Annotated in this window: 198 protein-coding genes and 3 pseudogenes; 82 read left to right on the top strand and 119 right to left on the bottom strand. The window is 59.4% G+C overall.

What is annotated here, in order from left to right:
- Nucleotides 1–140: 140 nt before the first annotated feature.
- Nucleotides 141–1,061, bottom strand: coding sequence for a LysR substrate-binding domain-containing protein (locus FX982_RS08185; RefSeq protein ID WP_133773820.1), 921 nt, complete (start codon nucleotides 1,059–1,061; stop codon nucleotides 141–143).
- A gap of 164 nt (nucleotides 1,062–1,225) precedes the next feature.
- Between FX982_RS08185 and FX982_RS08180 the strand changes: the two genes are divergently transcribed.
- A complete protein-coding gene (locus FX982_RS08180) occupies nucleotides 1,226–2,608 on the top strand; it encodes a NorM family multidrug efflux MATE transporter (RefSeq protein WP_172610281.1) in 1,383 nt (460 codons plus the stop codon).
- Nucleotides 2,609–2,788: 180 nt separating this feature from the next.
- On the opposite strand, the gene FX982_RS08175 is transcribed toward FX982_RS08180, so the two are convergent.
- Complete coding sequence (locus FX982_RS08175; protein ID WP_172610280.1) at nucleotides 2,789–4,459, bottom strand: putative bifunctional diguanylate cyclase/phosphodiesterase; 1,671 nt, start codon at nucleotides 4,457–4,459, stop codon at nucleotides 2,789–2,791.
- Between the two features lie 201 nt (nucleotides 4,460–4,660).
- Between FX982_RS08175 and rep the strand changes: the two genes are divergently transcribed.
- The 4 genes from rep to FX982_RS08155 all read left to right on the top strand — a co-directional run bounded on the left by rep (nucleotide 4,661) and on the right by FX982_RS08155 (nucleotide 9,253).
- Entirely contained in the window at nucleotides 4,661–6,670 is a 2,010-nt protein-coding gene (gene rep, locus FX982_RS08170) for a DNA helicase Rep (protein WP_122534146.1), read from the top strand.
- A 39-nt stretch (nucleotides 6,671–6,709) separates the two neighbouring features.
- A complete protein-coding gene (locus FX982_RS08165) occupies nucleotides 6,710–7,279 on the top strand; it encodes a xanthine phosphoribosyltransferase (protein WP_074892657.1) in 570 nt (189 codons plus the stop codon).
- Between the two features lie 190 nt (nucleotides 7,280–7,469).
- Nucleotides 7,470–8,354: an MBL fold metallo-hydrolase gene (locus FX982_RS08160; RefSeq protein ID WP_172610279.1), complete on the top strand. Its 885-nt coding sequence runs from the start codon at nucleotides 7,470–7,472 to the stop codon at nucleotides 8,352–8,354.
- Between the two features lie 83 nt (nucleotides 8,355–8,437).
- A complete protein-coding gene (locus FX982_RS08155) occupies nucleotides 8,438–9,253 on the top strand; it encodes a sulfite exporter TauE/SafE family protein (RefSeq protein ID WP_172610278.1) in 816 nt (271 codons plus the stop codon).
- A 250-nt stretch (nucleotides 9,254–9,503) separates the two neighbouring features.
- On the opposite strand, the gene FX982_RS08150 is transcribed toward FX982_RS08155, so the two are convergent.
- The 6 genes from FX982_RS08150 to dadA all read right to left on the bottom strand — a co-directional run bounded on the left by FX982_RS08150 (nucleotide 9,504) and on the right by dadA (nucleotide 15,294).
- Complete coding sequence (locus FX982_RS08150; RefSeq protein WP_172610277.1) at nucleotides 9,504–11,426, bottom strand: acetyl-CoA hydrolase/transferase family protein; 1,923 nt, start codon at nucleotides 11,424–11,426, stop codon at nucleotides 9,504–9,506.
- Nucleotides 11,427–11,531: 105 nt separating this feature from the next.
- Nucleotides 11,532–11,834, bottom strand: coding sequence for a DUF2845 domain-containing protein (locus FX982_RS08145; protein ID WP_172610276.1), 303 nt, complete (start codon nucleotides 11,832–11,834; stop codon nucleotides 11,532–11,534).
- Between the two features lie 8 nt (nucleotides 11,835–11,842).
- Nucleotides 11,843–12,391, bottom strand: a complete 549-nt coding sequence (locus FX982_RS08140; protein WP_122534152.1) for a cupin domain-containing protein — start codon at nucleotides 12,389–12,391, stop codon at nucleotides 11,843–11,845.
- 158 nt (nucleotides 12,392–12,549) lie between these two features.
- Entirely contained in the window at nucleotides 12,550–13,623 is a 1,074-nt protein-coding gene (alr, locus tag FX982_RS08135; protein WP_172610275.1) for an alanine racemase, read from the bottom strand.
- A gap of 44 nt (nucleotides 13,624–13,667) precedes the next feature.
- Complete coding sequence (locus tag FX982_RS08130) at nucleotides 13,668–14,021, bottom strand: RidA family protein (protein ID WP_122534154.1); 354 nt, start codon at nucleotides 14,019–14,021, stop codon at nucleotides 13,668–13,670.
- Complete coding sequence (gene dadA, locus FX982_RS08125; protein WP_172610274.1) at nucleotides 13,993–15,294, bottom strand: D-amino acid dehydrogenase; 1,302 nt, start codon at nucleotides 15,292–15,294, stop codon at nucleotides 13,993–13,995. The genes FX982_RS08130 and dadA overlap by 29 nt, the downstream gene beginning before the upstream one ends.
- Nucleotides 15,295–15,448: 154 nt before the next feature.
- On the opposite strand from dadA, the gene dadR reads away from it, so the two are divergent.
- Entirely contained in the window at nucleotides 15,449–15,937 is a 489-nt protein-coding gene (dadR, locus tag FX982_RS08120) for a transcriptional regulator DadR (protein WP_065988245.1), read from the top strand.
- A gap of 34 nt (nucleotides 15,938–15,971) precedes the next feature.
- Here dadR and FX982_RS08115 read toward each other — a convergent pair whose 3' ends face one another.
- Complete coding sequence (locus tag FX982_RS08115; RefSeq protein WP_172610273.1) at nucleotides 15,972–16,325, bottom strand: YkgJ family cysteine cluster protein; 354 nt, start codon at nucleotides 16,323–16,325, stop codon at nucleotides 15,972–15,974.
- Nucleotides 16,326–16,479: 154 nt separating this feature from the next.
- Here FX982_RS08115 and FX982_RS08110 point away from each other — a divergent pair, with 154 nt between their 5' ends.
- Nucleotides 16,480–17,790 carry an NAD(P)/FAD-dependent oxidoreductase gene (locus tag FX982_RS08110; protein WP_172610272.1) on the top strand — a complete coding sequence of 437 codons (1,311 nt, stop codon included), beginning with the start codon at nucleotides 16,480–16,482 and terminating at the stop codon, nucleotides 17,788–17,790.
- 38 nt (nucleotides 17,791–17,828) lie between these two features.
- Here FX982_RS08110 and FX982_RS08105 read toward each other — a convergent pair whose 3' ends face one another.
- Entirely contained in the window at nucleotides 17,829–18,062 is a 234-nt protein-coding gene (locus FX982_RS08105) for a DUF1127 domain-containing protein (RefSeq protein ID WP_172610271.1), read from the bottom strand.
- Nucleotides 18,063–18,239: 177 nt separating this feature from the next.
- Between FX982_RS08105 and FX982_RS08100 the strand changes: the two genes are divergently transcribed.
- Entirely contained in the window at nucleotides 18,240–19,667 is a 1,428-nt protein-coding gene (locus FX982_RS08100; protein ID WP_172610270.1) for a PLP-dependent aminotransferase family protein, read from the top strand.
- 92 nt (nucleotides 19,668–19,759) lie between these two features.
- The gene (locus FX982_RS08095) at nucleotides 19,760–21,349 is read left to right on the top strand and encodes a phospholipase D family protein (RefSeq protein ID WP_172610269.1); all 1,590 of its coding nucleotides are present in this window, start codon (nucleotides 19,760–19,762) and stop codon (nucleotides 21,347–21,349) included.
- On the opposite strand, the gene FX982_RS08090 is transcribed toward FX982_RS08095, so the two are convergent.
- Nucleotides 21,346–22,491, bottom strand: a complete 1,146-nt coding sequence (locus FX982_RS08090) for an MFS transporter (RefSeq protein WP_172610268.1) — start codon at nucleotides 22,489–22,491, stop codon at nucleotides 21,346–21,348. The two genes, FX982_RS08095 and FX982_RS08090, sit on opposite strands and share 4 nt — an antisense overlap.
- A gap of 108 nt (nucleotides 22,492–22,599) precedes the next feature.
- On the bottom strand, nucleotides 22,600–24,093 hold the full coding sequence (locus FX982_RS08085) for an aldehyde dehydrogenase (protein WP_172610267.1): 1,494 nt from the start codon (nucleotides 24,091–24,093) through the stop codon (nucleotides 22,600–22,602).
- 259 nt (nucleotides 24,094–24,352) lie between these two features.
- Between FX982_RS08085 and FX982_RS08080 the strand changes: the two genes are divergently transcribed.
- The gene (locus tag FX982_RS08080) at nucleotides 24,353–24,715 is read left to right on the top strand and encodes a cupin domain-containing protein (protein WP_172610266.1); all 363 of its coding nucleotides are present in this window, start codon (nucleotides 24,353–24,355) and stop codon (nucleotides 24,713–24,715) included.
- A gap of 60 nt (nucleotides 24,716–24,775) precedes the next feature.
- Here FX982_RS08080 and rpmG read toward each other — a convergent pair whose 3' ends face one another.
- On the bottom strand, nucleotides 24,776–24,931 hold the full coding sequence (gene rpmG / locus FX982_RS08075) for a 50S ribosomal protein L33 (protein ID WP_010225867.1): 156 nt from the start codon (nucleotides 24,929–24,931) through the stop codon (nucleotides 24,776–24,778).
- An 11-nt stretch (nucleotides 24,932–24,942) separates the two neighbouring features.
- A complete protein-coding gene (gene rpmB, locus FX982_RS08070) occupies nucleotides 24,943–25,179 on the bottom strand; it encodes a 50S ribosomal protein L28 (protein ID WP_037016669.1) in 237 nt (78 codons plus the stop codon).
- Nucleotides 25,180–25,542: 363 nt separating this feature from the next.
- On the opposite strand from rpmB, the gene FX982_RS08065 reads away from it, so the two are divergent.
- Nucleotides 25,543–27,132: an ABC transporter substrate-binding protein gene (locus FX982_RS08065; RefSeq protein ID WP_172610265.1), complete on the top strand. Its 1,590-nt coding sequence runs from the start codon at nucleotides 25,543–25,545 to the stop codon at nucleotides 27,130–27,132.
- A 254-nt stretch (nucleotides 27,133–27,386) separates the two neighbouring features.
- Here the strand turns inward: FX982_RS08065 and radC are convergent, their stop codons facing one another.
- Nucleotides 27,387–28,061 (bottom strand): RadC family protein, encoded by a 675-nt coding sequence (radC, locus tag FX982_RS08060; RefSeq protein ID WP_122534164.1) that lies wholly within the window; start codon nucleotides 28,059–28,061, stop codon nucleotides 27,387–27,389.
- Nucleotides 28,062–28,193: 132 nt separating this feature from the next.
- On the opposite strand from radC, the gene coaBC reads away from it, so the two are divergent.
- The 5 genes from coaBC (at nucleotide 28,194) to FX982_RS08035 (ending at nucleotide 37,117) form a co-directional block, all read left to right on the top strand.
- Nucleotides 28,194–29,402 carry a bifunctional phosphopantothenoylcysteine decarboxylase/phosphopantothenate--cysteine ligase CoaBC gene (gene coaBC / locus FX982_RS08055; protein WP_172610264.1) on the top strand — a complete coding sequence of 403 codons (1,209 nt, stop codon included), beginning with the start codon at nucleotides 28,194–28,196 and terminating at the stop codon, nucleotides 29,400–29,402.
- Nucleotides 29,403–29,408: 6 nt separating this feature from the next.
- The gene (dut, locus tag FX982_RS08050; RefSeq protein ID WP_122534166.1) at nucleotides 29,409–29,864 is read left to right on the top strand and encodes a dUTP diphosphatase; all 456 of its coding nucleotides are present in this window, start codon (nucleotides 29,409–29,411) and stop codon (nucleotides 29,862–29,864) included.
- A gap of 1,303 nt (nucleotides 29,865–31,167) precedes the next feature.
- The gene (locus FX982_RS24515; RefSeq protein WP_254074916.1) at nucleotides 31,168–32,565 is read left to right on the top strand and encodes a phosphomannomutase/phosphoglucomutase; all 1,398 of its coding nucleotides are present in this window, start codon (nucleotides 31,168–31,170) and stop codon (nucleotides 32,563–32,565) included.
- A gap of 22 nt (nucleotides 32,566–32,587) precedes the next feature.
- Nucleotides 32,588–33,493: an acetylglutamate kinase gene (argB, locus tag FX982_RS08040; protein ID WP_122534167.1), complete on the top strand. Its 906-nt coding sequence runs from the start codon at nucleotides 32,588–32,590 to the stop codon at nucleotides 33,491–33,493.
- A gap of 177 nt (nucleotides 33,494–33,670) precedes the next feature.
- Nucleotides 33,671–37,117, top strand: a complete 3,447-nt coding sequence (locus FX982_RS08035; protein ID WP_172610263.1) for a ParB N-terminal domain-containing protein — start codon at nucleotides 33,671–33,673, stop codon at nucleotides 37,115–37,117.
- A gap of 16 nt (nucleotides 37,118–37,133) precedes the next feature.
- Here the strand turns inward: FX982_RS08035 and FX982_RS08030 are convergent, their stop codons facing one another.
- Nucleotides 37,134–37,745, bottom strand: a complete 612-nt coding sequence (locus tag FX982_RS08030) for a DUF4124 domain-containing protein (RefSeq protein WP_438826306.1) — start codon at nucleotides 37,743–37,745, stop codon at nucleotides 37,134–37,136.
- A gap of 12 nt (nucleotides 37,746–37,757) precedes the next feature.
- Nucleotides 37,758–38,399 carry an orotate phosphoribosyltransferase gene (pyrE, locus tag FX982_RS08025; RefSeq protein ID WP_172610261.1) on the bottom strand — a complete coding sequence of 214 codons (642 nt, stop codon included), beginning with the start codon at nucleotides 38,397–38,399 and terminating at the stop codon, nucleotides 37,758–37,760.
- A gap of 82 nt (nucleotides 38,400–38,481) precedes the next feature.
- Between pyrE and FX982_RS08020 the strand changes: the two genes are divergently transcribed.
- The gene (locus FX982_RS08020) at nucleotides 38,482–39,261 is read left to right on the top strand and encodes an exodeoxyribonuclease III (protein WP_065988229.1); all 780 of its coding nucleotides are present in this window, start codon (nucleotides 38,482–38,484) and stop codon (nucleotides 39,259–39,261) included.
- Between the two features lie 82 nt (nucleotides 39,262–39,343).
- Here FX982_RS08020 and FX982_RS08015 read toward each other — a convergent pair whose 3' ends face one another.
- Nucleotides 39,344–39,712 (bottom strand): DUF4870 domain-containing protein, encoded by a 369-nt coding sequence (locus FX982_RS08015; RefSeq protein WP_065988228.1) that lies wholly within the window; start codon nucleotides 39,710–39,712, stop codon nucleotides 39,344–39,346.
- Nucleotides 39,713–39,772: 60 nt separating this feature from the next.
- Nucleotides 39,773–40,495 carry a ribonuclease PH gene (gene rph, locus FX982_RS08010; RefSeq protein WP_172610260.1) on the bottom strand — a complete coding sequence of 241 codons (723 nt, stop codon included), beginning with the start codon at nucleotides 40,493–40,495 and terminating at the stop codon, nucleotides 39,773–39,775.
- 290 nt (nucleotides 40,496–40,785) lie between these two features.
- Here rph and FX982_RS08005 point away from each other — a divergent pair, with 290 nt between their 5' ends.
- From FX982_RS08005 to FX982_RS07980, 6 genes are all read left to right on the top strand, one after another.
- Complete coding sequence (locus FX982_RS08005) at nucleotides 40,786–41,649, top strand: YicC/YloC family endoribonuclease (protein WP_172610259.1); 864 nt, start codon at nucleotides 40,786–40,788, stop codon at nucleotides 41,647–41,649.
- Nucleotides 41,650–41,662: 13 nt separating this feature from the next.
- Entirely contained in the window at nucleotides 41,663–42,283 is a 621-nt protein-coding gene (gene gmk, locus FX982_RS08000; RefSeq protein WP_122534174.1) for a guanylate kinase, read from the top strand.
- Between the two features lie 128 nt (nucleotides 42,284–42,411).
- Complete coding sequence (gene rpoZ, locus FX982_RS07995; protein ID WP_025257879.1) at nucleotides 42,412–42,675, top strand: DNA-directed RNA polymerase subunit omega; 264 nt, start codon at nucleotides 42,412–42,414, stop codon at nucleotides 42,673–42,675.
- 60 nt (nucleotides 42,676–42,735) lie between these two features.
- Nucleotides 42,736–44,844: a bifunctional GTP diphosphokinase/guanosine-3',5'-bis pyrophosphate 3'-pyrophosphohydrolase gene (gene spoT, locus FX982_RS07990; protein ID WP_122534175.1), complete on the top strand. Its 2,109-nt coding sequence runs from the start codon at nucleotides 42,736–42,738 to the stop codon at nucleotides 44,842–44,844.
- A gap of 24 nt (nucleotides 44,845–44,868) precedes the next feature.
- Nucleotides 44,869–45,249 (top strand): RidA family protein, encoded by a 381-nt coding sequence (locus tag FX982_RS07985; protein ID WP_172610258.1) that lies wholly within the window; start codon nucleotides 44,869–44,871, stop codon nucleotides 45,247–45,249.
- A 57-nt stretch (nucleotides 45,250–45,306) separates the two neighbouring features.
- The gene (locus tag FX982_RS07980; protein ID WP_172610257.1) at nucleotides 45,307–46,044 is read left to right on the top strand and encodes a hypothetical protein; all 738 of its coding nucleotides are present in this window, start codon (nucleotides 45,307–45,309) and stop codon (nucleotides 46,042–46,044) included.
- Nucleotides 46,045–46,171: 127 nt separating this feature from the next.
- Here the strand turns inward: FX982_RS07980 and FX982_RS07975 are convergent, their stop codons facing one another.
- Nucleotides 46,172–47,032, bottom strand: coding sequence for an SDR family oxidoreductase (locus tag FX982_RS07975; protein ID WP_172610256.1), 861 nt, complete (start codon nucleotides 47,030–47,032; stop codon nucleotides 46,172–46,174).
- 211 nt (nucleotides 47,033–47,243) lie between these two features.
- Between FX982_RS07975 and exbB the strand changes: the two genes are divergently transcribed.
- The 6 genes from exbB to FX982_RS07945 all read left to right on the top strand — a co-directional run bounded on the left by exbB (nucleotide 47,244) and on the right by FX982_RS07945 (nucleotide 53,971).
- Nucleotides 47,244–48,221: a tonB-system energizer ExbB gene (exbB, locus tag FX982_RS07970; RefSeq protein ID WP_172610255.1), complete on the top strand. Its 978-nt coding sequence runs from the start codon at nucleotides 47,244–47,246 to the stop codon at nucleotides 48,219–48,221.
- Between the two features lie 3 nt (nucleotides 48,222–48,224).
- Nucleotides 48,225–48,650 carry a TonB system transport protein ExbD gene (exbD, locus tag FX982_RS07965; RefSeq protein WP_122534179.1) on the top strand — a complete coding sequence of 142 codons (426 nt, stop codon included), beginning with the start codon at nucleotides 48,225–48,227 and terminating at the stop codon, nucleotides 48,648–48,650.
- Entirely contained in the window at nucleotides 48,647–49,390 is a 744-nt protein-coding gene (locus tag FX982_RS07960) for an energy transducer TonB (RefSeq protein ID WP_172610254.1), read from the top strand. The genes exbD and FX982_RS07960 overlap by 4 nt, the downstream gene beginning before the upstream one ends.
- A gap of 91 nt (nucleotides 49,391–49,481) precedes the next feature.
- Nucleotides 49,482–50,411 (top strand): hydrogen peroxide-inducible genes activator, encoded by a 930-nt coding sequence (locus tag FX982_RS07955; protein WP_065988216.1) that lies wholly within the window; start codon nucleotides 49,482–49,484, stop codon nucleotides 50,409–50,411.
- 8 nt (nucleotides 50,412–50,419) lie between these two features.
- Nucleotides 50,420–52,495, top strand: coding sequence for an ATP-dependent DNA helicase RecG (gene recG, locus FX982_RS07950; RefSeq protein ID WP_172610253.1), 2,076 nt, complete (start codon nucleotides 50,420–50,422; stop codon nucleotides 52,493–52,495).
- An 87-nt stretch (nucleotides 52,496–52,582) separates the two neighbouring features.
- The gene (locus FX982_RS07945; RefSeq protein WP_172610252.1) at nucleotides 52,583–53,971 is read left to right on the top strand and encodes an aminoacyl-tRNA deacylase and HDOD domain-containing protein; all 1,389 of its coding nucleotides are present in this window, start codon (nucleotides 52,583–52,585) and stop codon (nucleotides 53,969–53,971) included.
- Between the two features lie 21 nt (nucleotides 53,972–53,992).
- On the opposite strand, the gene FX982_RS07940 is transcribed toward FX982_RS07945, so the two are convergent.
- From FX982_RS07940 to FX982_RS07925, 4 genes and pseudogenes are all read right to left on the bottom strand, one after another.
- Complete coding sequence (locus FX982_RS07940) at nucleotides 53,993–54,367, bottom strand: helicase (RefSeq protein WP_122534183.1); 375 nt, start codon at nucleotides 54,365–54,367, stop codon at nucleotides 53,993–53,995.
- A 329-nt stretch (nucleotides 54,368–54,696) separates the two neighbouring features.
- Nucleotides 54,697–54,966, bottom strand: a pseudogene (locus FX982_RS07935) (HU family DNA-binding protein); the annotation flags it as partial.
- A 188-nt stretch (nucleotides 54,967–55,154) separates the two neighbouring features.
- Entirely contained in the window at nucleotides 55,155–56,303 is a 1,149-nt protein-coding gene (locus tag FX982_RS07930; protein ID WP_172610251.1) for an NAD(P)/FAD-dependent oxidoreductase, read from the bottom strand.
- A gap of 34 nt (nucleotides 56,304–56,337) precedes the next feature.
- Nucleotides 56,338–56,505 carry a rubredoxin gene (locus FX982_RS07925; protein ID WP_002555879.1) on the bottom strand — a complete coding sequence of 56 codons (168 nt, stop codon included), beginning with the start codon at nucleotides 56,503–56,505 and terminating at the stop codon, nucleotides 56,338–56,340.
- 370 nt (nucleotides 56,506–56,875) lie between these two features.
- On the opposite strand from FX982_RS07925, the gene FX982_RS07920 reads away from it, so the two are divergent.
- Both FX982_RS07920 and ubiA read left to right on the top strand, forming a co-directional pair.
- Nucleotides 56,876–57,454, top strand: coding sequence for a chorismate--pyruvate lyase family protein (locus tag FX982_RS07920; protein ID WP_172610250.1), 579 nt, complete (start codon nucleotides 56,876–56,878; stop codon nucleotides 57,452–57,454).
- A complete protein-coding gene (gene ubiA / locus FX982_RS07915) occupies nucleotides 57,454–58,344 on the top strand; it encodes a 4-hydroxybenzoate octaprenyltransferase (RefSeq protein ID WP_172610249.1) in 891 nt (296 codons plus the stop codon). The genes FX982_RS07920 and ubiA overlap by 1 nt, the downstream gene beginning before the upstream one ends.
- Before the next feature lie 33 nt (nucleotides 58,345–58,377).
- Here the strand turns inward: ubiA and FX982_RS07910 are convergent, their stop codons facing one another.
- Nucleotides 58,378–58,758: a COG4315 family predicted lipoprotein gene (locus tag FX982_RS07910; protein ID WP_133774211.1), complete on the bottom strand. Its 381-nt coding sequence runs from the start codon at nucleotides 58,756–58,758 to the stop codon at nucleotides 58,378–58,380.
- Nucleotides 58,759–58,928: 170 nt separating this feature from the next.
- On the opposite strand from FX982_RS07910, the gene phoB reads away from it, so the two are divergent.
- The 3 genes from phoB to FX982_RS07895 all read left to right on the top strand — a co-directional run bounded on the left by phoB (nucleotide 58,929) and on the right by FX982_RS07895 (nucleotide 62,409).
- Entirely contained in the window at nucleotides 58,929–59,618 is a 690-nt protein-coding gene (gene phoB / locus FX982_RS07905) for a phosphate regulon transcriptional regulator PhoB (RefSeq protein ID WP_037016751.1), read from the top strand.
- Between the two features lie 90 nt (nucleotides 59,619–59,708).
- Nucleotides 59,709–60,968: a phosphate regulon sensor histidine kinase PhoR gene (gene phoR / locus FX982_RS07900; protein ID WP_241043500.1), complete on the top strand. Its 1,260-nt coding sequence runs from the start codon at nucleotides 59,709–59,711 to the stop codon at nucleotides 60,966–60,968.
- 100 nt (nucleotides 60,969–61,068) lie between these two features.
- Nucleotides 61,069–62,409 (top strand): hemolysin family protein, encoded by a 1,341-nt coding sequence (locus tag FX982_RS07895; RefSeq protein ID WP_122623573.1) that lies wholly within the window; start codon nucleotides 61,069–61,071, stop codon nucleotides 62,407–62,409.
- Nucleotides 62,410–62,430: 21 nt separating this feature from the next.
- Here FX982_RS07895 and FX982_RS07890 read toward each other — a convergent pair whose 3' ends face one another.
- The 8 genes from FX982_RS07890 to FX982_RS07855 form a co-directional block, all read right to left on the bottom strand.
- A complete protein-coding gene (locus FX982_RS07890) occupies nucleotides 62,431–63,339 on the bottom strand; it encodes a peptidoglycan DD-metalloendopeptidase family protein (protein ID WP_172610248.1) in 909 nt (302 codons plus the stop codon).
- 276 nt (nucleotides 63,340–63,615) lie between these two features.
- A complete protein-coding gene (locus FX982_RS07885) occupies nucleotides 63,616–64,521 on the bottom strand; it encodes a response regulator (protein ID WP_172610247.1) in 906 nt (301 codons plus the stop codon).
- Nucleotides 64,522–64,694: 173 nt separating this feature from the next.
- Nucleotides 64,695–65,453, bottom strand: a complete 759-nt coding sequence (gene phoU / locus FX982_RS07880; protein WP_037016764.1) for a phosphate signaling complex protein PhoU — start codon at nucleotides 65,451–65,453, stop codon at nucleotides 64,695–64,697.
- Between the two features lie 51 nt (nucleotides 65,454–65,504).
- Complete coding sequence (pstB, locus tag FX982_RS07875) at nucleotides 65,505–66,338, bottom strand: phosphate ABC transporter ATP-binding protein PstB (RefSeq protein ID WP_065988194.1); 834 nt, start codon at nucleotides 66,336–66,338, stop codon at nucleotides 65,505–65,507.
- A gap of 103 nt (nucleotides 66,339–66,441) precedes the next feature.
- A complete protein-coding gene (pstA, locus tag FX982_RS07870; RefSeq protein WP_172610246.1) occupies nucleotides 66,442–68,112 on the bottom strand; it encodes a phosphate ABC transporter permease PstA in 1,671 nt (556 codons plus the stop codon).
- 15 nt (nucleotides 68,113–68,127) lie between these two features.
- Nucleotides 68,128–70,413, bottom strand: a complete 2,286-nt coding sequence (locus tag FX982_RS07865; protein ID WP_172610245.1) for an ABC transporter permease subunit — start codon at nucleotides 70,411–70,413, stop codon at nucleotides 68,128–68,130.
- Nucleotides 70,414–70,599: 186 nt separating this feature from the next.
- Nucleotides 70,600–71,580, bottom strand: a complete 981-nt coding sequence (locus FX982_RS07860; RefSeq protein WP_172610244.1) for a phosphate ABC transporter substrate-binding protein PstS family protein — start codon at nucleotides 71,578–71,580, stop codon at nucleotides 70,600–70,602.
- 147 nt (nucleotides 71,581–71,727) lie between these two features.
- Nucleotides 71,728–73,026 carry an MFS transporter gene (locus FX982_RS07855; RefSeq protein WP_172610243.1) on the bottom strand — a complete coding sequence of 433 codons (1,299 nt, stop codon included), beginning with the start codon at nucleotides 73,024–73,026 and terminating at the stop codon, nucleotides 71,728–71,730.
- Between the two features lie 380 nt (nucleotides 73,027–73,406).
- On the opposite strand from FX982_RS07855, the gene FX982_RS07850 reads away from it, so the two are divergent.
- The gene (locus tag FX982_RS07850; RefSeq protein WP_037016781.1) at nucleotides 73,407–73,808 is read left to right on the top strand and encodes an acyl-CoA thioesterase; all 402 of its coding nucleotides are present in this window, start codon (nucleotides 73,407–73,409) and stop codon (nucleotides 73,806–73,808) included.
- A gap of 106 nt (nucleotides 73,809–73,914) precedes the next feature.
- Nucleotides 73,915–74,826 (top strand): D-hexose-6-phosphate mutarotase, encoded by a 912-nt coding sequence (locus tag FX982_RS07845; protein WP_172610242.1) that lies wholly within the window; start codon nucleotides 73,915–73,917, stop codon nucleotides 74,824–74,826.
- A gap of 174 nt (nucleotides 74,827–75,000) precedes the next feature.
- Here FX982_RS07845 and FX982_RS07840 read toward each other — a convergent pair whose 3' ends face one another.
- From FX982_RS07840 to FX982_RS07820, 5 genes are all read right to left on the bottom strand, one after another.
- Nucleotides 75,001–75,537, bottom strand: coding sequence for a DUF3299 domain-containing protein (locus tag FX982_RS07840; RefSeq protein WP_172610241.1), 537 nt, complete (start codon nucleotides 75,535–75,537; stop codon nucleotides 75,001–75,003).
- A 79-nt stretch (nucleotides 75,538–75,616) separates the two neighbouring features.
- A complete protein-coding gene (locus FX982_RS07835; protein ID WP_037016790.1) occupies nucleotides 75,617–75,862 on the bottom strand; it encodes a GlsB/YeaQ/YmgE family stress response membrane protein in 246 nt (81 codons plus the stop codon).
- A 116-nt stretch (nucleotides 75,863–75,978) separates the two neighbouring features.
- Complete coding sequence (locus FX982_RS07830; protein ID WP_172610240.1) at nucleotides 75,979–77,061, bottom strand: 5-(carboxyamino)imidazole ribonucleotide synthase; 1,083 nt, start codon at nucleotides 77,059–77,061, stop codon at nucleotides 75,979–75,981.
- A gap of 7 nt (nucleotides 77,062–77,068) precedes the next feature.
- A complete protein-coding gene (gene purE / locus FX982_RS07825) occupies nucleotides 77,069–77,560 on the bottom strand; it encodes a 5-(carboxyamino)imidazole ribonucleotide mutase (RefSeq protein ID WP_074885928.1) in 492 nt (163 codons plus the stop codon).
- Between the two features lie 211 nt (nucleotides 77,561–77,771).
- On the bottom strand, nucleotides 77,772–78,683 hold the full coding sequence (locus FX982_RS07820) for a LysR substrate-binding domain-containing protein (protein WP_172610239.1): 912 nt from the start codon (nucleotides 78,681–78,683) through the stop codon (nucleotides 77,772–77,774).
- A 210-nt stretch (nucleotides 78,684–78,893) separates the two neighbouring features.
- Between FX982_RS07820 and FX982_RS07815 the strand changes: the two genes are divergently transcribed.
- The 3 genes from FX982_RS07815 (at nucleotide 78,894) to FX982_RS07805 (ending at nucleotide 83,006) form a co-directional block, all read left to right on the top strand.
- Complete coding sequence (locus FX982_RS07815) at nucleotides 78,894–80,318, top strand: aspartate ammonia-lyase (RefSeq protein ID WP_172610238.1); 1,425 nt, start codon at nucleotides 78,894–78,896, stop codon at nucleotides 80,316–80,318.
- Between the two features lie 198 nt (nucleotides 80,319–80,516).
- On the top strand, nucleotides 80,517–81,971 hold the full coding sequence (locus tag FX982_RS07810) for an alanine/glycine:cation symporter family protein (protein ID WP_172610237.1): 1,455 nt from the start codon (nucleotides 80,517–80,519) through the stop codon (nucleotides 81,969–81,971).
- 30 nt (nucleotides 81,972–82,001) lie between these two features.
- Nucleotides 82,002–83,006 carry an asparaginase gene (locus tag FX982_RS07805; protein ID WP_172610236.1) on the top strand — a complete coding sequence of 335 codons (1,005 nt, stop codon included), beginning with the start codon at nucleotides 82,002–82,004 and terminating at the stop codon, nucleotides 83,004–83,006.
- Between the two features lie 384 nt (nucleotides 83,007–83,390).
- On the opposite strand, the gene FX982_RS07800 is transcribed toward FX982_RS07805, so the two are convergent.
- Nucleotides 83,391–84,281 carry a bestrophin family protein gene (locus FX982_RS07800; RefSeq protein WP_438826317.1) on the bottom strand — a complete coding sequence of 297 codons (891 nt, stop codon included), beginning with the start codon at nucleotides 84,279–84,281 and terminating at the stop codon, nucleotides 83,391–83,393.
- Nucleotides 84,282–84,637: 356 nt separating this feature from the next.
- Between FX982_RS07800 and tkt the strand changes: the two genes are divergently transcribed.
- Nucleotides 84,638–86,638: a transketolase gene (gene tkt / locus FX982_RS07795; protein ID WP_254074915.1), complete on the top strand. Its 2,001-nt coding sequence runs from the start codon at nucleotides 84,638–84,640 to the stop codon at nucleotides 86,636–86,638.
- A gap of 64 nt (nucleotides 86,639–86,702) precedes the next feature.
- Here the strand turns inward: tkt and FX982_RS07790 are convergent, their stop codons facing one another.
- Together FX982_RS07790 and FX982_RS07785 are read right to left on the bottom strand one after the other, a co-directional pair.
- Nucleotides 86,703–87,914, bottom strand: a complete 1,212-nt coding sequence (locus tag FX982_RS07790; RefSeq protein WP_172610233.1) for a YeeE/YedE family protein — start codon at nucleotides 87,912–87,914, stop codon at nucleotides 86,703–86,705.
- A 91-nt stretch (nucleotides 87,915–88,005) separates the two neighbouring features.
- Nucleotides 88,006–89,553, bottom strand: a complete 1,548-nt coding sequence (locus tag FX982_RS07785) for a PLP-dependent aminotransferase family protein (protein ID WP_172610232.1) — start codon at nucleotides 89,551–89,553, stop codon at nucleotides 88,006–88,008.
- A gap of 89 nt (nucleotides 89,554–89,642) precedes the next feature.
- Here FX982_RS07785 and FX982_RS07780 point away from each other — a divergent pair, with 89 nt between their 5' ends.
- From FX982_RS07780 to FX982_RS07770, 3 genes are read left to right on the top strand one after another with little or no spacing between them, the layout of a single operon-like run.
- Nucleotides 89,643–90,266 carry an FMN-binding negative transcriptional regulator gene (locus FX982_RS07780; protein ID WP_172610231.1) on the top strand — a complete coding sequence of 208 codons (624 nt, stop codon included), beginning with the start codon at nucleotides 89,643–89,645 and terminating at the stop codon, nucleotides 90,264–90,266.
- Between the two features lie 10 nt (nucleotides 90,267–90,276).
- Entirely contained in the window at nucleotides 90,277–90,723 is a 447-nt protein-coding gene (locus tag FX982_RS07775; RefSeq protein WP_172610230.1) for a GNAT family N-acetyltransferase, read from the top strand.
- Nucleotides 90,724–90,740: 17 nt separating this feature from the next.
- Complete coding sequence (locus FX982_RS07770) at nucleotides 90,741–91,412, top strand: GNAT family N-acetyltransferase (RefSeq protein ID WP_172610229.1); 672 nt, start codon at nucleotides 90,741–90,743, stop codon at nucleotides 91,410–91,412.
- Nucleotides 91,413–91,534: 122 nt separating this feature from the next.
- Here FX982_RS07770 and oadA read toward each other — a convergent pair whose 3' ends face one another.
- Both oadA and FX982_RS07760 read right to left on the bottom strand, forming a co-directional pair.
- On the bottom strand, nucleotides 91,535–93,343 hold the full coding sequence (gene oadA / locus FX982_RS07765) for a sodium-extruding oxaloacetate decarboxylase subunit alpha (protein WP_172610228.1): 1,809 nt from the start codon (nucleotides 93,341–93,343) through the stop codon (nucleotides 91,535–91,537).
- A gap of 103 nt (nucleotides 93,344–93,446) precedes the next feature.
- Entirely contained in the window at nucleotides 93,447–94,862 is a 1,416-nt protein-coding gene (locus FX982_RS07760) for an acetyl-CoA carboxylase biotin carboxylase subunit (protein WP_122534213.1), read from the bottom strand.
- 195 nt (nucleotides 94,863–95,057) lie between these two features.
- Here FX982_RS07760 and FX982_RS07755 point away from each other — a divergent pair, with 195 nt between their 5' ends.
- Nucleotides 95,058–96,008 carry a LysR family transcriptional regulator gene (locus FX982_RS07755; protein ID WP_122623595.1) on the top strand — a complete coding sequence of 317 codons (951 nt, stop codon included), beginning with the start codon at nucleotides 95,058–95,060 and terminating at the stop codon, nucleotides 96,006–96,008.
- Here FX982_RS07755 and FX982_RS07750 read toward each other — a convergent pair.
- The 3 genes from FX982_RS07750 to FX982_RS07740 form a co-directional block, all read right to left on the bottom strand.
- Nucleotides 95,962–96,192, bottom strand: a complete 231-nt coding sequence (locus FX982_RS07750) for a PA3496 family putative envelope integrity protein (protein ID WP_172610227.1) — start codon at nucleotides 96,190–96,192, stop codon at nucleotides 95,962–95,964. The genes FX982_RS07755 and FX982_RS07750 overlap by 47 nt on opposite strands.
- 108 nt (nucleotides 96,193–96,300) lie before the next feature.
- Entirely contained in the window at nucleotides 96,301–97,167 is an 867-nt protein-coding gene (gene hexR / locus FX982_RS07745; protein WP_065988147.1) for a transcriptional regulator HexR, read from the bottom strand.
- 117 nt (nucleotides 97,168–97,284) lie between these two features.
- Entirely contained in the window at nucleotides 97,285–99,351 is a 2,067-nt protein-coding gene (locus FX982_RS07740) for a putative bifunctional diguanylate cyclase/phosphodiesterase (protein ID WP_172610226.1), read from the bottom strand.
- A gap of 170 nt (nucleotides 99,352–99,521) precedes the next feature.
- Here FX982_RS07740 and uvrD point away from each other — a divergent pair, with 170 nt between their 5' ends.
- The 3 genes from uvrD to FX982_RS07725 all read left to right on the top strand — a co-directional run bounded on the left by uvrD (nucleotide 99,522) and on the right by FX982_RS07725 (nucleotide 103,301).
- Nucleotides 99,522–101,705 (top strand): DNA helicase II, encoded by a 2,184-nt coding sequence (gene uvrD, locus FX982_RS07735; protein WP_122623598.1) that lies wholly within the window; start codon nucleotides 99,522–99,524, stop codon nucleotides 101,703–101,705.
- 205 nt (nucleotides 101,706–101,910) lie between these two features.
- Nucleotides 101,911–102,765 carry a Tim44 domain-containing protein gene (locus FX982_RS07730; RefSeq protein WP_122534217.1) on the top strand — a complete coding sequence of 285 codons (855 nt, stop codon included), beginning with the start codon at nucleotides 101,911–101,913 and terminating at the stop codon, nucleotides 102,763–102,765.
- Between the two features lie 128 nt (nucleotides 102,766–102,893).
- The gene (locus FX982_RS07725; RefSeq protein WP_172610225.1) at nucleotides 102,894–103,301 is read left to right on the top strand and encodes an SMI1/KNR4 family protein; all 408 of its coding nucleotides are present in this window, start codon (nucleotides 102,894–102,896) and stop codon (nucleotides 103,299–103,301) included.
- A 52-nt stretch (nucleotides 103,302–103,353) separates the two neighbouring features.
- Here the strand turns inward: FX982_RS07725 and FX982_RS07720 are convergent, their stop codons facing one another.
- Nucleotides 103,354–105,108 (bottom strand): cation:proton antiporter, encoded by a 1,755-nt coding sequence (locus FX982_RS07720; RefSeq protein ID WP_172610224.1) that lies wholly within the window; start codon nucleotides 105,106–105,108, stop codon nucleotides 103,354–103,356.
- Nucleotides 105,109–105,419: 311 nt separating this feature from the next.
- On the opposite strand from FX982_RS07720, the gene FX982_RS07715 reads away from it, so the two are divergent.
- Nucleotides 105,420–105,905 carry an acyl-CoA thioesterase gene (locus FX982_RS07715; RefSeq protein ID WP_122534219.1) on the top strand — a complete coding sequence of 162 codons (486 nt, stop codon included), beginning with the start codon at nucleotides 105,420–105,422 and terminating at the stop codon, nucleotides 105,903–105,905.
- Nucleotides 105,906–105,923: 18 nt separating this feature from the next.
- Here the strand turns inward: FX982_RS07715 and pdxY are convergent, their stop codons facing one another.
- Nucleotides 105,924–106,790, bottom strand: a complete 867-nt coding sequence (pdxY, locus tag FX982_RS07710) for a pyridoxal kinase PdxY (RefSeq protein WP_172610223.1) — start codon at nucleotides 106,788–106,790, stop codon at nucleotides 105,924–105,926.
- Between the two features lie 134 nt (nucleotides 106,791–106,924).
- On the opposite strand from pdxY, the gene FX982_RS07705 reads away from it, so the two are divergent.
- On the top strand, nucleotides 106,925–107,317 hold the full coding sequence (locus tag FX982_RS07705; RefSeq protein ID WP_122534221.1) for a DUF3301 domain-containing protein: 393 nt from the start codon (nucleotides 106,925–106,927) through the stop codon (nucleotides 107,315–107,317).
- A 20-nt stretch (nucleotides 107,318–107,337) separates the two neighbouring features.
- Here the strand turns inward: FX982_RS07705 and FX982_RS07700 are convergent, their stop codons facing one another.
- Entirely contained in the window at nucleotides 107,338–108,300 is a 963-nt protein-coding gene (locus tag FX982_RS07700; RefSeq protein WP_172613002.1) for a CobW family GTP-binding protein, read from the bottom strand.
- Between the two features lie 51 nt (nucleotides 108,301–108,351).
- Here FX982_RS07700 and FX982_RS07695 point away from each other — a divergent pair, with 51 nt between their 5' ends.
- Nucleotides 108,352–108,723, top strand: coding sequence for an NADH:ubiquinone oxidoreductase (locus FX982_RS07695; RefSeq protein ID WP_172610222.1), 372 nt, complete (start codon nucleotides 108,352–108,354; stop codon nucleotides 108,721–108,723).
- Between the two features lie 12 nt (nucleotides 108,724–108,735).
- Here the strand turns inward: FX982_RS07695 and zigA are convergent, their stop codons facing one another.
- The gene (zigA, locus tag FX982_RS07690; RefSeq protein WP_172610221.1) at nucleotides 108,736–109,938 is read right to left on the bottom strand and encodes a zinc metallochaperone GTPase ZigA; all 1,203 of its coding nucleotides are present in this window, start codon (nucleotides 109,936–109,938) and stop codon (nucleotides 108,736–108,738) included.
- An 86-nt stretch (nucleotides 109,939–110,024) separates the two neighbouring features.
- Between zigA and FX982_RS07685 the strand changes: the two genes are divergently transcribed.
- Both FX982_RS07685 and FX982_RS07680 read left to right on the top strand, forming a co-directional pair.
- A complete protein-coding gene (locus FX982_RS07685) occupies nucleotides 110,025–110,414 on the top strand; it encodes a glutamine synthetase (RefSeq protein ID WP_172610220.1) in 390 nt (129 codons plus the stop codon).
- Nucleotides 110,415–110,808: 394 nt separating this feature from the next.
- Complete coding sequence (locus FX982_RS07680) at nucleotides 110,809–112,140, top strand: IS110 family transposase (RefSeq protein ID WP_172610219.1); 1,332 nt, start codon at nucleotides 110,809–110,811, stop codon at nucleotides 112,138–112,140.
- Between the two features lie 210 nt (nucleotides 112,141–112,350).
- Here the strand turns inward: FX982_RS07680 and FX982_RS07675 are convergent, their stop codons facing one another.
- Both FX982_RS07675 and FX982_RS07670 read right to left on the bottom strand, forming a co-directional pair.
- Nucleotides 112,351–113,589 carry an N-acetylmuramoyl-L-alanine amidase gene (locus FX982_RS07675; protein ID WP_172610218.1) on the bottom strand — a complete coding sequence of 413 codons (1,239 nt, stop codon included), beginning with the start codon at nucleotides 113,587–113,589 and terminating at the stop codon, nucleotides 112,351–112,353.
- A 246-nt stretch (nucleotides 113,590–113,835) separates the two neighbouring features.
- Nucleotides 113,836–114,357 (bottom strand): DUF3617 domain-containing protein, encoded by a 522-nt coding sequence (locus FX982_RS07670; protein WP_172610217.1) that lies wholly within the window; start codon nucleotides 114,355–114,357, stop codon nucleotides 113,836–113,838.
- A gap of 175 nt (nucleotides 114,358–114,532) precedes the next feature.
- Between FX982_RS07670 and cls the strand changes: the two genes are divergently transcribed.
- Nucleotides 114,533–115,972 (top strand): cardiolipin synthase, encoded by a 1,440-nt coding sequence (gene cls / locus FX982_RS07665; protein ID WP_172610216.1) that lies wholly within the window; start codon nucleotides 114,533–114,535, stop codon nucleotides 115,970–115,972.
- A 250-nt stretch (nucleotides 115,973–116,222) separates the two neighbouring features.
- Here cls and cfaB read toward each other — a convergent pair whose 3' ends face one another.
- The 5 genes from cfaB to hflK all read right to left on the bottom strand — a co-directional run bounded on the left by cfaB (nucleotide 116,223) and on the right by hflK (nucleotide 123,719).
- The gene (gene cfaB, locus FX982_RS07660; RefSeq protein WP_172610215.1) at nucleotides 116,223–117,407 is read right to left on the bottom strand and encodes a C17 cyclopropane fatty acid synthase CfaB; all 1,185 of its coding nucleotides are present in this window, start codon (nucleotides 117,405–117,407) and stop codon (nucleotides 116,223–116,225) included.
- A gap of 276 nt (nucleotides 117,408–117,683) precedes the next feature.
- Nucleotides 117,684–119,564 (bottom strand): cation-translocating P-type ATPase, encoded by a 1,881-nt coding sequence (locus FX982_RS07655; protein WP_254074914.1) that lies wholly within the window; start codon nucleotides 119,562–119,564, stop codon nucleotides 117,684–117,686.
- A gap of 71 nt (nucleotides 119,565–119,635) precedes the next feature.
- Nucleotides 119,636–120,703, bottom strand: a complete 1,068-nt coding sequence (locus FX982_RS07650) for an SPFH domain-containing protein (protein ID WP_172610213.1) — start codon at nucleotides 120,701–120,703, stop codon at nucleotides 119,636–119,638.
- Nucleotides 120,700–121,740, bottom strand: coding sequence for a protease modulator HflC (hflC, locus tag FX982_RS07645; protein WP_172610212.1), 1,041 nt, complete (start codon nucleotides 121,738–121,740; stop codon nucleotides 120,700–120,702). Before hflC ends, FX982_RS07650 begins: the two co-directional genes overlap by 4 nt.
- 11 nt (nucleotides 121,741–121,751) lie before the next feature.
- The gene (gene hflK / locus FX982_RS07640; protein WP_172610211.1) at nucleotides 121,752–123,719 is read right to left on the bottom strand and encodes a protease modulator HflK; all 1,968 of its coding nucleotides are present in this window, start codon (nucleotides 123,717–123,719) and stop codon (nucleotides 121,752–121,754) included.
- Nucleotides 123,720–124,138: 419 nt separating this feature from the next.
- Here hflK and lpdA point away from each other — a divergent pair, with 419 nt between their 5' ends.
- The 5 genes from lpdA (at nucleotide 124,139) to FX982_RS07615 (ending at nucleotide 131,382) form a co-directional block, all read left to right on the top strand.
- Entirely contained in the window at nucleotides 124,139–125,539 is a 1,401-nt protein-coding gene (lpdA, locus tag FX982_RS07635; protein WP_172610210.1) for a dihydrolipoyl dehydrogenase, read from the top strand.
- A 193-nt stretch (nucleotides 125,540–125,732) separates the two neighbouring features.
- A complete protein-coding gene (locus tag FX982_RS07630) occupies nucleotides 125,733–127,352 on the top strand; it encodes a glucan biosynthesis protein D (RefSeq protein ID WP_122534234.1) in 1,620 nt (539 codons plus the stop codon).
- Nucleotides 127,353–127,808: 456 nt separating this feature from the next.
- A complete protein-coding gene (locus FX982_RS07625) occupies nucleotides 127,809–129,113 on the top strand; it encodes an O-antigen ligase family protein (protein ID WP_172610209.1) in 1,305 nt (434 codons plus the stop codon).
- Between the two features lie 13 nt (nucleotides 129,114–129,126).
- On the top strand, nucleotides 129,127–130,410 hold the full coding sequence (locus FX982_RS07620; RefSeq protein ID WP_172610208.1) for a hypothetical protein: 1,284 nt from the start codon (nucleotides 129,127–129,129) through the stop codon (nucleotides 130,408–130,410).
- 159 nt (nucleotides 130,411–130,569) lie between these two features.
- A complete protein-coding gene (locus tag FX982_RS07615; RefSeq protein ID WP_172610207.1) occupies nucleotides 130,570–131,382 on the top strand; it encodes a substrate-binding periplasmic protein in 813 nt (270 codons plus the stop codon).
- On the opposite strand, the gene FX982_RS07610 is transcribed toward FX982_RS07615, so the two are convergent.
- The 9 genes from FX982_RS07610 to gcvA form a co-directional block, all read right to left on the bottom strand.
- Complete coding sequence (locus tag FX982_RS07610; protein WP_172610206.1) at nucleotides 131,366–133,168, bottom strand: FAD/NAD(P)-binding protein; 1,803 nt, start codon at nucleotides 133,166–133,168, stop codon at nucleotides 131,366–131,368. The two genes, FX982_RS07615 and FX982_RS07610, sit on opposite strands and share 17 nt — an antisense overlap.
- On the bottom strand, nucleotides 133,159–134,166 hold the full coding sequence (gene sbnB / locus FX982_RS24745) for a 2,3-diaminopropionate biosynthesis protein SbnB (protein ID WP_438826305.1): 1,008 nt from the start codon (nucleotides 134,164–134,166) through the stop codon (nucleotides 133,159–133,161). The genes FX982_RS07610 and sbnB overlap by 10 nt, the downstream gene beginning before the upstream one ends.
- The gene (gene sbnA, locus FX982_RS24740) at nucleotides 134,159–135,178 is read right to left on the bottom strand and encodes a 2,3-diaminopropionate biosynthesis protein SbnA (protein ID WP_438826304.1); all 1,020 of its coding nucleotides are present in this window, start codon (nucleotides 135,176–135,178) and stop codon (nucleotides 134,159–134,161) included. Before sbnA ends, sbnB begins: the two co-directional genes overlap by 8 nt.
- Nucleotides 135,175–136,533, bottom strand: coding sequence for a SidA/IucD/PvdA family monooxygenase (locus tag FX982_RS07600; RefSeq protein WP_172610205.1), 1,359 nt, complete (start codon nucleotides 136,531–136,533; stop codon nucleotides 135,175–135,177). The genes sbnA and FX982_RS07600 overlap by 4 nt, the downstream gene beginning before the upstream one ends.
- Before the next feature lie 54 nt (nucleotides 136,534–136,587).
- Nucleotides 136,588–137,535, bottom strand: coding sequence for an ABC transporter substrate-binding protein (locus tag FX982_RS07595; RefSeq protein WP_172610204.1), 948 nt, complete (start codon nucleotides 137,533–137,535; stop codon nucleotides 136,588–136,590).
- On the bottom strand, nucleotides 137,532–138,656 hold the full coding sequence (locus FX982_RS07590; RefSeq protein ID WP_172610203.1) for an NAD(P)/FAD-dependent oxidoreductase: 1,125 nt from the start codon (nucleotides 138,654–138,656) through the stop codon (nucleotides 137,532–137,534). The genes FX982_RS07595 and FX982_RS07590 overlap by 4 nt, the downstream gene beginning before the upstream one ends.
- Before the next feature lie 20 nt (nucleotides 138,657–138,676).
- A complete protein-coding gene (locus tag FX982_RS07585) occupies nucleotides 138,677–140,185 on the bottom strand; it encodes a methionine--tRNA ligase (RefSeq protein WP_172610202.1) in 1,509 nt (502 codons plus the stop codon).
- Nucleotides 140,185–140,628, bottom strand: a complete 444-nt coding sequence (locus FX982_RS07580; RefSeq protein ID WP_172610201.1) for a cupin domain-containing protein — start codon at nucleotides 140,626–140,628, stop codon at nucleotides 140,185–140,187. Before FX982_RS07580 ends, FX982_RS07585 begins: the two co-directional genes overlap by 1 nt.
- A 404-nt stretch (nucleotides 140,629–141,032) precedes the next feature.
- Entirely contained in the window at nucleotides 141,033–141,941 is a 909-nt protein-coding gene (gene gcvA / locus FX982_RS07575) for a transcriptional regulator GcvA (RefSeq protein ID WP_172610200.1), read from the bottom strand.
- A 156-nt stretch (nucleotides 141,942–142,097) separates the two neighbouring features.
- Here gcvA and FX982_RS07570 point away from each other — a divergent pair, with 156 nt between their 5' ends.
- Entirely contained in the window at nucleotides 142,098–143,021 is a 924-nt protein-coding gene (locus FX982_RS07570) for a DMT family transporter (protein ID WP_172610199.1), read from the top strand.
- A gap of 168 nt (nucleotides 143,022–143,189) precedes the next feature.
- Nucleotides 143,190–144,122: a LysR substrate-binding domain-containing protein gene (locus FX982_RS07565; RefSeq protein ID WP_172610198.1), complete on the top strand. Its 933-nt coding sequence runs from the start codon at nucleotides 143,190–143,192 to the stop codon at nucleotides 144,120–144,122.
- Between the two features lie 368 nt (nucleotides 144,123–144,490).
- Here FX982_RS07565 and FX982_RS24735 read toward each other — a convergent pair.
- The 30 genes and pseudogenes from FX982_RS24735 to rpmH form a co-directional block, all read right to left on the bottom strand.
- Nucleotides 144,491–144,922: pseudogene (locus FX982_RS24735) on the bottom strand (methyl-accepting chemotaxis protein); the annotation flags it as partial.
- A gap of 174 nt (nucleotides 144,923–145,096) precedes the next feature.
- Nucleotides 145,097–145,807 (bottom strand): annotated as a pseudogene (locus FX982_RS24730) (PAS domain S-box protein); the annotation flags it as partial.
- 57 nt (nucleotides 145,808–145,864) lie between these two features.
- On the bottom strand, nucleotides 145,865–146,221 hold the full coding sequence (locus FX982_RS07555) for an Imm70 family immunity protein (RefSeq protein ID WP_172610196.1): 357 nt from the start codon (nucleotides 146,219–146,221) through the stop codon (nucleotides 145,865–145,867).
- A gap of 528 nt (nucleotides 146,222–146,749) precedes the next feature.
- Nucleotides 146,750–147,196: a hypothetical protein gene (locus FX982_RS07550; RefSeq protein WP_172610195.1), complete on the bottom strand. Its 447-nt coding sequence runs from the start codon at nucleotides 147,194–147,196 to the stop codon at nucleotides 146,750–146,752.
- 10 nt (nucleotides 147,197–147,206) lie between these two features.
- Nucleotides 147,207–148,472, bottom strand: a complete 1,266-nt coding sequence (locus FX982_RS24510) for a VENN motif pre-toxin domain-containing protein (RefSeq protein ID WP_254074881.1) — start codon at nucleotides 148,470–148,472, stop codon at nucleotides 147,207–147,209.
- Nucleotides 148,447–149,058: a hypothetical protein gene (locus FX982_RS07545; protein ID WP_254074880.1), complete on the bottom strand. Its 612-nt coding sequence runs from the start codon at nucleotides 149,056–149,058 to the stop codon at nucleotides 148,447–148,449. Before FX982_RS07545 ends, FX982_RS24510 begins: the two co-directional genes overlap by 26 nt.
- 315 nt (nucleotides 149,059–149,373) lie before the next feature.
- Complete coding sequence (locus tag FX982_RS07535) at nucleotides 149,374–150,042, bottom strand: hypothetical protein (protein WP_172610193.1); 669 nt, start codon at nucleotides 150,040–150,042, stop codon at nucleotides 149,374–149,376.
- A complete protein-coding gene (locus tag FX982_RS07530) occupies nucleotides 150,042–160,496 on the bottom strand; it encodes a hemagglutinin repeat-containing protein (RefSeq protein ID WP_172610192.1) in 10,455 nt (3,484 codons plus the stop codon). The genes FX982_RS07535 and FX982_RS07530 overlap by 1 nt, the downstream gene beginning before the upstream one ends.
- Before the next feature lie 31 nt (nucleotides 160,497–160,527).
- On the bottom strand, nucleotides 160,528–162,249 hold the full coding sequence (locus tag FX982_RS07525) for a ShlB/FhaC/HecB family hemolysin secretion/activation protein (RefSeq protein WP_172610191.1): 1,722 nt from the start codon (nucleotides 162,247–162,249) through the stop codon (nucleotides 160,528–160,530).
- Between the two features lie 503 nt (nucleotides 162,250–162,752).
- Nucleotides 162,753–164,588, bottom strand: coding sequence for a glutamine--fructose-6-phosphate transaminase (isomerizing) (gene glmS, locus FX982_RS07520; RefSeq protein WP_172610190.1), 1,836 nt, complete (start codon nucleotides 164,586–164,588; stop codon nucleotides 162,753–162,755).
- Nucleotides 164,589–164,597: 9 nt separating this feature from the next.
- Nucleotides 164,598–165,365, bottom strand: a complete 768-nt coding sequence (locus tag FX982_RS07515; RefSeq protein WP_172610189.1) for a DeoR/GlpR family DNA-binding transcription regulator — start codon at nucleotides 165,363–165,365, stop codon at nucleotides 164,598–164,600.
- Nucleotides 165,366–165,544: 179 nt separating this feature from the next.
- Nucleotides 165,545–166,912 carry a bifunctional UDP-N-acetylglucosamine diphosphorylase/glucosamine-1-phosphate N-acetyltransferase GlmU gene (glmU, locus tag FX982_RS07510; RefSeq protein WP_172610188.1) on the bottom strand — a complete coding sequence of 456 codons (1,368 nt, stop codon included), beginning with the start codon at nucleotides 166,910–166,912 and terminating at the stop codon, nucleotides 165,545–165,547.
- Nucleotides 166,913–167,032: 120 nt separating this feature from the next.
- On the bottom strand, nucleotides 167,033–167,458 hold the full coding sequence (locus FX982_RS07505; protein ID WP_037016911.1) for a F0F1 ATP synthase subunit epsilon: 426 nt from the start codon (nucleotides 167,456–167,458) through the stop codon (nucleotides 167,033–167,035).
- A gap of 44 nt (nucleotides 167,459–167,502) precedes the next feature.
- The gene (gene atpD, locus FX982_RS07500; RefSeq protein ID WP_037016914.1) at nucleotides 167,503–168,879 is read right to left on the bottom strand and encodes a F0F1 ATP synthase subunit beta; all 1,377 of its coding nucleotides are present in this window, start codon (nucleotides 168,877–168,879) and stop codon (nucleotides 167,503–167,505) included.
- Nucleotides 168,880–168,907: 28 nt separating this feature from the next.
- On the bottom strand, nucleotides 168,908–169,768 hold the full coding sequence (atpG, locus tag FX982_RS07495) for a F0F1 ATP synthase subunit gamma (RefSeq protein ID WP_037016916.1): 861 nt from the start codon (nucleotides 169,766–169,768) through the stop codon (nucleotides 168,908–168,910).
- A gap of 50 nt (nucleotides 169,769–169,818) precedes the next feature.
- Nucleotides 169,819–171,363, bottom strand: coding sequence for a F0F1 ATP synthase subunit alpha (atpA, locus tag FX982_RS07490; protein WP_065988057.1), 1,545 nt, complete (start codon nucleotides 171,361–171,363; stop codon nucleotides 169,819–169,821).
- 21 nt (nucleotides 171,364–171,384) lie between these two features.
- The gene (locus tag FX982_RS07485) at nucleotides 171,385–171,921 is read right to left on the bottom strand and encodes a F0F1 ATP synthase subunit delta (protein WP_037016920.1); all 537 of its coding nucleotides are present in this window, start codon (nucleotides 171,919–171,921) and stop codon (nucleotides 171,385–171,387) included.
- A 12-nt stretch (nucleotides 171,922–171,933) separates the two neighbouring features.
- On the bottom strand, nucleotides 171,934–172,404 hold the full coding sequence (locus FX982_RS07480; RefSeq protein ID WP_065988056.1) for a F0F1 ATP synthase subunit B: 471 nt from the start codon (nucleotides 172,402–172,404) through the stop codon (nucleotides 171,934–171,936).
- A 57-nt stretch (nucleotides 172,405–172,461) separates the two neighbouring features.
- On the bottom strand, nucleotides 172,462–172,719 hold the full coding sequence (gene atpE / locus FX982_RS07475; RefSeq protein ID WP_002555987.1) for a F0F1 ATP synthase subunit C: 258 nt from the start codon (nucleotides 172,717–172,719) through the stop codon (nucleotides 172,462–172,464).
- Nucleotides 172,720–172,856: 137 nt separating this feature from the next.
- Complete coding sequence (gene atpB / locus FX982_RS07470; RefSeq protein WP_074886103.1) at nucleotides 172,857–173,726, bottom strand: F0F1 ATP synthase subunit A; 870 nt, start codon at nucleotides 173,724–173,726, stop codon at nucleotides 172,857–172,859.
- A 16-nt stretch (nucleotides 173,727–173,742) separates the two neighbouring features.
- Nucleotides 173,743–174,150, bottom strand: a complete 408-nt coding sequence (locus FX982_RS07465) for a F0F1 ATP synthase subunit I (protein WP_172610187.1) — start codon at nucleotides 174,148–174,150, stop codon at nucleotides 173,743–173,745.
- A 146-nt stretch (nucleotides 174,151–174,296) separates the two neighbouring features.
- Complete coding sequence (locus FX982_RS07460; RefSeq protein ID WP_122534258.1) at nucleotides 174,297–175,169, bottom strand: ParB/RepB/Spo0J family partition protein; 873 nt, start codon at nucleotides 175,167–175,169, stop codon at nucleotides 174,297–174,299.
- A 9-nt stretch (nucleotides 175,170–175,178) separates the two neighbouring features.
- Nucleotides 175,179–175,973 carry a ParA family protein gene (locus FX982_RS07455; protein WP_122534259.1) on the bottom strand — a complete coding sequence of 265 codons (795 nt, stop codon included), beginning with the start codon at nucleotides 175,971–175,973 and terminating at the stop codon, nucleotides 175,179–175,181.
- 18 nt (nucleotides 175,974–175,991) lie between these two features.
- The gene (gene rsmG / locus FX982_RS07450) at nucleotides 175,992–176,627 is read right to left on the bottom strand and encodes a 16S rRNA (guanine(527)-N(7))-methyltransferase RsmG (protein ID WP_172613001.1); all 636 of its coding nucleotides are present in this window, start codon (nucleotides 176,625–176,627) and stop codon (nucleotides 175,992–175,994) included.
- Between the two features lie 5 nt (nucleotides 176,628–176,632).
- The gene (gene mnmG, locus FX982_RS07445; RefSeq protein WP_172610186.1) at nucleotides 176,633–178,531 is read right to left on the bottom strand and encodes a tRNA uridine-5-carboxymethylaminomethyl(34) synthesis enzyme MnmG; all 1,899 of its coding nucleotides are present in this window, start codon (nucleotides 178,529–178,531) and stop codon (nucleotides 176,633–176,635) included.
- Between the two features lie 524 nt (nucleotides 178,532–179,055).
- Nucleotides 179,056–180,426, bottom strand: a complete 1,371-nt coding sequence (gene mnmE, locus FX982_RS07440) for a tRNA uridine-5-carboxymethylaminomethyl(34) synthesis GTPase MnmE (RefSeq protein WP_172610185.1) — start codon at nucleotides 180,424–180,426, stop codon at nucleotides 179,056–179,058.
- 78 nt (nucleotides 180,427–180,504) lie between these two features.
- Nucleotides 180,505–182,184 (bottom strand): membrane protein insertase YidC, encoded by a 1,680-nt coding sequence (gene yidC, locus FX982_RS07435; RefSeq protein ID WP_172610184.1) that lies wholly within the window; start codon nucleotides 182,182–182,184, stop codon nucleotides 180,505–180,507.
- Between the two features lie 2 nt (nucleotides 182,185–182,186).
- A complete protein-coding gene (gene yidD, locus FX982_RS07430; protein ID WP_074886126.1) occupies nucleotides 182,187–182,432 on the bottom strand; it encodes a membrane protein insertion efficiency factor YidD in 246 nt (81 codons plus the stop codon).
- The gene (gene rnpA / locus FX982_RS07425) at nucleotides 182,425–182,826 is read right to left on the bottom strand and encodes a ribonuclease P protein component (RefSeq protein ID WP_074886129.1); all 402 of its coding nucleotides are present in this window, start codon (nucleotides 182,824–182,826) and stop codon (nucleotides 182,425–182,427) included. The genes yidD and rnpA overlap by 8 nt, the downstream gene beginning before the upstream one ends.
- Before the next feature lie 16 nt (nucleotides 182,827–182,842).
- Nucleotides 182,843–182,977, bottom strand: coding sequence for a 50S ribosomal protein L34 (gene rpmH / locus FX982_RS07420; protein ID WP_002551315.1), 135 nt, complete (start codon nucleotides 182,975–182,977; stop codon nucleotides 182,843–182,845).
- Nucleotides 182,978–183,561: 584 nt separating this feature from the next.
- Here rpmH and dnaA point away from each other — a divergent pair.
- The 4 genes from dnaA to gyrB are packed head-to-tail and all read left to right on the top strand — an operon-like array spanning nucleotide 183,562 to nucleotide 189,775.
- Nucleotides 183,562–185,097: a chromosomal replication initiator protein DnaA gene (dnaA, locus tag FX982_RS07415; RefSeq protein ID WP_172610183.1), complete on the top strand. Its 1,536-nt coding sequence runs from the start codon at nucleotides 183,562–183,564 to the stop codon at nucleotides 185,095–185,097.
- Between the two features lie 35 nt (nucleotides 185,098–185,132).
- A complete protein-coding gene (gene dnaN, locus FX982_RS07410; protein WP_122534264.1) occupies nucleotides 185,133–186,236 on the top strand; it encodes a DNA polymerase III subunit beta in 1,104 nt (367 codons plus the stop codon).
- 13 nt (nucleotides 186,237–186,249) lie between these two features.
- Entirely contained in the window at nucleotides 186,250–187,353 is a 1,104-nt protein-coding gene (gene recF / locus FX982_RS07405; RefSeq protein ID WP_172610182.1) for a DNA replication/repair protein RecF, read from the top strand.
- Nucleotides 187,354–187,357: 4 nt separating this feature from the next.
- Complete coding sequence (gene gyrB / locus FX982_RS07400; protein WP_065988041.1) at nucleotides 187,358–189,775, top strand: DNA topoisomerase (ATP-hydrolyzing) subunit B; 2,418 nt, start codon at nucleotides 187,358–187,360, stop codon at nucleotides 189,773–189,775.
- A 64-nt stretch (nucleotides 189,776–189,839) separates the two neighbouring features.
- Here gyrB and FX982_RS07395 read toward each other — a convergent pair whose 3' ends face one another.
- Both FX982_RS07395 and FX982_RS07390 read right to left on the bottom strand, forming a co-directional pair.
- A complete protein-coding gene (locus FX982_RS07395) occupies nucleotides 189,840–190,988 on the bottom strand; it encodes an acyltransferase family protein (protein ID WP_172610181.1) in 1,149 nt (382 codons plus the stop codon).
- Between the two features lie 61 nt (nucleotides 190,989–191,049).
- Nucleotides 191,050–192,192 (bottom strand): acyltransferase family protein, encoded by a 1,143-nt coding sequence (locus FX982_RS07390; RefSeq protein WP_172610180.1) that lies wholly within the window; start codon nucleotides 192,190–192,192, stop codon nucleotides 191,050–191,052.
- Between the two features lie 313 nt (nucleotides 192,193–192,505).
- Here FX982_RS07390 and FX982_RS07385 point away from each other — a divergent pair, with 313 nt between their 5' ends.
- Complete coding sequence (locus FX982_RS07385; RefSeq protein WP_216843210.1) at nucleotides 192,506–193,693, top strand: MFS transporter; 1,188 nt, start codon at nucleotides 192,506–192,508, stop codon at nucleotides 193,691–193,693.
- A 183-nt stretch (nucleotides 193,694–193,876) separates the two neighbouring features.
- Here FX982_RS07385 and FX982_RS07380 read toward each other — a convergent pair whose 3' ends face one another.
- From FX982_RS07380 to glyQ, 4 genes are read right to left on the bottom strand one after another with little or no spacing between them, the layout of a single operon-like run.
- Nucleotides 193,877–194,647: a lysophospholipid acyltransferase family protein gene (locus tag FX982_RS07380; protein ID WP_172610179.1), complete on the bottom strand. Its 771-nt coding sequence runs from the start codon at nucleotides 194,645–194,647 to the stop codon at nucleotides 193,877–193,879.
- Nucleotides 194,648–194,703: 56 nt separating this feature from the next.
- Nucleotides 194,704–195,261 carry a D-glycero-beta-D-manno-heptose 1,7-bisphosphate 7-phosphatase gene (gene gmhB / locus FX982_RS07375; protein ID WP_172612999.1) on the bottom strand — a complete coding sequence of 186 codons (558 nt, stop codon included), beginning with the start codon at nucleotides 195,259–195,261 and terminating at the stop codon, nucleotides 194,704–194,706.
- An 11-nt stretch (nucleotides 195,262–195,272) separates the two neighbouring features.
- A complete protein-coding gene (gene glyS, locus FX982_RS07370; protein ID WP_172610178.1) occupies nucleotides 195,273–197,327 on the bottom strand; it encodes a glycine--tRNA ligase subunit beta in 2,055 nt (684 codons plus the stop codon).
- Nucleotides 197,324–198,271, bottom strand: a complete 948-nt coding sequence (gene glyQ, locus FX982_RS07365; RefSeq protein ID WP_065988033.1) for a glycine--tRNA ligase subunit alpha — start codon at nucleotides 198,269–198,271, stop codon at nucleotides 197,324–197,326. The genes glyS and glyQ overlap by 4 nt, the downstream gene beginning before the upstream one ends.
- A gap of 82 nt (nucleotides 198,272–198,353) precedes the next feature.
- Between glyQ and FX982_RS07360 the strand changes: the two genes are divergently transcribed.
- Together FX982_RS07360 and FX982_RS07355 are read left to right on the top strand one after the other, a co-directional pair.
- Nucleotides 198,354–198,926: a DNA-3-methyladenine glycosylase I gene (locus FX982_RS07360; protein ID WP_172610177.1), complete on the top strand. Its 573-nt coding sequence runs from the start codon at nucleotides 198,354–198,356 to the stop codon at nucleotides 198,924–198,926.
- Between the two features lie 39 nt (nucleotides 198,927–198,965).
- Nucleotides 198,966–199,853 (top strand): lysophospholipid acyltransferase, encoded by an 888-nt coding sequence (locus FX982_RS07355; protein WP_122534273.1) that lies wholly within the window; start codon nucleotides 198,966–198,968, stop codon nucleotides 199,851–199,853.
- A gap of 158 nt (nucleotides 199,854–200,011) precedes the next feature.
- Here FX982_RS07355 and trkA read toward each other — a convergent pair whose 3' ends face one another.
- The 4 genes from trkA to def form a co-directional block, all read right to left on the bottom strand.
- A complete protein-coding gene (gene trkA, locus FX982_RS07350; protein ID WP_172610176.1) occupies nucleotides 200,012–201,385 on the bottom strand; it encodes a Trk system potassium transporter TrkA in 1,374 nt (457 codons plus the stop codon).
- Nucleotides 201,386–201,431: 46 nt separating this feature from the next.
- Complete coding sequence (gene rsmB / locus FX982_RS07345) at nucleotides 201,432–202,751, bottom strand: 16S rRNA (cytosine(967)-C(5))-methyltransferase RsmB (RefSeq protein ID WP_172610175.1); 1,320 nt, start codon at nucleotides 202,749–202,751, stop codon at nucleotides 201,432–201,434.
- A complete protein-coding gene (gene fmt / locus FX982_RS07340; RefSeq protein WP_172610174.1) occupies nucleotides 202,748–203,707 on the bottom strand; it encodes a methionyl-tRNA formyltransferase in 960 nt (319 codons plus the stop codon). Before fmt ends, rsmB begins: the two co-directional genes overlap by 4 nt.
- 131 nt (nucleotides 203,708–203,838) lie before the next feature.
- Entirely contained in the window at nucleotides 203,839–204,345 is a 507-nt protein-coding gene (gene def, locus FX982_RS07335) for a peptide deformylase (RefSeq protein WP_172610173.1), read from the bottom strand.
- Nucleotides 204,346–204,486: 141 nt separating this feature from the next.
- Here def and FX982_RS07330 point away from each other — a divergent pair, with 141 nt between their 5' ends.
- The 3 genes from FX982_RS07330 to FX982_RS07320 all read left to right on the top strand — a co-directional run bounded on the left by FX982_RS07330 (nucleotide 204,487) and on the right by FX982_RS07320 (nucleotide 207,346).
- Entirely contained in the window at nucleotides 204,487–205,512 is a 1,026-nt protein-coding gene (locus FX982_RS07330) for a LysM peptidoglycan-binding domain-containing protein (protein WP_172610172.1), read from the top strand.
- A 124-nt stretch (nucleotides 205,513–205,636) separates the two neighbouring features.
- Complete coding sequence (gene dprA / locus FX982_RS07325) at nucleotides 205,637–206,749, top strand: DNA-processing protein DprA (protein ID WP_172610171.1); 1,113 nt, start codon at nucleotides 205,637–205,639, stop codon at nucleotides 206,747–206,749.
- A 39-nt stretch (nucleotides 206,750–206,788) separates the two neighbouring features.
- Entirely contained in the window at nucleotides 206,789–207,346 is a 558-nt protein-coding gene (locus FX982_RS07320) for an L-threonylcarbamoyladenylate synthase (RefSeq protein ID WP_172610170.1), read from the top strand.
- A 28-nt stretch (nucleotides 207,347–207,374) separates the two neighbouring features.
- Here the strand turns inward: FX982_RS07320 and FX982_RS07315 are convergent, their stop codons facing one another.
- Nucleotides 207,375–208,352 carry an NADPH:quinone reductase gene (locus FX982_RS07315; RefSeq protein ID WP_172610169.1) on the bottom strand — a complete coding sequence of 326 codons (978 nt, stop codon included), beginning with the start codon at nucleotides 208,350–208,352 and terminating at the stop codon, nucleotides 207,375–207,377.
- A 226-nt stretch (nucleotides 208,353–208,578) separates the two neighbouring features.
- Between FX982_RS07315 and hemF the strand changes: the two genes are divergently transcribed.
- Nucleotides 208,579–209,499, top strand: a complete 921-nt coding sequence (hemF, locus tag FX982_RS07310) for an oxygen-dependent coproporphyrinogen oxidase (RefSeq protein ID WP_172610168.1) — start codon at nucleotides 208,579–208,581, stop codon at nucleotides 209,497–209,499.
- On the top strand, nucleotides 209,499–210,329 hold the full coding sequence (gene aroE, locus FX982_RS07305) for a shikimate dehydrogenase (protein WP_172610167.1): 831 nt from the start codon (nucleotides 209,499–209,501) through the stop codon (nucleotides 210,327–210,329). The genes hemF and aroE overlap by 1 nt, the downstream gene beginning before the upstream one ends.
- 201 nt (nucleotides 210,330–210,530) lie before the next feature.
- On the opposite strand, the gene choX is transcribed toward aroE, so the two are convergent.
- Entirely contained in the window at nucleotides 210,531–211,457 is a 927-nt protein-coding gene (gene choX, locus FX982_RS07300) for a choline ABC transporter substrate-binding protein (RefSeq protein ID WP_172610166.1), read from the bottom strand.
- Between the two features lie 40 nt (nucleotides 211,458–211,497).
- Entirely contained in the window at nucleotides 211,498–213,003 is a 1,506-nt protein-coding gene (gene betC / locus FX982_RS07295; protein WP_172610165.1) for a choline-sulfatase, read from the bottom strand.
- 113 nt (nucleotides 213,004–213,116) lie between these two features.
- Between betC and FX982_RS07290 the strand changes: the two genes are divergently transcribed.
- Nucleotides 213,117–214,067, top strand: coding sequence for a choline sulfate utilization transcriptional regulator (locus tag FX982_RS07290; protein WP_172610164.1), 951 nt, complete (start codon nucleotides 213,117–213,119; stop codon nucleotides 214,065–214,067).
- 212 nt (nucleotides 214,068–214,279) lie between these two features.
- Here the strand turns inward: FX982_RS07290 and FX982_RS07285 are convergent, their stop codons facing one another.
- The 3 genes from FX982_RS07285 to trpB form a co-directional block, all read right to left on the bottom strand.
- Nucleotides 214,280–214,783, bottom strand: coding sequence for an anti-virulence regulator CigR family protein (locus FX982_RS07285; protein ID WP_172610163.1), 504 nt, complete (start codon nucleotides 214,781–214,783; stop codon nucleotides 214,280–214,282).
- Nucleotides 214,784–214,858: 75 nt separating this feature from the next.
- The gene (gene trpA / locus FX982_RS07280) at nucleotides 214,859–215,719 is read right to left on the bottom strand and encodes a tryptophan synthase subunit alpha (protein ID WP_172610162.1); all 861 of its coding nucleotides are present in this window, start codon (nucleotides 215,717–215,719) and stop codon (nucleotides 214,859–214,861) included.
- Nucleotides 215,719–216,945 (bottom strand): tryptophan synthase subunit beta, encoded by a 1,227-nt coding sequence (gene trpB, locus FX982_RS07275; protein ID WP_172610161.1) that lies wholly within the window; start codon nucleotides 216,943–216,945, stop codon nucleotides 215,719–215,721. The genes trpA and trpB overlap by 1 nt, the downstream gene beginning before the upstream one ends.
- Nucleotides 216,946–217,065: 120 nt before the next feature.
- On the opposite strand from trpB, the gene FX982_RS07270 reads away from it, so the two are divergent.
- Nucleotides 217,066–217,965: a LysR family transcriptional regulator gene (locus FX982_RS07270; protein WP_172610160.1), complete on the top strand. Its 900-nt coding sequence runs from the start codon at nucleotides 217,066–217,068 to the stop codon at nucleotides 217,963–217,965.
- Here FX982_RS07270 and FX982_RS07265 read toward each other — a convergent pair whose 3' ends face one another.
- Complete coding sequence (locus FX982_RS07265; RefSeq protein ID WP_122534291.1) at nucleotides 217,966–218,289, bottom strand: DUF883 family protein; 324 nt, start codon at nucleotides 218,287–218,289, stop codon at nucleotides 217,966–217,968.
- A 182-nt stretch (nucleotides 218,290–218,471) separates the two neighbouring features.
- Between FX982_RS07265 and FX982_RS07260 the strand changes: the two genes are divergently transcribed.
- Nucleotides 218,472–218,687, top strand: coding sequence for a dodecin (locus FX982_RS07260; RefSeq protein WP_065987998.1), 216 nt, complete (start codon nucleotides 218,472–218,474; stop codon nucleotides 218,685–218,687).
- A 161-nt stretch (nucleotides 218,688–218,848) separates the two neighbouring features.
- Nucleotides 218,849–219,073, top strand: a complete 225-nt coding sequence (locus FX982_RS07255; protein ID WP_172610159.1) for a DUF1161 domain-containing protein — start codon at nucleotides 218,849–218,851, stop codon at nucleotides 219,071–219,073.
- Nucleotides 219,074–219,159: 86 nt separating this feature from the next.
- Here FX982_RS07255 and FX982_RS07250 read toward each other — a convergent pair whose 3' ends face one another.
- Nucleotides 219,160–220,161, bottom strand: a complete 1,002-nt coding sequence (locus FX982_RS07250) for an LLM class flavin-dependent oxidoreductase (RefSeq protein ID WP_172610158.1) — start codon at nucleotides 220,159–220,161, stop codon at nucleotides 219,160–219,162.
- Nucleotides 220,162–220,444: 283 nt separating this feature from the next.
- Between FX982_RS07250 and FX982_RS07245 the strand changes: the two genes are divergently transcribed.
- Nucleotides 220,445–220,876 carry an OsmC family protein gene (locus FX982_RS07245; protein ID WP_037017022.1) on the top strand — a complete coding sequence of 144 codons (432 nt, stop codon included), beginning with the start codon at nucleotides 220,445–220,447 and terminating at the stop codon, nucleotides 220,874–220,876.
- Between the two features lie 131 nt (nucleotides 220,877–221,007).
- Complete coding sequence (locus tag FX982_RS07240) at nucleotides 221,008–221,241, top strand: DUF1161 domain-containing protein (RefSeq protein ID WP_172610157.1); 234 nt, start codon at nucleotides 221,008–221,010, stop codon at nucleotides 221,239–221,241.
- A 74-nt stretch (nucleotides 221,242–221,315) separates the two neighbouring features.
- Here FX982_RS07240 and FX982_RS07235 read toward each other — a convergent pair whose 3' ends face one another.
- Complete coding sequence (locus tag FX982_RS07235) at nucleotides 221,316–221,732, bottom strand: hypothetical protein (protein WP_172612998.1); 417 nt, start codon at nucleotides 221,730–221,732, stop codon at nucleotides 221,316–221,318.
- Between the two features lie 108 nt (nucleotides 221,733–221,840).
- On the opposite strand from FX982_RS07235, the gene FX982_RS07230 reads away from it, so the two are divergent.
- Nucleotides 221,841–222,908 carry an aminopeptidase gene (locus tag FX982_RS07230; protein WP_172610156.1) on the top strand — a complete coding sequence of 356 codons (1,068 nt, stop codon included), beginning with the start codon at nucleotides 221,841–221,843 and terminating at the stop codon, nucleotides 222,906–222,908.
- A gap of 40 nt (nucleotides 222,909–222,948) precedes the next feature.
- Here the strand turns inward: FX982_RS07230 and FX982_RS07225 are convergent, their stop codons facing one another.
- A complete protein-coding gene (locus FX982_RS07225) occupies nucleotides 222,949–223,599 on the bottom strand; it encodes an HAD family hydrolase (RefSeq protein WP_172610155.1) in 651 nt (216 codons plus the stop codon).
- Between the two features lie 8 nt (nucleotides 223,600–223,607).
- Nucleotides 223,608–224,156, bottom strand: coding sequence for a gamma carbonic anhydrase family protein (locus FX982_RS07220; RefSeq protein ID WP_172610154.1), 549 nt, complete (start codon nucleotides 224,154–224,156; stop codon nucleotides 223,608–223,610).
- A 90-nt stretch (nucleotides 224,157–224,246) separates the two neighbouring features.
- Between FX982_RS07220 and prlC the strand changes: the two genes are divergently transcribed.
- A complete protein-coding gene (gene prlC / locus FX982_RS07215) occupies nucleotides 224,247–226,298 on the top strand; it encodes an oligopeptidase A (RefSeq protein ID WP_172610153.1) in 2,052 nt (683 codons plus the stop codon).
- On the top strand, nucleotides 226,295–226,582 hold the full coding sequence (locus FX982_RS07210; RefSeq protein ID WP_122534299.1) for a YheV family putative zinc ribbon protein: 288 nt from the start codon (nucleotides 226,295–226,297) through the stop codon (nucleotides 226,580–226,582). Before prlC ends, FX982_RS07210 begins: the two co-directional genes overlap by 4 nt.
- A gap of 125 nt (nucleotides 226,583–226,707) precedes the next feature.
- On the opposite strand, the gene FX982_RS07205 is transcribed toward FX982_RS07210, so the two are convergent.
- Nucleotides 226,708–228,285 (bottom strand): hypothetical protein, encoded by a 1,578-nt coding sequence (locus FX982_RS07205; RefSeq protein ID WP_172610152.1) that lies wholly within the window; start codon nucleotides 228,283–228,285, stop codon nucleotides 226,708–226,710.
- A 194-nt stretch (nucleotides 228,286–228,479) separates the two neighbouring features.
- Nucleotides 228,480–229,133: a dual specificity protein phosphatase family protein gene (locus tag FX982_RS07200; protein ID WP_172610151.1), complete on the bottom strand. Its 654-nt coding sequence runs from the start codon at nucleotides 229,131–229,133 to the stop codon at nucleotides 228,480–228,482.
- A 194-nt stretch (nucleotides 229,134–229,327) separates the two neighbouring features.
- Here FX982_RS07200 and FX982_RS07195 point away from each other — a divergent pair, with 194 nt between their 5' ends.
- Entirely contained in the window at nucleotides 229,328–230,386 is a 1,059-nt protein-coding gene (locus FX982_RS07195; protein WP_172610150.1) for a PA0069 family radical SAM protein, read from the top strand.
- Nucleotides 230,387–230,686 lie beyond the last annotated feature (300 nt).

The following is a 230,686-nucleotide window of genomic DNA, read 5'->3' as shown; positions in this document are numbered from 1 at the left end:
AACCGATTGAGGTGAACCGGCTCTGCATTACACCTTCGGCCGACAAAAGAAATACTTGAGTCCAACCCCCTTTATGGACGGAATTATTTCCTTTTCTGACAGTCTCGGCGCCCTTTTTCAATAAGCCTGCGCTCTGCGGCTTACTCCAGAATCGTCACGTCCGGCAGCTCCATCGCCTGCACTTCACCCTGCAAAAAGTCACTGAGCCGGCGCATACGCTCACCGCCCGGTCGAGTCTTGGGCCATACCAGGTAATAGTTCTCGCCGCTGACCACCGCCGTACGCCAGGGCAGGCTGAGTCTTCCCTGAGCAACGTCCTCCGCCACCATCAGCAGATCGCCCATGGAAACGCCGTAACCCCGGGCCGCCGCGATCATGCCCAACTCAAGCGTGTCGAATACCTGCCCGCCCTTGAGCGAGACCCGGTCAGACAAGTCCATGCGCTCCAGCCATCGGCGCCAGTCGCGACGGTCAGGCGTGGGGTGCAGCAGTTCGGCGCCGGCCAGTCGCTCGGCATCCCACGGCGCGTCATCCAGCAGGGTCGGCGCGCCCACGGGAATCAGCCATTCCGGGAATAGATACGTCGCCTCCCATTCCGGCGGGAAATGCCCATGGCTGAGCAACACCGCGCAATCGAACGGCTCCTGGGTGAAGTCGACGCTGTCGATGTCCATCCAGGCGCTGGTCAGTTGCACTTCGTTACCCACTTGCAAGTGGCGAAAACGACTCAGCCGCGCCAGCAGCCAGCGCATAGTCAGGGTCGAAGGAGCCTTCATGCGCAAAATGCCCTCCTCCGCCATCAGCGCGCTGCACGCTCGCTCCAGGGCAGAAAATCCTTCACGTACGCCCGGGAGCAATTCCCGTGCGGCCTCGGTGAGCTGCAGGTTGCGACCATTGCGGCGAAACAGACGGCAGGCAAAATGCTCTTCCAGCGTGCGGATATGCCGACTGACCGCACTCTGGGTGATCGACAGCTCTTCAGCGGCGCGCGTGAACGAGCTGTGTCGCGCAGCGGCTTCAAATGCGCGCAGGGCATACAGAGGCGGAAGAGTGCGAGACATCAGCGGGGATTCCTGAGGCGGCCGGACGACTCCGGTCACTCTACTGCAAAAATGGCAGGATGAGTTTTACTCATGCGAGTGATCTTATTTATCCCTTTGTGCATCCCTGGCTGAATCCCCACAATGACCGGCCTGCCAACACCCGCAACCCGAGCGCAAAGACCATGCACCAGCACGCCTTCAAAGAACTGTGGATCATCCTGCGTCTGGCCGGGCCGCTGATTGCTTCGCAGATGGCGCACATGCTGATGGTATTCACCGACACCGTGATGATGGGCAAGTTGGGCCCGGAATCCCTCGCCGGTGGCGGGCTGGGCGCGGCGAGCTACAACTTCGTGTCGTTCTTCTGCGTCGGTGTCATGGCAGCGGTCGGTACACTGGTCGCGATCCGCAAGGGCGCGAATGATCACGCCGGCGTCACCCGCCTGACCCAGGCCGGTTTGTGGCTGGCGTGGGGCATGGCGTTGATTGCTGCGCTGATCCTGTGGAACCTTGAGCCGATCCTGCTGCACTTCGGTCAGGACGAGGCTAACGTACACATGGCCAGTGAGTTCCTGATCACGCTGCCATTGGCGCTGCCTGGCCTGCTGAGCTTCATGGCCCTGCGCGGTTTCACCAGCGCACTGGGGCGTGCCACCCCGGTAATGGTGATCAGTCTGGTGGGCGTGGCCCTGAACTTCGGGCTCAATTATGCGTTCATCCACGGGCTGTTCGGCCTGCCGCACTGGGGCCTGATGGGCATTGGCCTGGTCACCGCTATTGTCACCAACGCCATGGCCTTGGCGCTTGCGCTGCACATTCGTTATCACAGCGCCTACGCGGCGTATCCCCTTCACAAAGAACTGATGAAACTTTCACGCAGCTGCCTGAAAGAGCTGTGGCGTCTGGGCCTGCCCATCGGCGGTACGTATGCGGTGGAAGTCGGCCTGTTTACCTTTGCGGCGTTCTGCATGGGCGCCATGGGCAGTACCCAGATGGCCGCGCACCAGATCGCCCTGCAATCGGTATCGATGGCGTTCATGGTCCCGGTCGGGATTTCCTACGCGGTGACCATGCGCATCGGTTTGCACTACGGCGCAGGGAATCTGTTGCTGGCGCGCACCGCCGGACGCATGGGGATTGGTTTCGGCGGGCTGCTGATGCTGTCGTTCGGCATTCTGTTCTGGGTTGCACCCCACGCCGTCATCGGTTTGTTCGTGGACGTCAACGATCCGAAATACCAGGGTGTGGTCGAGCTGGCGGTGAAGCTGCTGGCGATCGCAGCATGGTTCGAGATTCTCGACGGCACGCAGACCATTGCCATGGGTGCGATCCGGGGGTTCAAGGACGCCAAGACCACATTCCTGATCGGACTGGCGAGCTACTGGGTGGTCGGCGCGCCGTTGGCGTGGGGCCTCGGGTTTCTGGCGAACCAGGGCGCGGTGGGCGTGTGGTGGGGATTGGCGATCGGCCTGCTCTGCTCAGCGGTCGCACTGACCTGGGCATTCGAGCGCAAGACCGCGCGGCTGCTGCGCAAAGAGGCGACCGGCGTTGTGGTGATGGGATAGGCCTCTGCGGGTATTCACAATCCGGGGCGGTCACAAACCCAACTGTAGGAGCAATCGGAGGTTACGACGGTCGCGAAGGCGGTGGGTCTGTGACATCCATGTCGGCTGACCCCATGCATTCGCGAGCAAGCTCACTCCTACAGAATCACTCCGAGGTGTGTTCAAAGAACGAGCCGCCGCTCACTGGCTCTGCAGCGCAATCCCTTTGCTCTGATCCATCGCCAGATACTCCATCAGCTCCGGCAATGCCAGCGGGTGGCTGATCAAAAAGCCCTGAGCCTGATCGCAATTGAAGCTGCGCAGCAATGCCAGTTGCTCAGGAGTTTCGACACCTTCGGCCACCACTTCGAGGCTGAGGTTGTGGGCCAGGTTGATCATCGCGTGGACCAGCTTGCGGTTTTCCTCACGCTGCTCCATTTCGCCAACGAAGCTCTTGTCGATCTTCAGCAGCGTGATCGGCAGGCTGTTGAGGTGAACGAAGGATGAAAACCCGGTGCCGAAATCGTCCAGCGAGAAGCGCACACCCAGGCGTCCCAGCGCGTCCATGGTCTGTTTGACCAAGTCACTGCGGCGCATGACGGCTGTTTCGGTCAGTTCAAATTCCAGCCATTGCGCGTCAATGCCGCGGTCGGCGATCAAGCGGCTGAGCGTCGCAAGCAGCTGGTTGTCCTGAAACTGGCGGAACGACAGGTTGATCGCCATGTGCAGCGGCGGCACGCCTTTTTCGCGCAGGGCCTGCATGTCGCGCAGGGCACGGGCGATGACCCAATAGCCCAGCGGCACGATTAGCCCGCTTTGCTCGGCCAGCGGCACGAACTCGCTCGGCGGTAGCAAACCGCGTTCGGCGTGGCGCCATCGCACCAGTGCCTCCAGTCCCAGGATGTGCCCGGTATTCAGGCACAGGCGTGGCTGGTAATGCAGCTCTAGCTCATCGCGACGCAAGGCCCGTCGCAGCTCACTTTCCAGATCGGCGAGACTGCGGGCATTGCGGTTGATGCGTTCGTTGAAGACATGAAAGGTGCAGCCCTGAGTGCCCTTGGCCTGCTGCATGGCGATGTGCGCGTGCCACATCAACGGATCGGCGCCGCCGTTAAGGCGCGCATAAGCGATGCCAAGGCTGCAGCCGATCAACAGGCTTTCGCCGTCGACCCAATACGGTTCGGACAAGGCTTCGGTAATGCGCTCGGCGATGGACTCCGCCCGTTCTGGAGCGCGTCGTGTGTCGATCAGCAGAGCGAATTCATCGCTGCCCAGTCGCGCCAGTTGATCGCATGCCTCCAGCTGGCTCTTCAGCCGGGCGACCACTTGCAGGATCAGCCGATCCCCCGCCTGATGGCCCAGCGCGTCATTGGCTCGGCGAAAGTTGTCCAGGTCCAGATGCCCCAGCGCCAGACCTCGGCCGTCGAACTCGGCGAGCCGGGCAGCCAACAGCGTCTGGAAGCCCTGTCGGTTGGCGATGCCGGTGAGGGGATCTTGCTCGGCGAGGCGATTGAGTGTGGTTTCCAGCACGCCCCGTTCGCGCACATGACGCAGACAGCGGCGCAAGGCCTGCGGAGTGAGCGCGTCGCGCACCAGCCAGTCGCTGACACCGACGGGCTCTTCCTCCGGCTCTGTGTCAAAAAGCAATACGGTGGGCCAGTTGCATTGGCCGGCCGCGGGCTGAAGGGCTTCAGTAGTGAAAAGGATTCCGGGGATTGCGAGGTCTGCTTGATGGCCAACAGCGCCCCAGCTCGACGCGCAGTCAAGGACAGCGGCGTCTCCGAGCGGCGCCAGGCACTCGCGCAACGATGCCGGCCATTCGGGCGAGTCCGCCAAAAGCAGCAAACGCAAGGGTTCGACAGGCGTAGACAAGCTAACTCCCCACACAAACGTAAAGACCTTGGCGCACCCTCGAATGAGGGTCGTCAAACGCGAGAATCATCCGCAATACGCAAATGTAACAAAACGGCGAAATATAGATAGCGCGGCGCATCATAGGGTCGGACGGTGGCTGCACAATCCGCTGACCCTGTTAAAATGCCCGCCCTTTTCCAGGCAGCCCCATTTTTCCCCATGTCCCGACTCAATCCCCGGCAACAGGAAGCCGTGAACTACGTCGGCGGCCCTCTTTTGGTGCTCGCCGGCGCTGGCTCCGGCAAGACCAGCGTGATCACACGCAAGATTGCCCACCTCATCCAGAACTGCGGCATCCGAGCCCAGTACATCGTCGCCATGACCTTTACCAACAAGGCAGCGCGGGAGATGAAAGAGCGTGTCGGAACCCTCTTGCGCGCTGGCGAAGGACGCGGCCTGACCGTTTCGACGTTTCACAACCTGGGCCTGAACATCATCCGCAAGGAACACGCCCGTCTGGGCTACAAGCCCGGGTTCTCGATCTTCGACGAGACCGACGTCAAGGCGCTGATGACCGACATCATGCAGAAGGAGTACTCGGGCGACGACGGCGTCGACGAGATCAAGAACATGATCGGCGCCTGGAAAAACGAACTGATCCTGCCGCCCGAGGCCCTTGCCAATTCGCGCAACCCCAAGGAGCAGACCGCCGCCATCGTCTACAGCCACTACCAGCGCACGCTCAAGGCGTACAACGCGGTGGATTTCGACGACCTGATTCTGCTGCCGGTGAAGCTGTTCGAAGAGCACGCCGACATTCTGGAAAAGTGGCAGCACAAAGTGCGCTACCTGCTCGTCGACGAATACCAGGACACCAACGCCAGCCAGTACCTGCTGGTCAAAATGCTCATCGGCACGCGCTGCCAGTTCACCGTTGTGGGTGACGACGACCAGTCGATCTACGCCTGGCGTGGCGCGCGGCCGGAAAACCTGATGCTGCTCAAGGACGATTACCCGTCGTTGAAAGTGGTGATGCTGGAGCAGAACTACCGCTCCACCAGCCGTATTCTGCGCTGCGCCAACGTGCTCATCGCCAACAACCCCCACGCGTTCGAGAAACAACTCTGGAGCGAGATGGGCCACGGCGACGAAATCCGCGTGATTCGCTGCAAGAACGAAGACGCCGAAGCCGAGCGCGTGGCCATCGAAATTCTTAGCCTGCACCTGCGCACCGACCGGCCTTACAGCGATTTCGCGATTCTCTATCGCGGTAACTATCAGGCCAAGTTGATCGAGCTGAAGCTACAGCACCATCAGATTCCGTACCGGCTGTCCGGGGGCAACAGCTTCTTCGGCCGCCAGGAAGTGAAAGACCTGATGGCCTATTTCCGCCTGTTGGTGAACCCGGACGACGACAACGCTTTCCTGCGCGTGATCAACGTGCCGCGTCGCGAAATCGGCTCGACCACCCTTGAAAAGCTGGGCAACTACTCGACCGAGCGCAAGGTGTCGATGTACGCCGCCACCGACGAGATCGGCCTGGGCGAACATCTGGACGCACGCTTCACCGACCGCCTCAGACGCTTCAAGCACTGGATGGACGGCGTGCGCCAGCAATGCGCGACGCAGGACCCGATTGCCGCTTTGCGCAGCATGGTCATGGACATCGATTACGAAAACTGGATTCGTCAGAACAGCTCCAGCGACAAGGCCGCCGACTACCGCATGGGCAACGTGTGGTTCCTGATCGAGGCGCTGAAGAACACGCTGGAGAAAGACGAAGAAGGCGGCATGACCATCGAGGAGGCCATCGGCAAACTGGTCCTGCGCGACATGCTCGAACGTCAGCAGGAAGAGGAAGACGGCGCTGAAGGCGTGCAGATGATGACCCTGCACGCCTCCAAAGGGCTGGAGTTTCCGTACGTGTTCATCATGGGCATGGAAGAGGAAATCCTCCCGCACCGTTCCAGCATCGAGGCCGACACCATCGAAGAAGAACGCCGCCTGGCCTACGTGGGCATCACCCGCGCGCGGCAGACGTTGGCGTTCACCTTTGCGGCCAAGCGCAAGCAGTACGGCGAAATCATCGACTGCCTGCCGAGCCGGTTCCTCGACGAACTGCCGCCGGACGATCTCGCCTGGGAAGGCAACGATGACACGCCCGTCGAAGTCAAAGCCGTACGCGGCAACACAGCCCTGGCGGACATACGCGCCATGCTGAAAAGATAACGTTCATTTCGCGCACATCGCGCTCTGAGGACCACACACGTGGAAGCACTGCACAAGAAAATTCGCGACGAAGGCATCGTGCTTTCCGATCAGGTATTGAAGGTCGACGCGTTTCTCAACCATCAGATCGACCCGGTGTTGATGCAGCAGATCGGCGACGAATTCGCCACGCTGTTTGCCGACTCGGGCATCACAAAAATCGTCACCATTGAGGCGTCGGGTATCGCCCCTGCGGTCATGACCGGTTTGAAGATGGGCGTTCCGGTGATCTTCGCGCGCAAGCATCAGTCGCTGACCCTCACTGAAAACATGTTTTCCGCGTCGGTTTACTCGTTCACCAAGCAGACCGAAAGCACCATCGCCATTTCTACCCGTCACTTGAACAGCAGCGATCGGGTGCTGATCATTGACGACTTCCTGGCCAACGGTAAGGCGTCCCAGGCGCTGATCTCGATCATCAAGCAAGCGGGCGCAACGGTCGCCGGCCTGGGTATCGTGATCGAGAAGTCGTTCCAGGGCGGCCGCGCCGAACTGGACGGTCAGGGCTATCGTGTAGAGTCACTGGCGCGCGTGCAGTCGCTGAAAGATGGCGTTGTGACGTTCGTTTGATCCAGATTCACCTTGGGGGTAGCGCAGCTGATACCGCGCTTTAGGCCTGCAAATACGCAACCCCGTGGAAGTGAGCTTGCTCATGAATACGGGCTATCAGGCGCAGAGGTTACGGTGAATGTACCGACCCCTTCGCGAGCAGGCTCGACTCCCACAGATTTCGTGCGGTCAGTAGAACAGGAGACACGTTATGGAAATTGGCGAAAAACTGAGCGTAGAGGCGTTTTTCGATCCGCAGACCTCGACCATCAGTTACCTGGTCATTGACCGCTCCACGCTTCAAGCCGCGTTGATCGACAGCGTGCTGGATTACAACCCGAAATCCGGGCGCACCAGCACGCAGTCCGCAGACAGGCTGATCGACAGGGTTCGCGAGCTGGGCGTGTCGGTGCAGTGGATTCTGGAAACCCACGTCCACGCCGATCACGTCTCGGCGGCGGCCTACCTGAAAGAACAGCTCGGCGGCACCGTTGCGATTGGCAGCCACATCACCCGCGTGCAAAAAGTCTTCGGCACGCTGTTCAACGCCAAAGGTGACTTTGCCCGGGACGGCAGCCAGTTCGACCGGCTGCTGGAAGATGACGCGCATTTTCAGATCGGGACGCTGCAGGCCCGAGCCATGCATACCCCCGGCCATACGCCGGCATGCATGACGTACGTGATCGAGGCTGGCAATGAAGCCGTGGCGTTTGTCGGCGATACGCTGTTCATGCCCGACTACGGCACCGCCCGTTGCGACTTCCCCGGTGCCGATGCGCGCACGCTGTTTCGCTCGGTTGGCCGGATTCTCAGCCTGCCGCCACAAACGCGCCTGTTCATGTGCCACGACTATCTGCCCAACGGCCGTGAATTGATGTTCATGACCACCGTCGCCGAGCAACGCGCCAGCAACATCCACGTGCGCGAAGGCATTGCCGAGGACGCTTTTGTCGAGATGCGCGAGAAGCGCGATGCCACCCTCGACATGCCCGTGCTGATCCTGCCTTCGGTGCAGATCAACATGCGCGGCGGCAACCTGCCAGAGGCGGAAGATAATGGCGTGCGCTACCTGAAAGTTCCGATCAATGCGCTGTAATGTCTGCACAGCGCGCCGCTCAGGCGCGCTCACACACTGAACAGCCACCTCCTGACAGCCCCCACGGAACTTGCTCCCTTACGATGAATGAACACGAACTGATCGGAGCCGGCCTCGGTACGATCATTGGCGCTGTATTGGGATTGACGGGCGCGGGTGGCGGCATTCTCGCAGTGCCGCTGCTGGTTTTCGGGCTTGGCCTGACAATGATCGAAGCCGCGCCGGTAGGCCTTCTGGCCGTCGGGCTGGCTTCGGCCGTCGGTGCAGCGCTTGGGCTGCGCCAAGGCATCGTCCGCTACCGCGCGGCCATCTTCATTGCGATCATTGGTATTGCGCTGTCGCCGGTAGGCCTTTGGCTGGCGCATCAACTGCCCAATGCGCCGCTGGCGTTGGGGTTTGCCCTGCTTCTGTTTTATGTCTGCGCGCGGATCTACCGCAAAGCCGCTCACGAACTGCGCCATGGAGAGCCGCCAGAGCGAGGCGCGTTCAGGCCCTGCGTGGTCAATCCGCTGGTGGGTCGGCTGCGCTGGACCCTGCCTTGCGCACGTTCCCTGGCGGCGACCGGCGCATTGGCCGGGCTGTTGTCCGGATTGCTCGGTGTGGGTGGCGGCTTTGTCATCGTGCCCGCCTTGACCCGATACACCGACCTTGAGATGAAGAGCATCGTCGCCACGTCGCTGGCGGTGATCGCACTGGTCTCCACCGGCAGCGTGATCACGGCCAGCATCAGCGGCGCGATGCATTGGTCAGTAGGGCTTCCGTTCGCCGCCGGGGCCGTCGCCGGACTGATGGCCGGCAGGCAGATCAGCCGCTACCTCGCCGGCCCGAGGTTGCAGCAGTTGTTTGCGGTCAGCGGCTTTTTCGCCGCTGTATTGCTGGTGATCAAAACCCTCGGCTGAGCGGGTGTAGCTCGTAAAGGTGATGGGGCAGTCTCATGAATGTTGCCTGACACACCCCATTCGCGCGCCAGGTGGAGCGCCACCCCGGTTACTCCTGCAGGTTTGTGCGGGTACTCACAATCCGGGCCGGGCGCAAATCCACTGTAGGAGCGATCGGAGGTTACGACGGTCGCGAAGGCGGTGGGTCTGTGACATGGATGTTGGCTGACACCCCCCCAGCGCGTTCCTACGCCTCCAAAAGACAACGGACTTAGGCCGTAGCTTGCAACCCCGCCAGCACCAGCCGCTGATAAAGCTCTTCTCGCAGCCCCTGTGGATGATCAAGGCCCATGCGCTGCAGATGCTCCGGATAAGCGCTCGCGTCAGGGGCCTCCAGCGTGGCCTTGCCCAACTCGATGATTTCCGTGAGCTTGAACTTGCTCTTCAACCAGTTCAGCGCGCGCAGCAGATCGCGCTCTTCAGCCGTAAAATCGCTGCCCAACGGGTATTCGATGAACAGCGACGGGAACTGGTCGCGGATGTCCTTCAGCCGCTCGGGCGTGTTCTGGCTGAACAGCGGATCAAGGCGGAAATCCTTCGGCAGCTTGCCGGCCTTTTGCGCCTGGTCGATAAGGCCCGGCTGGAAGCGTGAGTCGCTGATATTGAGCAGCGCTTCGATCACCGCGGCATCCGTCCTGCCGCGCAGATCGGCAATTCCGTATTCGGTGACGACGATGTCACGCAGATGCCTGGGGATCGTCGTGTGGGCATAGTCCCAGACGATATTGGAACTGACCTCCCCGCCCGATTCACGCCAGCTGCGCAGGATCAGCACGGAGCGCGCGCCTTCCAGCGCATGGCCCTGAGCGACGAAGTTGTACTGCCCGCCGACACCGCTCACCACCCGGCCATCGGCCAACTGATCTGAAACCGCTGCGCCCAGCAACGTGACCGTGAAACAACTGTTGATGAAACGCGCATCCCGCCGTTGCAGGCGCTTGAGCGTCTCATTGCCGTATAGCTCGTTGATGTAGCTGATCGCAGTCATGTTGATCTGCGCGATCTGCGCCGGCGTGAATTCCCGCAGCCGCTCATAGAAGCTGCGCGGCCCGACAAAGAAGCCGCCGTGAATCAACACGCCGTCGCTGTAAACCGATTCGTCCAGAACCCCGTCGTTGGCCATTTGCTGCAGCTCGACGTCGGCGTACACCTTCCGCCGGATGATTCCCGCATCCAGCAGCACCAGCAGACCGTTGACCAGCATTTCGCTGCAGCCATAAAGCCCGGTGGCGAAGGGCATCACCCCGCCTTGCGCCTCGATCAACGGCTTCCAGGTGGAGATGCCGTCCAGCTCGGCCAGGCATGCGCGGTAGGTTTCGTTATCGGCCTGGCGCGCAAGCAAGGCAGCGGTCAGGGCGTCGCCCATCGAGCCGATGCCGATCTGCAGCGTGCCGCCGTCGCGCACCAGCATGCTCGCGTACAAGCCAATGAAATGATCCTGAATACCGACCGGCATGTTTGGCGTTGAAAAAAGCGTGCTGCGTTCTTCGTACTCGATCAGGAGGTCGAAGGTGTCGAGGCCGACCTCGGCATCGCCCTGCATATACGGCAGATCCGAGTGGACGTGGCCCAGCACCAGAATGCGTTCGCCCGCCGCACGGCGTTTTTCCACCAGGGGCAGCAGGTCAAGAGTGATGTCGGGATTGCAGCTCAGGCTGAGGTGATCGGGCCGTTGCGGGTCGCGGGCGATCAATTGTGCGATCAGATTCAAACCATTGGCATTGATATCCCGCGCAGCGTGGCTGTAGTTGCTGCTGACGTAATCCTGCTGCGCTTCGACGCTGCCCAGCAGGCTGCCGGGCTGCATGAAGAACTGCTGCACGTGAATATTGGGCGGGAGGTTGTCCCGGCGCAGGTCGGCGAGGAAATCCAGTTCAGGGTAATCGTCGAAGACGCGCTCCAGAAAGGGCTCGAGAAACCGTCCCTGCAAACCGTCGCCGCCATCGGGACGCCCGAGGCACAGCGCGGTATAGATAGTGAGATGCCGATCGGGCAGCGATTTGATTCGGGTGTACAACGCGTTGGCGAAGCGATTGGGCTTGCCCAACCCCAGCGGCATACCCATATGGATGTGCGCCGGCAATTCAGCCAACACGTGATCGACAGCTTGCTCGATCGAGCAGGAATGCGGCATCCGGCCTCTCCTGATTTTGTTATTTGATAGCGGTTGGACCGGGCCTTCAGGGGATTTGCTGCATTGCGCCGCTTGCGCCCTTAAACACGACTGCCAGTCGGCGACTCAATCCCGCTTTGTCTCGATCTCTACCAGCTTGTCCTCGATAAACCGCAGGTGTTGTTTTGCGCCGTTACGAGGGCCATACACCCACAAACTGACCTTTGCAAAGCCGAGCCTGGGTACGCCGTTGCTTCGCAGCGCAGGCATTTGATCAACACTGCTGTCAGGCGCCCCGCACTTCTGGCGGACCACATCGGCGGTGTCGCCCAAACTGATAAGCGCCGTGCCGCAGCGCATCGTCGCGTCGGCAGTAGCAGCGAAGAGCAAGACGGCCAGGCCGAGGACGATCAGTTTTCGGTTAATCATATTGATGATCAGAAATTCGCCGGCGTGGCCGCGCTGATGAGTCGCGCAGGGACGTCGTACGGGTTGCGAAAGCGATGGGGTCGGGAGCTCTCGAAGTAGTAACTGTCGCCCTCTTCGAGCACGTAGGTGTCCAGACCGACCACTAGCTCAAGACGGCCCTCGACCAGAATACCGGTCTCCTCACCCTCGTGAACGAGCATCTCGACGCCGGTGTCCGCGCCCGGCGGATAGACCTCGGAAAGAAACGCAATGGCCCGGCCCGGATGGGATTTGCCGACCAGTTTCATGGTCACGGCACCGTCCGAGATATCGATCAGTTCACTGGCTTTGTAGACCACCTGGGTCGGGTTTTCGGGTTCGAGCTCTTCGGAAAAGAACTCCACCATGGACATCGGTATGCCGCCCAGCACCTTGCGCAGGGAGCTGATCGAGGGGCTGACGCTGTTCTTCTCGATCATGGAGATGGTGCTGTTGGTCACGCCCGCTCGTTTGGCGAGTTCACGTTGGGACAGACCTTTGAGTTTACGAATGGATTGCAGTCGTTCACCGACGTCCAATGCGGCATTCCTCCTGATAATCAAGTTGAGTCAAGTGGCCGCCATCATGGCAACAGCGTTCAGTATTTACAACACTTGAGCCCATGGCCGGATCAGCAAAGGGACTGGCGGCCGAGACTGGCCGCCTAAGGGTGATTTACACAGTTGGCGAATGGCGATCAGGCCCCGGTATAGAACCTGGGCACGCGCTTGAGATTGCATAGGATTTGATAGGGGATCATGTCTGCGCTGGATGCAAGGTCACTGATAAGAATGTTCTTCCCCCACAGTTCGACGCGGCTGCCCAGCCCTGCGCCCGGCACGTCGGTGAGGTCCACGCAGAGCATGTCCATCGACACACGCCCGAGCAACTGGCTGCGATGGCCGTCGACCATCACGGAAGTGCCGGTGGGCGCCTGGCGCGGATAGCCGTCGGCATAGCCCATCGCGACCACACCGATGCGCATATTTCGTTCGGCGACGAATGTACCGCCGTAGCCCACCGGCTCACCGACGGGCAGATCGCGCACGCAGATGACGCGAGACTCGAGGGTCATTACCGGCTGCAAACGATCGGCGATCGTCTGCGGCTGATCGAAAGGCGTCGCGCCGTAGATCATGATCCCCGGACGCACCCAGTCACTCGGCACGCTGGGCCAGCCCATAACACTGGGGGAATTGCGCAGGCTGACTTCGGCGGTCAGGCCGGCGCGCGCCGATTGAAAAATCGCCACTTGCTCGTCGGTGCGCGCGCTATCGAGCTCGTCGGCGCGGGCGAAGTGGGTCATCAGGACAATTTTCGCGGCCTTGCCGCTGTTCAGCAGCCGCCGATGGGCCGCCTGAAAATCCGCCGGGTGAATGCCGACGCGATGCATGCCTGAATCCATCTTCAGCCACACATTCAGCGGCTTGCCGAGGGCGGTTTGCTCGATGACGTCGAGTTGCCAGAGGGAATGCACCACGCACCAGAAATCATGCTCGACCATCAGCGCCAGTTCGTCGGCTTCAAAGAAGCCTTCCAACAGCAAAATGGGCGCTTTGATGCCGGCCTGACGCAGCTCCAGCGCTTCTTCGATGCAGGCTACAGCAAAGCCGTCGGCTTCGGATTCCAGTGCCTGTGCAACTCGCACCGCACCATGGCCGTAGGCATCCGCTTTGATAACGGCAAGCGCCCTCGCGCCAGCGGTGTCACGCGCCAACTGGTAGTTGTGGCGCAAGGCTTGAAGGTCGATAAGGGCGCGGGCTGGACGCATGGTGGGGCTTCTTGTTGGTCAATAAATGGATATAGGTGAGTCAGCTATGGCAGCGCCGCAACCACCGACAGTTCAACCAGAATCTCCGGCTCGCACAGCTTCGCTTCAACCGTCGCACGTGCAGGCGCAAGGCCTCTTGGCAGCCATGTGTCCCAAACACTGTTCATGCCGGCAAAGTGCGCGTCGATGTCTTTCAGGTAAATCGTCACCGACAGTATGCGGGTCTTGTCGGTACCGGCCAGGTCCAGCAATCGCTCGATGTTGTGGAGCGTCTCGCGGGTCTGTTGCTCGATACCCCCTGCCATGTCGTCGGCCACTTGCCCGGCAAGGTAAACGGTGCCGTTATGGACGACCAACTGGCTCATGCGCTCATTGGTGAGCTGGCGCTGAATGGACATGTTTTGCGATCTCCCTGGAACTGCCATAACGAGAAATATCGAGGCCTTCAGCACTGATCTGCGGTGTTTTGCGCGCGATCAGGTCAGCCAGCAATCTGCCTGATCCGCAGGCCATCGTCCAACCCAATGTGCCATGGCCGGTGTTGAGGAACAGATTGCGATAGGGCGTGGCGCCCACGATAGGCGTTCCGTCCGGCGTCGTCGGGCGCAGGCCGGTCCAGAAGCTGGCCTGCTGCAGGTCGCCGCCGTGAGGATAGAGATCGTTGACGATCATCTCCAGGGTTTCGCGGCGACGAGGATTGAGCGACAGGTCGAAGCCCGCGATCTCGGCCATTCCGCCCACACGAATGCGGTTGTCGAAGCGGGTAATCGCGACCTTGTAGGTCTCGTCCAGGATGGTCGACGTCGGCGCCATCGCCGGGTCGGTGATTGGCACCGTCAGCGAATAGCCCTTGAGCGGATAAACCGGCGCCTTGATGCCAAGCGGCTTGAGCAGTTGCGGCGAATAGCTGCCGAGGGCCAGCACGTAGCGGTCGGCGGTTTCGAGCTTGCCGTTGATGCGCACGCCATTGATGGTGTCGCCGGCGAAATCAATGGACTCGATGGACTGGCCGAAGCGGAACTCAACGCCCAGCTTCACGCACATCTCGGCCAGACGCGTGGTGAACAGCTGGCAGTCGCCGGTCTGATCGTTCGGAAGGCGCAGCGCGCCACTGAGGATGTTGCTGACGCTGGCCAACGCCGGTTCAACCCGGGCAATGCCTTCGCGGTCGAGCACTTCATAGGGCACGCCGGCCTGTTCGAGAACAGCGATGTCCTTGGCGGCGTTATCCAGCTGTTCCTGAGTGCGGAACAACTGAGTCGTGCCCAGGCTGCGGCCCTCGTAGGCAATGCCGGTCTCGGCACGCAGCTCATCGAGGCAGTCGCGGCTGTATTCGGAGAGGCGAACCATGCGCTCTTTGTTCACCGCATAGCGATTCTGGGTGCAGTTGCGCAGCATCTGCGCCATCCACAGGTACTGATCGATATCCGCCGTGGCTTTGATGGCCAGCGGCGCATGGCGCTGCAGCAACCATTTCAGCGCCTTGAGCGGCACACCCGGCGCCGCCCATGGCGAAGCGTAGCCCGGCGACACCTGTCCGGCGTTGGCGAAACTGGTTTCCATGGCAGCGGCCGGTTGACGGTCAACGACAGTCACCTCGAAGCCCGCACGCGCCAGGTAATACGCACTGGTGGTACCGATTACGCCACTTCCAAGGACCAGAACGCGCATGTTGATTCCCTCATCGCGGATATCCGCTGACGTTTTCAAGTTTTAAGCAAGGATGTGCGCAGTATAAAAAGGCGTGAGCAGTGCTTTTGACTATATAAACGCCTATATTCGGCATTTCTTCTCGGCAACCGACGCTTTGGCAGAGGGCTCTTCGATGCGTACCCAGCACCAGTCCAAACGCGAGCTGGACAAGATCGACCGCAACATCCTGCGCATCCTGCAAAACGACGGCCGGATCTCCTTCACCGAACTGGGCGAACGGGTTGGACTGTCTACCACGCCGTGTACGGAGCGGGTCCGGCGTCTGGAGCGTGAAGGCATCATCATGGGCTACAACGCCCGCCTCAATCCGCAGAACCTTAAAGCCAGTTTGTTGGTGTTCGTCGAGATCAGCCTGGACTACAAGTCTGGCGACACCTTTGAAGAATTCCGCCGCGCGGTGCTCAAACTGCCCCATGTGCTGGAATGCCATCTGGTGTCAGGGGATTTCGACTATCTGGTAAAAGCGCGGATTTCCGAGATGGCGTCGTACCGCAAGTTGCTGGGCGACATCCTGCTCAAGCTGCCCCATGTGCGGGAGTCCAAGAGCTACATCGTGATGGAAGAGGTGAAGGAGAGTTTGTGCCTGCCGATTCCGGAGTAATCATCCGCAACGAGCTCACCGTAAATGGCATCGGCTAAACCAATACTTGCCGCGTCGAGGCGATGAACTCATGCACGTGTTTCTCGGCGCGGGGATGAATCAGGACCTCAGGGCGGCGACCGTTGGGGCATGGAAGGGTCTTGGTGGTACCGAACAGACGACAAATCAGCGGCCGCTCGTCGTAGACGGTGCAGCCGTTGGGCCCCAGGTGTACGCAGTTCAGCTCGTTGAGCGCCGCTTCCTGCTCGGCCGGCGTCTTGCGGGGCAAACGCGACATTTCTTCGGACGACGTGGTCACCGGCCCACAGCAATCGTGGCAACCCGGCACGCATTCGAACGACGGAATCTGCCGCCGCAGATCGCGGATTGTCTCGCTGTTGCAGCTCATAGCGGCAGTTTTTCCCTGTTAAAGGTGGTGATTGTGCCCCAGCGCCGCTGCGACTGACACCCGGATGATCATCCGCCGGCATTTTCTTGCCCGGGCACCCCGACCCCGCTACCCTCCGTAAAATTTTCCAAACAGTGCTCTCGGGATATTCAACATGAATGCTCGGTCTCCCCAGCCCGGATTGTCTGATCACGCGGCCTCTTACTACGCCACCACCCGCCATCCTCAGGCTGACTACCCTGCCCTGCACGGCGAGATCAAAACCGACGTCTGCATCATCGGCGGCGGGTTTTCCGGGCTGAACACGGCGATCGAGCTGGCTGAACGCGGCTTGAAAGTGGTGCTGCTGGAAGCACACAAGATCGGCTGGGGCGCGAGCGGGCGCAACGGCGGGCAACTGATCCGGGGCGTCGGCCACGATGTAGACCAGTTCAGCAATATCATCGGCGAGGACGGCGTTCGTCAGCTCAAGCTGATGGGCCTCGAAGCGGTGGAAATCGTCCGCGAGCGCGTCAACAAATACCAGATCGACTGCGACCTGACCTGGGGCTACTGCGATCTGGCGAACAAGCCCAGGGAATTCGAGGGTTTTGCCAAAGACGCCGAAGAGCTGCGCAGCCTGGGATACCGACACCCGCTTGAATTGATTGAAGCGGGCAACCTCAGTAGCGTCATCGGCTCACCCAACTATGCTGGCGCCATGCTGGACATGGGCTCGGGCCACCTGCATCCGCTGAACCTGGCGCTGGGAGAAGCCGCCATCGCCCAGTCACTGGGCGTGCAGGTGTTCGAACACTCGGCAGCGACGCGCTTGGAATACGGGGCAGAGGTCAATATTCACACAGCCCGGGGTTTGGTGCGAGCCAGTACGCTGGTGCTGGGCTGTAATGCTTATCTCAACGCGCTCGATGAAGAGTTGAGCGGAAAGGTCTTGCCCGCAGGCAGTTACGTCATTGCCACCGAGCCGCTGAGCGAAGAGCTCGCTAGCCAACTGATTCCGCGCAATACCGCGATGTGCGATCAGCGTGTAGCGGTCGATTATTTTCGGCTGTCGGCTGATCGGCGCTTGCTGTTCGGCGGCGCTTGTCACTACTCAGGCCGGGACCCGAGCGACATTGCCGCATACATGCAGCCGAAGATGCTCAAGGTGTTCCCTCAGCTCAGAGACGTGAAAATCGATTTTCAGTGGGGCGGAATGATCGGCATCGGCGCCAATCGCTTGCCGCAGATCGGGCGACTGCACACACATCCGAACGTGTTCTATGCCCAGGCGTATGCGGGGCACGGGCTGAACGCAACGCATCTGGCCGGGAAGTTACTCGCCGAAGCCATCAGCGGCCAACACAGCGGCGGGTTCGAGCTCTTTGCCAAAGTCCCTCACATCACCTTCCCCGGTGGCAAACATTTGCGCTCGCCGCTGCTGGCGCTGGGTATGTTGTGGCACCGTTTCAAAGAGCTGGTGTAACGAAACTCGCCGCTGCGAGGCCGACTGCGTTAAGGGCCTCATTCCCGCCAGAACGGCTTGAGCCCTTCATGGCGCGCCTGCTCGCTGCTCAAACCAATATCCTTCAACTGCTCGTCAGTCAGCTTCAGTAACGCGCGCCGACTGGCTCGGCGATGCTGAAACAACCCCCACAACCCCAGCCCTTCCGGCGCGTTGATGCGCAAGCCTGCGTCATGCTCACGGACCAGCTCGCCTGCATACAGCGTTAACCGAACATCACTTATTCCGCTCATTTCCAGACACCTCATGGTGGGTTTCGAGTGAATTCATGATGCGTCTGTATGCAAAACCATTACAGATCCAAAGAATTATTATTCTTTGCATACAGATTGGTTTCTAACCGGGCTGAATGCTGTACTTTCCCCACATCTGTATCGGTTACCGATCGTTCCGCCTTGTGGGATTACGCCATGACCCTCTACGTCAACCTTGCCGAATTACTTGGCACGCGCATCGAAAACGGCTTTTATCGCCCCGGGGACCGACTGCCCTCGGTGCGTGCGTTGAGTCTTGAGCACGGCGTCAGCCTGAGCACGGTGCAACAGGCGTATCGATTGCTGGAAGACAACGGCCTTGCACTGCCACGTCCCAAGTCCGGGTATTTCGTACCGGCTGACCGCAAGACGCCCGCCCTGCCTGCGATCGGCCGGCCCGCGCAGCGCCCGGTGGAAATCTCCCAGTGGGATCAAGTGCTGGAACTGGCTAGGGCTGCTCCCAGCCCGGACGTGGTTCAACTGGGTCGCGGCATGCCCGACGTCACCAGCCCGACCTTGCGCCCACTGACCCAGGCGCTGGGCAGGATCAGCCGCCGCTCGGACATGCCCGGGCTGTATTACGACAACATCCACGGTCGGCGCTGCCTGAGGGAACAAGTCGCGCGGCTGCTGCTGGATTCCGGCACCAACATCGATTCGGACGATCTGGTGATCACCACTGGCGCCCAAGAGGCGCTGGCCATCTGCATCCGTTCGGTGTGCCAGCCGGGCGACATCGTCGCAGTTGACTCGCCCAGCTTTCACGGCGCCATGCAGGCGCTCAAGGGGCTGGGCATGAAAGCCCTGGAAATCCCCACCGACCCGCTCACCGGCATCAGCCTCGACGCATTGGAGTTGGCGCTGGAACAGTGGCCGATCAAGGCCATACAGCTGACGCCGAGCTGCAACAACCCGCTGGGCTACATCATGCCGGAGGACCGTAAACGCGCACTGCTGACCCTGGCGCAACGCTTCGATGTGGCGATCATCGAAGACGATGTGTATGGCGATCTGGCCTACACCTACCCTCGCCCGCGCACGATCAAATCCTTCGACGAAGACGGCCGCGTCCTGCTCTGCAGCTCGTTTTCCAAGACGTTGGCGCCGGGGTTGCGCGTCGGATGGGTCGCCCCCGGCCGATACCTTGATCGCGCCCTGCACATGAAATACATCAGCACCGGCTCCACCGCGACCCAGCCGCAACTGGCGATCTCCGATTTTCTCAAGGCCGGGCACTACGAACCGCATATGCGCCGGATGCGTGGACAGTACCAGCGCAGTCGCGACCTGATGACCGGCTGGGTCACGCGTTATTTTCCAGAGGGCACCCGTGTGAGCCGTCCCCAAGGCGGCTTCATGCTGTGGATCGAGCTGCCGGAAGACTTCGATTCGTTGCGCCTGAACCGCGCGCTGCAGGGGCAAGGCGTACAGATTGCCGTCGGCAGCATCTTTTCAGCGTCCGGCAAATACAGAAACTGCCTGCGGATGAACTTCGCCGCCAAGCCGACCGCGCAAATCGAGGACGCGGTGCGCAAGGTCGGCGCTGCCACGGCGCTGCTCATGCAGCGGACCGACCCTGCATGACCTTTGCAGCTAAACCTTTTGAAGCTTTTAACCATTTGCGGCTTTTAACCTTTAGGAGAAAGCGCGGTCATATCGCCATGACTGATTTTCGGATGACCGCGTTGACGAACTTACGGGCGGTGCCCCTCCTTCTGGCTCTCGCCCTCGGCCTCAGCGGTTGTGCGCACACGCCCGCCCCTGACGGACCGAGTCAGACGCTGCCGGCGGCGCAGTCCTCGTTCGGCCGCTCGATCATGGCCCAGGCCGCACCTCACGAAGGGCGCTCAGGCTTCCGCCTGCTGCCCAACAGCACCGAAGCCTTCATGGCCCGCGCCGAGCTGATTCGCAACGCCAAAACCAGCCTGGATCTGCAGTACTACATCGTTCACGACGGCCTGAGCACGCGGGCACTGGTTGACGAATTGCTCAAAGCTGCCGACCGCGGCGTCCGCGTGCGCATCCTGCTGGACGACACCACCAGCGACGGGCTGGATGAAGTCATCGCCACACTCGCTGCGCACCCGAACATTCAGATTCGCCTGTTCAATCCGCTCAATCTGGGCCGCAGCATGGGCGCCACCCGTAATCTGGGCCGGCTGTTCAATCTGTCCCAGCAGCATCGACGCATGCACAATAAGCTGTGGCTGGCCGACGGCGCCGTGGCCATCGTCGGCGGGCGCAATCTGGGTGACGAGTATTTCGACGCCGAACCCAATCTGAATTTCACCGACATCGACATGCTCAGCGTGGGCCCGGTGGCGGAACAGCTGGGTCACAGTTTCGATCAGTACTGGAACAGCGCGCTCAGCAAGCCGATCAACGACTTCCTCTACTGGCCACCCGATCGTAAGGATCTGACCAAAGCGCGCGCTCTGCTGGCCGAGTCGCTGGATCAGGCCCACGTTGAGAAGAAGGCCCTGTATGAACGGCTGATGGACTATCGGACTCACCCGCGCATGAAGACTTGGCTCAATGAGCTGATCTGGGCGCACAACCAGGCGTTGTGGGACGCGCCGACCAAGGTGCTGTCACGGGGCGAGCCCGACCCGCATCTGCTGCTGGCGACTCAATTGAGTCCTGATCTGGGCCGCGTGCACAAGGAACTGATGCTGATCTCAGCCTATTTCGTGCCCGGGCAGGAAGGCTTGGTGTACCTGACCGGACTCTCGGACAAAGGCGTGTCGGTGAACCTGCTGACGAATTCGCTGGAGGCCACCGACGTGCCGGCGGTACACGGCGGTTACGCGCCCTACCGCCGAGCACTGCTGGAGCACGGCGTGCAGCTATTCGAACTGCGCCGTCAGCCAGGTGATCCGAGCAACGCCAAGGGCAGCGGACCTGCATTTCTGCACACAAACCTGATCAAGGGCGGCTCGGAATCGAGCCTGCACAGCAAGGCGATGATTTTTGATCGACAGAAGATGTTCGTGGGTTCGTTCAATTTCGATCCACGGTCAGTGCTGTGGAACACCGAAGTCGGCGTGCTGGTCGATAGCCCCGAGCTGACCGAATACCTGCGCGAGCTGGCGCTTCAGGGTATGGCGCCGGCCATCAGCTATCAGGTCAAGCTGGAAAACAACCGGCTGGTGTGGGTGACCGAGGACAACGGCAAAATCCACACGCTGTCCAAAGAGCCTGGCGACTGGTGGCGCCGGATGAACGCCTGGTTCAGCACGGCAGTCGGCCTGGAAAAGATGCTTTAAGCCGCCACCGCCTGCGCTCCAAAGGCCTTGGGACGCTGGGACAGGATCACCAACCCCAGCGCCCCCGCCGCCATCAGCAACGGCAGCGCCTGACCGCTGACCCACTGGCTGCCAGCGCCTGCCGCCAAGGGGCCGAGCAGGCAACCGATCCCCCACAGCTGAGCGACATGGGCATTGGCGCGCACCAAAGCGTCATCGCGGTAGCGCTCGCCAATCAAAATCAGCGACAGCGTGAACAACCCGCCCGCACTGGCGCCGAACAGTACCCACAGCGGCCAGATGGCGATTGTGTCGACCAGCAGCGGGATCGCCAGGCTCGACACCATCAGCACCAGCGCACACCCGGAAAACAGCCGCCGACGCGACACCCTGTCGGCCAGCGCACCAATCGGCAGTTGCAGAAGCGCATCACCCACCACCACGGTGCTGACCATCGCCAAAGCCACTTCAGGCGTGAAGCCCTGTTGCAGGCAATACACCGGCAGCAAGGTCAGAATCATCGCTTCAAACCCGGCGAATAAAGCGATGGCCCACGCAATGGCCGGCAAACTCCGACAGAAGCCGCCGAGATCGCGCAGCGTCACATGGCTGGATTCCGCGCTCGGCGCGCCTGTTCTGCCCAGCAATAGAAACGGCGATACCGCCAGCAACAGGGTCCCGACCCAGAACCCATAATCTGCTTCCGTGCCAATGAAACCCAGCAGCACCGGCCCGCCCAACTGACTCAGCGCGTAGGAACTGCCGTACAGCGCCACCAGCTTGCCGCGCAGCCGTTCGATCACCAACTGGTTGATCCAGCTCTCGCCGAGCACGAAGACGATGGTCAGGATCGTCCCGAGCATCAGCCTCAATACCAGCCAGATCCAGTAATTGGGCAATAACGCCAGCAAACCCACTGAAAATGACCCGGCCCACAGGCACAGCCGCATCAGGTTGGCGGTACCGAGTCTTGAAGCGAGCCGGCTGGCAAGACTTGCGCCCAGCAGCACGCCAATGGCCGGCATCGCAGCCATGACGCCAATGGCAAACGCACCGTAACCCCAGGCCTCCAGCCGCAGGGACACCAGCGGCATGCTCACGCCCAGCGCCAGACCGACGCTCAATACCGACGCCAGCACAGCGAAATAAGTACCCCAACGCATCACCACGCTCCTGTGGCTCAAAAGGACGAAACAAAACAGCCGGGCTTTGATGAAAGCCCGGCTGCGTTGGTTTTTACAGCGCCTGAGTGTTGAAGCGCGCGCGGCCGCTTACAGCTTGATCCAGGTCGCTTTCAGCTCGGTGTATTTATCGAACGCGTGCAGCGACTTGTCGCGCCCGTTGCCGGACTGCTTGAAGCCACCAAACGGCGCAGTCATGTCGCCGCCATCGTACTGATTGACCCACACGCTGCCAGCGCGCAACGCCTTCGCGGTCAGATGCGCCTTGGACAAGTCAGCCGTCCACACCGCCGCGGCCAGGCCGTAAGGCGTGTCGTTGGCAATCTGAATGGCTTCTTCAGCGGTATCGAAGGTCAGCACAGAGAGCACTGGCCCGAAGATCTCTTCCTGAGCGATCTTCATGGCATTGGTCACGCCGTCGAAAATCGTCGGCTCGACGTAGGTGCCGCCGGTTTCCTGAAGAATGCGCTTGCCGCCGACGACGAGCTTGGCGCCGTCGGTGTGGCCGGCTTCGATGTACGACAGTACGGTGTTCATCTGCTGGGTATCGACCAGCGCGCCGACGGTGGTTGACGGATCAAGCGGGTTACCCGGCTTCCAGGCTTTAAGCGCTTCGATCACCATCGGCAGGAATTTGTCCTTGATCGAGCGCTCGACCAACAGGCGGGAGCCGGCCGTACAGACCTCGCCCTGGTTGAAAGCAATTGCGCTGGCCGCGGATTCCGCCGCCGCCTGCAGATCCGGCGCATCGGCGAAGACGATATTCGGGCTTTTGCCGCCGGCTTCCAGCCAGACGCGCTTCATGTTCGATTCGCCCGAGTAGATCAGTAACTGCTTGGCGATCTTCGTCGAACCGGTGAACACCGCCGTGTCGACATCCATGTGTAGCGCCAGTGCCTTACCCACGGTGTGGCCGTAACCCGGTAGCACATTCAGCACGCCGGCCGGAATACCGGCCTCAATGGCGAGCTGAGCAACCCGGATGGCGGTCAGCGGGGATTTTTCCGACGGCTTGAGGATTACCGAGTTGCCGCTCGACAGCGCAGGACCCAGCTTCCAGGAAGCCATCAACAGCGGGAAATTCCACGGCACGATGGCCGCTACAACACCGATCGGCTCGCGAGTCACCAGGCCCAATTGATCGTGCGGCGTGGGCGCCACTTCGTCATATAGCTTGTCGATGGCCTCACCGCTCCAGCTCAACGCCTGAGCGGAGCCAGGAATGTCGATGCCGTAGGAGTCGCTGATGGGCTTGCCCATGTCGAGGGTTTCGAGCAGCGCGAGCTCTTCGACGTTCTCGTTGATCAGCTCGGCCAAACGAAGCATGGCTGCCTTGCGCTTGGCCGGCGCCAATCGCGACCAGACGCCGGAGTTGAACGTGGCCCGGGCGTTTTCAACGGCGCGCTGGGCATCGGCGGCGTCACAACTGGCAACGTGAGCGAGGAAGCGGCCATCGACCGGACTGATGCAGTCGAACGTCGAGCCGGATGCGGCGTCTGTGTATTCACCGTTGATGAAAGCACGGCCTTCGATTTTCAGATCCTGGGCGCGTTGTTCCCAGTCAGCATGAGTCAGGGTGGTCATGAAACGTCCTCCTCTTATGAAATAGGCGCGTCTTCGTACTCCAATCGGGCTTCAGGACAGGGCCTGACGCGTCATCGGATCGGCCGAAGGCATTCGCCACCCTAAACCAGCATTGGGCGAATTTCCAATATATTGGACATAAGTGGGCGAAACCTGACCGGATCGTGCATTTTATTCAACAGCCGCCTGGGCTCGCCTGCGCTTTCCATCCGGCCCTCGGCGAGCAACAATCACGCAGCGCCCACTTCAGGAATCAGATATGAGCATCGAAAGCATCGTCGACTTCAGCGAAGCCACTACCGCAGCGGAGCGTTTCACCCCTGCCGCCGAAAAGATTCTCAAAGGCGAGCCTAATCAGACGGTTTACAACCACTACAACAGCCCATGCGGGCAGCTGAATGCAGGCGTCTGGGAAGGGGAAGTCGGTCAGTGGAAAGTGAACTACACCGAGCATGAATACTGTGAAATCGTGCAGGGCGTCTCGATCATCCGTGACAACGCAGGCAAGTCGAAAACCCTGCGCGCGGGCGATCGATTTGTGATTCCAGCAGGATTCAAAGGCACGTGGGAAGTGCTGGAGGCATGCCGCAAGATCTATGTGGTGTTCGAACAGAAGGCCTGAATGATCGCCCACAAAAAAGCCCGCATCGCTGCGGGCTTTTTTGTAAGACGCAAAAATCAATTACTTGATTTTGGCTTCTTTGTAGATCACGTGCTTACGAACAACCGGATCGAATTTTTTAATTTCGATTTTGTCCGGAGTCGTGCGCTTGTTCTTGTCGGTGGTGTAGAAGTGGCCGGTGTTAGCGGTCGACACCAAACGGATCAATTCACGCATGATTTTCTCCCTTAGACCTTCGCGCCAGCACGGCGGATTTCGGCCAGAACAACCGTGATACCACGCTTGTCGATGATACGCATGCCTTTAGCAGATACGCGCAGACGTACGAAGCGTTTCTCTTCTTCAACCCAGAAGCGGTGATGCTGCAGGTTTGGCAGGAAACGACGACGGGTTTTGTTGTTTGCGTGGGAAATGTTATTCCCGGTTACCGGACCCTTACCGGTAACTTGACATACTCTCGACATGCCTCAGCCCTCTAAAACCACATGCCCAACCCGGCATGGGTTGGCCGCTTAATCTCTCAGTCATTTGGCGCCAGGCGCCGCGTTTCTTCAGGGGTCTTACCGGCCACACCTGCGGTGAAGGCAGCGGGCCCCTAGAAAAGAGCGCTGCTTTATACCAGAAAGCCCCCGGTGCAACAACACAAACCACGAATTGCCTGCCAGATAGCCGCGCCATTCAACCCGGTAACGCCAGCGGCGTTAGGCGCGGCGGGAAATATACCACTCGTCGCGCAGCGGCGATTGTTCTGCGCCAATCGATGGTCTAGGGTTACTGACTCTCCAGACTGCGCCGGCAGATGGGCTCTCTCTGAAAGGAAAATCGCCATGCGCCTAGCCGTTCTACCCCTGTTGCTCGCGTCCCTGTCCACGCCATTACTGGCCCAGGCGGCAACGACGCTGAGCGTCTGCACGGAAGCCAGCCCCGAAGGCTTCGACGTGGTGCAGTACAACTCGCTGACCACCACGAACGCGTCGGCCGACGTGCTGATGAATCGCCTGGTGGACTATGACGCCAAGGACGCCAAGCTTGTCCCGAGCCTGGCGCAGAGCTGGAATGTGTCGCCTGACGGGCTGACCTACGACTTCAAACTTCGCGCTGGCGTGAAATTCCATCACACCGACTATTTCACCCCCACGCGTGAGCTCAACGCTGATGACGTGGTGTTCAGCTTCCAGCGCATGCTCGATCCGGCCAATCCGTGGAATAAGGTCGCTGTGCAGGGCTTCCCCCACGCGCAATCCATGCAATGGCCATCGCTCATCAAGAAAGTCGAAGCGACCGACGCCAACACAGTGCGCATCACTCTGGATCACCCGGACGCGACTTTTCTGGCGACGCTCAGCATGGGTTTCGCTTCTATTTATTCCGCCGAGTACACCGCGCAGCTGTTGAAGGCTGGCACTCCGGAGAAGCTTAATAGCCAGCCAATCGGCACCGGCCCATTCGTCTTCAAACGCTTCCAGAAAGACTCGGTGGTGCGTTACGAGTCCAATCCGGATTACTTCGCCGGCAAGCCCGCCGTCGATACGCTGGTCTACGCGATCACCCCGGACGCCAACGTTCGCCTGCAACGCATTCGCCGCAATGAATGCCAGGTTGCCCTGTCTCCCAAGCCGCTGGATGTCGCTGAGGCCGCGAAGGATTCAAACTTGAGGGTCGAAAAGACCGACGCCTTCATGACCGCTTTCCTGGCGATCAACAGTCAGCACCCTCCGCTGGACAAGCCGGAAGTGCGTCAGGCAATTAACCTGGCGTTCGACAAAGATACTTACCTGAAAGCGGTGTTCGAAGGATCGGCGCGCCCGGCCAACGGTCCGTATCCGCCTAACACCTGGGGCTACGCCAGTGACCTGCCGGGCTACAAGCATGACGTGGCGAAAGCCAGGGAGCTGCTGGCCAAGGCCGGGCTGAAAGACGGCTTCAAGACGACGATCTGGACTCGGCCGTCGGGCAGCTTGCTTAATCCCAACCCGAACGCCGGCGCGCAGTTACTGCAGAGCGATCTGGCAGCGGTAGGGATCAAGGCAGAGATCAAGGTCATTGAATGGGGTGAGCTGATTCGCCGCGCCAAAACCGGTGAGCATGACCTGCTGTTCATGGGGTGGTCGGGTGATAACGGCGATCCGGATAACTTCCTGACACCGCAGTTCTCCTGCGCTGCAGTCAAATCCGGCACCAACTTCGCGCGCTATTGCGACGAGGGGCTGGACAAGCTGATCAGCAAGGGCAAGGCCGTGACCGATCAGGCGCAGCGCAGCACGCTGTATCACCAGGCTCAAGAGCAAATCCAGAAGCAGGCACTGTGGCTGCCGCTCGCACATCCAACAGCCTATGCCCTGATCCGCAAGAATGTCGAGGGCTACAGCGTCAGCCCGTTTGGTCGTCAGGATTTCTCAAAAGTGAACGTGAAGTAATTCGCAAAAACCATAGATGTGCGGTGTGACTGCTGACGCCTACTCGGCTAAAGCCGGTCCCACTGTCGAGGTCACAGCCGATGCCACTGGATGCGCACGACGCTTTTAGTGGGACCGGCTTTAGCCGGGAAGAGGCCGGTTTGCACACCGATAGTTTTGCGGTGTGACTGCAAGCGCCTTCCCGGCTGAAGCCGGTCCTACATTCGTTCGGCGGCCAGCCCTAGAATCTCCGTGATTAGCCAGTCCTAATGCCGCTACATCAACCCATACTCAACCATCGACAACGGATCGCCGTCGCCGATGATCAAGTGATCCAGCACCACCACGTCCACCAGCGCCAGCGCCTGTTTCAGATGCCGCGTCAGGTCAATGTCGGCTTCGCTGGCATCTTTGACGCCGGAAGGATGGTTGTGACAAAGGATCAATCCTGCTGAATTGTGGGCCAGTGCCCGCTTGACCACCTGCCGCGCATGAACATGCGCCGTGTTGATCGAGCCGTGAAACAGCACTTCGAAGGTCTGAACCCGATTCTTGCTGTCGAGAAACAAACAGCCGAAGACTTCATGCTGCTCGTGCCGTAACAGCGCCTTGAGGTAGCGCCGCACCTGAGTCGGGTTTTCCAGGACGGAATCGCGCTTCAAATCCTCGCCCATGTTGCGCCGGGCCATTTCCATGACCGCCTGCAACTGCGCGAACTTGGCGGGTCCAAGGCCCAGCTCGCTGCTGAATGCCGTCAGGTTGGCTTCGAGCAATGCACGCAGACTGCCGAACTGATGCAAAAGGTGCCGGGCCAGGTCCACGGCACTTCTGCCCGAGACGCCCGTGCGCAAGAAAATCGCCAGCAATTCAGCGTCCGACAGACTCGACGCCCCCCGTTCCAGCAGCTTCTCCCGCGGACGCTCTGCCGCCGGCCAATCGCGAATACTCATAGCAGCTCCCTGTCTGTGGCGCCGCTGTTCCCGTGCGGTCGCTGTGCTATCTTAGCCGCTCTTTTTTGCGCGACAGTCAGGCCTGGGGAGGCGTAATGATTGCCGCGTGTTAACCGACCTAAAGGCAGGCCTATGCAGCGGCTGTATCGAAAACGCATCGTTCTCGGCGTCGGCGGTGGCATCGCGGCCTACAAGAGCGCCGAACTGGTCCGCCGTTTGCGCGACCACGGTGCAGAAGTCCGCGTCGTCATGACCAAAGGCGGCGCTGAATTCATCACCCCGCTGACCATGCAGGCCTTGTCCGGCCACCCGGTTCACCTTGATTTGCTCGACCCCGCAGCCGAAGCTGCCATGGGCCATATCGAGCTGGCCAAGTGGGCCGACATGATCCTCATCGCACCGGGCACCGCCGACCTTATGGCCCGTCTGGCCCAAGGTATTGCCAACGATCTGCTGACTACCGTGGTGCTGGCGACCGACGCTATCGTCGCCGTCGCGCCCGCGATGAACCAGGCCATGTGGCGCGACCCCTCCGTGCAGGCGAATCTGCATCTGCTCGAACAGCGCGGCTTTCGCATGTTTGGCCCGGCCAGCGGCAGTCAGGCCTGTGGCGACGTGGGCTACGGGCGCATGCTCGAACCCAATGATCTGGCGCAATCTGCCGCCGATTGCTTCCAGCGCCTGACGCTGACCGGCAAGCACGTGTTGATCACCGCCGGCCCGACCCAGGAAAACATCGATCCGGTTCGCTACATCACCAACCACAGCTCCGGCAAAATGGGCTTCGCTCTGGCCGAAGCCGCTGCCGAAGCGGGCGCGCGAGTCACCCTGATCACCGGCCCGGTGAACCTGCAGACGCCTGACCGCGTGTCGCGCATCGACGTTGTCAGTGCCCGCGACATGCTCGCCGCCTGCGAAGACGCCATGCCTTGCGATCTCTTCATCGCCTCCGCCGCTGTCGCGGACTACCGGCCCGAAGTCGTCGCCACACAGAAATTAAAGAAAGATCCCACGACAGGTGATGGTCTTCTGCTGCAGATGGTCCGCAATCCGGACATCCTCGCCACCATCGCCCAGCGGCCGGATCGCCCCTTCAGCGTCGGCTTCGCGGCCGAAACCGAACACCTGCTTGATTACGCCGCTCGCAAGCTCAAGGACAAGAACCTTGACCTGATCGTCGCCAATGACGTTGCCAATCCCAGTATTGGCTTCAACAGCGAAGAAAACGCCTGCAGCGTGATCGACCGAGCGTTGCAAGCGACGCTCTTCGCCCAGACCAGCAAAGCCAAGATCGCGCGGCAGCTGGTGACTTTTATTGCCGATCGCATGAACCAGGTTTAATCACGAATGCACGCTCTACAAGCCAAGATCCTCGACCCTCGCATTGGCAGCGAATTCCCGCTTCCCGCTTACGCCACTTCAGGCTCGGCCGGCCTGGACCTGCGCGCCATGCTGAAGGAAGACACCCTGCTCGAACCCGGTCAGACCCTCTTGATCCCCACCGGGCTGTCGATATACATCGCAGACCCTGGCTTGGCTGCGCTGATCTTGCCGCGCTCGGGCCTGGGCCATAAACACGGCATCGTGCTGGGTAACCTGGTGGGCCTGATCGACTCCGATTATCAAGGCGAGCTGATGGTCTCGTGCTGGAACCGCGGCCAGACTGCTTTCAAGATTTCCATCGGCGAGCGTCTGGCCCAGCTTGTACTGGTGCCGGTGGTGCAGGCGCACTTTGAAATCGTTGAAGATTTCGATGAAAGTCAGCGCGGCGCTGGCGGCTTCGGTCACTCCGGCAGCCATTGATCCGGCCACAAACACTCACTTTGGCTAGCGCACTGCTTTGGGCCTGACGGGCTTTGAGCGGTGCGTAACAACAAGAACGCGTCAGGACGACCCAGCAGGGAGAGTTAGTTTGAAAGGCATCAAACGCACGGCCAAAGCGACCCCCACGCCGGAAACTACTGACGCGGCCAGTAAAGACGCCAATTTGAGCTTATCGACCCCCGGCGTCACTCCTTCGCTCATTGGCCTCCTGGCTGCAATGGTGCTGGTGTGGCTCGCCATTCAAAGCCAGCCTCAGCAACAGGAGCAACTGGTTCAGGCCTGGGGAAGCGCACAGGCCGGGGCCGTCAACAAGGCGCTGCGCCAGATCAACGCCGACACCCAAACCGCTGCAATGGACCCCGCGCTGGGCCAGGCCCTGTTGAGCAACAATTCGTCGGTCATTGAAAGCGCGCAGACGCAGCTGCGTTATCGCGACGGCGTGGTGGGCGCACGGCTTAACCCCTTAGGGTTCAACGGCGTCGACACCCAAAGCGCGCTGCCGATCAGCTTCGCCACGCTGGACATGCTGGCCAAGGCTGGCAAGGGCGAAACCCCTGCCCCTGAAGCACGCAAGGTCGGCGACAAATGGCTGATCTACAGCGCAGCGCCCCTGCGCACGGCGCCAGACGCGCCGATCACCGGGACCCTGTTGCTGGCGTTCAACCCGCAGCGCCTGATCAATGCACTTCCCGAAACGCCCGCCGATGTGGGTCAGGTGGTGCTCGTCCAGCAGTTCGGCAACGCCACCGCACAGAGTTTTCTCACCCGTGGCGAGGACGATGGCAGCCGTCCCCAGGAATTCTCCACCGGATACCCCAACTGGAAGCTGACCTTTGCCGCCGGCACCGCGCTACAGGGCTCGACGCCCTGGCTGATGCTGCTGCTCGCCTTGCTGGTTGCCGCCGGGGCGATGCTGTTGGGGTTGTACCTGAACGAGAGTGCACTCAAGCGCCGGGTGGCGGCTGATGCGCGACAGCTCGAGCAACTGCTGCAAGAGCTCTCCGGAGGCAAGGCCGTCAAAGCCTTCGGCTTGAGCCTGCCCGCGTTGAACGGGCTCGCCCAGAGCATGGCGCGGTTCTCACTGCGCAATAATCCAACGGCAGCCGGAGCGACAGAACAGGGTCAGCCAACCGGGACACCGCCCCACAGCGCCGCGCCGCTCCTTCCGGTTGCGTCGGAGGACCACCACCTGACCGACCCGCTGTTCCAGGACACCGATATTCTGGACCTTGACTTGATCGATGAACCCCAGGACTTCTCGAAGTCGGAGCCATCCCACGCCATGAGCAGCACCGCCTCCATCGCCCCGCCCTTTCCGGAGACGATTTTTCGCGCCTACGACATTCGCGGCATCGTCGGCGATACGCTGAGCACCGAAACCGCCTACTGGATCGGCCGAGCCGTCGGGGCAGAAAGTCTGGCGCAGGGCGAGCCGCATGTTTCTGTGGGCCGCGACGGCCGACTTTCGGGCCCTGCACTGGTCGCGGACTTGATCAAGGGCCTGCATGACAGTGGCTGCCACGTCAGCGACATCGGTCTGGTGCCCACCCCCGCGCTGTATTACGCCACCCATGTGCTAGCGGGCAGAACGGGTGTCATGCTGACGGGCAGCCACAACCCGAAAGATTACAACGGTTTCAAGATCGTCATCGCCGGCGACACGCTGGCAGACGAACAGATCCAAGCGCTGCATGAACGCATCAAGGCCAATGACCTGCCTTCTGCCAAGGGCAGCATCATCAAGGTCAATATCCTCGACCGTTATGCCAGCCAGATCATTGGCGATGTCGTGCTCGCGCGGCGCATGAAAGTGGTGGTGGATTGCGGCAACGGCGTAGGCGGCGTGATCGCCCCGCAATTGATCGAAGCGCTCAACTGCGAAGTCATCCCGCTGTACTGCGAGGTCGACGGCAATTTTCCCAACCATCACCCTGATCCAGGCAAGCCGGAGAACCTCCAGGACCTGATCGCCAAGGTCCGGGAAACCGGTGCCGATCTCGGCCTGGCCTTCGACGGTGATGCTGATCGTGTCGGTGTCGTCACAAACGCCGGCACTATCATCTACCCCGACCGCCTGCTGATGCTGTTTGCCCGCGATGTGGTCAAGCGCAATCCCGGGGCTGACGTGATTTTCGACGTCAAATGCACGCGCCGCCTGATACCGTTGATCCACGAATACGGCGGCCGCCCGGTGATGTGGAAGACGGGTCATTCGTTGATCAAAAAGAAGATGAAAGAAAGCGGCGCCTTGCTGGCCGGCGAGATGAGCGGACACATCTTCTTCAAGGAGCGCTGGTTCGGTTTCGACGACGGCATCTACAGCGCAGCGCGCCTGCTGGAAATCCTCAGTCAGGAGAAACTCAGCGCCGAGGAGCTTTTCCAGACCTTTCCGAACGATTTTTCGACCCCGGAAATCAACGTCAAAGTCACCGAAACCCGCAAGTTCAGCATCATGGAAGCGTTGGAGCGCGACGCCCAGTGGGGCAACGCCAACCTCACCGGCATTGATGGTGTGCGGGTCGATTATCCGAGAGGCTGGGGCCTGATTCGCGCGTCCAATACCACGCCAGTGCTGGTGTTACGCTTCGAGGCCGAAACCGAGCTAGAGCTGCAGCGGATCAAGGACGTCTTCCACACCCAGTTGAAACACGTAGCACCGGATCTAGAACTTCCTTTTTGACCCTATTTTGAGTGGAGCCCAAATGACCCTCGAACATGATGCCGCAGCCAATGCCGCCAAGGTCCTCTCCGAAGCGTTGCCCTACATCCGACGCTTTGTCGGCAAGACGCTTGTTATCAAGTACGGCGGCAACGCCATGGAGAGCGATGAGCTGAAAAACGGCTTCGCCCGCGACATCGTGCTGATGAAAGCGGTGGGCATCAACCCGGTCGTGGTTCACGGCGGTGGCCCTCAGATTGGTGACCTGCTCAAGCGCCTGTCCATCGACAGCCACTTCATCGACGGTATGCGCGTCACCGATGCGCAAACCATGGACGTAGTGGAGATGGTGCTGGGTGGCAAGGTCAACAAGGACATTGTCAACCTGATCAACCGCCACGGCGGCAGCGCCATCGGCCTGACCGGTAAGGACGCGCAGCTGATTCGTGCAAAAAAGATGAACGTCACGCGCCAGACTCCGGACATGCTCAAGCCGGAAATCATCGACATCGGCCATGTGGGTGAAGTCGTCGGCATTAACACCGACCTGCTCAACATGCTGGTGAAGGGCGATTTCATTCCGGTTATTGCGCCCATTGGAGTAGGCGCTGATGGCGAGTCCTACAACATCAACGCCGATCTGGTCGCAGGCAAAGTCGCTGAAGCTCTGAAGGCTGAAAAGCTGATGCTGCTGACCAACATTGCCGGCTTGATGGACAAGGAAGGCGAAGTACTGACCGGCCTGACCACCGAGCAGGTCAATGGCTTGATCGCCGACGGCACCATCTACGGCGGGATGCTGCCGAAGATCCGCTGCGCACTGGAAGCGGTGCAGGGCGGCGTGAACACGTCCCACATCATCGACGGCCGTGTGCCGAATGCCGTGCTGCTGGAAATTTTCACCGATACCGGCGTCGGCACGCTGATCAGCAATCGCAAGCGTCACTGATTGCCGCTGCAAACAGCCCTGCCCGGCTCACTGCCCGGCGGGGCTTTTTTACGGCCAGGTTTCAGTGGCGCCCACACAGGTTTCAGATTTATCTGACCTGCTAAATCGCCATTTGATGACGGCCACGCCCGTAGGCTCTGAACACCGTAGGTCTCGCTCATTATTTCGAGACCTTTTATGTCCACGCTGCATCGCAATACCTCGCAACCCGTTCAACCAGAACCCTCATTGAAACTCCTTTTGCCAGGCGAGCAGCTGGATGCAGCGCTGGCACCTCCGGCAGGTCTATTGGAGCCCTACGTCAGCGCGCAGTCGCTGACCGGGCACGTCGCACTTGAGGACGTCGGGCCCTTCAATGGCGTGTACAACATCGACGGCCTGCTGTTTATCGAACTTGATGGCCACACGTACGAAGTGGAGTTCGATTCGGACAACTTCCGCTTCAACGTTGTGTCGCCCAATGCCCCCGCTCAAGCAAGTGACGAAGGCGCCAGCGAGCCGACAAACCGGGAGCAGATACTGCGCGAATGGCACCCGCTGTATCTTGAAGACTGTCAGAAGTGGATGTTGCTGAGCGCGGGTGCGCGCTTGAATGACGCAGAGCAACCCGCCCGCTTGATGACGCTGCCTCAGCGGGTCGACGCACTCCTCAAGTTCGACGACTTACTGACCATCAGCGAGACAGTGAAGGGTTTCGTGCAGTCACAAGTGTCGCAGAACGCTCACTCGGCACGGACGCACACACTGCTTTTATTGCTTGCGGCGCCACATTTACCCCCATCGACGTTAAGCCACGATAACGCGAAAAGGGCGCAGCAACTGAGCATCGTCCTCGAACAAATGATTAGCTCGGCTCAAGCCGACACGCTCGCCGGGCAACTGCTCTCAGCGCTGAAGTGGTATGGAGGTGACGAGGGCGAAATCACGGTTCCAGTCATCCGACAGCACTTGGTTTGGGCAGCGCTGATGCTGGAGCTCAACCCTCCACGACAACAGCGGCGGGACTACATAGCGGGCTATGACTTGGAGGGGCCGCAAAACTGGGGTTTGACCTACCCGCAGCGTCGAGAGCAACTGCTCGTTGCACTCTCGGCCAAAACCTCATTACCAGAGTTGGCGCTGCACATCCTGACGCCTGCCCTCCCCGATTTTATGGTTCAGGGCATCGACGAAGACCTGCGCCATGGCACGGCGCCATGGGCGAATTTCATTCACGGTGTGTCCCTCGCCAACGCGCTGGATCCGGCCTCGGCGCCGACGCTTACGTTCGAGGCGTTGATTCGTCTGCCCATGACACTGAGCAAAGCAGCCGCCCCTGAAGAGCTGATGCTGATCGCCGCCACACGGGTGGGTCCGAGTCTGACGTGGGCGATCGCCAACGGGGTGTTACCCGGAAAGGCGCGCACTGACTATTCGTCATCGGAGCTGGCCACGGCGGCGTCCGCTCTGGATGCTCATATCGCGAACGGCGTAAGCGCGGCGGAGGGGCTGACGCGTGAGGCGCCTGATCGCGTGCAGATGGCACTGCAGAAGCTGCACCAGCTTTTCGGGGACAGGGCTGAGCAGATAAAAAAACGGATCATGCACCCCGTCAATATTGCGGACAGGTTTGACTACTCCCTGCGCAGCGATGACATGTACTCAGGCGCACAGTTTTACCTGCTGGACGTCTTCGCAGCAGGGCACATGAAAAATGGGATGGATAAATTCCAGCCCGTCTCGTCCCATGATCAAGTGCTGGTCAATCGGGCGTTTGGAAGCATCGCTCATCAGCTCGAAGGCATCGACATTCCGCACATGTTCGAAGGGAGTTACCGATTCTATGAGGCTCAGTCCAGGCTGGCCTACACGTTCATTGTCGACAGCATGTGGGCGCAAATACCGGGAGAGGATCGACGAGCGCTGCACTACGGAAGGGTGAAGATTCATACGCTGCGAACGTTTACGGGAAAAGTAGCGGGCATGGAAAGCGTTCAGGATAGGGAGCGCGCGCGAGGCCGATATGGCTTTATCCTTGAATGTAACTACCAGAACACCTCGTTCTTCTACGAACTCTTCCCGTTGAAAGGCATAGCGATCCGCCACGCCAGGATGGCAATACCGACCAAGCCCAAGCACGCTCATCCGTCTGCCCTGCCTTCATTCCTGGAAATCGTCTCTGGCAGCGAGATCAGCGTCGATTGGAACGCCTACGCCTCGCTTTCTGCGCCGGTGAGCGGCGCAGTGTCTTTGGTCATCAGCGAAGTCATCACTGAGCTCGCCCCTATCGAGGAGCCTGATAACGACATACCCACGCCGCTCACTTCCCCTCGTTTAAACGCCATTTCGATCGCCGTCGCCAGCCACCACCTGTTTTTCTACCCTCATGACGCCTATCAGCGACTCCGGCATGAAACGGGTTCTGAGGAAGTCGCCAACAACTACCCGACGCTTTTGCGCGAACTCGCGCTGATCGTGCCGGGGCTCGGTTGTGTCAATTCGATCATCACAGACGAAGCTCCAGCCATCGTATGCGCACTTGAGGGGCTGACATTTGGCATACCTGCTCTCAAGCTTCTGCGGGGTACGATCCAGCTGGCATTCAGGGCAGGAAAGCTACTCATCACAAAGGTCTTGCCACGGTTCGCCTCGCTGTCGACCGAGGTCATCATGCAGTCCACTCAGTTTCAACGTGCAATGAAGACTGCAGGCACGTTGATGCCCGGCGCGCTGAACAGGCTTGCAGGGGCAAAAGCATTTGATCTAAGCGCCTTTCACGCGCTGGCCAGCAGATTGCGCAGCTACGCAGTGCCGGCCTCCGACCTGACAGGGGGCTTGCGTCATGTGTCGGGTATTCCCACCATCACCGTGCCCGCGCAATGGCGTGGCACCGGTGCCTTTGACACGCTGGTGGAAGTCAGCGGGATCCAGAATGTGCCAGTCCGCCAGCTATCCAACGCCGTGTCTGGCACCTTGGGCCGGCATTATCTAATCGAATTCGGCATGGCGTATGGCCCGCCCTTGATCGTCCGGCAATCGGCCACGGCCGCATTGCAAAGGGTCAATGGCAGGGTGGGGTATCCGATGTCAGGGCGGGGCGCGATAAGAAGCCCCCTCGCAAAGCCGGTCCACACAAGGCTGGGTGCTCAGGTCAAATCCTCCACAGCTCTGGAAGAGGTCATCGAGGCCAATAACATCAGCGCCACCCCGGAGCAGCTCAGCTTGATAAAGACAGCGATGGATGACGGTGCACCACTGTTCGTCTACACAACCCGCGATGGCGCCGCAAGTCTGGCGTTGCGTGATGTGTATGACGATATTTATCTGGACGCCTTTACCAACAATCGGGTGAGCATCTCCGGATTCTACGATCACGCCGTCGAGAAAACGTGGCGGGTGGACCCTGCGCTCCAGGCCAACGTCCGGCAGATTAACCCGCAATTGCTGACGACCAATGGAAGGGAGCTGATCAAGGAACGTTTCGATGCGATCAAGTCGGGAATTATGGACGGGCAATATTTGCCGCCTATCCATGTCAGCCCCATGGCGGGCGGGTTTTACCCAGTAATTAACGGAAATCACCGGTTGGCGGTTGCGCGGGAGATGAAGCTTGAAACCGTCCCGGTGTTGATCTTTCAGGAGTAACGCCTGAACGGCTGCCTTACCGACCGAGAAGCTTCTGCAAACGCGCGCGATCCTGCGCAAACTCGGCCTCAGCCTGAGTCCGAGCGGTCTGGTAACGCAGGATGTCGACTTTCAGGTTCTGCTGCTGATCACGCAGATCGTCCATCTGATCAAGCAACGTCTTCGGCACTGGGCGCCCTGCCCGCTCCTGATCAGCCGCTTGCGTCTGAAGCGCGCCTTGCTGCGCGACGAGGTTCTGAATATTGCCTTGCGCGACGACGATCAGGCCGTCGAGCTCGGCGAGTCGACGATTCTTCGCACGGTCGACGTCTTCGACGCTGCTGTACAGCCGCAGCAAATGCGCATCGGCGTCGGACTGAAGCTTGGCGGCCTGGGCGTCGCGCAGTTCATCGGCGGACGGTGCAGGCGGTATCGTCTGCACCACGCGACCACGCTGATTGAGCACTTCGTAACCCTTGCCGACGTACTCTGGCGGCACGCCCTGGCGATCGAGTACCGTCACGCCGCGACTGTCGACGTAGCGATACAGCACGATGCCCGGAGCGTCGTCCGCTTGAACGCTTGCGATGCAACCCAAACCCAGCGACAGACAAAAACCCAACGTGCCCAGCTTGAGCATAAACCGCATCCTTTTGGAGGCTCAGATTCCGTATTGAGCCCGGTACGCTTCGACGGCAGGCAAGTGCTGCTTGAGCTGCGGATCGTCGGCCAGGAATTCCAGCACCTGATTCAACGAAACGATGCTCACCACCGGAATGCCGAAATCGCGCTCGACTTCCTGGATGGCAGACAGCTCGCCGTTGCCACGTTCCTGGCGATTCAACGCGATCAGCACGCCGGCAGCGTTCGCGCTTTGGGCCTGAATAATCTGCATGACCTCGCGGATAGCTGTACCTGCGGTGATCACGTCGTCGATGATCAGCACGTTGCCGCTCAACGGTGCGCCCACCAGGCTGCCGCCTTCGCCATGGGCCTTGGCCTCTTTGCGGTTGAAGCACCAAGGGAGGTCGAGACCGTGATGCTCGGCAAGCGCCACGGCGGTCGCCGCCGCCAGGGGAATACCCTTGTAGGCCGGGCCGAACAGAACGTCGAAGGAGATACCGCTTTCAACAACGGCAGCGGCGTAAAACTTACCCAGTTGGGCGAGGGCCGAACCACTGTTGAAAAGACCGGCATTGAAGAAGTAAGGACTGGTGCGCCCAGACTTCAAAGTGAACTCACCGAAGCGCAAAACTCCGCGATCGATGGCAAAACGAATGAAATCGCGTTGATACGCCTGCATGAAAAAAGCCCCGAATACCACGGATTTAGCTAATTAGGTAGAGCTCGGGTATCATACACGCACGTGATTTTTGGGGCCATTTATGCGGATCATCAGTGTGAACGTTAATGGTATTCAGGCTGCAGTCGAGCGTGGTTTGCTCAGTTGGCTGCAAGCCCAGAATGCCGACGTCATCTGCCTTCAGGACACCCGCGCCTCCGCCTTTGAACTGGACGACCCAGCCTTCCAACTGGACGGCTACTTCCTATACGCCTGCGAAGCCGAAGTCCCTGCCCAGGGTGGCGTGGCGCTTTACTCGCGGCTGCAACCGAAGGCGGTTATCAACGGTCTTGGTTTCGAGACGGCTGACCGTTACGGGCGTTACCTGCAGGCAGATTTCGACAAAGTCAGTATCGCGACCTTGCTGCTCCCTTCCGGGATGAACGGCGATGAAGACTTGAATCAGAAATTCAAGCTCATGGACGATTTCGGCAAGTACCTCGACAAGCAGCGACGCAAACGTCGCGAGTACATTTACTGTGGCTCGCTATACGTGGCGCAACAGAAGCTGGACATCAAAAACTGGCGCGACAGCCAGCAATCTCCGGGCTTTCTGGCACCAGAGCGTGCGTGGATGGACGAGATCGTTGGCAACATGGGTTATGTCGATGCCCTGCGTGAAGTCAGCCGTGAAGGTGATCAGTACAGCTGGTGGCCGGATAACGAACAGGCCGAGATGCTCAACTTGGGCTGGCGCTTCGATTATCAGTTGCTGACCCCGGGCCTGCGCCGTTTCGTACGCAGTGCGCGTCTTCCACGCCAGCCGCGCTTCTCGCAACACGCGCCGCTGATTGTGGACTACGACTGGACGCTCACCATCTGACGTTCAGTTGCTCAAAAAAAGCCGACGTGAAGTCGGCTTTTGTTTGTCAGCAGATCAGGCATTTGCCGATCTCCGTGAAGTCTTACTTGATCAACCGCCAGGTAAACGGATAGCGGTAGGCGACGCCGTCATTGACCTTGACGCCCGCGATGATCGTCAGCACCAGCGCGCCGACGCCCACCAGCATCAACAGCGGAAAGCCGATAATCACCACCATCAGCAAAAAACAGATCATCGCGGCGATGGCGACGGTGATCTGAAAATTGAGGGCTTCCTTGCCCTGGGCATCGATGTACGGGTCGACTTCTTTCTTGAGCTGCCAGACGATGAGCGGCCCAAGCAAATTGCCGAACGGAAAGATCAGGCCGAAAAACGCAGCGAAGTGGCACAGCATCGCCCACTGACGAACTTCTTTACTCGGCGTAGGCAACGGCGACTGACTCTCGATCATCATGCTTTCCCTGTTTTGATGTAGCGCTCTGACGTAGTGTTCTAACTTATTGAAAATCGATCAGTCGGCCAGTGCCGCCTGCTGCAGCTCGAAGATTTCATTCATGCCTTTTTGAGCCAGTGCCAACATTGCGTTCAGGTCTTCAGGCTGGAATGGCGCGCCTTCGGCAGTGCCCTGCACCTCGATGAAACCGCCCGCGTTGGTCATGACCACGTTGAGGTCGGTCTCGGCCGTAGAGTCTTCCAGATAATCCAGGTCCAGGACCGGCTCGCCCTGATACATGCCCACCGATACGGCCGCGATCATCTGCTTCAACGGATCGCCACCCTTGAGGCCGCCACGCTTTTTGATCGATTTGAGTGCATCGATCAGCGCGACCATGGAGCCGGTGATCGACGCAGTGCGCGTCCCGCCGTCCGCCTGGATCACATCGCAGTCGACGTACAGGGTGATTTCACCGAGTTTGGACATGTCCAGTGCCGCGCGCAGCGAGCGCCCGATCAGGCGCTGGATCTCGAGGGTACGGCCGCCCTGCTTGCCACGGCTGGCTTCGCGCTGGTTACGCTCGCCGGTTGCACGAGGCAGCATGCCGTATTCAGCCGTCAACCAGCCTTGGCCTTGGCCCTTGAGAAAACGCGGAACGCCGTTTTCAACGCTGACGGTGCAGATCACCTTGGTATCACCGAACTCGACCAGCACAGAACCCTCGGCGTGCTTGGTGTAGTTGCGGGTGATGCGGATCGGGCGAAGCTGATCGGCAGCGCGACCACTTGGACGTTTCATCTGGGATACCTGTACTGGGAGACGGAAAACTGGCCTGCATTATAGAGGTGCATACACGGCTTGGGACATCTAATGACGCATTGCTCACGACCGGCGCCGCAGATTTGCACTGCAGGCCAGCATGGTCACGACGCCGCGCATCGCTTGCGACAATGCCACATTTGGGCGCACACCCTGCACTGAGCTACAATCCTGCGCCTTTATAGCCAGTCGTTTCCCTACGACACGTTGCCGGGTATTCATCCCGGTCCGGCTATCCGCAAACGCCTGAATTTATAGAGGTACTTCCCATGGTGCACAGCATGACGGCTTTTGCCCGCGCTGAACGAGCCGGCCCACAAGGCACGCTGAGTTGGGAAATGCGCTCGGTCAATCACCGTTACCTCGAACCCCATCTGCGGCTGCCGGAGTCATTCCGTGACCTGGAAGGCGCCGTGCGTGAGGCCCTGCGCCAGGGCCTATCCCGGGGCAAAATCGAATGCACCCTGGGTTTTACTGAAGAAACCGCAGGCAAGCCGCTGCAGGTTGATCGCGAACGCGCCGGGCAACTGGTCGCGGCAGCGGAGATGATTGCCAGCCTGATCAAGCAACCTGCTGCGCTGAACCCCCTTGAAGTGCTGGCCTGGCCCGGTGTTCTGGTGGCCGACGCTGCCGACCCGCAAGCGCTGAACAACGACGCACTGGCCTTGTTCAACGAAGCCCTCGAAGAGCTCAAGGCCGGTCGCGCCCGTGAAGGCGCCGATCTGGCCAGGCTTCTCGACGAACGGCTTACCGCGATCAAAACTGAAGTCGCGACCTTGCGTACGCTCGTGCCGCAGATGCTCGCTGCCCAACGCCAAAAGGTGCTCGATCGCTTTGCCGACATGAAGGCCGAGCTCGATCCGCAGCGTCTGGAACAGGAAATGGTCCTGCTGGCGCAAAAAAGCGACGTCGCCGAAGAACTCGACCGCCTGAGCACTCACGTCACCGAAGTACGCCGCGTACTCAAGGCCGGCGGGCAGGCCGGGCGCCGGCTGGACTTCCTGATGCAAGAGCTCAACCGCGAAGCCAACACCCTGGGCTCCAAAGCCTTTGATCCTCGAAGCACGCAAGCTGCCGTCAACCTCAAAGTGTTGATCGAGCAGATGCGCGAACAAGTGCAGAACATTGAGTAAGGCCACCTCTGACATGACCCACAGCACCGGCACCCTTTACATCATTTCCGCCCCATCGGGCGCGGGCAAGACCAGCCTGGTCAACGCCCTGATCAACGCTCAGCCGCAGATCCGCGTGTCGGTGTCACACACCACCCGGGCCATGCGTCCGGGCGAAGCAGACGGCGTGAACTACCACTTCGTCGACCGCGCCGAGTTCGTGCGCATGATCGAGCACGGCGACTTTCTCGAACAGGCTGAAGTCTTCGGCAACATGTACGGAACGTCACAGAGCCGTTTGCAGCAGACACTGGACGAAGGTCATGACCTGATTCTGGAGATTGACTGGCAAGGTGCGGAGCAGGTTCGCAAACTGATGCCCCGCGCACGCTCGATCTTCATTCTGCCACCGACTCAGCAGGCGCTGCGCCAGCGTCTGACCAATCGGGGTCAGGACAGCGACGAGATCATCGAAGGCCGCATGCGCGAAGCCGTCAGCGAGATGAGTCACTACGCCGAATACGATTACATCGTGATCAACGACGATTTCGCCACGGCGCTTGAAGACCTGAAAGCAATCTTCCGCGCCAACTTGCTGAGCCAGGAACATCAGCAGCAGCGCCACACCGAGTTGTTGGCTCAACTGCTGGCCTGACCGTTTCATCGGGCAAAACCGACCCATTCAAAATCAGCGCTTCCCTAAACGCTGGTGATTTTTTAGACTGTCGAGTCCGCTCGCCCATTCGGGCACCGCGCATATCGCATTTGCTACGAGGAATACCCATGGCCCGCGTGACCGTTGAAGACTGCCTGGAACATGTAGATAACCGTTTTGAGCTGGTCATGCTCGCCACCAAGCGCTCTCGTCAACTGGCGACCGGTGGCAAAGAGCCAAAGCTGGCATGGGAAAACGACAAGCCTACCGTAGTGGCCCTGCGCGAAATAGCAGCAGGCCTGATGGATTACGCTGTTATCGCAGAAGCCGAAATCGTTGAAGATGAACCACTGTTCGCCGCATTCGAGGACGAGTCCAGCGAGGCCGTCTAAGCCTATGCCTGGTCGACGTAGCAAGGCGCAGGGTCACAGCCTTCGGCAAGGAGAATTATCTTGCCGAGCATAGACGCCCTCGCCGATCGCCTCTCGACCTACCTCGGCGCAGACCAGGTCAACCTGGTCCGCCGGGCGTACTTCTACGCCGAACAAGCCCACGACGGCCAACGCCGTCGTAGCGGCGAAGCCTACGTCACGCATCCGCTGGCGGTGGCCAATATCCTTGCCGACATGCACATGGACCATCAGAGCCTGATGGCCGCCATGCTGCATGACGTGATTGAAGACACCGGCATCGCCAAAGAAGCGCTCTGCGCACAGTTTGGTGAAACGGTGGCCGAACTCGTCGATGGGGTCAGCAAACTGACCCAGATGAACTTCGAAACCAAAGCCGAAGCCCAGGCCGAGAACTTCCAGAAGATGGCGATGGCCATGGCGCGGGACATCCGCGTGATTCTGGTCAAGCTCGCCGACCGCCTGCATAACATGCGCACGCTTGAAGTCCTTTCCGGAGAGAAGCGCCGCCGCATCGCCAAAGAAACTCTCGAAATCTACGCCCCTATCGCCAATCGCCTTGGCATGCATAGCGTGCGTATCGAATTCGAGGACCTCGGTTTCAAGGCGATGTACCCGATGCGCTCTTCGCGCATCGGCCAGGCGGTCAAGCGCGCGCGCGGTAACCGCAAGGAACTGGTCAACAAGATCGAAGAATCGCTGAGCCACTGCCTTGCCGTCGATGGCATCGAAGGCGAAGTCAGCGGCCGCCAAAAGCATTTGTATGGCATCTACAAAAAGATGCGCGGCAAGCGCCGGGCCTTCAACGAGATCATGGACGTCTACGCGTTCAGGATCATCGTCGACAAGGTCGACACCTGCTATCGCGTGCTCGGCGCTGTACATAATTTGTACAAGCCACTACCCGGCCGCTTCAAGGATTACATCGCGATCCCGAAAGCCAACGGCTATCAATCGCTGCACACTACTCTGTTCGGCATGCATGGCGTGCCCATCGAGATCCAGATTCGTACCCGCGAAATGGAAGAGATGGCCAACAACGGCATCGCCGCGCACTGGCTGTACAAGTCGTCTGGCGATGAACAGCCCAAGAGCACCCACGCGCGGGCCCGTCAGTGGGTCAAGGGCGTGCTGGAAATGCAGCAACGCGCGGGTAACTCGCTGGAATTCATTGAAAGCGTGAAGATTGACCTGTTCCCGGACGAGGTCTACGTGTTCACGCCCAAGGGCCGGATCATGGAGCTGCCGAAAGGCTCTACGGCGGTGGACTTCGCATATGCCGTCCACACTGACGTCGGCAACAGCTGCATCGCCTGCCGGATCAATCGCCGGCTGGCGCCGCTTTCTGAACCGCTGCAAAGCGGCTCGACCGTCGAGATTGTCAGTGCGCCGGGAGCACGCCCTAATCCGGCCTGGCTCAACTTTGTCGTGACCGGCAAGGCCCGCACGCACATCCGTCATGCGCTCAAACTGCAACGCCGGTCGGAGTCGATCAATCTCGGCGAACGCTTGTTGAACAAGGTCCTCAACGGCTTCGACAGCACGCTGGAAAAGATTCCGGCCGAACGCGTGCGTTTGATCCTCACCGAATACCGGGTCGAGGTCATCGAAGACCTGCTCGAAGACATCGGCCTGGGCAATCGCATGGCGTATGTGGTTGCTCGCCGATTGCTGGCCAGTGAAGGCGATCAACTGCCGAACGCCGAAGGTCCTCTGGCCATTCGTGGCACCGAGGGCTTGGTCCTCAGTTACGCCAAGTGCTGCACACCCATTCCGGGGGACCCGATCGTTGGGCATCTGTCGGCGGGCAAAGGCATGGTCGTGCACCTGGACAATTGTCGGAACATCGCGGAAATCCGCCACAACCCCGAGAAGTGCATTCAGCTGTCATGGGCCAAAGACGTTACTGGCGAATTCAATGTCGAATTGCGCGTCGAACTGGAGCACCAGCGCGGCCTGATCGCTCTGCTCGCCAGCAGCGTCAATGCCGCGGACGGCAACATCGAAAAAATCAGTATGGATGAACGCGATGGTCGCATCAGCGTGGTCCAACTGGTAGTCAGCGTGCACGACCGCGTGCATCTGGCCCGTGTGATCAAGAAACTGCGCGCCCTGGCCGGCGTGATCCGCATCACCCGTATGCGCGCGTAGTCAAACCGCAGACAGGAGTTTTTCATGAGCAAGACCGTCATCTCCAGCGAAAAAGCCCCCGCCGCCATCGGCACCTATTCCCAGGCAATCAAGGCGGGCAACACCGTGTACATGTCGGGCCAGATTCCGCTGGACCCGAAGACCATGGAGCTGGTCGAAGGCTTTGAGGCTCAGACCGTTCAGGTCTTCGAAAACCTGAAAGCTGTGGCCGAAGCCGCAGGCGGTTCGTTCAAGGACATCGTCAAGCTGAATATCTTCCTCACCGACCTGAGCCACTTCGCCAAGGTCAACGAGATCATGGGCCAGTATTTCGAACAGCCGTACCCGGCACGCGCCGCCATTGGCGTTGCTGCGCTGCCGCGTGGCGCGCAGGTCGAAATGGACGCCATTCTGGTCGTCGAGTAAATCCCGGTGCGGAGCTCAAGCACGCTCCGCCTCCCCAGAAAAGGAAGGACTCCACCCATGCGCGTTGCGTTTGCCCTCTCGCTGCTGGTTGCACTGCTCAGCGGCTGCGCCAGCCACTCCGACAAAAGCCCGGACGGCACCTGGATCAACCAGGCCGCCATTGACGCTGCAGGCCAAGGCGGCAATCTGCGTCAGGCGCTGCTGGCCTACGGCCCGAATCTGGAATGGAACATCAACACCAAGGCCGGACAAGCCACTGCTTCAAACGGCTTCGAGCTGAGTGAAGGCAAGATCGCCAGTAATGCCGACGGCAAGCTGCGCGTCGACTTCTACGGCAATGCGTCTGATGAACTGACCATCAAGGGCGACGAGCTTGTGCAGCGAGCCAGCGATACCGGACCCGAGCAGCATTTCCGGTCCCCGAAAGAAGCGCCTCCGGCTGGCGCCCAACCCGGCACCAGCTTTGAGCGCGCGCTTTACACGGCCTACCTCGGTGGCAAATGGACCATCGTCAATGGCGAGGGCCAGGGCAGCGCGGTTGAATTCCTGCCAGACGGCAGCGTGAGCGGCTTGCCAGGCAATGATCGCTACGCACTGTGCCTCGCTGGCGACTGCGCGGCCATGAGCGGTGAATACGACAGCATGTGGCTGGAGAAGAACGAGCGCGGCAACCCGTGGATCTTCGTCCGTAACGGCAAACAGCTGGAGTTGTTCCAGGCGGTCAACAACGCCCAGGCAACTGAAATGCCTGACCTGCGCCCGGGCGAGCAGCGCTGGGTGCTCGAGAAGAACTGATACAGCGAACGTCGTTGTTGTGGGAGTGAGCTTGCTCACGAAAGGCCCTTTCAGCCGCTGGATGCTTAGCGGCTGTGCCACCCTCTTCGCGAGCAAGCTCGCTCCCACAGGATTTCAGTGATCCGACCTACTTCGGCTGGTCCGCCAGCATCGCCTCATACCCTTCTTTATAGGTCGCATAACGCGGCGTCCAGCCCAGCGCCTTGGCGCGGGCATTGCTGCAGCGCTTGCTGCCGGCGCGGCGCACGTTGTTTTCATCTGACCACTCTGTAACACCCAGACGCTGACGCATCCAGTCGACCACTTCGGCCAGCGGCGCGGGCGCATCGTCGACGCCGATATAGCAGTCTTCCAGCACCACTTCGTCCGCAGCCGTCCGTAGTAAAAACGCCAGCAGGCCGGCCGCATCGTCGGCATGAATGCGGTTGCCATACAGCGGTGGATCGATCGCAACGCTGTAGCCCTGCCGCACCCGAGTCATCAGGTCACTGCGTCCCGGACCGTAGATTCCGGTCAACCTGACGATGGTCGCTGGCACCCCGCTGTTCAGCGCCACTTGCTCCGCCTCGCGCATGACTTGGCCCGAATACCCGGTAGCTTCGACGGGCGACGTTTCATCAACCCATTCGCCGTGCTGCTGACCATAAACGCTGCTGCTGGATACGAAAAATATCCGCTTCGGTCTCTGTCCGCTGCGCTCGCTCCAGCCCAGCACGTGCCGAAGGCCTTCTACATAAGCCGCTCGGTAACCCGCCTCATCACGGTCAGTGGGTGTGGCGCAGTAGACCAGGTAATCAAGCCGGCCTTCCGGCCAGTGCGCGGGAATCCGGGGGTCGAAAAGATCGCCGCTGACGCCGAGCACGCCATTGGGCAGTTTCTCTACCGAGCGGCGCAGGCCGTACACGGTCCAGTCATCAGGCATAAGTTGGGAGGCCAGTCGGCTCCCGATATCGCCACATCCAGCAATCAAAACGGATGGCGCTGACATGTCCAATCTCCACATCACTTGTTGAATTTGAGCCTCTAAAACGGGCTGTAAAACCGACCGTTGGGAAGCATTCTCAGGAAAAAGAGACGCTCTTACTTTTGTTAACAAGAATTACTTGCAATAATGACGGCCCTTTGTTCTCCTCCGCTCGCCTCGCGCCAGCGTGACGCTCTCAGAACGAACACCTATTTTCATATCAGGTCGGGCCAGCATGACATCTATTCAAACCCCCGCTTCGTCCATTGCCAATCGAGGTCTGCCACGCGCAGGACGCGCCGTTGCCGCGCTGCTGTTCAGCCTGATGTTGACGCCCGTAGCGCTCGCCGACTCCAACGCTCCCGCACAAAACCCCGCCATACAGGCCGAGGCCCCAACCGCCACACCGGTTGACCCTGCGACTACGCCAGGCGTTCAAGAACTCACCCCGGCATCTGCTCCGACTGAGTCGCTCGACGCCGTCGCGGAAGATAACAGCCTGGGCATGTCCCACGACCTCTCGCCATGGGGCATGTACAAGAACGCGGACATCATCGTCAAAGCCGTGATGATCGGTCTGGCCCTTGCATCGGTCATTACCTGGACCATCTGGATCGCCAAGGGCTTCGAACTGCTGGGCGCCAAGCGTAGTCTGCGGAGCGAAATCGCTGCGCTGAAGCGCGCGCGCAACCTGGACGAAGCCAGCGCAGGGGCGAAGAAAGAAGGGACCCTTTCCCATTTGCTGGTGCACGACGCACTGGAAGAGATGCGCCTGTCGGTTAACACACGCGAACAGGAAGGCATCAAGGAGCGCGTCGCTTTCCGCCTTGAACGCCTGGTCGCCGCTTGCGGCCGCAACATGAGCATGGGCACCGGCGTACTGGCCACCATCGGTTCAACCGCGCCCTTCGTGGGCCTGTTCGGCACCGTCTGGGGGATCATGAACAGCTTCATCGGCATCGCGAAAACCCAGACGACCAACCTGGCCGTTGTGGCGCCGGGCATCGCCGAGGCCCTGCTGGCCACCGCGCTGGGTCTGGTTGCAGCGATTCCGGCCGTGGTCATTTACAACGTCTTCGCCCGCTCCATCGCCGGTTACAAGGCGCAAGTGTCCGACGCTTCGGCGCAGGTTCTGTTGCTGGTCAGCCGCGATCTGGATCACCAGCCTGCGGTCGAGCGCAGTCAATCGCCGCACATGGTAAAGATGGGGTAAACCATGGGCCTGCATTTGAAGGAAGGCGACGACGATCTCGCCGAGAACCACGAAATCAATGTGACGCCGTTCATCGACGTCATGCTGGTCCTGCTGATCATCTTCATGGTTGCCGCACCGCTGGCAACCGTGGACATCAAGGTTGATCTACCGGCCTCCACAGCCAAGCCAGTGCCTCGGCCCGAGAAGCCGATTTTCCTGAGCGTGAAAGCCGACCAGAGCTTGTACCTGGGCGATGAAAAGGTCGCGCGCGAGCAGATCGGTCAGGTGCTGGATGCCAAGACCAAAGGCAAGAAAGACACCACGATCTTCTTCCAGGCCGACAAGGGCGTCGACTACGGCGACCTGATGGACGTGATGAACGCCCTGCGCGGCGCCGGCTACCTGAAGGTAGGCCTGGTGGGTCTTGAGACGGTCGGCAAGAAATGATCAATACGCGCCAAAAGCTGACGCGCTATAGCGGTAGTCTCTTGTTGGTGCTGGCGGTCCATGCCGTGGCGATTGTCGTCGCGTTGCGCTGGCCCTCCTCGCAGGCCATCGAGCTGCCGCCGGCCGCGATGATGGTTGAGCTCGCGCCCGCTCCCGAGCCCGCTCCGCCGCCACCGCCGAAGGTCGTGCAACCACCGCAGCCGCCTGCGCCTGAAGAACAACTGCCGATTCCGCCAGTCGCCGAGGCGCCCAAGGCCGAAATCGCTGTACCCAAGCCGGTCAAGCCCAAACCCAAACCACAGCCGCCAAAACCTGTGAAGAAGGTCGAGCCGCCGAAGGAAGAAAAACCAGCCGACGACAAGCCGCTGGACGCACCGCCGTCCAATGCCAAGCCGGAGAAGTCAGCGTCGCCGCAACCTGCTGCGCCCACACCGCCAAGCAATGCATTACCCACTTGGCAAGGCGAACTGCTGAGTCACCTGAGCAAGTTCAAGCGTTATCCGGAAGACGCCCGACGTCGCGGCATGCAGGGCACCAGTAAGTTGCGCTTTGTGGTCGATGGCGAAGGTCGCGTATTGTCCTACGAACTGGCTGGAGGTTCAGGAAGCGCCTCGCTGGACAGAGCGACGCTGGAAATGATCCGCCGCGCGCAGCCGCTGCCTAAACCGCCGCCGGAACTGCTGAAGAACGGCTCGCTGGAAGTGGTCGCGCCCTTCGTTTATTCGCTGGATAAACGCTGAAACCAGAATTTTGTCAGCCGCGACGGGTTGATAACGTGCGTCTATCGATTGCACCCGCTATGCTGGGGCCGCAACTTCATGGACGCACGTTATGACCCTTACAGAATTGCGCTACATCGTTACCCTCGCTCAAGAGCAGCACTTCGGCCATGCCGCCGAACGCTGCCACGTCAGCCAGCCGACCTTGTCGGTGGGCGTCAAGAAGCTGGAAGATGAACTCGGCGTGCTGATTTTCGAGCGCAGCAAGAGTGCCGTACGTCTGACCCCGGTTGGCGAGGGCATCGTGGCTCAGGCGCAAAAGGTCCTCGAACAGGCTCAGGGCATTCGTGAACTGGCCCAGACCGGCAAGAATCAACTGACCGCGCCGCTTAAAGTCGGCGCGATCTACACCGTCGGCCCCTACCTGTTTCCTCACCTGATTCCCCAACTGCACCGGGTTGCCCCGCAGATGCCGTTGTACATTGAGGAAAACTTCACTCACGTGCTGCGCGACAAGCTGCGCAATGGTGAGCTCGACGCGATCATCATCGCTTTGCCGTTCAACGAGGCCGATGTCCTGACGCTGTCGTTGTACGACGAGCCGTTTTACGTGCTGATGCCGGCCGATCATCCATGGACTCAGAAAAAGACCATCGATGCTTCGGCGCTGAACGACAAGAGCCTGCTGCTGCTGGGCGAAGGTCACTGCTTCCGTGATCAGGTCCTTGAAGCCTGTCCGACATTGGTCAAGGGCGGCGATGCGGCCAAGCACACCACGGTGGAATCCAGTTCGCTGGAAACCATTCGGCACATGGTCGCCTCGGGCCTGGGTATTTCCATCCTGCCGATGTCCGCCGTCGACAGCCATCACTACGCGCCCGGCGTGATCGAAGTTCGTCCGCTGTCGCCGCCGGTGCCCTTCCGCACCGTGGCAATCGCCTGGCGTGCCAGCTTTCCGCGTCCGAAAGCCATCGAAATCCTCGCAGACTCGATTCGTCTGTGTTCCGTCGCTCGCCCTAAAGCTCAGGCTGAAGCGAGTTAAGGGACGGTATGACGGAGCTGTCTCATGTCTCGGTCACGGCGCTAAAAGGCGTCGGTGAGGCCATGGCTGAAAAGCTGGCGAAAGTCGGTCTTGAAAACATTCAGGACGTGCTGTTTCACTTGCCCTTGCGTTATCAGGACCGGACTCGCGTCGTGCCCATCGGTGAGTTGCGCCCGGGTCAGGACGCCGTGATCGAAGGTGTGGTGAGCGGCGCCGACGTCGTCATGGGCAAACGTCGCAGTCTGCTGGTCAGGATCGGCGACGGCACCGGGGTGTTGAGCCTGCGCTTTTACCACTTCAGCAACGCGCAGAAGGATGGCCTCAAGCGCGGCACACACGTACGCTGCTACGGTGAAGCCCGTCCCGGCGCCTCGGGCCTTGAGATCTACCACCCGGAATACCGTGCCATCACCGGCGATGAGCCGGTTGCTGTGGAGCAGACGCTGACACCGATCTATCCCACGACCGAAGGCCTCACCCAGCAGCGCCTGCGGCAGCTGTGTCAGCAGAGCCTGTCGATGCTTGGGCCGAAGAGCCTGCCTGACTGGCTGCCGGACGAGCTGGCGCGCGACTATCAACTGGCGCCCCTGGCCGACGCCATTCATTACCTGCACAACCCGCCCGCCGATGCCGACGTTGAAGAACTCGCGCTAGGCCATCACTGGGCGCAGCACCGACTGGCATTCGAAGAGCTGCTGACGCACCAGCTTTCCCAGCAACGCCTGCGTGAAAGCCTGCGCTCGCAACGCGCGCCTGCACTGCCCCCGGCGAAACGCCTGCCGAAGAAATTCCTCGCCAACCTCGGTTTCCCGCCCACGGGTGCGCAGCAGCGCGTCGGCAACGAGATCGCCTACGACCTCAGTCAGCAGGAACCAATGCTGCGGCTGATTCAGGGCGATGTGGGCGCTGGCAAGACGGTCGTCGCAGCACTCGCGGCGCTTCAGGCACTGGAGGCGGGCTATCAGGTCGCACTGATGGCGCCCACCGAGATTCTTGCCGAACAGCACTTCATCAACTTCACCCGCTGGCTGGAGCCTCTCGGCATAGAGACGGCCTGGCTCGCGGGCAAACTCAAGGGCAAGGCACGGGCAGCATCACTGGCGCAGATCGCCGGTGGCACGCCCATGGTCGTCGGCACCCACGCGTTGTTCCAGGACGAGGTGCAGTTCAAGAACCTCGCGCTGGTCATCATCGACGAACAGCACCGTTTCGGTGTTCAGCAACGGCTGGCCCTGCGCAAGAAAGGCGTCGGCGGCTCGATGTGTCCACATCAGCTGATCATGACCGCAACGCCTATTCCGCGCACGCTGGCGATGAGCGCCTACGCCGACCTCGACACGTCGATCCTCGACGAACTGCCGCCCGGGCGTACGCCGGTGAACACCGTTCTGGTTGTCGACAGTCGACGGATCGAAGTCGTCGAGCGCGTGCGCAACGCGTGCGCCGAAGGCCGACAGGCGTATTGGGTGTGCACGCTGATCGAGGAGTCCGAGGAGCTGACGTGTCAGGCCGCTGAAACCACGTTCGAGGAACTGACCAGCGCGCTGGGTGAGCTCAAGGTCGGTTTGATTCACGGACGCATGAAGCCCGCCGAAAAAGCCGCCGTCATGGGCGAATTCAAGCAGGGCAACCTGAATCTGCTGATCGCAACAACGGTGATCGAAGTCGGCGTGGACGTCCCCAACGCCAGCCTGATGATTATCGAAAACCCGGAACGCCTGGGCCTGGCCCAGCTTCATCAATTACGCGGTCGGGTCGGCAGGGGCAGCGCCGCCAGCCATTGCGTGCTGCTGTATCACCCGCCGCTTTCTCAGATCGGTCGTCAGCGGCTGGGCATCATGCGTGAGACCAACGATGGCTTCGTGATTGCCGAAAAAGATCTGGAGCTGCGCGGGCCGGGCGAGATGCTCGGCACCCGCCAGACAGGGCTGCTGCAATTCAAGATTGCAGACCTGATGCGCGACGCAGATTTGCTGCCTGCGGTCAGGGACGCCGCCCAGGCGCTGCTCGAACGCTGGCCGCAACACGTCAGTCCGCTGCTGGAACGCTGGCTGCGCCATGGCCAGCAATACGGCCAAGTGTGAAGCAGTCAACGCAATATCAGGGTGTCTCACCTCTATAACAACTAAGCTGGTTATACTTCAGCGATTGTAGGAATCTGGATACAGGCCATGACAGAAGTTGCCCACATCGACGCAACCCCACACTGCCCTTCCGTCATTCGGCAGCTGCTAGGCAAAATCGACTTTCGTGAAGTGACCGACGACGAGTCGCTCCCGCTCCAACAGAAAGTTCAGGCCATTCTGGTCGATGACTCCGTCGGCGCGCTGTTCATCCTGCTTCCGCAAAACCATTTGCTCGACCTCAATCGCATTACTGAATTGACCGGCCGCAAATTGAAGGCGGTGCCGAAAGAGTCGCTCGAACTCATGCTGCAGAAGCATAAACTCGGCACGTTGCCCGGCCTGCCTGCACTGACCAGCTCGCCTTGCCTGTACGAAGAACGCATTCTCTCCGGCCCTGCTGTTCTGATCGACTCTGGCGAACCGGGCCTCTTGCTGGAAATCAGCAGCGAGGATTTCAAGACGCTGCTGAGCAAGGCCAGCGCCGCCCGCTTCGGCGAACCGGTGGCGTCGGTCACCCCCAACCTCACGCGTCCCGATGACGACCGCGAGGAGATCACCAAAGCCGTACAGAATTTCACCGCCCGGCGTATTCAGCAGCGTCTGGAGTCCACGGTGGAGATCCCGCCGTTGGCCGACACGGCGCAGAAGATCATCAAGCTGCGTGTCGACCCGGACGCGACCATCGATGACATCACCGGTGTAGTCGAAACCGATCCAGCATTGGCGGCACAGGTCGTGAGCTGGGCGGCCTCCCCGTATTACGGTTCGGCCGGCAAAATTCGCTCGGTGGAAGATGCCATCGTTCGCGTGCTGGGTTTTGATCTGGTGATCAATCTTGCACTCGGTCTGGCGTTGGGCAAAACCCTGGCGCTGCCCAAGGATCATCCGCAGCAGGCAACGCCGTACTGGCAGCAGTCGATTTATACGGCTGCGATCATCGAAGGGCTGACCCGCGCCATGCCCCGTGCCGAGCGCCCGGAAAGCGGCCTGACGTACCTCGCCGGCTTGCTGCACAACTTCGGCTACCTGCTACTGGCGCATGTGTTTCCACCGCACTTTTCGCTGATCTGCCGCCAGATCGAAGTCAATCCGCATTTGCACCACAGCTACGTCGAGCAGCACTTGCTGGGCATCACCCGTGAGCAGATCGGCTCCTGGCTGATGCGCAACTGGGACATGCCGGAGGAACTGGTTATCGCACTGCGCTTTCAGCACGATCCGCACTACGCAGGTGAGCATTACAAATATGCGAACCTGGTGTGCCTGGCCGTGAGACTGCTGCGCAAGGAAGGCATCGGCTCAGGCCCTCTGGAGAGCATTCCGGACGAGCTGCTCGAGCGTCTGAAGCTCTCTCGCGAGAAAGCCCAGGACGTGGTGAAGAAAGTGCTGGAGGCCGAAGTACTGTTGCGCGAACTGGCCTCTCAGTTCAGCTGATCTCGGACTGGCCGGGGAAGACTATTTCTTTTTCCTCGGCTTCAAATACTTCGTCAGCCCTTGAAACCACATCACCAGGCCGGCATTGCCGGTGACCACAATGTTCTTGTCCTGAATGCCCTGCATGAACGCGAGCTGCTTGTTCCGGGCCTGCAGCGTGGCAAAGCCGTAATCGGCATCCTTGAAAGCGATCACGAAAGCAGGTGCGGCAAAGGTGCCCGCGCGGCTCTTGACGCGTTGCTCGTGCACGATGAAATGCCGGGCAATCTTGCCGTCAGCCGTCTGCAACTGGAAAGCCAGGTCCTTCCCCGCGAGTTGCTGTTGAAAAGCGGGATTGTTGCGACTGGCGCGGGCCATCAACAGGCCCAACATCCAGAGTAGAAAGCGAAACTTCATGCGTGGGCCTCATGGAATAGACGGCGGTCAGGGTGACCAGCCGCAGTGTAGCGAGCTTGATCGCCCGATGAGCAAGCAGAACCGCTCAGTCGCAAAGTGGCGGAGTAGACGTAACGCGCAGGTCCGCAAAGCTGAATTCGTCGGGCATAAAAAAATGGACATGCCGACTGATCGGCATGCCCATCTCCATGCTGCTCGCCCTCCGCAGAGCGCTCAGCGAATTACTTTTTCTTTGCTGCAGGTGCCTTGGCGACTGCTGCCTTGGCTGGCTTGGCATCTTGGGCGGCGGCAGCAGGCTTGGCTGATTTCGCTGGCTTTACCGAGTCCGGATTAACGCTGTCTTTGAGAAACTTGCCCGGCTTGAATGCCACCGTGTTGCTGGCCTTGATCTTGACGGGCTCACCGGTCTGAGGGTTCTTACCGGTACGGGCGCCACGATGGCGTTGCAGGAAAGTGCCGAAGCCGACCAGCGTGACGCTGTCCTTTTTGTGCAGCGCGTTGGTGATTTCGTCGAGCACGGCGTTGAGGACGCGATTGGCTTGTTCTTTGGTGAGATCTGCTTTCTCGGCAATAGCCGCTGCGAGTTCTGGTTTACGCATATGAAGCCTCTTTTACGGTTTTTTGTTTTTATGTCCCGTGCAGCCCTTGCGGACAGCGAGCAGGTGCCGCAACAGCTCTACGTTGCGGCAGACCGGAATGAGAATGGCACGCCACCGTGACCCACGCCAGTACGTGGGACACGTTTGTTTCAAGTAAAAGATGGCTTATCCGACAGAACGACTGTTAATCAGGCCAGCAAGGGGGGCAAGGCCTTGTTCAGCGCGAGCTTCTCCATCACTGCAGCGCCTGTCAGCGCGTAACCCAGCAGGTTACCGTCGCTGTCGCGGCACAGCGCCTTGATGTCGGCGCCCTCACCTTCAACGGTCCAGACACCTTCCAGGCCCTTCGGCGGCGGGGAGACCACCAGCGGGCATACCGGCGTTTTCACGGTGACCGGCATCGGGCCATATTTAACGGGTGTGGGCGTGCCAGCCAGAGTTTGCGCCAATGCTCGGGCGCAGTTCATCAGCGGCATGACGTAGAGCAGATTCAGCCCATCGACTTCAGCGCAGTCGCCCAGTGCGTAGATGTTGGCGTGGGAAGTCTGCAAATGCCGGTCGACCACAACGCCCCGCCCGATTTCCAGGCCTGCCGCTGCGGCGAGATCAGTGCGAGGACGCAGGCCGATGGCCGACACCACCAAATCGCAGTGCAGCATCTCGCCATCCGACAGATGCGCTTCGAGCCCGTCGTCGGTGCGCTCAAGCCGTGTCAGCAATGGGCCGAGGTGAAAACGCGCGCCCAGGCTCTCCAGCCCGGCCTGTACCGCTGCGGCGGCAGCAGGGTGCAGCAGCGTCGGCATGACCTGCTCGCACGGCGCAATCAGGTCGATTTCGTAGCCTCCGAGGACCAAGTCATTGGCAAACTCGCAGCCGATCAGGCCTGCCCCAAGGATCAACACCCGTTTCTTGCCGGCGGCAGCGGCACGGAAACGCGCGTAGTCCTCCAGATCGTTGATCGGGAATATGGCGTCGGCAGCGTCGCCCGCCACCGGCACGCGCACGGTTTCCGCGCCCCACGCCAGAATCAGGTCGCGGTAAGGCACCGCTTCTTCGCCGATCCACAGCCGCTTGTGCCCCGGATCGATGCCGCTGACGCGGGTGTGCGTGCGCACTTCAGCCTTGAGCTGATCGGCCATGGCGCCCGGCTCGGCCATGCTCAGTCCGTCGGCTTCCTTGTTTTTGCCAAAGCCGGTGGAGAGCATGGGTTTGGAGTACGAACGGCCGTCATCGGCGGTGATCAGCAAGAGCGGGGTTTCGCCATCCAGCTTGCGAAATTCGCGAGCAAGGTTGTAGCCGGCCAGCCCGGTGCCGATGATCACGACAGGTGCGTTCATTCATTTCTCCAGAGGGGTCGAGGAAGTCGGCGGATCAGCCGATTTCGATCATCTCAAAATCCATTTTGCCGACGCCGCAGTCAGGGCACAGCCAGTCTTCCGGCACGTCCTGCCAGAGCGTGCCCGGCGCGATGCCGTCATCCGGCCAACCGTCGGCTTCGTTGTAGATCAGGCCACAGACTATGCATTGCCACTTTTTCATTGGTCGGTTCTCTTGGTTTCAGGCTAGACGTCCCAGACGTTTCACTGTGGTCGCGAAATTTATCGAATGGGTCAGGCCTTTTACTGATCACAGCGCCATGACGCAAGTTTCATTGGTGTACAGCGCGCGCTTTTCAGAGGTTTGGCTCAAGCGCGATGGCGTCGGTCGTCATGTCGCAAAATTGATAGCGCCCAAACCGGCCTCTTCCGGCTGAAGCCGGTCCTACGAACGCCGTGCATCTGTAGGACTGGCTTTAGCCGGGAAGGCGTCAGTAGCTTCACTGCGACCATGGAATGGCGCTCCGGTCGTCGGTGAAAAATCGCAATCATGCTAAGCTCGCCGCCTCGATTGCCGCCTGTGTTTGTCCCCCGTGATCCAGCAAACCCCAGCATTTCCAACGCCTGAATGGCTTTCGCGCGATCAGTTGATCGAAGCGCCTTCGCCGATCGTACTAGAGTGGCTGTTCCACGAAGATTCCCTGACCCGACGCCTGACCCGCCTCTCTGATAACCGCTTCTGTGTCAGTCCGCAGTTCGAAGGCTGGCAGCGTCTACGTGATGATGAATGCGCTGCACTGCACTTACCTGAAGGCAGCGAGGGCTGGGTACGGGAAGTCTATCTGCTGGGCCATGATGAAAATTGGGTGTTTGCCCGCAGTGTTGCCGGGAGAACTGCGCTGGAGCATGCCGGCCTGCACATGGACGAACTCGGTACCCGATCGCTGGGGGAGTTACTGTTCAGCGATAAAGCCTTCGTCCGCGGCCCCCTGCAGGTCTGCCGCTATCCTGCAAAATGGCTGCCTGCGACTGATGCACAGCAGGGCTTGTGGGGCCGCCGCTCCTGTTTCAGCCGTGGGGCTTTGAGCATTCTGGTGGCGGAAGTGTTTTTGCCCACCGCATGGCGCGCGATCGAAGCCAACCTTCAACTGCACGCCCAAGAGGGCCGCTGATGTACCTGTCGCTGCTCAAATCCCTGAACCGTCTGCACCCGCGCGCCTGGGACTTCGTCCAGCTCACACGCGTCGACAAACCCATCGGCATTTATCTGTTGCTGTGGCCCACCTTGTGGGCCGTGTGGATTGCCGGCAAAGGTTCGCCCTCCCTTAGCACGCTGCTGATTTTCGTCGTCGGAGTGTTCCTGATGCGCGCGGCGGGCTGCGTGATCAACGACTTCGCCGACCGCAAGGTGGACGGCCACGTCAAACGCACCGAGCAGCGGCCGCTGGTTAGTGGCAGGGTGACGTCAAACGAAGCGCTGATCCTATTCGCCGTGCTGGTGACGCTGAGCTTTGTGCTGGTGCTGTTCACCAACGCGACGACGATCTGGCTGTCATTCGGCGGGCTGGCCCTCGCAGCGACTTACCCCTTCATGAAGCGCTACACCTACTACCCGCAAGTGGTGCTGGGTGCGGCGTTCTCGTGGGGCATGCCGATGGCGTTCACCGCCGAGACCGGCGAGCTGCCGGCTGCCGCGTGGCTGCTGTACATCGCCAATCTGCTGTGGACGGTGGGGTACGACACGTACTACGCGATGACGGATCGCGAGGACGACTTGAAAATCGGTGTGAAATCCACCGCCGTGCTATTCGGCGACGCGGATCGGGTGATCATCCTGACGCTGCAATGCCTGGCGTTGTTCTGCCTGATGCTGGCGGGCATACGCTTCGAGCTGGGCCTGTACTTCTTCATCGGCCTGCTGGTCGCGGCGGGATGCTTCGCCTGGGAGTTCTGGTCGACACGGGACAAAGACCCGCAAGCCTGCTTCAAGGCCTTTCTGCACAACCACTGGGCGGGACTGGCGATTTTTGTCGGTATCGTAGTGGACTACGCGCTGCGCTGACCGATTCGGGCCGACGCAGCGCGAAGGTTCAGATCAAGGCTTGGCGATGTGCCAAACGTCGCCTTTGCCGTCGCCGGTTTTGTCGCCAGCGGCCTTATCGCTTTTGAAAAAGTACAGCGGCTTGCCCTTGTAAACCCACTGCGAGGCGCCATCATCGCGCTTGATGATGGTCCAGTCGCCCTCAGGCTTGTCGCTGGCAGTAGCGATCAGCGGCGGCCAGTTGGTTGCGCATTGATCGTTGCAGACGGACTTGCCCGCAGAGGTGTCTTTGTCAAAGGTATAGAGCGTCATGCCCTTGTGATCGGTGAGCATGCCGTCGCTGGTCATTGCAGGCGCGGCAGCGAATGCCATGCCGGAGGACGCCAGTGCGGCTGCCGCCAAAAGGCGCATCAGAGCGGAAGAAATTTTAGCCATGGATGAATCCTCTTCTTGTTTGTCGCTGGATGGACATTTCTTGTAGGACAAGTCGCCAGCTTAGCGCTAGACCGGCGAATACGCCTAGCTAGAACTAACCTGTCACACGACTGCAATAATTCCGTTATCTAATGCGCCCCAAGACAGTTAAATGACATGAGGTTCGAGGCATGGTTGGCAGGAGCATTCTGATCGTCGACGACGAAGCGCCCATACGCGAAATGATTGCCGTCGCACTGGAAATGGCTGGCTATGACTGCATTGAGGCTGAGAATTCGCAACAGGCCCACGCCGTTATCGTCGACCGCAAGCCGGACCTCATCCTGCTGGACTGGATGCTGCCCGGCACATCCGGCATCGAGCTGGCCCGCCGCCTCAAGCGTGACGAGCTGACCGGCGACATCCCGATCATCATGCTTACGGCCAAAGGCGAAGAGGACAATAAGATCCAGGGCCTCGAAGTCGGCGCTGACGACTACATCACCAAACCATTCTCTCCTCGCGAGCTGGTCGCCCGGCTCAAGGCCGTGCTGCGTCGGGCAGCCCCGAACGATGGCGAGTCACCGATCGAAGTAGGCGGTCTGCTGCTCGACCCGATCAGCCACCGCGTGACCATCGACGGCACACCTGCCGAGATGGGCCCGACCGAATACCGCCTGCTGCAATTCTTCATGACCCATCAGGAACGCGCCTATACCCGCGGGCAGTTGCTCGATCAGGTCTGGGGCGGAAACGTCTACGTGGAAGAGCGCACCGTGGATGTCCACATCCGACGTCTGCGCAAAGCCCTCGGCGAGGCTTACGAAAATCTGGTACAAACCGTCCGCGGTACTGGCTACCGTTTCTCCACCAAAAGCTGAAAAAGCCTTTGGCAGCGATTCAGACCGCTGAAGACAAGGACGCGTTAATTGAATCACAACTGGCATGGCACCCTGATCCGCCACTTGCTGATGTTGGTCACAGCCTCGCTGCTGGCCGGTTTGATCAGCGGGCATTACGGCGGGTGTCTGGCAATCGGTCTGGGGCTTTATCTGGCCTGGACGCTCAAACAGCTGTTACGCCTGCACGACTGGCTTCGCCATCACAAACCCGACGAGCCGCCGCCCGATGGCTATGGCTTATGGGGTGAAGTCTTCGACAGCATTTACCATCTGCAACGACGCGACCAGCGCGTGCGTGGCCGCCTGCAAGCGGTTATCGACCGTGTGCAGGAATCCACTGCCGCACTGAAAGATGCCGTGATCATGCTCGACAGCGACGGCAACCTGGAATGGTGGAACCGCGCTGCCGAAACGTTGCTGGGCTTGAAGACGCCCCAGGACAGCGGTCAGCCGGTGACCAATCTGGTGCGCCATCCGCGCTTCAAAGAGTACTTCGAGCACGCCAATTACGCCGAGCCGCTGGAGATCCCTTCGCCGGTCAATGACCGCCTGCGCATTCAGATGCTGATCACCCGCTACGGCAACAACGAGCATTTGATGCTGGTGCGCGACGTGACGCGCATGCATCAGCTGGAGCAAATGCGCAAAGACTTCGTCGCCAACGTTTCCCATGAACTGCGCACGCCGTTGACGGTTATCTGCGGCTATCTCGAGACGCTGCTGGATAACGTCGAGGAAGTGAATCCGCGCTGGGTCCGGGCGTTGCAGCAGATGCATCAGCAAGGCGGGCGCATGCAGACGCTGCTCAACGACCTGCTGCTGCTGGCAAAGCTGGAAGCCACCGATTATCCGTCGGACAATCAGCCCGTGGCCGTGTCGTCGCTGCTACAAAGCATTACTAATGATGCTCAGGCGCTATCGGGGAGCAAGAATCAACAGATCACTCTGGATCTGGAAAGCGACGACAGACTCAAGGGCAGCGAGGCCGAACTGCGCAGCGCGTTCTCCAATCTGATCTTCAACGCGGTCAAATACACGCCGGCCGAGGGCAAGATCCGCATCCGCTGGTGGAGTGACGGCCGTGGCGCACACTTAAGCGTCCAAGACTCCGGCATCGGCATCGACAGCAAGCACATTCCACGCCTGACCGAGCGCTTCTACCGCGTCGATTCCAGCCGCGCGTCAAACACCGGCGGCACAGGCCTGGGCCTGGCAATCGTCAAGCACGTGCTGTTGCGCCACCGCGCAGCATTGGAAATCAACAGCGTCCCGGGCAAGGGCAGTGTGTTTATCTGCAACTTTGCCCCGGCGCAGATGACCAAAGCCTAGGCAAGCCTGTAGATAGCCGCTAAATTGCGTCCCTTGTGCCCTCCAATTGTGAGGGCTTGTTTCATTCCACACTTCAAAACGGAACCTGCAAAACCCCATCATGGACCCTTCCCCTGGTATCAGCCTGGCTTCACTCTTCGCCGATTTCGGCATGATTCTTTTCGCAATGGTGTTGGTTCTGCTCAACGGATTCTTCGTTGCGGCCGAGTTCGCCATGGTCAAACTGCGCTCGACCCGCGTCGAGTCCATCGCCGAGAAAAATGGCTGGCGCGGACGCATCCTGCGCACCGTTCACAGTCAGCTCGATGCTTATCTGTCGGCTTGCCAGCTGGGTATTACGCTGGCGTCGCTGGGTCTCGGCTGGGTGGGCGAGCCGGCGTTCGCGCACCTGCTGGCGCCGTTGCTCGAGACCGTAGGCGTGGAATCGCCGGAAGTCGTCAAAGGCGTGTCGTTCTTCAGCGCCTTTTTCATGATTTCGTACCTGCACATCGTGGTGGGTGAACTGGCGCCGAAATCCTGGGCCATTCGCAAACCCGAGCTGTTGTCGCTGTGGACGGCTGTGCCGCTGTACCTCTTCTACTGGGCGATGTACCCGGCCATTTATCTGCTCAACGCCAGTGCCAACGGCATTTTGCGCATCGCAGGCCAGGGTGAGCCCGGCCCCCATCACGAGCATCATTACAGTCGTGAAGAGCTCAAGCTGATCCTGCACTCAAGCCGTGGTCAGGACCCGAGTGACCAAGGCATGCGCGTGCTGGCCTCCGCCGTGGAAATGGGCGAGCTGGAAGTGGTGGACTGGGCGAACTCCCGCGAAGACATGGTCTCGCTGGAATTCAACGCCCCGCTCAAAGAAATCCTCGCGATGTTCCGTCGGCACAAGTTCAGCCGGTACCCTGTGTACGACTCGGACCGCAACGAGTTTGTGGGTCTGTTGCACATCAAGGACCTGCTGCTGGAGCTGGCGGCGCTGGACCATCTTCCCGAGTCCTTCAACCTCGCCGAGCTCACGCGGCCGCTGGAGCGGGTGTCCAAGCACATGCCACTGTCGCGTCTGCTGGAGCAGTTCCGTCAAGGCGGCGCGCACTTTGCGCTGGTTGAAGAAGCCGACGGCAAGATCATCGGCTACCTGACGATGGAGGACGTGCTGGAAGTGCTGGTGGGCGACATTCAGGACGAACACCGCAAGGCCGAGCGCGGGATTCTGGCCTATCAGCCGGGCAAGCTGCTGGTTCGCGGGGACACCCCGCTGTTCAAGGTCGAGCGCCTGCTGGGCATTGATCTGGACCACGTTGAAGCCGAAACCCTGGCAGGCCTGATCTACGACAGCCTCAAGCGCGTGCCTGAGGAAGAGGAAGTCATGGAAGTCGAAGGCCTGCGCATCATCATCAAGAAGATGAAAGGCCCGAAGATCGTGCTGGCGAAGGTGCTGAAGCTGGATTGACCTGCCCGTCAGAGCAGATGATCAATTCCCGCCAATCGCGAAGTTGGGCAGGCTCTGGACCGGTTGCGAGAATTCGTACGGAATCGACTCCAGCGCCAGCCCGACATTGCGCTGCACCACGAAGTGCAAATGCGGGCCGGTGCTGTTGCCGGTGTTGCCGGACCGCCCGAGCGGCGCGCCCACTGCCACATGCTGGCCTTCCTTGACGCTCACCGATCCCTGCTGCAGATGCAGATAAACGCCCATCGTGCCGTCGTCGTGCAGGATGCGCACGAAGTTGCCTGACGGATTGGCGCCACGGCCCGACTGGGCATTTTCGGTCTTGATCACGGTACCGCCCCGCGCAGCAATAATCTGCGTGCCTTCGGGCATGGCGATGTCGATCGCATAGCGGCTCTTGGCGCCTACGTGGCTGTAGGACCCATTGGCACCCTGACTGATGCGAAACGGCCCGCCCACCCACGGCAATGGATAGCGATAGGCAAATCCATTCGCTGAGACACCGCGCTGCGGGTCACCCACGATTGATCGCAGGCTGGGCTTATAGGCCATGGCCTTGCTGGCGACTTGCGGGCTGAGGGCGATGAGGCGTTCGTTGCTGCGCGCTGGAATCGTACGACGAATGACCTGATTCGACACGCCGACCACATTCTTCACCCCGGCCAGACGCAGTTCGACTTCCACGGGCGCGTACAGATCATTGCGAACATACAGGCTGTCGCTGCCATTGGCTTTCTTGACGCTCAGGCGCACCTGGCTGTCGATGCGCTCGACCATGCGCTCGCGAAGCTTCATCACCTGCGCGCCGCGCACGGGCTGGTCGGTAAACGACACCACGCCATTGGCATCGGTGAACCGATAGATTGTGACTGCCCCGGCGGTCTGCGTGGCCAGCAGTAAGGCACAGACAACCAGCATGCGCTCTAACATCGGGAAGACCTGGTGAGTGGACGATTGGCGCCCAGCCTAACAGCGATGCCGACGCAATTGGACTCATCCGAATCAATCGGTAATAGACGAAGCGTCAAGGAAATCGGGTCAGCACAGGGCGCGATCGGAATTGCAATTTCTATGCTAGGTAACGCGGGAGCGAGGTTGCTCGCGAAGATGGACTCCCGGCCGCTGCACATTTAGCGGAGATACCGGTCTCATCGCGAGCAAGGTGGAGCGCCACCCCGTCGCTCCCACACATGAGTGGGCAGCGAATCAGGCACCCGGCACGAAGTGCTTCTGCGCCGTACCACGGGCAATCAGACGCGAAAGGTAATCAAGCTTCTGGGTGTCCTTGTCGACGAAGCGGAAAGTGACCTGCAGCCACTCACTGTCCGGCTTCTGCTCGAACGCGGCAATCGCGTGCAGATAGCCATTGAGACGCGCTACCTCGGCGTTTTCACCTTGCTCCAGATCGAGCACGGCGCTTTCAAGGATCTGCGGCAGGACTTCGCCACGGCGGACCAGCAGCGACGCTTCCTTGAGCGTCAACGCCTTGATCACGCAGGGCTGGTTTCCACCTGGGAGACGCAACTGACCCTGACCACGACCGGTAGGTGCGGCGGAAAGAGCCGCTTTTGCCACAGGCGGGACCACAGACTGAGCAGTTTGCGATGCAGTTGAAGCCGCAGGTGCCGTGTTGACGACCTCGGGACGGTTACCCGTCAAGGCGCTGAGCGAATCATTGGCAAACGCGGCGTTGACGCGGGCGGGACCACTGGACATCAACGCGTCGAGCTTGCCGACCTTGTGCAGCGCTTTTTTGACCTTGGTCAGCAGTTGCTCGTTGGTAAACGGCTTGCCGATGAAGTCCGATACGCCAGCCTGGATCGCCTGAATCACGTTTTCCTTATCACCACGGCTTGTGACCATGATGAAAGGCATGGTCTTCAGGTTGTCCTGCTGACGGCACCAGGTCAGCAATTCAAGCCCGGACATTTCGGGCATTTCCCAATCGCACAGCACCAGATCGAACACTTCACGGCTGAGCAGCACTTGCGCCTTGCGACCGTTGACCGCGTCTTCCAGAGCGATACCCGGGAAGGCGTTGCGCAGGCCTTTCTTGACCAGATCGCGGATGAACGGTGCGTCATCCACCACCAATACACTGACTTTACTCATCGACGCTCCTGATGGCGTGTTCACCGTAAATGGCGAGCATTTGCTGGCGGGTGGCCAGCTGCCAAACTGTTTGACGACACCGGGACTTTTATTCGCGGGTGACTTGAAAAATATGGGCAGACCGGAGAAACAAAAACGCCCGGCGGTCGCCAGGCGTTTTTTCTCAGGCAATCTTATTTATCGTCAGGCGCGTCCAGAACATTAATCCTTTCGGCGGTCAGGCCTTTGACTTCTTCCTGCATGCGCTTGAGGCCCAGGTGGCGAACATCGGTACCGCGCACGAGGTAGATCACCAGTTCGGAGATGTTGCGCGCATGATCACCGATGCGCTCCAGCGAACGCAGGACCCAGATCACATTTAACACGCGGGAGATCGAGCGCGGATCTTCCATCATGTAGGTGACCAGCTCACGCAATGCGGTCTTGTACTCACGGTCGATGTTTTTGTCGTACTGCGCCACCGACAACGCCAGATCGGCATCGAAGCGGGCGAACGAGTCCAGTGCATCGCGCACCATCTTGCTGACCTGATCGCTGATGTGGCGCACTTCGACGTAACCGCGCGGGGACTCACCCTCTTCACACAACTGAATCGCACGGCGGGCGATCTTGGTGGACTCATCGCCAATACGCTCAAGGTCGATGACCGACTTGGAGATGCTGATGATCAGACGCAGGTCGGAGGCGGCAGGCTGACGACGGGCCAGAATGCGCAGGCACTCTTCGTCGATATTGCGCTCCATCTGGTTGATCCGGTCGTCCACCTCGCGCACTCGCTGGGCCAGGCCCGAGTCGGCTTCGATCAACGCGGTGACCGCGTCGTTGACCTGCTTCTCGACCAGACCACCCATTTCCAGCAGGTGGCTGCGAACTTCTTCCAGTTCAGCGTTGAACTGCTGGGAGATGTGATGTGTATGGCTGTCTTTGATCATGAGTGTCCGTCCGATTGATTGCGCGGTGGTTCAAGGCTGACGAAACACGTGCTAGCCGTAACGACCGGTTATGTAGTCTTCAGTCTGCTTTTTGGTCGGATTGGTGAACAACGTATCGGTGTCCCCGTATTCGACCACCTTGCCCATGTGCAGAAACGCGGTGTAATCCGACACGCGCGCCGCCTGCTGCATGTTGTGGGTAACGATCACAATGGTGTATTTGGATTTCAGTTCGTAGATCAGCTCTTCGACTTTCAGCGTCGAAATCGGGTCGAGCGCGGAGCACGGCTCATCGAGCAGCAGCACCTCGGGTTCGACGGCGATAGTGCGGGCGATCACCAGACGCTGCTGCTGACCACCGGAAAGTCCGAGTGCCGACTCATGCAGGCGGTCCTTGACCTCGTCCCACAGTGCGGCGCCACGCAGTGCCCACTCGACGGCTTCATCAAGCACGCGCTTCTTGTTCACGCCTTGAATACGCAGCCCGTAGACCACGTTCTCGTAAACGGTCTTGGGGAACGGGTTGGGCTTCTGAAACACCATGCCAACCCGGCGACGCAATTCGGCGACGTCCTCGCCTTTGGTGTAGATGTCGTGTCCATAGAGCTTGATCTCGCCCTGTACGCGACAGCCGTCCACCAGATCGTTCATGCGGTTGAAGGTGCGCAGCAAGGTGGACTTGCCGCACCCGGACGGCCCGATGAACGAGGTGACGCGCTGTTTCGGGATGTTCATGCGGATGTCGAACAGCGCCTGCTTCTCGCCATAGAAGAGATCCAGCCCCGGGACTTCCAGCGCAACGGCTTCGTTCGCCAGATCCAGCACCTGGCGCTTGCGACCCAGGGCCGACATGTTGATGCCGTGGGCGTGGGGTTCGTGTTGCATGGTCTCACTCCGATCGTAGCTGCAAACCTTAAGCCGCAAGCTGCAAGTGTGGTGCTGATACGGTATGCGGCTCTCAGCTTGCCGCTTGAAGCGTGTCGCTGACTCAGTCTTCGAAAGCCTTGTACTTGTCGCGCAGGCGGTTGCGAATCGTCACCGCCGACAGGTTCAGCAGCGCAATCACCAGCACCAGCAGCAGCGCCGTGGCGTACACCAGCGGGCGCGCCGCCTCGACGTTGGGGCTTTGAAAACCGACGTCGTAGATATGAAAACCCAGGTGCATGATCTTCTGGTCGAGGTGCAGGTACGGGTAATTGCCGTCCACCGGCAGCGACGGCGCCATCTTGACCACACCCACCAGCATCAGCGGCGCCACTTCACCGGCCGCCCGGGCCACGGCCAGAATCAGCCCGGTCATCATGGCCGGGCTGGCCATCGGCAAAACGATCTTCCACAGCGTTTCGGCCTTGGTCGCGCCCAGGGCCAGCGAACCCTCGCGCAACGTCAGCGGGATGCGCGCCAGGCCTTCTTCGGTGGCAACGATCACCACCGGCACGGCGAGCAGCGCGAGGGTCAGTGACGCCCACAGCAAGCCCGCTGTGCCGAACGTCGGCGCCGGCAGGGCTTCGGGGAAGAACAGCTGATCCAGCGAACCGCCCAGCACGTAGACAAAAAAGCCCAGCCCGAACACGCCGTAGACAATGGCAGGGACGCCCGCGAGGTTGTTCACCGCGATGCGGATCAAGCGCGTCATAACGCCCTGTCGCGCATACTCACGCAGATACACAGCGGCAAGCACGCCAAAGGGCGTCACGATCACGGCCATGATCAGCGTCATCATCACGGTGCCGAAGATCGCCGGGAAAATCCCGCCCTCGGTGTTGGCCTCGCGCGGGTCGTCGCTGAGGAACTCCCAGAGCTTCTGGAAGTAAAACCCCAACTTGGTCATCGTGCCCATTGCGTTGGGTTGATATGCGTGAACCACCTTGCCGATGCTGATCTCGATTTCTTTGCCGTTGGCGTCACGGGCCGTCAGGCTGTCGCGATTGTATTCGGCGTGCAACGCGCCCAAACGCGATTCGACTTCCTTGTAGCGGGCGTCGTATTCGGCGCGCTCAGTGGCCATGTCGGCCTGTGCCGCTGCATCAAGTTCGCCATTGAGCTCAAGCTTGCGTGCCTGCAGACGCAGCCGTTCGATGCCGTGGTTGATCGCGCCGATCTCGCCCTTCTCAAGGTCGTCCAGCTGATCGGAAATGCCCTGCACCCGCTCGATACGCGCCTGCAGTTGCGGCCATGCGGCTTCACCCTCGGCGACGATTTTGCCGTCTTCCTTGACGTTGGCCAGATAGCCGTAGAAGTTGCCCCACTCGCGGCGCTCCAGCGTCATCAACTCCGCTGGCTTGCGCATATCCTTGAGCCACTCGCCGATGACCCAGTTGAAATCGCTGGGGCTGATGTCCCGGTTGCCGACCTTGAACAGATCGCGGGTCATGAATTCGGGCCCCTGATCAGGGACCGGCAACCCGGCGGCCTTGAGCCTGGCGCGCGGCACTTGCTCAGACTGAACCAGCTCGCCCACCAGCACGTGGCTTTCCTGCCCGGGAACGTCGTACTGGGCGGAAATCACATCGGCCGGCCAGAAATGCCCTAGCCCGCGCACGGCGATCACCGCGAGCAAACCGATGGTCATGATCACGGCGATAGAGACCGCACCCGCGCTTAACCAGACGCCGGGGCCGCCACTGTTGAACCATCGCTTGAGGGAGGTCTGCTTCATCGGTTTCAACCTGCCCTAAAGAGACGAATACTGCTTGCGCAGGCGCTGACGAATCAGCTCTGCCAAGGTATTCATGACAAATGTGAACATCAGCAGCACCAGGGCAGCAAGGAACAGCACACGATAATGACTGCCGCCTACTTCCGACTCCGGCATCTCCACCGCCACGTTGGCCGCGAGCGTGCGCATGCCTTCGAACAGGTTCATGTCCATGATCGGCGTGTTGCCGGTGGCCATGAGCACGATCATGGTTTCGCCGACGGCGCGGCCCATGCCGATCATCAGCGCCGAGAAAATTCCTGGGCTGGCCGTCAGAATCACCACACGAACCAGCGTCTGCCACGGCGTGGCGCCGAGGGCCAGTGAGCCGAGCGTCAGCCCCCGCGGCACGCTGAACACCGCGTCCTCGGCGATGGAATAAATGTTGGGGATGACCGCAAAACCCATGGCGATCCCGACCACCAATGCGTTGCGCTGGTCATAGGTGATGCCCAGGTCGTTGGTGATCCACGAGCGCATGTCGCCGCCGAACCACCAGTTCTCGAGGTGCGGGCTCATGCTCAGTGAGACCCAGCCAATCAGCAGAATGACCGGAATCAGAATCGCGCTTTCCCAACCGTCGGGTACCCGCAGGCGAATCGAGTCGGGCAAGCGCGTCCAGCCAAACCCTGCCAGCAAGATGCCAATAGGGGTGAAGATCAGCAGGCTGAAGATGCCCGGCAGGTGCCCTTCCAGATACGGCGCCAGGAACAGCCCGGCGAAGAATCCGAGAATCACCGTCGGCATCGCTTCCATCAGTTCGATGATCGGCTTGACCTTGCGGCGCATGCGCGGCGCCATGAAGTAAGCGGTGTAGATCGCCGCAGCGACGGCAATTGGAGCGGCCAGGAGCATGGCGTAGAACGCGGCCTTCAGGGTGCCGTAAGTGAGTGGCGCGAGGCTGAGCTTGGGCTCGAAATCACTGCTGGACGCGGTGGATTGCCAAACGTATTTGGGTTCGTCGTAGTTTTCGTACCAGACCTTGTCCCACAACGCGCTCCATGAGATCTCCGGGTGCGGATTGCTCAGGCTCAAGGGCAGCAGCTTGCCGCTGTCTTCAACGATGATCCGATCCGCCCGCGGCGACAGTCCCATGACGGCCGGGCCGCTGGCTATCGGGTCGATCAGCAGCGTGCGGTGGGCGGTGCTGTGGAACACGCCGAGCTTGCCGGAGGTGTCCATGGCAATGAAGCCTTTGCGGCGCTGCTCGGCGGTGATCTGGGCGATCGGCGCGCCACTCATTTTGAAATCACGAATGTGCTGCAGGCGCATCTCGCCATCGACGTCTCGGGCCATGAACCACTGCGCGATGTTGCCTCTTGAGCTGCCGATCACCAGAGAGACGCCACCGACCAATTGCGTGCTGGCAGTCGTTTCGGCATTGGCATCTTCAAGGAGTTTGTAGCGGCCGTTCAGTGTGCGATCGCGCAGGTCGAACACGTCGGCCAGCGCGCGACCATTAATCACGTACAGCCACTGCTGACGCGGGTCGACATAAATGGCTTTGACCGCTGCTGACAGCTGCGGCAGATCGATGCGGTTCTGCTCGCGATCGGTGTCGCCCGTCATCAGGTTTTCGGACTGGGTCAGCGACAGCACGTGCAGTTGGGTACCGGTTGCACCGGCCAGAATCAGGGTCGTGTCACTGGCGCTCAGGTTGACGTGCTCGAGGGCCCGCCCTCCTTCGTCCAGCACCAGCGGCGTCTCGCCGTAGGGATAGGTAATCGTGGGGGTGATGGTCTTTTTGTTGGCGGGATAGCTGATCGGATACGCGTGCTTGAACACTATTACGCTGCCGTTGGACAGGCCAACCGCGATCAGGGGCTTGCCGGGCTGGTCCTGCGCCACCGACGTGATCTTCGCGCCTGCGGGGATCGGCAAGGCCACGCGGGAAATTTCGCCGCCGTCTTTGAGATGGAAAAACAGCGCTTCGCCTTTGTCGGACACGCGCATGGCGACCTGATTCTGCTCTTCGATGACCAGCACCATCGGCTCGCCGGCATCTTGCAGCCAGGCAGGCGCTTGAGCATCGCTGCGCGTCAGCTTCGCACCCTGGAACAACGGCGCGACGACGTAAGCCAGGTAGAAGAAGATCAAGGTAATGGCGGCCAACACGGCAAGACCGCCCACTAACACGTACCAACGCGTCAGGCGGTCTTTGAACGCACGGATCCTGCGCTTGCGCTGCAGCTCGGGCGCATTGAAATCGATGCGCTCGGGACGGGGTTTGTCGGTCATTGATGAATTGGCCAAATCATTCATGCGCACACCGTAGCCACTCTGTATGACAAATACATGACAGCGAGGTGACGCAAAAAAGCCCGTCGCTCCTGAATCGGGGCAACGGACTGTTCAGTGTTCTGCGAGCCTCGTTCCATAAGGCCTTTGTCGTTTTGTGGCGGGACGAACCTGTCACCCCGCTTCAGGGTTGTCTGGGCAGCGTGCTCGCTACCGTTCTTGTAGCCCCAGATCAGCCAAGGCTTTGCTGACGACCTTGGCTGGTAACGGAATGTATCCGTCTTTCATGACAACTTCCTGACCTTGTTTTGACAGGATCAATCTGACGAACTCGGCTTCGAGCGGATTCAACGGCTGGTTCGGCGCCTTGTTGACGTACACATAAAGGAAGCGTGCCAGCGGGTAGGTGCCATTCAATGCGTTGGCTTCGTTGTCTTCGACATACTCGCCGCCCTCCTTTTTTGCGAGGGGAACAGTGCGAACGCTGGACGTTTTATAACCAATGCCCGAGTACCCAATGCCGTTCAGCGAGTTGCTGATGGAGCTGACCACCGACGCAGAGCCGGGCTGTTCGTTGACGTTGGGCTTGAAGTCGCCCTTGCACAGCGCCTCTTCCTTGAAGAAACCGTAAGTGCCGGAAACCGAATTACGCCCGAACAGCTGGATGGCCTTGCCGGCCAGATCTCCCGTAACACCTGCATCGCCCCAGGTTTTCGCGTCGGCTCTGGCACCGCACAGCCGGGTCGCGGAGAAGATCGCGTCGACCTGCTGCAACGTCAGCCCCTTGATCGGGTTGTCCTTGTGAACGAACACTGCCAGGGCATCGACGGCCACGGGAATCGCCGTCGGTTTGTAGCCATGCTTCTGCTCGAACGCCGACAACTCGCCGTCTTTCATCTTGCGGCTCATGGGCCCGAGCGTCGCAGTGCCCTCGGTCAGTGCAGGTGGCGCTGTCGAGGAGCCAGCGGCCTGAATCTGGATGTTCACGCTTGGGTATTCTTTTTTGTAGGCCTCGGCCCACATCGTCATCAGGTTGGCGAGCGTGTCGGACCCCACGCTGGATAGATTTCCGGAGACACCACTGGTTTTGACGTAGGGCTTGATCGCCGGGTCGACAGCGGCACTCGCGTTGTCGACAGCCACGCCAGCCGCCACGAAAGTCAGCGCCGTCATCAAACGTTTGAAGGTCATGCCTTGCTCCTGGCGAGGTGAAGAGTACCGCCATCGATGATGGCCATGTGACTACTCTATGACCGGAATATGACAATCAAATGAAAGCCGCCAGTCATCACGACTGGCAGCCTTGATTTTCAGCGGGACGATTCGTCATAGGCTGGATCAGGACTCGACCCGCTTTCTTCTCATCAGGAAAATACCGATCCCCATGCCCATGGCGCAAAGAATCGCCACGTACCAGGACGGGCCCATCGGGTTGGCGGCGAACATCAGGCTGACGACCATTGGCGTTAAACCACCAAAGATGGCGTACGCCAGGTTGTAGGAAAACGACAGCCCGGAGAAGCGAACAACCGGCGGGAAGGCCTTGACCATCACGAAGGGCACCGCGCCGATGGTGCCGACGAACAAGCCGGTAATCGCGTACAGCGGATACAGCAGATCCGGGTGCGTGCCGATCATGTGGTAGAAGGTCCACGAACTCACCAGCAGGCCCAGCGAGCCGAACAGGAAGACCAGCCCCGCGCCGACCCGATCCGCCAGCGCGCCCGCCCCGATACAGCCCAGACTCAGCAAAACAATGGCGAGGCTGTTGGCTTTCAGGGTGTCGGCGGGTGCGAAACCGTAGGCCTTTTGCAGCAGGGTCGGCGTCATCAGAATGACCACCACCACACCGGCGGAGAGCAGCCAGGTCAGAAGCATCGACAGCACAACGGCGCCACGGTGATCACGCAATACCGCTTTGAGCGGCACTTCTTCAGCCAGTTGCTTGCGCAATTGGAGCTCGGCGAACACCGGGGTTTCATGCAGCCAGCGGCGCAGGTAAACCGACATCAGACCGAAGACGCCACCGAGCAGGAAAGGAATCCGCCAGGCATAGTCCGATACCTCAACGGGCGAGTACACGCTGTTGATCCAGGTGGCGACCAGCGAGCCAAGCAGAATCCCGGCAGTCAGACCGGACGTGAGGGTACCGCAGGCGTAACCGACGTTACGGGCGGGAACGTGTTCGGAAACGAATACCCACGCGCCAGGCACTTCGCCACCGATCGCGGCGCCCTGAATGACGCGCATCAACAGCAGCAACATCGGAGCCCAGATGCCGATCTGCGCGTAGGTAGGCAGCAAGCCCATGATCAGCGTCGGCACGGCCATCAGAAAAATGCTAAGGGTGAACATTTTCTTGCGGCCCAGCAGATCGCCGAAGTGCGCCATGACGATGCCGCCAAGGGGCCGAGCCAGATAACCGGCGGCAAAAATGCCAAACGTTTGCATCAAACGCAGCCATTCGGGCATGTCTACGGGGAAAAACAGCTTGCCTACCACTGCTGCGAAGAACACGAAGATGATGAAGTCGTAGAACTCCAACGCTCCGCCCAGGGCAGACAGTGAAAGGGTTTTGTAATCGTTGCGGTTCAGCGGGCGCGAAGGCTGCGTAGCACTTAAAGGCACAGAGGACATGACAATGGCTTCTCTTTTGAGGCTCTCTTTGGGCGAAAAATCAACGGTGACTCAACCGTGGGTAACGGCTTCACACGCGATTTCTCGACTCGAAAAGTTAATCGGGCATCAAAATTGCGTGCCAAAAATGGCGTAGTGCGCCAGGTCGGTCCGGCACGATAGCAAATTGCGTACAAATGCACATGGATTGCAATGACGCGAAGGCATCATGAAAAAGCGGCGGTCGTGTCGTGACGACGCGCCAGATATACTCGCCGGCCGCGACTCAACCGGGCTCTTCAGGGAAGTTGTGCGAAACCATTTGCCCAAGTCGTTTTCGCAGAGTTTCCCTTTAAACAAAATGAAGACTTAGTAGAGTCATGGGTCAGAGGGACCCAATAATGATTGAGCTCGAACAAGAAGATCCGATACCGCAGGGCGATCTTGCCCTGCAGATTACCGCCCTACCCCGCGAAACCAACGGCTTCGGGGATATTTTCGGCGGCTGGCTGGTTTCCCAGATGGACCTTGCCGGTACTGCCATGGCGAGCAAGGTGGCCGGTGGCCGTGTGGCGACGGTTGCCATCGACCGCATGGCGTTCCTGGTGCCCGTCGCGGTGGGGGCGCAGTTGTCGTTCTACACCCAGACCCTGGAAATCGGCCGCAGCTCGATTCAGATGATGGTCGAGGTGTGGAGCGATGATCCCCTGTCCAGCGAATGGCGCAAGGTGACCGAAGCCGTGTTCGTTTTCGTCGCCATCGACGGCAGCGGCCGTACTCGCTCGGTGCCGGCTCGTCGCTGATCAGTAAGCCAAGGGGGGCCGATGTGCCCGCCCTTGGCTTTGCGCAACAAACTCATCAAGCTTGGCGCAGTCTGAGTCAGTCACTGTCCTTCGAGTGAGAACCCCTATGCCTACGTCAAACGTCGAATCCTTCCAGCTCGGTGAGCTTAATTGCTGGCGCATCCGCCACGGTCAGGCCGAACTGGTGATCGCCCAGCAAGGCGCGCACATCATCAGTTACCAGGTGGACGGCGATGAGCCGCTGATTTGGTCCAACCCGGGCGCGCTGTTCAAATCGGGCAAGCCTATTCGCGGCGGGATGCCGATCTGCTGGCCGTGGTTTGGCAATTTCCAGAAAAACCCGTCCAGCGTGCAGGCCATGCGCGAGAGCGACGAGCCGGCAAAGGCCCACGGCGAAGTTCGAGCGATCGACTGGGAGTTGATGGGCGTGGGTGAGGATGGCGACGCCTTGATTGTCGAATTCATTCAGCCCCGGGCCGAAGGACATTTGCCGGGGTGGCCGCACACCGTTGGCTTGAAGCTGCACATCCGCCTGGATACAGCGCTGAATGTCAGCCTCGTGAGCTTCAACGCTGGCGCTGAAGACGTCACGCTGAGCCAGGCGTTGCACAGCTATTTCGCGGTCAGTGACGTCGGCCAGATCAGCGTCGAAGGGCTGGACGGCGTGGAGTACCTGAACACACTGGAAAGCTGGGACACTCAGAATGTGCAGGTGGGCAATATCACCTTCACCGGCGAGACCGACCGTATTTATCAGGACACGCCCGACCTGATCTCAGTGGTCGATCCAAAATGGGAACGCCGGATTAAGATTCAGACGACGGGTTCGCAATCGGCCATCGTCTGGAACCCGTGGATCGACAAGACCAAAACCTTCGACGACATGCAGGCTGATGGCTGGAAAAGCATGGTGTGCGTTGAGACAGCCAACGTCATGACCGATGTCGTGACGCTTAAGCCGGGCGATATGCACGCGCTGAGCGTCAGCATCTGGGCCGAGCCGTTGGCAGAAGCCTGACGACACTGCGCTATTTTGTAGGACCGGCTTCAGCCGGGAAGAGGCCTGCATGAACACCATAAATTTGCGGTGTGGCACCTGGCGCTTTCCCGGCTGAAGCCGGTCCTACAGTGGGCTCCAAGATCAATCTCCGGAATGTACGCGGTCTCACCAGGACCTTGCTGTGTCGGCGAACTACAAATCCGCCTCAACCACCACCCGCACTTTCGACGCATCCAGCGCATAAGCCGCGTCGGCGAGATCATTGTTGACCTTCTCGACCTTCAACGTGCCGATGACCCACAACGGCGTGTAGATGTCAGAGATCTTCAGGCCCTTCGGATAACGCACCAGCACCAGCTGATTCGGCGGCGGTGGCGGCACGTGGATGCAGGCCCCCGGGTACGGGACGAGGAAGAACAGCGTGCTGTGGCCCTTCGCATCAGTCTCCAGCGGAACCGGATAGCCACCCAGGCGAATGATTTTGTCGTTCATCGACGCGACGGTTTTGGTGGAGTACATGACGGCAGGCAAGCCCTTGCTCTGCTTCAAACCGCCCTTGCTGTCGAACGTTCCCTGACCTTCAGGCGAGTTGTGATCGATTTCGGGCATGGCTTCGAGGGCTTTCTGATCCGACTTCGGCATCAGCTCGAGCCAGTCGGTTTCAGGTAATTCAGCGGCGCGTACCAATCCGCAGACCAGCAGCAGTGAAACGAAGAGGAGATGACGCATTGGAGGTGCTCGGCGGGAGGAGTTGAGTGCCGGGCATTCTAGCCCTCTGCGCAGCAATAGCGCAGAGGGCCAGCCGTGCTTAACGCTTTTTAATCATGCCGTAGATCACCAGCAGGATGATCGCGCCGACAAGTGCACCGAGGAAACCTGCACCCTCGCCTGCGCGGTAGATCCCCAGCGCCTGACCACCATAAGTGGCAGCCAGCGAGCCGCAGATGCCGAGCAGGATGGTCATGATCCAGCCCATGCTGTCGTCGCCTGGCTTCAGGAAGCGCGCCAGCAGACCTACGATCAAGCCGATGAAGATGGTTCCGATGATTCCCATGCCATGTCCCTCTGTTTGAATGAATATGCCAACAGCCTAGCTAGCTATTGGCAACAGGCTATGAGAGGGGCGGCGGTGGCGAATGGTTCAACAGGATGTGCAGGACACTGCTGTGATCAGTTTTTGATCAATGCCTCGACCTGCTTCACCTGACGATCCAGCGTCGTGCGGTCTTTGCTGCGCACCGTGGCGTGGCCGACCTTGCGCCCGGCTTTGAAGGCCTTGCCGTAGTGATGCAGATGACAGTCTTCGATGGCGATCACGTAGCTCACAGCCGGTACTTCACCGATGAAGTTGAGCATCGCGCTCTCACCAACCTTGGCCGTCGAACCCAGCGGCAGCCCGGCAACGGCGCGCAGATGGTTCTCGAACTGGCTGCACTCGGCGCCTTCGGTGGTCCAGTGGCCCGAGTTGTGGACACGCGGGGCGATCTCGTTGGCTTTAAGGCCGCCATCGACTTCGAAGAATTCAAAGGCCAGCACGCCTACGTAATCCAGCTGCTTGAGCACACGCCCGGCGTAATCTTCAGCCAGCGCCTGCAGCGGGTGATCGGTGCTGGCGATGGACAGGCGCAGAATGCCGCTGTCGTGGGTGTTGTGGACCAACGGATAGAAGCGGGTCTCGCCATCACGGGCACGCACGGCGATCAACGAAACCTCGCCGGTGAACGGCACAAAGCCCTCCAGCAGGCACGGCACGCTGCCCAGTTCGGCGAAGGTGCCGCTCACGTCTTCAGGGGTGCGCAGGACTTTCTGGCCCTTTCCGTCGTAACCCAGCGTGCGGGTTTTCAACACGGCCGGCAGACCGATGCGGGCCACCGCAGCGTCCAGATCCGCCTGGGACTGGATGTCGGCGAACGCCGGCGTCGGGATGCCGAGGTCCTTGAACATGCTTTTTTCAAACCAGCGATCGCGGGCGATGCGCAGCGCTTCGGCGCTCGGGTAAACCGGCACGAACTGCGACAGAAAGGCAACGGTTTCAGCCGGTACGCTCTCAAACTCGAAGGTGACCAGATCAACATCGTTCGCCAGCTGGCGCAGGTGTTCCTGATCACCGTAATCGGCGAGCAGGTGCTCGCCAAGCGCAGCGGCGCAGGCGTCTGGTGCGGGATCAAGGAAGGCGAAGTTCATCCCCAGCGGGGTGCCCGCCAGTGCCAACATGCGACCCAACTGGCCGCCACCGATTACGCCGATCTTCATGAAAACCTCAGGCCTCGCGTGGGTCTGGATTGTCCAGAACGCTGTCTGTCTGCTCAGCACGGAATTTCTTCAGCACTGCGTGGAAGTGTGGGTGCTTGGCGCCCAGGATACTGGCCGACAACAGCGCGGCGTTGATCGCGCCTGCTTTGCCGATGGCCAGCGTTGCAACTGGAATACCGGCAGGCATCTGCACGATGGAGAGCAATGAGTCGACGCCCGACAGCATGGACGACTGAACCGGGACACCCAGAACGGGCAGATGAGTCTTGGCAGCGCACATGCCAGGCAGATGAGCAGCGCCACCAGCGCCGGCGATGATCACCTCGATGCCACGGCCTTCGGCTTCTTCGGCGTACTTGAACAGCAGATCGGGCGTGCGGTGCGCCGAAACCACTTTGACTTCGTACGGGATGCCGAGCTTTTCAAGCATGTCGGCGGTGTGGCTAAGGGTGGACCAATCGGACTTGGAGCCCATGATCACGCCAACCAGTGCGCTCATCGTCGTGCCTCTCATCGGGCGCCCGCAGGCGCGGCTAAAAACAACAAGCCACGCGGGAGAACCGGCGTGGCTTGTCGTACAAATTATGACCAGTCGAACCGGCCGAAGGCCGCGGAGTATACCGCAAAGAGGCGCGTTTGACAGACTGCCGGCGACCTCCTGTCAGCCAACAAAATCGGACCATACACGCCCGGTTTTGCTGACTCCGAGGTCAGGCGTCCGGCGAGTTGCCGCCCGCTTCCAGCTTGCGCCACAACAGCCGGACATTGGCCTTGCGAACCAGCGCGCAGCGGTACAGCCGAATCTCCAGCGGGACGTGCCACTGAGTGCCGCCGCAGATAACCAATTCGCCTCGTTCGAGCTCCGCCGTCACGCTCAGCCGCGGCACCCACGCGATACCCAGCCCTTGTAGCGCCATGCCCTTGAGGCTGTCGGCCATCGCCGTTTCGTAAATCGTCGTGAAGCGCACGCTGCGTTGGCGAAGTAGCAGATTCACCGAGCGCCCCAGAAATGCACCGGCGCTGTACGCCAGCAGTGGCACGCTTTGCTCCCCTTCCAGGTCGAACAGCGGCCGCCCCTCTTCGTCTGTCGAGCAGACTGGCAGCATTTCGGTCATGCCCAGATGCAGGGACGGGAAGATCTCGGCGTCCATCTGCAGCGCGGCATCGGGGTCGTAGAACGCCAGCATCAGATCACAACCGCCTTCACGCAGTGCGTGTACCGCGTCGCCGACGTTGGTGGCGACCAGGCGCGTGGCAATGTTCAGCCCTTCATTGCGTAACTGCGCGATCCAGCGCGGAAAGAAGCTCAGCGCCAGCGAGTGAGCGGCAGCGATCTGCATGACCTCACCCTGCCCGCTCTCCAGGTGGTGCAAATGACGCAGCACTTCGCCGAGCTGGTCGACCACCGTCCTTGCGGTGACGAGGAATAATTGCCCTGCCGCCGTCAGCTCGATCGGCGTGCGCGAGCGATTGACCAGCGTCAGCCCAAGCGCCGCTTCAAGGCTGCGAATGCGCCGGCTGAAGGCCGGTTGCGTGACAAATCGACGCTCCGCTGCCTGGGAAAAACTGCGGGTCGCGGCCAGCGCACTGAAATCTTCCAACCATTTGCTTTCCAGGTTCATCGTTTCTCCAGCGTTAGAAATGGCGCATTCGCAGGTGCGGACGGAGCGTCATACACTGATTCACACGTTCGCAACAATCCCTGCGTCACAGCGCCATTATGCCGATTGTGCATAGGGCAGCGTTTTACAGCATTGGTCCAGAATCGCCTGCAAGCCTAGTATCAGCGGCGTTCCGGCTTAGTCCGTGCCCATCTTGAGACTTTCTCTATCATGTCCTCCGCTGCATCATTTCGCATCGAAAAAGACTTGCTTGGCGTTCTCGAAGTACCCGCTGAAGCGTATTACGGCATTCAGACCCTGCGCGCTGTGCACAACTTCCGCCTCTCGGGTGTTCCGCTTTCTCACTACCCGAAGCTGGTTGTAGCGCTGGCGATGGTCAAACAAGCTGCAGCGGATGCGAACCACCAGCTGGGTCACCTGAGCAACGATAAGCATGCGGGCATCAGCGAAGCCTGCGCACGGCTGATCCGCGGTGATTTCCACGATCAGTTCGTCGTCGACATGATCCAGGGCGGCGCCGGCACCTCCACCAACATGAACGCCAACGAAGTCATCGCCAACATCGCGCTTGAAGCGATGGGCCATGCCAAGGGCGAATACACGTTTCTGCACCCCAACAACGACGTGAACATGGCGCAGTCCACCAACGACGCGTACCCGACGGCCATACGTCTGGGTTTGCTGTTGGGCCACGACTCACTGCTCGCCAGTCTCGACAGCCTGATTCAGGCATTCGCGGCCAAAGGTCACGAGTTCAACCACGTGTTGAAAATGGGCCGCACCCAACTGCAAGACGCGGTGCCGATGACCCTGGGTCAGGAATTCCGCGCCTTCGCCACCACCTTGACTGAAGACCTCAACCGCCTGCGCAGCCTGGCGCCTGAGCTGCTGACCGAAGTCAATCTCGGCGGCACCGCCATCGGCACCGGCATCAACGCCGACCCTGGTTATCAGCACCTGGCCGTTCAGCGTCTGGCGACCATCAGCGGCCAGCCGCTGGTGCCGGCGGCGGACCTGATTGAAGCGACCTCCGACATGGGTGCTTTCGTCCTGTTTTCCGGCATGCTCAAGCGCACCGCAGTCAAGCTGTCGAAGATCTGCAACGACCTGCGCCTGCTCTCCAGCGGCCCGCGCACCGGCATCAACGAAATCAATCTTCCGGCACGTCAGCCAGGCAGCTCGATCATGCCGGGCAAGGTGAATCCTGTGATTCCAGAGGCGGTGAACATGTGCGCCTTCGAAATCATGGGCAACGACCTGGCACTGACCATCGCTGCCGAAGGCGGCCAATTGCAGTTGAACGTGATGGAGCCGTTGATCGCCTACAAGATCTTCGACTCGATTCGCCTGCTGCAGCGCGCCATGGACATGCTGCGCGAGCACTGCATCGTCGGCATCACCGCTAACGAAGTGCGCTGCCGTGAGCTGGTCGAGCACTCGATCGGCCTGGTCACTGCGCTGAACCCTTACATCGGTTACGAAAACGCCACCCGCATTGCCCGCGTTGCACTGGAAACGGGCCGTGGCGTACTGGAGCTGGTGCGTGAAGAGGGCTTGCTCGATGACGTCATGCTGGCAGACATCCTGCGCCCAGAGAACATGATTGCGCCGCGGCTAGTGCCTTTGAAGGCTTGATCGTCCGGCTCTCCAGCACTTGCAACACGATCACCAGGCTGAGGGTCTAGACACCCCTCACCCTTTTGAGGGCCGGAAGCACACGCTTCCAGGCCCTTTTTTTTGCCTGCTCTATGCCGGCTTGCAGCAAACCGAATAAAGACTCCAATAACGCGCACCGGTATAGTGCGCACCCTCTAAGAAAGCGAGGAAACACCAATGCTTGAAGTCATCAACGACTTCCTCTCGGGAAAAGTACTGATCGTGCTCATTGTTGGGCTCGGTGGATATTTCACGATTCGCTCGCGTTTCGTTCAGTTCCGTCACTTCTTTCACATGTTCGCGGTGTTTCGCGACAGTTTGCGCAGCAGCGCCGGCCAGTTGAGTTCATTCCAGGCCCTGATGCTGAGCCTTGCCGGCCGCGTCGGCGCCGGTAACATCGCCGGCGTCGGCATCGCCGTCACCCTGGGCGGACCGGGCGCGGTGTTCTGGATGTGGGTCACTGCGCTGGTCGGCATGGCGAGCAGCTTTTTCGAATGCTCCCTTGGTCAGCTGTACAAACGCTGCGACGCCGAAGGTCAATACCGCGGCGGTCCGTCGTATTACATTCAGCATGGCCTGGGCAAACGCTGGCTGGGCATGATCATGGCGGTGTTGCTGCTGGTGACCTTCGGCTTTGCCTTCAATGGCCTGCAATCCCACGCCGTGACCCACTCGCTCAACGACGCGTTCAAGATCTCGCCAAGCTACGCCGGCGTCGGTCTGGCGATACTGCTGGGTCTGGTGTTCGTCGGCGGGATCAAGCGCATCGCCAAGGTCGCCGACCTGCTGGTGCCGATCAAGACACTGGTCTACATCGCCGTCACGCTGTATGTCATCGGCGTGCAGTTCGAACACGTTCCGCACATGCTGATGACCATCGTCAAAAGCGCGTTCGGCATGGATGAAGTGTTTGGTGGCCTGATCGGCAGCGCCATTGTCATGGGCGTCAAACGTGGCGTCTTCGCCAACGAAGCCGGCCTGGGCAGCGCGCCGAACGTAGCGGCGGTGGCTCAGGTCGAGCACCCGGTTGCACAAGGTGTGGTTCAGGCGTTCAGCGTGTTCCTTGATACGTTCGTCATCTGCACCTGCACCGCGTTGCTGATCCTGCTGTCCGGTTTCTACACCCCGGGCTTCGAAGGCGATGGCATTGCCCTGACGCAGAACTCCCTCGCCGCCGTCGTCGGTGACTGGGGCAAGCTGTTCATCAGTGTGGCGCTGGCGCTGTTCGTGTTCACTTCGATTCTCTACAACTACTACTTGGGCGAAAACAGCCTGCGCTTCCTGCTGGGTGAGAACCGCAAGGCGATCTTCGGCTACCGCGTGTTGGTCCTCGCGTTGATTCTGTGGGGCGCGGTCGAGGATCTGGGCACGGTGTTCGCCTTCGCCGACATCACTATGACGATGCTGGCTTTCGTCAACCTGATCGCGCTGGCGATGCTGTTCAAAATCGCGCTGCGGGTGCTGAAAGACTACGATGCCCAGCGTAAAGCCGGGATCAAGACGCCAGTCTTCGACTCCAGCCAGTTCCCCGATCTGGACCTGGACCTGAAAGCCTGGCCAAAGCCTGATGCCGCTCAGCCTGCGGCGCACACGGCAGCGGTCAGCGGCAAACCGGTCGCGGACGCGCGTTGATCATTTGAACCTCAATCCAGGGAGACAGGCATGAGTCGCAAAAACCACGCACCCGCCCGCCAGGTGATGGTGCTGTATACCGGTGGAACCATCGGCATGCAGGCCAGCGAAAACGGGCTGGCACCTGCTTCCGGCTTTGAAGCGCGCATGGCTGAGCAACTGGCTGCGCTGCCCGAAATGGTCGTGCCGCAGTGGTCGTTCCGCGAAATGTCTCCCCTGATCGACAGCGCCAACATGACGCCTGCCTACTGGCAGCGCTTGCGCGAGGCGGTGGTCGATGCAATTGAAGCGCAAGGGTGCGACGCCGTGCTGATCCTGCACGGTACCGATACCCTGGCTTACAGCGCAGCAGCCATGAGCTTTCAACTGTTGGGCCTGAATGCCCCTGTGGTGTTCACCGGTTCAATGTTGCCAGCGGGCGTTTCCGACAGTGATGCCTGGGAAAACGTCAACGGCGCCTTGCAGGCTTTGGGTCAAGGGCTCGCCGCGGGAGTGCATCTGTACTTCCACGGGGAGCTGCTGGAACCTACTCGTTGCGCGAAGATTCGCAGCTTCGGCCGCAACCCTTTTGCGGCGCTCAATCGCGCTCGCGGTGGTGAGGCGGCATCGGCGTTGCCGGCGGCGCTGGACTATCGCCAGCCCAAGCAACTGGCGAACGTTGCGGTGCTGCCGCTGTTTCCCGGCATCGGCGCTGCTCAGCTAGACGGTTTGATCGACAGCGGTATCCAGGGTCTTGTGCTGGAATGCTTCGGCAACGGCACCGGTCCCAGCGATAACGCTGACTTCCTTGCCAGCCTTCAGCGTGCTCACCAGAAAGGCATCGTGGTCGTGGCGATTACTCAATGCCACGAAGGCGGCGTCGAACTGGATGTGTATGAGGCCGGCAGCCGGCTGCGGGGCGTCGGCGTGCTGTCCGGCGGCGGCATGACCCGCGAAGCGGCGTTCGGCAAGCTGCATGCGCTGCTGGGGGCCGGACTGGATGGCAATGAGGTGCGGCGATTGGTCGAGCTCGATGTGTGTGGCGAGTTGCGCTGAGCGAGTAGCGTCGCTTAGATAGTTGTCTGCACGCGTTTACCGGCGAGGAGCCCAGACATTTCGCAAGGTCGATAACCCACAACAGGCCGCAAATTGCCCGGTGTCCAGACGCTATACTCGCGCAGCAAACACAACCCTGTGGGAGTGAGCTTGCTCACGAAGACGGCATTTCAGCCGCTGAAGATTCAGCGCACGTCCTACCCCTTCGCGAGCAAGCTCGCTCCCACAATTGGTGTATCGGCGGCGTGGTTTCGTGTTTGATGAGAGCAAGCTTGCTCGCGAAAGCGGCCTCTTCATCGACGGATATCTCGCGGATGGACCATCCTCTTCGTCCGGATGCGTCTGGCGTCAATTATGCCCTCATCAAGCAAGGGCATGACCTCATCACGAATAAGCAACCTCAACCGGCCGCTTGTCCATCGCGTCCTGCAGCATCGAGTTCAGATTGCCGGAGATGTTTTCGCACAGCGCTTTCATCTGAATCTCGTGCTCGGAGGCCTTGAACGGGCTTTGCAGGTCGGTGCCGATTTTCTCGATTGCCAGCAGCATGAAGCCCACGACAGTCGACGCCAGCGGCGTGAACCAGCCCAGCGTTTCGACCAGACCGATCGGCACGATGATGCAGAACAGGGTGATGAACAGACGCGGGAACGTCACGTACGGGTAAGGCAACGGGGTATTGGCGATGCGCTCCATGCCGCCTTGGTTGTTGGAGATTTCCACCAGCGTCGCTTCGAGCCGTTCCAGACGAATGCTGTCCAGGCGGCCGGCCTTGTATTCCTGAGCGATGATCGCCGCGGACTCATTGAGAATCGCGTTGGGGAAGTTGTTGGTGCGCGTGCGGCGCTCGAATTCTTCCCGGGAAATCATCGCCGTTACCTGCTCGCCGCAATCGCTGCCCTTCAAATGGGCAGACAGGCATTCAACATAGGCCACATGACGGCGCAAGAGCGTGGCCTTGACCGGGTTCAGCCCGTCCTCGTCATCAATGAACGTCAGCACCTGCCGGGCAAAGCTGCGGGAGTTATTGACCAGCGCACCCCACAGCGTGCGCGCCTCCCACCAGCGGTTATACGCGCTGGTGTTGCGGAAGCTGGTCAGCACGACCAGCGCAGAACCCAACAGGGTCAGGGGCATCGATGGCAGGGTGATCTTGCGATCCAGAAACAGCATGAAGTCGACGGTAACGACGACGTCCCATATCAGCAGCCAGAACAAGGACCAGCCGATGTAGGTAAATGTCCTGATCATGGCGCGGTACTTCTTGACGATCATTTCCTGCAAAGGCCACCTCCGGCGCAATACGTTGAATCAGTCGGCAAGGGCTCGACCCAAGGCTTCGAATACGTCTGGGCAACTTCGTTCGTTACGCTCACAGGCTATATGTAACCAAATACTCAATGGAAGCTGAATCGCTTCTCCAAAAGACTGGCTGACAGATTGTTCATGGAACGATAACGCCCTCGCCGCGCTCAACACCTATCTGGATGCTTCCGCTACCCGTCACGAGGAGAACGTTAATGAGCTCGTCTGCCAACTCTCACTCCACCGAACGATCAGGCGCAGTGCGCCCGTTTACGCCGCACACTGACCGCGACCAACTGACCATCAATACCATTCGCACCCTGGCCATGGATGCCGTGCAGAAAGCCAATTCCGGGCACCCCGGTACGCCGATGGCGCTGGCACCTGTCGGCTACACGCTGTGGAAAGATTTCCTGCGCTATCACCCGGAACACCCTGACTGGCCTAACCGCGACCGTTTCGTGTTATCGGTCGGCCATGCTTCGATGCTGCTGTATTCGCTGCTGCACCTGGCCGGTGTGATCGAGATCGATGAGCACGGCAAGCCATCGGGCAAACCCGCGGTGAGCCTTGAGGACATCAAGCAGTTTCGCCAGATGGACTCCAAAACCCCAGGCCACCCTGAGTACCGCATGACCACCGGCGTGGAGACCACTACCGGTCCGCTGGGTCAGGGTTGCGCCAATAGCGTCGGCATGGCGATGGGTGAGCGCTGGCTGGGTGAGCACTTCAACAAGCCGAGCGCGACGCTGTTCGATTACAACGTGTACGTGCTGTGCGGCGACGGCGACATGATGGAGGGCGTGACCGCCGAAGCGGCTTCAATCGCCGGGCACCTCAAGCTGTCGAACCTGTGCTGGATCTACGACAACAACACCATCAGCATCGAGGGCCACACCGAACTGGCTTACAGCGATGATGTGCAGAAGCGTTTCGAGGGCTACGGCTGGAAAACCCTGCACGTCAAAGACGCCAACGACGCCAGTGCGCTGGCCAAGGCGCTGCAGACCTTTCAGCAAACCAGCGATGCGCCGACCCTGATCGTGGTCGACAGCGTCATCGGCTTCGGTTCGCCCAACAAACACAATACGTCTGCCGCCCACGGCGAACCGCTGGGCGATGACGAAATCAAGCTGACGAAAAAGGCCTACGGCTGGGATGAAAACAGTTCCTTCCTGGTGCCGGAAGATGCCCGTCACTGCCTGCGTGATGCACTGCTGGAACGTAGCGGCAGCGATTACGACGCCTGGCTCGAGACCCTTAAGCAGTTCGAAAAGGACCAGCCCGAGCTCGCCGATCAGCTCAAGCGCATGCGTGCCGGTGAGATGCCCGAAGGCTGGCAAGACAAGCAGATGAATTTTGAAGCGGACGCCAAAGGCATTGCCTCGCGCGCTTCCGGTGGCAAGGTGCTGAATGCGTTTGCCGAGCAGATCCCGTGGCTCATCGGCGGCTCGGCAGACCTTTCGCCGTCGACCAAAACCAACCTGACGTTTGATGGGGCGGGCAGCTTCGAAGCAGGCAATTACGGCGGTCGAAACCTGCACTTTGGTATCCGTGAACATGCCATGGGTTCCATCGCGAACGGCTTGGCCCTGTCCTACATCCGTCCGTACACCTCGACCTTCCTCGTGTTCAGCGATTACATGAAGCCGCCGATTCGTCTGGCGTCGATCATGGAATTGCCGGTTATCTTCGTCTTTACCCATGACTCCATCGGCGTCGGCGAGGACGGCCCGACCCACCAGCCCATCGAGCAACTGACTCAGCTGCGGGCGACGCCGGGTGTGCTGACCATTCGTCCGGGCGATGCCAACGAAACGGCGCAGGCCTGGAAAATCGCGTTGGCGCAAACCAGCAGGCCATCGTGCCTGGTGCTGTCCCGTCAGCCGCTGCCAACCCTTGATCGCTCGAAATACGCCAGCGCCGACGGCCTGACCAAAGGTGCCTACGTGCTGGCTGATGCGGTGGAAGGTAAAGTGGACGTCATCCTGATCGCCACCGGCAGCGAGGTCGGCATGACCGTCGAGGCGTTCGAGAAGCTCAAAGCCGAAGGCGTTGCAGCGCGCGTGGTGTCAATGCCGAGCTGGGAGTTGTTCGAGGACCAGGACAAGGCCTATCGCGACGGCGTGCTGCCGCCGGATGTTAAAGCGCGGGTAGTGGTGGAACAGGCGGGGCCTGTGGGTTGGGATCGGTATGTCGGGCAGACCGGCGCAAAGATCGTGATGAACACCTTCGGTGCATCGGCTCCCATCGACAAGCTGCAGGCCAAGTACGGATTCACGGCGGAAAACATCGCCAAGCTGGCGAAGGAACAAATCGCTGGTTAATCCTGTGTAAGAGCGCTTGCCCGCAACTCGCGGGCAAGCGCCCTCCTTCCTTCAGATCACCCGTTCAGCATCCGGTCAACACAGCGGGCCGACGTTCGCCCTCGAAGAAAACCGGCCGGATACGCACACCTACCGCATTGCCTGCAAATGCAGCAACCAGCCAGAGCCAGCCATGCAGGCTGCCTGAGGCGATGCCGCTGAAATAAGCGCCGATGTTGCAGCCGTACGCCAGGCGCGAGCCATAGCCTAGCAACAGTCCGCCAATCACTGCGGCGATCAACGAGCGTGTCGGGATTTTCAGGCTTGGGGCGAATCGCCCTGCAAGGCCCGCCGCCACGGCCGCACCCAACATGATGCCGATGTCCATGACGGTGGTGATGTCTTCCCACACCGGCGCGGCCAGCGCCTTGGCGTTCGCTGGCAATTGCCAGAACGGCCAGCTGCCCACGTCCACACCCAGACCACCGGCGACTTTCGCGCCCCACAGCGCGAAGGCCGAGGTGATTCCCCAAGGGCGACCGGCCAATGCCAGCGTGGCGTAGTTGAGCAGCGCCAGGCCTACCGCACCCCACACCAAAGGCCAGGGGCCGCGGAGGAAACGGCGCAGGCCAACGTGTTCGCTGGTGACGACCGCTTCCAGATCCCCGTGTCGGCGCTTTTCCAGCTTCACGGTGACAAGGGCAATGACTGCGAACAGGGCCAGGCTCATCAATAGCGCCGGAATCACACCAAAGCTTTTGACAATCGAGGTCGCTGGGAAGGACGGCAGCGAGAACCACCAATCGACGTGATGGGTGGCGATCAGCGAGCCAACGATGAAGAACAGCAAAGTGACGAGCATCCGCGCGTTGCCGCCGCCAACGGTGAATAATGTGCCGGACGCACAGCCGCCGCCCATTTGCATGCCGATGCCGAAGATGAAGGCGCCGAACACGACGGAGACACCTGCCGGGGCCACGAGGCCGGTGACCGGCGTGCCAAACAGCGTACCGGCACCCAGCGCGGGGAAGAACAGGACCACCGCCACGGCAAGCATCACCATTTGCGCGCGCAAACCGGCACCGCGTCGCTCGTTGATGAATACCCGCCAGGCCGAGGTGAAGCCGAATGCGGCGTGATACAGCGTTAGGCCCAGCGCGGCGCCAACGATTAGCAACAGCACTTGCCTGCCGCCAACGGCGGATTGCAGAAACAGACCGCCGACTACCAACAAAAGGAAGGCGATCAGCGGCGCGCCGAGCTTGCGCTGCGGCGCCGCAGAGAGGGGAATACTCATGGGCGTATCTCGGAGATGGATTGCGATGGCCGCGAGTATACGCCGACGCCTGCTGGATGACGCGCCGACGCCACAACCGGCTTCAGCACCCTCAAACCTGCCAGGCGCTCCGTAACCGCGCCAGCGCCGAGGCAATATCCGTTTCAGGCACCGCTGCAAACCCCAGCACCAGCCCTGCCCGATCATCGGCCGGCGTCTCGGACTCCGGCAGCCAGTACTCACTCAACGGCGCTATCTCGACGCCGACACTTTCCGCCTTGGCGACCAGTTCCGTTTCACGCTCTAACGTGTCCACTGCAACGGTCACATGGAGCCCTGCAACGGGCTTGATCATCGGGCTGCAACCCGCAAGGGCCTGGGGCCAGCCGGCCAGTAATGCGTCGCGTCGACTCAACGCCGCCCGGCGCATGCGACGGATGTGCCGCTGAAAGTGGCCCGCCGCGATGAACTCGGCCATGACCATTTGCGTGCCGACCTCGGAATGACGCATGTCCACGGCCCGGCGTCGACTGAACGGCTCAACCAGGTTGCGCGGCAACACCAGATAACCCAGACGCAAGGCCGGAAACGCGACCTTGCCGAATGTCCCGACGTACAGCACGCGACCGCTACGATCCAGCGCCGCCAGGGGAGCCAGCGGTGCGCCGCTGTAGCGATACTCGCCGTCATAGTCGTCTTCGACGATCCAGCCCTGATTGCGCTCGGCCCACGCAAGCAGCTCCAGCCGCCGCGCCAGACTCATCGTCACGCCCAGCGGGTATTGATGAGACGGCGTCACGTACGCCAGCTTGCAACCTGAGTCATCGAGAGCCGGGCTGCGCATGCCTTCGGCGTCAACCGCCATGCCCTGCAACCTGGCGCCCGCCACCCCAAAGGCATGACCGGCCGCGCGGTACCCCGGATTTTCGATCGCTACCACGTCGCCCTGCTCAAGCAGCAGCTGTGCACAAAGGGTTATCGCCTGCTGCGCGCCATTGGTGATCACAATTTGCTCAGGAGCGCAGCGCAGGTCGCGAGACGTCCTCAAATAAGCAGCGATCAGCTCCCGCAATCGCCATTCGCCAGCCGGGTCGCCATAACCCAGATGTTGCAGGCCCGGCTTACGCCAGAAAGCCGCGTGCAGCTTGCCCCACGTGTCGAAAGGGAACAAATCGAATGCTGGAACCCCTGTTCGAAACGCCTTCGGCAGGCCGCTTTTCGGAGGCCGCAAATGATGCTGGTCCAGCGTATGCATCGCTGTGCTGTGGATAAGATTGTTGGACAGCCCGGCGTTCAAAATAGAGGGTTTTGTGGATAACCCTGTTGATAAGCCTGGTGATAACCCTGTGGACAGATGTGTGGATAGTTTTCCCGCGGCCACTGGTTTCTCTCTCAACAGTGCCACGTAAGTACCATCTCCCACGCGGCTCTCGGTAAAGCCTTCGGCGTAGAGTTGGTCATACGCACGCATCACGCTGTTGCGTGAGATGGCGAGGGACAGCGCCAGATCCCGGCTTGCCGGCAAGCGCGTGCCACCGGACAAACGACCGTCAAGGATGCGTTCGCGCAAAGTCTGATAGAGCTGGCGGCTAAGACCATGGCGGCGGTTCAACTCAATGCCGGCGAAATCGAAAGTCCACGCTGGTGTGGTTGCGTGCATGGGATTGGCCCTATGAGATTAACCATTAATGGCTCTTACAACGAACCAATAGGCTGCCTAGGATTGGCTCAGCCGCCAAGGAAAACCTCATGTACACGCCCAGCTATTTCAAAGATGAAAACCTCGTCAGCCTGCACGGGCAGATCGAATCCACGCGCCTGACGACACTGGTCACGTTTGACGAGACCGGCTTGCAGGCGAGCCATATTCCCTTGTTGCTCGAACCGACGCAGGGTCCGCAAGGCACGCTGTACGGGCATCTGGCCAAGGCCAATCCGCAGTGGAAAGCCCTTGAGACAGGCGCTCAAGCGCTGCTGATTTTCCAGGGTGCGGACGCCTACATCAGCCCCTCTTTTTACGCCGCCAAAGCCGAACACGGCAAAGTGGTGCCTACGTGGAATTACCTGGCGGTGCATGCCTACGGCCGTGCCGATGTGTTCACTGATCCAGAGCGACTGTTGCGGATCGTCACCGGCCTGACCGACAAGCACGAGGCCAGCCGCGCCGAACCCTGGGCCGTGACCGACGCTCCGGCCGATTACATCGAGAAAATGCTCAACGGCATTGTCGGCTTCTCGATTCCCATCGAGCGGCTGGAAGGCAAACGCAAGCTCAACCAGAACCGCAGCGCCGAAGATATCGCCGGCGTCAGCAAAGGCCTGGCACTGAGCCAGGACCCATCCGATCTGAAAATCGCTCAGTTGATGAGCTAGGGAGCACCGCGTGCCTGACCTCCACATCCGCCCCGTCACCGCCAAAGATCACGACGCTTGGTTGCCGTTGTGGCAGGCCTATCTGACCTTCTACAAAACCACGCTGGCCGATGCGGTTTCACAGAGCACCTGGCAGCGGTTTCTGGACAACAACGAGCCCACCAACGCCGCCCTCGCCTGGCAGGATGGCAAAGCGGTAGGCATGGTGCATTTTATTTATCACCGCTCGAACTGGAGTATCAGCAATGCCTGCTACTTGCAGGACTTGTTGGTGGTGCCGGAACAGCGCGGCACGGGCGTTGGCCGCCAACTGATCGAATACGTCTACGCGACCGCCAAAAGGGACGGCGCCGACAAAGTCCATTGGCTCACCCACGAAACCAACGCAACCGCGATTCAGCTCTACGAGCGCATCGCAGAGCGCCCGGGCTATATTCAATTTCGCAAACCGTTGTAAGACCAGGAACTCTCGATATGTCGGATCTCACTCAGTGGCAACCGGCCAGTCTGCCGGACACGCGCACGCTGCAAGGACGCTTTATTCGTCTGGAAAAACTCGACGTCGCCTGCCATGGCGATGGCCTGTGGAAGGCACTGGAAGGTCCGGCCGCTGACCGCAGGTTGTGGGATTACCTGTTCGTGGGCCCTTTTCCTGAGCGCAGCGGATTCGATGATTACCTCGCAGGCCTGGAAGGCTCGACCGATCCGTGGTTCTACACCGTCGTCGACCAACAGACCGGGGCCATCGACGGCTTTCTGAGCTTGATGTCCATCGTCCCGAACGCAGGGCGCATCGAAATTGGCCACGTGACCTTTGGCGCCTCGATGCAACGCACGCCAAAAGCCACAGAGGCGGTTTATCTCCTGGCGAAGGAATCTTTCTCGCTGGGCAATCGCCGCCTGGAATGGAAATGCAACGCCAACAACGCCCGCTCCAAACGTGCGGCCGAACGATTCGGGTTCAGCTTCGAGGGCACATTCCGCCAGCATTCGGTATTCAGAGGCCAGAATCGCGACACGGCCTGGTACTCGATCATCGACAGCGAATGGCCGGCGGTGCAGCAGGCGTTCGAAACATGGTTGTCTGTGGATAACTTTAGGGACGGTCAGCAGATCAGAACGCTGGAGCAGCTGCGCGGCAACTGAGCGCGTTGAAACGAACACCCGGAGGCAGGCAAAAAAAGAGGAGCCACGAGAGCTCCCCCAGAGGTAACCGTTTAGCCTGCCGCCTCTGTGCGCGGCAGGCTTCCAACTGTGCAGCGGCTCTTTCAGCCCTCGATTTCGACCAATATCTCGCCCGGGTTTACGCGATCGCCTTTCGCGACGTGGATGGCCACAACCTTGCCAGCGATTGCAGCCTGGACTTCGGTCTCCATCTTCATCGCTTCGGTGATCAGCACTGCCTGACCGGCGCGGACGGCATCGCCCTCTTTCACCAGCACGTCGACGATGTTTCCCGGCATCGAAGTGCTGACGTGGCCCGGTTTGCTGGCCTGCGCACGCTTGCCGATGCCACTGCCGACGAACTCATTGAGTGGCTCGAACACCACTTCTTCTGGCATGCCATCAATGGACAGATAGAAGTGACGCTTGCCCTCGGCCTTGACGCCTACGCCGGTGATATCGACGCGGTAGCTTTCACCGTGAACATCGATCACGAATTCGGTCGGGACGCCTTCGCCGCCTGCTTTCGCCACTGCACCCGGCTCTGGAATCGGCAGCAGAGGCTCTGGCGCCAGAGTGCCCACCGCACGCTCTTCGAGAAACTTGCGGCCGATGTCCGGGAACATCGCGTACGTGAGCACGTCCTCTTCGGTGCTGGCCAACGCGCCGATTTCGCCGCGCAGCTTGGTCATTTCCGGCTTCAGCAGGTCGGCCGGGCGCACGTCGATCAGCTCTTCATTGCCGATGGCCTGACGGCGCAGCGTCTCGTCCACCTGCCCCGGTGCCTTGCCGTAGCCGCCCGTCAGGTAAAGCTTCACTTCATTGGTGATGGTTTTGTACCGCTCGCCGGCCAGCACGTTGAAAAACGCCTGGGTGCCGACGATCTGGGAAGTCGGGGTCACCAACGGCGGATAGCCCAAGTCTTTGCGCACCCGCGGAATCTCGGCCAGCACTTCGCCCATGCGGTTCAACGCGCCCTGCTCTTTGAGCTGGTTGGCGAGGTTGGAGATCATGCCGCCCGGCACTTGGTTAACCTGCACGCGGGTATCGACCGCCGTGAATTCGCTTTCGAACTGGTGATACTTCTTACGCACGGCATAAAAATACAGGCCGATTTCCTGCAGCAGCTCCAAGTCCAGACCGGTGTCGAATTCGCTGCCTTTCAGGGCCGCGACCATCGATTCGGTGCCGGGGTGACTGGTGCCCCAAGCGAAGCTCGAGATCGCGGTGTCGATATGGTCGGCACCGTTTTCGATGGCCTTGAGCTGGCACATCGCGGCCAGACCCGCCGTGTCGTGGGAGTGGATGAACACCGGCAGCGATTGCTCGGCCTTCAGCGCCTTGACCAACTCGCCCGTGGCATAAGGGGTCAGCAGACCGGCCATGTCCTTGATCGCGACTGAATCACAGCCCATCGCTTCCATCTCTTTAGCCTGCGCCACAAACGCGTCGATGGTGTGCACCGGGCTGGTGGTGTACGCGATCGTGCCTTGGGCATGCTTCCCGGAAGCTTTCACGGCTTCAACCGCCACCCGCAGGTTGCGCACGTCGTTCATGGCATCGAAGATGCGGAACACGTCGATACCGTTGTCTGCCGCCTTGGCGACGAATGCCCTGACCACGTCATCGCTGTAGTGGCGATACCCCAGCAGGTTCTGGCCGCGAAGCAGCATTTGCAGACGTGTGTTGGGGAGCGCCGCGCGCAATTGGCGCAGGCGCTCCCACGGGTCTTCCTTCAGGAAGCGCACGCAGGCGTCGAAGGTCGCACCGCCCCACACTTCCAGCGACCAGTAGCCGACTTTGTCGAGCTTGTCGCAGATCGGCAGCATGTCCTCGGTGCGCATGCGGGTCGCCAGAAGAGACTGGTGGGCGTCGCGCAGAATAGTGTCGGTGACGAAGATTTTCTTGGACATGTTCGGATCTCCTTTTAGCTTCAAGCGGCAAGCTACAAGCGGCAAGTCACAGCGGATCGGCTTCAACTTGCAGCTTGCGGCTTAGCGCTTGCAGCTGGCTTTTTTATAAGCCCGCATGGGCAGCGATGGCGGCGGCGATGGCCAGGGCCAGCTCTTCGGGTTTGCGCTTGATCGAGTAATGGGTGAGCTCGGGATGGCTCTCAACGAAGCTGGTATTGAACTGGCCGCTGCGGAATTCCGGGTTGCGCAGGATTTCCTGGTAATACGCGGCCGTGGTTTTCACCCCTTGGAGACGCATGTCATCCAGCGCACGCAGGCCGCGATCCATGGCCTCTTCCCAAGTCAGCGCCCAGACGATCAGCTTCAGGCACATGGAGTCGTAATACGGCGGAATGGTGTAGCCGGTGTAAATCGCCGTATCGGTGCGCACGCCGGGGCCGCCGGGTGCGTAATAACGGGTGATCTTGCCGAAGCTCGGCAGGAAGTTGTTTTTCGGGTCTTCCGCGTTGATGCGGAACTGCAACGCGAAACCGCGATGGATGATGTCTTCCTGCTTGACCGACAGTGGCAGCCCGGACGCAATGCGGATCTGCTCGCGAACGATGTCGATCCCGGTAATTTCCTCGGTGATCGTGTGCTCGACCTGTACGCGGGTGTTCATCTCCATGAAGTACACCTCGCCCTCAGCGAGCAAGAACTCCACGGTGCCGGCGTTCTCGTAACCCACGGCCTTGGCGGCGCGCACGGACAAGTCACCGATGTAGGCGCGCTGCTCTGGCGTCAGTTGAGGGCTTGGGGCGATTTCGATGAGTTTCTGGTTGCGGCGCTGGATGGAGCAATCGCGCTCGAACAGGTGCACGACGTTGCCGAAACTGTCGCCGAGGATCTGCGCTTCGATGTGCTTGGGATTGACGATGCACTTTTCAAGAAAGACTTCAGCCTTACCGAAGGCTTTGGTGGCCTCGGAGATGACCCGAGGAAACGCCTGTTCCAGCTCCTCCCGGCTGTTGCAGCGACGAATGCCGCGCCCGCCGCCGCCGGAGGTGGCCTTGAGCATGACGGGGTAACCAATGCGATCGCCTTCCACCAATGCTTCGGCGATGTCGGCCACGTTGCCTTCCGTACCGGGCGTCACCGGTACGCCAGCCTTTATCATGCTGCGCCGAGCTTCGGTTTTGTCGCCCATGCGGCGGATCACTTCAGCAGACGGGCCGATGAACTTGATACCCCGTTCAGCGCAGATATCCGCCAGCTCCGCGTTTTCCGACAGAAACCCGTAGCCGGGGTGCAATGCGTCGCAGCCGGTTTCAACGGCGAGGTTCACCAGCTTGCGCGGGTTCAAATAGCCTTCAAGGGGGTCCGATCCGATGCCGTAGGCTTCGTCGGCACGCTTCACGTGGAGCGCGTGACGGTCCGCCTCGGAATAGATCGCCACCGAGCGGATGCCCATCTCGGCGCATGCGCGCACGATCCGAACAGCAATTTCCCCACGATTGGCGATCAGGATTTTTTTTATCACGGGTATTTCCTCGACCGATTAGCAGATGGACCAGAAGGCTGGCCAATGCCGCGCGACTTTCCGTTACTGCATGTTGCTCGCAGGTGAGGCCACCCTATGACGAACCAGGAATTAACAAAAATGAGTAAAAATTGGGTGAACCATAAGTAAAACCTTATAGTTGCCGGTATTAAGTAAGCGGCCAGGGCTTAAACAATGCGTAAGTCATTGATGCGTATGACATTGCGTCAGTTACGGATCTTCAATGAGGTCTGTGATTTGCGCTCTTACAGCCGGGCAGCTGAGGAAATGTCGCTGACCCAGCCGGCGGTGAGTCTGCAGATTCGTCAGCTGGAAGAGCTGGTTGGCCAGCCGCTGTTCGAGTACGTGGGTAAAAAGCTCTATCTCACGGAGGCAGCCGAAGCGCTGCAGCTTGCCAGTCGCGACATCTTCGGTCGACTGGAGAACCTCGACATGCAGCTCTCCGACATGCAGGGCTCGCTGCAGGGCCAGCTCAAACTGGCGATCGAATCCAGCGCCAAGTATTTCGTCCCCCACCTGTTCGCAGCCTTCAAGCGTAAATACCCGGAAGTCATGCTCAACCTCACGGTCGTCAATCGGGCGCAGGTGATTCGGCGGCTGTCGGATAACCGTGATGATCTGGTCGTCATGTCGATGGTCCCCCAGGACATGGGCCTGGAGTTTCTACCCTTCCTGAATAACCCGATCGTTGCCGTGGCGCAGCCGGATCACCCGTTGACGCTGTTGCCCAATCCCACGCTAAAGGATCTGGAGGCCGCGACGCTGGTGGTCCGAGAACAGGGTTCGGGGACGCGCAAGGCGTGTGAGGAGTATTTCAAGGAGAAGCGCATTCATTTCGAGCACACGCTGGAGGTGTCCTCGGCGGAAGCGCAGCGTGAATGCGTGGTGGCGGGGCTCGGCGTCGCACTGCTGACGCGCCATGCGCTGAGCCTGGAACTCGCCACCGGCACGCTGATCGAGCTGCCAGTGGCCGAGTTACCGCTGTACCGAAGCTGGTGCGTCGTACAGGCGCGGGACAAACGTCTGTCGCCGGTGGCTCACGCGTTCCTGTCATTCATTCGGACAGAGCGTACGCAAATCAGCGAGCTGGTCGCGCGCTTTGATGGCCACCTTCCGAAGCGCTAGCGCTTTGCCAGAAGTGGGCAGTGGCGCTATCCAGGTAGCTGGAGAGCTCCTGGTTAAGGCGGCGTTCTTCGGAGTGGCTTTCGATCGCTCGCCGGAACGCCATGCGGCGCTGGTCTTCCTGCTGACGGCGGGTCTTGGTGCTGGAGGTGCTGTGCTGCTGCGAGTCATCGTAGTGCCGAGGCATATCCTGTCTCCCATTCGTGTGCGGGAGTACAGAGTGGCGGGATGCGGTGACGATCAGACGTCGGAAGCGTTACAGGTTGGTGAAGGTTTCAGCACTGCATGGCTCAGCTCAATCCTCGGACGATTTGATCGACTTCGGCGACAACCGCAGGCTGCGCAAGCTGCGCTTCACGCTTTTCAAGTGATTGACCAGGCTCGGACCGCGCGCCATGGCGACGCCCATCGCCAGGACGTCAATGACCACCAGATGCGCGATGCGTGAGGTCAACGGCGTGTAGATTTCGGTGTCTTCGTGCACGTCGATCGCGAGGTTGACCGTGGACAGCTCGGCCAATGGCGTCTGACTTGGGCACAGCGTGATCAGATTGGCGCCGCTTTCGCGCACCAGATTGGCCGTAATCAGCAGGTCCTTGGAGCGACCTGACTGCGAGATGCACACCGCGACGTCAGTGGGTTTGAGCGTCACAGCCGACATCGCCTGCATGTGCGGATCGGAATAGGACGCTGCCGTCAGCAACAGACGAAAGAACTTATGCTGGGCGTCAGCCGCAACCGCACCCGATGCGCCGAAACCGTAGAACTCGACCCGATGCGCCGCCGCCATGACCGTCACCGCTGCCTGCAAGGCATGGGGGTCTAGCTTTTCGCGCACTTCTATCAATGTGTGCAGCGTGGTGTCGAAAATCTTCAGGCTGTAATCGGCGACGGAATCGTCTTCGTGGATGGCGAACTGGCCGAAGCTCGCGCCGGCAGCGAGGCTTTGCGCCAGCTTGAGTTTCAGGTCCTGAAAACCGGTGCAGCCAATGGCGCGGCAGAAACGCACGATCGTCGGCTCACTGATACCGACCGCATGCGCGAGATCGGCCATGGAGCTGTGCATCACGGCCGCCGGATCGAGCAGCACGTGATCGGCTACTTTCAGCTCCGATTTGCGCAAGAGATGGCGTGACTGGGCGATGTGCTGCAACAGATTCAAAGGACAGGACTCAAGTGAAGGATGGGCCGGGCTGTAGCTTTCTTGTAGTTATACTACATGACCTGCAAACCGCACAGTTAAACGATCTACCCGCAGTCAACCGATTGCTGTTGAGGGTCATGTCGCTGTGTAGTGTAGGGCTTTTCGCACAGGGCTCCAGGCTTCGGTAAGCTGACTGCGCAGGATACTGCCCATTATGCAGGCCTCCACCGGCCGACTGATCAAATAGCCTTGCACCTCGTCGCAACCGTGAGACCTGAGAAACTCCAATTGTTCGCAATCTTCCACGCCTTCGGCCACAACCCTGAGGTCAAGACTGTGGGCCATCGCGATGATCGCCCGAGTAATCGCCGCATCTTCTGCCCCTTCGTTCAAACCACGAATAAAGGCCTGATCGATCTTCACATAGTGCACTGGAAAACGTTTCAGGTAGCTCAACGATGAATAGCCAGTGCCGAAGTCGTCTATGGCCAGTTTCACCCCAAGTGCGCGCAACTGCTGAAACGTTGTGATGATGTGCTCGACGCTTTCGAGCAACTGACTCTCGGTGAGCTCCAGCTCCAGGTATTCCGACGCGAGCCCTGTTTCTTCGAGCACTTGGCGCACGAGGCTGACCAACTTGCCCTGCCGCATCTGATGCACCGACAAATTGACCGATACCCTGATTGGAGCCAGGCCCTCGCGCTGCCATTCGCAGGCTTGATGGCAGGCTTTGCGCAGCACGAACTCCCCGATGTTGGCGATCAGGCCGGTCTCCTCCGCCAGTCCGATGAACTCGCCGGGCGAAATCAGACCGCGCTCGGGATGACGCCAGCGCACCAGAGCCTCCGCGGAATTCAGGCGCCCGCTTTCCAGCTCCAGCTTCGGTTGGTAAAAAACCTCCAGCTGCCCTTCTGCAATCGCGCGCCGCAGCTGGATTTCCAGCTGCAGGCGACCGGGCGTTCCCGCCTCAAGGCTCTCGCTATAGAACTGGAAATTGTCGCCGCCAAGATGTTTGGCGTGCTGCATCGCCATATTCGCCTGACTGACCAGCGCGGCGATGTCTCGGGCAGAACCCGGCAGCAACGCGATGCCGATGGAGGCGCTGACCACCAGCTCATGGCCGCAAACCGATATCGGCGAGCGCAGCTTCGCCAGCAGGCGCGTCGTGATCCGTGCCAGCGTGGTCAGATTGCCATGGCTGTCGAACAGCACGGCAAACTCGTCCGCCGACAAACGCGCGACGGTATCGGCATCTGCCACGTTGGCATTCAGCCGGCGCGCGACAAGGCGCAGCAATTGGTCAGCAATGTCGTGACCCAGGCTGTCGTTGAGCAATTTGAAGCGATCAAGGTTGATGTGCAGCAGGGCCAGCGTCCGCCCCCCATGCCGCGCACGCTGATTGGCCTCACGCAGTCGCTCATTGAACAGGGCGCGATTGGCGAGGCCGGTCAGCTCATCGTAATGGGTCAGGTAACGCGTGCGCTCTTCATACTGGCGCGTCAATTCGCGGTTGAGCTCGTCGCTTTTAGCCTGTGCCTGTTGAAGGTGTTCGATGAGCGCCACGTTCTGAAATCGCCGGATCAGGCCCCGCTCGATCAAGCGGTTGACCTGGGCGGCTACCACGATCAGCGCCAGCAGCAAAATCAATCCGAGCCAACCCCAACCGTGGCGCTGCGAATCGCCGGCCCCGAACAGATAGACAATGGGCGGAAGCAGACACGGCAGCGTGAACGTGAGGAACGCCGGAATGCTGACGGCATAGGCCACGCTGGCAGAAAGCGTCGCAGCGCCGATCAGACCGAACACCCAAGCCTGTTGGGCGAGGCTTTGCGCCGGCATCAGCACCAGCGCAGCGCTGGAAAGGGTGAAACCGCTGACGCATGCGCCGGCCAGAAACATGCGATTCCAGATCGGCTGCGATCGACGATCGAGTGATGCTGACCTGAACGCTGCGACTTGCAGCACGCGCAGGCACACCAGCGCTGACAGCCAGCCCAGCCAGACGCCCACCAGCACGTAACGCTCGGGGCTCCAGAGCAGCCAGGCGCAGAGCAAACCATTGATGAACATGAACAGAGTCGGCAGCAGCGATCCCTGATAAAGAAGGCGGGTGCGCTCGGCGGCGAGCTGGGTCGCGAACTGCTTGCAGATGACACGACGTGTCGCCACCGCGTCTGCCGGGGCTTCGGAGCTGAAGGTCATGGCGGTTCTTATAATTGGGGGCCTTGAACGTTCGCGGAGGATACACAAGGGATCGGCGAGACCAAACAGTCATCAATTAAAATCTACAGACGGCGAAATGGGACCGGCGATAGCACGACCGGCCAGCGTTAGGGTTTGCCCATGCCCTCACGGCACCCTAGAATGCCCCGATGCGCGATGACCTCTCCCTTCTGCTTAATTCCCTCAACGATGCCCAACGCCAGGCCGTAGCTGCCTCCGTGGGTCGTCAGTTGGTCCTGGCCGGCGCTGGTTCCGGCAAAACCCGTGTGTTGGTGCACCGTATCGCCTGGTTGATCCAGGTCGAGAACGCCTCGCCGCACTCGATCCTGTCGGTGACGTTCACCAACAAGGCCGCTGCCGAGATGCGCCATCGCATCGAGCAATTGATGGGTATCAACCCGGCCGGCATGTGGGTGGGCACCTTCCACGGCCTGGCGCATCGCCTGCTCCGGGCGCACTGGCAGGAAGCGGGGCTGAATCAAAGCTTCCAGATTCTTGACAGCGATGACCAACAGCGACTGGTCAAGCGCGTCATGCGCGAGCTGAATCTTGATGAGCAGCGCTGGCCGGCACGGCAGGCGCAGTGGTTCATCAATGGGCAGAAGGACGAAGGGCTGCGCCCCAAGCACATTCAGGCTTCGGGCGACCTGTTTCTAACGACCATGAAGTCGGTCTACGAGGCGTACGAAGCGGCCTGTCAGCGCGCTGGCGTTATTGACTTCTCCGAGTTGCTGCTTCGGGCGCTGGACCTTTGGCGCGACAACCCGAGCCTGCTTGCGCATTACCAGCGTCGTTTCCGCCACGTGCTGGTGGACGAATTCCAGGACACCAACGCCGTTCAATACGCCTGGTTGCGCCTGCTCGCCCAGGGTGGCGACAGCCTGATGGTGGTCGGCGACGACGATCAGTCCATTTACGGCTGGCGCGGCGCGAAGATCGAGAATATTCATCAGTATTCCGAAGACTTCCCCGACACCGAGACCATTCGCCTGGAGCAAAACTATCGCTCCACCGCGAGCATCCTCAAGGCCGCCAACGGTTTGATCGTCAACAACACCGGGCGTCTGGGCAAAGAGCTGTGGACGGACGTCGGCGATGGCGAACTGATCAGCCTTTACGCAGCATTCAACGAACACGACGAAGCGCGCTACGTGGTCGAGACCATTGAAAGCGCGATCAAGACCGGCCTCGCGCGCAGCGACATCGCCATTCTGTACCGCTCCAACGCCCAATCACGGGTACTTGAAGAAGCCTTGCTGCGCGAGCGCATCCCGTACCGTATCTACGGTGGCCAGCGATTCTTCGAGCGCGCCGAAATCAAGAACGCCATGGCGTATATGCGCCTGCTTGACGGTCGCGGCAACGATTCAGCGCTGGAGCGGGTGATCAACGTTCCACCTCGCGGTATCGGCGAGAAAACCGTCGAAGCCATCCGCGAGCACGCGCGCCATGCCGACGTGTCGATGTGGGAGGCCATGCGCCTGCTGGTCGCCAACAAAGGCTTGGCCGGTCGTGCGGCGAGCGCGCTGGGCGCGTTCATCGAACTGATCGAAAACCTCGCCGCGAAGGCCGCAGACATGCCCCTGCACCTGATGACCCAAACGGTCATCGAGCAGTCCGGCCTGATCACGTACCACAAGGAAGAAAAAGGCGAGAAAGGCCAGGCCCGGGTGGAAAACCTTGAGGAACTGGTCAGCGCCGCGCGCGCTTTCGAGAACAGTGACGAAGAGGAAGACCTGACGCCGCTGGCTGCATTCCTCGGGCACGCCTCGTTGGAGGCAGGCGATACGCAGGCGGATGAGCACGAAGACAGCATTCAGTTGATGACGCTGCACAGCGCCAAAGGTCTGGAGTTCCCGTACGTCTTCCTGGTGGGCATGGAAGAAGGCCTGTTTCCGCACAAGATGAGCCTGGAAGAGCCGGGGCGTCTGGAAGAAGAGCGTCGTCTGGCTTACGTGGGCATCACCCGCGCGATGCAGCATCTAGTGATGACATACGCAGAAACCCGACGCCTGTACGGCAGCGAAACCTACAACAAGGTCTCGCGCTTCGTACGGGAGGTCCCGCCCAACCTGATTCAGGAAGTGCGGCTGTCCAACAGCGTGACCCGTCCGTTCGGCGGCTCCAAAACCATGGCCCCAAGTCGTCTGTTCGATGGCGAAGCCATTCCGCAGAGCCAGTTCTCCCTGGGTCAGCACGTGCAGCATGCGGTGTTTGGTGAAGGCGTGATCCTCAACTTCGAGGGTTCAGGCGCTCAGGCACGGGTCCAGGTGAATTTCTCGGAAGGCAGCAAGTGGCTGATGCTGGGGTACGCGAAGCTTGAGCCTGTGTGATCGACGACTGGCGATGCGTTAATGCCCCCTTGCATTCCCACATCCACCCCCCATCTTTCCTACAGAACTTTCTTCATCTGCCTACAACCCAAGTAGGACAGGCAGGTGAAGATTCACGCAAAAGCCGGAAACATATGGCCGCTGGTCATCCCCATTTGTCCTGTGCAACATGGCGCGCGTGCAATCCACAAACGGGAATTCCCTTATGCAACGTTTTCTTAGCATCGCTTTGGCAATGATCATCGGGCTCACCATGAGCCTTGATGTCAATGCTGCGCGTTTCGGTGGTGGCAAGAGCATGGGCTCGGCGCCAAGTCACCAGGCGCGTCAAACAGCTCCTTCTACTCCTGCCGCAGCACCTAATGCCGCTGGCCGTCCTGCGCCTGCTGCGGGCGGTGCTTCCAAATGGCTGGGCCCACTGGCCGGTCTCGCCGCCGGTGGTCTTCTGGCCTCCATGTTCATGGGCGGTGGCTTCGAGGGCATGCAGTTCTTCGACATCCTGATCATGGCGATCATCGCCTTCGTGATCTTCCGCTTCATCGCGGCCCGTCGACGCAAACAGCAGCCACAGATGGCTCCCGCCGGTGCTCCTTACCAGCGTGAAACCTTCGAACAACCACAACCGGCCCAGAACTCGATCTTCGGCGGTTCCGCTCCAGCAGCGGCAGCCCGTCCAGTGATCAACGCGCCAGCCTGGTTCAACGAAGAACGCTTTATTGAAGCGGCCCGCAGCCACTTCCAGTCGCTGCAACAGCACTGGGATGCGAACGAGATGGATAAGATCTCCGAGTTCGTGACCCCGCAGATGCTGCAGTTCCTGAAGAAAGAACGCGCCGATCTCGGTGAAGGCTTTCAGTCCACGTTCATCGACAACCTTTCCGTGCAGCTCGACGGTCTGGATGACCGCGCCGACAAGACCATCGCCACGCTGACCTTCAGCGGTGTGTCGAAAACGTCGCGCTTCGATCAGGGCGAAGTCTTCAGCGAAAGCTGGAACATGGAACGCGCTCAGGGCGACAACCAGCCTTGGCTGGTGGCAGGTATCCGCCAGAACGGCTAATACCGCTGAGCTGCTGCAAATGAACCCCGGACTTGTTCCGGGGTTCTGCTTTTTATAGAAGCCAAGTTAATTTGGCGATGCCTTTGAGCTACTGTATAACCCGCGCAAATCGTTAGAGGATCCACGTCGTGGAAGAAGTCATCGAACAACTCCGTGAAGCCAATGAACCGGTCCCTGTCCCGCTCGAGCTGCCTGATGAAGATCAGTTGGTCGAGGTTGAGGAGCAACTGTTCATCAATATCCCCTTCGTCTTCAAGGAGTTCTTGCTGACCGTCAGCGACGTGGTCTACGGCAGCCTTGAGCCCGTCACTGTCACCGATCCGGGCTCCCGTACGTATTTGCCGGAAGTGGCGGCGACCGCTTGGGACATCGGGGTGGCGCGCGACCTGATCCCGATCTGTCAGGATGGGGAGGATTACTACTGCGTTGAAGAAGACGGCACTGTGGTGCTGTGGTCTGGCGAAGAAGAACTCGTCACCGAAGAAAGCTGGGAATCCGTCTGGCACTGGGCGCGGGACGTCTGGCTGGAAAGCTGAGACTCATTGCCCTCTCCTGAATCAGCCTCGAGGCACGCACTTCGAGGCTGATTCAGGGCTCTGGATGATTGCCCAGGGTTTCGAGCAACGCGATTTGCATCCGCGTATGCACCCGGATGAACCAGCGCCACAGCACCGCAGCCACTACGGCCGCCACAACGACGATCAGCATTAACCACTCACGCGTCGGCAGCATGCTGGATGACAGCAATGCGATGAGCAGGAAAATCACCATCAATGACAGCAGCGGGATCACTTCGGCGATCACCCGACGGACGCGCGCTGTGTGCCTGCCCGCCATCTCCGGCTTCACGCTCATCTCTGCCAGCAGCATCGACAGCGCCTTGAGCTTGCGATAAGCAGCGATCAGAAACGGCAGTGACAGCAGCAACGACGCACCCCAGATCCAGGCTTTTTGCTGCCCGACATCGCTGACCCAATCGCTGAAATACACGCCAATCCGCTCCGCAAAAAATGCCCCGGTGAAGAAGATGGCGATGACCAGCGCCAGATTGATACCGACTTGCAGCAGAATCTTGCGGATCATTGCCGCCAACACCGCGCCCTGCCCTTGAGGCTGAATGCTGCGCAGCCACTCCCCGTACATTCCGAACACACGTGCCATGCGTGCAGGAACAATGGCGCCCAGCGTGTGCGACAGCGGATCGGCTGCGCGGATGAGGTAAGGGGTCAAGAGCGTGGTGATCGCGGAAACCGCCACGGCGACCGGGTAGAGAAAATCGCTGGTGACCTGCAGCGTCATCCCCAGCGCTGCGATGATGAAGGAGAATTCGCCGATCTGTGACAGCCCCATTCCCACCCGCAAGGAGGTCTTGCCGTCGTTGCCGGCGATAAAAGCGCCAAGCCCGCAGGAAATCATCTTGCCCAGCACCACGGCGACGGTGATCACGGCAATGGGCCAGGCGTAATCGAGCAGAATCTTCGGATCGATCATCAAGCCGATTGCGACGAAGAAGATCGCGCTAAACATGTCACGGATGGGCTCGACCAAGTGCTCGATTTTGGCCAGTTGCCTGGATTCGGCCATGATCGCACCGATGAGAAATGCGCCCAGCACCATGCTGTACTCGAGTTTGACCACCAGCAGGCAAAACCCGAAGCACAGGCCTAGCACCGTGATCAGCAGCATCTCGTTGCTTTCGAACTTCGCCACATAAGCCAGCAACCGCGGCACGACCAGAATGCCGATGACCAGCGCGACAATCATGAATAGCGACAGCTTGCCGACCGTGGAAAACACCTCACCGGAGCTGACCGTGCCGCTCACGGCGATGCCTGACAAGAGCGCGATGATGCCAATGCCGAGGATGTCCTCAACAATGAGCACACCGAAAATCAGCTGGGCGAAGCGCTGGTTTTTCATCTTCAGGTCGTTGAGCGCTTTGACGATGATGGTGGTGGACGAGATCGCCAGAATGGCACCCAGGAACAGCGAATCCATGGTGTTCCAGGCGAAGAACTGGCCGATTTCGTAACCGATCCAGATCATCAGCATGATTTCGAGAAACGCGGCAATGAACGCCGTCGCGCCGACCTTGAACAGCTTGCGCAGACTGAATTCCAGGCCGAGGCAGAACATCAGAAAGATCACGCCGAGTTCGGCGAGGGTCTTGATGGTGTCCTCGTCGTGAATGAGGCCAAACGGCGGGGTGTGCGGGCCGATGATGAAGCCGGCGACGATGTAGCCCAGCACCACCGGTTGCTTGAGCCGATGAAACACCACCGTTACGACGCCAGCGACGAGCATGATCACAGCCAGGTCTTGAATGAAACTGATGGCATGCATGGGCGCTGCTCCTGCTGGCAATCGGTGAAATACGCGTATCCGCCTGAAAGAGAGACGACTGCTGTACGAAAACTCGCCAACGAGGCCTGAATATTCTGACTGAGACGCAGGATTTACCCCATCCAAGGGCTTCCGCAGGTTAACACCGCACAAAAGCGCGAGAAGCCAGTGCAATATATGGAAACAGATGGGTACAGGGCGTGACGGCGGAGCGGCCGTTGGCGTCCCGGTATCGATGGTTTTGTCGCCAATCTGCATTCGAGCACCCGAGTAAGGTGCCTTCTGACCCTTTTTAGACCGTGAGCAACGCTATGGAACCCGGAAACGCCCAGCTGTCGATGACTGTATTGATGACCCCGGACATGGCCAACTTCTCCGGCAATGTGCACGGCGGGACGCTTCTGAAGTACCTCGACGAAGTGGCCTACGCGTGCGCGAGCCGTTACGCAGGGCGTTATGTGGTAACCCTGTCGGTGGATCAGGTGATTTTCCGTGAGCCAATTCACGTCGGCGAGCTGGTCACGTTCCTGGCATCGGTCAACTACACCGGCAATACGTCCATGGAGGTGGGCATCAAGGTGGTGACCGAAAACATCCGCGAGCGCTCGGTTCGTCATACCAACAGCTGCTTCTTCACCATGGTGGCGGTGGATGACCAGCGCAAACCTGCCAGCGTACCGCCGCTGACACCGGCCAACAGCGAGGACAAGCGCCGTTACGTGCAGGCACAACAACGCCGCCAGATCCGTCAGGAACTGGAGAAGCGTTATCGTGAAATCAAGGATGAGCCGGTTTAAGCCAGCACCGGGTTCGGTTTACAGCCGGACCGCTTCGAACCTGACGCGCGGGTGAGCGATTCGGTCCTGCGCGCGCACCAGCTCCAGCTCGTAGCTGCCGCAGGCCTGGGTTTCCAGCAGCACTTCATGCACCGCTGACGCCGCGAATTCGAAGGCGCTACGCAGGTCGTCACCGAGCAGAATGCGGGACAGGAACAGCCCGGAAGTCAGATCGCCCACGCCGACCGGCTGTCGAGGGAATGCCAGGAGCGGCCGACGCAGGTGCCAGGTTTCGTGCTCGGTCACCAGCAGCATTTCAAAGCCGTCTGCGGGTTTTCCCGGGTAGGCCAGGTGCTTGACGACTACCGCCTTGGGGCCTCGGGCCAGCAATGCTCGCGCCATGGCCACGCAGTCGAGCAACGATTCAGGTTTGCGGCCGGAGAAGCTGTCCAGCTCCAACTGATTCGGACACAGAAAGTCAGCAACCGCTGCGGCCTCATCGAGCAGGAAATCGCTGACCTCCTGCGGCACGATGCAGCCCTTTTCCGGGTGCCCCATCACCGGATCACACACATACAGCGCGCGTGGATTGGCGCGTTTGATGTGCGCAACGGCGCTCAGAATCGCCCGTCCCTGCGCTGCGCTCCCCAGATAACCCGACAGCACCGCATCGCAATTGCCCAGCTCGCCTATCGCGGCAATGCCCTCGACCAACGCCGGAATCTGCTGCGGCGCCAGGACTTCCCCCGCCCAGTGTCCATACTGAGTGTGGTTGGAGAACTGAACGGTATTCAGCGGCCAGACATTGATGCCGATACGCTGCATAGGGAACACGGCTGCGCTGTTGCCGGCGTGACCAAACACGACATGCGACTGGATGGCGAGTAGATGGGGCGTACGTTTCATGACAGGTTCCTGAGACCGGGAAGGCACAGTAGTGGCGATGCCGGACGAAGTGAAGCGAAATTAAACTTTCGGGCTATGGCTGTCTGTCACCCGACGCAGTTAAGCTGCAAGCCTTCTGTTGGAGTTCCTTTTCCATGCTGACCCTGGGCAACATTTTCGTCCTCATGCTGCTGGCGACTGCCGGCGCCTGGCTGTGGCACGCCCATGGCCTGCGCGAACGGGCGCTCGAACGCGTCAAACAGCATTGCGCCAAACTCGAACTCGAGTTGCTTGACGGCAACGTGGCGCTGAAACGAGTCGCCTTCAAACGCGACAATGAAGGCCGTAAGCGCCTGGCGCGGATTTATAACTTTGAGTTCACCGTCACCGGCGAGCATCGGCATCCCGGCACGATCACCATGTTCGGTGCCCACGCGGCCCAGATCGAGCTGGCGCCCTACCCGTTCGAAATCAAAGACCCGAAGCCCACCGCCGAAATCATCCAGCTCAGCCAGTGGCGTCAGGAACACAACAAGTGGAAGCAGTGACCCTCTGTGGGTAACTCGCTCTAGCGCAGACAGGCCGCTAGGGTTCTCTGCAAAGCATCTTCGTCTTGGGGCACGTCGAAGATCAGCTCAAGGCGAGAATCCTTGCGCCACTCACTCGATGCCCATTCCAGCGTGCTCCCGTTCAGCCCATTGCCCGAGATCCATCCCTTTTCGCTGTGGATAACCAGCTTGGCGCGCCGCCAGCCCATGCTTTGCAGCCAAATCTGCACGCTCGCCGCATTGAATACTCGCTCAGGGTGCCAGCGCCAGCCAATGCTCCAGCCCTCTGCCTGTTGCTGGCTCAGGCAGACCGGCGTCATCGGGTCTGCCCACACTGCGGGGAGTTGGGCCAATGACCGGGGTACGGCCGGATTGTCTGAGCCAGCCTGAGCGCTGACGTCGATGCCGGGCAACGAAGCCAGGGACAATACACCGTGGTCAGTCCAGCGCAGCGGGCGAACAGGCAGCGCATCGGTGATCGCCTTTCGCGTGGACGCGTTTAGCCCTTCGGACTTGTTCATTAGCAGCAGGCCAGCTTGTGCGAGGGCGTCTCGCTGGGTGTCCGGCAGCGCTTTGCCTTGGGCAAGTGCCTGGGCGTCGAGCACAATGACACTGGGCTGGATCGCCAGGACCCCAACCCAGGGCGCCTCCTGTAATTGCTTGATCAACTGAACCGGATGCCCCAGCCCGGAGGGCTCGATGAACAAGCGGTCCGGTCTGGCCTTGCGTAACAGCCGGCCGAGGCCAATCTGAAAAGGCGCGCCATTGACGCAGCACAGGCAACCGCCAGCCACTTCGCCAAGTGCGATACCATCGTCGTCGGTCGTCAGCAGCGCAGCATCCAGGCCTATCTGGCCGAACTCATTGATCAACACAGCCCAGCGCTCGGCCGCCGGTTTCTGCTTGAGAAGATGCCTGATCAGGCTCGTCTTGCCGGCACCTAGAGGGCCAGTAATGACATGAGTGGGGATGTTCTGCAGCATGTCGGCCATTCTTGAGATCGCTCCTGAAGTGAGCGCTGACGGAGGTAATTGATGCGAGCAATCTGGCTGCCCATACGGCTGACGTGGGCACTGTTGGCGATGACGTCGACGCAGGTCTGGGCGGAGTCGTGCGTCGTGCACAGCCAAGGCGAGCGAGTGGACGTCAAGGTCTGTCAGGAGAATCTGAACATCCCGCCAGACCTGTTCCATGACGGGTTCTGCAAACCTCAGCTCAAGGATCAGAAAACCGACGTCACGTACTCGGAACAGTGCCCCTCCGGGTCATTTGGCCAGTGCAGCAACGCGCGGGTGGCCAATATGCCCTATCGGCAGAACATTCACTATTACGGCGTTGCCAGCGACGCAGCGTTTCTCAAACCGTTCTGCGAGCAGCAGAGCAAGGGCATCTGGAAAACGCAGTGAGTCAGACGGGTGCTACGCCGCGTCGCCGTACCAGTCGCCAAACGGATCAGGCATCGAGCGCCAGTCTGCAACGCCGCCCGCCATCTCGGCATCGGTCAGCAGGCATTGATCAAGCTCTGCCGCCAGCCGGGCAAAGTCGATGTTCTGACCGATGAACACCAGTTCCTGACGGCAGTCGCCGGTCTCGGCTTCCCAGCTGCGCATGATCACCTGGGTGCTTTCGTCGTCCTGCGGCCACTGCGCCTTGGGCACGAAGCGCCACCAACGACCGGCGAAACCGTGACGCATCAAGCCGCCGGCCTGGGACCAACTGCCGGCGTCCTCGTGCTTGCTGGCGAGCCAGAAAAAGCCCTTCGAGCGCAGCAGTCGGCCGTTTTCCCACGGCGCATTCAGGAAGTCGAAAAATCGCTGTGGATGAAACGGCCGACGCGCCCGATAAGCCGTGGACGCGATGCCATATTCTTCGGTCTCTGGCGTGTGCTCGCCGCGCAACTCCTTGAGCCAGCCCGGTGCCTGAGCCGCACGTTCGAAATCGAAACGGCTCGTGTCCAGAATCTTGCCGAGGGGCACGGCGCCCATGACCATCGGCAGAATCTCTGCCTGGCTGTTGAGCCGCCGCAAAATTGCCATCAGCTCTCGCCGGTCGGTTGAGCTGATCAGGTCGATCTTGCTGATCAGGATCACGTCGGCGAATTCGACCTGCTCAATCAGCAGATCAGTGATCGCGCGCTCGTCCTCCTCGCCCAGGGTCTCTCCGCGCGAGGCCAGACTCTCTGCAGCGTTGAAGTCCTGCAGAAAATTAAGGCCATCGACCACCGTCACCATGGTGTCGAGGCGGGCGACATCGGCCAGGCTCCGGCCCAGCTCATCGCGAAAGGTGAAGGTCTCCGCCACGGGAAGCGGCTCGGAAATGCCCGTGGATTCGATCAGCAGATAGTCGAACCGGCCTTCATGGGCCAGCCGGCTGACCTCTTCCAGCAAGTCTTCGCGCAGGGTGCAGCAAATGCAGCCGTTGCTCATCTCCACCAGTTTTTCTTCCGCGCGATTGAGGCTGACGTCCCGCTGAACCTCGCTGCCGTCGATGTTGATCTCGCTCATGTCGTTGACGATCACAGCGACGCGCAAGTTGTCGCGATTGCGCAGGATGTGATTCAGCAGCGTGCTTTTGCCCGCGCCAAGAAAGCCGGACAGAACGGTAACGGGAAGACGGTTCATGAAGGTTTCACCAGAGTGCGGATGTGATCGCTTTTTACGTTATAGTATAACGATACGCAGGCGCTAATCTTTTTTAAGGCAGTTTCATGACTCGGTTGTTTTCGTTGTTGGCAGGGTGTTCGCTGGTGCTGAGCACGCAGGCGTTTGCGCTCCCTCCCTCGCCAAGGCTGGACAAGGCGTTGTGCACGCGCACCGCGACGCTGTTGGCCTGCATCGATGCCGACAACAACACGTACAGCGTGGCGGTGGCAGGGAAAACGATGTTCGTGCGCGGCTTTGAAAGTGCGGGCAAGCGCCGCTGGGCCCAGACCAACAGCCGCTATGGCTCGCTGACGTTCTTCACCGGCCTGGCATCGGACGGTGAAATCTGGGTGGGGTACATTCAGAAAGTGGGCTGGACGACGATCAGTCGGGTATCGAGTTCGAGTGGAAGCCGGACCAAGATCACCTGCGACCGAGTGATGGGTTGTCGGTGACCTGACCCCTGCAGGAATGAGGGAAGATTCCGTCGTCATACGCCGTGCTGGCTCCCTGGCAAACACTGTCCATGTGGGAGCCGTCCCGCCGCTACGCGCCGCGCTGTCGCGCAGCAAACAGGGTGCACGACTCATCTCCTGTGGTGATGCGAATACCTTGAAAAGCGAAGAGCGGCTGCCCCGTCAGGGGCAGCCGCTCTTGCTTTGCTAGGATTGAGGAGCGCGGGACAGAGGCCGGTACTCACATTGGTGTGACAGCACCCGCGTGGGAGAGTGGCCCGCACGGTATCGGCGTAGAGTCCTTGTCGGCACGGCTAGCCGTGACCACGTATGAGAGAGTGAACCCTTTCGCCACCGTGTGCCCCGCGCGCCCATCATCCTGCGAGGAATTAGCATGGCGCGCAAGCAATCCAGACAGCGTTTTGAACGGGTCCATCCGCATTGTGCCGGTATCGACATCGGCAGCCGTGAGCATTGGGTCGCCGTTGATCGTGACCACAAGCAATCGGTACGCAGCTTTTCCTCCTTCACCGACGACCTCATCAAGCTGGCCGACTGGCTTGAAAGTCTGAAGATAGAGGTCGTGGCCATGGAAGCCACCGGCGTCTACTGGATTCCACTGTTTGAGCTTCTTGATGCGCGAGGCTTCAAGGTCTATCTGGTCAACTCACGCGCAACTCGGCAGATTTCCGGTCGTAAATCCGATGTCCTCGATTGCCAGTGGATATGTCAACTGATGAGCCATGGCCTGCTACGCGGAGCCTTTCGCCCTGACGATGCCATCTGTTCCATGCGGGCGCTCATTCGCCAACGAGCCGGCAAGGTTCGCAATCAGGCCCAGACATTGAACCGTATGCAAAAAGCGCTGAGCCAGATGAACATTCAGCTCGCCAACGTCATTAGCGATATTTCGGGCGTGACCGGCATGAAAATCCTTCGTGCAATTATTGCCGGCGAGCGCGATCCGGCTGCTCTGGCCGAGTTGACTGATCGGCGTATCAAGGCCAGCAAAGAGACCATCGCCCGCAGCCTGCACGGTAATTGGCGCCTGGAACATCTACATGCGCTTGAGCAAGAAGTGCAGTGCTACGACTTTTTTGAACAGCAGATTGGCGCGTGCGACAAGGCAATTACGGACGCGCTGAGTCAGTTGCCCGAGCGCGAAGAAGCCCCGCAACCCTCACGAAAAATCCTGCGTAGCCCTCACCGCTGCGCAGCAGATCAGGCGGCCCTACATCAGTCACTTTGGCGCGTCATGGGCGTTGATCTCACCGCCATACCGACCATCGGCGTCGATACAGCCTTGGTCATTGCCGGTGAGATTGGACCTGATCTGTCCCGATTTCCCACGATGGAGCATTTCTGCTCATGGCTGGGCGTGGCACCACCGACACGGATTTCGGGTGGTCGCCCACTGTCGGGTAAAAGTCAGAAAACCCTCAACAACGCAGCCCAGGCACTCAAGCAAGCGGCGTCCAACGCGCGAAACGATAAAAGCTTTATCGGCGCCAGCCATAGAGCCCGACTGGCGCGGATGGACACCAGTTGCGCGATCAAGGCCACGGCTCATCAGCTTGCACGGCTGATCTACGCCATGTTGACCAAGGGCCAGCCCTATGTTGAGCAGGGGATCGAAGCGTTTGAAGAACGGAGCAAAGAAAAGCAGTTTCGTGCCTTGCTGCGCAAGGCACGAAAACTGGGATTAGACTTGGTGAAGGCCTCTTGAATTGTGCAACAAAATCAAAGGCTTATTTTTTGTTTGATGAGAGTGAGCTTGCTCACGAAGACGGTGTTCCAGGCGCTATACATGCAGCGGATGTTCCGACCTCTTCGCGAGCAAGCTCGCTCCCACAATGGGTGTTTAAGGCAGGTGCATCTGCAGTGGTGTCAGTTTGATGAGAGCGAACTTGCACATTCTGCCTCATGACTTAGTCCGTCAGACCAACGCCTCATTCGCCTTTTGCTCTTGCCGCCAGGCCACGTACGAGCCTGCAGGCGGGTTCCGCTCGAAGTAGCGCTTCATGCCATCAAACAACCCATCGGCAACGGCCTGCTGATGGCGCGCGGTGACGAGGCGCTGACTGTCGCGGCTGTTGGAGATGAAGCCGGTCTCGACCAGAATCGATGGGACATCCGGTGACTTCAGCACCGCAAAACCGGCCTGTTCCACGCGTTTCTGGTGCAGCGTCGTGATTCCTTCCAGGCTGCCCAGTACGGTGTGACCCAAGTCCAGACTCGCAGCGATTGTGGCGTTCATCGACATGTCGAGTATCACGCCGGCCAGCATCGGGTCCTTGTCTTTCAGGTTTAGCAAACTGGTCGCGCCGATCAGGTCGGCGCCGTTTTCACGCTGGGCCATGAAGCGTGCCGTCGCGGATGTCGCGCCGTTCTCCGACAAGGCAAACACCGACGCGCCGGAGGCCGTCAGCCGAGGGGCTGCGTCGGCGTGGACCGAGATGAACATGTCAGCGTTGTATTTGCGTGCGACGTCCACGCGCTTGCGCAGCGGCACGAAAAAGTCGTCGTTGCGAACCAGGCGCACATCAAAACCCTTTTCTCGCTTCAAACGCTTGGCGAGCAACTGCGCGATGGACAGCACGACGTCCTTCTCCCTCTCTCCCTTCGAGCCGACGGCGCCGGGGTCTTTGCCACCGTGACCTGCGTCGACGACCACCATGATGTCGCGCTTGGAACGGTCCCTTCCAGGGTTCTGCGCGGGTGGCTCTTTCGCCAAAGGCGCTGCTGCGGCGAGCTGCACTGGAGGACGGGAAAGCTCGTCATGCCCCAGATCCATAACAAGGCGGTTGCCCTGCGCGCCTTCTGGCCCCAACAGAAAACTGCTGAGCTGCACGGGTGATGTCAGATCGAGCACGATGCGCGTGTCGTTTTGACCGAAGTGGCCGGAACGAATGGATTTGATCGGCGTGTTTTCCAGCGCGAGCTGGCTGAAGTTGCCCTCAAGCCGCGCGCCGCTGACATCAATGATGATCCGTTCAGGCGCGCTGAGCGTGAAGGTTTTGTACTGCACGGGGCCACTGAGGTCAAAAACCAGCCGCAACTTGCTATCGGACCGCCACAAGCGGGCGTTCCGGATCTGCGTTGCGTTGACTGAGAAAGGAAGCGCAAAGGCGGCGCTGCCCAAAAGCATATTGAGCAGCAGTTGACGTCGGTGCATGGCACGTTCCGATGGCGAAGAGCATCCCGGCTCAGAGATGGATGATAATGGTTACAATATAACAGCCGGAATATCGGACGAAGATGAAGCTTTTTATAAGAAAGGCGAGGGTTTTAATCAGTATGTTCAACGCCTAAGGCCGAAAATCTCATGTGAAACAACAAGATGTTCCACGTGGAACACTACCCTTTTTGTGCACCAACAAAAACGCCCTGACAGGTCAGGGCGCTTTTGGAAAGTTACAAATCAGGTTCTAGGTTTTACCGTCCCGCATTGCTGGCCCAGCCAGACAGCGCGGGTGTCCATGCTACCGTTCTGCTGCTGGCCCGTTGCATTGAATGAGCCGATGACATGGATATTGAACTCACGGTCACTGAGGAACTGTGCAGTGCCGGTGCCTTGGGCGCGAGGGCAACTGAACTTGAACTTCCAGGTAGCGCCGGTACGTTCTGTGATCTGCTGGGTGCAGCCCGACTTCGGATCAGTCAGCGGAATTTGCTCATTCTTGACCTGCTCCTGCGTGAGGCAAATACGAACGCCCTTACCACCCAAAGTAACGCCTTGTTTTTCCAACATTTGTTCCATGGCCGCGCGCTGCTGCGGCGCCATCATCTGCAATTGGGACAGCATTACCTGCAAGTCCGGCATTTGCTGGCCGTCCACCTGCATGTTGCTTGAGCTCAACTCCCACAGCCCGGGCTGCAACACCTGAGCCTGTGCAAGGGGCGCAGCCAGACAAACCATCAACGCCAGTACGCGCTTTTTCATGAATCGGATTTCCTTTAGGACTCTTGGGCATCTTGATGCGACCTGCCGGCAGGTCACTGAACGATGACGGTTAGACGACAGATCGGGCAGCCAGTTGCAGCTTCAATAAAATAGCGACAATCCCGGCGCCATGTGGTCTGTTAGACACCGATAAGCTTATGGCACAAGGTTGCGCATGGATTACCACAGCCCGTATTTCTTTGGCTATTTGCTGGGTTTCACTCATCTGCTGGGCATTGTCGCAGCAATCCACGCCTTACTCACTGTGCGTACGGCTCAAGGCTCAATCGCTTGGGCAATGCCACTCATCTTCATCCCCTATGTCGCGCTGATTCCGTATCTGGTTTTCGGCAGGAGTACGTTCGACGCGTACATCAAGGCGCGGCGTCAGGCGAACACCGAAATGCGCGTGGCGATTGCCGACTTCAACTGGAAACCATGGATTGAAGAGGCCGTGGCGGCGCGGCGCTCGGACGCTTATCGCTCCCTGCGCGCGATGCCGAAGCTGGGACGCATGCCGTGCCTGGCGAACAACGAAGTGAAGCTGTTGATCAACGGCGATGAAACGTTTGGCGCAATCTTCGAGGCCATCAAAGGCGCCCGGCAAGTGGTGTTCGTGCAGTTTTTTATCATCCACGACGATGATCTCGGTCGCCGCCTGCAAGGGCTGTTGCTGGAAAAAGCCGCAGAAGGCGTCGCCGTCCATGTGCTCTACGACCGCATCGGCAGCCACGCGCTGCCGGCGCGTTACATCGATAAGCTCCGCGACGGCGGCGTGCAGATAAAGGCGTTCGCAACCCGGGGCGGCTGGCTGACGCGCTTCCAGATCAACTTCCGTAATCACCGCAAGATCGTCGTGGTGGATGGCATCAAAGGCTTCGTTGGCGGGCACAATGTGGGTGATGAATACCTCGGCCTCAAACCGCCGCTGGCGCCATGGCGCGACACCCACATCAGCGTTGTCGGACCTGTCGTAGCGTGTTTGCAGGAATCGTTTGCCGAAGATTGGTTCTGGGCAACCCGCGAGATACCACCGCTGATCCTGCCGGACAGTTACCCGGAAGACGGCGTGCTGTGCCAGTTACTCGCCAGCGGCCCGGCCGATGCGCAGGAAACCTGCTCGCTGTTCTTCGTCGAAGCCATTCACGCGGCGACTGAAAGGGTGTGGATCACGACACCGTATTTCATTCCCGATGAGGCCGTATCGGCGGCGCTGAGGTTGGCGGTCCTGCGCGGAGTAGATGTGCGCCTGCTGCTGCCGTCGCGCCCCGACCATTACACGGTATATGCCGCTTCCAGCCTGTACGCCTTCGAAGCCGTTCGCGCAGGCGTTCGTATCTTTCGCTACAAGCCCGGCTTCCTGCACCAGAAGGTGGTGCTGGTGGATAACGCGATCTCGGCGATCGGCAGCGCGAACCTGGACAACCGATCGTTCCGGCTCAACTTCGAACTCATGCTGCTGACCGTGGACGAAGACTTCGCACGCGAGGTCGAAACCATGCTGATCGATGACTTTGCCCTCTCCCACGAGATCTCCAGCGAAGAAAGCAAAGAGACCCATCATTTGCAGCAGTTGGGAATGCGGGTTGCCAGGCTGATTTCGCCGATTCTGTAGATGCGGTGGAGCAATACTCCCTCCGTGTTGCCCAGACGCTACGATGGCATGCAGGACCGCAGCCCTTGTGGGAGTGAGCTTGCTCACGAAGACAGTGCTTCAACCGCTGACAACGTCAGCGGACCTACCGACCTCTTCGCGAGCAAGCTCGCTCCCACAGTTTCCTTGCTCGCAGATCCATCGGCGGCGCTGTCATGTTTGATGAACCACAGTCTGTGGAAGTCAGCTGACTCCCACAGGCTTGGGGCACTCACCGGTACAAATCATCCCGCGTCAGCGGCAGATGATGGCTGCCGTCCGCATGGGGTTTCACCGCCAGGATCTGGTGCAGATTGATCCAGCCCTTGGAAAACGCATACGCGCAGCCAGCCAGGTATAACCGAAAGATTCTCAGCGCCTGTTCCGGCACCATCGCAGCGGCGACGTCGAGCTTCTCTTCCAGGCGGGCGCTCCAGTGTTCGAGCGTCTTGGCGTAATGCAGGCGCAGACTTTCCACATCGACCACTTCCAGACCGGCCTCACTGATGAATCCAGTGATCATCGACAGGTGCGGCAGCTCACCATTGGGAAATACATAGCGATCAATGAAATCACCGGCGCCGCGCCCTACAGGTCGCCCGTCGGTGTGCTTGGCGGTGATGCCGTGGTTCATCACCAGAGCGCCCTCCTTCACCGCATCAAACAGACATTTCGCGTACAGCTCGAGATTGGCGTGGCCGACATGCTCGAACATGCCGACGCTGACGACCTTGTCGAAGCGGCCGTCCTTGGGCAGATCCCGGTAGTCGAGCAGCTGCAGCTCGACACGGTCCTGCAGACCGTCCGCGCGCACCCGCTCCTGGGCCAGCGCCAGCTGCTCGCGGCTCAGCGTGATGCCGAATACCTTGACGCCGTATTCACTCGCGGCAAAGCGAGAGAGGCCTCCCCAGCCACAGCCGACATCGAGCAGGTATTCCCCGGGCTTAAGGCGCAGCTTGCGGCACAGATGGTGAAACTTGTCCTGTTGGGCCTGATCGAGCGTCTCGTTACCGGTCTTGAAATACGCGCAGGAGTAGACCATTTCTCGGTCCAGCCACAGGCGATAGAAGTCATTGGAGAGGTCGTAGTGGTAGGAGATCGACGCAGCGTCGGTGGCCTTGTCGTGCTCGGTGCGCACAGGGAGGTTGTCGTCGTCCTCGTCGACCAGCGCCTTGGTCAGCTCGTCGCACACCCGGACCACTTCGCTGATCGAGCCTTCCAGCTCAAGCCGGCCCTCAACGAAAGCACTGCCAAGAAGGCCCAGACTTGGGTGGGTGAAATCGGAAACGAGAGACGGGTCCTTTACCACGATCGTGACGCGGGGATCATTTCCCAAGTCGAGTTCGTTGCCGTCCCAGAGCTTGAGACGCAGCGGCAGATGAAGGTTCTGTAACGCCGGTGGAAGTTGCGCGAGCATATAAAATCCCCCTGATCCAGCTACATGGAAAAGGGTAGTCCATAACCGGCTCCAGATCAGGAGCCGTCAGGCGATCGGCTGGTTTGAACGACGACGAATCTACAACGGGTACGACCCTGTGCCCCAGAATTCGAGCCAATGTGACGCCTGCAAATGGATCACCCCGAACAAGACTGAACTTAATTTGTAACAGAGTTCTTCAAAGCTCAAGCAAATTTTAATACTTAGTGGAGCCCTCTAACTCGGCACTATCAGCGCAGGGCCGGGGAATGGGGCTCAGGAGGGATTATGAAACTTCGCGATGGGCTCGTGGAAACGCAGCAGTCGCCCAGCATTACCCAGTACCAGCAGCGTGCTGAGGTTATGCAAGACCGCCGCGATCATGGCGCCTGCCGCACCCAGCACACCGAAGGCCGCCATGGCGACGATGGCCAGCGTCCAGCCAAGCCCGATGATTACGTTCACCTGCAAGGTATGGCGACACTGACGGCTCAGTCGCACACAGGTGCCCAGGCGGCGCAGGTCATTGCCGATCAACACGATGTCGGCGGAGGCCAACGCGATGTCCGCCCCACCCGCCCCCATCGCGACGCCGACTACGCCGGCCTTCAACGCCAGCGAGTCGTTGATGCCGTCGCCGACGACCATTGGGCGAAAGCCCTTTTTGATTTCGCTCATGACCCGATTGAGCTTGTCCTCAGGCAACGCCTGGGCGTGGATGTCGCCGATGCCGACCTCGTGACCCAGGCTGTCGGCGACACTCTGCCGATCCCCCGTCAGCAACAACTGTCGACCCAGGCCTAGCTCGCGCAGCTCACTCAGCGCCTGACGTGCTTCAGGCTTGAGGCTGTCGGCCAGCAGCATCCAGGCCAAGAAGTGGCCATTTAGCGCGAGCCCGGCAATCGGGCCATCGTGATCGGGGATCGGCGAGGTCGCGATTCCCAACTGTGCGAAGAGCTCAGGCCGCCCTAACGCCGCTTCACCCCGGGCGGTCTGTGCAACGACGCCCAGCCCCTGGCGCTCACGAATGTCGTCCAGAGGAAGCAGATGATCCTTGCCGACCAACGTCGCCAGCGCGCGACTGACCGGGTGGCTGCTCGCCGAACCCAGGCTTGCCGCCAGCGCAATAACGTCGTCACCTGCGCCCTCCTCGGCCTGAACTGACTGCAGGCGCAAACTCCCATAAGTCAGTGTGCCGGTCTTGTCGACGACCAGCGAAGTGAGGTCAGCCAGCTCTTCAAGAAAGGCCGAACTGCGGATCAGAATGCCGTGGCGCGCGGCGACCGCAATACCGGCAATGGCTGTCGCGGGCGCCGACAGCACCAACGCGCAGGGACACGCGGCGACCAGCACCGCCAGCATAGCCTGGGCGTTATTGGTGATGAACCAGGTCACGGCCGCGATCAACAGCACCAGCACCATGTAGCTGCCCGCGTACTTTTCCAACAGGCGAGTGATGGGCGGTTTGGAGCGTTCGGCGCTTTGCATCAGCGCGATGACCTTGCCCAGGGTCGACTCGTTGCCGATGCGCGTCACTTCAATGCGCAGCAGCCCGTCGAGGTTGATCGCGCCACCAAAGACCTCCATGCCGGCGCGCGCCTCGAGCGGAACCGACTCTCCGGTAATGGGCGCCGTATCGAGGCTGGCCTGCCCCGAGATCACCAAGCCGTCAGCCGGTACGCGGTCACCGGCGCGCACTTCAACGCGGTCACCAGCAATCAACGTACCGTTGTCGACTTCGCGGATCGCGCCATCCTTATCGATCAGCCGGGCATGGCTGCGGGTCAGGCGGCCCAGTGCCTGAATGGCTTCCTGAGAGCCGATCACGCTGCGCTCTTCCAACACGTGGCCGAAGATCATGATGATCGGCAGCAGCGCGGCGGTCATCAGATCGCCCGTTGCCCAGGCGCCGAGCATGGCCAGGGCAATCAGTTGATCGGTAATGCCGTGCAGGCTGGGATAACGCAGGCTGTGCCAACCGGCACTGACCACCGGGATGGCCACCAGCAGAGAGGCGGCGCCCAACAGCAGCTGACTGACCCCAACTTGCTCGGGCGAGAAAAATCGCCAGACCAGCCCCAGCGCGAGCAGGCCGAGGGCAAGCATCGCCAGCGTCAACTGCCGGGCGGCGCTGCGCTGTTCGCGGCTGGTCAGCATGCTGCCAGGCGCGGCGGGCTCGGCATGCTTATGGGAAGGTTCGTGGGAATGGTTATGCACGGCTTCGCCACTCATTTGTCAGCTCCCTGAATGATCAGACGGGAATCGTCGCGGGGGTCGACCGTGGTCACTGAACCCGCCTGTTTCAGGATGGCGGGCACCCGCTCGCGGTAGATCCGCAGCAGCAATCCGGGATCACTCTTGTTCTGCATCGACTGCGCCAGCCCGGTCACCGCAGCGGTGTCGGTCTGCGCCTTGGCCAGCCGCTCGGATGCTTGCGCATGGGCGACCTGCAGGGTGCGGTCAGCCTGCTGATTGGCGGTCTGGTTGAGTTTCTCTGCGTCAGTGCGCGCGTTCGCCACGGCCTGATCGGCTTGTTGACTGGCAGTCAGCACCGCGTTGAACGCGTTTACCGCAGCCGCCGGCAGACTGGACTGCACGTCGACCCGCACGACTTCAACGCCCAGACCCACGCCAGTGGCCGTCAGCTCGCCAAGCCGCATGTTGATGCCCTGCACCAGGTCGCCGCGCAGGCGTTCGCGACGCTCGGCAGACTGGCTGTCAGAGCCGACCAGCTCGGGACGCGCCACCAGAATGGTGTCCAGGTCACGCGCTGCAGCAAGGCTTACGGCGCTGCGATTGACCAGACGATCCAGCGCCGGCAGCACATGCTCGCCTTGCAGCACGAACTCCCGTGGGTCTGTCACTTTGTAGTACGCCGTCACGTCGAGCTGTACGACGCCAGCGTCACCCGTCAGCAGATAGCCCGAGCCTGCCAGCGCGTCGCTCATCGGCGTCGCAAAACTGGTGATCTTGTCGGCCGCCAACGCAATGGGTGAGCGCAACAGCGTTTCGACGTGCCGCTCGATCACGCGGTCAGCGGAAGGCAGCAGCACCACTTGCTCGAACGGTTGTGGCCAGGCCACCAGCAAACCGGCGTTCTGCACGCGGTCCAGCTCGCCGAAGCGAAACACGACGGCGCGGTTCTGTGGATCGATTTCTCGCACGTTGGAGACCGCCCAGCCAACCGCCGCCAGCAGGGTCACGACATACAATCCCAGAAACGCCAGCCGATTGGCCTGCAGCCAAGGGCTGTTCACCACCGGCCGCTCGATGTGCGCAGCGTCGTGCTCGGTCATGGCTGCGTTCCAGCCTTGCCATCCAGAGTCGGCGGGCCGTCCACGAGCACCCGGAACGGTGCGGCATCGGTGCGCAGAATCAGTTTTGTGCCTGGTCCCACCACGGTGCCGAGGGTGTCCAGCGAGCGCAGCAAGTTGTACAGCTGGGGCGAACCGGCGTAGGCGCGGCCGTAAATCTGCGCCGCTTCCACGCGGGATTGCGCCTCGATGTCGGCGGCTTTCACGGTGGCGTCGGCCTCGACAATCCGCGCGTCGCGTTCGGCGGCAGAACGGATCTGCGCAGCCTCGCGCTTGCCGATGGCGGTGCGCTCGGTGGCGATGGTTTCGCGCTCGGCGCGCATGCGGTCGACCGTCGCATTGAGGGTCACCGATGGCAGCGTCAGACGTTCGACCCCCACTTGCAGGACGCGAACCCCGTAGGTGGTCAGCAGTTGCTTGTCGATCTGCTGACGCAGCTGGTTTTCGAAATCGGCGATGCGCACCTGATTGGCGTCGGTGTTGATCAGGCTCGACAGATCGAAGCTCGCGGCGGTGGTCTCGAGTGCAGAGCCGACGAAGGTGCGGATCTGCCGCGCGGCTTCGTCCGGCTGGTTTTGCACGGCGCGCATGAAGCGCTTCACGTTGTCCGGATCGCCCTGCACCTGCCACGCCACGTACGCCTGAACGATGATGCGCAGGCCGTCACGGGTACCGACGTCCTGCAAGCCACTCGAGGTGGTGCGCAAACGCAGGTCGACGGGGATCGCTGCTTCGAATGGCGCCGGCCAGCGCCAGCTCAGGCCGGGATCGAGCAGCACTCGCGCCGGATTGCCGAAGCGCGTGATGACCGTCGCCTCGCCGGAGCGCACCTGCACCAGACTTGCCGCCGCGACCGCGAAGGCAATCAGCACCGCCGCCAGCGCAGCACGACGCCACGGAAAGACAGCCGGGCCGGAGGCTTCGCCATGGTGATGACCGTGATGGTGGCCGCCATGGCCGTGACCGCTGTGGTCGTGACCGGAATGGTCGTGATGATCGTGGGAGTGAAACAGACTCAAGGGAAGACTCCTTATTCAGCCGAGGGCTGGTCAGCTGATTGAGTCGACGCTGCGGGGTCGACCGGTAGGGTAAAAGATCGCAAATCGATGGTCGGCGCGCTGGTGCCGCCAAGCCGATGATCCAGCACCAGCAACTTGGCGTGGGTCAGCCCTTGGGTCAGCTGACTGAAGTACTGCTCCAGCAGAAATGCCTGGCCCGCTTTGGCGTAGCCCTGTTGTTCGGCGCTGAAACGCAAATCCGCACCTTGCGCTGTCGCCATCACTTCTCGCGAACTCGCGGCCGCCTGGTCATGGGCCATGCTGGCGTGTAATTGCGCCACGTTGGCCTGATCAGCCGCCGCGCCGCGTTCTCGGGCAATCAACGCCTGAGCGCTGATCTGTGCGGCCTGGACCGCATGATAGGCGTTGGCCGCACCTGCTGGCGGATGAATCGACTCGACCACGGTGGCGAGAATTTCTACACCGCTGTCGAGTTTTTTCAGGTCGCGCTGTACGGCGTCGCCGATGTCGGCCGCCAGATCATTGCGCTGCTCGCCAAGTAACTCGTCGAGAGTGCGGGATGCAAAGTCGTGCACCAGCACGCGGCTGGCGGTGCTGCGAATCAGACTGGGGATGTCGGCGCTGTTGTAAGTCGCGGCCAGCGCGGCTTCGTCCGACAATCCGATGCGATACACAAAGCGCACGTCCATGTTGACGATCTGGAAGCTTTGCTTGTCTCCTGAGCCGCTGGCGATCACTTGCGATTTGTCATTGATGTGCGTGGCGTCCCACAGCCGGTTGGCAATGGCAGGCGGCGGGCCTTCGGCAGGGTCAAGGGTCTGCTCGGCGCCCGCCCCCTCCGAGACGCTGGTCGCCAATTCGTGAACCACACCGTTTTCCACCGCCAGCACTGTTCCGAACGGCCAAGGCAAACCGGCATGCAGACCCGGCTCGAGGACTTCAACCGGTTTGCCAAACCGCTCGTAAATGCCACGGCCTTGTATGGGGATTTCGTGAACACCGCTCAGCAACCAGCCGAGGCCGATGATGACCGCCAGCACCGGCAGAAAGGCGCGGCGCATGTAGGTAAACGCCCAGATCTGCCGCAGGTCGATGCCGAAGCGGTTGTGCAGTTCGTTTTGCAGCGCCAGCAGCGGACGCGGCGGCCAGCGCAACAGGCCGGCAACGAAGCTGCTGGCGATCAGGCGCGGTTCAAGGCGTTCGTTGCGCGGGCTAAAGACGGACAAGAAGGCACGGATGAGTAACTCGACGGCGACCAGCCCAGGCAACAGGCCGATCAACACCGCAAGCCGGGCGGGCCATACGCGATCAACGGAAGAGAAAAACAGGCAGAACGCGGTAACCAGTAGCGTCCCGATGGCGACCTTGGTGATCTGCGCCACTTGCTCGGCTTCAGGCCAACTGGCCTCGGACTCATTGCTGAATTGCCGCTCCAGCACCAGCAGCGCAAACGCGATCAACAGGAGCAAACCGCCGATTACGTTACCGACGAGGCCGACATTGCTGCCTGCCAAGGCAAGGTTCCAGATCAGGCCAATGCTGACCAGCGACAGCAACGCCCAGCCTGCCAGCCAGAACACTGGCAATCCGACCTGGCCGACCATCGAAGTGCCAGCACCGCTGATGCGTCCAAGCACGCGGTCGTACCAGCCCTGCTCGTCGCCATTAAGCAGCGCTTCATCGTCAGAGGCAGCCGCAGAGGGCGGTGCCATGACGCCGGCGCGCCACTGGCTGACGACGTGGGCCGACTGCAACGCCCCGGCCAGTACGAGCAGGCTCGCGGCGCTGTTGGTCAGCACCGCCGTCCACAGCGAATTGGGAGAAAAGAGGTCAACGAAAAGCGACACCACCAGACCGATGATACCCATCGCTCCTGTCAGATACGTCAGCCGTGAAAGACGTGTCGATTGAACAGCCGCCTGCTGAAATCGCGGTAGGCTCGCCGGTGCAACGCACTCATCATCCAGATCAACCCGCATTGCAACTCCAAAGCCCGTTTAACGCTGTAATCATTACCCTTCCGCCCACTCTCCGGCGTTGCAATTACGCGGCGCCAAGCCACGCTGACACAGGGCGTTACGATATAACAGAAATCGTGAAATTTTCGTCTCATTATTCGTTTGCGCGGCGCTGGATGGGGGGTCAGACAGGCAGCAGACAGGTAAACGTCGCCTGCCGTCGTATCGGTTTGAATCCTTGGAAAGTCAGGAGTGCGCCTTCCCGGCTAAAGCCGGTCCTACGAGATGCGAGGGGAATAGCGATTGGTCCACCCACTTGACTTTGAAGTGCACGGGGAGAAATATTACGCCCATCATTTAAGCGACCTTGCTGACGCGCGACATTTGCCCAGACACGGCTACGCTTCCCTCCATTGTCGATTCCCTGAAGGAGTACGTTCATGAGCCATTACGACGTTGTCATCATTGGTGGCGGCCCCGGCGGCTACAACGCGGCGATCCATGCGGGTCAGAAAGGCCTGAAAGTGGCGTGCATCGAAGGCCGTGAAACATTGGGCGGTACGTGCCTGAACGTGGGTTGCATTCCTTCGAAATCGTTGCTTCACGCCTCGGAGCTGTATGAGGCGGCAACGGGCGAGGCATTCAAGAAGCTCGGCATCGAAGTCACGCCGACGCTAAACCTGACACAGATGATGGCGCAAAAGGTCGAAAGCGTGACGGGCCTGACCAAGGGCATCGAGTTTCTGTTTCGCAAGTACAAAGCCGACTGGATCAAAGGCTGGGGCCGCCTCGCCGGGCCCGGCAAGGTCATCGTCACCGACGCTGCGGGTGCCGAAACCGAATTGACCGCCAAGGACATCATCATCGCCACCGGCTCCGAGCCGACGCCCCTGCCAGGCGTGACCATCGACAACAAACGCATTCTCGATTCCACCGGCGCGTTATCGTTGAGCGAGGTGCCCAGGCATCTGGTGGTAATTGGCGCGGGGGTCATCGGTCTTGAGCTGGGCTCGGTCTGGCGCCGGTTGGGGGCGAAGGTGACGGTGGTCGAATTTCTCGACCATGTCGCCCACGGCACGGACCTTGAGGCGGGCAAGACGCTGCATCGCTCGCTGTCGCGTCAGGGCATGGCATTCAAGCTCGGCTCGAAGGTCACCTCTGCTGTTGCTGCAGATACCGGCGTCACGCTGACCATCGAACCCGCCGCCGGTGGCGAAGCCGAGCAAATCGAAGCGGACTACGTGCTGGTGTCCATCGGCCGTCGCCCGGTGACGAAAGGGCTGGGCCTGGAAACCGTCGGCCTGGAGGTGGACAAGCGCGGCGTTTTGCCCAACAAGGGGCATCGAACGGCGGTAGATGGCATCTGGGTCATTGGCGACGTGACGTCCGGCCCAATGCTCGCTCACAAGGCGGAGGATGAAGCCGGCGTGTGTGTCGAGCGAATCGTCGGCAAGAAGGGTGAGCTGAATTACAACCTGATCCCCAACGTCATCTACACCCAGCCCGAGCTGGCCAGCGTCGGCAAGACGGAAGAGCAACTGAAGGAGGAAGATCGCGCTTACAAGGTGGGCAAATTCCCGTTCAGTGCCAACAGCCGCGCCAAGGTCAATCACGGAACAGACGGCTTCGCGAAAGTGCTGGCGGACGAGCGCACCGATGAGATTCTCGGTGTACACCTCGTTGGCCCCAGCGTCAGCGAGATGATCGCGGAGTACTGCGTGGCGATGGAGTTCGCCGCCTCCGCCGAGGACATTGCCCTGACCTGCCACCCCCATCCGACACGGTCTGAGGCGCTGCGGCAGGCAGCGATGGCTGTCGGGGGGCATACCACCCAGGCTTGAAATGCGCGGCCAAATCGGCCGCGCGAGCAACACGTTGAAGCGAAATCGGTTGTGCCCTGAAACGATTTTTTTCCCTTTGCGCGAACAAGATGCCGAGATTGTTATCTGTTTGTTGGTAATTTGCGTTCGGCAAGGATTGGGAAAGCGCACTTTTTTGTGCAGGAAGGCACAGCATCTTCAGAGGCTTCACCATATGAATCGCAGGAATCTCTTGAAAGCGTCCATGGCGCTGGCAGCCTACAGCGCGCTGCCCGCCTCAGGTCTTTATGCGGCACGCGCACTGGCTGCGGCGGCCGATGGCGACATCGAACACTTTGACTTCAAGACCTTGCAGGACAACGCCAAACAGATGGCCGGCAAGCCTTACGTCAGCACCAAGCAGACACTGCCGCCTACCCTGGCGAACATGACGCCTCAGCAGTTCAACGCGATCAAGTACGACGCCGGCCATTCACTGTGGAATGACGTGAAAGGCCAATTGGACGTGCATTTCTTCCACGTCGGCGCGGGCTTCAAGACTCCGGTGCGCATGTACAGCGTCGACCCGGCAACCCAGCAGGCGCGTGAAGTGCATTTCCGCCCCGAGCTGTTCAACTACGAAGCCAGTCGCATCGACCAGAGTCAGCTCAAGGGCGACCTGGGCTTTGCGGGTTTCAAACTGTTCAAAGCCCCCGAGATCGCGATCAACGACATCCTGTCGTTTCTGGGCGCCAGCTACTTCCGGGCGATCGACAGCAATAAGCAATACGGTCTTTCCGCCCGGGGTCTGGCGATCGACACTTACGCCCACAGCCCTGAAGAATTTCCTGACTTCACACAGTTCTGGTTCGAGAAGCCAACCAAAGACGCCACACGGTTTGTGGTCTACGCGCTGCTGGACTCTCCCAGCGCAACGGGCGCGTACCGCTTCGACATCGATTGCCAGGCAGACCGCGTGGTGATGGACATTGATGCGCACATCAATGCGCGGGCTGACATCGAGCAGTTGGGCATTGCGACCATGACCAGCATGTTCAGCTGCGGCACTCACGAACGCCGCATGTGCGACACCCTTCACCCGGAAATCCACGACTCCGACCGGCTGGCCATGTGGCGCGGCAATGGCGAATGGATCTGCCGTCCGCTTAATAACCCGGCCAAGATCCAGTTCAACGCCTTTGCCGACAAAGACCCGAAGGGCTTTGGCCTGGTGCAGACCGACCACGATTTCAAGACCTATCAGGACACCGTGGACTGGTACCACCGCAGGCCAAGCCTGTGGGTCGAGCCGACGACGGCATGGGGCGAAGGCTCCATCGATCTGCTGGAACTGCCAACCACCGGCGAAACCCTGGATAACATCGTCGCGTTCTGGAACCCAAAAGTGCCGGTCAAGGCCGGCATGTCGATGAACTACGGCTACAAGCTCTACTGGAGCCCCCTGCCCCCGGTCAGCACGCCGTTGGCTCAAGTGCACGCCACGCGCTCGGGTATGGGCGGTTTCATCGAAGGCTGGGCACCGGGCGAGCACTACCCGGACGTCTGGGCGCGCCGTTTCGCCGTGGACTTCAACGGTGGCGGGCTGGACCGGTTGCCGGAAGGTTCGGGCATCGAGCCAGTGGTCACCGTGTCCCACGGCAAAGTCCAGGATTTCAATGTGCTGGTGCTCCCGGACATCAAGGGTTTCCGCGTGACGTTCGATTGGTACCCGACCAGCGATTCCGTGGAGCCGGTGGAAATGCGCATGTTCATCAAAACCGGTGATCGCACGCTGAGCGAGACCTGGCTGTACCAGTATTTCCCGCCCGCAGCGGACAAGCGCCGCTACACGTGAGCGTGATCGGCTAATGGCGTAGCGCGATTCAATCTTGGGAAATGGCGTATTCGCCGCTGAATACTCAGCGGTGGATACGCCGCACTTGTAACGAAAATGAGTCATAGAAACTCGTTAATCGACGACGATTTCCTCTCTTTTAAACAGCGCCAATTTTCTATCCCCTAATTAAATCAACAAGTTACAAGCCCCGATATTTAGCGCTGATTAAATACGTCCGAAAATTTGACTAATTGATTGACAGCCTTCCGATCTGCGGCTGATATACCCCTGTCGCGCCGCTCGCAAGGGAACCGAAACGCTCTTCATTTCTCCCGCTGCGACCACCCAAATCATCGCGATTGCACGCCGTCGATGGCAATACCCGCGCTGCCCGGGGAGTAGCCTTTCCCGCACGGCGTTTTGCTTCGCACGCTGACGCTTATCACACGTACAAATGCTCCCGAGGGGCTGCACATGATGTCGACTTCCCCCGTTTACGTTGAAAAACCTTCATTGCTTTCATTCAATAAATCCACGGCAATCGCGCTGGTTGCGATCAGCCTGATGCTGGTGGAGACCTTCAACGGGGCCCTGCGTTTCTATCTGGATCAGGCAGGGATTTCCGTATTGCTCTACGCACCTAAGATCGCGTGTCTGCTGTTCTTCGCACTTGAACTGCGCAGTTTCAAGGCCGGGCCGGGCGTCTGGCTGAGCCTGCTGGTGCTGTTGCTGTCGGCAGGATGGGCAGCGCTGAATGGCGCCCAGGCCGGGAATTTCGCATTCGCGTTGTACGGGATAAGCCCGCTGCTTTTCGGGATCGCCTGCGGCGACCAGATCATTCGCCACAAGCGCCTCTTCATGTGGGCGATTGCCTTTTGCCTGCTGGCCTCGCTGGGCGGTATTGCCCTCGACCGGTATGTCAGTCTGCCGTGGAAGGGCTACAGCTACACCGTCGGCGGTACCGAGCTGAGCGCCAACACGGCATGGACCTCCGAAGACATGGACCGCCCGGCGGGTTTTGCGCGGATTTCCAGCTCACTGGCCATTATCATCTCGGTTCTCAGCCTTTACCTGATGGCGACCCTGCGCTCGAAATTGCTGGGTTTGACGGTCTGCGTGATCGGCTTCGCCGGGGTGATATTGACCACAAGTAAAGCGCCAGCACTGGCGTTCATCGGCGGAACCGGTCTGCTGATGATGATGCGGTTTCGCTGGACGGCCCGGGCGACCATCCTTGTCGCGGTCGTACTCGGTATGTCGCTGCCCTTCGTGGCGATGATGACCGACTTCGATCCCAACAAGATCTCGGCCACCAGTTCGCTGGCGTCCATCTACGACCGACTCATCAACACCTGGCCCAACGTCATTCGGACGCTGATGGACGATGATCGAACGTTCACCGGTGTGGGCTTCGGCCTGGTTGGCAGCGCCGTGGCCGCCTTCCCGGTTCCCGGCGCTGACATCTTCATGGTGTCCGACAGCACCGTAGTTTACCTGTGGGCGACGTTTGGTCTGGCCGGGCTGTTTCTCTACGCCCTGCACATCCCGTTGTTTTTCATCCTTGCCGACAGTGCCAGCCGCTACGGCCAGGCGTTGCTGGTGACAGGTTTCTGCATCTGCATTGTCAGCTGGACGACCGATACGCTGGAAGTGACCCTCGCCAACATGTTCCTGGGCATGGCGATCGGGCATGCGCTGGCCATGAAATCGCGGGGCAGGCTGCCGGCCCCAAAGCCCCATGAGGTACCCACATGGAACGGCCTGCCGGGTCTGAGTTGATCGAGGCAACCCTATGAGCATCCGCAGCATCGGCCTGAGTGCTCTGGCAATCATTGCGGCCCTGTTCGCCGCTAACGTCGCGCTGGCCGAGCCGTTTATCGTCGGCGTTGCCACCCATTCGATGAATAACACCGGGCAACCGCTGCGCAGCCTCCAGATGGCGAGCGAGGCGGGCGTCAAGTCGATACGCGATGACGCCTTTTGGTCTACGGCCGAACCGGTGCGGGGCCAGATGCAGATCATTGCGCCGTGGCGCGCATGGCTGAGCTCTGCCAAGGGACTGAATCTCACGCCGATGGTGATTCTGGGATACGGCAGCTCATATCAGGGCGGCGCAAAGCCGCGCAAGCCTGAGGTCAAGATCCCTTACCTGAACTATGTGGATTACCTCACTCGCCAGTTGGGCAATCCGGTCAAGTTTTATGAGGTCTGGAACGAGTGGGACCTGGACGGCCCGGCTGATGCGCGCCTGAGCAATGACTACGTCGCGCTGGTCCGTGACGCGGCACCCATCATCCGCAAAAACAATCCCCAGGCGCTCATACTCGCCGGCGCCGTAACGAACCTGGGTATCAAGAGTGGCTTCGTCGATCGCATCCTGGCCGCAGGGGTGATGAAGTACGCCGATGGCCTCTCGCTGCATCCCTATGTGCACTGCGAAGGCAGCTACCGCAACACGCCGGAAAGCTGGGTCGGCTGGATGCGGGATCTGGACCGTCGAATCACCGCCAAGGTCGGCAGGCCGGTCCCGCTGTATCTGACCGAGATGAGCTGGCCGAGCCACAATGGCAATTGCGGCGTCAGCCCCGAGCGCCAGTCTGCATACCTGGCCCGCGCTTACTTCCTCATCCGCACGCTGCCGAACGTCAAAGGCATGTGGTGGTATGACCTGATCAACGATGGCACCAACCGTACCGAGCAGGAGCACAACTTCGGCCTGCTCGATATCAACCTCCGTGCGAAACCGGCTTATGCGGTGCTCAAGGCCATCAGCCCTTACCTGCCTGATTTCACCTACGAGCCGGCTAACAGCCTGCAGTCCGACGGCGTCTTCCAACTGGTATTCAGCAATGGCCGCGAGCGGATTCTGGTGGCCTGGGTCAGCGGTCGCGAGCACGAAGTCACCATCAGCGCTCCAGCCATGAAAAACAGACCGATGCGCATCCTCGATACGCAAACGCCAGACAAAGGCATGACCGACTCCCCGCAGCAGTGGGTGTGCGATGCCCAGCGCTGCTCGGCCCGGCTGACGCTGACGGAGTTTCCGAAAATCATTCGCCTGAGCCCTGACGTCTGAGCCGCGACGCCTGACGACCGCACCTGTGCCAACCCGCCTGACCCTGTCAGCGCGGGTTTTTTTATGTGCTGCAGCGACGAATAGTGGCAATACGACATTTACTGGACATGTCTTGCTGCTACCTTACGATCAGGGGCAGACACGCTGCCGGGGGAACGTATGGGGCTTCGAGGAAGATTCATCGTTGGTTATGTGCTCGGGCTGCTCATGCTGCCAGCCGTGGCTGAGCCGTATGTCGCGGGCGGAGCCCAGTGGAAGCCCTATGCCTACGAAGACAAGGACGGTCATCTCGCAGGGATCTCCATCGACATCGCGCGACGTGTAATGAAGCTGGCCAGCCTGGACGTTACCTTCGTCACCTACCCGGTCAACCGCCTGCAGTCGATGCTGCGCAAGGGCGAGATTGATATCAACTACGCCGACTCACTGATCTGGAACAGCCCCGAGGAGCAACGCCGATACGTGTTCTCCAAACCCTACTCCACGGTCAAAGAGCACCTCTATTTTCTGGCCGATCACCCTGCGCGCTGCCAGACCATCGCCCAACTTGAGCACCTCATGATCGGCATGGTTCGGGGCTACAACTACCGGGCCTTGGACCCGGCCATCGAGAAGCGACGCCTGACCCGTCTGGAAACCTCCAAAGACGAGGCGCTGATCAAGCTGCTCCAGAGCAAGCGCGTCGACGCCATCGCCATGGTCGACGACATCTTTGATGAGCTGATTTCAAGCAATGATCTCGATCCCGGCCAGTTCGTCCAGGGCGCACGACTCAGCGAAGCGCCGCTGGTGTTCAAGCTTCAGCCGCAATACGCCTCGTGGTTGCCGCGGATCAACAGCGCGATCGACAGCCTGAACAAGACGGGTGAGCTGGAGCGCATTCGACGCAAGTACTTGCCGGGGACACAGGGGCGCAGTGACTACCCAGCTGGAGCCAGCTCTACTGGCAGGGCACTCAAACTATTGCCCTGACGTCCACATTCAACCCCAACATCTCACGAGCAATTCGGTCGGCATCGACGAAGGCACGGGAATAACTGCCCGAGGATGGGACATAGTGGTTGTAGTAGGTCGACCCTTCCACCAGTGGGCCGGTTATCCACAGATTCGGTTGTGCTTTGCCTTCACCGTCTACAAGCACGCCCTCACCGTTCTCGGCCAGACTGTGGATAATTCCGTTGCTCTGTAGCGAGCGAATGATCTTTGGCAGCGACGATATGTCACAGGCAGTGCTGACGTGAGCCTTAATAATTCTATTTAAGGGCATCGCCAGATTGCCCGCGAGTACCACTTCCGGCCCCGCTCCCTCGGCACTGTGGATAACTTGAGCATGGCGCACCCAATGGACAATTCCTGCGTCGGCCAAAGCCAGCAGCTCCTGGTGACGTTCCTTTTGCGGCCCGGCCACCATTTGATTGACGTGCGGCGCATATTCTCCGAAAAAGATACGGCTCGAATCAGCTGTTAGCCCTCGGTTATCCACAACGCGGCGGAGCTGCTCACGACAACTTCTCCACACCTCAACCGCGGCTTTAATCGGGCTTGCATCAAGTCCCAAAAGGCTCTGCCCGATGTCGCGTTCGATGAATGCGCGCATGGCCTGGGCGTAGTCAGCAGATTCCATGATAGACATGCGCGGGTTATACACAGTCTCGTCCAGTGGCGGCGAGTTGAAACGTGCTGTCATTTCTGACGACATGGTTTCAAGCCGGCCTGAGTAATACGCGCGCGCAACTTCCGCTTTGATCCTCACTGCCGATTCGCCTTTTTGGGAGGCGATCATCCCGAAGTATTCCGCGAGCATTTCAGCCTTAATCAACGGCAGGACCTGCTGCTCGAAATCCAATCCGGCAGGGTTTTCCGTTCGCAGATTAGCGATAGCCGACAACGTAAAAATCAGTGCCGCATTCGAGGTCCGATGAGGCACGATGTCCGGCCGTGTGCGATACGGCAGACCACTGCGCGAGAACATATAGATACGCGGCTCTCGCCCACTGGGCTTATAGCGTAAGCCTTCCGCCCATTTGGTGAATTGGCCTCCGCGACCAACCGTCAGATCGGCAACGACGTCCATGGCGGTCAGGCCTAATCCTTCGATGCCAACCGCTTCTGTGGATAACTTGAAATCGCGCGAATCAAGGTGTGCTTCCTTTGTGAACGCTCCGGGCAGTTCCTTATCATCATCCTGCAACCGCCGCGCATGACCCACTGTGATTGCCAGCCAATCCACCGAACACTCGACCTCGGCTGTGGAAAGAACAAACTGGCCCATGTCGGTGTGCTCAATGTTATCCACAGCGTGCGGATGATGAACGACGCGCACGTTCCCCGGCAGACTGCGAACGACTTCCTCGTAAGTCCACGCCAGATACTCCCCCAGCCAGCGGCGCGGCAGGAATTCGTTGGGTCGTACGCTGCGTTCAGTCGATTTAAAACGCAGGCACCATTCGTAAAAGTTGGGTCCTTGGCGTCCTGTGTGCCCGTCGAGGGCGGCCGTGTCTGGAAACATCGAAATCTGCGAGGCAACGGTGTTGAGCATCAGGTATTCAGGCTGGTCGACGGCGTGCAAGCCTGGCCCCGGGGTCTGGGGGTCGAATACGTTTACCTCGATCTGCCGGGGCGTATTGACCGCCAGCGCACAGATGCGCTCAAGCACCGTCAGCCCGCGTGAGCCGCAACCGACGATACCGAGTCTGATGGCGGGTTTATCAGAGCCTGGGGATAACTTTTCGCCGGCCAGCGCTGCGCTCAGTTCCATCTCAGGGTTTCTCCGAAGAACGACTCAATGGCGATGCCACGGGATTCTGCCAGTGCGGTGTCGACGATGAATTTGCTCAAGGCCAGGTCCAACACGCCCAGGCCGAAAGGCGAGAAGATCGAGGGCTTCGCAGGATCAAGCTCGACCTCGCCACGGATGAGGCCGGCCAGCGTGCCGTTCACGAAAGCGCGGCTGCCGGTCAATTGCTCGGCCAGATGCGGCGATGTGTTGGCCTTCATGCAGTGCTCGATGTCGTCGCAGAGGTTGTTCGCCTCCAGTAGCAACTGGGGCGCGATGTCCCGCAACGAAATGTTCAACACAACCTGCCCGGCGCGAAATGCCAAAGGCGGTTTGACGTAAGGCTCGCCGGCCGTGGTGGCGAAGATCACCAGATCGGCTGCCAACGCCTGTTCCAGCGAGCCAGTCCGGGCTGTGCATAAGTCGACATCTTCGATAAAGCCTGTCAAAGCGTCTGCAGACGCCATGTCAAAGTCGTGCACAACGGCGTGGCCGATATCCCATCCTTCAACGCTGAGCATTCGCGCGATGGTGCGGGCAATCACCCCAGCCCCGATAAATCCTACGCATGCAGCCTTACGTGACTGACCGTTGAGCCAGTAGGCGCCCGACGCCGCCGAAGCAGCCGTTCGCACCGCGCTGATCTGCGCACCTTCTAGGCAGGCGAAGGGATAGCCAGTCTCGCGGTCGTTGAGGATCACCACGGCTGACGCCCTGGGCTTCTGCTGAGCGACATTGCCGGGAAAGCTCGAGATCCACTTGATCCCGGCCACGGCATCCTCTCCCTCCAGCGCCGCCGGCAGCGCGATGATCCGGTTGGCAGGCTGTTTAGGGAAACGCAGAAAGTAGCTGTCCGGGTTGAGCGTCTGGCCGTCGTGGTGCTGCAGATACACCTGCTCGATGCGCCGCACCATGTCGTGGGCGTGGCTGTCGAGGATGTCTTTGATGACTGCGCCGGGGATCACGTGAAAGTCAGACATTCAGCGCTTCTCCCTCGAACGTGTGGACGTACTGCTTCAGATACCGGGTGATCGGTTGCGAGCTGAGCGCAGTCAGCTCGGCGCGGCCGAACTTCTGCATGACCCACTCATCGTTGTAGATGGTTTCCAGGTAACGCTCGCCGGCGTCCGGGGAAATCGCCACGACAACGGCGTCTTTGGGAATCCCCAGCGAGGGCGAGGCCAACCCGGCCACCACGGTCCCGGTGGAGCCGCCGGCCAGGACGCCATTGGATTTCGCCAGCCAGCGACACATGGCCACGGTGGCGCGCTCATCCACCACTTGCTGCTTGTGCAACTGATGGGCGCGGAATATCGGCGGCATCTGGCTGGAGCCAAGTCCCGGAATGAAGCGCGGGCCGGGTGCCTGACCGAAAGTCACCGAACCCGCACTGTCCACCGCGATGATCTCGGTGCGCGGCGAATGCTTGCGGAAATACTGCACACAGCCCATCAAGGTACCGGTGGTGCCGGCGCCGACGACCAGGTAGTCCAGCGCCGGAAACGCGATATGAATCGAGCGCGCCGTGGTGTGTTCGTGGGTCTTGGCGTTGGCCGGGTTGCTGTACTGGTTGAGCCACAGATGACGGGGATCGCGGGCCACGGCATCGCGGATGTAACGAATGCGGGTGCCCAGATAGCCATCGTTGTCATCGCGCTCGGTGACGATGACGATCTGCGCGCCAAAGGCTTCCATCATCTTGATGTTGTGCAGGTTGGTGTTGGGGTCGACGACGCAGCAGAACTTGTAACCGCGCTCGGCGCAGATCATCGCCAACGCCACGCCGAGGTTCCCGGACGAGGACTCGATCAGCACGGTGTCCTTGTGGATAAGTCGGCGCTCCGCGTAGGAATCGATCAAGCCAATGGCCGTCTTCATCTTGATCGAGCCCGCAGGGTTGCAGGACTCAAGCTTCAGGTGCAGGTTTTCAAAACCCAAGCCTTTTACCCTGACGAAGTTCGAATCGCCGACGATGTGGGAAATGAAGTTCATGGCCGTGCCTCGACGCGTGCAGGCCGGGTGTAGCTCGGCATGGTCACCACCGGCGCGCGCTGCCGGGGCTGGGTCGCCAGCAACGCATCGGTCAGGTGCTGCGCACGGAGGGCGACCATGGAAAACGACTGAGCGTCGCTGATTCCGTGGGTCTTTTCCGACGTGCCGTTGGCCAAAATCTGCACGCCCTCGCTGTGCTGCAGGGCAACGCGGTAATGCCGGTCGACCGCAAGCGTGCCGTCCTCGTCGCGCACCAGCCAGGGTTGCAGCAGGGTCAGCAGCGGCGGCACTGCGAGCTGTTCGTAGCCGGTGCCCAGGACAATCCCGTCGACGTACAGCACGGTTTCAACGCCGGTATTGCTGTCACGCAGCACCACCGAATAGGCATCGCCCACCTTTTCCACCGACGTCACTTCGGACCACGCATGCAAGTTCAGACGTCGGTGGCCGGTGACCTCGCCTTCGTACATGAAGGAGTAAAGCGACTGACTCTCGTCGACGTCGATGCCTGCGTAATTGGTCGACCGGATTTCTTCAAACACCCGGTTGCGGCGGCCCGGCTCCAGGTCGTGGAAATAGTCGACGTGCTCCGGCAGGAACGCCATGTTGGGGAACTGTCCCAGCTGTCCCACCTTGAAACCCACACCGCGGTGCACCGAATGCACCTGCGTGGTGGGCGCGGCACCGAGCAAGTGCGTCACCGCTTCGCCCGCGCTCTGACCCGAGCCCAGCACCAGCCAGCGTTGGGCGATCGGACCGCCGCCGAGGTGGATGTTTTTCAGGTACTGGGACGTGTGGAAGACACGACCGCCGAGATGCGGGCTGAATGCGTTCGGTATCCGGGGCAGGCTGCCGTGGGAAAGCACCAGCCGCTTGGTGCGATAAGTGCCCTTGGCCGTTACGACATCCACGCCCTTCAGGATGCCCTTTTCCGCCACCGGTAATACATCGAGCACGCCTTCGTCGTAGGCAACGTAGTCCTGGAGTTGCGCAGCGACCCATGCGATGTAGTCGGACCATTCGACCCGGCTGGCCGGACGTCCGAGCAATCCGAATTTGTACAGCCGCCCCATCTCCTTCAGGTACATGGCGAAGGAAAATCGACTGCGCGGATTGCGCGGCGTCACCAGGTCTCGAAACACATGGTGGTTGATGTCTGTACCGGCCAGCAGAAACGCGCCATGCCAGGTTGAATCACGCCCTTTTTCGAAGAACCGCACGCGCTGGAAAGGCTTTCTGCCGTTGTCTTCCGCGTCATCTTCCAGCGCACAAGCCAGTGCGATACCGGCCGGGCCGAAGCCGACCGAAATGACGTCCAGCGATTCACGCACACCTTCGGTTTCATACTGAGTCATGGTCATTCTTCCTGAAAGTTTCAAAAGACGTGGCAAGCGTTTGGGCAGGCCGCTTCAACACAGCAGACGTCGTTCATGGGCGTGCTCGTCGGTGTAAACCCACAGCGAAACCCGCGCGTGATTGTTCTCCCCGTCGCGGAAGCTGACAGGGCCGGCAGGGGTGGCAAAGTGATCAAAACGTAGCGCGTCCAGCAGTTCGCGCTGATCAGCGGCGGCTCGGTCCACCAAGGCAAACGCTGCAAGCGTCTCGACGGCGTAAACCGGCGCCTGTTCGGCGTAGATCTGTTGATAAGTCGCATCGAATGACTGCGCCTCTGCCAGATCTCCCGCCATGGGGAAGCTGATGACGAACACCGTGCCGGTTCGTTTCAATCCTTCCACCAGCGCAGGCGAAGCGGCATCGTCGGTAAAGAAAAGGGGCAATTCGCAGCCATTAGCGCGCTTATCCACAAGGAACTGCCGACTGGCTTTCAAGCGACCGCAAAACACCACGGCATCGGCGTTATTCACATCGTCGACCACTTCGACTGTGGATAACTGCGCTGCCTCACGCAGTTCATGCATTTGCTGACGCCCATGCAGGCTCGGGTCAGTGAACAAAGCGAGCCTGTGCAGGCCTTCAGCTTTGGCAAATTCGATAAGGCGTGTGGCCAACATTCGGTCAGACGCACAAATGCGGAACGTGGTTTTCCCGGCGTCGGTCAAGGCTGCGCAGGTGGACGCGGGCAGGATCAACGGAATTCCGGCCTGTGCATAACTTTCAACAACTGCTGCGGCAGAGTCCGAAGCAAAATGACCAATCACAGCATCCACCTTCGCGTCGATGAAATGCCTTGCAGCCGCACGGCCGCCTTCAGCGCTGGCGCCGTCATCAAAATAGAAATGGCGCGCGCGGCGTACATGGGGGAACAGGTGACTGGACAGGTACACGCTGCGCAAGAAACCGCGCGCGTGCAGTGTGGTGCCGACGTCGAGTGCCGCGCAGATACCCAGGCGCATCATGACAACACCACCTCTGCGAATCGCGAAGGGCGGAACGCTTCCATGACCGATCTATAAGCCGCATCCATCGACACGCCGGACATCAATCCGCCCAGCTCGAATGCCAGCAGCTCTGCAACATTGGGTGCCATTTTGAAGCCGATCCCGCAAAATCCGGTGGCTATAAAGACGTGGCTCTTGGCGCTGGAACGGCCGATCAGCGGGCGACCGTCTTCGGTGTACGCGTCCCAGCCGACCTGTGTGACCACCGGCAAACTGTGGTGCCGGTCGTAGCCGAGACGAGAGACGCGGTCCATAACGTCTTGCTCGTTATCCAGCGGCGCCAGGTTCAGCTGATCCGCATGTTCTGCGCGCTGGCGTCGCTGGCCGCCCACTTGCACGAGATTGCGTCCAAGCGGCAGCAGGTAGGTATTCAGATGGTGAGCAACGATCGGCATGCTCGGGGCCTGGTCGCAGCCGAAGCGCGTGAAGGGGATCGTCCGCGCGTGCACGGCGTTGCTCGGCCGGGGCAAAGGGCCGCTGGCGCCACAGGCATCGACCACCCACGTCGCTTCCAGGCACAGCTTGCCGGCATGAACCTGAACATGGCCGTCCAGTTCGACGCAGCGATCCACGGCAAGGTGATCGAGGTACGTCGCTTTTTCACTGACGTAGCGGCACAGGTTCGAAACCGTGACACGGGCATCCACCGTGCCGCCCTTACGTTCGATAAGGAGGCATTCCCCGGCACAGAATGGCGAGAAACGGCCGTTATCCAATGCATCGACGGATGCGTGCAGTTCAATGCCCTCACAGCCTTCGCTGTCCACCGCCTCCAGGTATTGCCCGCACACTTCGGCGCTGGCGATGTAAGCGACGCCACTGCGGTTAAGTGCGCTTTCGTAGAGGGCGTGGACGATGCCTGGATTGCCGTAAAGTGATCCGCGCCGGGTCAACGGACGCAGCGCGGCGTCCAGCTCCAGACCGCGAACGATGCCGCCCGTGTCCCGCGTTGCGCCCTGGGCGCCAGCGATGCCTTTCTCCATCAGCGCCACATCGAGGCCGCTTTCAACCAGCGCCGCTGCGATCGAAGCGCCCATGATGCCGGCCCCGATCACGATCACATCAAATGAAGTTTTCATCGTCGTCGCGCGCCTCTCGGTCAGATTTCGTACTCGACCGCGCTGACATACACCAGCTGCTGCAGGACTTCTTTTTCAGTAAAGCGGCAATAGCGCAGGATCTGTTTCGCCAGATCCGGGAACACCGGCGCGCCGATGGCACCGATCAGCGCCATGTACGGCAGAATCCGCTTGCCGAGGGTCTGACGATCACGGGCGGCGTTGATGATGTCCGACAGCAGCACGGCGAGCCCCTTCATGCTGAAGTGATCCACCGACGTGGCTTCGAACCAGCGCGCGACCAGAATCTTGAGGGCCGCAGCGTCTGCCGCACTGACTTTCAGGCTGTCGCCGTCCACCCGTTCGCGCTCAGCCTGGGTGGCCAGTTTGGCCAGGACCTCATTGAAGGTGTGTTCACGCCAGGCGGAGAACTTCTCGACATCGAAGTCATCGGTATCCTGCTCCGGCGCGATCAACGCCAGATAGAAGCGCGCGCTGTCAGTGCAGGCGTCGGCCACCAGGTCCCGCGCCCAGATCGCATAGTTGCGGCTGGTGGAAAGGTTCTTGCAGTTCAAGGTCAGGAACTGGTTGGTGTAGAAGGTCTGGCGCATGCGATAGCCGTGCATGGTCTGCAGCAGCGAGGGGTAAACCATCATGTGGCTGAAGGCACAGTCATAGCCCAGAAAGTGCACCAGGCGGCCTTTGCCGGAGCGGCAGTATTCGTCGTACTCCCACGGCGCAAGCTTGTGTTCGTTGAGGTATTCGCGAAAGGCCGCCAGGTAACCGGACAGGCCCATGACCCAGGTGTGTATGCGCCGGCTGCCATCGGGCTTGAGATCCAGCCCGCCATCGTAAGGCCGGGTAATGCCCCAGTCCGCCGGACCGATTTCGAATTCCTCCTCCAGGAAACGGCGAATGAATGGCCGTAGTGGCGCATGTTCGAACGTGCTTTTGAGGTGGTTGCGGAAATTCGACAGCGCCAGAAATTCACGCTCAATGGGACGCCAGATCATGGGCGTCGCACATAACTTGCAGCGGAAGTTACTCATCTTCGAGGCATTGGGCGTGTGCGCGCACTCTTCGCACTGGCTGGCATCCGAGTCCGAGCCACAGTGGTCGCAGTTGCCCCGCCCAAAGGCTTCGTAGCCCCACTTATCACAGTCTTCGCAATACGGTTCCTGGCTGACTTTTTTGTAAATGGCCCCCGCCTTTACCGCGTACTCGTACATCTCCTCGACGGCGTTCTTGAAGTAGCTGTTGCCGTACGGGCGCATCCAGAAGTCGACTTCAATACCCATCTTCTTCAGCGTGTCGTTGATCTTGTCGGTGTTCTCCAGCGCAAGTGTTTGAGGCGCCCGGTCCAGCTCGATTCCTCGCCGCAACATGTAGGACTGATAGTCATCGGAGTATGAGACGAGGGTGCAATCGTGACCGCGTTGACGTTGGGCGCGGGTGAAGATATCTGCCGCGAGAAACGGCCCCGCCATATGACCGATATGCAAATCACCATTTGGCGTGGGCGGCGTGATCGTCACGAGTAACTTGCCCATCACGACGCCCTCTGATCGGACACGTCATGAACCGTCGCCTTGTGCAGGGCGAACTCATTGGAGGCCAGTGCCTGCCGGGCATCTTCATCGAGAAAGCGGTTGGCGGAATCTCGGTCCCACCACACGACGTAGAAGTGGAAGTCTCCGTCAGTGTCGTTGAATACATAGTGATCGGTGTGTTTGGGAATGGCGGCGATGTCACCCATGGTGAACGGGTAGGTCTGATCTCCCACGATCAACTGAGCGGTACCCTTGATGCCGATAAAGAATTCCTGGTCTATCTGGGTGTGCGACAAGGATTTGGTGTGGGGTCGCACGACGCACCAGCCACCGCCGATGGGCGTCGGATAGCCGTTCCACGGCAGTAACCTTGCGCCATCCAGATCATATTCATGAACCAGTTTGTCCCACGCCATAGGGCGAAAAATATCGAAATCAGTCATGAGGTTTTCCTTCAGCCAGAGCATCCTGCTCGCTGTTCTATCGGCGCCAGACTGAGCTGACGGGCGCGTGCCAGTTAAGGGATAAACTGAAGAAAAGTGCCCCAGTGGGCAAACTAGAAATCCGTAAGCAGCGGTTAAGTTTGACTTAACAGGCGTTGGCTTAATTGTTTGAATAATCAGTAAGTTGACTGGATTTAACAGCGTGGGTGTATCACCCGTGGACACTGAAGCAGGACTTAACTGCGTTGATAACTAACCAACACTTTATGACACCGCAGAAATTGAGGGTGTACGCACTGCCCGCTTCCCGGCTAAAGCCAGTCCTACACATAATTACTGTAGGACCGGCTTTAGCCGGGAAAACGTCAGTGGCCACAACGCAGACTGGGGTGCGTAAGTCCGAACTATCGCGTGGTGAATTCACGCTGACTGGCGACGGCCTGAGACACTAGCCAGTCGCGAAACAGTTTGCTGGATTTGGGGAGAATGGCCGTCTCGTCATAAACCAGGTAGTAGGCAATCGGCGTGTCGATCGTCGCGCGAAACGGTACGACCAATCGGCCGGACGCCAGCTCTTCCCGAATCAGCGAACGACGCACCAGCGCAATGCCCATCCCCGCCAGGGCGGCCTCGATGACCCCGTTGGAATCTACGAACACCGAACCTTTGTGAACAGCGGCCTCGCCATCTTCGATACCCACTGCACGGAGCCATAATGCCCAGTCTTCACGGTGTTCGTCATGCAGGAGGTTGTAGCTTTTCAGGTCAATGGGCGAGGACAGATACCGGGAATCCGGCAGCAGCGAGGGGCTGCAGACAGGCTGCAGTCGGTCGTTGATCAGCATCTCCACTTCCAGACCGGGGTAACGCCCAAGGCCGTGGCGCACGGCGAAGTCGACACCGTCGCCGAGCAAATCAACCAGCCTGTTAGTGGTGCTGATCAGCACCTCGATGCCGGGGCAGATGGCCTGGAAATCAGGCAGGCGGGGCAGCAGCCATTGCATCGCAAAGCCGCTGGTGCAGCTGACAGTGATTGTATTGGGGCCGTTGTCGCTCATCAGACGCTGAGTCGCGTCGGATATCTGCCCGAGCGCGGGACGAATGGCCCGCAGGTAGATCTTGCCCTCGGCAGTCAGCTCCAGGCGCTTGGTGTTGCGGATGAACAGCGTGACGCCAACGGCTTTTTCGAGCTTGGCGATCTGTTGGCTAATGGCCGCAGGGGTCACGAACAGCTCACCGGCCGCGCCTTTCATGCTGGCGTGGCGCCCCGTCGCTTCAAAACACAACAGCGCGTGCAGGGGCGGGAATTTCATGCCTGACCTCGGTTAAGAAAATCTAATGTGCTTAAGAAAAGCTCGCTTGAGCACCGCCCTAGACACTGCTCAAATCATCACACCCCGACTCGAGGAGCGTCAATCAACAACTTTTCGGTCAGCGGATCAGCGATACGGATCAAGAAAGGAAGCGCAATGAAAGTCTCCGACTACGTTCGACTGATTGTTCTGGCCGCCATCTGGGGAGCCAGTTTTCTGTTCATGCGCGTTGCTGCCCCGGTATTGGGCGCGTTGCCGACCGCTTTCTTTCGCGTGTTGCTCGGCGCTATTGGCTTGATGGTGATTCTGGCCATTTTAAGAACCCGGCATGAGTTCAACGGCAAGTTCAAATCCACCTTAATCCTGGGCATCATCAACTCCGGCATTCCGTTTTTGATGTACAGCATGGCGGCCCTGTTATTACCCGCAGGTTATTCCGCAATCTTGAATGCGACCACTCCATTGATGGGCGTATTGATAGGTTCTGTGTTTTTCAGTGACTCACTGACGCCCAAGAAAGCCATAGGCGTATTTCTTGGTTTGCTGGGCATAACCTTACTCACCACCACAGGCCCGGTGACGTTCACCACGTCGGTGGTGATGGGCGCACTCGCTTGCCTGGTCGCGACCAGTTGCTACGGCGCCGCAGGCTTCCTGACCCGTCAGTGGATCGGCGATCGGGGAGGACTGGATGCCAAGCTCGTGGCATTCGGTAGCCAGATTGGCGCGACGCTGTTTCTGCTGCCCTTCTTCGCCGTCTCCGCGACCGTCAACCCGCCAGCCACCTGGGGCGACTCAACCGTGTGGCTATCACTGGCAGCCGTTGGTTTCTTGTGCACGGCGTGCGCTTACATTCTGTACTTCCGCCTGATCGCCGACATCGGGCCGGTCCGCTCGCTAACCGTCACCTTCCTGATTCCGCCCTTCGGCGTCCTGTGGGGGGTGATGTTCCTGGGTGAAAAGTTCTCTGCCGGACACCTTTACGGCGGCGGCCTCATCTGCCTGGCCGTATGGTTCGTGTTGAGCCAAAGCAAGCCGAAGCCGGCACCTGTTCCTCAAGACCGCGCCGCCACAACCTGACAGCAACGTTATCCAGGGCGCCGGGTAAACACCCGGCCGGGCCCGGCTGTGCCTGAAATATCCAGCGTCGGGTGATAAGAACGCTTTGGGGATTCATCCGATGGCAACTCAAAGACGCTTTTCCGTCACTTGGCTCACTTGCAGCACACTCACGGCGAGGTATGCAGGATGAGCAGAGCGATCCCGTTGATAGCCCTCCGCACGTTCGTTGAGGTGTGCAAGGCCGGCAGCATGAAACGTGCAGCGGATCAGCTGTGTGTGTCGCCGGCCGCCATCAGCCAGCAGATCAAAGGGTTGGAGGACCAGATCGGCAGGCGCCTGTTCGAGAGAGACGCCAAGGGCATCCAGCTCACCCCATCCGGACGCAGCCTGTTCGACGAACTCGCCGGCACCTTTGACGTCATCGAAAAAGCCTGGTCGCGTGCCGCACTCAAGGCGCCACGTCAGACGCGCCTGGTGATCAGCACGACCTCTACCATTGCCAGCTCCTGGCTGATCCCGGCACTGAGCAGCTTCAAAGAGCGCTGCCCCAACGTCGAGATATCGATTCAGATCTGTAACGGTCTTTCGGAGCTCAAGCACGGCCATGTGGATATCTGCATACAGCGTGAGACGGCGGCCTGTTGCGACAACCACGCGACGCACCTGTGGTCGTCCTACCTGATCCCCGTGTGCAGCCCGCACCTGCTCAGCACCCAGCGCAATATCGAGAGCCCGCAGGATTGCCTGACGTTCCCGCTCCTGCAGGACACCGAGCGCAATTACTGGAAGGTCTGGATGAACGCATTCGGCATGAGCAATCGCAAGATGATTCAGGGTTCCAGCTATGGCGACGAATCCCTGTTGATAAGTGCGGCTTGTGCGGGTCAAGGCATCGCACTGGTCAACAGCGTCTTCGCTTCCGAGGCTCTGCAAAGCAAACGGCTGGTGCAGGTCACCAATGCCACGGCAGAGCTCAAGTTCGACTATTTCGTCTATTGCGCCAAAGAGCGGCGTGAAGAATGGGCGATAGCGGAGTTCATGAAATGGGCCGTGCGGCAGGCGGGCAAGACCGCGAAGGGGCATGCGCGGGAGATTGAAAGCGCGGGCCAGGTGGCTTGATTCAGTTCGGACAAGACTTTGAAAACATCTTTCAATTAATCATGGGGCTCATGCCTATCGAGTCCCGCGATGAGAGGCCAGCTCCGGGATTGTCCATGCGCCGCTGGCTTCCACTGCGGAAGCACCGTGAACGTTCGTTCCGGACATCATAGAACAGCTGTGTAGCCTGTTCGCCAGTCACAGTCCCTTCTGTTCGTGCCTGCTCGATCCGAATAAGTAGCGCGTCGCACTCATCTTCCAGTCTGGGCCGGTCGACCTTATGCAGATCGTTGATGGATTGCTTGAGAACATCGAGCATAAAGATCACCTGGATCGCGCTTTACCTTGGGGTCACTGAGAGGTGCAGACGTGAAGCATTGCAGCAACCATTACTGCCCGGCTTGACCCGAGAACTGCTCAACGGCAACCACAACACTGTTGGCACCTTGCTGAATGTCCTTGATCACCTCGTCCGCCTCACTGGCCAAATCCAGCGCCGCGCCGGCCTGCTGCCTGCTTTTACCGATCATGGTCACGGCGCTGGACGCCAGAACCTGGTTGTTTTTCACGACCTCGAAGATTTCCGCGGTCGCTTTAGTGGTTCGAAGGGCCAGGTTTCTGACCTCGTCGGCGACCACAGCAAAACCCCGGCCCTGTTCCCCGGCACGTGCGGCTTCGATCGCTGCGTTCAAGGCCAACAGATTGGTCTGGTCAGCGATGCTGCCAATGGTTTTGACGATGGTGCCGATTTCCTGGCTCTGGGCATCCAGTGCTTCAATGCCATGGGCAGCATCTTCCATCAATGCCGAAAGCGTATTGAGGGTCGTGACGGTGTTCTGAATGACTTCGCGGCCTTGCTGTGCGCTGGCATTGGTTCGGACCGACGTGCCGTGGGCCATGCCGGCTGCCTCGGATACAGCGCGCTCACGGATGACCTGGTCGGTGATAACGGAGGCTAATTTGGCAATCTTGTACAGCTTGCCATTGGCATCCACGATTGGGTTGTAGGACGCCTCCAGCCATACCTCGTTGCCAGATTTATCCACCCGACAAAACCTTCCCGCGACATAGGATGCCTGTCTAAGGGTCTGCCAAAACCGATCGTATTCTTCTGACTGAGCGTCGGATGGCACGCAAAAGATTCGGTGGTGCTTGCCCAGGATTTGGGGAAGCGTATAGCCCATAGCGTCCAGAAAATTCTGATTGGCTGTCAGCACTAGCCCATCCAGAGAAAACTCGATAACGGCAGTGGAGCGCATCAGAGCCCCCACCAGTGCTTCGTTCTCCCTAGAGGCTTCAATAGTCCTCGTCAGCACGCTTGAATACAAAACGATGCGTTCGACCCGCCCGCTGTCACCTGCGAAGGGTATGACCATTGCTCGTAGCCAGACGTGTCGACCTTCACGGCTGCACAGGCGCAACGTGCCGCTGTAATGCTTGCCCTGGGCAACTGCATCCAGAGCCCGACGCTGATGTACGTCACCGCTCAGTTCAGAAGGACTGAATTCACGCAGGGCACGACCGGACAATTCAGCCTGGGTATATCCCAGCTCTGTTTCAAACAGAGCATTCACCTCCAGGATGACGCCTCCCGCATCCAACGTGACGGATACGGTTTCGAGATCCAGCGTTGCCTTGACCTGCTCAAGGGCCCCCAGCCGTTTTTCCAATTGCTGGATTTTGTCTTTTAACCGGGTATTAAACATGGGGGCCGCTCGCAGTGACTTGAGAAGCTATCGACGCGGCGAGGGAAACCTTGAGCCTCATTGACCGTAGGTCGTCAGGGTGGGTGCAGAAGGGATGCAGTTGACTTCAGCCAGAGTATTACCATTCAGAAGCAAACGGGTATTTTTCTCGTCCACCCCGAAAGCGCTTATGTTAAAGCTGTCCGCAATAATGCCATTAAACTCCGCTCTTACATTCTCTAAATCTACCTTCAATTCAGCCAATTCGTTTTTACCTAAAGAGCGGCAATAAAGCTTCTCTGTAACCGAGGGATACTTACTACCTCTTTGGCCGTCCTCAAGAAAAAACACTACTGACTTGAAAAAACAGTCAACGTCAGAGGCTGGACCTAAGACATCTATTGTCATCTCTGCAAGAACACCTACGTTTTTCATTCTGTTTTAAACCTAATGGATGAGAGACCTCATGGCTCCATTTGACTTCTTAACTATTCCACGAAAAAATTGCGCCCGTTGCACAGGCGTAACAGCTTGCTCTCGAATATCAATAACGACTTGCTGCTGCATTCCCTTCGGTAAATTTCAGCTCGCTGGATGGCTTTTTTGGAAGCATTGCTAATCAGCCCGTTTTTATTTTTTGCAATGTTGTAGTCCTTCACTTCCACGCCGCATATGCTTTGCAAACACCAACTTGGACTAACTCTACCTGAAGTACCGTAAAGGAATTCTTTCCTATTTGTATAACTGAGCTTTAAGCGCGCTCCAGCACCAAGATCAGCGCCGACATCATTTCTGATTTTTGGGGTGTTGTACTAACCGGTATACCAGTAGCGGCAAGATCATCTACCTTTTCACAGTACCGCCAGTGCTTTTTTTTGCACCATCGACTTACCTAGGGAATGTCACGATGGGAACTAGAACATCATCTAACTTTTTAGCAGCGTCACCTGCTTTTTTGCACCATCAACTTTTCCAGGAAATGTGATCTCCATCTAGATAATATAGCCCCTCAAGCTTTCCTGAAATTTCAGGCAGCTCGAGCAGAGAATCTGAAACATATGAAAAAGGAAGTCCGCTCCTTAACTCTTGAGCTCTTGCAGAGTAGTCTACCCAAGAAGGTTCAACCATCCCATTCCAGAATGTAACAAATGAGCCATCTTCAAGAAGAATGACAGGCTTCAAGTACTCAACTTCCCCACTGCTATCCCAGTACAGATAGCCAAAGTAACTAGAATCATCTCCCCCAACAAAACTAGCGCGAACGATTATTTGAGCGTCAGTACAAGTTTCCTTATCAAGGAGAGGGCGGACTGTTAACTCATCTTCCGCAGATTCATCCATAGGAAAGTACCAAACACCAAAACAAGCAAGATCATCAATGGCTAATTCATATATCTGCTTATCAGTCATGCTTGCATACCTATTTAATCAGATGCTTTATTGAGTCAAACAATTCGGGCCGCCCTATATCGCCATAAGCTTTTTGCAACCCCGAGCTTATTTGACCGGAAGTATACGTAGCCGGCTTACCGCCTACCATGGGAGGCAAATATTTACTGATAGCTTTATGCATAGCATCAGGATTCACCTTTCCCGTATGAGAGTACTGGGTAATTAGAGTCGCTGGGTAATCCAGCATGTCATTTTTCGTATATCCCAGCATCTTCCCCAAATATTGAGGCAAGATGTGATGCGCTTGGAATCCGTTATTCAATCCCTGAAGCTCTCGATAAGTAGGACTAATTACCTCAGGTGCAATCTGGCCTTTTGCTTTTGCACTATCTTTCGCGAGCTTGCCAAACCCCGCCACTAACACAGATCTTAGAACATCTTCCTTGGATGCGCCATTATCCACGATATTCAAAATACCAGGAACATCCACCGGTACCAACATCGAGTCGACCAAACCACTTTTGTGGGCTAGCTCATTGATTTTTTCTTCGCTTAGCCCCTCTCGTCTCCACTGCGCAATTTGTCCACTCTTTTTGATCGCATCCAGATAGGGATTACCGATCACACCCATCGGAGTCCAATCAATCCCGGACAGGGAATAAATGTCGCCATAGCCCCCAGAATCGGAACTCAGCTGCCCTTCCTTGGCCCCAGCCATCATGGCGATGGAGTAGTCCGTGACGAGGACAGCAAGTTCTTCCTGACTCAACTTGCCGGCCTTATAGAGTCCGACGAGTGTTTCCCCTGCCTGTTTTTCCTGCTGTCGATATGCATTGCGAATGCCGCGCTCACACTCACCATCGCCAGCACAGCCAGTGAACCGCTTCTGCAATTCATCAATGCTTCCGATCCCGGCGGCTTTAAGCTTTTCATAGAGCGCCAGACTCGTCTTGTCCAGCCGTTCGACACCGTACGTGTTCGAGAGTAGGTTGTTCTGAACAGCATTTGTCCCCGCCTGCGCGCCCGTCACTGCACCGCTCAGGTCACCACCAGCAATCCCCCCAGCCAGCCCTGCCGCCAAGCCAGACAGCGCTGAGACCGTTTCTTTTTGCTCCTGCGTCAGATCCGCCGTTGCCGTGCCCGGATAAAGTCGGCGCGCGATGAGCTCGCCTGTCGCAGCTCCCGCAGCCCCCGCCCCTGCAGAATTGCCTTGTGCCTGCGCCACCACCGCACCCATTACCGCATGGGCCATGATATTGAGCGCAGTGTTATCGCCAGTCGATTTTTTGATCACTTGTGCCAGGTAAGGCGCCGATGCGCCCGCAATAGCTGAGCCGATATCGCCCCCAACCAGCCCTTTGCAATGCCGCTGTCACCGCCTGTGCGACACGTGGGTAATTCCCGCTGACCCCGTAGTCAGCCATGATCCGTTTGTAAGCATCAGTGGCAATCAGCTGCTGCTGGTAGGCTTCGACCTCCTCTTTTTTAGCATCTTTTCCAGGCTCCTTGACGCCACGCTTATCAAGTTCAGCACGCGCCTCTTTATCGGCATCGATCTGACCTTGGGTCCGCACGATGTCTACTGTCTGAGTGCCAATATCCGCAATCAACTGCACCTGCCGCAGACGCTTCTGCTCCTTCTCCTTATCGAAGATGGGGCTGATGCTGTCGTTGGCGTGTTCAACATCGTGGCTCAGCGTCGCAACGTCCTGCTGCTGTTTGGCAGGGTCGCGAATGTCGAGAGTGCCGTTGGAAATGGCCGATGAGGTCGTGCCGCTGGCACTGTCGCCATGGTTGAAGGCGATCAACGTGCCGGTGGGCATATTGCTGATGAAACCATTGGTGCCATCGCTGCCATTGATGAGGCTCGCGCTCTGCAACTGGCAGCTTTAGTGCAAGAAGGCTACTGGGTGGGTGGGGATACGGTGCAAAAACGCGGCGCGAGGCTGGTATTAATGATATTCCTACAAAGGCTATTCACCATCTATCCATGCATGTTTTATCCAACTAGCAAGCAAACTTCTTCATCCGAAACCAAGACTTACAGTTTTAAATAGGCAGCCCCATCGGTACACTTTTCCATTGGGCGGGCTTATCGGGCTTGGAGATCACATGCGTACCGCACGCAGGGCGACAAGTCGTCAGCATTGAGAGTGCGCCAGTTCGCCCTGCGCTTTTGGACCTAACCCCCCGCATCACTCAACCAAAAGCTTTTTTAGTCGCTCTCCAGCAGTAGCTATCTCGCTGGTAGACAGCGGCGTATAGCTAACAACAATCAACACACCTCCGTCCAACTCCGACGCTTCCTCAACGTGCCCCTTGAGACAGCTAATAATCTGTTGAGGACTTTTCCCAAATGCGCGAAGGCACAACTCCTCATCAAAATAATTGACCGCGTTTATACGAAAAACACCATCTCTCCCGTTAACATCTTTTTTCGTAGCATCGCATGCAGCTACTACTGCCGGCCAGTCGCTTCTAGTAACCGACCAATCATGCAGCGCGGCTCTATAGGCACCAAAGGCCTGTACGTACGCAGGGAAAACCCTCTTTAACAAGTCCGAATAATCAGTTTTAGCAATCGAAAAGTCAACGAATAGAGAGTCATCAAATTGAGCATCATCTTCTAGATATTTTTCACTTCTAAGAGAATATACAATTCGGCCTTTTATTCCCTTTGGAAGAACCTTATCTAAAGAAACAGAAATAACAAGCTCGTCTTCAATATCGGGAACTTCTACAGCACCCGCCAAATCCCAAGGCTTGCCTAAGCCGGACAACTTTTCCAAAAAAATTTCGTGCCGTTTTTCAATAGGCTCTGAAAATTTTGGCCTGTGACGAAATTCAAGCTTATGCGTAGTCATCAGGGTGCAACCCTCACAGTAATGTTTCTGATATTTTGCTGAATCAAAATATTAGTTGCTCTATCAGCCGCTTTTTGACTTGGAAATTCAAAAACTGCTTTGATACCAGGGTTTTGTCGCAACGCATTCGAGACTCGCTGAACACTTTGAATCTGCTTATCAAACGATGTCAGTGCTGTTTTTCGGTCAATTAAGGTAATACCATTGAAATCCTCAATGCCATCAAACTTCACGAAATTGTTACCGTTAGGATTCGGGTTGTCAAACCGAATTGCAGGCACCGCCTTCCGCTGCGACAGAACGTCTGAAAACGCTCCTGTTGTACCCGCTTCGAATTTCACGAACGGCTTACTAAAATCTCCCTGAGGTTCTTGTACGAAGATCAAACCTTTATTTTCGCCCTCAAGCTTGCGTGCGTCTTTTATGGTCAATACATCAACCTTCGAAAGATCCAATCCCCCCACTATAGGGGCTGGGCTATCTTTTGGACCCCAGAAATCCGCATCGTTAGCAGCAGCTTTACCGGTATCTACAAAGCCAGTTTCTCCAGAAACCAAACCTGAAGGGGTTGCTTTCGCACCCGCCAGCTCTGCCTTGGCAGCAACCTTAGCCGTAACTTTTTCCGCCAGCAAGGCCCCCCCCTTCAACGCGCCACCACCGACTGAAAGAACCGCAGCCATATCACTGATCAGCCTTCCAGTTTCGGCTCCAGCCTCAAATGCACCACTGGCCCCGGCCTCCTCATACTGCGCTTGCAAGTGATCGATACGGTCGACGTACGACTGCTTGACCGAGTCCCAAACACCACCGCTCTCAACTACCGCTTTCAGCGCCGAATAAGTCTCCGTGAGATTACCCGCCGTGCGCACGATGCCATCAACGGTGTCGTTTAGACCCAGAACAGCACCTTTGGCTATGCCTGCTGTAAAAACGGCATCCTGGGCGATATCAATCGCTGTCCATTTGGTAGCAGTGCCTGTCCTGCACACCACACTCGGACACCCCTCCATCTCCTTGTCTCTCTGGGCTTTCTGCGCTTTGCTCAGGTAGTTATTCTGAACAGCATTTGTTCCCGCCTGCGCGCCCGTCACCGCACCGCTCAGATCACCACCAGCAATCCCCCCAGCCAGCCCTGCCGCCAAGCCCGACAGCGCTGAGACCGTTTCTTTTTGCTGCTGCGTCAGATCCGCCGTTGCCGTGCCCGGATAGAGTTGGTGCGCGATAAGCTCGCCTGTCGCAGCTCCTGCAGCCCCCGCTCCCGCAGAATTGCCTTGTGCCTGCGCCACCACCGCGCCCAATACGGCATGGGCCATGATATTGAGCGCGGTGTTATCGCCAGTCGATTTCTTGATGACCTGTGCCAGGTAAGGCGCCGATGCGCCCGCAATGGCTGAGCCGATATCGCCCCCCACCAACCCTTGCAGCGCCGCTGTTACGGCCTGAGCCACGCGAGGGTAGTCACCGCCCACGCCGTAGTCAGCCATGACTTTTTTGTACGCATCGCTGGCAGCGATTTGTTCTGGCGTCGGCTGATCATTACCTTTCCCGGCCAGTTCTTTGCGACCCGCCTCTTTGGCGTTGAGCTCGCCTTGCGTGTGCACAATATCGACGGTTTGAGCACCAATATCCGCAATCAACTGCACCTGCCGCAGCCGCTTCTGCTCCTTCTCCTTATCGAAGATGGGGCTGATGCTGTCGTTGGCGTGGTCAACATCGTGGCTCAGCGTCGCAACGTCCTGCTGCTGGTTGGCAGGGTCGCGGATGTCGAGAGTGCCGTTGGAAATGGCCGATGAGGTCGTGCCGCTGGCACTGTCGCCATGGTTGAAGGCGATCAAGGTGCCGGTGGGCATATTGCTGATGAAAGCATTGGTGCCATCGCTGCCACTGCTGACGCTCGCGCTCTGCAACTGGCTGGTGTAGTCGGCCTTGTTCTTTAGGACGCTCCACCCGAGCGTGCCCGTGCTCAGGCGGTTCTTGTCCGGCGACGCAGTGCTCGCAATCACGCTGCCATCGAGTTGGGTATGGTTACCCACATCGATCTGGTACCCGCCCTTGCCGCCGAACAGGCCGGTCTGCTCCTGCACACTCTTATAGTTGGAGTCGATCTTGCTTTTGCTGACGCTCAGGTTTGCGCTACCACCGCTGCCGATGATTGCGAAGCTGATGCCCCCGCTGACATCCGTCTGTTTGGATTTGTAGTCATCGGTGTCCTGCAGACTTTGCAGGGTGAGGTCGCGACCAACCGTGGCGGTGATTTTGTCTGCGCTGACTTGCGCGCCCTTGAGGGCAGTGTCACGCCCGCTGACTAGGCTGACCTGCCTACCGGCGTTCAGCGTTGTCTCCGTCCAGGTGGTGCCGGTGCCCTTCTCGTTTCCGGTGCCCTTGTTCGCATTGGCGAAAACGCTCAGGCCACCGCCTTCGGAACCCACGCCAAGGCTGATGCCAAGCGCTCCGCCGCTGCTGTTGTTTTTGCCATCAAGTTTTTGATTATTCGCCGCAGCTTCCAGGAGAATATCGTGCTCCGCCGCCAGCCGCATTTCGTTACCGGCCTGCAGCTTGCTGCCTTGAACATGGATATCACCCGCTTCGCCAGGCGTACCATTACCGTCCGCCACGATGGTGAGATTATTGCCGGCCGTCAGGCTGCTGCCCTGGCTAAGGGTTTGCTCTTGGGTCTGTCTGGATTCGGACTTTTGCGAGCCCACGGAGAGGCTGATACCTACGAACTGCGCAGCGTTATCCCCGGTCATTCCGCCGTCTTGCTGCGCTGCTTGCCAGGCCTGTACGCCGGTCAACCCTGCTTTAACACCTTGCAGCGCCGAGAGGCGGCTGTCGTCCTCGTTCTCGGCTTGCTTGGCGGTCTTGTAAGCGGAGTCCACCGCGCTTCCCACAGTGCCGGAGAGTGCCAAGGTCAAACCACTGGTTTTACTTTTGGCCGTCTGCTCGCTGCGGTTGTTGTTTTCAGAAGCCAGGACACTGACGTTTTGCCCAATCAGGCTGATGTCCTTACCGGCAACCACGTCAGAGCCGCGAATGGTCAGGTCTTTGCCAGCCTGCACATCCACGCTGCCCAGCACACTGCCTATGTTGCTGGCCCGGGTGGTTTCGGTGCTGCTGGTGAACGTGTTCTTGTTGCTGCTTGAGCCCAACGTGACGCCGATGCCACCCGTGCTCAGCAGGCCTGATTTTTTGGTTGAAGACGAATGGCTTTGTTCAAAGGTTTCCGTCGCGCCGTCGATCACCACATTGCGCCCGGCAATCAGGCTGGTGGCGTTGGTAGAAACCACGTCACTGGCAACCGTGCCGATGTCTCGACCGGCACGCACGACGACCGTATCAGCGCTGATGGAAGAACCCTGCTGGCTGATCTGGTTACTGCTGTCGATACGCGTTTTCGAGCTGCTGGACAACAACCCGCTGCTGGTTTTAGTTTTGCGGTAATAGCTGTAGTCGCTGTTCTGCGCGGCGTTCAGCGCCAGATCATTGCCTGCGTAAAGGTAGGCTTCCTTGCCCGCGCTCGCGCGGCTTGCGCTGAGGGCGAGGTCATTGCCTGCGCTCAGGGAAAGGTTGTCACCGGCCACAAGCGATGTGCCCACTTGCTGAACATGGTCTTCCTGTTGGGTGACCTTCTTGGAGTTAGAGGCCGAATGCTGTTCATTCGCCGCTGAAGCCAGGTTCAAATTCCCATTGGCCACCATCGCCAGATCACGCGTTGCATTCAACTGGCTGCCAATCGCACTTATGTCCCGCGCAGCCACAACCTGGAAGTCTCGCCCCGCCTCCACAACGGTGCCGTACTGGGCCACGCTGCTACTGCGTGAGCGAGTGCCGACGCTATTGGCAGTGCGCTGTTCGGCGGTAGCCAGGTTTACGTCGCGCCCGGCTTGTATCCGGGTGTCGGTGCCGCTTTTCAGCGCGCCGCCGGTGCTGTTGACATCACGTCCGGCCTGCAGGGTCAGGCTGTTGGCGGCTTCGATGCGCGCCGCGTTGTCGACAAAGTCGGTGCGTTCGGTGCGGTAGCCGCTGCTGCTCTGGTGGCTGGTTACGCTGCGTTCGTTGAGCACGTCACCGCTGATCGCACCCACGCTGACATCTCGTCCGGCAATGATGCCGCCGGCGCGGTTGGTCAGGCTATTGCCGGCGAGCAGGTCAAGGCGGTTGCCGGCTTCGGTGAGGCCGCTGTTGACCATGTTGCGCCCGGCGCTGGCGGCCAGGTTGTTGGTGGCGCGCAGGGTGCCGACGTTGTTGAGGTCGGTGCCGGACACCAGGTTGAGATCGCTGCCGGTGATTAGCGCGCCGTTTGGCGCCAGGCGGTTATTGGCCTGGGCCAGGTAGAGCACCGGCACCAGAACTTGCTGGCCGGCAACGGTGGCGTTTTCCATCCACACGATGTCGTGGGTCAGGGCGGCGACCTGTTCGGCGGTAAGGCTCACGCCCACCGACAGATTAAGCGCCTGCTTGCTGCCGATCGCGTTGTCCATCAGGTACTGGAACATCGCCGTATCGCTGGTAAGACCGTCGATGAAGCGCTGGCCGGTGCGGGCGATGATGGCCTGCTGGATCAAGCGTTGTTCATAGAAACCATCACCCAGACGTTTCTGCGCCTGGTCCGGGTCATAGCCCAGTTTGGACAGCAGGTAATCGGAACTGAGGAACTGACCGAGGTTGGTCAGCGCAGGGTTGGTTTCGATCAGGTATTTCTGCGGGTTGGAGACGAACAGGCTGTCCGGCAGGCCTTGCACGCGATTGATGACTACACCGTCGGCCGATGTGCTGCTGCCGGGTACGATCGGGGCACTGGCCGGCGCACGGTCAACGGTGCCGCCACTCAGGGTCCAGCCCTGAGGCGCAGTGCTGGCGGGCGCGCTGGCGCTTTGACCGCTGAGGCGGAAAAGGCCGCCCTGCCCGCTGGGCAAGGTAAAGCCGGGCAAGCTCAGCGGGTTGATCTGCTGCTGGGCCAGATCAGGAGGTAATTGCTGGTTAAGGGTGATGCGGGTCGAGTAACCGGTAGCGCCGCTGGCGCCTGTAGCATCGGTACCGGTTTTGGCGCCCGCGCCCACATAGGTATAGCCAGGACGCACCACGGTGTTATCGATGTTGTTCTGGGTGACGACAGTGGCCGCGCCGCCAGCCTGGATGATGCCGGCGTAACGTTGGTCGCCCGTAGCAATTTTGGTGACACGGCGCAGCGAGACGCTTTCCTTTTCAGTGGTGCCGATGAAAGCTGCCATGGCGGCTTCCAGGCCACCCAGATCATTGGGGTTATAGGCGGCGCCGCCAACCGAGTACTTGCGATTGAAGTCTGCCGCCAACGCATACCAGTCACTCGCGTCGCGGGTGCGCTCGGAGCGGAACAAGCGCCAGGTTTCGGTTTCGCCAGTCTCGATGCCCGTGTTGGTCAGGTTGTTGACCGTGATGTTGATCATGCCGGCGGCGCCGATGCTGCTGCTCGAGTTGAGCAACTGGCCGCCGGTCAGGGTGATGTTTCTTCCCGCGCTGATGAGCGATGCCGCACTGGCCTGAAGGACTTCGAGCTTGTCGCGCTGCACGACCTCCCACAAGTGGTTGACCTTCCCACCGTCGCAGTCGCCAGCGTAATCGGCGCCCCGCCGGCACGGCATTTCGGTAATCGAAGCGGTATAGACGCCCCCGTCGTTGGTAGTCAGCACCGCGCGCTCGTTTCGCATCACTGCCGCTGCGAGGCTCAGGTCACCATCACTCTGTATGCTCGCCGAACTGTTGATAATGCTGTCGGCCAACCCGCCCTTGCCGTCGCGATCGACACTCAGGTTGCCCATGCTGTAAATGTCGCCGTAGCTGTTGTTCAACGACGCGACGCGCATGCTCATGTCGGCACCGCTGAAGATCAGGCCGTGGTCGTTGAGCAACGCGCCGGTGGTGACGGTGAGGTTTTGCCCGCTGCCCAGGGTGGCGTAGTTGTTCAGCGTGCCCGCGTTAATCAGCAGGTCGGTTGCCGAGGTCAGGCGGCCATGGTTGTTCAGGACGCCGCTGATGGTTGCACTGGTCACGCCACCACCGGCGATGCTGGCGGTCTCACTCAAGTTCGCCTGCGCGGCAGTGAGGTTCAATGCACCCAGGCTGCTGATGCGTCCGGTGCTGTTCAAGGCGCCGCTCAACGTCAGGTCGAGGTCGCCGTCGCTGGCGATCAGGCCGTTGGTGGTCCAGTTGCCGCCGTTGCCGATAAAGCGCCGCGCGCCAAGCAATTGCCCCGTTGCTGTCTGGTTGAGGGTGTTGACGTTGACTGTGAGTTGCCCGGCCTGGATGACGCTGCTGTTGGTCCAGTTGTCCTGGGTGATGGTCAGGTCGCCCTGCGTCACCAGGCTGCCGCCGACGTCGTTGAGGTTGGCGGGCGCAATGCCAAAGTTACCGGTACCCACGTGCAGCACATTACCGCCGAGGTTCTGCAGGCTGCCGGCATTCAGTGCCAGGTTGGTGTTGGCCGTTTCCAGCACGCCGTTGCGGTTATCGAACAGGCCGCCAATGGCGAACTCGGTAGTGCCAGTGTTGCCCAGCGCGCGCAGACGGCCGGTCTGGTTATCCAGGCTGGCGGCGCGGACCTTGAGGGTGGATTCGCTTTCGATGATGCCCAGGCGGTTATTGAGGGCGCCGCTCAGGTCGAGGTCGATCTGCCCGGCGGCAATCTGGCCATCGTTATCGCCGCTGTTATCGAAGTCGTGCCCAACCACTCGCATCAGGCTTTTGGCGTACAACCCGCCGTTGCGGTTGTCGAAATTGCCAGTGGTGACCAGGCCGTTGCCGTCCTGGGCGGAAATGCGCCCGCCATAGTTGTCCACGGCGCCGGCTTGCAGGTCCAGGGTCTGCCCCTGCATCACGCCGCCCTGGCGATTGTTGTTGAGGTCATAGCCGTTGCGCAGCACGCCGACGACGCGGGTTTGCAGCAAGCCCTTGAGGCTGGCGAGGGTGCCGCCCCTGTTGTCGAGGCTGGCGGCGTTGACATTCAGGTCGCCGGCCTGGGCGATCAGTTTGCCGCTCTGGTTGTCGATGGCGTCTGCCACGTCGAGAGTCAGGCCATTCTGGCTTTGCACGGCGCCTTTGCCGTTGTCCAGACGGTTGGCGGTGAGCGTGAGGTCGGCGTTCTGGCTATAGATCAAACCATCGCTGCCGTTCTGCACCAAGCCGCTGGCGGTGATGTTCACGCGGTCGTTGGCGGCCAACGTGCCGCGCTTGCGGTTATCCAGGCCGCCGGTCAACAGGGTCAGCAGCCCTTGGCTGGCGAGTTGACCGCCCTGGTTGTTGATCTGCGCTACACGGCTGATCAGCAGCGGGCCACCGCTGGCTAATTTGCCGTTGGTATTGGTCAGCGTCGCGAGCAGGTCGAGGGTGGTGGCGGTGCCGCCGCTGATGCTGCCGGCGGTGTTATCCAGGTTCTGTGCGTTAAGGCTGAGCGTCGCAGCGCTGTCGATCACGCCGCCTTGGGCATTGTTCAGCAAACCGCCCACTGTGAGCGTCTGGCCGGCGGCGCTGGACAGCACACCGTTGGCGCTGTTATCCAGTTCGCCAGCGTTAATGGTCAGCGCCTTCTGGCTGACCAGCGCACCCGCACCGCTGTTGAGCAGGCTGCCGGTCAGCGTGGCATTGAGGTCGCCATAACGGCTCGACAATGTGCCGTTGTTGCGGTTGTCCAGGTTCGCGCCGCTGACGGTCAACCCTTGCCAGCCGGACATCAGGCCATTCTGGTTGATTAGTTGGTCGGCATTGAGGACCAGCAAGTTATTGCTGATCAGCTTGCCGTTATTGTTGTTGAGGGTGCGGGCGTTGAGGTTCAGGGATTGCGCACTGGAGAGTTCACCGCCGCTGTTGGTCAGGTCGCGCAGGTGAGTGATGCTCAGGTTGCCTGCGGTGGTGATCAGGCCACCGGCGTTATTCAGGTCGCCGGTTGCCGTGTCGAAGTCCAATGCAATCGCACTGCCCAGCAGCGAGCCGTTCTGGTTGTCCACGCCTGCGCTGTTCAAGGTCAGGGTGTTGGCGGCGTTCAGCAGGCCCTGATCACGGTTGACCAGTTGGCCAGCAACGTTGAGCAGAGTATCGCCACGGCTGGTGACGGTACCGCCGCTGTTGTCCAGGGTTGCAGCCTGGGCATCCACCGACGCCGCGGCGATCATGCCTTTGACGTTGGCCAAGGCCTGCCCGATGCGCAGGGTGAGCGCGGTATTGCTGAGCAGTTTGCCGTTGCTGTTGTCCAGGTTGTCAGCGGTGAGCGTGAATGCCTGGCTGCTGGAAATTTCGCCGCCCTGGTTATTCACATTCTTCAGATTGTTGAGCATCAGCAGCGGTGCGTTGATTAGCCCGCCCTGGTTGTTGAACTGGCCACGATTGAGTTCCAGGGTCAAGCTGGCGGCGCTGGTCAACTGGCCGCCTTGCTGGTTGTTCAGATCGGACGTGGTGATCTGCGCAGACTCACGCGCGCTCAGCGTGCCGTTCTGACTATTGTCCAGGCTTGCGCTGGTCAGGTTCAGGCTGCCGTCGGTCACCAGTCGCCCGCCCTGGTTGTCCACAGCGCCGCGCGTGCTGATGGTCAGCGGGCCAGCGCTTGAGAGCGTACCTGCGCGGTTGGCCAGAGTGCCCGCCGTTACGCTCAGCAGCTTTTCGCTGCTGATGAGCCCTCGGTTGCGGTTAAGCAATTGATCGACGTTCAGGTTCAATCCGCTACCGGCGATTACCAGACCGCCGTCGCTGTTATCCAGCTGCGTGCCGGTGACCGACACACTCGCCCGGCTCGACAACTCGCCGTTGCGGTTGTCGGTGTTGCCCACGTTCACCTGCACGCCGCCGATACCGGCGACCAGGCCTTTCTGACGGTTGTCCAGACTATTGCCAGCCACGGCGACGGTGCCTTGGCTGGTGATCAGCCCGTTCTGATTGTTGAGGGCACCGACATTCAGGCTCAACGCCTTGCCAGCCGTGATCAGGCCGGTGAAGTTATCCAAAGTGGCAGCCGTCAGGGTTGCAGTGTCAAGGCTGGAGAGTTCACCGCCACGGTTTTGCACATCGCCTGCGGACACGGTCAGTGCGCCGTCGCTGGTGACGAGCCCACCTTGGGTGTTCTGCAGGCTGCCAGCCGTGATGGTCAGGCTGTTGTTACTGAGAATGCGCCCTTTGTTCTGGTTGTCGACCGAGGTGGCGTTGATCTGTGCGTGCTGCTTTGCACTCAGGGTGCCGCCCTGGTTGTTGAGGGTCTGGGCATCTACGCTCAACCCACGGCTGGCAATGACGCTGGCGCCATTATTAATGATGCCCTTGCCACGCAGGCTCACATCGCCCGTTACGTTGCGGGTGTTATCGCTGTTGACGCCGGCTTCAATAATGTCGCGGTTGGTCAAAGTGCCGCCGCTGGAGAGTGCGATGCGGTCGCGTGCTGCCAAACTTTTACTACTGGTGAGATCGCCCTGGGTTTGCACCTCCAGCGCTGTACCAGCGTAAACCTTGTCAGCCAGATTAACGCTCTGCGCCGTAACCCTGACGTTACCGGTGGCCGCCGCCTGGGCCATGCTCAGGCGCCCATTGGCATCCAGTTGAATATCCCCGCCACTGGCCGCCAGCGTGCCGTCGAGCTTCACGCCCACACCCGCTTCGGTGCCCACCAGCTTGATTGCGCCAGCATACATACCGCCCAGAGCCGACGAGTCAATCGTCAGCTCGGGCTTGGTGCTGCCGTCGTCGGCGCGGGGTGTGGCTGTCAGGCTTTGGGCGTCCACATCGTTGCGACCGGCGATCACATTCAGTTCGCGCGCATTGATCTGCGCGTTGATCTTGGCCGAGCGAGTGATGATGTCGAAGCGGTCGACGTTGCTGGCGTTCAAGCCTTCCCCGTCGATGGTCACGGCACCGCCGTCGACCTGGTAGCTTTTCAGTTGGCCGTTCGCGTCGAGCACTGGCTTGCCGGTGGTGAGGGTGACGTTCGGTGTGTTGATGAAGCCGCAGCCGCTGCAGGTGACGCCGTACGGGTTGGCAACGATGACTTTGGCCGACTGCCCCGCCACTTCGGTGTAGCCGCGCAACTGGCTGGGGTTGCTGCCGGTGACTTCGTTGAGGATAACGTTGGCCGCGCCGCCCTTGAGGTTGGGGTTGCCGACGATGTAGCCGCCCAACTGGGTGTTAGCCACAGTGCCGGTGGCATTGTTGAGGATCACGCCGTTGGGGCCGACGTTGTAGTCCTGGAACTTGTTATGGGACAGGCCGCTGCCGTTTGGCGTGGCGATGTTCACCACGGGCACGCCGTTGCCCGCCTGGCCTACGGTGGTGCCCGGCGCACTGACCACGATGCCTTCGGCTTGGGCCAGCAGCGGCTGCCAGAACAGCGCGTTGATCAGGATCAGCACCAGGCCGCGCTTGGGCAGACCGAAGAACGAGTCCCGCGGCTTCAGCGCAGCAGAAGGTTGGCGGGCGAGGAAGGCAAATTGGCGAACGTCCATTGTCAGATTCTCGATGTAACGGGGCGTTGAATTACAGGAAGAAATCCATGCGGAAGTAGATTGGCGCTTCGCGCTCGGTGACTACTCCCGGTCTTTCTAAAGAATGGGCAAAGGTCACGGTGGTGCTGACGTACTTGCCCCGAGCGAACAGCTCCAGAGAATTACTGGACACGCGACCATGTACGTCGCCGTTGTAGCGGTCGTTGCTGATCACGCCCTGGTCGTAGCCGACGCTGGTGCCGTACTCGGCAAAGGCCGGGCGCATCCAATCCAGCGTTACGGGGCGTGCCCAGCGCACCTCGTTGCGCCAGTAACCGCCGCTGTCGCCGGTCAGCTGCTGGTCCTTGAGACCGCGTACCGAGGCCGAGCCACCCAGGCTAATGCGCTGCGGGCTGAAGAGAATGTCTTCACTGCGCTGACCGGTGGCCAGGCTGGAAAAGCTGAACGACTCGCCCCACAGCGTGAACGGCTGCAGGTAACTGACGGTGGCGGTGTATTTGCGGTAGCGCGAATTGGCCTGCCGATTGCCGAACTCATCGCGTTCTTCTTCAGACTGGGCATCGAGCAAGCCGATGCCGTTCTGCATGCCGAGGTCAAGGTTGACGAACGCATTGCCGATGCGCCGACCGTGGTTGAGGCCGAGCTGGAGTTCGCTGAGGCGGTTACTGCTCGGCTCCGTGCGCACGTCGAGGACGTAGTTGTTGGTACGCAGATGGGCCAGGCCAACGTTCACCGAGGTCTTGCTCACGTCGTCGCGATGGATCACCCGCTCGGCGCGCAGTTGGTGGTTCTCGTTGTCGCCATTGAGCTTGAATTTGCTGCTGTCGGTCTCGCCGTAGGTGCGATAGTCGCTTTCGCTGTACGTGTAGCTGAAGTTCCACCAGCCCCACGGCACGTTGTAATACAGCATGTTGTTTTTCGAGGTTTTCTGGTGGTCGCTTACCGCGTCGTGGCCGCTGCGCAGTATCACTTGGTCGCCCAGGCCCAGCGGGCTATCCCATTCCAGCCCAGCGTCCCATTGCTGTTCACCGGTGCTTTCCTGGCCGTCGTTATTGCGCGACAGGCTGGCGCGCCAAGGTTTTTGCGGGACGTTGTTGACCACCACTTCACTGCCGCCGATCTGCTGGCCCGGGGTCAGTCGCATTTGCGCCTGCCTGGAGGGCAATCGGTTGAGCTGGTCCACCAGTTGCTCGATCTCGCGCAGGTTGAGCGCCTCGCCGACCTTGCCGGGAAAGGCCATGGCCAGTTCGCGGTCCGTCACAGTGCTGCCCTCGGCGGCTTTCAACGCTTCGAGTTTGCCTTCGACCACCAGCACCTGCAGGTGACCGCTGGAGAGGTCTTGTTGCGGCAAGTAGGCACGGCTGGTGACGCGGCCCTTGTCGATGTAGTAGTCGGTGATGACCTTGAGCAGCTCATTAAGCTGCGTTACGCCCAGGCATTGGCCGATGTAGGGTTTGAGCAGACGCGTGCGGTCGGCGGCGGACAGGCTGTCGGCACCCTTGAGTTCAATGTCCTGGATCGGGAAGCAACGGTTATCGGCCGGCGTGGCCGGGGCCTCGGGCTTGGTCTGCTTGCCGGGCAAGTCCTGAAGCTCCTGCAGGCGGCGACTCTGCTCTTCGAGCAAGCGGTTCTGCCGGTCGCGGATCAGGTCCTGATCGCCGGGCGTTGGGGCGGCGGTGGCGCTGTTCAGGCTCACACACGCGAGCAGAAAAGTGCAAAGCAACAACCGAATCCGTGGCAATGAGAAGGGCATGTTCGATCCGTCGAAAAATCAAGGGGCGGCAAATTACCATCGAATCCCGTTGATCCAAAGCGTTGGATCAGGTGGGCATTCACGCCTGTAAAATCTGCAAACCCTTGATGGGCAATAAACTAAGGCACCGAGAAAGAGTTGCAGCCTGTTACGAGACTGGTAGTCCGACGAGCGGCAAGCGTTTAGTAGCAGGTCGGCGAGGCTCACCGAGATGCTATTAATTAGCCATCAGCCGTGGCCGAGATACCTTAGTGATGAGGAATGCAGAAAAGTTCGCGCGGTCTTTGTGAAGTGAATCCCAATTATCAAATTGCGGCGCTAATTCAGAAAGTCGATAACGCCCTGAGATCTGTGCTTATCTCACCGGCAGGATAACGCGCACTTAACTGCGCTTTAAATGGCCTAAAGCTCACCGGAGTGAGCTTTAGGCTTAACGCGTCGAGGGCTTCGATTCCCTAATTCGCTGGGACAGTGGCGAGATTGGCCAACGCCCTGTGGATAACTTATTCCACCGTCACCGACTTCGCCAAATTACGCGGCTGATCCACGTCCGTACCCTTCAGCACTGCCACGTAGTACGAAAGCAGTTGCAGCGGAATGGTGTACAGAATCGGCGTCAGGGCGTCGAGGATGTGGGGCATGGAAACCACATGAGTGCCCTCCCCGTTGACCAGCCCGGCCTGTTCGTCAGCGAAGACGATCAGCTCGCCGCCCCGTGCGCGCACTTCCTGCAGGTTGGATTTCAGCTTCTCCAGCAGCTCGTTGTTAGGTGCCACGGTGACAACAGGCATGTCACTGTCCACCAGTGCCAACGGGCCGTGTTTCAGTTCTCCGGCCGGATAGGCTTCGGCGTGAATGTAGGAGATCTCCTTGAGCTTCAACGCCCCTTCCATCGCCACCGGGAATTGCGCGCCACGACCCAAGAACAGGGTGTGATTCTTCTCGGCGAACAGTTCGGCAATTTTCTCCACGGTCGTGTCCATGGCCAGCGCTTCACCCAGGCGGGTCGGCAGGCGGCGCAACTCTTCAACCAGTTCTGCTTCCACGCCAGCGCCCAGCGTGCCCTTGACCTGCCCCAGTGAGAGCGTCAGCAGCATCAGTGCGACCAGCTGCGTAGTGAACGCCTTGGTCGACGCGACTCCGATTTCCGGGCCGGCCTGCGTGAGCAGGGTCAGATCGGATTCACGCACCAGCGAACTGATGCCTACGTTGCAGATCGCCAGGCTGGCAAGGAAACCCAGTTCCTTGGCATTGCGCAGCGCGGCCAGGGTGTCGGCCGTCTCGCCGGACTGGGAGATCGAAACGAACAGCGTGTCCGGCTGGACCACGACTTTGCGATAGCGGAATTCACTGGCGACTTCGACCTGGCAGGGAATGCCGGCCAAGCCTTCGAGCCAGTAACGCGCGACCATGCCGGCGTGATAGCTGGTGCCGCAGGCGACGATCTGCACGTTGCGTACTTTGGCGAACAGCTCCGCCGCTTGCGGTCCAAATGCCTGCACCAAAACCTGCTGCTGACCGAGGCGTCCTTCCAGGGTGCGCTGCACGACTTTGGGCTGCTCGTGGATTTCCTTGAGCATGAAGTGGCGGTACTCGCCTTTGTCCGCTGCTTCTGCACCCTCGTGGTACTGAACGATCTCACGTTCGACATGCAGGCCGGATGCGTCCCAGATCTGCACGCTGTCGCGACGGATCTCGGCAATGTCGCCCTCTTCCAGGTACATGAAGCGGTCGGTGACCTGACGCAGCGCCAGTTGATCGGAGGCGAGGAAGTTTTCCCCAAGGCCCAGACCCACAACCAGCGGGCTGCCACTGCGAGCAGCAATCAGGCGATCCGGTTGGTGTGCGCTGATGACCGCAAGGCCATACGCGCCGTGCAGTTCCTTGACCGTTGCCTTCAGAGCTGCAGCCAGATCGGGCGTGTCCTGCAGTTTGTGGTGCAGCAGGTGGACAATGACCTCGGTGTCCGTGTCAGACGTGAACACGTAACCCAGACCCTTCAAGCGCTCGCGAAGCGGCTCATGGTTTTCGATGATGCCGTTGTGCACCACCGCCAGTTGCTCGTTGGAGAAATGCGGGTGGGCGTTGCGTTCCAACGGTGCACCGTGTGTGGCCCAACGAGTGTGGGCAATACCCAGGCGGCCTGTGACCGGTTCGCCGGCGAGTGCCCGCTCCAGTTCGTTGACCTTGCCGACCCGACGACGACGCTCAAGCACGCCGGCGTTGTTGAATAACGCCACACCCGCGCTGTCATAGCCCCGGTATTCCAAGCGCTTGAGGCCCTCCAGCAGGATGGCAGTGATATTCCGTTCAGCGACAGCGCCGACAATTCCACACATGGTCTTCTCCTAGGAAACAGCAGCGCAAATCAAGGTTACGCCGCGAGCCTGAATTTGTTCGCGTGCCTCTTGAGGCAGGCGGTCATCGGTAATGAGGGTATGGACACTGCTCCAAGGCAGCTCCAGATTGGGAATCTTGCGACCTACCTTGTCGGCCTCGACCATCACGATCACTTCCCGGGCGACTTCGGCCATCACCCGGCTGAGGCCAAGCAGTTCGTTGAATGTGGTTGTACCGCGGGTCAGATCAATGCCGTCGGCGCCGATGAACAGCTGATCGAAGTCGTAGGAACGCAGCACCTGCTCCGCCACCTGGCCCTGAAACGACTCTGAATGCGGGTCCCACGTCCCGCCGGTCATTAACAGGACCGGCTCGTGCTCCAGTTCACCCAGCGCGTTGGCGACGTGCAGGGAATTTGTCATCACCACAAGGCCCGGCTGCAAGCCCAGCTCCGGGATCATCGCAGCCGTTGTGCTGCCGCTGTCGATGATGATCCGTGCATGTTCCCGGATGCGGGCAACAGCAGCGCGGGCGATGGCCTGCTTGAACCTGGAAACGGGCTGGCCGGGCTCGCCAATCAATTCCTGGGGCATGGGGATGGCGCCGCCGTAACGACGAAGCAGCAGCCCATTGCTTTCAAGCGCAGCCAGATCCTTACGGACCGTCACCTCCGAAGTCTCAAAGCGCTTGGCCAACTCGTCCACGCTTACCTCGCCCTGCTCATTGAGCAAAGAAAGAATGTTGTGGCGGCGTTGAGGCGTATTACGTTTCGACATGACTGGCTTAAGTTTCGTTTCGAAAGTTAACGAACGCAATGAAAGCTCATCGAAAGATATACGTCAAGGGGGAAATGGGTGTCGGTGAGAAGGAATAGAGGATTTTTTCGAACAGTTGCCGCTCAGAGTCCGGCATCGGCTGCCTGTTTTGCAAACAGCCGATGTGCACTGTGGATAACTTAACCTTTCTTGATTTTCACCGGCCGCGTCCAGCCTTCGATGTTGCGTTGACGCGCTCGGGCGACCGCAAGCTGTTCGGCCGGTACATCCTGATTGATGGTAGAACCCGCGGCAGTGCTAGCGCCCGACGCGATATGCACAGGGGCAACAAGCGAGTTGTTCGAGCCGATGAAGACGTCTTCGCCCATCACCGTCTTGTGCTTGTTGGCGCCATCGTAGTTACAGGTAATGGTGCCAGCGCCAATGTTGGTGCGCGCGCCGATGACCGCGTCACCCAGGTAGGTCAGATGGCCTGCCTTGGCGCCCTCGCCGAGATGAGCATTCTTCAGTTCAACGAAGTTACCCACATGAGCGCGAGCGTCGAGCACACTGCCCGGGCGCAGACGAGCGAAAGGCCCTGCATCCGCGCCTTCGCCCACAATTGCGCCTTCGAGGTGACTATTCGCCTTGATGACTGCGCCCTTGCGCAAGGTGCTGTCCTTGATCACGCAATTCGGCCCGATCAAGACGTCGTCTTCGATGACGACTCGCCCTTCAAGGATGACGTTGACGTCGATCATCACGTCGCGGCCAACAGTGACGTCACCACGAACGTCGAAGCGCGCCGGGTCGCGCAGCGTCACGCCCAATGCCATGAGTCGGCGGGCTTCGCGCTGCTGGTAATGACGCTCGAGTTCGGCAAGTTGTTTACGGTCATTGGCGCCCTGCACTTCCATGGCATCGTCGGGCTGTGCGGTGGCCACCACCAAGCCATCGTTGACGGCCATGGCAATCACGTCAGTGAGGTAATACTCACCCTGGGCGTTTTTATTGGAGAGGCGACCCAGCCAGTCGGCGAGGCGCTTGCCCGGTACCGCGAGGATTCCGGTGTTACCTTCCTTGATAGCCTTCTGCGCTTCGGTTGCATCCTTGTGCTCGACGATAGCGCTGACGCGATGCTGCGCGTCACGGACGATGCGGCCATAACCGGTCGGGTCTTCCAGCGTGACCGTCAGCAGACCCAACTGCTGATCATTTACCAGCGCAAGGAGGCGGTGCAGGGTCTCTACCTGTATGAGCGGGACGTCGCCATAAAGAATGAGCACCGTCTCAGCCGTCAGCGCGGGCAACGCTTGCGCGACGGCGTGGCCAGTGCCCAATTGTTTGTCTTGAAGCACGAAATTCAGATCATCGCCCGCCAGTTGCTCTCGGACCCGCTCTGCGCCATGGCCGATGACGACGTGAATGCCTTCGGGAGAAAGCTGGCGTGCGCTGTGGATAACATGGCCAAGCATCGAGTTACCGGCTACAGGATGCAACACCTTGGGCAGAGCGGAACGCATGCGAGTGCCCTGACCCGCAGCAAGAATGACGATATCGAGAGACATGAAAGGATTCCAGACGAGCAGCCACATTAGCCGGGCTGATGATTCAGGCGATAAAGCCGAAAAAAGAAAAAGGGTAGCCGAGGCTACCCTTTTACTCAATCGCGCAACGAGTCGCCGGGGTTAGCCGCCGAACTTCTTGCGAATTTGCTGGACGGTGCGCAGCTGAGCTGCGGCCTCCGCCAGACGTGCAGCAGCAGATCCGTAATCGAAATCTGCGCCTTTTTCATTCAGAGCACGCTCGGCAGCCTTGACGGCTTCCTGAGCTGAGGCTTCGTCCAGATCGGCAGCGCGTTGCACGGTATCGGCAAGCACTTTGACCATGTTCGGTTGAACCTCAAGGAAACCACCGGAGATGTAAAACACCTCGGCTTCGCCACCCTGCTTGATCAGGCGGATCGGACCTGGCTTCAAATCGGTGATCAACGGTGCGTGACCTGGAGCAATACCGATATCACCCAGGTTACCGTGTGCAATCACCATCTCGACCAGACCGGAGAAAATCTCTCCTTCCGCGCTGACGATATCGCAATGGACTGTCATAGCCATTTGCCTGCCTCAACCTGATTAGCGCCCGTTGCCGGGCGCCTGGATTACAGTTTCTTGGCTTTCTCGATCGCTTCTTCGATGCCGCCGACCATGTAGAACGCCTGTTCAGGCAAATGGTCGTAGTCACCGGCGAGGATGCCTTTGAAGCCAGCAATGGTGTCTTTCAGGGAAACGTATTTACCCGAGGCACCGGTGAAGACTTCAGCCACGAAGAACGGCTGCGACAGGAATCGCTGAATCTTACGAGCGCGGGATACCAACTGCTTGTCGGTTTCCGACAGCTCGTCCATACCCAGGATCGCGATGATGTCTTTCAGCTCTTTGTAGCGCTGCAGAACATACTGAACGCCGCGAGCGGTGTCGTAATGGTCCTGGCCAATAACGTTCGGGTCCAGCTGACGCGAAGTCGAATCCAGTGGATCGACCGCTGGGTAGATACCCAGGGAAGCGATGTCACGGGACAGAACGACGGTGGCGTCCAGGTGAGCAAACGTTGTGGCTGGCGATGGGTCGGTCAAGTCATCCGCCGGTACGTATACCGCCTGAATGGAAGTGATCGAGCCTTCCTTGGTCGAAGTGATGCGCTCTTGCAGTACGCCCATCTCTTCAGCCAGCGTCGGCTGGTAACCTACTGCGGAAGGCATACGGCCCAGCAGTGCGGATACTTCAGTACCGGCCAGTGTGTAACGGTAGATGTTGTCAACGAACAACAGAACGTCGTTACCTTCGTCACGGAACTTCTCAGCCATGGTCAGGCCAGTCAGGGCGACGCGCAGACGGTTACCCGGCGGCTCGTTCATCTGACCGTAGACCAGCGCTACTTTATCCAGAACGTTAGAGTCCTTCATCTCGTGGTAAAAGTCGTTACCCTCACGGGTACGCTCGCCCACACCAGCGAACACGGAATAACCGCTGTGCTCGATGGCGATGTTACGGATCAGTTCCATCATGTTTACGGTCTTGCCGACACCGGCACCACCGAACAGACCAACTTTACCGCCCTTGGCAAACGGGCAAACGAGGTCGATGACCTTGATGCCGGTTTCCAGGAGGTCGTTGCCGCCAGCCTGATCAGCGAACGAAGGCGCAGGACGGTGAATGCCCCAGCGCTCTTCGGTTTCGATCGGGCCCGCTTCGTCGATCGGGTTGCCCAGTACGTCCATGATCCGGCCCAGTGTCGCTTTACCGACCGGTACGGAGATGGCTGCGCCGCTGTCGATAACGTCCAGACCGCGCTTCAAGCCTTCGGTGGAACCCATCGCAATGGTACGAACTACGCCGTCGCCCAGCTGCTGCTGAACTTCCAGAGTAGTTTCCGCGCCTTGTACTTTCAGCGCGTTGTAGATGCTCGGTACGCTGTCGCGTGGAAATTCCACGTCGATCACGGCGCCGATGATTTGAACGATACGTCCGCTACTCATTAGCTGGATCCTCTGAATATTTGAACCGTTAAACCGCGGCAGCGCCGCCGACGATTTCCGAGATCTCTTGGGTGATCGCTGCCTGACGCGCCTTGTTGTAGATCAGCTGCAAATCGCTGATCAGGTCACCGGCGTTGTCAGTGGCGTTCTTCATCGCGATCATCCGCGCAGCCTGTTCAGCCGCGTTGTTCTCGACCACCGCCTGATAGACCTGCGACTCCACGTAACGGACCATCAAGCCGTCCAGCAGCTCTTTGGCGTCGGGTTCGTACAGGTAATCCCAGTGGTGCTTGAGTTCTTGATCCTGGGTCGCGACCAACGGAATCAACTGCTCGACCGTTGGCTGCTGAGTCATGGTGTTGATGAACTTGTTGGACACCACGGACAGGCGATCAATACGGCCCTCCAGGTAGGCATCCAGCATCACCTTGACGCTGCCGATCAAATCGTTGATCGACGGCTCTTCGCCCAAGTGGCTGATCGCAGCGACGACGTTACCGCCGAAGTTGCGGAAAAACGCCGCACCTTTGCTGCCGACCACGCACAGATCGATCTCTACGCCGTTTTCACGGTTCTTCGCCATGTCCTTGACCAAAGCCTTGAACAGGTTGGTATTCAAGCCACCACACAGACCGCGGTCACTGCTCACCACGACATAACCAACGCGTTTTACTTCGCGTTCGATCATGAAGGGATGACGGTATTCCGGGTTAGCGTTGGCGAGATGACCAATCACCTGGCGGATGCGCTCCGCGTAAGGACGGCTAGCAGCCATGCGCATTTGAGCCTTGCGCATTTTACTGACCGCCACTTTTTCCATGGCGCTGGTGATCTTTTGCGTGCTTTTGATGCTCGCAATCTTGCTGCGAATCTCTTTTGCGCCTGCCATGTAACACCTATCAGGTTAGCAAGCGGGAGCCTCGCGACTCCCGCTGCGGCTTACCAGGTTTGGGTGGCCTTGAACTTCTCGATGCCGGCTTTCAGGCCAGAGTCGATTTCGTCATTGAAGTCACCCTTCACGTTGATCTTCGCCATCAAATCGGCGTGATCTCGGTTGAAGTAAGCAATCAGCGCTTGTTCAAAGCTGCCAACCTTGGCGATTTCGACGTCAGTCAGGAACCCACGCTCAGCGGCATACAGCGACAGCGACATGTCAGCGATCGACATTGGCGCATATTGCTTCTGCTTCATCAGCTCGGTAACGCGCTGACCATGCTCAAGTTGCTTACGGGTCGCTTCGTCCAGGTCAGAGGCGAACTGGGCAAATGCTGCCAGTTCACGGTACTGAGCCAGAGCGGTACGGATACCACCGGAAAGCTTCTTGATGATCTTGGTCTGAGCGGCACCACCCACACGGGATACCGAAACACCGGCGTTCACTGCCGGGCGGATGCCGGAGTTGAACATGGCCGATTCCAGGAAGATCTGACCGTCAGTGATGGAAATCACGTTGGTCGGAACGAACGCGGAAACGTCGCCAGCCTGGGTTTCGATGATCGGCAATGCGGTCAGGGAGCCGGTTTTGCCGGTCACTGCGCCATTGGTGAACTTCTCTACGTACTCTTCCGAAACGCGGGATGCACGCTCCAGCAGACGGGAGTGGAGATAGAACACGTCGCCTGGGTAAGCTTCACGTCCTGGTGGACGACGCAGCAGCAGGGAAATCTGGCGATAAGCCACAGCCTGCTTGGACAGATCGTCATAAACGATCAGTGCGTCTTCACCACGATCGCGGAAGTATTCGCCCATGGTGCAACCGGCATACGGAGCCAGGAATTGCAGCGCAGGGGATTCCGAAGCACTGGCCGCCACGATGATCGTGTTGGCCAGAGCGCCGTTTTCTTCCAGCTTGCGAACAACGTTGGCGATGGTCGACTGCTTCTGACCGATTGCAACGTAGACGCAGAAAATACCGCTGTTCTTCTGATTGATGATCGCGTCGATCGCCAGAGCGGTTTTACCGATCTGACGGTCACCGATGATCAGCTCGCGCTGGCCACGGCCGACAGGGATCATCGCATCGACAGCCTTGTAGCCAGTCTGTACAGGCTGGTCTACCGACTTACGCCAGATCACGCCTGGAGCAACTTTCTCGACCGCGTCGGTCTCGGTGTTGTTCAGCGGACCTTTGCCGTCGACAGGGTTACCCAGTGCGTCGACCACGCGACCCAGGAGTTCCTTACCAACCGGAACTTCCAGGATGCGGCCGGTGCACTTGGCACTCATGCCTTCAGCCAGAGAGGTGTAAGCGCCCAGTACGACCGCACCCACGGAGTCTTGCTCCAGGTTCAGTGCCATACCGTAAACGCCGCCCGGGAACTCGATCATTTCGCCGTACATAGCGTCGGCGAGACCGTGAATCCGCACGATACCGTCAGACACGCTGACGACTGTGCCTTCGTTTCGGGCTTGGGAGGCTACATCGAGGTTCTCGATGCGGCCCTTGATGATTTCACTTATTTCGGAAGGATTGAGTTGCTGCATTGCTCTGCTGCCCCTTCAAACTCAAGATTTCAATGCTTCGGCTAGTTGCGCGAGTTTGCCGCGAACTGAGCCATCGATAACCAGGTCGCCGGCGCGGATGATGACACCACCTATGAGGGCGGCATCCTCCGCAGCGTGCAGGCGCACTTCCCGGCCGAGCCGTGCACTGAGAACCTTGGCGAGTTTGTCTTGCTGTTCTTGGTTCAATGCAAAAGCACTGGTCACATCCACATCTACCGATTTTTCCTGCTCGGCCTTGTAAAGCTCGAACAGTTCGGAGATCTCCGGCAGAAGCTGGAGACGGTCGTTTTCAGCAACGACGTGAATGAAATTCTGTGCCTTGGCATCGAACTTGTCGCCGCACACTTCAATAAAAGTGGCGGCCTTGTCTGCGCTCGTCAGTCGCGGGGCCTTGAGCATGCGCTGCATCGTGTCGTCTTGCGACACTGCAGCAGCCAGGCCGAGCATGGCTGACCAATTGGCCAGTTGCTGGTGCGCCTGTGCATGCTCGAAGGCTGCCTTAGCGTAAGGTCGGGCCAACGTGGTCAGTTCTGCCATGATCGCCCTCGCTTAAATTTCAGCAGCCAGTTTGTTTACCAGCTCCGCGTGCGCGTTTTGATCGATTGTGGCACCCAGGATCTTCTCTGCGCCGTTGACTGCCAGGCTACCCAATTGGGCGCGCAGCGCATCTTTGACGCCGTTCAGTTCCTGTTCGATCTCGGCCTGAGCCTGAGCCTTGATGCGGTCAGCTTCAACGCGAGCCTGTTCACGGGCTTCGTCGACAATCTGGGTACCGCGTTTCTTGGCTTGCTCAATGATCTCAGCTGCTTGAGCCTTAGCTTCGCGCAGTTGCTGACCCACTTTATCTTGGGCCAGCTCCAGGTCGCGAGCTGCTCGTGTAGCAGCGTCCAGTCCATCCGCAATCTTCTTCTGACGTTCGTGCAAAGCCGCGATGACCGGAGGCCACACGAACTTCATGCAGAACAGCACAAAAATGAAGAACGCAACGGACTGGCCAATCAGGGTTGCATTAATGTTCACGCCAACACCTCGCTCGTTCGTTGTCCATCACACCAATCAACTCGAAAATTCGAGTGATCAGCCAGCGAGTTGACCAACGAAGGGGTTCGCAAAAGTGAAGAACAGAGCGATACCAACACCGATCATGGTCACGGCGTCGAGCAGACCAGCCACGATGAACATTTTAACTTGCAGCATTGGAACCATTTCCGGTTGACGCGCAGCGCCTTCCAGAAATTTACCGCCCAGCAAGCCGAAACCGATTGCAGTACCCAGTGCGCCCAGGCCGATCAGCAGTGCAACAGCGATAGCAGTTAGACCAACTACAGTTTCCATCTTTCCTCCCGACTTTTACGTCGTATTGGTTAGGTTTTCTTAGATTAAAGCGGTAAAGCAAAATCGTTTCTTACATCAAGCCCTCGCGGGCATCCCCTCACCGAAGCGAGGGGATCATCAGACTCGCCAGGCGGGTCTCAATGGTTATCTTCGTGAGCCATCGACAGGTAGACGATGGTCAGCATCATGAAGATGAACGCTTGCAGGGTGATGATCAGGATGTGGAACACAGCCCACGCCCATTGCAGGACCACGCCCAGACCGCTAAGCCACAGCAGGCCGCTCCCGAACATGACCGCGATCAGAATGAACACCAGTTCACCCGCGTACATGTTGCCGAACAGTCGCAGTGCCAGGGAGATGGGCTTGGCCACCAGAGTCACGAATTCAAGCAGGAAGTTCACCGGAATCAACAGCGCTTGAACGAAAATGTTCTTGCTGCCGAACGGGTGCAGGGTCAATTCGCCGATGAAGCCGCCGATACCCTTAATCTTGATGCTGTAGAAAATGATCAGCGCGAATACGGACAGTGCCATGCCCAGCGTCGCGTTCGGATCGGTGGTCGATACGGCGCGGAAAGGAATGTGGTGATCACCGGTGATCATGATCGCCAGCTGCGGGATCCAGTCGACAGGAATCAAGTCGACCGCGTTCATGAGGAACACCCAGGCGAAGATGGTCAACGCCAGAGGAGCGATCACGGCGCTACGGCCATGGAAGCTGTCCCGGACGCTGCCGTCGACGAACTCGACGAGCACTTCAACGAAGTTCTGCAGGGCGCCCGGCTGACCGGAAGTCGCCTTTTTTGCGGCCATGCGGAAGATGAGGACAAAAATCAGACCCAATGCGACCGACCAGCCGAGGGTGTCGACGTGGAAAGCCCAAAAGCCCATTTCTTTTGCTTCCGCTGCGGAATGCGCGAAGCCCCAACTGCCGTCTGGCAAATGACCGAAGGTCAAGTTCTGCAAGTGGTGCTGGATATAGCCCGAAGCTGTTTGCTCTGCCATGGTTGCCTCAAACGCCCTAAGGTCTCGAAAGTCTTGTTCTCAATAGCAGGGGCGCAAACCAACTGACCAGTTGGGTCAGTATGAAAACGCCAAAAACCGCCAGCGGAGCCAGCGGCTTTACTCCTGCAAACGTCAGTGCAAAGAGCACTGCCGTAAAAATCAACTTGCCTGCCTCGCCGGCGTAGAACGACCGAACGATGGCCTGCGCTGCCCTGGCCCCGGAGTACCGGAATGCCTTATGAGCAAAATACACATTCGGCAGCCAGGCTATCAGGCCACCGCAAAGTCCCGAATACCCGGCTACGACGCCGTGCCACTGCCAAAGCGCCAGCGCTGCCCCCAGGAGGACAATCAACTGAGCCAGCAAGATCGGGAAAACAGCCAGGCGATGGAACGGCAAGCGGTTTGGCGTGCGTGTCTCCATCACATGGGCTCCTCGTAAGCCGGCCGCCAAAATCAATAACTTGGCATAAATTGTGCCGACAAAATGCGCGCAGAGTATAGGGGCGGTTCAGCCCCTATTCAACTGCCAGGTAGTGATTTCCGACTACGCGCTACGCATGATTTGTTTCAGCGAATGTGAGCGAGCACACCCTGTAGCTCGTCCAACGAGTTATAACGAATAACCAACTGACCTTTGCCCTTCTGTCCATGCCGGATTTGCACCGCGGAGCCCAGCCGCTCGGCTAGGCGCTGCTCGAGACGTGTGATGTCAGGATCAGCCTTCACCGGTTCGGCAGCCTCCTGTTTGCCGCTCAGCCACTGGCGAACCAGTGCTTCTGTCTGGCGCACGGTCAGACCGCGTGCGACAACATGTCGCGCCCCTTCAACCTGCTGATCTTCAGGCAGCCCCAGTAGGGCCCGGGCATGGCCCATCTCAAGATCACCATGGGAGAGCATGGTCTTGATCACTTCCGGCAATGCGATCAGTCGCAGCAAATTGGCGACGCTGACTCGCGACTTGCCTACCGCTTCCGCCACTTGCTGCTGGGTCAGCTGAAATTCCTGCTGCAGACGCTGCAGGGCAATCGCTTCCTCGATCGGATTCAGGTCTTCGCGCTGGATGTTCTCAATCAGCGCCATCGCGATCGCCGCTTCATCCGGCACGTCACGCACCATGGCAGGGATCGTCTCAATCCCTGCCTGCTGGCTGGCGCGCCAGCGGCGCTCGCCCGCGATGATCTCAAAGCGGTTGTCGGCGATCGGGCGGACCACGATCGGCTGCATGACCCCTTGCGCCTTGATCGAGTTCGCCAGTTCTTCCAGCGCCTGGGGATCCATATCACGACGCGGCTGGTACTTGCCTCGCTGAATCAGGTCCAGTGGGATGTGTTGAAGCTCGCGCTCAGTGGCCTTCACCGCCTGTTCTTCCAGTGCGGTGACGGTGGGGCTGCTCAGCAGTGCGTCCAGCCCACGTCCGAGTCCACGTTTCTTGACGGCCATGGAATTTCCTTAAGTGGGCTGAGCCGCAGTGCGACTGCCGCGACGTTGGCGACGAACCATCTCGCCCGCAAGCGCCAGGTAAGCCAGCGCGCCGCGAGAAGTCTTGTCGTACGCCAAAGCCGGCATGCCGAAGCTGGGCGCCTCGGCCAGACGAATATTGCGCGGAATCACGGTGTCGTACAGCTGCTCGCCGAAATGCTCTTTGAGCTGCGCCGAAACATCGTTGATCAGGCTAAGCCGCGGGTCATACATGGTCCGCAGCAAACCCTCGATCTTGAGTTGGGGATTGAGCAATTCACCGATGCGCTTGATGTTATCCACAAGGTCACTCAGACCTTCGAGCGCAAAGTACTCACACTGCATGGGGATAATCACGCCGTCGGCCGCGACCAGCGCGTTGAGCGTCAACATTGAAAGCGATGGAGGGCAATCGATGAGGATGTAATCGTAATTTTCGCGGATGGGCGCCAGTGCTGCGCGCAGACGCGATTCCTTCATCTGCATTTCAAGCAGGACCACCTCGGCAGCCGTCAGATCACGGTTTGCCGGCAGCAGCTGATAGCCGCCGTGTTCGGAAAAGTGCATGGCCTGATTCAGGTCGCACTCGCCGATCAGCAAATCGTAGACCGAGTGCTCAAGCGCATGCTTATCCACACCACTGCCCATGGTGGCATTGCCTTGCGGATCGAGATCGATCAACAGCACCCGACGCTTGGTAGCCACCAGCGAAGCCGCGAGGTTGATACAGGTTGTGGTTTTACCCACACCCCCTTTTTGGTTCGCTATCGCGAATACCTTAGCCATTCTTGCGTGTGTTCCCTGTCATGCCGTGCGGCGCAGTATCAGCAGATGCCGTTGACCTTGGCAACCGGGTACGGCCAAGGCTTGCGCGCTTTCCAGATGAAAATCTGCGGGCAATGCTACCAGTTCATCCACTGGATGCAGACCCTTCATTGCCAACCAGCGCGTTTGGCCGTCGCCCATGTGCCGAGTCCACTGGGTAAAGTCTTCCAGACTGCTGAAGGCGCGGGAGATGATGCCGTTGAACGGCAGCGCGGGCTGGAACGCTTCGGCACGACTGTGGATAACTTCGAGGTTGGCGAGCGCAAGCTCGAGTTTGACCTGCGTCAGAAACCGGGTTTTCTTGCCGTTACTGTCCAGCACCGTCACTTTCATGTCCGGAAACAGGATGGCGAGCGGGATACCCGGCATCCCGCCGCCACTGCCGACATCCAGCTGACGCTCACCTTCGATGAAACGCACCACGCTCAAGCTGTCCAGCAGATGGCGAGAGACCATTTCATCTGGATCACGAACGGCGGTCAGGTTGTAGGCCTTGTTCCACTTGATGAGCAAAGCCAGGTACGCCAGCAACTGGCGGTGTTGGCTTTCGTTCAACTCGACACCAAGCTCTCGAGCGCCAAGGGTCAGTTCTTCTGCATGCTGCGGGGTAACCATCGAACTCAAGCGCTTTGCTCCAACTGACGGCCCGCGCCGCGTTTTTTCAGATGAATCATCAACAGAGAAATCGCCGCTGGCGTGACGCCGGGAATCCGCGAGGCCTGCCCAAGGGTTTCAGGACGAGTTATCCCCAGCTTGCTCTGGATTTCCTTGGAAAGGCCGGAAATCCCGGTGTAATCGATATCCACAGGGAGCCGTGTGTTTTCGCTGGCACGCAGACGAGTGATCTCGTCTTGCTGACGATCGATGTAACCGGCGTACTTGGTCTTGATTTCAACTTGTTCAGCGACCTGCGGGTCAGGCGAGCCGTTGCCGGTCAGCTCAACCAGGCTGGCATAGTCCACTTCGGGACGGCTCAGCAGGTTCAGCAAATTGTATTCGTGGGTCAACGGAGTGCCGAAATGCGCCGAGACTGCATCGCCCTGCTCGGTACCCGGACGAATCCAGGTTGATTTCAGGCGCTGCTCTTCCAGCTCGATGCCTTCACGCTTGGCACAGAACGCCGCCCAGCGGGCATCGTCGACCAACCCGAGCGCCCGACCTTGTTCCGTCAAACGCAAGTCCGCGTTGTCTTCCCGCAAAATCAAGCGGTACTCGGCACGCGAGGTGAACATCCGGTATGGCTCCTGAGTACCCAACGTAATGAGGTCATCCACTAGCACGCCGATGTAAGCCTCATCGCGACGCGGACACCAGCTGTCCTTACCTTGAGCCCGAAGCGCTGCGTTGGCGCCAGCGAGTAAACCTTGGGCACCGGCCTCTTCGTAACCGGTTGTGCCGTTGATCTGTCCTGCGAAAAACAACCCACCGATAACCTTGGTTTCGAGGCTGTACTTCAGGTCGCGCGGATCGAAGTAGTCGTACTCGATGGCATAGCCAGGCCTGACGATGTGGGCGTTTTCCATTCCGCGAATGGACCGCACGATCTGCAGCTGTACGTCGAACGGCAGCGAGGTCGATATGCCGTTGGGATAAAGCTCATGGGTCGTCAAACCTTCCGGCTCGATAAACACCTGATGGCTTTCCTTGTCGGCAAACCGATGGATCTTGTCTTCAATCGACGGGCAATAGCGTGGACCTACCCCCTCTATCTCACCGGCAGCGGAATACATCGGCGAACGATCAAGATTGGCCGCGATGATTTCGTGGGTCTGGGCATTGGTGTGGGTAATCCAGCAACTGACCTGGCTCGGGTGTTGAGCCTTTGAACCCATGAACGACATCACCGGGATCGGCGTATCACCCGGTTGTTCGGTCATCACCGAGAAATCCACAGATCGGCCGTCAATGCGCGGAGGTGTACCCGTTTTCAGGCGGCCCACTCTCAACGGAAGCTCACGGAGCCTGCGTGCAAGCGCGATCGACGGCGGATCACCGGCGCGACCGCCCGAATAGTTCTGCAGACCGATGTGGATAAGTCCGCCCAGGAAGGTCCCGGTTGTCAGAACCACGGAATCAGCGAGAAAACGCAGTCCCATCTGGGTAACGACGCCGCGCACCTGATCCTGCTCGACGATCAGGTCGTCGCATGCCTGTTGGAATACCCAGAGGTTGGGCTGGTTTTCGATGATTTCTCTGACTGCGGCCTTGTAGAGCACGCGATCCGCCTGGGCACGTGTAGCCCGGACAGCGGGGCCTTTGCGGCTGTTAAGCACGCGAAACTGGATGCCACTTTTGTCCGTGGCCGTTGCCATCGCACCGCCGAGTGCATCGATCTCTTTGACCAAATGACTTTTACCGATGCCACCAATGGCCGGGTTGCAACTCATCTGGCCGAGGGTTTCCACGTTATGCGTAAGCAGCAGGGTGGTAGCCCCCATACGTGCGGACGCCAGTGCTGCCTCGGTACCGGCATGACCGCCGCCGATGACGATCACTTGAAAACGGGAAGGGAAATCCACCACGCACCTCGTGCCTGTTGTTTGGGGGGAATAGGAATGGCGGCAAGTATAGGGACTTACCCCCCCTTAAGAAACCCGTTGCGCAAAATCTAACCAGCTGTGGATGAATGGCGGTTATAGAAATTAAAAAGAAGGAAATTTATAAGATCTTTGTTTTTATGTTTATTTCTACTGAGGCCCATCTCTGTGGATAGAATGCTCAAATCCTTTAAATACGTGATGTACAGAGAATCAAAAGCCTGTGTCCATGTGCCCAAGAGCTACTTGGATAACCTGTCTAAGCCTGTGGATTAAATGACCACTTGTCCACAGGTGGCATTATCCTCAGGTGAGGGACCTGTTTATCTACCGAGCTTAGCCATGGTTATGCACAGGGCTTATTTGAGAATTCAGGTGCTAAACGGTCAAATTCGAGGCGCATCTATGCCCCCAGGCATTGACCGGAAGTCTGCAAAAGTCAGAAAACCTGAATCGAGATGGGGCAGATCCGGAGAGATTGACCTGCCAGGGGATGGATCGCGGTGTTATTTGCCGATGCAAAAGCTGGAGAAAATTCGTCCCAGCAAATCGTCCGAGCTGAATGCGCCCGTAATTTCGCCCAGGGACTGCTGTGCTTGGCGCAGGTCTTCGGCAAGCAGCTCGCCGGCGCCCGCCAGGGTCAGCTGCGAGCGTCCATGCTCGAGAGAAGCGCTTGCCTTGTGCAGCGCTTCAAGGTGTCGCCGTCGCGCACTGAAGCTTCCTTCAGCTGTTTGCTGATATCCCATGCACGCCTTCAGATGCTCTCTGAGAAGCTCCACGCCCTTACCTCCTGACTTGGCGCTCAGGCTGATGGTCACGTGGCCATCGATGCTGGTCACCAGCTCCACCGGTTCATTACTCAGGTCCACCTTGTTACGAATCAAGGTGACGTGGGCGGGGTCAGGTCTTTGATCCAGGAACTCGGGCCATAAAGCGAAAGGATCGCGCGCCTCCGGCGCTGTCGCATCCACCACCAGCAGAATTCGGTCCGCCTGACCTATGGCCTGAAGCGCGCGTTGCACACCTATTTTTTCCACATGATCGTCGGTGTCGCGCAGACCGGCAGTGTCCACGACGTGGAGAGGCATGCCATCAATGTGGATATGTTCGCGCAGGACATCACGGGTTGTGCCGGCAATCTCAGTCACAATTGCCGCCTCTTTGCCGGCGAGTGCATTCAGCAGACTGGATTTGCCGGCGTTGGGTCTGCCTGCAATCACCACGTTCATGCCATCCCTAAGCAGTGCGCCCTGGTTGGCTTCGTGGAGCACTGTGGATAACTGACTGCGAACGTCGTCCAGCATGGCAAGCACATGGCCGTCCGCGAGAAAGTCGATCTCTTCCTCCGGAAAATCGATCGCTGCTTCGACATAAATGCGCAGGCTGATCAGTTTCTCCGTGAGCTCATGTACTCGCTGAGAAAATGCACCCTGCAGCGACCTCAACGCATTGCGTGCGGCCTGTGCAGAACTCGCTTCGATAAGGTCAGCGATGGCCTCGGCTTGGGCGAGGTCGAGCTTGTCGTTGAGAAATGCGCGTTCACTGAATTCCCCGGGCCGTGCCAGACGGCACCCCAACTGCACACAGCGTTGCAGCAACATGTCCAGAACCACCGGCCCGCCATGCCCTTGAAGTTCGAGGACGTCTTCCCCGGTGAATGAGTGGGGGCCAGAAAAATAGAGTCCGATACCTTCGTCGATGATTACGCCGCTTTCTCCCTTGAAGGTGCCGTAATGCGCGTACCGAGGTTGTGGCAGTTTGCCGAGAATCGCCTCTGCACACTTGCCGGCCTGGGGACCAGAGATGCGGACGATGCCGACGCCTCCTCGTCCGGGAGCCGTCGCGATGGCCGCAATGGTTTCAAAAAGAACGTTCATGGGCCGACTCCTAGGCAACCGACGGATAGCAAAACGCCCCACGAGGGGGCGTTTTGAATGACTTGTTAACAGGGTAGATCAGGCTTCAGCTTTCTTGGCTTTCGCTTCGATGCTGCGGGTGATGTACCACTGCTGAGTGATGGACAAGGTGTTGTTCACAACCCAGTACAGCACCAGACCAGCCGGGAACCATAGGAAGAAGAACGTGAAGATGATTGGCATCAGCTTCATGACCTTGGCCTGCATCGGATCCGGCGGAGTCGGATTCAAACGCTGCTGGATAAACATGGTAGCGCCCATGATGATCGGCAGGATAAAGAACGGGTCCTTGATCGACAGGTCGGTTATCCACAGCAGCCAAGGTGCCTGGCGCATTTCGACGCTTTCAAGCAGTACCCAGTACAGCGACAGGAACACCGGCATCTGCACCAGGATCGGCAAGCATCCACCCAACGGGTTAATCTTCTCTTTCTTGTACAGCTCCATCATCGACTGAGAAAGCTTCTGACGATCGTCACCATGCTGCTCTTTCAACGCGGCCAAGCGCGGAGCGACTGCACGCATGCGTGCCATCGACTTGTAACTGGCCGCCGACAGAGGGAAGAAAAGCCCCTTGATTAGCATGGTCAGGAAGATGATCGACCAGCCCCAGTTACCCACGATGCTGTGGATATGTTGCAGCAGCCAGAAAATAGGCTGGGCAATGAACCACAGAATCCCGTAATCCACCGTCAATTCAAGACCTGGGGACAACTCCTTCAGGACTGCCTGACTCTTCGGACCGGCGTAAAGCGTTGTAGTGGTCTCGGCTTTCGCGCCAGGTGCGACCGTCAATGCCGGGCCTGTGAAACCGATGATGTAATTGCCGGCACTGTCCTTACGGGTGGTGACAGTGTTGCTATCAGTTTTATTCGGAATCCAAGCGGTCACGAAGTAATGCTGCAACCAGGCAACCCAACCACCCTGAACGGTGTCCTTCACCGAACCTTTGTCGATGTCCTTCATGGAAACCTTTTTGTAAGGTTCCGAAGGTGTCCACATCGCAGCACCCAGATAGGTGGCCGTGCCAGTGGCAGTCGTCGAGGATGGGTCAGCGCTCGAATCACGTTTCAGCTGTGCGAACAGGTTACCGTTCCAAGGCTGCGCGCTCTGGTTGTCAATCACGTAAGAAACGGTCAGGTCATACAGACCGCGTTTGAACGTGAAACGCTTGATGTAGTTCACGCCGCCATCGCTGAATTTCAGGTCGACGACCAAGTCGTTCTGACCGTCAGTCAACTGGTAGCTTTTTTGCGTGGCCGAGTAGACCGGGCGACCATTGGCTCGGGCATCAGGGCCATTTGCACCAGTCAGACCGCTCTGAGCGAGAAAGATCCGTTCGCCGCCGTTATCGAACAGCTGGAAAGGAATCTCGGGATGATCCTGACGGCGTGGATAAAGTGGCAAACGAAGCTGCACCACGTCGCCGCCTACCGGATCAATCTCCAGATTAAGGACGTCTGTCTTCACCTGGATCAGATCTTTGCTGGTAGCCACCGGGATTTCCGCAGGCGCAGCCACTTCGCCGGTAGCGCTAGGAACGTCTGCATTGGCAGTCGCTGAACCTTGCGGAGCATCAGGAATAGCGGATGTATTGGTGTTGGCAGCAACATTCTGAGTCGGCAAAGCAGCCTGACCGTAGTCCTGGTTCCATTTCAGGACACCGACATAGGTCACGATTGCCAGGGCGACGATCAGGATCGTGCGTTTAATATCCATGATTACTCGGCCATCGAAGAGGAACGGGAGGTGGGAGCAGGTGGAACCGGGTCATAACCACCGGGATTCCACGGATGACACCGACCTAAGCGACGTAAGGTCAGCCAGCCACCGCGCACCAGACCATAATTTTCAATGGCCTCGTACGCGTAGCAGGAGCAACTGGGGTAGAAACGACAGTGACTGGCCATCAGAGGACTGATGGCATAGCGGTAAAACTGGATCGGAACGAGCGCCAGTTTACGCATCAGGACTGTCTACCCCCGCAGTTTCGGTTTTAAGTTCGGGATTGGGCCGGCTGCGCGCCAGACGTTTCCAGAGCTTGCCGAAATGCTGAATCAATTCGGGGTTTTCAATGTCACCCAAGCCTTTGCGTGCAACGACGACGATATCCCATCCAACCAGGTTGTCCTGGTGAAGGCGAAACGACTCACGCATCAGGCGTTTCAAACGGTTGCGCTCGACGGAGAGCTTCACGCTCTTCTTGCCGATCACCAGCCCGAGACGGGGATGATCAAGGTCGTTGTTGCGCACAAGGAGCAGGAGATTTTTCCCCGGAACCTTGCCGGTAGGGGAGTCAAAGACTGCCTTGAAATGCCGGGGTGTCAGCAAACGCTTTTCCCGACTGAAGTCCTGACTCACCACCTGTGCCGATTAATCAAACTGCCAGACGCTTACGGCCTTTGGCGCGACGACGCGACAGAACTGCGCGACCGTTTTTGGTGGCCATACGAGCACGGAAACCGTGGGTGCGAGCGCGCTTGATAGTGCTGGGTTGGAAAGTACGTTTCATGGCGTGTTACCTGGTTCGTCCACAACGGGCCGGAATGGCCCCCGTTTTAAGAGACCGGGGATTCTAGAGAAAGCGGGCACGCAGGTCAATTTCCAACCAATGTTTCTTGCACTTACTTGCTGAGTGCATTCCATCGACAGCGAGAGATCGGGCGGTGCATTCTTGGCACGTAGATATAGAAATAAAGAAGGAAGGTATTTAAAGCTTCTTTGTAAAGCTTATAAAAGCTTAAGGCGGGGATTTCTGTGGATAAGGCTCTACAAGCCCTGCATCACGTGGTGTACAGAGCGAAGAAAGTCTGTCCACAAACGGTGCTGCGGTTGTGTGACAGCTGGCTACAAGCTGTGGATAGAATGAGCATTTATCCACAGTTGCTTTATCCACAGGTTTCAGACCGGGTTTATGCAACGAGCTGAGGCTAGGTTATCCACAGACCTTAACTATCCACCGCTGGTCGTTCTGTTTAGGACTTTCTGTTTGGTTTCATGAGTCGGCGCCCTACCTTCATGTGGATAAGTCCGCTACGGGTGGTTACAATGGCGGCTTGTTTTTGCCGCGCCGGCTTCGGAACCTAGGGGATATTTGTGTCAGTGGAACTTTGGCAGCAATGCGTTGAGCTCTTGCGCGATGAGCTGCCTGCCCAGCAATTCAACACCTGGATCCGTCCGTTACAGGTTGAAGCCGAAGGCGACGAATTGCGCGTGTATGCGCCCAACCGATTTGTGCTGGACTGGGTGAATGAGAAGTACCTGAGCCGATTGCTCGAGCTGCTGGGCGAGCACGGTCAGGGAGTCGCGCCCGCGCTTTCCTTATTAATAGGCAGCAAGCGTAGTTCAGCGCCACGTGCAGCCCCGAACGCACCGCTCGCTGCAGCTGCTGCCGCATCTCAGGCCGCTCAGAACGCGAGCAACAACGATGCCCCGGTGGCCTCACCGGCACCGCAGTCCGTCGCAACGCCTGCTCCGATGATTCAGACCTCCTTGAATGTCGAAGACGAACCTTCCCGGGCGAGCTTCGATCCGATGGCAGGCGCCAGTTCCCAGCAAGCTCCTGCTCGCGCCGAGCAGCGTAGTGTTCAAGTTGAGGGCGCGCTGAAGCACACTAGCTATCTGAACAGGACCTTTACGTTCGAAAATTTTGTCGAAGGTAAATCCAACCAGTTGGCTCGAGCGGCCGCCTGGCAGGTAGCGGACAATCCCAAACACGGTTACAACCCGCTCTTTCTGTATGGCGGCGTGGGTTTAGGTAAGACTCACTTGATGCATGCCGTGGGTAACCACTTGCTCAAGAAGAACCCGAATGCCAAGGTTGTGTATTTGCACTCCGAGCGTTTTGTGGCGGATATGGTCAAGGCGCTTCAGCTCAATGCAATCAATGAGTTCAAACGCTTCTATCGCTCAGTCGATGCACTGCTGATCGATGACATTCAATTTTTCGCCCGCAAAGAGCGTTCCCAGGAAGAGTTTTTCCACACCTTCAACGCGCTTCTGGAGGGGGGGCAGCAGGTTATTCTTACGAGTGACCGCTACCCTAAAGAGATCGAAGGCCTGGAAGAGCGCTTGAAGTCACGTTTCGGCTGGGGCCTGACAGTCGCGGTCGAGCCACCGGAGCTGGAAACGCGGGTAGCGATTTTGATGAAGAAGGCAGATCAGGCGAAAGTCGATCTCCCTCATGACGCCGCGTTCTTCATCGCTCAGCGCATCCGGTCTAACGTGCGTGAGCTTGAGGGTGCGCTGAAGCGTGTCATCGCTCACTCGCACTTCATGGGCCGAGACATCACCATCGAACTGATCCGTGAATCGTTGAAGGATTTGCTTGCGTTGCAAGACAAGCTGGTGAGTGTGGATAACATTCAGCGGACCGTTGCCGAGTACTACAAGATCAAGATCTCCGACTTGCTGTCGAAGCGCCGTTCGAGGTCTGTCGCAAGACCGCGGCAAGTGGCGATGGCATTGTCCAAGGAACTGACCAACCACAGTCTTCCGGAAATCGGCGATGTGTTTGGCGGCCGTGACCACACAACGGTGTTGCACGCGTGCCGGAAGATCAACGAATTGAAAGAATCCGATGCGGACATCCGCGAGGACTACAAGAACCTGCTGCGGACATTGACAACGTGACGCTGACGCAGCTTATCAAGGCAAGGGACTAGACCATGCATTTCACCATTCAACGCGAAGCCCTGTTGAAACCCCTGCAACTGGTCGCGGGCGTTGTCGAACGCCGTCAGACCTTGCCGGTTCTTTCGAACGTACTTTTGGTCGTTGAGGGCCAGCAGTTGTCTTTGACCGGTACGGACCTCGAAGTCGAGCTGGTCGGCCGCGTGCAGTTGGAAGAGCCTGCTGAGCCGGGCGAAATCACCGTCCCCGCGCGCAAGCTGATGGACATCTGCAAAAGCATTCCCAATGACGCACTGATTGACATCAAGCTCGACGAGCAAAAGCTGATTGTCAAAGCGGGTCGCAGCCGCTTTACGCTTTCTACCCTGCCTGCCAATGACTTCCCCACTGTGGAAGAAGGTCCGGGTTCGCTTACGTTCAGCCTTATTCAAAGCAAGCTGCGCCGCTTGATCGAGCGCACCAGCTTTGCCATGGCCCAGCAGGACGTTCGCTACTACCTCAACGGCATGCTGCTTGAAGTTCAGTCGGGCATTCTCCGCGCGGTCGCAACTGATGGGCATCGTCTTGCGATGTGTTCCATGGCTGCAGAGATCGAGCAGGCTGACCGTCACCAGGTGATCGTGCCGCGTAAGGGCATCCTGGAACTGGCGCGACTGCTGACTGAGCAAGACGGCCTGGTCAGCATCGTGCTGGGTCAGCATCACATTCGCGCGACCACAGGTGAGTTCACGTTCACATCCAAGCTTGTCGACGGCAAATTCCCTGACTACGAGCGAGTGCTGCCCAAGGGCGGTGACAAGCTAGTCGTCGGTGATCGTCAGGCACTGCGCGAGGCGTTCAGCCGTACGGCGATTCTCTCCAACGAAAAATATCGAGGTATCCGCCTTCAGTTGGCCAACGGTCAGTTGAAGATTCAAGCGAACAACCCGGAGCAGGAAGAAGCCGAGGAAGAAATCAGCGTCGACTACAACGGCAGCTCTCTTGAGATCGGATTTAACGTGAGCTACCTGCTCGACGTACTGGGTGTCATGACCACGGAGCAAGTCCGTCTGATTCTTTCGGATTCGAACAGCAGCGCTTTGGTGCAGGAGTCAGGCAACGACGACTCGGCCTATGTCGTTATGCCGATGCGCCTGTAACAGCAGTTGATCGATGTCTCTTAGCCGCGTCTCGGTCACCGGAGTGCGCAATCTGCACCCGGTGACCTTCTCTCCATCACCCCGCATCAACATCCTCTACGGCGCCAACGGCAGCGGCAAAACCAGTGTACTGGAAGCTATCCATCTCCTTGGCTTGGCGCGCTCTTTTCGTAGCGCGCGATTGCAGCCAGTTATTCAATACGAGCAACCTGCGTGCACGGTCTTCGGCCAGGTTGAACTTGCTGAAGGTGGTCATAGCAGCCTGGGTGTTTCCCGAGAGCGTCAGGGAGACTTCCAGATCCGTATTGATGGGCAGAACGCAAAGAGCGCCGCGCAACTCGCCGAAACGTTACCGCTCCAGCTAATTAACCCCGACAGTTTTCGGCTCCTTGAGGGTGCGCCGAAGATCCGTCGTCAGTTTCTGGATTGGGGAGTGTTCCACGTGGAACCTCGTTTCATGTCGACCTGGCAGCGGCTTCAGAAGGCCCTCAGGCAGCGGAACTCGTGGCTTCGCCATGGTACACTTGACGCCGCTTCGCAGGCCGCATGGGACCGTGAACTGTGTCTTGCGAGCGATGAGATTGACGAGTTTCGGCGCGCTTATATCAAAGCGCTGAAGCCTGTGTTCGAGCAGACACTGAGTGAGCTTGTTCAGATCGATGGGCTGACGCTTAGTTACTATCGAGGATGGGACAAGGAAAAAAACCTGAGTGACGTTTTGGCATCGTCCCTCTACCGTGACCAGCAAATGGGTCACACGCAAGCAGGGCCGCAACGCGCGGACTTGCGCTTGCGACTTGGCGGGCACAACGCGGCGGATATTCTTTCTCGTGGGCAGCAGAAGCTTGTGGTCTGTGCCCTTCGTATTGCTCAAGGACATTTAGTCAGTGCGGCCCGTCGAGGCCAATGCATTTATCTCGTCGACGATCTTCCATCGGAACTCGATGAGAATCACCGCGGTGCGCTATGTCGCCTGCTGGAAGAATTACGCTGCCAGGTGTTTATCACCTGCGTAGATCATGAATTGTTGAGGGAAGGCTGGCTGATGGAAACGCCAGTTGCTTTGTTCCACGTGGAACACGGCAATATCACCCAGACCCACGACCACCGGGAGTGAAGGCATGAGCGAAAACCAAACGTACGACTCGACCAGCATCAAAGTGCTGAAAGGGCTCGATGCCGTACGCAAGCGTCCTGGTATGTATATCGGCGACACAGACGATGGCAGCGGCCTCCACCATATGGTGTTTGAGGTTGTGGACAACTCGATCGACGAGGCGTTGGCCGGTCACTGTGACGACATCAGTATCATCATTCACCCGGACGAATCGATCACTGTTCGTGACAACGGTCGCGGTATTCCGGTTGACGTGCATAAAGAAGAAGGCGTCTCAGCGGCCGAAGTCATCATGACTGTGTTGCACGCTGGCGGTAAGTTTGACGATAACTCCTACAAGGTGTCAGGCGGTCTGCACGGTGTGGGCGTTTCGGTCGTCAACGCACTTTCCGAGGTTTTGAACCTCACTGTTCGCCGCAGCGGTAAAGTGTGGGAACAGACTTACGTCCATGGTGTTCCACAAGAGCCAATGCAGATCGTTGGTGAAAGTGACACCACGGGTACAGAGATCCACTTCAAGCCCTCCTCCGAAACCTTCAAAAATATTCACTTCAGCTGGGACATCCTCGCCAAGCGTATTCGCGAGCTGTCGTTCCTCAACTCCGGTGTGGGTATCGTTCTTAAAGACGAGCGCAGCGGCAAGGAAGAGCTGTTCAAATATGAAGGCGGTCTGCGGGCGTTCGTTGAATACTTGAACACCAACAAGACGCCTGTGAATCAGGTCTTCCACTTCAACATCCAGCGTGAGGATGGAATCGGTGTTGAAATTGCCTTGCAGTGGAATGACAGCTTCAATGAAAACCTGCTGTGCTTCACCAACAACATTCCGCAGCGCGACGGTGGTACCCACCTCGTCGGCTTCCGCTCTGCCCTGACACGTAACCTGAACAACTACATTGAGCAGGAAGGTCTGGCGAAGAAGCACAAGGTCGCCACCACCGGTGACGATGCGCGTGAAGGCCTGACAGCGATCATTTCCGTCAAGGTTCCTGATCCGAAGTTCAGCTCGCAGACGAAAGACAAGCTGGTGTCTTCAGAAGTGAAGACCGCGGTTGAGCAGGAAATGGGCAAGTACTTCTCTGACTTCCTGCTCGAGAACCCAAACGAAGCGAAAGCCGTTGTCGGCAAGATGATCGATGCGGCACGTGCTCGTGAAGCCGCGCGTAAGGCGCGTGAGATGACTCGCCGCAAAGGTGCGCTGGATATCGCAGGCCTGCCCGGCAAGCTGGCTGACTGCCAGGAAAAGGACCCTGCCCTTTCCGAGCTGTATCTTGTGGAAGGTGACTCTGCTGGCGGTTCCGCCAAGCAGGGACGTAATCGTAAGACTCAGGCCATCCTGCCACTCAAGGGCAAGATCCTGAACGTGGAAAAGGCTCGCTTCGACAAGATGATCTCGTCCCAGGAAGTGGGTACGTTGATCACGGCACTGGGCTGCGGTATTGGCCGTGACGAGTACAACATCGAAAAACTGCGCTACCACAACATCATCATCATGACCGATGCTGACGTCGACGGTTCGCACATCCGTACCCTGTTGCTGACATTCTTCTTCCGTCAGCTGCCGGAACTGGTAGAGCGTGGCTACATCTACATTGCCCAGCCGCCGCTGTACAAGGTGAAGAAAGGCAAGCAAGAGCAGTACATCAAAGACGACGATGCCATGGAAGAGTACATGACTCAGTCGGCTCTTGAGGATGCAAGCCTGCACCTGAACGAATCGGCGCCTGGCATTTCTGGTGCAGCGCTGGAGAAACTGGTTCACGACTTCCGCATGGTCATGAAGACCCTGAAGCGTCTCTCCCGTCTGTACCCGCAAGAGCTGACCGAGCACTTCGTCTACCTGCCAGCTGTACCAATGGAGCAGCTGTCTGATCATGCCGCCATGCAAGAGTGGCTGGCGAAGTTTGATGAACGTCTGCGCGTGGGTGAGAAATCCGGCTTGGTCTACAAGGCCAGCTTGCGTGAAGACCGCGAGCGTAACGTATGGCTGCCAGAGGTTGAACTGATCTCCCATGGGCTGTCCAACTACGTGACGTTCAACCGCGATTTCTTCGGCAGCAACGACTACAAGACAGTCACTGCGCTCGGTGCTCAGATCAGCACGCTGCTGGAAGAAGGCGCTTACGTTCAACGTGGCGAACGCAAGAAAGCTGTGACGGAGTTCAAGGAAGCACTGGCCTGGTTGATGGCAGAGAGCACCAAGCGCCATACCATTCAGCGCTACAAAGGTCTCGGTGAGATGAACCCCGATCAATTGTGGGAAACCACGATGGACCCAAGTGTCCGACGCATGCTCAAGGTGACGATCGAAGACGCCATCGGCGCTGATCAGATCTTCAACACCTTGATGGGTGATGCAGTAGAACCGCGCCGCGACTTCATCGAAGCCAACGCACTGGCGGTGTCGAACCTGGATTTCTAAGGTTCAGCCGCTAACGAAACAGCCCCAACGATGCGAATCGATTGGGGCTGTTTTGTTTGAGGATTCAGCTAACGGTTTTGATTGGATTGATCGCCGACGTGATCCTCCCTCGCCTGCTCAAGCGTTTGCCCCATTCAATACCTCGCTGTTCGATGAAGCGGTAGCTGACCCCAGATATGCCCACGATGATGATCAATAAGCCAAGCAGCAGGAAGTTATCAGCCACTGGGTTGTTGAAAGAAAGCATCGGACCTGGCAAAGCGCCGGCGTAGGTGACGATAGCGTGGCCGGTGATTTTCCCCACCAGCAGCATGGCGAGTGTAAAGGCGAATAGCACCATCGCATGGGTCATGTAGATCGAGTAGGAGAGCGTGCCCAGTTTTTCAAAGGGGCCAGCCTTCAACAGGGTTGAAATGACCCCTCCCTCAAACGAGAAAATCAGCATCAGCGCGCAGAAGCTCAACATCAGAATGATCTGTTTGTGATCGGCGTTACTCACCAGCAAGTTCACTGTCAGGCAGATCCCGACCACTTCCAACGCTGTGTGCAGCCAGCGCGGAATGCTCTTGTCATGGATGAGCTGATAGATCTGATAGGTCATCACGCCTGCGAAGAAACAGGACAGGCCTTGCAAGGCGGGCTCCATCAGGAAGACAAGTCCCAGGGAGAGGCAAGCCGTAGCCGTCAGAGTAATAACCAGAAATATCAGCATGGCAAAGCGCGGAGTACACACGAGTATTCCCGCGAAGATCATGTAGAGGTAGTACTCGACACTGATACTCCACGCCGGAAAGTTGAAGGACTGCGGATTGAATCCCGGCCACCAGGATTGCAACAGCAGCAGGTTGGGAATGATTTCCTCGGGCGCACGCTGTCCGGTGAAGCTGGGCTGATTGAACGCTATGCCGGCATGCTCCGCGCCCAGCTTCATAACCTCCAGCGCAATGGCGAGCAGAAGTACAAAGACGTGCAAGGGGTACAGTCGAAAGGTGCGAGTGATGAAAAACTGCCTGAACTGGTCCGTCGTTGCCAGCCGCTGCCCATAGGTGTGAACCATGACAAAGCCGCTCAGGATGAAGAAAAAGCTAACCATGTAATGAGCATTTCTAAAGAACGCCCATTCGCCGAAACTCTGTGGAATGTGCATGTGATAAACCGCAACGCTAAGCGCGCAGATGCCCCGGAAGCCGTCCAGCACCTGGAATCTTTTCATCGCAAACTCCCTGTAGAACCAATGCCGTATGCGTTTAGATCCTTCCCCAGTGCGCAGGTCATCATGCGGTACCCTTCCCTGCTCTGATCCAACGGGTTTTCAAGCTGTCCAGGCCACTGCTAAAAACCCCGGCAAGCCCATGGCGCCACGCCATGGCCGGCTTCTCGATAAGGTGCCAAGACAATATGGCTGCCATTAGCACAAGCGGGAACGCGAGCAGCATCATGCTGACAGGCCCAATGCCTTTGAACAGATGGGCGAGGATTTCCTGAATCGGGAATGCATAGATATAAACACCGTACGAGTAATCACCCAGCTGGTTGTAACGGTCGGTCACGGGGCGAGTGGCAAACCCGAGGTAGAAAATCAAATACGCCCAGGCCAGCACAAAGCACTCAAAGAAATACGGCGTGCGCCAAGTGCAGACGGCTAACGCGGCGAAAGGCAGGAAGCCAATAAATCGATGCGGGATATAGTCGCGATATCGGTAGAACGACATGCCCAGCACAAACGGCAAACTCCACGTGAAGAAGAACTCGGCACGGTGGAAATCTGCGAGCAGCGTGGTGTTCAGCATCAAGGCTTTGAAGGTGACGTACAGCGCAGCGTAGAACATTAGAAAGCCCGCGAATTTGCGTCCCTCACTGTTGAACGCGAATGCGCCAAGTCCGCCGACCAGTACATAGAGTGTGACCTCGTAAAAGAGTGTCCACAGCGACCCGTTGATGCCGGGCCAAGGGTTGTTCTCGAAAACGCCAGGCAGCTGGAATTTCATGCTGAAGAGCGTCAGGTTATGGGTTAGATAACCGTACGTTTCACCTGAGCTGAAATATTCCGACGGACCCAGTGTCGTAAACAAGGGTCCGATCAGAAACACGCTGAGCAGCAGCACAAGTGTTAGCGCAGGATAGATGCGCAGAAACCGAGCGATGAAAAAATCCGTCGTGCTGGCCGCGCGATCGCGACTAAGGGAGATAAAAAAGCCGGAGACGCAGAAGAATGTGATTACCGCGAGTTCACCCAGTGACAGGCCAATCCATTTCGAGAGCGGCTCGATCGCATCACGGCCGAGTGCAAGAGGGTAACTGTGGGAGATCAGTACCGCCGTAGCGGCCAGCATTCTGATCAGGTTGAAGTTGTTGTTTCTTCTGGACGCCAGGTCACCCAACGTATTCATACAGCCTCCGCGCGAGATCAGGGTCATGTCGGTTCGATCCATTCACCGCTGTGACGCTCACGCCGTCGGGGACGCGCGATATCGAGAGGGTTGGAAATGGTTTTGAGCTCGAACGATACACTGGGGGTGATGCACGTCTAATTGGCATCTCTAATCGAGATGCGGATTACCTGCATGCCCTGTCAGCCAATAATTTGGCCCTGAAACTCGAACGATAGATTTTATTAGGCAGGTTAGTGTCGTTGCGCCTTGAGTGGCGAATGACAGCGGTAAAAACCTGGATTCCCGCCGATTGAAACGTTGCATCAGGACAGATGTACGACCAAGGAGCCTCAGTCTTATGTCGATTCGCAAGTACCAGAAAGTGCTGGCTATCCCCCGAGTGCTGCCTGCCACGTTCTTTATGTTCGTTGCGGGGCTGCCGCTGACTATCATGGGGCTCACGTTGAGCCTGCATGTGCTCAATGAAATGGGCGGCAGCTATTTTGATGCGGGCGTAGTGGGGACCGCGACCGCCTTGGGTTTTGCCGTGGGCTCTCCCCTCCTCGGCCGGATGATTGACCGTCACGGCCTACGCCCGGTGGTGGCTGTATGCGGGACGCTGTCGACCCTCGCCTGGATCCTGCTGCCGATGGTGAGCTACTGGTTCTACGTCCTCCTGGCTTTTGTAGCCGGTCTTTTTACGGTGCCGACGGGTTCGCTTGCCAGGCAGTTCGTTGCCAGTCTGGTACCGGAGGATCAGCGCCGGCCTGCCTACTCGCTCAACATGATGCTCATGGAGCTTTCCTTCGTCATCGGGCCCGCCACTGGCATCCTGTTGATCACTACCTATTCGGCGACTGCCACCCTGGCGGGCATCGGCCTCTGGCGCGCGCTCTCCTATGTCGTGCTCTATGTGTTGAACTGGCCGACGCGCAATGTGGATGAAGTCGCTGCAAATCCTGATCGCGTACGTCCCAAACTCCGCACCTGGATGAGCGGCCGTTTGCTGGCGGTAATGTTCGTCAGTGCGGGTGCGTTGTTCGTGTTGTATGGCACCGAGCTGGCACTGATCGCCGTGCTGCGCGCCAGCGATCAACTTGCCTTTACCGGGTATGTCATCGCCGCCATGTCCATTGCCTCCATTGTCGGTGGGTACGTGCACGGGATTGTTCACAGGTCGTGGTCGCAGATGAAACTCGCCTTGGCAATGAGCCTGCTGCTGCTGCCCGTAGTGTTTTTTGATGACGTCTGGTGGTGGCTGATGCTCGCGCTGTTGCCCACCAATTTGCTGTGCACACCGACGCTGGCCGCAGGCTCGGAAGCCGTCGCCAAGCTGGCGCCTTCCAGCGTGAGAGGTGAAGTGATGGGGTTGCACGATTCGGCGTACCGAATAGGTCAGACATTGTCCGCGCCGATTGTGGGATTCGCGATCGACAGCGTTTCCCCCGCCATGGGATTTGTCGCAGCGGCGTGTGGGGGGATTGTGTTGGTGGGTGTGGGAGCGCTCTGCACTCTGCGAATTTCAGCGCCGACTAGAACGGCTTGATTCACATAACGGTCTTGGGCTGCACAGGCTCAAGACCGGTCTTTTCAGGTCATCGGCAGACGATGAGAAAAAACTTATGCACGTTTTGGCGTTTTGAGCGCCTGAAGAAATAAGCATTTAAATTAACGAGTTAGCAGCGAATTCTTCAGGTTCTGATTTATTCGTGCACAGGTTATCCACAATTCACGCCGGTGTTTTCTCGGGTGCAGGTGCGGGCATTGCGGGCGATCCCAAGTCGCGCTGGGTTTGTTCGTTCCACGCTGACACTCGATCGTTAAGCGCAGCAATTGCGCGAGGACCAGTCCCCTCTGCGTACATCGGTTCGCCAATCACAACTTCAATAGTGCCCTGCTTTTTGCCCCATCCCTCTTTCGGCCAATAGCGGCCGGCATTGTGGGAAATAGGCAGAACGGGCAAGTCAGCGTTTACGGCCAGTGCCGAACCACTGCGCGAGAACTTTCCGATCTGGCCGTAGGGTACGCGTGTGCCTTCAGGGAAGATCAGCACCCAGACCCGGTCTTTTAGCAACTCGTCGCCTTTCTTTGCCACGACTTTAAGCGCGGCTTTGGGATTGTTGCGATCGATGGCGATGGGACGCAGCATCGCCATGGCCCAGCCAAAGAATGGCACGTACAACAGCTCCCGCTTAAGCACTTGGCTCAAAGGCTGAAAGTGGGCCGAGAGAAAAAACGTTTCCCACGTGCTCTGGTGGTTGGAGACAATCACGCACGGTGTCTCGGGAATATTTTCCTGGCCGGTGACGTTGACTTTGATGTTGAGGAAAACGCGGGTCAGCCACAAGGCGCAGCGGCACCAGTACACATTGATGAAGCGATAACGAAGACGGAACGGCAGGAAAGGTGCAATAAAGAAACTCAGCGAACACCACAGCAGGGCGGTAGTGCCCAGCAGCAGGTAAAAGAAGAAAATCCTGATGGCCTGCACAATCGACATAGCTGCTTTTACCGTTACGGGAAATTACCCGAATTGAGCGAGCCGTTGAATAGCCGTTAGCCGTTCAACGGGGCGCTGTTGTGAATAAGTTCTGCGGCAACCGCCGCCAGATCGTCAAAAACCAACGTGCCTGCGGGTAATGCACCGCTTCGCGTCTTCTGACCTTTGCCGGTCATGACCAGAACAGGTTGTGAATCGACGGCCACCGCCGCCTCCAGGTCACCCTTGCTATCGCCTACAAACCACACGCCACGTAAATCGATGGCGTAATGGCGGGCAATTGTCTTCAGCATCCCCGGTTTTGGCTTGCGGCAATCGCAACTCGCGTCCGGCCCATGGGGGCAATAAACAACCAGTCCGACCTCGCCACCCTCCTCCGCCACGAGTTCACGCAGGCGTGCGTGCATGGCATCGAGCGTTGCGAGATCGTAGTAACCGCGAGCGATGCCAGACTGGTTGGTAGCCACTGCCACCGTCCAGCCGGCTTTGCTCAGTTGCGCAATTGCCTCGATTGAGCCAGGGATCGGAACCCATTCCTCCACCGACTTGATGTAGGCGTCGGAGTCCTGATTGATCACCCCGTCCCGATCGAGAATCAGCAACTTCATTGGTATCCGCTCCGCTGTCAGCTCAACAACGAGATGTCGGCAACGCCGAGGAACAGATTTCTCAGACGAGCAAGCAAGGCGTACCGGTTGGCTCGCACGCTGGCGTCTTCCGCATTGACCATGACTGCCTCGAAAAACGCATCCACAGGCTCGCGAAGTGCCGCAAGACGGGTCAGCGCTTCGTTGTACTGACGGCTCGCGGACATCGGCGCTACGGCCTGATCTGCTTGCTGAATCGCCGAGTACAGCGAGAACTCGTTGGCGTTATCGAAATACTTCGGCTCGACGGTCTGGGCGATGTTGCCATCTGCCTTGCTCAGCAGATTGGAAACCCGCTTGTTCACGGCGGCCAATGCTGCAGCCTCAGGCAACTTGCGGAAGGCCTGAACAGCCTGAACACGTTGATCGAAGTCCAGCGCCGAAGCGGGCTGCAAAGCGCGCACCGACAGGTAGACAGAAACGTCGACGCCTTCGTCTTCATAGCGCGCGCGCAGACGATCGAAGATGAATTCGAGAACCTGCTCTGGCAGACCAGCAGGCTTGATCTTCACACCGAACTGAGCGACGGCGAACTGCACGGTTTTGACCAGATCCAGATCCAGTTTCTTCTCGATCAGGATGCGCAGGATGCCCAGTGCGGCCCGGCGCAAAGCGTACGGGTCTTTGCTACCGGTCGGCAGCATGCCGATGCCGAAGATGCCCACGAGTGTGTCGAGCTTGTCGGCAATGGCAACAGCGGCGCCAGTCAGCGTGCCCGGCAATTCAGCACCAGCGCCACGTGGCATGTACTGTTCGTTCAACGCCAGCGCGACGTCTTCGGGTTCGCCGTCGGCCAAGGCGTAGTAGTAGCCTGCAACGCCCTGCATTTCGGGGAACTCGCCGACCATCTCGGTCGCCAGGTCGCACTTGGACAGCAAGCCTGCACGCGCGGCGCGCTGAGCATCGCCGCCAATGCGGGGCGCGATGAACGCGGCTAGCTTGGAAACGCGCTCGGCCTTGTCGAACACCGTGCCCAACTGCGCCTGGAACACCACGTTCTGCAGGCGCTGGTTGAACGTCTCCAGCTTCTGCTTCTTGTCCTGCTTGAAGAAGAACTCGGCGTCGGTCAGACGGGGGCGAACAACCTTCTCGTTGCCGTGGACGATCTGGGAAGGGTCCTTGCTGTCGATGTTCGCGACCGTAATGAAGCGCGGCAGCAGCTTGCCTTCGGCATCCAGCAGGCAGAAGTACTTCTGATTGTCCTGCATCGTGGTGATGAGGGCTTCCTGCGGCACTTCAAGGAAACGCTCCTCGAACGAGCACACCAGCGGGACGGGCCACTCGACCAGCGCAGTCACCTCATCAAGCAATGCCGGCGGCACGATGGCGGTGCCTTCGTGTTGCGTGGCGAGCTCTTCGACGCGCTTGCTGATCAACTGACGACGCTCGTTGAAATCTGCAAGCACATAGGCCGCGCGCAAGTCGCTGGCGTAATTGGCCGGGGACGAAATGCGCACGCTGTCCGGATGATGGAAGCGATGGCCACGGGATTCACGACCGGACGTCTGGGCGAGGATGGTGCAGTCGACGACTTGATCACCAAACAGCATGACCAGCCATTGGGTCGGACGTACGAATTCTTCCTTGCGCGCGCCCCAGCGCATGCGCTTCGGGATCGGCAGGTCGTTGAGGGAATCTTCGATGATGGTTGGCAGCAGACTCAACGTTGGCTTGCCAGGAATGCTCTGGCTGTAGCGCAGTTTCGGGCCGCTCTGGTCGATTTCGCTCAGGTCCACGCCGCACTTCTTGGCGAAACCCAAGGCAGCCTGAGTCGGATTGCCATCGGCATCGAACGCGGCCTGGCGTGGCGGGCCGTCCAGATTGACGCTGCGATCCGGCTGCTCGGTGGCGAGCTGAGTGATCAGCACGGCCAGGCGACGCGGCGCGGCATAGACCTGCTTGGCGCTGTAAGTCAGACCGGCAGCCTGCAGACCTTTTTCGATACCGGCCATGAACGCATCGGCCAGGGTATTCAATGCTTTGGGTGGCAGTTCTTCGGTGCCCAGTTCAACCAGAAAATCTTGAGCACTCATTGCGCAGCCTCCAGCTTGGCCAACACTTCATCGCGGATATCGGGCGCGGCCATCGGGAAGCCAAGCTTGGCCCGGGCCATCAGGTACGCCTGGGCCACGGAGCGAGCCAGGGTGCGGACGCGCAGAATGTACTGCTGACGCGCCGTCACCGAAATCGCGCGGCGTGCATCCAGCAAGTTAAAGGTGTGAGAGGCCTTGAGGACCATTTCGTAGCTCGGCAATGGCAGCTCGACTTCGATCAGGCGCACGGCTTCGCTCTCATAGAAATCGAACAGCTCGAACAGTTTGTCGACGTTGGCGTGCTCGAAGTTGTAAGTCGACTGCTCCACTTCGTTCTGATGGAACACGTCGCCGTAGGTGACTTTGCCGAACGGGCCGTCAGTCCAGACCAGGTCGTAGACCGACTCGACGCCTTGCAGGTACATCGCCAGACGTTCGAGGCCGTAGGTGATTTCGCCGGTGACCGGGTAGCACTCGATACCGCCGACTTGTTGGAAGTACGTGAATTGCGACACTTCCATGCCGTTCAGCCAGATCTCCCAACCCAGGCCCCAGGCGCCGAGGGTTGGGGATTCCCAGTTGTCTTCGACAAAGCGGACGTCGTGCACGAGTGGATCAAGACCCACATGCTTCAGCGAGCCAAGGTACAGCTCCTGGAAATTGTCCGGGTTAGGCTTGAGAACGACCTGGAATTGATAGTAGTGCTGCAGGCGATTCGGGTTCTCGCCATAACGGCCATCGGTAGGACGACGGCTCGGTTGTACGTAGGCGGCGTTCCAGGTTTCCGGGCCGATGGCACGCAGAAACGTAGCGGTGTGGAAAGTGCCGGCGCCCACTTCCATATCGTAGGGCTGAAGTACCACACAACCTTGCTCAGCCCAGTATTGCTGGAGGGCGAGGATCAAGTCTTGGAAGGTACGCACGGCTGGCGTAGGCTGGCTCACGAAATTCACCTGTACTGGGGGGCTGCGATTTAAAGAGCGGGAGTATACCCGATTCGGCCGCGCCTCCACCCTTGGGAGCCCTATGCCACGCTGCTTTTGGTGCAACGAAGATCCGCTTTACATGGACTACCACGATCAAGAGTGGGGTGTGCCGTTGCGCGATGCGCAGATGCTGTTCGAGTTCCTGTTGCTCGAAGGGTTCCAGGCTGGTCTGTCGTGGATCACCATCCTGAAAAAGCGTGAGCGCTACCGTGAAGTGATGTTCGGCTTCGACGTCCAGCGCATCGCGGCGATGACCGATGCTGAAATCGAAGCGCTGATGCTGGAGCCCGGCATTGTGCGCAACCGCCTCAAACTCAACGCTGCCCGCAAGAATGCTCTGGCCTGGTTGCGGCTTGAGGATCCGGTCGCGTTTGTCTGGTCCTTCGTGGGCGGAGAGCCGAAGATCAATCACTTCAAGGACCGCAGCGAAGTCCCGGCCATTACCCCCGAGGCCGAAGCGATGAGCAAAGCGCTGAAGAAAGCCGGCTTCACCTTCGTCGGTCCGACCATCTGCTACGCCTATATGCAGGCCACCGGCATGGTGATGGACCATACGATTGATTGCGATCGATACGCCGAGCTGGTGGGTGATGTGGATAATCGGCTCCCATGAATGGTTACAATGGCCGCCTCATGTATTCGGGAGTGATCTGTGGATAAGTTCAAAGGCGCCTTGATGGTTGGGGCACTGCGCCTGTTTGCTTTGTTGCCGTGGCGCGCAGTGCAATGGGTCGGCACCTGCATTGGCTGGCTGATGTGGAAGTTGCCTAACCGGTCTCGCGACGTCGCGCGGATCAACCTGTCCAAGTGCTTCCCCGAACTGAGCCCTGAAGAACTCGAAGCGCTGGTCGGCCGCAGCCTGATGGACATCGGCAAGACCCTCACCGAAAGCGCCTGCGCGTGGATCTGGCCGGCGCAGAAGTCGATCAATCTGGTTCGCGAAGTCGAAGGGCTGCAGGTGTTGAAAGATGCCCTTGCGTCGGGCAAGGGCGTAGTCGGAATCACCAGCCATCTCGGCAACTGGGAAGTGCTCAACCACTTCTATTGCAGCCAGTGCAAACCGATCATTTTCTACCGGCCACCCAAGCTCAAGGCCGTAGACGACCTGCTGCGCAAGCAGCGCGTGCAGTTGGGCAACCGCGTCGCAGCGTCCACCAAGGAAGGCATTCTCAGCGTCATCAAGGAAGTGCGCAAAGGCGGCTCGGTCGGTATTCCGGCGGATCCGGAACCTGCCGAGTCAGCAGGTATATTTGTACCGTTCTGCGGGACAATGGCGCTGACCAGCAAGTTCGTGCCGAACATGCTGGCGGGCGGCAAAGCTGTTGGCGTATTTCTACACGCGATGCGTCTGGAGGATGGTTCTGGCTACAAGGTCGTACTTGAAGCGGCGCCGGACGACATGTACAGCACCGACACCGCGACGTCGGCAGCTGCCATGAGCAAGGTGGTTGAAAAATACGTGCGGGCCTATCCAAGCCAGTACATGTGGACCATGAAGCGGTTCAAGAAACGCCCCGAGGGTGAGAAGCGCTGGTATTAAGCTCAGGTACTCACTTCAAGACCTGATAGGAACTTGTGGGGGCGAACCTGTTCGCGAATGGCGTATTCAGTACGCCATATCCAGCGGCGGATCCGCCGGCCTATTAGTGAGCAAGCTCACTCCCACATTGTCCTGATCATCGACTCTGACTCAGGCTTTCAGAAAAAGCTCAGGCCCACCTGAAACAGTCGTTCCACGTCGCGAATGTACTTTTTATCCACAAGGAACATGACCACGTGATCGCCCGATTCGATCACGGTGCTGTCATGGGCGATGATTACCTGATCGGCGCGGGTGATGGCGCCGATGGTCGTGCCGGGCGGCAGGTTGATGTGCATGATGGCTTTGCCAATCACCTTGCTGGATTTGGCATCGCCATGGGCGACGATCTCGATGGCTTCTGCCGCGCCCCGACGCAACGAATGCACACTGACGATATCGCCGCGCCGCACATGCGCCAGCAACGTACCGATGGTGGCGAGCTGAGGACTGACCGCGACATCTATCTCTCCCCCTTGCACCAGGTCGACATAGGCCGGATTGTTGATGATCGTCATCACCTTCTTCGCGCCGAGACGTTTGGCCAGTAACGACGACATGATGTTTGCCTCGTCGTCGTTGGTCAGCGCGAGAAACAGGTCGGCATTGTCGATGTTCTCTTCCACAAGCAGGTCGCGATCCGAAGAGCTGCCTTGCAGGATCACCGTGTTGTTGAGCGTGTCTGACAGGTGGCGGCATCGTGCCGGGTTCATCTCGATGATCTTGACCTGATAGCGGTTCTCGATGGCCTCCGCCAGCCGCTCGCCGATCTGCCCGCCGCCGGCAATCACGATGCGCTTGTAGCTCACATCCAGACGACGCATCTCGCCCATGACGGCGCGAATATCCGCTTTGGCAGCGATGAAAAAGACCTCGTCGTCAGCCTCGATAACCGTATCGCCCTGAGGAATGATCGGACGGTCGCGACGGAAAATAGCCGCGACGCGAGTCTCGACATTGGGCATGTGCGTGCGCAGTTGACGCAGTTGCTGCCCCACCAGAGGGCCGCCATAGTACGCCTTGACCGCCACCATCTGCACCTTGCCGCCGGCGAAGTCGATGACTTGCAGCGCGCTGGGGTATTCGATGAGCCGCTTGATGTAATGGGTGACCACTTGCTCAGGGCTGATCAGCACGTCCACGGGAATGGCGCCGTTGGCGAACAGGCCTGAGCGGGTCAGGTACGCCGACTCGCGAACCCGGGCAATCTTGGTCGGGGTCTGGAACAGTGTGTACGCGACCTGGCAGGCGACCATGTTGGTCTCGTCGCTGCTGGTGACGGCCACCAGCATGTCGGCGTCGTCGGCGCCGGCCTGACGCAGCACGGTAGGAAATGAGCCGCGACCGTGAACGGTGCGGATATCGAGGCGATCACCCAACGCTCGCAGACGATCCTGATCGGTGTCCACGACGGTGATGTCATTGGCTTCGCTGGCCAGATGCTCGGCCAGCGTACCGCCGACCTGCCCTGCGCCGAGAATGATGATCTTCAATCAGTCTCTCCTTGAATGATGATGCCGTCACACCGGGTATTGGTTCTCACGCCGCTGCGATCTTGATCAGTTTGGCGTAGTAAAACCCGTCATGCCCGCCTTCCTGCGCCAGCAACTGACGGCCGTGGGGCTGCTTCAAGCCAGGAGGCGGATTGCCTTGCTGACCGGCAATGTCCAGCTCCCTTGCGCCAGGTGTACGCGACAGGAATGCATCAATGACTTCGGTGTTTTCAGCCGGCAGCGTTGAGCACGTGGCATACAGCAAAATCCCGCCCACCTGCAGCGTCGGCCACAGTGCGTCGAGCAATTCGCCCTGCAGCGCGGCGAGGGCGGGAATGTCATCCGCCTGACGGGTCAGCTTGATGTCGGGGTGGCGGCGGATCACGCCAGTCGCCGAGCAAGGCGCGTCGAGCAGAATGCGCTGGAACGGTTTGCCGTCCCACCATTGATCGGTGGCGCGGGCATCGGCGGCGATGAGCTCGGCACTCAGGCCCAGGCGATCGAGGTTCTCTTTGACCCGCACCATGCGCTTGGCCTCAAGATCCACTGCGACCACGCCTGCCAGGCCCGGTTGTACTTCCAGCAGATGGCAGGTCTTGCCACCCGGTGCGCAACAGGCGTCCAGCACACGTTGACCCGGCGCCAGCTCCAGCAAGTCGGCGGCCAGTTGCGCGGCCTCATCCTGAACGCTGATCCAGCCCTCAGCGAAACCCGGTAGCGAACGAACATCGCCCGGTTCGGTCAGCACAATCCCGTCCTGGCTGAACGTGCAAGGCGTCGCGGCGGTGCCTGCGTCCAGCAACAGCTGAAGGTACTGCTCGCGGGTTTTGTGCCGGCGGTTGACCCGCAAAATCATCGGCGGGTGGGCATTGTTTGCTGCACAGATCGCTTCCCAATGCTCAGGCCAGGCGGCCTTCAACGCTTTTTGCAGCCAGCGTGGATGAGCCGTGCGCACCACTGGATCATGTTCCAGCTCCGTCAGCAATGCCTCGCCCTCCCGTTGGGCGCGACGCAGCACGGCATTGAGCAACGCTTTCGCCCACGGCTTTTTCAGCTTCTCGGCACAGCCTACGGTTTCGCCGATAGCAGCATGGGCGGGGATGCGCGAATAGAACAGCTGATACAGACCCACCAGCAATAAAGCCTGCACGTCGTTATCAGCGGCTTTGAATGGTTTCTGCAGCAGCTTGGCCGCAAGCGCAGAGAGCCTCGGCTCCCAGCGCGCGGTGCCAAATGCCAGGTCCTGGGTCAGCCCGCGGTCGCGGTCTTCAACCTTGTCCAGTTGTGTGGGCAAAGAGCTGTTCAGCGATGCCTTGCCGCCCAACACGGCAGCCAGGGCCTTGGCGGCGGCCAGACGCGGGTTCATTGCGCATCCACCGCTTGGCCGAGAACGGTGCCGACGGCGAATTTCTCGCGGCGGCTGTTGAACAGGTCAGCGAAGCCCAGAGGTTTGCCGCCTGGCAGTTGCAGACGGGTCAGACGCAGTGCGCCACTCCCGCACGCGACCAGCAGACCTTCTTTACTGGCGTCAATGATGCTGCCGGGCGTGCCCTCCCCGCCGGCGACCTGCGCGGCCAGCACTTTCAGCGCTTCGCCATTGAGCACGGTGTGGCAGATCGGCCAAGGGTTGAAGGCGCGTACCAACCTTTCCAGCTCAACCGCCGGACGGGTCCAGTCGATGCGTGCTTCGTCTTTGTTCAGTTTGTGCGCATAGGTGGCGAAACTGTCGTCCTGCACTTCGCCAACCAGCGTGCCGTCCGCCAGCCCTGCAATGGCTTGAATCACCGCAGGTGGGCCGAGCTCGGCAAGACGGTCGTGCAGCGTACCGCCGGTGTCGTCGGCCGTGATCGGGGTCGTCACCTTGAGCAGCATCGGGCCGGTGTCCAGCCCCGCTTCCATACGCATGACCGTCACGCCGCTCTCGGCATCGCCGGCCTGCACCGCGCGCTGAATCGGCGCAGCACCGCGCCAGCGTGGGAGCAACGAGGCGTGGCTGTTGATGCAGCCCAGACGCGGAATATCCAGTACGGCCTGCGGAAGGATCAGGCCATAGGCGACCACGACCAGCAGGTCCGGTTGCAACGCAGCCAGCTCGGCCTGGGCTTCGGGTGCGCGCAAGGTGGGCGGCTGCATGACAGGAATGTTGTGCTGGAGGGCAAGCTGCTTGACCGGGCTCGGCATCAGCTTCTGACCACGACCGGCCGGGCGATCTGGCTGGGTGTACACCGCAATGACGTCGTGGGGACTGTCGAGCAGGGCTTTCAAATGCTCGGCGGCGAATTCCGGGGTGCCGGCGAACACGATGCGCAGTGGCTCAGTCATGGGCTTCTCTTGAGTATGACGGTAGAAACGCACTTGCCCGCGATGGCGTGGTGTCAGCCGAAAAATGCGGCAGAGGACAGGTCGCTATCGCGGGCAAGCGGGCTCCTACGGTAGAAAGGAGGATGGCGGGATCAGGCGTTTTGCTTGTGGAGTTTTTCCAGCTTCTTCTTGATCCGGTCGCGCTTGAGATTGGACAGGTAATCGACGAACAGCTTGCCGTTCAGGTGATCGCATTCGTGCTGGATGCACACGGCGAGCAGGCCTTCGGCGATGAACTCGTAGGGCTGGCCCTCACGGTCCAGCGCCTTGACCTTGACCCGTTGCGGGCGATCCACGTTTTCGTAGAAACCTGGAACAGACAGGCAGCCTTCCTGGTACTGGTCCATCTCGTCGGTGAGCGGCTCGATCTCGGGGTTGATGAACACCCGCGGCTCGCTGCGATCCTCGGAGAGATCCATCACCACCACGCGCTTGTGTACGTTAACCTGCGTCGCGGCCAGACCGATGCCAGGCGCTTCGTACATGGTTTCAAACATGTCGTCGACCAACTGGCGAATGCCGTCGTCCACTTCAGCCACCGGCTTGGCGATGGTGCGCAGGCGCGAATCGGGAAATTCGAGGATGTTTAGAATGGCCATATACGTAAGGGATGCACTGTAGGGTAAAGTCAAAATCGGCTGCTAGGCTTGGGACGTCACAAGCTGCAGCCCTAGTAAAACCGGAAGTCTCGCAAGACTCAGCGTTTCACGCGAAGCCAACATGATAAAGGGATTCACCGCATGAGGAAATCACTACTCGCCCTGCTGCTGTTGGCCGCGACAGGCCTTGTCCAGGCGCAAGTACAGCTCAGGGATGGCCATCCACAGAGTTACACCGTCGTCGCCGGTGACACACTTTGGGACATTTCCGGAAAATTTCTTAACCAGCCCTGGAAGTGGCCGGAGCTCTGGCGCGCCAATCCGCAGGTTCACGACCCTGATCTGATCTACCCCGGCGATACGCTCAACCTGATTTACGTCGATGGTCAGCCACGCATCGTGGTCAATCGCGGCGCGTCCCGGGGCACTATCAAACTGTCCCCGCGTGTGCGCAGTACGCCGATTGCAGAGGCGATTCCCACGATACCGTTGGGCGCAATCAATGCATTTCTGCTGAACAACCGAATCATTGATAACGCGAGCCAGTTTGAAGCCGCGCCTCATGTCGTGGCCGGCCCCGGCGAGCGGGTGCTCAGTGGCGCGGGTGATCGCATCTATGCGCGCGGGCAGTTCGAACCGAGCCATGTGTCCTACGGCATCTATCGCAAGGGCAAGACCTACGTCGACCCAGTGAGCGGCGTGGTGTTGGGTATCAATGCCGATGACATCGGCAGCGGCCAAATCATTGCCAGCGAAGGTGACGTGGCGACGCTGCAACTGCAGCGCTCGACGCAGGAAGTACGCCTCGGCGATCGTCTCTTCGTCAGCGAAGAACGCGGAATCAATTCCACCTTTGTCCCCAGTGAGCCCCAACAACCGATCAACGGCAACATCATCGACGTGCCGCGGGGCGTGACGCAGATCGGCGAGTTTGACGTGGTCACTATCGATCGCGGCCGGCTTGACGGCTTGGCCGAAGGCAACGTATTGGCGATCTACAAGACTGGCGAGACGGTCCGCGACCGGGTCAATGGCGATCAAGTCAAAATTCCAGACGAGCGCTCTGGGCTACTGATGGTCTTCCGCACCTACGAGCGATTGAGCTACGGCATGGTGCTGCACGCAACCCGATCTCTGGCAGTGCAGGACAAAGTCCGCAATCCGTAATGCTATGTATCAGCTGTAAATCACTTTTCTCCACCGGCATGCTTCACTTATCAAATTGTTGTTAACAGACTTATCCACAGCTTGGTCCACCGATTAAGGTGGGTCGCGGATCAAGGAAGATCACATGCCGTTGTTCGAAAAGGCCGGTCAGTCGCCGGCTGAGCTGGAAGCCCGTTTGCGTTTGCATCGGCTGCCGGAAGTCGGTCCGAAACGTTTCCACACCCTCATCGATGCATTTGGCAGCGCCTCTGCCGCATTGAGTGCACCGGCTTCAGCGTGGCGATCTCTACGGCTGCCGGCGGCCAGTGCCGAGGCCCGTCGCAGTGCCGGAGTGCGCGACGGAGCCAGTGCTGCACTGGCCTGGTTAGAGCGTCCGGGCCAGCATTTGCTGATGTGGGACGACCCTGACTACCCCGCGTTGCTGGCGGAAATCCCGGATCCACCGCCCCTGCTCTTCATCGCCGGAAACCGCGCTTTGCTTGATCGCCCGCAGCTCGGAATGGTGGGCAGTCGACGTGCTTCCAAGCCCGGGCTCGACACCGCTGCAGCGTTCGCGAGGAGCCTGGCCGGTGCTGGTTTTGTGATCACCAGCGGGTTGGCGCTGGGTATCGACGGCGCCGCGCATCAAGGTGCGCTGGATGTAAAAGGCGGGACAATCGGCGTGCTTGGCACAGGCATCGAAAAACTTTATCCACAGCGGCATCGCCAACTTGCAGCGCGCATGATGACCGATGGCGGCGCAGTGATTTCCGAGCTACCCCTGGACGCAGATCCCCACGCGAGCAACTTTCCCCGGCGCAATCGAATTATCAGCGGTTTATCCCTGGGCGTGCTGGTGGTCGAGGCGAGTGTCGCCAGCGGATCGCTGATCACGGCACGTCTTGCGGCCGAGCAGGGCCGTGAGGTCTACGCGATCCCCGGCTCGATCCATCATCCGGGGGCCAGGGGTTGTCACCAGTTGATCCGTGAAGGGGCGGTGCTGGTGGAAACCATCGACCACATTCTTGAAGCGCTGCAGGGTTGGAAAAACATTGCGCCGAGCCATGACGTCGTTGATAAGCCGTCGACGCCGCTCCATCCGCTGCTCGCCCTCTTGCACGCAGCGCCGCAAACCGGCGAGGCGCTGGCCCACAACAGCGGTTGGCCTTTGCCAAAAGTCCTGGCAGCGCTGACCGAGCTTGAACTCGACAGCAGCGTGGCCTGTGAAGCCGGGCGATGGTTTGCCCGGGCACGCTGAGGTTAAACTGCCCGCCTGCGTAATTTGGGAGAACGGACGATGGTCAGCAGTTGGCGAGTGCAGCAAGCCGCACGAGAAATTCGGGCCGGGGCGGTGATTGCCTATCCAACCGAAGCAGTGTGGGGGTTGGGATGTGACCCTTGGGATGCGGAGGCGGCGTATCGCCTGCTGGCAATCAAGGCGCGGCCTGTTGATAAGGGCTTGATCCTGATCGCAGACAACATCCGTCAGTTCGATTTCCTCTTCGAGGACTTCCCTGAGCTGTGGATTGATCGCATGGCCAGCACCTGGCCGGGACCGAATACCTGGCTGGTGCCCCATCAAGGCCTGTTGCCGGACTGGATCACCGGAAAGCATGACACCGTCGCCCTCCGGGTCAGCGATCACCCTATCGTTCGCGAGTTGTGCGCCCTGACAGGCCCCTTGGTGTCGACTTCCGCCAACCCGACCGGCCGCCCCGCTGCCCGCTCACGACTGCGCGTTGAGCAGTATTTTCACGAACAGCTGGACCTGGTTCTGGGTGGCAGTCTTGGCGGCCGTCGCAACCCGAGCGTGATCCGGGATCTAGTAACCGCTGAGGTGGTAAGGGCGGGGTAATGCCCTTCCACCGTCTCGCAGGGTGAGATCAAGGCACCAGAATGATCGACCCAACCGTTCTGCGGCCGGACAGTTCGGTATGCGCTTTCGCGGCATCCTTGAGGGCAAACTTCTGGATGTCGTCGACTTTCACCTTGCCGCTGGCGACCATTTCAAACACTTCATCCGCCATCGCCTGCAAGGCTTCCGGCGTGTTCGCATAGGAGCCCAATGTCGGGCGGGTGACGTAGAGCGAGCCTTTCTGGGCGAGTACCCCCAGGTTCACCCCAGTCACCGCGCCGGATGCATTGCCGAAACTGACCAGCAGGCCGCGCAATTCCAGGCAATTGAGAGACGTTTCCCACGTGTCTTTGCCGACACCGTCGTAGACCACTGGCACCTTCTTGCCATCGGTCAATTCCAGTACACGCTGAACGACGTCCTCCTTGCTGTAATCGATCACTTCCCACGCGCCATGCGTTTTGGCGTGCGCGGCCTTTTCTGCCGAGCTGACCGTGCCAATGAGCTTGACGCCCAAGGCGTTGGCCCACTGGCAGGCGATGGAACCCACGCCGCCGGCAGCGGCATGGAACAAAATGGTTTCTTCAGGGCGGATCTCGTAGGTCTGGCGAAACAGGTACTGCACGGTCAGGCCCTTGAGCATAACGGCGGCGCCCTGCTCGAAGCTGATGCCGTCAGGCAGTTTGGCAATGTTCGCGGCCGGCGTCAGGTGAACGTCCCCGTATGCACCCAACGGGCCTGTGCCGTACACCACCCGGTCGCCGACTTTGACGTGAGTGACTTCGCTGCCGACCGCTTCAACCAGCCCCGCGCCTTCGTTGCCCAATCCCGACGGAAATGAAGGCGCCGGGTACAGGCCGCTGCGAAAGTAGGTCTCGATGAAATTAACGCCAATCGCTTTGTTGCGCACGAGCACGTCTTTAGGGCCCGGTGCCGGGGGTTCGAAATCTACGTACTCGAGCACTTCGGGACCGCCATAAGCCTTGAACTGGATACGTTTTGCCATTTGCTTTCTCCGTCATGGATCGGAACTGCAGGGGATGACTGTTGATGCGAAAGGGCTCTATCGGACTCCTTCGTCGGCGCTTCGTCAACTGCGGCATCCGCCAGGCCGGTGATATGCTACGGACCGAATTTCGCCGACGGGATTTGCGCAGCGAGGCGTGCTATCAACGCCAAGGCCGGCGGAATCCCGCTCCCGACGCACGTTTCAATTTATGCAGGTACCGCCCATGTCCGTTCGCACCGATGCCGTCAAAGCCTACTTGCTTGATCTTCAGGACCGCATTTGCGCCGCGCTGGAAACCGAAGATGGCAGCGCCCGTTTCGTCGAGGACGCCTGGGAGCGGCCTGCGGGGGGTGGCGGTCGGACCCGCGTGATCGAGAATGGCCACATCCTCGAAAAGGGCGGGGTCAATTTTTCCCACGTCTTCGGCGCCGGCCTTCCCCCATCGGCCAGCGCCCATCGACCGGAGCTGGCAGGACGAGGTTTCGAAGCCCTCGGTGTGTCGCTGGTGATGCACCCGCACAACCCTCACGTGCCGACATCTCACGCCAACGTACGGTTCTTCATCGCAGAGAAAGAAGGCGAAGAAGCGGTGTGGTGGTTTGGCGGCGGCTTTGACCTGACCCCTTATTACGGCGTCGAGGAAGACTGCGTTCACTGGCACCGTGTCGCCGAGCAGGCCTGCGCGCCGTTCGGTGCCGACGTCTATCCTCGCTACAAGGCGTGGTGCGATCGCTACTTCCATATCAAGCACCGTAATGAGCCGCGTGGGGTCGGCGGACTGTTTTTCGACGACCTCAACGAGTGGGATTTCGACACCAGCTTCGCGTTCATTCGCACCATCGGCGATGCGTTCGTCGAGGCGTACCTGCCCATCGTTCAGCGCCGCAAAGACACCCCGTACACGCCGCAGCAGCGCGAATTTCAGGAATTTCGCCGTGGGCGTTACGTTGAATTCAATCTGGTGTACGACCGCGGCACCTTGTTCGGCCTGCAGTCGGGTGGCCGCACTGAATCGATCCTCATGTCGCTGCCGCCGCAAGTGCGCTGGGCCTATGACTGGAAAGCCGAGCCAGGCAGTGAAGAAGCACGCCTCACCGATTATTTTCTGCAGGATCGCGACTGGCTGGCTGAGGCGACACAGTGATGACCGACCAGTATGTTGTCTTCGGCAACCCTATCGCCCACAGCAAATCGCCGCTGATCCATCGCCTGTTCGCCGAGCAGACCGGTCAGGCCCTCGACTATCAGACCTCACTGGCGCCGCTGGACGGCTTCAGCGCGTTTGCCAAGGCGTTTTTCGAGACAGGCCGGGGCGCCAACGTCACCGTGCCCTTCAAGGAAGAAGCGTACCGGATGGCCGATCAGCTGACCGAGCGCGGCCGTCGTGCCGGAGCGGTCAATACCTTGGCCCTTCAAGCGGACGGGAGCCTGCTGGGTGATAACACTGACGGAGCCGGTCTGGTTCGAGACCTGAAGGTGAATCATGGCATCACGCTCAAGGACAAACGCATCCTTGTGCTCGGAGCTGGCGGCGCAGTGCGTGGCGCGCTGGAACCCTTGCTGGCGGAAGATCCCTACGTGCTGGTGGTTGCCAATCGCACGATAGAAAAGGCTGAACAGCTGGCCCAGGAATTCGCCGACATCGGCCCGGTGCTGCCCGCAGGCTACGACTGGCTGGAGGAACCGGTGGACATCATCATCAACGCCACGTCGGCCAGTCTGTCGGGCGAAGTACCGCCCATTGCGCCCAGCCTGATTCAGCCGGGTGCGACCTTTTGCTACGACATGATGTACGCCAAGGAGCCGACTGCATTTTGCCGCTGGGCCAGGGAGCACAATGCCGGACAGGCAGTGGATGGTTTGGGGATGTTGGTAGAGCAGGCCGCCGAGGCGTTCTACCTGTGGCGCGGCGTGCGACCGGAATCAGCGCCGGTGCTGGCGGAGCTGCGGCGGTTGATGGCGCAGAACGGATAACGCGTGCGCTCATCAAGGCTCACAACACTGCAGTTCTGCCTGTTAACGCACAAATTGTGGGAGCGAGCTTGCTCGCGAAGACGCCATTTCAGGCACTGAAGATCTCGCGAAAGTACAGACCTCTTCGCGAGCAAGCTCACTCCTACAGACTGATATTGGCCCTGTAGGAGTGAGCTTGCTCGCGATGCTTCTCGTCGGCGCTTACAACTTGGCCTTCACCGCCGGCAGCGCATCTTTGTCGTCAATGGTTTTCACGCCGCTCAGCCATTTGTCCAGCACCGCCGGGTTGGCTTTCAGCCACGCTTTCACCGCCTCGGTGTTGCTGACCTTCTTGTCCACAACGGTCTGCATGATCGAGTTTTCCATGTCCTGGGTGAATACCAGGTTGGAAAGCAGCTTCGCCACGTTCGGGCAGGCGTCGGCGTAACCTTTGCGGGTCACGGTGTAGACGCTGCCGGTATCACCGAAATACTTCTCGCCGCCTTTCAGGTAGTGCATGCCTTTGATCTGCACGTTCATCGGGTGCGGCGTCCAGCCGAGGAACACCACGAATTCCTTCTTCTTCACGTTGCGCTGCACTTCGGCCAGCATCGCCTGCTCGCTGGACTCCACCAACTTCCAGTCACCCAGTTCGAACTCGTTCTTTTTGATGATCTCCTGAATCGACGCATTGGCCGGAGCGCCCGAGCCGATGCCGTAGATCTTCTTGTGGAACTTGTCCGCAAATTTGTTCAGGTCGGCGAAGTCGTGAACGCCCGCGTCATAGACGTAATCGGGAACCGCGAGGGTGAACTCGGTGCCTTCCAGATTCTTCGCGTATTGCGTCACGTCACCCGAGGCGATGAATTTGTCGTAGAAGCCCTGCTGCGCCGGCATCCAGTTGCCCAGAAAGACGTCGAGTTGCCCGTCCTTCAGGCCGCCATAGGCGATCGGCACCGCCAGGGTGTCGATCTTGGTTTTGTAGCCCATGCCGTCGAGCAAAAAGCCTGCAGTGGCGTTGGTCGCGGCGATATCGCTCCAGCCTGGATCGGCCATCCGCACGGTGCTGCAGCTGGCGTCGGCGGCATAGGCCACGACGTTGCTCAAGCTCAAGACCCCAACCGCCAGCGTGGTGAACAGCTTATTCATGGTGTGCCCCTTTTTTTGGTTTTCTAGGTGTTGGCAGGGTTCAAGGTTGCGGATAACGGGCCTTGCGCTCCAGATCGTCCAGATCAATATGGTTGCGCATGTACTGCTGACTGGCGTCGACCAGCGGCTGGTGATCCCAACTCTTCAGCTTGCCGATGGCCAGCGACTCGGCGACGAAGCGCCGGCTACGCTGGCTGGCGAGCACCTGGTGGTGTATCGCCGGAATGTCCCACTTGGCCTTTGCTTCGGCCAGAAACGCAGCGAACAGGTCGCGATGAGCCTCGGATCGACTCAACTCTTCCTGCTCCTTCGGATCGTTGCGCACGTCATAGAGCAGACATGGGTCCCGTTCCGAATAAATGAATTTGTACGCGCCGCGACGAATCATCATCAGCGGACTGTTGGTGCCCTCGGCCATGTACTCGCCAAACACCTCGTCGTGACCGCCCTCACCCTGCAGATGCGGCAACAGTGAACGGCCATCCAGCGGCAAGCCGGCGTCCAGCTGACCATCAGCCAACGCAACAAACGTCGGCAACAGGTCGGCGGTGGACACTGCGGCCTGTACCCGGCCGGCCTTGAACTGCCCCGGAGCGTACACCAGCAGCGGCACCCGCGCCGACATCTCGAACCAGTGCATTTTGTACCAGAGTCCGCGCTCACCCAGCATGTCGCCATGGTCGCCGGAGAACACAATAATCGTGTCATCGGCCAGGCCGGTTTCCTCCAGGGTTTTCAGCAGTTTGCCGACGTTGTCATCAATGTAGCTGCACGCGCCGAAATAGGCGCGGCGCGCATCGCGAATCTTTTGCTCGGGCAGCGGCTTGTCCCACAGGTCGTAGACCTTCAGCAGGCGCTGGGAGTGCGGATCCTGTTCGGACTGGGCCAACGGCGAGTGGGGCATCGGGATTTCGTCGTCGCTGTACAGATTCCAGTAAGAGTTGGGAATGGTGTACGGATCGTGGGGATGGGTCATCGACACCGTCAGGCAAAACGGCTGATCGCCGTCTTCGCGGACGTGATCGAACAAATATTGTTGAGCCTTGAACACCACCTCTTCGTCGAAATCGAGCTGATTAGTGCGCACGCAAGGTCCGGCTTGCAGCACCGATGACATGTTGTGATACCACGTCGGGCGCACGTCCGGTTCGTCCCAGCTCACGGCCCAACCGTAGTCGGCCGGATAGATGTCGCTGGTCAGGCGCTCTTCGTAGCCGTGCAATTGATCGGGGCCACAAAAGTGCATCTTGCCGGCCAGCGCCGTGCGATAGCCAAGTCGACGCAGGTAGTGGGCGTAGGTCGGGACATCGGCGGGGAAGTCGGCGGCGTTGTCGTACGCGCCGATTTTGCTCGGCAATTGACCGCTCACCAAGGTAAAACGCGACGGTGCGCACAGCGGACTGTTGCAGTAGGCGGCGTCGAACACCACGCCTTCAGCAGCGAGGCGACTCAAGTGGGGCATCTTGATCGGAGAAGTGGCGTACATCGGCAACATGGGCGCGGCCATCTGATCGGCCATGATGAAAAGAATATTCTTGCGCTTCATGTGTTCGCGGCATCCATAGTCATTATTTATGCGAAAGTGCTCCGACCGAGGATGGGGCCCATGCCGTCTGCGGTAAAGCCCATGTGAGGCAATGCTTAGGATAAGTGCAGCTTATGTTTGAAGCCCTTGGTGCCATGTCACTGGATTTGCTTCGCGGTTTCGAGGCCGCCGCACGGCTGCGCAGTTTTACCGCTGCTGCCATCGAGCTCGGCACGACTCAGCCGGCCATCAGCCAACAAATCAAGCGACTGGAAGAGCAATTGGCGACGCGGCTGTTTGATCGCATCTATCGCGGCATCGAACTGACGGACGCCGGGCAGATTCTCTTCAATCACGTACAGATCGGGCTGGAGTCGATGGACGCTGGCCTTAGTGCAATCACCGAGCAGCATCAGCATGAGGTGCTGCAAGTGGCGACCGACTTCGCCTTCGCCGCCTATTGGCTGATGCCGCGGCTGCATCGATTCCACAAGGACAACCCCGACATCGATGTCAGCCTGGTCACCAGCGAGCGCAGTCACAGCATGCTGCGCGCGGATATCGATGTGGCCGTGTTATTCGGTGACGGGCGATTCAAGCAGGGAGAAAGCCACTGGTTGTTCAGCGAGGAAGTGTTCCCGGTGTGCAGCCCACAATTGCTGAAGGGGCGCGACTTGCCCTTGCCCACCGAGGCGCTGAAAGATTTCGCCCTGTTGCACCTTCGCGGCGAAGGCGGCAACAACTGGTTCGACTGGAGTGGCGTGTTCCGCGCCCTGAATATCCCCCAGGCACCCGCGCCGGGGCAGCTGCGATTCGACAACTACACACTGATGATTCAGGCGGCAATCGGCGGCCAGGGCGTCGCCATCGGCTGGCGCCATCTGGTGGACGATTTGCTGGAGCAGGGTTTGCTATGCCGCCCGATCGAAGCCAGCGCCGTCTCCGGCTACGGTTATTACATCGTCCTGCCGCAACGCAAACGGCGCGTACAGATCGTGCAGCGTTTCGTTGACTGGTTAAGAAGTGAACAGGCGTTGAGTGGGGATTTGCTGAAGGGCAATGCGCTGCCGTCGATAGCGGTTTAGGGCCTGGTGACCATCTTCGATGCTGGTCTGGCGGCGCAGCGATCCGGGACCAGCGGGCTGTCATGACGGTGCCGCAGATATAGCTGCCGGGACATAAATTGTGGGAGCGAGCTTGCTCGCGAATAAGCCAGTACAACCGCTAAGTTTCTAGCGGCTGGAAGGCCCCTTTCGCGAGCAAGCTCACTCCTACTGGTCGTGATACCGAAGCTGCCTTAGTTCAGAACGCCATCCAGAATCTCATAAACGATCCCGCTGCCAATGGCGATCAACACAACGTCCGGGCCCAGGCGGCGCCATTCGTAGCCATCGTATTGAGGCAGGTATTGCAGCGAGCGTGGGTCCAGTCGACGGCCATAACCGCGTGGCAGCGGGTGGCCTTTGACGATGTGCACGCCAGGGGGCAGCGGCTGACCGCGACCGATGACTTCACTGTGTTCGCTGATGGTCCGGCGCACATCGCCGAAGTCCGCAGGAGGACGCCCGCCCCGTTGATTATTGCCACGGTTATCGGGACGCGGTTCGTTGCGATGATCGTTGCCGTTGTTATTGCCGTTACCGCGATCGCCCTGCGGACCGCCTGGCTGGCCGTGGTCCTGATGCTGGCCCGGGCCGTTGTCATCGGCGCCGCGTTGATCCGGTGGTGCAGCCTGAACCAGTGCGCTGGCGCTGAGCATCAACACGCCCAATCCGGCGATCAAACGATTCGAGACTTTCATCTGGCGCGCTCCTGAGCAAATTCGGGCAGCAAAAAGGGGTTCAGGACGTGGCCCTGAACCCCTTCGCTGTACGGCTTAGTGTGCGGCCAGGGACTGAGATTCCTCTGTATCAGAAACTTTACCCTCGGCTACGCGGGCTTTACGCACGCCTTGCGATAACTGCGCGCACAGCCCCAACACGCCGCTCACCGCCTGTTCTGGCGATGGCGCGTTGGCGATCTGGTCAATCAGTGCCGAACCGACGACGACACCGTCGGCGACACGCGCAATAGCTGCCGCTTGTTCAGCTGTGCGAATCCCGAAGCCGACACTGATTGGCAGATCGGTATGGCGGCGCAGGCGTTGCACGGCGTCTTTCACGTGATCGATCGTCGCTGAACCCGCGCCTGTCACGCCCGCTACCGACACGTAGTAGACGAAGCCGGAGCTGCCGTTGAGCACCGTAGGCAAACGAACGTCGTCGGTGGTCGGCGTGGTCAGACGGATGAAGTCCAGGCCAGCATCCTGCGCGGGGTCGCACAACTCGGCGTTGTGCTCCGGCGGCAGGTCCACCACGATCAGCCCGTCGACACCCGACGAATGAGCTTCGGAAATGAAGCGCTCGATGCCGTAGTTGTGGATCGGGTTGTAATAACCCATCAGCACCAGCGGCGTGACGCTGTCTTCTTCACGAAATTCGCGAACCATCTGCAGCGTCTTCGCCAGGTTTTGCTTGGCGTTAAGCGCGCGAATGTTCGCCAGCTGAATTGCCGGGCCGTCCGCCATCGGGTCAGTGAAGGGCATACCCAGTTCGATCACATCGGCACCTGCCTTCGGCAATCCCTTGAGGATCGCCAACGAGGTGTCGTAGCCCGGGTCGCCTGCCGTGATGAAAGTCACCAGGGCTGCGCGGTTTTGTTCTTTCAGTTCGGCAAAACGCGTTTGCAGGCGGCTCATCAGTGTTTCTCCTGCTGGGACAGATCCAAGTGGTGCATCACGGTTTGCATGTCCTTGTCGCCTCGACCGGACAAATTGACCACCATCAGGTGATCCTTCGGCAGCGTTGGCGCGCGTTTGAAAACTTCAGCCAGGGCGTGAGCGGTTTCCAGTGCCGGGATGATGCCCTCGAGGCGGCAGCATTGGTGGAACGCAGCCAGTGCTTCATCGTCGGTGACCGAGGTGTATTCGACGCGACCGATGTCGTGCAACCAGGCATGTTCAGGACCGATGCCTGGATAGTCGAGACCGGCGGAAATCGAGTGGGCGTCGATGATCTGGCCGTCGTTGTCTTGCAGCAGGAAGGTGCGGTTGCCGTGGAGTACGCCCGGAACGCCGCCGTTCAGGCTGGCGGCATGCTTGCCGGTCTCGATGCCGTGACCGGCCGCTTCGACGCCGATGATGCGCACACTTGTGTCGTCGAGGAACGGATGAAACAGGCCCATGGCATTCGAGCCACCGCCGATGCACGCCACCAGACTGTCCGGCAGACGGCCTTCGTGTTCTTGCATCTGCACGCGGGTTTCCTTGCCGATCACGGACTGGAAGTCACGAACCATTGCTGGGTAAGGATGCGGCCCTGCAACGGTGCCGATCAGGTAGAACGTGCTGTCGACGTTGGTGACCCAGTCACGCAGCGCCTCGTTCATGGCGTCTTTCAGCGTGCCGGTGCCCGCGACCACCGGAATGATCGTGGCGCCCAGCAGCTTCATGCGGAACACGTTGGCTTGCTGACGCTCGATGTCAGTGGTGCCCATGTAGATGACGCATTCCAGGCCGAAGCGCGCAGCCACGGTAGCGGTGGCAACGCCGTGCATGCCAGCGCCGGTCTCGGCGATGATGCGTTTTTTGCCCATGCGCCGCGCCAGCAGGATCTGGCCGATGCAGTTATTGATCTTGTGGGCGCCGGTATGGTTGAGCTCTTCGCGCTTAAGGTAAATCTTCGCGCCGCCACAGTGTTCGGTCAGACGCTCGGCGAAGTACAGCGGGTTTGGACGACCCACGTAATCGCGCTGGAAGTACTCCAGATCTTTCAGGAACGAAGGATCATTCTTCGCGATTTCGTACTCGCGGTTCAGATCAAGAATCAGCGGCATCAAGGTTTCAGCGACGTAACGACCGCCGAAAGCGCCGAACATGCCACGGTCGTCCGGGCCTTCGCGGTATGCAGTTTGAGTCTGGGTCATGTGGACCTCCGGGGATGCGAATAGGATGAGCCGTCAGGCAGTGATCACACTCTAACCAGCGCCAGCGACGATGAAAACCGATAAGATCGGCGCAACCTGTCAGGAAAACTCACACATCCCATGAGCCGAGACCTTCCGCCCCTCAACGCACTGCGTGCCTTCGAAGCCACCGCCCGGCTAAACAGCGTCAGTCAGGCGGCCGAGCAATTGCACGTGACCCATGGTGCCGTGAGCCGTCAGCTGAAAGTGCTGGAAGAACACTTGGGCGTGAGCCTGTTCAGCAAGGATGGACGTGGCCTGAAACTCACAGATCCCGGAATTCGCCTGCGGGATGCGAGCGCCGAAGCGTTTGATCGTCTGCGCGGTGTCTGTGCCGAGCTTAGCCAGGGCAGCGCAGATGCGCCGTTCGTACTGGGTTGTTCCGGAAGCTTGCTGGCGCGCTGGTTCATCCCGCGGCTGGGGCGCTTGAACGCCGACCTCCCCGATCTGCGCCTGCACCTGTCGGCAGGAGAAGGTGACCTTGACCCGCGACGCCCCGGACTGGACGCGCTGCTGATATTTGCCGAGCCGCCATGGCCTGCGGACATGCAAGTATTCGAGCTTGCCAGCGAGCGCATCGGGCCGGTGATGAGTCCACGATTCGCCCGGTTCGAGGAGCTGCGACACGCCCCGGTCCATGCGCTACTGGGTGAGCCCTTGCTGCAGACCACATCGCGGCTGCAAGCCTGGCCGACATGGGCGACGCAAAACGGCATCGAGCCCGACGCGCTGAGCTACGGACAGGATTTCGAGCATTTGTATTATTTACTGGAGGCGGCCGTTGCAGGCCTGGGAGTGGCGATCGCGCCGGAGCCATTAGTGGCTGACGACTTGAAGGCCGGACGCCTGGCTGCACCATGGGGTTTCAGTGAAACCCCGGCGCAGCTGGCGTTGTGGGTACCGAAGCGCGCCGCGGATGGACGCGCTCAGGACCTCGCTCGGTGGCTCAAGCAGGAACTCGAGCGATCGGGGCGGGCTTGATCAGCCGCGCTTGCACAGCAGATAAGCGGCCAGCAGGCCGATTGCGCCAACAGCGACGCCTGCGGTGGTCCAAGGGTGCTCTTGGGCGTAATCACGGGTCGCAACGCTGGTTTCGCGGGTTTTGACCTTGACGTCTTCGTAGACATCGCTCAACAAGCTGCGCGAATGGCTCAGCGCGTTTTCAGCATTGGCTTTCAGGTTTTTCAGGGTCTTGCGCGACTCGTCGGAAGCGTCGGACTTCAAGCCTTCCAGCGACTTGAGCAGACTCTCGATCTCGGCTTCCATGCTTTGCAACGACGCTTTACGGGATGACGTGAATGCCATGATTTAACTCTCCTGCTGTGATGAGTGGCGTGTGTTGATTCCGACTACAGGGTTTCGAGAAAGTGCAGTGCGTAATGCGAAGTACCGTTTCTTCTGAACTTTTAGACCGCATTTCGGCACAGAGATAGTGAACACAATCGCTGCGGCGCTGCCACCGCGCAACATCCTTCAGGAGAACTGCCATGTCTGATCATCACACCTACAAAATGCTCGAGCTGGTCGGGTCATCGACCGTGAGCACCGACGACGCGATTCAGAACGCGATTGCCCAAGCTGCCAAGTCCGTAAAACTTATGGAATGGTTCGAAGTGCTGGAAACCCGTGGCCACATCGAAGACGGTAAAGTCGGCCACTTCCAGGTGACTATCAAGGTCGGTTTCCGCATCGACAACAGCTGAGCCGCTGAACTTTTACAGTGGCCGAGTGCCACAACCTTCGCTATACATACCGCGCAGTCGTGACTTTTAAGAAGGTTCATGACGCAGGTTCATGTAGTCAGGCCGCCCGATCGGAGCGGCCTTGTTGATCCGAAAATTGCGCCTGACGAGGGGATGTACCGATGAAAAAAGTTCTGTTGGCCATAGGCTTGTTGAGCATTGCGGGCACTACCATGGCTGCCGGCAAGTCGTGTGATGACGTAAAAGCCGACATCGACGCGAAAATTAAAGTCAAAGGCGTTTCGTCCTACACGCTTGAAGCCGTTGAAAAAGGCAGCTCGGCGGACGGCAAAGTCGTCGGCACCTGCGAAGGCGGCAGTATGGAAATCGTTTACAAGCGCGGCTGATACCGGCCCGCTGGCACAAAAAAACCGACGCATCTGGCGTCGGTTTTTTTGTTTGTGGCGGACAGGTCTCAGTGCACCGCTCTGAATCAGCCCCTCGCGGCTTGCGCCAGGATCTCGTAGGAGCGCAGGCGATCGGCATGTTCGTACATGTCGCACGTAAAGATCAGCTCATCCGCGTCGGTCTGCTCAAGCAGCACGTCCAACTTGGCGCGAATCTTCTCCGGGCCACCGACGACCGCCAGTCCCAGGAAATCCATCACCGCGTCGCGCTCATGGGGCAGCCACAACCCATTCATGCTCTCGACCGGCGGCTTCTGCATCAGGCTTTGCCCACGCATCAGGCTCAGGATGCGTTGGTACACCGACGTCACCAGATACTCGGCGCGCTCGTCGGTCTCTGCAGCGGCCAGTGGAACGCCGAGCATCACGTAAGGCTTGTCGAGGACCTCCGAAGGCTTGAAGTGGCTGCGGTAGACGCGAATCGCTTCGTGCATGAAACGTGGCGCGAAGTGCGACGCGAATGCGTACGGCAGCCCCCGCTCACCGGCCAGTTGAGCACTGAACAGGCTAGAGCCCAGCAACCAGATCGGCACGTTGGTGTTGGTGCCGGGCACGGCGATGACCCGTTGATGAGGCTGACGCGGCCCGAGGTAGTTGACCAGCTCGGTTACGTCATCCGGGAAGTCATCGGCACTGCCGGAGCGCTCGCGACGCAGGGCCCGAGCGGTCATCTGGTCGGAACCCGGCGCGCGGCCAAGGCCAAGGTCGATACGCCCCGGGAACAGGCTTTCCAGCGTGCCGAACTGCTCGGCGATCACCAGCGGTGCGTGGTTGGGCAACATAATCCCGCCCGACCCGACCCGGATGGTCGATGTGCCACCGGCCAGATAGGCCAGCAAAACGGAGGTGGCCGAACTGGCGATGCCGTCCATGTTGTGGTGCTCGGCCACCCAGAAACGGTTGTAGCCCCATTTCTCAACGTGTTGCGCCAGGTCCAGGGCATTGCGCAGCGATTCTGCCGGCCCTTTGTCTTCGCGGACGGGCACCAGATCGAGCGTGGAAATCTTCACATCAGCTAATCGTTTCATAGGCCGTTGTTGATCCTCTTGGGCTTGAAGCGGCGTATCCATCGGGGACATCACGCGAGCAAACCGGCATTAAGACTAAATATTTGCGTTAAGCCATAGAATAAGGGCGGATTTCAGAGTTGCAATGGGCAACGCGAAATTTCCTACTAATTTGGTCGGAATTAACATTGGGTCGGTCCGCAAAAAAGCACGTGCGGCATACGCGTTGAACTAAGTCCCGCCTACACTCCTCAGAACTTTGGTCCGCGTGCGAGCGAAATCGCACTTTTCATGAGGAGACACCATGAGCATCGTCAAGAAAGCATCCGCCCACTGGGAAGGTGACCTGAAGTCGGGTATCGGCAGCATCTCTACTGAAACCGGCGTTCTGCGCGAAGCGCCGTACGGCTTCAAGGCCCGTTTCGAAGGCGGCAAGGGCACCAACCCGGAAGAATTGATCGGCGCAGCCCACGCTGGCTGCTTCTCGATGGCCCTGTCGATGATCCTCGGCAATGCCAACCTGAAAGCCGACAGCATCGACACCACCGCTGACGTCACCCTGGATCAAGTCGACGGCGGTTTCGCGATTACTGCGGTACACCTGACACTGAAAGCCAAAATCCCTGGCGCTACCCAGGAACAGTTCGAGAAGCTGACCAACGATGCGAAGGAAGGCTGCCCGGTTTCGAAAGTACTGAACGCCAAGATCACGCTCGATGCCACCCTCGTGAGCTGATTCGCGTTACTGTTGCATTCGGTGGCCCGCAATTGCGGGCCATCTTCGTTATGGACGCGCCAGAACCGGCGTGCGCCCCCACGGTCACATGCAAGGCCGATGCGTGTCGCACGGTGTCGAAGGAGTCGATCATGAAACGTATCGCCGCAATCCTGATTCTCGGTGCGCTGACCACCAGTGCCTTTGCCGCCCCCAAGCCCTGCGAAGAGCTCAAGGACGAAATCGAAGCCAAAATTCAGGCTCAGAACGTTAGCTCTTACACGCTGGAAGTCGTCACCAACGAGGAGGTCCATGATCAGAATATGGTCGTCGGCACCTGCGAAAACGGCACCAGGAAGATCATTTATCAGAACAACGATCGATAGTCCGGTGTAAGCGAAAGCTTTTCGTAAGCCTCAGATGAGCAAGTTCGTTTGCGCGCTGACCTCGCGATCACGCGTCAAGGGATGCAGAAAATCTCCCCCTCCTCCGCGAGCACATTGCGCTGCTCGTCCCGCAACTGCGCGTCGATGTCGTTGGTGATATTGCGCACGTCGAGGCGATAGCGGTGGCCGGCCTCGAAGCGGTCGTAGTTGATCGTCACGTAGCAGGTTCGCTCGTTGTAGATGTCCATCGATAAGCCCATCGCACCGGGCGCGTATTCGTAGTCGTAACGCACTTCCAGCTTGTGCTTGCCGGGCGTCACCTGAAAGAAGCGACCGTCGTAGGTGCGTACGCCGTCGAGCTTGTCGGCCATCAGGGTTTTGCCGGTGAAGGTATGCAGGTCAACCCACGCCTGCTGGGGATCAACCGCGGGCAGCGGCCCCGCGCATCCGGCCAGAAGACTCAGGGCAATGATGGACAGAGGCAAGCGCATGACGAACTCCGCAATGGGGCAGATGGCGATGATGGTTGCGTCAGAGGCGGGCTGTCCGGCATAACGCTGATGTGTAGGCATCATGAATATCGACGTTAAGGCAGCTGCATGATTCGATCGAAAAAGGCCTGGCTGCAACGTGGCTTGCCGATGCTGGCAACTTTACTCCTCGGCGGCTGTTCCAGTCTTTCCTATTACTCGCAACTGGCCAGCGGCCAGATGGCCCTGCTGCGAGCGCGCGAGCCGGTTGCCGACGTCATCGCGGATCCGAATCGCGATACCCAGTTGCGCGATCACCTCCTCAAGTCGCAGCAAGCCCGTGCGTTCGCGACCGAGCATCTGCACCTGCCGGATAACCGCAGCTACCGCCTTTACGCTGACATCCATCGCCCGTTTGTTGTCTGGAACGTGTTCGCGACTGGCGAATTTTCCCTGGATCCTGTCACCCATTGCTTCCCCATTGCCGGGTGCGTGGCCTATCGCGGCTATTACACTCAAGGCGCCGCGCGCGGGGATGCGGCTGTGCAGAAGCTTGAGGGAAAGGACGTGTATGTCAGCGGCGTGGAGGCGTATTCGACGCTTGGCTGGTTCGATGACCCGATCATGAGTTCGATGATGAACTGGGGCGATGAGCGACTGGCCACGCTGATCTTCCACGAGCTGGCGCACCAGCGGTTTTACGTGAAGGACGACAGCGAGTTCAACGAGTCCTACGCCAGTTTTGTGGAGCAGGAAGGCACCCGCCAGTGGCGCGCGGCGCGTGGTTTACCTGCCGAAGGAGGATCTTCGGAAGCCCGGCGACGTGATCAGCTGACCGAACTGGCCCTCGTCACCCGCGATCGGCTGAAGGCGCTGTACGCCGAGCCGCTGAGTCCGCAGGTGATGCGCGAACGCAAGGCCGCTGAGTTCGAGCGTCTGCGCAGCGAGTATCGGCAGTTGCGCGACAGCCAATGGGGCGGCGACAAGCGTTTCGACGGCTGGGTGTATGCGCCGATGAACAACGCACGCCTGTTGCCCATCGGTTTGTACGATCAATGGGTGCCGGCGTTTGAAGCGTTGTTCAGGCAGGTGAGCGGTGATTGGCCTGCGTTCTATTCGGCGGTGGAAAAGTTGGGCGAATTGCCCAAGGAAGAGCGCAAGGCCGCGTTGGAGCGGCTGGCTAAAAAATCCACGTAGTGCCGGCGCCGTGGTGATCGTTCCCACAGATTGAGTGCTCTCAGCTTTTGAGAAACGCCTCATGCAGCGCGCCCACCGAATCAAAATGATAGGTCGGCGCCTCGGCCTCCAGCTCCTCCCGACTGCCAAATCCATACCCCACCGCCGCCACGTCCAAGCCGTTGCGCTTGCCGCCAATCAAATCGTGTTTGCGGTCGCCGACCATCAGCGTCTGTTTCGGATCGAGCTGCTCTTCATCCAGCAAGTGCCGGATCAGCTCGACTTTGTCAGTGCGGGTGCCGTCCAGCTCGCTGCCGTAGATCACCTTGAAATGGCGCGCGAAGTCGAAATGCCGGGCGATTTCATGGGCGAACACCCAAGGCTTGGACGTCGCGATGAACAGCGTACGGCCCTGATCCGAGAGCATGTCGAGCAGTTCGAAGATGCCGTCGAACACCAGATTCTCGTACAGGCCCGTCACCTTGAAACGCTCGCGGTAAAAGCCCACCGCGTCCCAGGCCTTTGCTTCGTCGAAGTCGTAGGCGCGCATGAATTGCTGCAACAGCGGCGGGCCGATGAAGTGCTCGAGCCGAGTGATGTCGGGTTCGTCGATGCCCAGCTTGCTCAAGGCAAACTGGATGGACCGGGTGATGCCTTCGCGCGGATCGGTCAGGGTGCCGTCCAGGTCGAACAGAATATTCTGGTAATGCATGTGTGCTCTCAGCAGGGTTTGTCGAAGCCTTCGGCCAGATGCTGGTCTTTCAGCTTTACGTAATTGGTCGCGCTGTAGGGGAAGAAGGCGACCTCTTTCTCGGTCAGCGGACGCATCTGCTTCACCGGACGTCCTACGTAGAGAAACCCGCTCTCGAGGCGTTTGCCGGGCGGCACCAGACTGCCCGCGCCGATGATCACCTCATCCTCCACCACCGCGCCGTCCATGATCGTGGTCCCCATGCCGATCAGAATGCGATTGCCGACGGTGCAGCCGTGCAGCATGACCTTGTGGCCGATGGTCACCTCATCGCCGATCAATAGCGGGAAACCGTCCGGGTTGAACGGGCCGGCGTGGGTGATGTGCAGCACACTGCCGTCCTGCACGCTGGTGCGCGCGCCGATGCGGATGCGGTGCATGTCGCCACGGATGACGGTCAGCGGCCAGACCGAACTGTCGGCGCCGATTTCGACATCGCCGATCACAATCGCCGAATGATCGACAAACGCCCGCTCTCCAAGGGTTGGGGTGTGGTTCTGGAACGTGCGAATGGCCACGATAGGCTCCTTCTCTGGCGCCGATAGCTGCGGTCGGCGTCGATTGTAATTAAGATGCGTGGGTGTTTCTTTTAGCCAAGGTGCCAAACCGTGAGCGCGAACAACCCTCTGTTGCAATCCTACGACCTGCCACCTTTCTCGGCGATTCGCGCCGAGCATGTAAAACCTGCCATCGAACAGATTCTCGCCGACAACCGCGCCGCGATTGCCGACATCCTCGCCAAGCAAGGTTCGCAGCCTACATGGGCTGGCCTGGTGCTGGCGATGGACGAACTCAATGATCGCCTGGGCGCCGCCTGGAGCCCGGTCAGCCACTTGAACGCCGTGTGCAACAGCGCGGAACTGCGCGAGGCCTATGAGTCCTGCCTGCCGGCCCTGAGCGCCTATTCGACGGAAATGGGCCAGAACCGCGAACTGTTCCAGGCCTTCGAAGCCTTGGCCAACAGCCCTGAAGCGGCCAGTTTCGATGTCGCACAGAAGACCATTCTTGAACAATCGCTGCGCGACTTCCGCTTGTCGGGCATCGACCTGCCGCCAGAACAGCAAAAACGCTACGCCGAAGTGCAGAGCAAGCTGTCCGAGCTGGGCAGCCAGTTCTCCAACCAGTTGCTCGACGCGACTCAAGCCTGGAGCAAGCACGTCACTGACGAAGCCGCCCTCGCCGGCCTGACTGATTCGGCCAAGGCGCAAATGGCCGCCGCGGCCCAGGCGAAAGACCTGGAAGGCTATCTGATCACGCTCGAGTTCCCGAGCTACTACGCTGTCATGACCTACGCCGAAGGCCGCGCGCTGCGCGAGGAAGTTTACGCGGCGTATTGCACCCGCGCGTCAGACCAAGGCCCGAACGCAGGCAAAAACGACAACGGCCCGATCATGGAGCAGATTCTCGATCTGCGTCAGGAGCTGGCCAAACTGCTGGGTTTCGCCAGCTTCTCCGAGCTGAGCCTGGCCACCAAAATGGCCGAGTCCAGCGATCAGGTCCTCAGCTTCCTGCGTGATCTGGCCAAGCGCAGCAAGCCGTTTGCCGCTCAGGATCTGCAGCAGTTGAAAGCCTATGCCGCCGAACAAGGCTGCCCGGACCTGCAGAGCTGGGACAGCGGTTTCTATGGCGAGAAGCTGCGCGAACAGCGCTACAGCGTTTCCCAGGAAGCCCTGCGCGCCTACTTCCCGGTCGACAAAGTGCTCACCGGCCTGTTCGCTATCGTACAAAAACTGTACGGCATTGAAATCGCCGAGCAGAAGGGCTTCGACACCTGGCACCCAGACGTCCGCCTGTTCGAAATCAAGGAAAACGGCCAGCACGTCGGGCGCTTCTTCTTCGATCTCTACGCCCGTGCCAACAAGCGTGGCGGTGCGTGGATGGACGGCGCCCGCGATCGTCGTCGCACGGCTGAAGGCACGCTGCAAAGCCCGGTCGCCAACCTGGTCTGTAACTTCACCCCGGCGGTCAGCGGTAAGCCGGCGTTGCTCACCCACGATGAAGTCACCACCCTGTTCCACGAATTCGGCCACGGTCTGCACCACCTGCTGACCCGCGTCGAACACGCGGGTGCGTCGGGGATCAATGGCGTGGCTTGGGATGCGGTCGAGCTGCCAAGCCAGTTCATGGAAAACTGGTGCTGGGAGCCGGAAGGCTTGGCGTTGATTTCCGGCCATTACGAAACCGGCGAGCCGCTGCCACAGGACCTGCTGGAGAAAATGCTGGCGGCGAAGAATTTCCAGTCCGGCCTGATGATGGTCCGCCAGTTGGAATTCTCGCTGTTCGACTTCGAACTGCACGCCACCCACGGCGACGGCCGCACCACGCTGCAAGTGCTCGAGGGCGTGCGTGACGAGGTGTCGGTGATGCGTCCGCCTGCGTACAACCGTTTCCCGAACAGCTTCGCGCACATTTTTGCTGGCGGTTACGCGGCGGGCTATTACAGCTACAAGTGGGCCGAAGTGCTGTCTGCCGATGCGTTCTCGAAGTTCGAGGAAGAAGGCGTGTTCAACGAGCAGACCGGCCGGGCGTTCCGTGAAGCCATTCTGGCGCGGGGCGGGTCCCAGGCGCCAATGGTGCTGTTCGTCGACTTCCGCGGACGCGAGCCGTCGATTGACGCACTCTTGCGCCATTCGGGCTTGAGTGAGGAAGCGGCAGCATGACCGAGACACCGCGGGTGATTACCAAGAAACGCTTTATCGCCGGGGCGGTTTGCCCGGCGTGCAGCGAGCCTGACAAGTTGATGATGTGGAACGAAGACGACGTGCCGCACCGTGAGTGCGTGCACTGTGGTTATTCCGACACCCTCAATGCGCAGGGGCAATCGATCCCGACAGAACTTGGCACGCGGGTGAACAAGCCTGCGGTGAAGCCGGCGGATCCCAAGGTGCAGGGCGTGCAGTTCTTCCCGAATCCTAAGTTGAAGAAGCCGGTTGATCCGAGTTGACGTGATCTCGGATAAAGAAAGGGATACCCGTCGTGGGTATCCCTTTTTTGTAGCGTTTGTGGATTACCGTGCGCCGCCGATAGAACCGAAAGAGATTTTGCCACCGATGGCCCTGGTGTAATTCGTCACTTTGACGTCGCTGTTTGAATAGCTGCTATTGAAGCTCGGGATGACCACGGGAAGGGTAATGTCGCGCAGAATCTCGACAGTCGTCCGCCCCTCGTTGAAATGCCTTGGGGATGGCCCGTGAGCGTGAAAGACGCACCCGCTTTGGCTTTGATGATGCGGGCCGACTTGATTTCATCGTTGGAGCAGCCAAAGCTGTTGCTCTTCATCTTCATGGTGTAGCTCGAACTGAAAGGAATCACGCAGTCCAGGTTCTGACTGGCGTTAGTGCCCTCGTAGAACGCCACGGATGCGTCCGAGAAGTCGGTGGGTGTCCGGCCAATGACAATGCGTGACGTCTTACCATCAAGCCCGTTGTTGCGGTTATAAACGGCTTGGTAATTGCTGTTGCTCGCGTCGGACTCGAAACTCGGAATGACCACACGCTCCCCAATTCCAATGTTGCGCTTTACATCGATGGTGATGTGATCGTCCTGAGTATTGCCAGTGCCACTGTCGAACAACTGAATGCGGGTTCCAGTGGCAACACCCGACAAGGACATCGACCTCGCCTCATCGTTTTCACAACCGTTGGCCTTGCGATTGACCACCCCGGTACGGACAGGGATAACGCAGACAATGTCTTGTGACCGGCTTGCATTTCGACCTTCATGCAGAAAGATGCCGCCGTTGTTGAGCGCCGCGGTATAACGCTCTGCCTCACCGCTCTTGTAATTGTTGATACCAACGTAGTTGGGGGCAACACCACAGTTGTCCTGGCGGCGCTTGAGGTAAGTCAGGTTGTTGTCGTAGCTGGCCGAGTCGAAGACGGTAGATGTGCCCGGATGAAACTGATTCATGAGGACCAACCGTTTCCACTGCTTACCCGTCGAGGCGGCTACCTTTTCAGTGTTGAGCGCCAACCCACCCCAGCGCGTGGGGCAAGACCAGTCATGAGTACTTTCAATGCTGCTGGCAACGTTCCCCAGGGTGTCCCAATGGTTCTGCACAATCCAATCCTGATCAAACATGACCGTGATCTTTTTTCCCTGAACCCAGTAGTCGCCTGCGACCTCGCGTTTGTCTGTGAACAGGATCAGGCGGTTATTGCGTGCCGCCATCTGGTTGATCGTCGGCCACTGATTCGCAGCGAAGTTTGCCGGGTCGAATGAAACGCTCGACAGCTCCGGCAAGGTATTGAATACCTCCTGAATGTGCTCCCGCTTCACGTACGTTTCAGGGAACAACGTAACCACCTCACCTGGATTTTTTTGCAGGAAAGGCAGGAATTCGTTTTTTAAATGTGCGGATAGAGGCCCATAGCAGGCAAGTTTCTGGTGGCACACTTCAATACGTTCTTCGGGGCGAGGGTTTGAACCTTCGACATAGAGATCAAGCATGAAACCCCGGACGCCATCATTGAGCTGGGCCGGCATCTCCCTGAGGTTCTGATTGATCTTCTCGTAAGAGTTGTGGGTGGTGACCCAACTGTATTCATTGAAGGGTTTATCTCGCGAATCGAGCGTCGTCGCGTGTGCCTTGAGTGTGGCTATGCCAAAGAGTGCCGCCAGGGCAATCCGTGTGTAATTGAACGTCATTGTCGAAATCCTTTTCGATAGGGTGTTTCCGGTAAGCGTGAAATGCATCCATGCCAATATCGGCATGTGCTTAGTAGTAGTTGTATTTTGTGACAGCGCCACCCTGCCGCCAGAAGGCTGTGTTGCAAAATGCGAGGGATTTTTCGAGCCGGGGACTGGATCGATTGGCAATGGCAACGTTGAAACCGATCCCCTTAATTGATCATGCCTACTTTGTGCGACCACCCCTTAATCGCACAGAGGGCAAACACACTGGTGCTGCATGCCCCCGTGTCCATTGCCGACTTCAGTGCCGCCACATCGACGTTGTTGATGTAGGCAATCCCGCGCTTGAGGCTGTCTTCGTCGCCATAACCGCCATGTTCCATCTCATCCAGCGCCGCTTGTTTGCTCCAGCCCTGCGCAACGATGCGGTACATCGCTGCCACCAAACCGGTGCGGTCCAGCCCGTGCTTGCAGTGAATCAGCACCGGCCCGTTTTTCTGCGCGGTCTGGATAGCGCGAAGGCTTTCGATCACGTCTGCGTCGTCGATGTGCACCACCTGCAGCGGAATCTGCACCTGCGCCACGGAGGCATCGGACAGCCATTTGCTGTCACTTTCCTTGAGGAAATTGATCACCGTGTGAACGCCAAGCCGCTGCAGAAGCGGCTGTGCTGCGGCGTCCGGCTGACGACTGCGGTAAAGCGTGGGCGTTATCTGGTAGAGGTTGTAGTGCGGGTCGACGAGTTGCGCCCACTGCGCCGGGCGTGACGATTGCGCGGATGAAGCATCTTCAGCGTGAGCGAGAGACACAGAGGATATGGCCAACAGCAGGAGGAGTTGAGCAGCGAGCGGGCGAAGAAGCATGGAAGACGTACCGTGGAAACCAGCCGTTTATCGATGAGGCAAGTTTTCGCCGCGCAGGGTCAAGGCGCTGTGAGGGGCGTGTCAAAAGATAGTGAAAGCCGTTGATCGGCGCCGGAGTGTTTTTCCGGGGTGGCGCGTGAACGGCATGAGCGTTTCGCGATACTGTATGCATAACCAGTTATCAAGGAGCCGTCATGTCCATTCAGTTGCCCCCACGCGGGCGCGGCACTGCGACCAACCCCAACAACCGCTTCGCCCCCAACCGATCGGTGGCCGAAGACGACGGCTGGTATCAGGAAGTACCGCTGACCCAAGGCACCACCGTCACGCTGGAAACCGCCAAGAGCATCATCGCGCGTAACTCATCGCCCGACATTCCTTTCGACCGCTCGATCAATCCTTACCGAGGATGCGAGCACGGTTGTATTTATTGCTACGCCCGGCCGAGCCACGCCTATTGGGACATGTCGCCGGGGCTGGACTTCGAGACCAAATTGATCGCCAAAACCAATGCTGCCGCTCTGCTGGAGCAGCAGCTGTCCAAGCCAGGCTACAGCGTCGCGCCGATCACTTTGGGGGCGAACACCGATCCGTATCAGCCCATCGAGCGCGAATACACATTGAGCCGGGCGACGCTGGAAGTGCTGCTGCGCTATCGCCATCCGGTGACGATCATCACCAAAGGTTCGCTGATTCTTCGGGATCTGGACCTGCTGGCCGAGCTGGCGAAGTTGCGGCTGGTGTCGGTGTTCATCAGCCTCACGACCCTGGACGACGAGCTCAAGCGCATCCTTGAACCACGGGCCGCTGCGCCCAAGGCTAGATTGCGGGCGATCAAAGTGTTGCGCGATGCCGGTGTGCCGGTGGGCGTGTTGCTGGCGCCGATGATTCCGATGATCAATGACATGGAGCTGGAGAAGCTGATGGCCGAGGCCAAGGCCGCGGGCTCGTTGAGTGCGAGCTACGTAATGCTGCGCCTGCCACTGGAGGTTGCGCCGCTGTTCGAAGAGTGGCTCCAGGCGCATTATCCGCAAAGGGCCGAGCACGTCATGAGCCTGGTTCGTCAGAGCCGCGGCGGCGAGGTGTATGACAGCCGGTTTGGCTCGCGAATGCGCGGGGAGGGGGTATTCGCTGAGTTGCTGGCGCAGCGTTACAGCCTCGCGATCAAGAAGCATGGCTTGAACCGCCGGGAAAGTTTTCAACTCGACTGCAGCGCGTTTTGCCCACCCGGCGGTCAGATGTCGCTGCTGTGACTCGAATGGCGTCTTAACTGTGTTCCACCACAACAGCCGCTTGCGGTTTAGATTTTCTAACGCAAGACCCGCGATCTAGAGCCACGCATTCAGTTTCAATTAAGTTTGCGTCGTTAAGGTGAGTCGGAAGTGACCGATTGGTCTTGTAGGAAAAGATACGCAAGAAGACCAGAAAAAAGTGGGTCATCCACAGGATTCGCCGGAAAATCCACTTAAATCCGTCAGAGAGGATGAAACATGAGTGACCAGGATAAGCAGCCTCAGGCTGCGACGACAGGCGTAACGCCTCAGGTGGAAACC

Origin of the sequence: Pseudomonas graminis (genome assembly GCF_013201545.1) — a bacterium.
Taxonomy (GTDB): domain Bacteria; phylum Pseudomonadota; class Gammaproteobacteria; order Pseudomonadales; family Pseudomonadaceae; genus Aquipseudomonas.
Note: the sequence above shows the minus strand (reverse complement) of the source record. Positions and strands in the feature narration are given on the sequence as shown.

Coding starts and splice junctions, on each gene's coding strand:
- FX982_RS07505 (WP_037016911.1), bottom strand. CDS start 167,458: ATGGCTATGACAGTCCATTGCGATATCGTCAGCGCGGAAGGAGAGATT.
- FX982_RS07800 (WP_438826317.1), bottom strand. CDS start 84,281: ATGATCGTCAAGAAGTACCGCGCCATGATCAGGACATTTACCTACATC.
- FX982_RS07770 (WP_172610229.1), top strand. CDS start 90,741: ATGTCGGATCTCACTCAGTGGCAACCGGCCAGTCTGCCGGACACGCGC.
- FX982_RS07755 (WP_122623595.1), top strand. CDS start 95,058: ATGCGTAAGTCATTGATGCGTATGACATTGCGTCAGTTACGGATCTTC.
- FX982_RS08150 (WP_172610277.1), bottom strand. CDS start 11,426: ATGCCGCATTCCTGCTCGATCGAGCAAGCTGTCGATCACGTGTTGGCT.
- FX982_RS07260 (WP_065987998.1), top strand. CDS start 218,472: ATGTCTGATCATCACACCTACAAAATGCTCGAGCTGGTCGGGTCATCG.
- FX982_RS07585 (WP_172610202.1), bottom strand. CDS start 140,185: ATGGGCAAGTTACTCGTGACGATCACGCCGCCCACGCCAAATGGTGAT.
- rpmG (WP_010225867.1), bottom strand. CDS start 24,931: ATGCGTGAATTGATCCGTTTGGTGTCGACCGCTAACACCGGCCACTTC.
- hflK (WP_172610211.1), bottom strand. CDS start 123,719: ATGCGGGTTGATCTGGATGATGAGTGCGTTGCACCGGCGAGCCTACCG.
- FX982_RS07620 (WP_172610208.1), top strand. CDS start 129,127: ATGAGCATCCGCAGCATCGGCCTGAGTGCTCTGGCAATCATTGCGGCC.
- FX982_RS08095 (WP_172610269.1), top strand. CDS start 19,760: ATGACCGCGTTGACGAACTTACGGGCGGTGCCCCTCCTTCTGGCTCTC.
- FX982_RS24515 (WP_254074916.1), top strand. CDS start 31,168: ATGAGCAGCACCGCCTCCATCGCCCCGCCCTTTCCGGAGACGATTTTT.
- FX982_RS07835 (WP_037016790.1), bottom strand. CDS start 75,862: ATGGGAATCATCGGAACCATCTTCATCGGCTTGATCGTAGGTCTGCTG.
- FX982_RS07785 (WP_172610232.1), bottom strand. CDS start 89,553: ATGCACGCAACCACACCAGCGTGGACTTTCGATTTCGCCGGCATTGAG.
- FX982_RS07550 (WP_172610195.1), bottom strand. CDS start 147,196: ATGACTGATAAGCAGATATATGAATTAGCCATTGATGATCTTGCTTGT.
- FX982_RS07890 (WP_172610248.1), bottom strand. CDS start 63,339: ATGTTAGAGCGCATGCTGGTTGTCTGTGCCTTACTGCTGGCCACGCAG.
- FX982_RS08035 (WP_172610263.1), top strand. CDS start 33,671: ATGTCCACGCTGCATCGCAATACCTCGCAACCCGTTCAACCAGAACCC.
- FX982_RS07525 (WP_172610191.1), bottom strand. CDS start 162,249: ATGCCCTTCTCATTGCCACGGATTCGGTTGTTGCTTTGCACTTTTCTG.
- FX982_RS07210 (WP_122534299.1), top strand. CDS start 226,295: ATGACCGAGACACCGCGGGTGATTACCAAGAAACGCTTTATCGCCGGG.
- FX982_RS07670 (WP_172610217.1), bottom strand. CDS start 114,357: ATGAAAAAGCGCGTACTGGCGTTGATGGTTTGTCTGGCTGCGCCCCTT.
- FX982_RS07255 (WP_172610159.1), top strand. CDS start 218,849: ATGAAAAAAGTTCTGTTGGCCATAGGCTTGTTGAGCATTGCGGGCACT.
- atpB (WP_074886103.1), bottom strand. CDS start 173,726: ATGGCAGAGCAAACAGCTTCGGGCTATATCCAGCACCACTTGCAGAAC.
- FX982_RS07895 (WP_122623573.1), top strand. CDS start 61,069: ATGGACCCTTCCCCTGGTATCAGCCTGGCTTCACTCTTCGCCGATTTC.
- FX982_RS08020 (WP_065988229.1), top strand. CDS start 38,482: ATGCGGATCATCAGTGTGAACGTTAATGGTATTCAGGCTGCAGTCGAG.
- FX982_RS07290 (WP_172610164.1), top strand. CDS start 213,117: ATGTTTGAAGCCCTTGGTGCCATGTCACTGGATTTGCTTCGCGGTTTC.
- alr (WP_172610275.1), bottom strand. CDS start 13,623: ATGCGTCCAGCCCGCGCCCTTATCGACCTTCAAGCCTTGCGCCACAAC.
- FX982_RS07630 (WP_122534234.1), top strand. CDS start 125,733: ATGAATCGCAGGAATCTCTTGAAAGCGTCCATGGCGCTGGCAGCCTAC.
- FX982_RS08180 (WP_172610281.1), top strand. CDS start 1,226: ATGCACCAGCACGCCTTCAAAGAACTGTGGATCATCCTGCGTCTGGCC.
- gyrB (WP_065988041.1), top strand. CDS start 187,358: ATGAGCGAAAACCAAACGTACGACTCGACCAGCATCAAAGTGCTGAAA.
- FX982_RS08015 (WP_065988228.1), bottom strand. CDS start 39,712: ATGATCGAGAGTCAGTCGCCGTTGCCTACGCCGAGTAAAGAAGTTCGT.
- FX982_RS08085 (WP_172610267.1), bottom strand. CDS start 24,093: ATGACCACCCTGACTCATGCTGACTGGGAACAACGCGCCCAGGATCTG.
- FX982_RS07750 (WP_172610227.1), bottom strand. CDS start 96,192: ATGCCTCGGCACTACGATGACTCGCAGCAGCACAGCACCTCCAGCACC.
- atpD (WP_037016914.1), bottom strand. CDS start 168,879: ATGAGTAGCGGACGTATCGTTCAAATCATCGGCGCCGTGATCGACGTG.
- recG (WP_172610253.1), top strand. CDS start 50,420: ATGACGGAGCTGTCTCATGTCTCGGTCACGGCGCTAAAAGGCGTCGGT.
- def (WP_172610173.1), bottom strand. CDS start 204,345: ATGGCCATTCTAAACATCCTCGAATTTCCCGATTCGCGCCTGCGCACC.
- tkt (WP_254074915.1), top strand. CDS start 84,638: ATGGATGCCGTGCAGAAAGCCAATTCCGGGCACCCCGGTACGCCGATG.
- FX982_RS08110 (WP_172610272.1), top strand. CDS start 16,480: ATGAATGCTCGGTCTCCCCAGCCCGGATTGTCTGATCACGCGGCCTCT.
- FX982_RS07265 (WP_122534291.1), bottom strand. CDS start 218,289: ATGGCATTCACGTCATCCCGTAAAGCGTCGTTGCAAAGCATGGAAGCC.
- FX982_RS07985 (WP_172610258.1), top strand. CDS start 44,869: ATGAGCAAGACCGTCATCTCCAGCGAAAAAGCCCCCGCCGCCATCGGC.
- FX982_RS07810 (WP_172610237.1), top strand. CDS start 80,517: ATGCTTGAAGTCATCAACGACTTCCTCTCGGGAAAAGTACTGATCGTG.
- rpmH (WP_002551315.1), bottom strand. CDS start 182,977: ATGAAACGTACTTTCCAACCCAGCACTATCAAGCGCGCTCGCACCCAC.
- FX982_RS07805 (WP_172610236.1), top strand. CDS start 82,002: ATGAGTCGCAAAAACCACGCACCCGCCCGCCAGGTGATGGTGCTGTAT.
- dut (WP_122534166.1), top strand. CDS start 29,409: ATGCACGCTCTACAAGCCAAGATCCTCGACCCTCGCATTGGCAGCGAA.
- atpE (WP_002555987.1), bottom strand. CDS start 172,719: ATGGAAACTGTAGTTGGTCTAACTGCTATCGCTGTTGCACTGCTGATC.
- FX982_RS07730 (WP_122534217.1), top strand. CDS start 101,911: ATGCAACGTTTTCTTAGCATCGCTTTGGCAATGATCATCGGGCTCACC.
- phoR (WP_241043500.1), top strand. CDS start 59,709: ATGTTGGTCACAGCCTCGCTGCTGGCCGGTTTGATCAGCGGGCATTAC.
- FX982_RS07595 (WP_172610204.1), bottom strand. CDS start 137,535: ATGATGCGCCTGGGTATCTGCGCGGCACTCGACGTCGGCACCACACTG.
- FX982_RS07840 (WP_172610241.1), bottom strand. CDS start 75,537: ATGCGTCATCTCCTCTTCGTTTCACTGCTGCTGGTCTGCGGATTGGTA.
- FX982_RS07625 (WP_172610209.1), top strand. CDS start 127,809: ATGATGTCGACTTCCCCCGTTTACGTTGAAAAACCTTCATTGCTTTCA.
- FX982_RS07455 (WP_122534259.1), bottom strand. CDS start 175,973: ATGGCTAAGGTATTCGCGATAGCGAACCAAAAAGGGGGTGTGGGTAAA.
- aroE (WP_172610167.1), top strand. CDS start 209,499: ATGACCGACCAGTATGTTGTCTTCGGCAACCCTATCGCCCACAGCAAA.
- FX982_RS07555 (WP_172610196.1), bottom strand. CDS start 146,221: ATGAAAAACGTAGGTGTTCTTGCAGAGATGACAATAGATGTCTTAGGT.
- phoB (WP_037016751.1), top strand. CDS start 58,929: ATGGTTGGCAGGAGCATTCTGATCGTCGACGACGAAGCGCCCATACGC.
- FX982_RS07815 (WP_172610238.1), top strand. CDS start 78,894: ATGTCCTCCGCTGCATCATTTCGCATCGAAAAAGACTTGCTTGGCGTT.
- betC (WP_172610165.1), bottom strand. CDS start 213,003: ATGAAGCGCAAGAATATTCTTTTCATCATGGCCGATCAGATGGCCGCG.
- FX982_RS07975 (WP_172610256.1), bottom strand. CDS start 47,032: ATGTCAGCGCCATCCGTTTTGATTGCTGGATGTGGCGATATCGGGAGC.
- FX982_RS07675 (WP_172610218.1), bottom strand. CDS start 113,589: ATGCACCGACGTCAACTGCTGCTCAATATGCTTTTGGGCAGCGCCGCC.
- FX982_RS07535 (WP_172610193.1), bottom strand. CDS start 150,042: ATGACTACGCATAAGCTTGAATTTCGTCACAGGCCAAAATTTTCAGAG.
- FX982_RS07845 (WP_172610242.1), top strand. CDS start 73,915: ATGCCTACGTCAAACGTCGAATCCTTCCAGCTCGGTGAGCTTAATTGC.
- dadR (WP_065988245.1), top strand. CDS start 15,449: ATGCGTACCCAGCACCAGTCCAAACGCGAGCTGGACAAGATCGACCGC.
- FX982_RS07580 (WP_172610201.1), bottom strand. CDS start 140,628: ATGACTGATTTCGATATTTTTCGCCCTATGGCGTGGGACAAACTGGTT.
- dadA (WP_172610274.1), bottom strand. CDS start 15,294: ATGCGCGTTCTGGTCCTTGGAAGTGGCGTAATCGGTACCACCAGTGCG.
- FX982_RS08155 (WP_172610278.1), top strand. CDS start 8,438: ATGAATGAACACGAACTGATCGGAGCCGGCCTCGGTACGATCATTGGC.
- FX982_RS07650 (WP_172610213.1), bottom strand. CDS start 120,703: ATGACCGAGCACGACGCTGCGCACATCGAGCGGCCGGTGGTGAACAGC.
- rpmB (WP_037016669.1), bottom strand. CDS start 25,179: ATGTCGAGAGTATGTCAAGTTACCGGTAAGGGTCCGGTAACCGGGAAT.
- FX982_RS07885 (WP_172610247.1), bottom strand. CDS start 64,521: ATGAGTAAAGTCAGTGTATTGGTGGTGGATGACGCACCGTTCATCCGC.
- phoU (WP_037016764.1), bottom strand. CDS start 65,453: ATGATCAAAGACAGCCATACACATCACATCTCCCAGCAGTTCAACGCT.
- FX982_RS07850 (WP_037016781.1), top strand. CDS start 73,407: ATGATTGAGCTCGAACAAGAAGATCCGATACCGCAGGGCGATCTTGCC.
- mnmE (WP_172610185.1), bottom strand. CDS start 180,426: ATGAACGTTCTTTTTGAAACCATTGCGGCCATCGCGACGGCTCCCGGA.
- FX982_RS07820 (WP_172610239.1), bottom strand. CDS start 78,683: ATGAACCTGGAAAGCAAATGGTTGGAAGATTTCAGTGCGCTGGCCGCG.
- trpB (WP_172610161.1), bottom strand. CDS start 216,945: ATGACCCAGACTCAAACTGCATACCGCGAAGGCCCGGACGACCGTGGC.
- FX982_RS07235 (WP_172612998.1), bottom strand. CDS start 221,732: ATGCGCTTGCCTCTGTCCATCATTGCCCTGAGTCTTCTGGCCGGATGC.
- FX982_RS07330 (WP_172610172.1), top strand. CDS start 204,487: ATGAGGAAATCACTACTCGCCCTGCTGCTGTTGGCCGCGACAGGCCTT.
- FX982_RS07925 (WP_002555879.1), bottom strand. CDS start 56,505: ATGAAAAAGTGGCAATGCATAGTCTGTGGCCTGATCTACAACGAAGCC.
- gcvA (WP_172610200.1), bottom strand. CDS start 141,941: ATGAAATTCCCGCCCCTGCACGCGCTGTTGTGTTTTGAAGCGACGGGG.
- sbnB (WP_438826305.1), bottom strand. CDS start 134,166: ATGTCTGACTTTCACGTGATCCCCGGCGCAGTCATCAAAGACATCCTC.
- FX982_RS07600 (WP_172610205.1), bottom strand. CDS start 136,533: ATGACTCAGTATGAAACCGAAGGTGTGCGTGAATCGCTGGACGTCATT.
- FX982_RS07655 (WP_254074914.1), bottom strand. CDS start 119,564: ATGCTGACCAGCCGCGAACAGCGCAGCGCCGCCCGGCAGTTGACGCTG.
- atpG (WP_037016916.1), bottom strand. CDS start 169,768: ATGGCAGGCGCAAAAGAGATTCGCAGCAAGATTGCGAGCATCAAAAGC.
- FX982_RS07720 (WP_172610224.1), bottom strand. CDS start 105,108: ATGCATGCCATCAGTTTCATTCAAGACCTGGCTGTGATCATGCTCGTC.
- FX982_RS07740 (WP_172610226.1), bottom strand. CDS start 99,351: ATGACCTTCAGCTCCGAAGCCCCGGCAGACGCGGTGGCGACACGTCGT.
- FX982_RS07955 (WP_065988216.1), top strand. CDS start 49,482: ATGACCCTTACAGAATTGCGCTACATCGTTACCCTCGCTCAAGAGCAG.
- FX982_RS07485 (WP_037016920.1), bottom strand. CDS start 171,921: ATGGCAGAACTGACCACGTTGGCCCGACCTTACGCTAAGGCAGCCTTC.
- FX982_RS07960 (WP_172610254.1), top strand. CDS start 48,647: ATGATCAATACGCGCCAAAAGCTGACGCGCTATAGCGGTAGTCTCTTG.
- recF (WP_172610182.1), top strand. CDS start 186,250: ATGTCTCTTAGCCGCGTCTCGGTCACCGGAGTGCGCAATCTGCACCCG.
- FX982_RS07610 (WP_172610206.1), bottom strand. CDS start 133,168: ATGGAACTGAGCGCAGCGCTGGCCGGCGAAAAGTTATCCCCAGGCTCT.
- FX982_RS08130 (WP_122534154.1), bottom strand. CDS start 14,021: ATGTCCATTCAGCGCCAGCTCACCAATGAGCGCATGAGCCAGTTGGTC.
- FX982_RS07910 (WP_133774211.1), bottom strand. CDS start 58,758: ATGGCTAAAATTTCTTCCGCTCTGATGCGCCTTTTGGCGGCAGCCGCA.
- FX982_RS07515 (WP_172610189.1), bottom strand. CDS start 165,365: ATGTCGAAACGTAATACGCCTCAACGCCGCCACAACATTCTTTCTTTG.
- FX982_RS07395 (WP_172610181.1), bottom strand. CDS start 190,988: ATGAAAAGATTCCAGGTGCTGGACGGCTTCCGGGGCATCTGCGCGCTT.
- FX982_RS07270 (WP_172610160.1), top strand. CDS start 217,066: ATGAGCCGAGACCTTCCGCCCCTCAACGCACTGCGTGCCTTCGAAGCC.
- FX982_RS08185 (WP_133773820.1), bottom strand. CDS start 1,061: ATGTCTCGCACTCTTCCGCCTCTGTATGCCCTGCGCGCATTTGAAGCC.
- FX982_RS07380 (WP_172610179.1), bottom strand. CDS start 194,647: ATGTCGATTGTGCAGGCCATCAGGATTTTCTTCTTTTACCTGCTGCTG.
- FX982_RS07230 (WP_172610156.1), top strand. CDS start 221,841: ATGATTCGATCGAAAAAGGCCTGGCTGCAACGTGGCTTGCCGATGCTG.
- radC (WP_122534164.1), bottom strand. CDS start 28,061: ATGAGTATTCGCGATTGGCCGGCGGCAGAGCGTCCGCGGGAGAAGCTG.
- FX982_RS07715 (WP_122534219.1), top strand. CDS start 105,420: ATGGAACCCGGAAACGCCCAGCTGTCGATGACTGTATTGATGACCCCG.
- glmS (WP_172610190.1), bottom strand. CDS start 164,588: ATGTGTGGAATTGTCGGCGCTGTCGCTGAACGGAATATCACTGCCATC.
- atpA (WP_065988057.1), bottom strand. CDS start 171,363: ATGCAGCAACTCAATCCTTCCGAAATAAGTGAAATCATCAAGGGCCGC.
- argB (WP_122534167.1), top strand. CDS start 32,588: ATGACCCTCGAACATGATGCCGCAGCCAATGCCGCCAAGGTCCTCTCC.
- FX982_RS07680 (WP_172610219.1), top strand. CDS start 110,809: ATGGCGCGCAAGCAATCCAGACAGCGTTTTGAACGGGTCCATCCGCAT.
- FX982_RS07195 (WP_172610150.1), top strand. CDS start 229,328: ATGTCCATTCAGTTGCCCCCACGCGGGCGCGGCACTGCGACCAACCCC.
- FX982_RS08115 (WP_172610273.1), bottom strand. CDS start 16,325: ATGAGCTGCAACAGCGAGACAATCCGCGATCTGCGGCGGCAGATTCCG.
- FX982_RS07245 (WP_037017022.1), top strand. CDS start 220,445: ATGAGCATCGTCAAGAAAGCATCCGCCCACTGGGAAGGTGACCTGAAG.
- FX982_RS07320 (WP_172610170.1), top strand. CDS start 206,789: ATGGTCAGCAGTTGGCGAGTGCAGCAAGCCGCACGAGAAATTCGGGCC.
- FX982_RS08065 (WP_172610265.1), top strand. CDS start 25,543: ATGCGCCTAGCCGTTCTACCCCTGTTGCTCGCGTCCCTGTCCACGCCA.
- FX982_RS08100 (WP_172610270.1), top strand. CDS start 18,240: ATGACCCTCTACGTCAACCTTGCCGAATTACTTGGCACGCGCATCGAA.
- FX982_RS07790 (WP_172610233.1), bottom strand. CDS start 87,914: ATGAGTATTCCCCTCTCTGCGGCGCCGCAGCGCAAGCTCGGCGCGCCG.
- FX982_RS08105 (WP_172610271.1), bottom strand. CDS start 18,062: ATGAGCGGAATAAGTGATGTTCGGTTAACGCTGTATGCAGGCGAGCTG.
- cls (WP_172610216.1), top strand. CDS start 114,533: ATGGATTACCACAGCCCGTATTTCTTTGGCTATTTGCTGGGTTTCACT.
- uvrD (WP_122623598.1), top strand. CDS start 99,522: ATGCGCGATGACCTCTCCCTTCTGCTTAATTCCCTCAACGATGCCCAA.
- FX982_RS07570 (WP_172610199.1), top strand. CDS start 142,098: ATGAAAGTCTCCGACTACGTTCGACTGATTGTTCTGGCCGCCATCTGG.
- glmU (WP_172610188.1), bottom strand. CDS start 166,912: ATGTCTCTCGATATCGTCATTCTTGCTGCGGGTCAGGGCACTCGCATG.
- FX982_RS07860 (WP_172610244.1), bottom strand. CDS start 71,580: ATGACCTTCAAACGTTTGATGACGGCGCTGACTTTCGTGGCGGCTGGC.
- exbD (WP_122534179.1), top strand. CDS start 48,225: ATGGGCCTGCATTTGAAGGAAGGCGACGACGATCTCGCCGAGAACCAC.
- FX982_RS07865 (WP_172610245.1), bottom strand. CDS start 70,413: ATGAATGATTTGGCCAATTCATCAATGACCGACAAACCCCGTCCCGAG.
- FX982_RS08030 (WP_438826306.1), bottom strand. CDS start 37,745: ATGCGGTTTATGCTCAAGCTGGGCACGTTGGGTTTTTGTCTGTCGCTG.
- glyS (WP_172610178.1), bottom strand. CDS start 197,327: ATGAGTGCTCAAGATTTTCTGGTTGAACTGGGCACCGAAGAACTGCCA.
- zigA (WP_172610221.1), bottom strand. CDS start 109,938: ATGAACCGTCTTCCCGTTACCGTTCTGTCCGGCTTTCTTGGCGCGGGC.
- FX982_RS08145 (WP_172610276.1), bottom strand. CDS start 11,834: ATGATTAACCGAAAACTGATCGTCCTCGGCCTGGCCGTCTTGCTCTTC.
- FX982_RS07465 (WP_172610187.1), bottom strand. CDS start 174,150: ATGGAGACACGCACGCCAAACCGCTTGCCGTTCCATCGCCTGGCTGTT.
- FX982_RS07700 (WP_172613002.1), bottom strand. CDS start 108,300: ATGCTGCAGAACATCCCCACTCATGTCATTACTGGCCCTCTAGGTGCC.
- FX982_RS07315 (WP_172610169.1), bottom strand. CDS start 208,352: ATGGCAAAACGTATCCAGTTCAAGGCTTATGGCGGTCCCGAAGTGCTC.
- pyrE (WP_172610261.1), bottom strand. CDS start 38,399: ATGCAGGCGTATCAACGCGATTTCATTCGTTTTGCCATCGATCGCGGA.
- FX982_RS07705 (WP_122534221.1), top strand. CDS start 106,925: ATGCTGACCCTGGGCAACATTTTCGTCCTCATGCTGCTGGCGACTGCC.
- rsmB (WP_172610175.1), bottom strand. CDS start 202,751: ATGAACCCGCGTCTGGCCGCCGCCAAGGCCCTGGCTGCCGTGTTGGGC.
- FX982_RS07360 (WP_172610177.1), top strand. CDS start 198,354: ATGCCACGCTGCTTTTGGTGCAACGAAGATCCGCTTTACATGGACTAC.
- FX982_RS07460 (WP_122534258.1), bottom strand. CDS start 175,169: ATGGCCGTCAAGAAACGTGGACTCGGACGTGGGCTGGACGCACTGCTG.
- purE (WP_074885928.1), bottom strand. CDS start 77,560: ATGAGCGCACTGGTTGGCGTGATCATGGGCTCCAAGTCCGATTGGTCC.
- sbnA (WP_438826304.1), bottom strand. CDS start 135,178: ATGAACTTCATTTCCCACATCGTCGGCGATTCGAACTTCGTCAGGGTA.
- FX982_RS07385 (WP_216843210.1), top strand. CDS start 192,506: ATGTCGATTCGCAAGTACCAGAAAGTGCTGGCTATCCCCCGAGTGCTG.
- FX982_RS07855 (WP_172610243.1), bottom strand. CDS start 73,026: ATGTCCTCTGTGCCTTTAAGTGCTACGCAGCCTTCGCGCCCGCTGAAC.
- coaBC (WP_172610264.1), top strand. CDS start 28,194: ATGCAGCGGCTGTATCGAAAACGCATCGTTCTCGGCGTCGGCGGTGGC.
- rph (WP_172610260.1), bottom strand. CDS start 40,495: ATGAAACGTCCAAGTGGTCGCGCTGCCGATCAGCTTCGCCCGATCCGC.
- hemF (WP_172610168.1), top strand. CDS start 208,579: ATGTCCGTTCGCACCGATGCCGTCAAAGCCTACTTGCTTGATCTTCAG.
- cfaB (WP_172610215.1), bottom strand. CDS start 117,407: ATGCTCGCGCAACTTCCACCGGCGTTACAGAACCTTCATCTGCCGCTG.
- yidD (WP_074886126.1), bottom strand. CDS start 182,432: ATGCGTAAACTGGCGCTCGTTCCGATCCAGTTTTACCGCTATGCCATC.
- pstB (WP_065988194.1), bottom strand. CDS start 66,338: ATGCAACACGAACCCCACGCCCACGGCATCAACATGTCGGCCCTGGGT.
- gmk (WP_122534174.1), top strand. CDS start 41,663: ATGACCCACAGCACCGGCACCCTTTACATCATTTCCGCCCCATCGGGC.
- FX982_RS07930 (WP_172610251.1), bottom strand. CDS start 56,303: ATGAACGCACCTGTCGTGATCATCGGCACCGGGCTGGCCGGCTACAAC.
- FX982_RS07980 (WP_172610257.1), top strand. CDS start 45,307: ATGCGCGTTGCGTTTGCCCTCTCGCTGCTGGTTGCACTGCTCAGCGGC.
- FX982_RS08005 (WP_172610259.1), top strand. CDS start 40,786: ATGGTGCACAGCATGACGGCTTTTGCCCGCGCTGAACGAGCCGGCCCA.
- FX982_RS07390 (WP_172610180.1), bottom strand. CDS start 192,192: ATGACCCTGATCTCGCGCGGAGGCTGTATGAATACGTTGGGTGACCTG.
- FX982_RS08090 (WP_172610268.1), bottom strand. CDS start 22,491: ATGCGTTGGGGTACTTATTTCGCTGTGCTGGCGTCGGTATTGAGCGTC.
- oadA (WP_172610228.1), bottom strand. CDS start 93,343: ATGTCCAAGAAAATCTTCGTCACCGACACTATTCTGCGCGACGCCCAC.
- FX982_RS07205 (WP_172610152.1), bottom strand. CDS start 228,285: ATGACGTTCAATTACACACGGATTGCCCTGGCGGCACTCTTTGGCATA.
- pstA (WP_172610246.1), bottom strand. CDS start 68,112: ATGAAGCAGACCTCCCTCAAGCGATGGTTCAACAGTGGCGGCCCCGGC.
- dprA (WP_172610171.1), top strand. CDS start 205,637: ATGCCGTTGTTCGAAAAGGCCGGTCAGTCGCCGGCTGAGCTGGAAGCC.
- FX982_RS08160 (WP_172610279.1), top strand. CDS start 7,470: ATGGAAATTGGCGAAAAACTGAGCGTAGAGGCGTTTTTCGATCCGCAG.
- FX982_RS07685 (WP_172610220.1), top strand. CDS start 110,025: ATGACTCGGTTGTTTTCGTTGTTGGCAGGGTGTTCGCTGGTGCTGAGC.
- FX982_RS08080 (WP_172610266.1), top strand. CDS start 24,353: ATGAGCATCGAAAGCATCGTCGACTTCAGCGAAGCCACTACCGCAGCG.
- FX982_RS07250 (WP_172610158.1), bottom strand. CDS start 220,161: ATGAAACGATTAGCTGATGTGAAGATTTCCACGCTCGATCTGGTGCCC.
- rpoZ (WP_025257879.1), top strand. CDS start 42,412: ATGGCCCGCGTGACCGTTGAAGACTGCCTGGAACATGTAGATAACCGT.
- FX982_RS07615 (WP_172610207.1), top strand. CDS start 130,570: ATGGGGCTTCGAGGAAGATTCATCGTTGGTTATGTGCTCGGGCTGCTC.
- FX982_RS07200 (WP_172610151.1), bottom strand. CDS start 229,133: ATGCTTCTTCGCCCGCTCGCTGCTCAACTCCTCCTGCTGTTGGCCATA.
- FX982_RS07530 (WP_172610192.1), bottom strand. CDS start 160,496: ATGGACGTTCGCCAATTTGCCTTCCTCGCCCGCCAACCTTCTGCTGCG.
- FX982_RS07225 (WP_172610155.1), bottom strand. CDS start 223,599: ATGCATTACCAGAATATTCTGTTCGACCTGGACGGCACCCTGACCGAT.
- trpA (WP_172610162.1), bottom strand. CDS start 215,719: ATGAGCCGCCTGCAAACGCGTTTTGCCGAACTGAAAGAACAAAACCGC.
- dnaN (WP_122534264.1), top strand. CDS start 185,133: ATGCATTTCACCATTCAACGCGAAGCCCTGTTGAAACCCCTGCAACTG.
- FX982_RS07565 (WP_172610198.1), top strand. CDS start 143,190: ATGAGCAGAGCGATCCCGTTGATAGCCCTCCGCACGTTCGTTGAGGTG.
- lpdA (WP_172610210.1), top strand. CDS start 124,139: ATGAGCCATTACGACGTTGTCATCATTGGTGGCGGCCCCGGCGGCTAC.
- FX982_RS07285 (WP_172610163.1), bottom strand. CDS start 214,783: ATGAAAGTCTCGAATCGTTTGATCGCCGGATTGGGCGTGTTGATGCTC.
- ubiA (WP_172610249.1), top strand. CDS start 57,454: ATGTACCTGTCGCTGCTCAAATCCCTGAACCGTCTGCACCCGCGCGCC.
- FX982_RS07940 (WP_122534183.1), bottom strand. CDS start 54,367: ATGAAGTTTCGCTTTCTACTCTGGATGTTGGGCCTGTTGATGGCCCGC.
- FX982_RS07240 (WP_172610157.1), top strand. CDS start 221,008: ATGAAACGTATCGCCGCAATCCTGATTCTCGGTGCGCTGACCACCAGT.
- FX982_RS07590 (WP_172610203.1), bottom strand. CDS start 138,656: ATGAAAACTTCATTTGATGTGATCGTGATCGGGGCCGGCATCATGGGC.
- rep (WP_122534146.1), top strand. CDS start 4,661: ATGTCCCGACTCAATCCCCGGCAACAGGAAGCCGTGAACTACGTCGGC.
- exbB (WP_172610255.1), top strand. CDS start 47,244: ATGACATCTATTCAAACCCCCGCTTCGTCCATTGCCAATCGAGGTCTG.
- FX982_RS07695 (WP_172610222.1), top strand. CDS start 108,352: ATGCGAGCAATCTGGCTGCCCATACGGCTGACGTGGGCACTGTTGGCG.
- yidC (WP_172610184.1), bottom strand. CDS start 182,184: ATGGATATTAAACGCACGATCCTGATCGTCGCCCTGGCAATCGTGACC.
- FX982_RS07830 (WP_172610240.1), bottom strand. CDS start 77,061: ATGAAGATCGGCGTAATCGGTGGCGGCCAGTTGGGTCGCATGTTGGCA.
- fmt (WP_172610174.1), bottom strand. CDS start 203,707: ATGACTGAGCCACTGCGCATCGTGTTCGCCGGCACCCCGGAATTCGCC.
- FX982_RS07780 (WP_172610231.1), top strand. CDS start 89,643: ATGTACACGCCCAGCTATTTCAAAGATGAAAACCTCGTCAGCCTGCAC.
- FX982_RS07945 (WP_172610252.1), top strand. CDS start 52,583: ATGACAGAAGTTGCCCACATCGACGCAACCCCACACTGCCCTTCCGTC.
- choX (WP_172610166.1), bottom strand. CDS start 211,457: ATGAATAAGCTGTTCACCACGCTGGCGGTTGGGGTCTTGAGCTTGAGC.
- rsmG (WP_172613001.1), bottom strand. CDS start 176,627: ATGGTTACCCCGCAGCATGCAGAAGAACTGACCCTTGGCGCTCGAGAG.
- pdxY (WP_172610223.1), bottom strand. CDS start 106,790: ATGAAACGTACGCCCCATCTACTCGCCATCCAGTCGCATGTCGTGTTT.